Source organism: Butyricimonas hominis (assembly GCF_014287455.1).
GTDB classification, from domain to species: Bacteria; Bacteroidota; Bacteroidia; order Bacteroidales; family Marinifilaceae; genus Butyricimonas; species Butyricimonas muris.
In genome coordinates this window covers 173,014-397,686 of sequence record NZ_JACOOH010000007.1, presented here as the reverse complement: position 1 = coordinate 397,686, position 224,673 = coordinate 173,014, and the positions used below count along the sequence as shown (strand labels likewise).

188 protein-coding genes, 5 tRNA genes, 2 rRNA genes, 2 pseudogenes and 1 riboswitch (1 of these 198 only partly in view) are annotated in these 224,673 nt (G+C 42.6%); of the genes and pseudogenes, 135 read left to right on the top strand and 62 right to left on the bottom strand.

The genetic code is table 11. The features are described 5' to 3' along the window. The 3 genes from H8S64_RS16900 to H8S64_RS16890 form a co-directional block, all read left to right on the top strand. Nucleotides 1–213 (top strand): 23S ribosomal RNA (locus H8S64_RS16900); the annotation flags it as partial. A gap of 265 nt (nucleotides 214–478) precedes the next feature. After that, nucleotides 479–589: ribosomal RNA gene (gene rrf, locus H8S64_RS16895) — 5S ribosomal RNA — on the top strand. 32 nt (nucleotides 590–621) lie between these two features. Further along, nucleotides 622–695: transfer RNA gene (locus H8S64_RS16890), tRNA-Met, on the top strand. 116 nt (nucleotides 696–811) lie between these two features. Here H8S64_RS16890 and H8S64_RS16885 read toward each other — a convergent pair. Continuing rightward, nucleotides 812–1,585 (bottom strand): DeoR/GlpR family DNA-binding transcription regulator, encoded by a 774-nt coding sequence (locus tag H8S64_RS16885; RefSeq protein WP_099289758.1) that lies wholly within the window; start codon nucleotides 1,583–1,585, stop codon nucleotides 812–814. Nucleotides 1,586–1,931: 346 nt separating this feature from the next. Between H8S64_RS16885 and H8S64_RS16880 the strand changes: the two genes are divergently transcribed. From H8S64_RS16880 to H8S64_RS16860, 5 genes are all read left to right on the top strand, one after another. Next, nucleotides 1,932–3,509: a glycerol-3-phosphate dehydrogenase/oxidase gene (locus tag H8S64_RS16880; protein ID WP_186977575.1), complete on the top strand. Its 1,578-nt coding sequence runs from the start codon at nucleotides 1,932–1,934 to the stop codon at nucleotides 3,507–3,509. Between the two features lie 48 nt (nucleotides 3,510–3,557). Continuing rightward, on the top strand, nucleotides 3,558–4,904 hold the full coding sequence (gene glpT, locus H8S64_RS16875; protein WP_099289759.1) for a glycerol-3-phosphate transporter: 1,347 nt from the start codon (nucleotides 3,558–3,560) through the stop codon (nucleotides 4,902–4,904). A 21-nt stretch (nucleotides 4,905–4,925) separates the two neighbouring features. Continuing rightward, nucleotides 4,926–6,347 (top strand): glycerophosphodiester phosphodiesterase family protein, encoded by a 1,422-nt coding sequence (locus H8S64_RS16870; RefSeq protein WP_099289760.1) that lies wholly within the window; start codon nucleotides 4,926–4,928, stop codon nucleotides 6,345–6,347. Between the two features lie 24 nt (nucleotides 6,348–6,371). Continuing rightward, nucleotides 6,372–7,727: a putative porin gene (locus H8S64_RS16865; protein WP_186977573.1), complete on the top strand. Its 1,356-nt coding sequence runs from the start codon at nucleotides 6,372–6,374 to the stop codon at nucleotides 7,725–7,727. 190 nt (nucleotides 7,728–7,917) lie between these two features. Beyond that, nucleotides 7,918–8,568, top strand: coding sequence for a tetratricopeptide repeat protein (locus H8S64_RS16860; RefSeq protein ID WP_186977571.1), 651 nt, complete (start codon nucleotides 7,918–7,920; stop codon nucleotides 8,566–8,568). 47 nt (nucleotides 8,569–8,615) lie between these two features. Here H8S64_RS16860 and H8S64_RS16855 read toward each other — a convergent pair whose 3' ends face one another. Further along, nucleotides 8,616–9,212, bottom strand: coding sequence for a MarC family protein (locus H8S64_RS16855; protein ID WP_186977569.1), 597 nt, complete (start codon nucleotides 9,210–9,212; stop codon nucleotides 8,616–8,618). Nucleotides 9,213–9,315: 103 nt separating this feature from the next. On the opposite strand from H8S64_RS16855, the gene H8S64_RS16850 reads away from it, so the two are divergent. After that, nucleotides 9,316–10,095, top strand: a complete 780-nt coding sequence (locus tag H8S64_RS16850) for a short-chain-enoyl-CoA hydratase (RefSeq protein ID WP_186977567.1) — start codon at nucleotides 9,316–9,318, stop codon at nucleotides 10,093–10,095. A gap of 38 nt (nucleotides 10,096–10,133) precedes the next feature. Then, nucleotides 10,134–10,979 (top strand): 3-hydroxybutyryl-CoA dehydrogenase, encoded by an 846-nt coding sequence (locus tag H8S64_RS16845; protein WP_099289765.1) that lies wholly within the window; start codon nucleotides 10,134–10,136, stop codon nucleotides 10,977–10,979. 75 nt (nucleotides 10,980–11,054) lie between these two features. Here H8S64_RS16845 and H8S64_RS16840 read toward each other — a convergent pair whose 3' ends face one another. Further along, the gene (locus H8S64_RS16840) at nucleotides 11,055–12,755 is read right to left on the bottom strand and encodes an outer membrane beta-barrel family protein (protein WP_186977566.1); all 1,701 of its coding nucleotides are present in this window, start codon (nucleotides 12,753–12,755) and stop codon (nucleotides 11,055–11,057) included. Nucleotides 12,756–13,221: 466 nt separating this feature from the next. Here H8S64_RS16840 and H8S64_RS16835 point away from each other — a divergent pair, with 466 nt between their 5' ends. The 53 genes and pseudogenes from H8S64_RS16835 to H8S64_RS22620 all read left to right on the top strand — a co-directional run bounded on the left by H8S64_RS16835 (nucleotide 13,222) and on the right by H8S64_RS22620 (nucleotide 61,943). Then, the gene (locus H8S64_RS16835) at nucleotides 13,222–13,854 is read left to right on the top strand and encodes a UpxY family transcription antiterminator (RefSeq protein WP_366482881.1); all 633 of its coding nucleotides are present in this window, start codon (nucleotides 13,222–13,224) and stop codon (nucleotides 13,852–13,854) included. 9 nt (nucleotides 13,855–13,863) lie between these two features. After that, nucleotides 13,864–14,556 carry a hypothetical protein gene (locus H8S64_RS16830; RefSeq protein WP_099289767.1) on the top strand — a complete coding sequence of 231 codons (693 nt, stop codon included), beginning with the start codon at nucleotides 13,864–13,866 and terminating at the stop codon, nucleotides 14,554–14,556. Nucleotides 14,557–14,568: 12 nt separating this feature from the next. Next, nucleotides 14,569–15,456 carry a glucose-1-phosphate thymidylyltransferase RfbA gene (gene rfbA / locus H8S64_RS16825; RefSeq protein WP_099289768.1) on the top strand — a complete coding sequence of 296 codons (888 nt, stop codon included), beginning with the start codon at nucleotides 14,569–14,571 and terminating at the stop codon, nucleotides 15,454–15,456. Nucleotides 15,457–15,459: 3 nt separating this feature from the next. Further along, nucleotides 15,460–16,914, top strand: coding sequence for a lipopolysaccharide biosynthesis protein (locus H8S64_RS16820; RefSeq protein WP_186977565.1), 1,455 nt, complete (start codon nucleotides 15,460–15,462; stop codon nucleotides 16,912–16,914). Then, on the top strand, nucleotides 16,904–18,019 hold the full coding sequence (locus H8S64_RS16815; RefSeq protein ID WP_186977564.1) for a DegT/DnrJ/EryC1/StrS family aminotransferase: 1,116 nt from the start codon (nucleotides 16,904–16,906) through the stop codon (nucleotides 18,017–18,019). Before H8S64_RS16820 ends, H8S64_RS16815 begins: the two co-directional genes overlap by 11 nt. After that, nucleotides 18,016–19,212 carry an ATP-grasp domain-containing protein gene (locus H8S64_RS16810; RefSeq protein WP_186977563.1) on the top strand — a complete coding sequence of 399 codons (1,197 nt, stop codon included), beginning with the start codon at nucleotides 18,016–18,018 and terminating at the stop codon, nucleotides 19,210–19,212. The genes H8S64_RS16815 and H8S64_RS16810 overlap by 4 nt, the downstream gene beginning before the upstream one ends. Next, on the top strand, nucleotides 19,205–20,164 hold the full coding sequence (locus tag H8S64_RS16805; protein ID WP_186977562.1) for a hypothetical protein: 960 nt from the start codon (nucleotides 19,205–19,207) through the stop codon (nucleotides 20,162–20,164). Before H8S64_RS16810 ends, H8S64_RS16805 begins: the two co-directional genes overlap by 8 nt. Nucleotides 20,165–20,166: 2 nt before the next feature. Next, nucleotides 20,167–20,778, top strand: coding sequence for a GNAT family N-acetyltransferase (locus H8S64_RS16800; protein WP_176554839.1), 612 nt, complete (start codon nucleotides 20,167–20,169; stop codon nucleotides 20,776–20,778). A 107-nt stretch (nucleotides 20,779–20,885) separates the two neighbouring features. Continuing rightward, nucleotides 20,886–21,944, top strand: coding sequence for a serine hydrolase domain-containing protein (locus tag H8S64_RS16795; RefSeq protein ID WP_176554840.1), 1,059 nt, complete (start codon nucleotides 20,886–20,888; stop codon nucleotides 21,942–21,944). 4 nt (nucleotides 21,945–21,948) lie between these two features. After that, nucleotides 21,949–23,091 carry a TDP-N-acetylfucosamine:lipid II N-acetylfucosaminyltransferase gene (locus tag H8S64_RS16790; protein WP_186977561.1) on the top strand — a complete coding sequence of 381 codons (1,143 nt, stop codon included), beginning with the start codon at nucleotides 21,949–21,951 and terminating at the stop codon, nucleotides 23,089–23,091. Between the two features lie 64 nt (nucleotides 23,092–23,155). Next, nucleotides 23,156–23,890: an SDR family NAD(P)-dependent oxidoreductase gene (locus tag H8S64_RS16785; protein ID WP_186977560.1), complete on the top strand. Its 735-nt coding sequence runs from the start codon at nucleotides 23,156–23,158 to the stop codon at nucleotides 23,888–23,890. Between the two features lie 26 nt (nucleotides 23,891–23,916). After that, nucleotides 23,917–24,954 carry a ketoacyl-ACP synthase III gene (locus H8S64_RS16780; RefSeq protein ID WP_255469578.1) on the top strand — a complete coding sequence of 346 codons (1,038 nt, stop codon included), beginning with the start codon at nucleotides 23,917–23,919 and terminating at the stop codon, nucleotides 24,952–24,954. A gap of 7 nt (nucleotides 24,955–24,961) precedes the next feature. Then, nucleotides 24,962–25,891 (top strand): ACP S-malonyltransferase, encoded by a 930-nt coding sequence (fabD, locus tag H8S64_RS16775; RefSeq protein ID WP_186977558.1) that lies wholly within the window; start codon nucleotides 24,962–24,964, stop codon nucleotides 25,889–25,891. A 1-nt stretch (nucleotide 25,892) separates the two neighbouring features. After that, entirely contained in the window at nucleotides 25,893–27,137 is a 1,245-nt protein-coding gene (locus H8S64_RS16770; RefSeq protein ID WP_186977556.1) for a hypothetical protein, read from the top strand. 30 nt (nucleotides 27,138–27,167) lie between these two features. Next, nucleotides 27,168–27,398: an acyl carrier protein gene (locus tag H8S64_RS16765; RefSeq protein ID WP_222621205.1), complete on the top strand. Its 231-nt coding sequence runs from the start codon at nucleotides 27,168–27,170 to the stop codon at nucleotides 27,396–27,398. 12 nt (nucleotides 27,399–27,410) lie between these two features. Then, nucleotides 27,411–27,635, top strand: coding sequence for an acyl carrier protein (locus H8S64_RS16760; RefSeq protein WP_099289779.1), 225 nt, complete (start codon nucleotides 27,411–27,413; stop codon nucleotides 27,633–27,635). Nucleotides 27,636–27,639: 4 nt separating this feature from the next. After that, nucleotides 27,640–28,398 (top strand): SDR family NAD(P)-dependent oxidoreductase, encoded by a 759-nt coding sequence (locus tag H8S64_RS16755; protein ID WP_099289780.1) that lies wholly within the window; start codon nucleotides 27,640–27,642, stop codon nucleotides 28,396–28,398. Between the two features lie 5 nt (nucleotides 28,399–28,403). Next, nucleotides 28,404–29,162, top strand: a complete 759-nt coding sequence (locus H8S64_RS16750) for an SDR family NAD(P)-dependent oxidoreductase (protein ID WP_186977554.1) — start codon at nucleotides 28,404–28,406, stop codon at nucleotides 29,160–29,162. A gap of 4 nt (nucleotides 29,163–29,166) precedes the next feature. Then, nucleotides 29,167–30,567, top strand: coding sequence for an AMP-binding protein (locus tag H8S64_RS16745; protein WP_186977552.1), 1,401 nt, complete (start codon nucleotides 29,167–29,169; stop codon nucleotides 30,565–30,567). A gap of 1 nt (nucleotide 30,568) precedes the next feature. Next, on the top strand, nucleotides 30,569–30,817 hold the full coding sequence (locus tag H8S64_RS16740) for an acyl carrier protein (RefSeq protein ID WP_222621204.1): 249 nt from the start codon (nucleotides 30,569–30,571) through the stop codon (nucleotides 30,815–30,817). A 13-nt stretch (nucleotides 30,818–30,830) separates the two neighbouring features. Next, a complete protein-coding gene (locus tag H8S64_RS16735; RefSeq protein WP_186977550.1) occupies nucleotides 30,831–31,889 on the top strand; it encodes a ketoacyl-ACP synthase III in 1,059 nt (352 codons plus the stop codon). Nucleotides 31,890–31,904: 15 nt separating this feature from the next. Then, nucleotides 31,905–33,101, top strand: coding sequence for a carboxylate--amine ligase (locus H8S64_RS16730; RefSeq protein ID WP_366482878.1), 1,197 nt, complete (start codon nucleotides 31,905–31,907; stop codon nucleotides 33,099–33,101). 108 nt (nucleotides 33,102–33,209) lie between these two features. Continuing rightward, the gene (locus tag H8S64_RS16725) at nucleotides 33,210–34,160 is read left to right on the top strand and encodes a hypothetical protein (protein ID WP_186977548.1); all 951 of its coding nucleotides are present in this window, start codon (nucleotides 33,210–33,212) and stop codon (nucleotides 34,158–34,160) included. Nucleotides 34,161–34,170: 10 nt separating this feature from the next. Beyond that, the gene (locus H8S64_RS16720) at nucleotides 34,171–35,022 is read left to right on the top strand and encodes a polysaccharide deacetylase family protein (RefSeq protein ID WP_186977546.1); all 852 of its coding nucleotides are present in this window, start codon (nucleotides 34,171–34,173) and stop codon (nucleotides 35,020–35,022) included. Nucleotides 35,023–35,087: 65 nt separating this feature from the next. Continuing rightward, complete coding sequence (locus H8S64_RS16715) at nucleotides 35,088–35,717, top strand: sugar transferase (protein WP_099289802.1); 630 nt, start codon at nucleotides 35,088–35,090, stop codon at nucleotides 35,715–35,717. Next, nucleotides 35,714–36,733: a hypothetical protein gene (locus H8S64_RS16710; protein WP_186977545.1), complete on the top strand. Its 1,020-nt coding sequence runs from the start codon at nucleotides 35,714–35,716 to the stop codon at nucleotides 36,731–36,733. Before H8S64_RS16715 ends, H8S64_RS16710 begins: the two co-directional genes overlap by 4 nt. Next, the gene (locus tag H8S64_RS16705; RefSeq protein ID WP_186977543.1) at nucleotides 36,730–37,791 is read left to right on the top strand and encodes a lipid II:glycine glycyltransferase FemX; all 1,062 of its coding nucleotides are present in this window, start codon (nucleotides 36,730–36,732) and stop codon (nucleotides 37,789–37,791) included. Before H8S64_RS16710 ends, H8S64_RS16705 begins: the two co-directional genes overlap by 4 nt. 32 nt (nucleotides 37,792–37,823) lie before the next feature. Next, on the top strand, nucleotides 37,824–38,417 hold the full coding sequence (locus H8S64_RS16700) for an MBL fold metallo-hydrolase (protein ID WP_186977541.1): 594 nt from the start codon (nucleotides 37,824–37,826) through the stop codon (nucleotides 38,415–38,417). A gap of 9 nt (nucleotides 38,418–38,426) precedes the next feature. After that, nucleotides 38,427–39,596, top strand: coding sequence for a DegT/DnrJ/EryC1/StrS family aminotransferase (locus tag H8S64_RS16695; protein WP_186977540.1), 1,170 nt, complete (start codon nucleotides 38,427–38,429; stop codon nucleotides 39,594–39,596). A 31-nt stretch (nucleotides 39,597–39,627) separates the two neighbouring features. Continuing rightward, the gene (locus tag H8S64_RS16690) at nucleotides 39,628–40,401 is read left to right on the top strand and encodes a polysaccharide biosynthesis/export family protein (RefSeq protein ID WP_099289791.1); all 774 of its coding nucleotides are present in this window, start codon (nucleotides 39,628–39,630) and stop codon (nucleotides 40,399–40,401) included. 24 nt (nucleotides 40,402–40,425) lie between these two features. Beyond that, the gene (locus tag H8S64_RS16685; RefSeq protein WP_186977539.1) at nucleotides 40,426–42,771 is read left to right on the top strand and encodes a GumC family protein; all 2,346 of its coding nucleotides are present in this window, start codon (nucleotides 40,426–40,428) and stop codon (nucleotides 42,769–42,771) included. Nucleotides 42,772–42,781: 10 nt separating this feature from the next. Then, complete coding sequence (locus tag H8S64_RS16680; RefSeq protein WP_186977538.1) at nucleotides 42,782–43,492, top strand: tyrosine-protein phosphatase; 711 nt, start codon at nucleotides 42,782–42,784, stop codon at nucleotides 43,490–43,492. Between the two features lie 207 nt (nucleotides 43,493–43,699). Further along, the gene (locus H8S64_RS16675; protein ID WP_186977537.1) at nucleotides 43,700–43,906 is read left to right on the top strand and encodes a DUF6132 family protein; all 207 of its coding nucleotides are present in this window, start codon (nucleotides 43,700–43,702) and stop codon (nucleotides 43,904–43,906) included. A gap of 1 nt (nucleotide 43,907) precedes the next feature. Continuing rightward, on the top strand, nucleotides 43,908–44,255 hold the full coding sequence (locus tag H8S64_RS16670; RefSeq protein ID WP_099289795.1) for a MarR family transcriptional regulator: 348 nt from the start codon (nucleotides 43,908–43,910) through the stop codon (nucleotides 44,253–44,255). A 1-nt stretch (nucleotide 44,256) separates the two neighbouring features. After that, nucleotides 44,257–45,294 (top strand): TQO small subunit DoxD, encoded by a 1,038-nt coding sequence (locus H8S64_RS16665; RefSeq protein ID WP_186977536.1) that lies wholly within the window; start codon nucleotides 44,257–44,259, stop codon nucleotides 45,292–45,294. A 727-nt stretch (nucleotides 45,295–46,021) separates the two neighbouring features. Then, nucleotides 46,022–46,591, top strand: coding sequence for a UpxY family transcription antiterminator (locus H8S64_RS16660; protein ID WP_369860453.1), 570 nt, complete (start codon nucleotides 46,022–46,024; stop codon nucleotides 46,589–46,591). 111 nt (nucleotides 46,592–46,702) lie between these two features. Further along, on the top strand, nucleotides 46,703–47,452 hold the full coding sequence (locus tag H8S64_RS16655) for a hypothetical protein (protein WP_099289803.1): 750 nt from the start codon (nucleotides 46,703–46,705) through the stop codon (nucleotides 47,450–47,452). A 19-nt stretch (nucleotides 47,453–47,471) separates the two neighbouring features. After that, nucleotides 47,472–48,782, top strand: coding sequence for a UDP-glucose dehydrogenase family protein (locus tag H8S64_RS16650; protein ID WP_099289804.1), 1,311 nt, complete (start codon nucleotides 47,472–47,474; stop codon nucleotides 48,780–48,782). Continuing rightward, on the top strand, nucleotides 48,783–49,796 hold the full coding sequence (locus H8S64_RS16645) for an NAD-dependent epimerase (protein ID WP_099289805.1): 1,014 nt from the start codon (nucleotides 48,783–48,785) through the stop codon (nucleotides 49,794–49,796). It begins immediately after the preceding gene. Between the two features lie 38 nt (nucleotides 49,797–49,834). Next, nucleotides 49,835–51,385, top strand: coding sequence for an MATE family efflux transporter (locus tag H8S64_RS16640; protein WP_099289806.1), 1,551 nt, complete (start codon nucleotides 49,835–49,837; stop codon nucleotides 51,383–51,385). A 394-nt stretch (nucleotides 51,386–51,779) separates the two neighbouring features. Further along, nucleotides 51,780–51,929, top strand: a pseudogene (locus H8S64_RS22920) (DapH/DapD/GlmU-related protein); the annotation flags it as partial. Between the two features lie 43 nt (nucleotides 51,930–51,972). Continuing rightward, the gene (locus tag H8S64_RS16630; protein ID WP_099289807.1) at nucleotides 51,973–53,166 is read left to right on the top strand and encodes an O-antigen ligase family protein; all 1,194 of its coding nucleotides are present in this window, start codon (nucleotides 51,973–51,975) and stop codon (nucleotides 53,164–53,166) included. A 178-nt stretch (nucleotides 53,167–53,344) separates the two neighbouring features. Beyond that, nucleotides 53,345–54,439 (top strand): glycosyltransferase family 4 protein, encoded by a 1,095-nt coding sequence (locus tag H8S64_RS16625; RefSeq protein WP_186977535.1) that lies wholly within the window; start codon nucleotides 53,345–53,347, stop codon nucleotides 54,437–54,439. A 2-nt stretch (nucleotides 54,440–54,441) separates the two neighbouring features. Then, entirely contained in the window at nucleotides 54,442–55,254 is an 813-nt protein-coding gene (locus H8S64_RS16620) for a hypothetical protein (RefSeq protein ID WP_141560851.1), read from the top strand. Further along, the gene (locus tag H8S64_RS16615) at nucleotides 55,251–56,276 is read left to right on the top strand and encodes a CapA family protein (protein ID WP_099289810.1); all 1,026 of its coding nucleotides are present in this window, start codon (nucleotides 55,251–55,253) and stop codon (nucleotides 56,274–56,276) included. The genes H8S64_RS16620 and H8S64_RS16615 overlap by 4 nt, the downstream gene beginning before the upstream one ends. A 5-nt stretch (nucleotides 56,277–56,281) precedes the next feature. Beyond that, nucleotides 56,282–57,571, top strand: coding sequence for a phenylacetate--CoA ligase family protein (locus tag H8S64_RS16610; RefSeq protein ID WP_186977534.1), 1,290 nt, complete (start codon nucleotides 56,282–56,284; stop codon nucleotides 57,569–57,571). Between the two features lie 11 nt (nucleotides 57,572–57,582). Next, complete coding sequence (locus H8S64_RS16605) at nucleotides 57,583–58,335, top strand: glycosyltransferase family 2 protein (protein ID WP_255469577.1); 753 nt, start codon at nucleotides 57,583–57,585, stop codon at nucleotides 58,333–58,335. A 46-nt stretch (nucleotides 58,336–58,381) separates the two neighbouring features. After that, nucleotides 58,382–58,990, top strand: a complete 609-nt coding sequence (locus H8S64_RS16600) for a sugar transferase (RefSeq protein WP_186977532.1) — start codon at nucleotides 58,382–58,384, stop codon at nucleotides 58,988–58,990. A gap of 4 nt (nucleotides 58,991–58,994) precedes the next feature. Next, nucleotides 58,995–60,155, top strand: a complete 1,161-nt coding sequence (locus H8S64_RS16595) for a DegT/DnrJ/EryC1/StrS family aminotransferase (RefSeq protein ID WP_186977530.1) — start codon at nucleotides 58,995–58,997, stop codon at nucleotides 60,153–60,155. A gap of 118 nt (nucleotides 60,156–60,273) precedes the next feature. After that, nucleotides 60,274–60,552, top strand: coding sequence for a hypothetical protein (locus H8S64_RS16590; RefSeq protein WP_186977528.1), 279 nt, complete (start codon nucleotides 60,274–60,276; stop codon nucleotides 60,550–60,552). Beyond that, the gene (locus H8S64_RS16585; protein ID WP_186977526.1) at nucleotides 60,482–60,889 is read left to right on the top strand and encodes an RteC domain-containing protein; all 408 of its coding nucleotides are present in this window, start codon (nucleotides 60,482–60,484) and stop codon (nucleotides 60,887–60,889) included. Before H8S64_RS16590 ends, H8S64_RS16585 begins: the two co-directional genes overlap by 71 nt. A gap of 153 nt (nucleotides 60,890–61,042) precedes the next feature. Further along, nucleotides 61,043–61,675, top strand: a complete 633-nt coding sequence (locus H8S64_RS16580; RefSeq protein ID WP_186977524.1) for a hypothetical protein — start codon at nucleotides 61,043–61,045, stop codon at nucleotides 61,673–61,675. 136 nt (nucleotides 61,676–61,811) lie between these two features. Continuing rightward, on the top strand, nucleotides 61,812–61,943 hold the full coding sequence (locus tag H8S64_RS22620) for a hypothetical protein (RefSeq protein ID WP_255301816.1): 132 nt from the start codon (nucleotides 61,812–61,814) through the stop codon (nucleotides 61,941–61,943). 51 nt (nucleotides 61,944–61,994) lie between these two features. Here H8S64_RS22620 and H8S64_RS16575 read toward each other — a convergent pair whose 3' ends face one another. The 16 genes from H8S64_RS16575 to H8S64_RS16500 form a co-directional block, all read right to left on the bottom strand. After that, on the bottom strand, nucleotides 61,995–62,987 hold the full coding sequence (locus H8S64_RS16575) for an electron transfer flavoprotein subunit alpha/FixB family protein (RefSeq protein ID WP_099289817.1): 993 nt from the start codon (nucleotides 62,985–62,987) through the stop codon (nucleotides 61,995–61,997). Nucleotides 62,988–63,109: 122 nt separating this feature from the next. Then, nucleotides 63,110–63,892: an electron transfer flavoprotein subunit beta/FixA family protein gene (locus tag H8S64_RS16570; RefSeq protein ID WP_099289818.1), complete on the bottom strand. Its 783-nt coding sequence runs from the start codon at nucleotides 63,890–63,892 to the stop codon at nucleotides 63,110–63,112. Nucleotides 63,893–63,904: 12 nt separating this feature from the next. Next, nucleotides 63,905–65,044 (bottom strand): acyl-CoA dehydrogenase, encoded by a 1,140-nt coding sequence (locus tag H8S64_RS16565; RefSeq protein WP_099289819.1) that lies wholly within the window; start codon nucleotides 65,042–65,044, stop codon nucleotides 63,905–63,907. A gap of 47 nt (nucleotides 65,045–65,091) precedes the next feature. Beyond that, complete coding sequence (locus tag H8S64_RS16560; protein ID WP_222621203.1) at nucleotides 65,092–66,294, bottom strand: acetyl-CoA C-acetyltransferase; 1,203 nt, start codon at nucleotides 66,292–66,294, stop codon at nucleotides 65,092–65,094. Continuing rightward, nucleotides 66,294–66,953: a 3-oxoacid CoA-transferase subunit B gene (locus H8S64_RS16555; RefSeq protein WP_099289821.1), complete on the bottom strand. Its 660-nt coding sequence runs from the start codon at nucleotides 66,951–66,953 to the stop codon at nucleotides 66,294–66,296. Before H8S64_RS16555 ends, H8S64_RS16560 begins: the two co-directional genes overlap by 1 nt. An 82-nt stretch (nucleotides 66,954–67,035) precedes the next feature. Continuing rightward, nucleotides 67,036–67,824: a lysine 5,6-aminomutase subunit beta gene (gene kamE / locus H8S64_RS16550; protein WP_186977522.1), complete on the bottom strand. Its 789-nt coding sequence runs from the start codon at nucleotides 67,822–67,824 to the stop codon at nucleotides 67,036–67,038. A gap of 143 nt (nucleotides 67,825–67,967) precedes the next feature. Then, complete coding sequence (gene kamD / locus H8S64_RS16545) at nucleotides 67,968–69,524, bottom strand: lysine 5,6-aminomutase subunit alpha (protein ID WP_099289823.1); 1,557 nt, start codon at nucleotides 69,522–69,524, stop codon at nucleotides 67,968–67,970. Nucleotides 69,525–69,536: 12 nt separating this feature from the next. Continuing rightward, on the bottom strand, nucleotides 69,537–70,937 hold the full coding sequence (gene kamC, locus H8S64_RS16540) for a lysine 5,6-aminomutase reactivase ATPase KamC (protein ID WP_227217281.1): 1,401 nt from the start codon (nucleotides 70,935–70,937) through the stop codon (nucleotides 69,537–69,539). Between the two features lie 27 nt (nucleotides 70,938–70,964). Further along, nucleotides 70,965–71,993 (bottom strand): lysine 5,6-aminomutase reactivase subunit KamB, encoded by a 1,029-nt coding sequence (gene kamB / locus H8S64_RS16535; RefSeq protein ID WP_292270670.1) that lies wholly within the window; start codon nucleotides 71,991–71,993, stop codon nucleotides 70,965–70,967. Between the two features lie 95 nt (nucleotides 71,994–72,088). After that, nucleotides 72,089–73,333, bottom strand: coding sequence for a lysine 2,3-aminomutase (gene kamA, locus H8S64_RS16530; protein WP_099289824.1), 1,245 nt, complete (start codon nucleotides 73,331–73,333; stop codon nucleotides 72,089–72,091). 67 nt (nucleotides 73,334–73,400) lie between these two features. Beyond that, a complete protein-coding gene (gene kdd / locus H8S64_RS16525) occupies nucleotides 73,401–74,438 on the bottom strand; it encodes an L-erythro-3,5-diaminohexanoate dehydrogenase (protein WP_099289825.1) in 1,038 nt (345 codons plus the stop codon). A gap of 102 nt (nucleotides 74,439–74,540) precedes the next feature. Beyond that, nucleotides 74,541–75,584, bottom strand: a complete 1,044-nt coding sequence (kdd, locus tag H8S64_RS16520; RefSeq protein WP_099289826.1) for an L-erythro-3,5-diaminohexanoate dehydrogenase — start codon at nucleotides 75,582–75,584, stop codon at nucleotides 74,541–74,543. A gap of 31 nt (nucleotides 75,585–75,615) precedes the next feature. Beyond that, nucleotides 75,616–76,443, bottom strand: coding sequence for a 3-keto-5-aminohexanoate cleavage enzyme (gene kce, locus H8S64_RS16515; protein ID WP_186977520.1), 828 nt, complete (start codon nucleotides 76,441–76,443; stop codon nucleotides 75,616–75,618). 10 nt (nucleotides 76,444–76,453) lie between these two features. Next, complete coding sequence (kal, locus tag H8S64_RS16510; protein ID WP_099289828.1) at nucleotides 76,454–76,840, bottom strand: 3-aminobutyryl-CoA ammonia lyase; 387 nt, start codon at nucleotides 76,838–76,840, stop codon at nucleotides 76,454–76,456. Between the two features lie 121 nt (nucleotides 76,841–76,961). Next, on the bottom strand, nucleotides 76,962–77,606 hold the full coding sequence (locus H8S64_RS16505) for a CoA transferase subunit A (RefSeq protein ID WP_186977518.1): 645 nt from the start codon (nucleotides 77,604–77,606) through the stop codon (nucleotides 76,962–76,964). 516 nt (nucleotides 77,607–78,122) lie between these two features. After that, the gene (locus H8S64_RS16500) at nucleotides 78,123–78,659 is read right to left on the bottom strand and encodes a flavodoxin family protein (RefSeq protein ID WP_099289830.1); all 537 of its coding nucleotides are present in this window, start codon (nucleotides 78,657–78,659) and stop codon (nucleotides 78,123–78,125) included. Nucleotides 78,660–78,829: 170 nt separating this feature from the next. On the opposite strand from H8S64_RS16500, the gene H8S64_RS16495 reads away from it, so the two are divergent. Next, nucleotides 78,830–79,525, top strand: a complete 696-nt coding sequence (locus tag H8S64_RS16495) for an HhH-GPD family protein (RefSeq protein ID WP_186977516.1) — start codon at nucleotides 78,830–78,832, stop codon at nucleotides 79,523–79,525. On the opposite strand, the gene H8S64_RS16490 is transcribed toward H8S64_RS16495, so the two are convergent. Further along, nucleotides 79,487–80,041 (bottom strand): RNA polymerase sigma factor, encoded by a 555-nt coding sequence (locus H8S64_RS16490; RefSeq protein WP_186977514.1) that lies wholly within the window; start codon nucleotides 80,039–80,041, stop codon nucleotides 79,487–79,489. The genes H8S64_RS16495 and H8S64_RS16490 overlap by 39 nt on opposite strands. A gap of 102 nt (nucleotides 80,042–80,143) precedes the next feature. On the opposite strand from H8S64_RS16490, the gene H8S64_RS16485 reads away from it, so the two are divergent. From H8S64_RS16485 to H8S64_RS16445, 9 genes are all read left to right on the top strand, one after another. Next, entirely contained in the window at nucleotides 80,144–81,286 is a 1,143-nt protein-coding gene (locus H8S64_RS16485; RefSeq protein WP_186977513.1) for a FecR family protein, read from the top strand. Nucleotides 81,287–81,400: 114 nt separating this feature from the next. Beyond that, nucleotides 81,401–84,835 carry a SusC/RagA family TonB-linked outer membrane protein gene (locus tag H8S64_RS16480; RefSeq protein WP_186977511.1) on the top strand — a complete coding sequence of 1,145 codons (3,435 nt, stop codon included), beginning with the start codon at nucleotides 81,401–81,403 and terminating at the stop codon, nucleotides 84,833–84,835. Between the two features lie 27 nt (nucleotides 84,836–84,862). Then, complete coding sequence (locus H8S64_RS16475) at nucleotides 84,863–86,302, top strand: RagB/SusD family nutrient uptake outer membrane protein (RefSeq protein ID WP_186977508.1); 1,440 nt, start codon at nucleotides 84,863–84,865, stop codon at nucleotides 86,300–86,302. A 15-nt stretch (nucleotides 86,303–86,317) separates the two neighbouring features. After that, the gene (locus tag H8S64_RS16470) at nucleotides 86,318–87,103 is read left to right on the top strand and encodes a DUF4843 domain-containing protein (RefSeq protein WP_222621202.1); all 786 of its coding nucleotides are present in this window, start codon (nucleotides 86,318–86,320) and stop codon (nucleotides 87,101–87,103) included. Nucleotides 87,104–87,118: 15 nt separating this feature from the next. After that, nucleotides 87,119–88,624 (top strand): PKD-like family lipoprotein, encoded by a 1,506-nt coding sequence (locus H8S64_RS16465; protein ID WP_186977504.1) that lies wholly within the window; start codon nucleotides 87,119–87,121, stop codon nucleotides 88,622–88,624. Between the two features lie 3 nt (nucleotides 88,625–88,627). Next, nucleotides 88,628–90,886, top strand: a complete 2,259-nt coding sequence (locus H8S64_RS16460; protein ID WP_186977502.1) for a zinc-dependent metalloprotease — start codon at nucleotides 88,628–88,630, stop codon at nucleotides 90,884–90,886. Between the two features lie 15 nt (nucleotides 90,887–90,901). Next, the gene (locus H8S64_RS16455; RefSeq protein ID WP_186977500.1) at nucleotides 90,902–93,076 is read left to right on the top strand and encodes a DUF5117 and DUF5118 domain-containing protein; all 2,175 of its coding nucleotides are present in this window, start codon (nucleotides 90,902–90,904) and stop codon (nucleotides 93,074–93,076) included. 27 nt (nucleotides 93,077–93,103) lie between these two features. After that, entirely contained in the window at nucleotides 93,104–94,378 is a 1,275-nt protein-coding gene (locus H8S64_RS16450; protein ID WP_186977498.1) for a thioredoxin family protein, read from the top strand. Nucleotides 94,379–94,385: 7 nt separating this feature from the next. Beyond that, nucleotides 94,386–95,624: a thioredoxin family protein gene (locus H8S64_RS16445; RefSeq protein ID WP_186977496.1), complete on the top strand. Its 1,239-nt coding sequence runs from the start codon at nucleotides 94,386–94,388 to the stop codon at nucleotides 95,622–95,624. A gap of 63 nt (nucleotides 95,625–95,687) precedes the next feature. On the opposite strand, the gene kbl is transcribed toward H8S64_RS16445, so the two are convergent. The 5 genes from kbl to H8S64_RS16420 form a co-directional block, all read right to left on the bottom strand. Then, nucleotides 95,688–96,878, bottom strand: coding sequence for a glycine C-acetyltransferase (gene kbl, locus H8S64_RS16440; protein ID WP_186977494.1), 1,191 nt, complete (start codon nucleotides 96,876–96,878; stop codon nucleotides 95,688–95,690). A gap of 211 nt (nucleotides 96,879–97,089) precedes the next feature. After that, the gene (locus H8S64_RS16435; protein WP_186977492.1) at nucleotides 97,090–98,253 is read right to left on the bottom strand and encodes an aminotransferase class V-fold PLP-dependent enzyme; all 1,164 of its coding nucleotides are present in this window, start codon (nucleotides 98,251–98,253) and stop codon (nucleotides 97,090–97,092) included. A 185-nt stretch (nucleotides 98,254–98,438) separates the two neighbouring features. After that, nucleotides 98,439–99,761 carry a (Fe-S)-binding protein gene (locus tag H8S64_RS16430; RefSeq protein ID WP_255469576.1) on the bottom strand — a complete coding sequence of 441 codons (1,323 nt, stop codon included), beginning with the start codon at nucleotides 99,759–99,761 and terminating at the stop codon, nucleotides 98,439–98,441. Continuing rightward, a complete protein-coding gene (locus tag H8S64_RS16425) occupies nucleotides 99,758–100,411 on the bottom strand; it encodes a hypothetical protein (RefSeq protein WP_186977490.1) in 654 nt (217 codons plus the stop codon). Before H8S64_RS16425 ends, H8S64_RS16430 begins: the two co-directional genes overlap by 4 nt. Before the next feature lie 11 nt (nucleotides 100,412–100,422). After that, a complete protein-coding gene (locus H8S64_RS16420; protein WP_186977488.1) occupies nucleotides 100,423–100,740 on the bottom strand; it encodes a TusE/DsrC/DsvC family sulfur relay protein in 318 nt (105 codons plus the stop codon). A 429-nt stretch (nucleotides 100,741–101,169) separates the two neighbouring features. On the opposite strand from H8S64_RS16420, the gene H8S64_RS16415 reads away from it, so the two are divergent. The 3 genes from H8S64_RS16415 (at nucleotide 101,170) to H8S64_RS16405 (ending at nucleotide 104,713) form a co-directional block, all read left to right on the top strand. Next, entirely contained in the window at nucleotides 101,170–103,812 is a 2,643-nt protein-coding gene (locus tag H8S64_RS16415) for a sensor histidine kinase (protein ID WP_186977486.1), read from the top strand. Between the two features lie 309 nt (nucleotides 103,813–104,121). Continuing rightward, nucleotides 104,122–104,508: a hypothetical protein gene (locus H8S64_RS16410; protein ID WP_186977484.1), complete on the top strand. Its 387-nt coding sequence runs from the start codon at nucleotides 104,122–104,124 to the stop codon at nucleotides 104,506–104,508. Further along, a complete protein-coding gene (locus tag H8S64_RS16405) occupies nucleotides 104,495–104,713 on the top strand; it encodes a hypothetical protein (protein ID WP_186977482.1) in 219 nt (72 codons plus the stop codon). The genes H8S64_RS16410 and H8S64_RS16405 overlap by 14 nt, the downstream gene beginning before the upstream one ends. Nucleotides 104,714–104,761: 48 nt before the next feature. On the opposite strand, the gene H8S64_RS16400 is transcribed toward H8S64_RS16405, so the two are convergent. Then, nucleotides 104,762–104,838 (bottom strand) — tRNA-Asn (locus tag H8S64_RS16400). A gap of 234 nt (nucleotides 104,839–105,072) precedes the next feature. On the opposite strand from H8S64_RS16400, the gene H8S64_RS16395 reads away from it, so the two are divergent. From H8S64_RS16395 to ribH, 28 genes are all read left to right on the top strand, one after another. Next, nucleotides 105,073–105,645, top strand: coding sequence for an RNA polymerase sigma factor (locus H8S64_RS16395; RefSeq protein WP_186977480.1), 573 nt, complete (start codon nucleotides 105,073–105,075; stop codon nucleotides 105,643–105,645). A 203-nt stretch (nucleotides 105,646–105,848) separates the two neighbouring features. Next, nucleotides 105,849–107,012, top strand: a complete 1,164-nt coding sequence (locus H8S64_RS16390) for a FecR family protein (protein ID WP_186977478.1) — start codon at nucleotides 105,849–105,851, stop codon at nucleotides 107,010–107,012. Nucleotides 107,013–107,115: 103 nt separating this feature from the next. Then, a complete protein-coding gene (locus H8S64_RS16385) occupies nucleotides 107,116–110,526 on the top strand; it encodes a SusC/RagA family TonB-linked outer membrane protein (protein WP_186977476.1) in 3,411 nt (1,136 codons plus the stop codon). A gap of 15 nt (nucleotides 110,527–110,541) precedes the next feature. Further along, nucleotides 110,542–112,110: a RagB/SusD family nutrient uptake outer membrane protein gene (locus H8S64_RS16380; protein ID WP_186977473.1), complete on the top strand. Its 1,569-nt coding sequence runs from the start codon at nucleotides 110,542–110,544 to the stop codon at nucleotides 112,108–112,110. Between the two features lie 20 nt (nucleotides 112,111–112,130). Beyond that, nucleotides 112,131–112,871, top strand: a complete 741-nt coding sequence (locus H8S64_RS16375) for a DUF4843 domain-containing protein (RefSeq protein ID WP_186977471.1) — start codon at nucleotides 112,131–112,133, stop codon at nucleotides 112,869–112,871. A 19-nt stretch (nucleotides 112,872–112,890) separates the two neighbouring features. Beyond that, a complete protein-coding gene (locus tag H8S64_RS16370) occupies nucleotides 112,891–114,474 on the top strand; it encodes a PKD-like family lipoprotein (protein WP_186977469.1) in 1,584 nt (527 codons plus the stop codon). Between the two features lie 157 nt (nucleotides 114,475–114,631). Then, nucleotides 114,632–117,295 (top strand): zinc-dependent metalloprotease, encoded by a 2,664-nt coding sequence (locus H8S64_RS16365; protein WP_186977467.1) that lies wholly within the window; start codon nucleotides 114,632–114,634, stop codon nucleotides 117,293–117,295. A gap of 8 nt (nucleotides 117,296–117,303) precedes the next feature. After that, nucleotides 117,304–119,877 (top strand): zinc-dependent metalloprotease, encoded by a 2,574-nt coding sequence (locus H8S64_RS16360; protein WP_186977465.1) that lies wholly within the window; start codon nucleotides 117,304–117,306, stop codon nucleotides 119,875–119,877. A gap of 26 nt (nucleotides 119,878–119,903) precedes the next feature. Beyond that, nucleotides 119,904–120,824 carry an ABC transporter ATP-binding protein gene (locus H8S64_RS16355; RefSeq protein ID WP_099289862.1) on the top strand — a complete coding sequence of 307 codons (921 nt, stop codon included), beginning with the start codon at nucleotides 119,904–119,906 and terminating at the stop codon, nucleotides 120,822–120,824. Between the two features lie 24 nt (nucleotides 120,825–120,848). Continuing rightward, a complete protein-coding gene (locus H8S64_RS16350) occupies nucleotides 120,849–123,143 on the top strand; it encodes a Gldg family protein (protein ID WP_186977463.1) in 2,295 nt (764 codons plus the stop codon). Between the two features lie 201 nt (nucleotides 123,144–123,344). Beyond that, nucleotides 123,345–123,908 carry an RNA polymerase sigma factor gene (locus tag H8S64_RS16345; RefSeq protein ID WP_099289866.1) on the top strand — a complete coding sequence of 188 codons (564 nt, stop codon included), beginning with the start codon at nucleotides 123,345–123,347 and terminating at the stop codon, nucleotides 123,906–123,908. A 73-nt stretch (nucleotides 123,909–123,981) separates the two neighbouring features. Continuing rightward, nucleotides 123,982–125,145, top strand: a complete 1,164-nt coding sequence (locus H8S64_RS16340) for a FecR family protein (protein WP_099289867.1) — start codon at nucleotides 123,982–123,984, stop codon at nucleotides 125,143–125,145. A 186-nt stretch (nucleotides 125,146–125,331) separates the two neighbouring features. Then, nucleotides 125,332–128,697, top strand: a complete 3,366-nt coding sequence (locus tag H8S64_RS16335; protein ID WP_099289868.1) for a SusC/RagA family TonB-linked outer membrane protein — start codon at nucleotides 125,332–125,334, stop codon at nucleotides 128,695–128,697. Nucleotides 128,698–128,709: 12 nt separating this feature from the next. Further along, nucleotides 128,710–130,206, top strand: a complete 1,497-nt coding sequence (locus tag H8S64_RS16330) for a RagB/SusD family nutrient uptake outer membrane protein (protein WP_176554850.1) — start codon at nucleotides 128,710–128,712, stop codon at nucleotides 130,204–130,206. Between the two features lie 17 nt (nucleotides 130,207–130,223). After that, a complete protein-coding gene (locus H8S64_RS16325) occupies nucleotides 130,224–130,913 on the top strand; it encodes a DUF4843 domain-containing protein (protein WP_176554851.1) in 690 nt (229 codons plus the stop codon). A gap of 25 nt (nucleotides 130,914–130,938) precedes the next feature. Continuing rightward, on the top strand, nucleotides 130,939–132,486 hold the full coding sequence (locus tag H8S64_RS16320) for a PKD-like family lipoprotein (protein WP_099289871.1): 1,548 nt from the start codon (nucleotides 130,939–130,941) through the stop codon (nucleotides 132,484–132,486). A gap of 83 nt (nucleotides 132,487–132,569) precedes the next feature. Further along, nucleotides 132,570–135,236, top strand: a complete 2,667-nt coding sequence (locus H8S64_RS16315; protein ID WP_255469573.1) for a zinc-dependent metalloprotease — start codon at nucleotides 132,570–132,572, stop codon at nucleotides 135,234–135,236. 159 nt (nucleotides 135,237–135,395) lie between these two features. Further along, on the top strand, nucleotides 135,396–137,486 hold the full coding sequence (locus H8S64_RS16310; RefSeq protein ID WP_186977461.1) for an alpha-L-fucosidase: 2,091 nt from the start codon (nucleotides 135,396–135,398) through the stop codon (nucleotides 137,484–137,486). 15 nt (nucleotides 137,487–137,501) lie between these two features. Next, the gene (locus H8S64_RS16305) at nucleotides 137,502–137,822 is read left to right on the top strand and encodes a 50S ribosome-binding protein YggL (RefSeq protein ID WP_186977459.1); all 321 of its coding nucleotides are present in this window, start codon (nucleotides 137,502–137,504) and stop codon (nucleotides 137,820–137,822) included. Nucleotides 137,823–137,940: 118 nt separating this feature from the next. After that, a complete protein-coding gene (locus H8S64_RS16300) occupies nucleotides 137,941–139,977 on the top strand; it encodes a M13 family metallopeptidase (protein WP_186977456.1) in 2,037 nt (678 codons plus the stop codon). A 583-nt stretch (nucleotides 139,978–140,560) separates the two neighbouring features. Further along, nucleotides 140,561–141,301 carry a DUF169 domain-containing protein gene (locus H8S64_RS16295; RefSeq protein ID WP_186977454.1) on the top strand — a complete coding sequence of 247 codons (741 nt, stop codon included), beginning with the start codon at nucleotides 140,561–140,563 and terminating at the stop codon, nucleotides 141,299–141,301. Beyond that, nucleotides 141,274–141,630 carry a hypothetical protein gene (locus H8S64_RS16290; RefSeq protein WP_186977452.1) on the top strand — a complete coding sequence of 119 codons (357 nt, stop codon included), beginning with the start codon at nucleotides 141,274–141,276 and terminating at the stop codon, nucleotides 141,628–141,630. The genes H8S64_RS16295 and H8S64_RS16290 overlap by 28 nt, the downstream gene beginning before the upstream one ends. Beyond that, complete coding sequence (locus H8S64_RS16285) at nucleotides 141,630–142,304, top strand: ATP-binding cassette domain-containing protein (RefSeq protein WP_186977450.1); 675 nt, start codon at nucleotides 141,630–141,632, stop codon at nucleotides 142,302–142,304. The genes H8S64_RS16290 and H8S64_RS16285 overlap by 1 nt, the downstream gene beginning before the upstream one ends. Beyond that, entirely contained in the window at nucleotides 142,285–143,607 is a 1,323-nt protein-coding gene (locus H8S64_RS16280; protein WP_186977448.1) for a MutS-related protein, read from the top strand. Before H8S64_RS16285 ends, H8S64_RS16280 begins: the two co-directional genes overlap by 20 nt. A 142-nt stretch (nucleotides 143,608–143,749) precedes the next feature. Next, nucleotides 143,750–143,871, top strand: a riboswitch (FMN riboswitch). A 93-nt stretch (nucleotides 143,872–143,964) separates the two neighbouring features. After that, a complete protein-coding gene (gene ribD, locus H8S64_RS16275; RefSeq protein WP_099289879.1) occupies nucleotides 143,965–145,071 on the top strand; it encodes a bifunctional diaminohydroxyphosphoribosylaminopyrimidine deaminase/5-amino-6-(5-phosphoribosylamino)uracil reductase RibD in 1,107 nt (368 codons plus the stop codon). Nucleotides 145,072–145,152: 81 nt separating this feature from the next. Next, nucleotides 145,153–145,800, top strand: coding sequence for a riboflavin synthase (locus H8S64_RS16270; RefSeq protein WP_099289880.1), 648 nt, complete (start codon nucleotides 145,153–145,155; stop codon nucleotides 145,798–145,800). Between the two features lie 31 nt (nucleotides 145,801–145,831). Further along, entirely contained in the window at nucleotides 145,832–147,085 is a 1,254-nt protein-coding gene (locus H8S64_RS16265) for a bifunctional 3,4-dihydroxy-2-butanone-4-phosphate synthase/GTP cyclohydrolase II (protein ID WP_099289881.1), read from the top strand. 12 nt (nucleotides 147,086–147,097) lie between these two features. After that, entirely contained in the window at nucleotides 147,098–147,559 is a 462-nt protein-coding gene (gene ribH / locus H8S64_RS16260; protein WP_186977446.1) for a 6,7-dimethyl-8-ribityllumazine synthase, read from the top strand. 325 nt (nucleotides 147,560–147,884) lie between these two features. Here the strand turns inward: ribH and yidC are convergent, their stop codons facing one another. The 3 genes from yidC to H8S64_RS16245 all read right to left on the bottom strand — a co-directional run bounded on the left by yidC (nucleotide 147,885) and on the right by H8S64_RS16245 (nucleotide 153,526). Continuing rightward, nucleotides 147,885–149,729 carry a membrane protein insertase YidC gene (yidC, locus tag H8S64_RS16255; RefSeq protein ID WP_186977444.1) on the bottom strand — a complete coding sequence of 615 codons (1,845 nt, stop codon included), beginning with the start codon at nucleotides 149,727–149,729 and terminating at the stop codon, nucleotides 147,885–147,887. Nucleotides 149,730–149,880: 151 nt separating this feature from the next. After that, nucleotides 149,881–151,479: a CTP synthase gene (gene pyrG, locus H8S64_RS16250; protein ID WP_099289884.1), complete on the bottom strand. Its 1,599-nt coding sequence runs from the start codon at nucleotides 151,477–151,479 to the stop codon at nucleotides 149,881–149,883. Between the two features lie 187 nt (nucleotides 151,480–151,666). Then, nucleotides 151,667–153,526 carry a DUF349 domain-containing protein gene (locus H8S64_RS16245; protein WP_186977442.1) on the bottom strand — a complete coding sequence of 620 codons (1,860 nt, stop codon included), beginning with the start codon at nucleotides 153,524–153,526 and terminating at the stop codon, nucleotides 151,667–151,669. A 145-nt stretch (nucleotides 153,527–153,671) separates the two neighbouring features. Between H8S64_RS16245 and H8S64_RS16240 the strand changes: the two genes are divergently transcribed. From H8S64_RS16240 to H8S64_RS16210, 7 genes are all read left to right on the top strand, one after another. Further along, entirely contained in the window at nucleotides 153,672–154,538 is an 867-nt protein-coding gene (locus H8S64_RS16240) for a lysophospholipid acyltransferase family protein (protein WP_186977440.1), read from the top strand. A gap of 56 nt (nucleotides 154,539–154,594) precedes the next feature. Next, the gene (locus tag H8S64_RS16235; RefSeq protein WP_186977438.1) at nucleotides 154,595–155,599 is read left to right on the top strand and encodes a glycosyltransferase family 2 protein; all 1,005 of its coding nucleotides are present in this window, start codon (nucleotides 154,595–154,597) and stop codon (nucleotides 155,597–155,599) included. A 71-nt stretch (nucleotides 155,600–155,670) separates the two neighbouring features. Continuing rightward, nucleotides 155,671–156,240: an RNA polymerase sigma factor gene (locus H8S64_RS16230; RefSeq protein ID WP_099289888.1), complete on the top strand. Its 570-nt coding sequence runs from the start codon at nucleotides 155,671–155,673 to the stop codon at nucleotides 156,238–156,240. A 22-nt stretch (nucleotides 156,241–156,262) separates the two neighbouring features. Further along, nucleotides 156,263–156,646: a hypothetical protein gene (locus H8S64_RS16225; RefSeq protein WP_186977436.1), complete on the top strand. Its 384-nt coding sequence runs from the start codon at nucleotides 156,263–156,265 to the stop codon at nucleotides 156,644–156,646. Nucleotides 156,647–156,668: 22 nt separating this feature from the next. Further along, nucleotides 156,669–157,127 carry a hypothetical protein gene (locus tag H8S64_RS16220; protein ID WP_186977434.1) on the top strand — a complete coding sequence of 153 codons (459 nt, stop codon included), beginning with the start codon at nucleotides 156,669–156,671 and terminating at the stop codon, nucleotides 157,125–157,127. Nucleotides 157,128–157,244: 117 nt separating this feature from the next. Next, nucleotides 157,245–157,335: transfer RNA gene (locus tag H8S64_RS16215), tRNA-Ser, on the top strand. 18 nt (nucleotides 157,336–157,353) lie between these two features. Next, nucleotides 157,354–157,427, top strand: a tRNA-Pro gene (locus H8S64_RS16210). A gap of 187 nt (nucleotides 157,428–157,614) precedes the next feature. Here H8S64_RS16210 and H8S64_RS16205 read toward each other — a convergent pair. The 5 genes from H8S64_RS16205 to H8S64_RS16185 all read right to left on the bottom strand — a co-directional run bounded on the left by H8S64_RS16205 (nucleotide 157,615) and on the right by H8S64_RS16185 (nucleotide 164,083). After that, nucleotides 157,615–158,025, bottom strand: coding sequence for a hypothetical protein (locus H8S64_RS16205; RefSeq protein WP_222621201.1), 411 nt, complete (start codon nucleotides 158,023–158,025; stop codon nucleotides 157,615–157,617). 33 nt (nucleotides 158,026–158,058) lie between these two features. Further along, on the bottom strand, nucleotides 158,059–158,679 hold the full coding sequence (locus H8S64_RS16200; RefSeq protein WP_186977432.1) for a fasciclin domain-containing protein: 621 nt from the start codon (nucleotides 158,677–158,679) through the stop codon (nucleotides 158,059–158,061). 17 nt (nucleotides 158,680–158,696) lie between these two features. Then, nucleotides 158,697–160,214 carry a RagB/SusD family nutrient uptake outer membrane protein gene (locus tag H8S64_RS16195; RefSeq protein WP_255469571.1) on the bottom strand — a complete coding sequence of 506 codons (1,518 nt, stop codon included), beginning with the start codon at nucleotides 160,212–160,214 and terminating at the stop codon, nucleotides 158,697–158,699. 4 nt (nucleotides 160,215–160,218) lie between these two features. Beyond that, entirely contained in the window at nucleotides 160,219–163,554 is a 3,336-nt protein-coding gene (locus tag H8S64_RS16190) for a SusC/RagA family TonB-linked outer membrane protein (RefSeq protein ID WP_186977430.1), read from the bottom strand. 82 nt (nucleotides 163,555–163,636) lie between these two features. Continuing rightward, nucleotides 163,637–164,083: a hypothetical protein gene (locus tag H8S64_RS16185; RefSeq protein ID WP_186977428.1), complete on the bottom strand. Its 447-nt coding sequence runs from the start codon at nucleotides 164,081–164,083 to the stop codon at nucleotides 163,637–163,639. A gap of 182 nt (nucleotides 164,084–164,265) precedes the next feature. Between H8S64_RS16185 and H8S64_RS16180 the strand changes: the two genes are divergently transcribed. Beyond that, nucleotides 164,266–164,487 carry a helix-turn-helix domain-containing protein gene (locus H8S64_RS16180; RefSeq protein WP_099289894.1) on the top strand — a complete coding sequence of 74 codons (222 nt, stop codon included), beginning with the start codon at nucleotides 164,266–164,268 and terminating at the stop codon, nucleotides 164,485–164,487. 453 nt (nucleotides 164,488–164,940) lie between these two features. After that, nucleotides 164,941–165,369: a helix-turn-helix domain-containing protein gene (locus tag H8S64_RS16175; protein WP_186977426.1), complete on the top strand. Its 429-nt coding sequence runs from the start codon at nucleotides 164,941–164,943 to the stop codon at nucleotides 165,367–165,369. A gap of 174 nt (nucleotides 165,370–165,543) precedes the next feature. On the opposite strand, the gene H8S64_RS16170 is transcribed toward H8S64_RS16175, so the two are convergent. Continuing rightward, nucleotides 165,544–165,894, bottom strand: a complete 351-nt coding sequence (locus H8S64_RS16170) for an Arm DNA-binding domain-containing protein (protein WP_099289896.1) — start codon at nucleotides 165,892–165,894, stop codon at nucleotides 165,544–165,546. A 314-nt stretch (nucleotides 165,895–166,208) separates the two neighbouring features. Between H8S64_RS16170 and H8S64_RS16165 the strand changes: the two genes are divergently transcribed. The 3 genes from H8S64_RS16165 to H8S64_RS16155 are packed head-to-tail and all read left to right on the top strand — an operon-like array spanning nucleotide 166,209 to nucleotide 169,395. Next, complete coding sequence (locus H8S64_RS16165; RefSeq protein WP_186977424.1) at nucleotides 166,209–167,585, top strand: site-specific integrase; 1,377 nt, start codon at nucleotides 166,209–166,211, stop codon at nucleotides 167,583–167,585. After that, nucleotides 167,575–168,300 carry a MerR family transcriptional regulator gene (locus tag H8S64_RS16160; RefSeq protein WP_118774451.1) on the top strand — a complete coding sequence of 242 codons (726 nt, stop codon included), beginning with the start codon at nucleotides 167,575–167,577 and terminating at the stop codon, nucleotides 168,298–168,300. Before H8S64_RS16165 ends, H8S64_RS16160 begins: the two co-directional genes overlap by 11 nt. 51 nt (nucleotides 168,301–168,351) lie before the next feature. Further along, on the top strand, nucleotides 168,352–169,395 hold the full coding sequence (locus H8S64_RS16155) for a PDDEXK nuclease domain-containing protein (RefSeq protein ID WP_227461996.1): 1,044 nt from the start codon (nucleotides 168,352–168,354) through the stop codon (nucleotides 169,393–169,395). 191 nt (nucleotides 169,396–169,586) lie between these two features. Here H8S64_RS16155 and H8S64_RS16150 read toward each other — a convergent pair whose 3' ends face one another. The 4 genes and pseudogenes from H8S64_RS16150 to H8S64_RS16135 form a co-directional block, all read right to left on the bottom strand. Beyond that, nucleotides 169,587–169,970 (bottom strand): hypothetical protein, encoded by a 384-nt coding sequence (locus H8S64_RS16150; RefSeq protein ID WP_186977422.1) that lies wholly within the window; start codon nucleotides 169,968–169,970, stop codon nucleotides 169,587–169,589. 185 nt (nucleotides 169,971–170,155) lie between these two features. Beyond that, a pseudogene (locus H8S64_RS16145) lies at nucleotides 170,156–170,544 on the bottom strand (toxin-antitoxin system YwqK family antitoxin); the annotation flags it as partial. 96 nt (nucleotides 170,545–170,640) lie between these two features. Then, nucleotides 170,641–171,546: a hypothetical protein gene (locus H8S64_RS16140; RefSeq protein ID WP_117682422.1), complete on the bottom strand. Its 906-nt coding sequence runs from the start codon at nucleotides 171,544–171,546 to the stop codon at nucleotides 170,641–170,643. Nucleotides 171,547–171,638: 92 nt separating this feature from the next. Further along, the gene (locus tag H8S64_RS16135; RefSeq protein WP_115485009.1) at nucleotides 171,639–172,154 is read right to left on the bottom strand and encodes a DUF2262 domain-containing protein; all 516 of its coding nucleotides are present in this window, start codon (nucleotides 172,152–172,154) and stop codon (nucleotides 171,639–171,641) included. A 244-nt stretch (nucleotides 172,155–172,398) separates the two neighbouring features. Here H8S64_RS16135 and erm(F) point away from each other — a divergent pair, with 244 nt between their 5' ends. Further along, nucleotides 172,399–173,199 (top strand): 23S rRNA (adenine(2058)-N(6))-methyltransferase Erm(F), encoded by an 801-nt coding sequence (gene erm(F) / locus H8S64_RS16130; RefSeq protein ID WP_004295323.1) that lies wholly within the window; start codon nucleotides 172,399–172,401, stop codon nucleotides 173,197–173,199. A 197-nt stretch (nucleotides 173,200–173,396) separates the two neighbouring features. Here erm(F) and mobV read toward each other — a convergent pair whose 3' ends face one another. The 17 genes from mobV to H8S64_RS16045 all read right to left on the bottom strand — a co-directional run bounded on the left by mobV (nucleotide 173,397) and on the right by H8S64_RS16045 (nucleotide 193,756). After that, on the bottom strand, nucleotides 173,397–174,764 hold the full coding sequence (gene mobV, locus H8S64_RS16125; RefSeq protein WP_117682424.1) for a MobV family relaxase: 1,368 nt from the start codon (nucleotides 174,762–174,764) through the stop codon (nucleotides 173,397–173,399). Nucleotides 174,765–174,926: 162 nt separating this feature from the next. Further along, entirely contained in the window at nucleotides 174,927–175,295 is a 369-nt protein-coding gene (locus tag H8S64_RS16120; RefSeq protein WP_195527776.1) for a hypothetical protein, read from the bottom strand. A 76-nt stretch (nucleotides 175,296–175,371) separates the two neighbouring features. Beyond that, the gene (locus tag H8S64_RS16115; RefSeq protein WP_005866999.1) at nucleotides 175,372–175,764 is read right to left on the bottom strand and encodes a hypothetical protein; all 393 of its coding nucleotides are present in this window, start codon (nucleotides 175,762–175,764) and stop codon (nucleotides 175,372–175,374) included. A gap of 17 nt (nucleotides 175,765–175,781) precedes the next feature. Further along, nucleotides 175,782–177,014: a site-specific integrase gene (locus H8S64_RS16110; protein WP_005867000.1), complete on the bottom strand. Its 1,233-nt coding sequence runs from the start codon at nucleotides 177,012–177,014 to the stop codon at nucleotides 175,782–175,784. Between the two features lie 255 nt (nucleotides 177,015–177,269). Then, nucleotides 177,270–179,288, bottom strand: a complete 2,019-nt coding sequence (locus H8S64_RS16105; RefSeq protein ID WP_186977420.1) for an AIPR family protein — start codon at nucleotides 179,286–179,288, stop codon at nucleotides 177,270–177,272. Further along, a complete protein-coding gene (locus H8S64_RS16100; protein ID WP_186977418.1) occupies nucleotides 179,272–180,288 on the bottom strand; it encodes a PD-(D/E)XK motif protein in 1,017 nt (338 codons plus the stop codon). Before H8S64_RS16100 ends, H8S64_RS16105 begins: the two co-directional genes overlap by 17 nt. Continuing rightward, entirely contained in the window at nucleotides 180,275–183,082 is a 2,808-nt protein-coding gene (locus H8S64_RS16095) for a Z1 domain-containing protein (RefSeq protein WP_186977416.1), read from the bottom strand. The genes H8S64_RS16100 and H8S64_RS16095 overlap by 14 nt, the downstream gene beginning before the upstream one ends. A gap of 1 nt (nucleotide 183,083) precedes the next feature. Next, nucleotides 183,084–184,550: an ATP-binding protein gene (locus H8S64_RS16090; RefSeq protein ID WP_118774450.1), complete on the bottom strand. Its 1,467-nt coding sequence runs from the start codon at nucleotides 184,548–184,550 to the stop codon at nucleotides 183,084–183,086. 3 nt (nucleotides 184,551–184,553) lie between these two features. Then, entirely contained in the window at nucleotides 184,554–185,843 is a 1,290-nt protein-coding gene (locus H8S64_RS16085) for a DNA cytosine methyltransferase (protein WP_118774449.1), read from the bottom strand. A 159-nt stretch (nucleotides 185,844–186,002) separates the two neighbouring features. Next, nucleotides 186,003–188,795: a tetratricopeptide repeat protein gene (locus H8S64_RS16080; RefSeq protein WP_118774448.1), complete on the bottom strand. Its 2,793-nt coding sequence runs from the start codon at nucleotides 188,793–188,795 to the stop codon at nucleotides 186,003–186,005. A 173-nt stretch (nucleotides 188,796–188,968) separates the two neighbouring features. Next, nucleotides 188,969–190,057: a hypothetical protein gene (locus H8S64_RS16075; protein WP_118774447.1), complete on the bottom strand. Its 1,089-nt coding sequence runs from the start codon at nucleotides 190,055–190,057 to the stop codon at nucleotides 188,969–188,971. 1 nt (nucleotide 190,058) lies between these two features. Continuing rightward, nucleotides 190,059–190,607 (bottom strand): hypothetical protein, encoded by a 549-nt coding sequence (locus tag H8S64_RS16070; protein ID WP_118774446.1) that lies wholly within the window; start codon nucleotides 190,605–190,607, stop codon nucleotides 190,059–190,061. A gap of 12 nt (nucleotides 190,608–190,619) precedes the next feature. Next, nucleotides 190,620–191,345 (bottom strand): hypothetical protein, encoded by a 726-nt coding sequence (locus H8S64_RS16065; protein ID WP_118774445.1) that lies wholly within the window; start codon nucleotides 191,343–191,345, stop codon nucleotides 190,620–190,622. Nucleotides 191,346–191,384: 39 nt separating this feature from the next. Beyond that, complete coding sequence (locus H8S64_RS16060) at nucleotides 191,385–191,966, bottom strand: hypothetical protein (protein WP_186977414.1); 582 nt, start codon at nucleotides 191,964–191,966, stop codon at nucleotides 191,385–191,387. A gap of 471 nt (nucleotides 191,967–192,437) precedes the next feature. Further along, on the bottom strand, nucleotides 192,438–193,025 hold the full coding sequence (locus H8S64_RS16055; RefSeq protein WP_118774443.1) for a tyrosine-type recombinase/integrase: 588 nt from the start codon (nucleotides 193,023–193,025) through the stop codon (nucleotides 192,438–192,440). Nucleotides 193,026–193,136: 111 nt separating this feature from the next. Further along, on the bottom strand, nucleotides 193,137–193,406 hold the full coding sequence (locus H8S64_RS16050; RefSeq protein WP_186977412.1) for an SH3 beta-barrel fold-containing protein: 270 nt from the start codon (nucleotides 193,404–193,406) through the stop codon (nucleotides 193,137–193,139). A 92-nt stretch (nucleotides 193,407–193,498) separates the two neighbouring features. Then, nucleotides 193,499–193,756, bottom strand: coding sequence for a hypothetical protein (locus tag H8S64_RS16045; RefSeq protein ID WP_186977410.1), 258 nt, complete (start codon nucleotides 193,754–193,756; stop codon nucleotides 193,499–193,501). Nucleotides 193,757–193,892: 136 nt separating this feature from the next. Between H8S64_RS16045 and H8S64_RS16040 the strand changes: the two genes are divergently transcribed. After that, nucleotides 193,893–194,123 carry a hypothetical protein gene (locus tag H8S64_RS16040; protein ID WP_118774440.1) on the top strand — a complete coding sequence of 77 codons (231 nt, stop codon included), beginning with the start codon at nucleotides 193,893–193,895 and terminating at the stop codon, nucleotides 194,121–194,123. 129 nt (nucleotides 194,124–194,252) lie between these two features. On the opposite strand, the gene H8S64_RS16035 is transcribed toward H8S64_RS16040, so the two are convergent. Further along, entirely contained in the window at nucleotides 194,253–194,597 is a 345-nt protein-coding gene (locus H8S64_RS16035; protein ID WP_118774439.1) for an NUMOD3 domain-containing DNA-binding protein, read from the bottom strand. A 215-nt stretch (nucleotides 194,598–194,812) separates the two neighbouring features. Between H8S64_RS16035 and H8S64_RS16030 the strand changes: the two genes are divergently transcribed. Further along, nucleotides 194,813–196,408: a hypothetical protein gene (locus tag H8S64_RS16030; RefSeq protein WP_186977408.1), complete on the top strand. Its 1,596-nt coding sequence runs from the start codon at nucleotides 194,813–194,815 to the stop codon at nucleotides 196,406–196,408. 80 nt (nucleotides 196,409–196,488) lie between these two features. Here H8S64_RS16030 and H8S64_RS16025 read toward each other — a convergent pair. Next, nucleotides 196,489–196,562, bottom strand: a tRNA-Ile gene (locus tag H8S64_RS16025). Between the two features lie 172 nt (nucleotides 196,563–196,734). Between H8S64_RS16025 and rlmH the strand changes: the two genes are divergently transcribed. Both rlmH and H8S64_RS16015 read left to right on the top strand, forming a co-directional pair. Next, nucleotides 196,735–197,208: a 23S rRNA (pseudouridine(1915)-N(3))-methyltransferase RlmH gene (gene rlmH / locus H8S64_RS16020; protein ID WP_099289908.1), complete on the top strand. Its 474-nt coding sequence runs from the start codon at nucleotides 196,735–196,737 to the stop codon at nucleotides 197,206–197,208. 19 nt (nucleotides 197,209–197,227) lie between these two features. After that, entirely contained in the window at nucleotides 197,228–200,851 is a 3,624-nt protein-coding gene (locus tag H8S64_RS16015) for an ATP-binding protein (protein ID WP_186977406.1), read from the top strand. A gap of 4 nt (nucleotides 200,852–200,855) precedes the next feature. Here the strand turns inward: H8S64_RS16015 and H8S64_RS16010 are convergent, their stop codons facing one another. Further along, on the bottom strand, nucleotides 200,856–201,887 hold the full coding sequence (locus tag H8S64_RS16010) for a glycosyltransferase family 9 protein (RefSeq protein ID WP_186977404.1): 1,032 nt from the start codon (nucleotides 201,885–201,887) through the stop codon (nucleotides 200,856–200,858). Between the two features lie 93 nt (nucleotides 201,888–201,980). Between H8S64_RS16010 and pssA the strand changes: the two genes are divergently transcribed. Then, nucleotides 201,981–202,826 (top strand): CDP-diacylglycerol--serine O-phosphatidyltransferase, encoded by an 846-nt coding sequence (gene pssA / locus H8S64_RS16005; RefSeq protein ID WP_099289911.1) that lies wholly within the window; start codon nucleotides 201,981–201,983, stop codon nucleotides 202,824–202,826. On the opposite strand, the gene H8S64_RS16000 is transcribed toward pssA, so the two are convergent. Beyond that, on the bottom strand, nucleotides 202,792–203,496 hold the full coding sequence (locus H8S64_RS16000) for an HU domain-containing protein (protein WP_186977402.1): 705 nt from the start codon (nucleotides 203,494–203,496) through the stop codon (nucleotides 202,792–202,794). The two genes, pssA and H8S64_RS16000, sit on opposite strands and share 35 nt — an antisense overlap. A gap of 128 nt (nucleotides 203,497–203,624) precedes the next feature. Between H8S64_RS16000 and galE the strand changes: the two genes are divergently transcribed. Continuing rightward, complete coding sequence (gene galE, locus H8S64_RS15995) at nucleotides 203,625–204,641, top strand: UDP-glucose 4-epimerase GalE (RefSeq protein ID WP_186977400.1); 1,017 nt, start codon at nucleotides 203,625–203,627, stop codon at nucleotides 204,639–204,641. Between the two features lie 33 nt (nucleotides 204,642–204,674). Here the strand turns inward: galE and glmS are convergent, their stop codons facing one another. Together glmS and H8S64_RS15985 are read right to left on the bottom strand one after the other, a co-directional pair. After that, nucleotides 204,675–206,513: a glutamine--fructose-6-phosphate transaminase (isomerizing) gene (gene glmS / locus H8S64_RS15990; protein ID WP_186977398.1), complete on the bottom strand. Its 1,839-nt coding sequence runs from the start codon at nucleotides 206,511–206,513 to the stop codon at nucleotides 204,675–204,677. A 74-nt stretch (nucleotides 206,514–206,587) separates the two neighbouring features. Continuing rightward, nucleotides 206,588–207,394, bottom strand: a complete 807-nt coding sequence (locus H8S64_RS15985) for a glycogen/starch synthase (RefSeq protein ID WP_186977396.1) — start codon at nucleotides 207,392–207,394, stop codon at nucleotides 206,588–206,590. Nucleotides 207,395–207,605: 211 nt separating this feature from the next. Between H8S64_RS15985 and H8S64_RS15980 the strand changes: the two genes are divergently transcribed. From H8S64_RS15980 to H8S64_RS15925, 12 genes are all read left to right on the top strand, one after another. Beyond that, on the top strand, nucleotides 207,606–207,956 hold the full coding sequence (locus H8S64_RS15980) for a YraN family protein (RefSeq protein ID WP_099290046.1): 351 nt from the start codon (nucleotides 207,606–207,608) through the stop codon (nucleotides 207,954–207,956). A 315-nt stretch (nucleotides 207,957–208,271) separates the two neighbouring features. Further along, complete coding sequence (locus H8S64_RS15975; protein ID WP_099289916.1) at nucleotides 208,272–208,679, top strand: OsmC family protein; 408 nt, start codon at nucleotides 208,272–208,274, stop codon at nucleotides 208,677–208,679. Beyond that, a complete protein-coding gene (locus tag H8S64_RS15970; RefSeq protein ID WP_255469582.1) occupies nucleotides 208,679–209,554 on the top strand; it encodes an NAD-dependent epimerase/dehydratase family protein in 876 nt (291 codons plus the stop codon). The genes H8S64_RS15975 and H8S64_RS15970 overlap by 1 nt, the downstream gene beginning before the upstream one ends. A 277-nt stretch (nucleotides 209,555–209,831) precedes the next feature. Continuing rightward, the gene (locus tag H8S64_RS15965; protein ID WP_186977395.1) at nucleotides 209,832–210,371 is read left to right on the top strand and encodes an RNA polymerase sigma-70 factor; all 540 of its coding nucleotides are present in this window, start codon (nucleotides 209,832–209,834) and stop codon (nucleotides 210,369–210,371) included. A 510-nt stretch (nucleotides 210,372–210,881) separates the two neighbouring features. Next, on the top strand, nucleotides 210,882–212,009 hold the full coding sequence (locus tag H8S64_RS15960; protein WP_186977393.1) for a FecR family protein: 1,128 nt from the start codon (nucleotides 210,882–210,884) through the stop codon (nucleotides 212,007–212,009). 162 nt (nucleotides 212,010–212,171) lie between these two features. Beyond that, the gene (locus tag H8S64_RS15955; protein WP_186977390.1) at nucleotides 212,172–215,702 is read left to right on the top strand and encodes a SusC/RagA family TonB-linked outer membrane protein; all 3,531 of its coding nucleotides are present in this window, start codon (nucleotides 212,172–212,174) and stop codon (nucleotides 215,700–215,702) included. Nucleotides 215,703–215,714: 12 nt separating this feature from the next. Next, the gene (locus H8S64_RS15950) at nucleotides 215,715–217,283 is read left to right on the top strand and encodes a RagB/SusD family nutrient uptake outer membrane protein (RefSeq protein WP_186977388.1); all 1,569 of its coding nucleotides are present in this window, start codon (nucleotides 215,715–215,717) and stop codon (nucleotides 217,281–217,283) included. Between the two features lie 26 nt (nucleotides 217,284–217,309). Then, nucleotides 217,310–218,245, top strand: coding sequence for a hypothetical protein (locus H8S64_RS15945; protein WP_186977386.1), 936 nt, complete (start codon nucleotides 217,310–217,312; stop codon nucleotides 218,243–218,245). 68 nt (nucleotides 218,246–218,313) lie between these two features. Beyond that, on the top strand, nucleotides 218,314–219,537 hold the full coding sequence (locus H8S64_RS15940; protein WP_186977384.1) for a thioredoxin family protein: 1,224 nt from the start codon (nucleotides 218,314–218,316) through the stop codon (nucleotides 219,535–219,537). A gap of 5 nt (nucleotides 219,538–219,542) precedes the next feature. Then, on the top strand, nucleotides 219,543–220,796 hold the full coding sequence (locus tag H8S64_RS15935; protein ID WP_186977382.1) for a thioredoxin family protein: 1,254 nt from the start codon (nucleotides 219,543–219,545) through the stop codon (nucleotides 220,794–220,796). A gap of 23 nt (nucleotides 220,797–220,819) precedes the next feature. Next, the gene (locus H8S64_RS15930) at nucleotides 220,820–221,935 is read left to right on the top strand and encodes a TlpA disulfide reductase family protein (protein WP_186977380.1); all 1,116 of its coding nucleotides are present in this window, start codon (nucleotides 220,820–220,822) and stop codon (nucleotides 221,933–221,935) included. Nucleotides 221,936–222,046: 111 nt separating this feature from the next. Further along, nucleotides 222,047–224,673: the 5' portion of a zinc-dependent metalloprotease gene (locus H8S64_RS15925; protein WP_186977378.1), read on the top strand. 10 nt of this gene lie beyond the right edge of the window; only the first 2,627 of its 2,637 coding nucleotides appear in the window; its start codon is at nucleotides 222,047–222,049; its stop codon lies beyond the right edge, outside the window.

The window sequence follows — 224,673 nt, the reverse complement described above, 5'->3', positions numbered from 1 at the left end:
TGGACGCGCCGCTAGTGAACCGGTTATGACGCCAGTCGTACGGCCGGGTAGCCACGCGCGGACGGGATAAGCGCTGAAAGCATCTAAGCGCGAAGCCTGCCTCAAGATGAGATCTCCTTGTAGGGTCGTTGTAGACGACGACGTTGATAGGCCACAGGTGTAAAGCCGGTGACGGCAAAGCCGAGTGGTACTAATCACCCGAGAGTTGACGTTCGGCGGGTTAGATGATACGTTTAACGTTCCGTGCCATTGTCAAGATGACAATGGCAATTGAAAATTGAAAGTCGAGAATTGAAAATGATGAAATGTCACCATTTTTGAAGAACCGACGTTAGATTTTCGATGCGTGATAAAAATGATGAACTTTAAAAAGATATTGTCACTGTGGCGGGAGCGCCCGATGAAGTGACGGAAGCTTGGAGATAGTGATGATTGGGAATAATTTTCAATTTTCCATTTTCAACTTTCAATTTTATTAAACGGTGTCTATAGCGACGGTGATCCACCTCTTCCCATCCCGAACAGAGAAGTTAAGCCCGTTAGCGCCGATGGTACTGCCGAGAGGTGGGAGAGTAGGTCGATGCCAGATTTCCAAATCACTGGACAAGTTCAGTGATTTATGGCGAGGTAGCTCAGCTGGTTAGAGCGCATGATTCATAATCATGAGGTCGGCGGTTCAAGCCCGCCTCTCGCTACGAAGAGAAAAAGTCTTTCAGTATTGAAAGACTTTTTTTATTTTAGATTGAATGATTTTAGATTTCTACAAATTGAGAGTGTGTTTCAAAAAGTAATAAATACTTGAAGTATTTGATTAATTTGCGATAGTGACTTCCAAGCCTCGTTCTCTTAACTCTTCCAAAATCTTGGGTTGGATGTGGCTATCGGTAATGACGTGTTCAACTGCATCCAAATCGCAAATTTTTCCAAAGCCCCTGCGTCCGAACTTGGATGAGTCAGCAAGGACGATAGTTTTTTGGGCAGCTTTCATCATAATTCGATTCAAGTTGGCTTCCATCATATTGGTTGTAGATAGTCCATATTCCAAATCAATACCATCAACTCCCATAAATAGTTTACTACAAGAGAAATTTTCCAGCATTTTTTCCGCATAACTTCCTACGGCAGATACAGAACTATTACGCACTAGACCTCCCAGTTGAATAATATCAATGTTTTTATTACATGCAAGTATATGCGTTACATTGATTGCAGCCGTGATGACTGTAAGATGTCCTTGTGGGACGATTTGGCGAGCTAAAGCGTGCATGGTTGTGCCGGAAGCGATGATAATGGAATCGTCCGGGGTGATCAGATTAGCCGCTTGCATTCCGATAAGACGTTTTTCTTCGGTATAGAATTTTTCTTTTTCATTGACGTGGCGATCATTAATATAAGGATTGATTAAAATCGCACTTCCGTGAGTACGGTATAACATTTTCTTTTCTTCAAGCAACGTGAGATCCTTGCGGATGGTTACTGAAGATACTTTTAGTTGATTGGCAAGATCGATTACAGCAACAGAGCCTTGCTGCCGCAACAGATCAAGTATGTAGCTATGTCTTTCACTTAAAGATAATGATTTCATCCTATTCCGATTATCAATAATATACTCAATGACTTACGTGTATGTCTAAATATTAGATCATCCCTCAAAAAGGTATGACTAAGATAGTGATTTATTTTAAATGAATATTGCTAATTTCTAAAAAAAAAGAAACTTTTATAGCCTAATTCCGTAAATTATTTCGATACCAAAGGAGTCAAATTCTTATCTATTGAATTGACGTAGACCAATAACAGAAAAAGGATTGTTGTTTCAATATTCCGATTCACCCGTGTGTAGGCACGAGGAGGATGGAGGGGCTTTCATAGGTAGGATTGATTGGTTGTTGAACTTAAAATTAATTGTAAAACAAATAAATAATTGCGTTATGAACCGAGAGGATATGTTGAATAAACTTCAAGAATCCGAGAAGGTATGGGATATGGTTGTAGTGGGAGGAGGAGCCACGGGTTTAGGTGTTGCGGTTGATGCCGCAACACGGGGATATAGTGTCGCCCTTCTTGAAATGGCGGACTTTGCAAAGAGTACTTCAAGCAGGAGTACGAAGTTGGTACACGGGGGTGTACGTTATCTGCAAAAAGGAGATGTTGCTTTGGTGTTGGAGGCATTGAGGGAAAGAGGGCGAATGAAAGCTAACGCCCCGCATCTGGTAAAAGATCAAGCATTTGTAATATCAAACTATACGTATTGGGATAATTTCCTTTATTTTTGCGGACTTACTTTTTATGATTTACTTTCGTTCGGTTTCGGGTATGGAAGGAGCAGGTTTATTTCTTCCAAGAAAGTAATGGAGTATTTACCGACGTCCGTGAAGAAAGGGTTGAAGGGGGGAATCGTGTATCATGACGGACAATTTGATGATTCGCGGATGGCTATAAATCTGGCACAGACTTGCGTGGAGAATGGTGGAGTAGTGTTGAATAAGGCGCGAGTATCGGGTATCGTACATGACAAGAACGGAAAGGTTGCCGGGGTGAAATTCGTGGATACCGAGTCGGGTAAAGAAATGCAACTGGCAGCCAAAAGCGTGGTCAATGCTTGCGGGGTGCTTGTGGATGATTTGATGGCGATGGATTCCCCGGGACACAGCAAGATGGTAACTCCAAGCCAAGGGGTACATCTTGTGTTGGATATGAAATTTTTGAAAAGTGATTACGCGATAATGGTACCCAAAACGAGTGACGGACGTGTGCTGTTTGCCGTGCCTTGGCATGACAAGGTGGTTGTGGGGACAACGGATATCATGCGTCCTACTCCGGAGATTGAGCCGAAGCCGTTGAAGGAGGAGATTGATTTTATTTTGAAGACGGCATCCTTGTACATGGATCCGGCGCCTACTTATGACGATATTGAATCCGTGTTCGCGGGACAACGTCCTTTGGCTGCGCCGAAGCACGAGGGAAAAAGCACGAAAGAGATTTCCCGGGGACATAAGATTATCGTTTCGGACAATAACCTGGTCACTATCACGGGAGGTAAGTGGACTTCTTACCGGAGAATGGCAGAGGACACAGTGGATAAAGCGATAGCCCTTAAATTGGTTGAGCCGAGGAAATGTGTCACCAAGAAATTTCATATTCACGGGTATCGGAAGAATCCGAACCTAAAAGATCATATGTACGTTTACGGAAGTGATCAAGACGCTATTTTGAAATTGATAGCGGACCATCCGGAATACGGTGAAAAATTGTCGGATAAATATGACTATACCGTTGCCGAAGTGGTATGGGCCGTTCGGAAAGAAATGGCCAGAGAGGTCGAGGATGTTCTCGCTCGAAGGGTTCGTTTGTTGTTCGTTGATGCTAAAGAGGCTATTAAAGCAGCCCCGAAAGTAGCGGAAGTGATGGCCAAGGAACTTGGGAAGGAGCAGACGTGGATAGATGAAGAAGTGAAGGAATTCACGGAATTGGCAGAAAATTATATCGCGGCTAAGATCATTATTTGATCTTAGCTGATGTATATGTATAAATAATAATTTATAAAAATTGATGACATGTGGAGTTTTCTAAAACCTGAACCCCACAAGCCTTTATTGCCCAAGGAGAAGATTGATCCGACATACAAACGATTGCGATTGCAGGTCTTCCTCGGGATTTTTATCGGTTATGCGGGTTACTATCTTGTTAGAAAGAATTTTACGCTGGCAATGCCTTATTTGCAGGAGCTGGGATTTGACAAAGGAGATTTGGGAGTGGCGCTTTCGGCAAATGCTATTGCTTATGGCATATCGAAGTTTTTGATGGGAGGGGTTTCTGACCGGAGTAGTGCCCGCAAATTTTTGCCGTTAGGATTATTGTTGTCGGCTCTTGTTACCTTATTCTTGGGGACGAGTGCCGGAATATCTTCTATCGTGATGATGTTTGTCACGCAGTTCTTGATCGGTTGGTTTCAAGGAATGGGCTGGCCCCCGAGTGGGCGTGTGATGACGCACTGGTTTTCACATAACGAACGGGGAACGAAGATGTCGATCTGGAACGTGGCGCATAACGTGGGAGGAAGTTTGGTCGGTATCATGTTCTCGCTGGGGTTGGTATGGTTCGGTTCATGGCAGACCGCCACGTTTGTTTTCCCGGCAGTGGTCGCTCTTGTTATCGTGGTAATTTCTTTCTGGCTTATCCGGGATACCCCGCAATCGGAAGGATTACCGCCTATCGAGGAGTATCGTAATGATTACCCGAAGAATTATAGTGCCAAGTCGGAAGAAGAGTTGACGGCGAAAGAGATATTTTTCAAGTACGTGTTGAATAATAAGATATTGTGGTATATCGCGATTGCCAATGCTTTTATTTATCTGGTGCGTTACGGGGTTTTAGACTGGGCCCCGACCTACTTGAAGGATGTGAAGGGGTATGATAGCGGTGCGGTAGGTTGGATTTATTCGGCTTACGAGATTGCGGCTATTCCCGGAACGATCATTTGTGGTATCGTGAGTGATTATCTGTTCAAGGGACGGCGTGCGCTTACCACGATGACTTATATGGTATTAGTAGCTTTATTCGTGTTTATATACTGGAAAACGGATCATAATCTTGTAATGGATAGTATTTCATTGATTGCTATCGGGTTCTTGATTTATGGTCCCGTGATGTTGATCGGAGTACACGCTCTCGATCTGGCCCCCAAGAAAGCTGCCGGAACAGCTGCCGGGTTGACCGGATTTTTCGGGTATTTTTTTGGAACGGCGCTTTTGGCGAATATTATGATGGGGTACGTGGTTGAAAACCTTGGATGGGATTGGAGTTTTATCATCCTGTTGGTTGCTTGTGCCCTTGCATTTGTATTCACCGCATTTACCGTGAAAGAGGAACAATATTTAGTGAAAGGAGAAAACAAACATTAACCGCTCTAAAATTCAAAAACTATGATCAAAAAGTTTTTTTATGCAGCAATGGCATGCGGGCTATTAGCTTTCGTCATGTCGTGTGAAGACCAAAAATTCAACAATATCAATGTTGACGTGGATCGGGTGGAGCTCGATCATCTCACGGAGGACATGATAAAGGTTAGGGATTACGTGCCGGAGTATGCTGTTGTTGCACACCGGGGATCTACATTCTGGGCACCGGAGGAAACAGAAGCCGCTTATCGCTGGGCAAGAGAGATTGGTGCCGATTATCTGGAATGTGATATGCAGGTGTCAAAGGACGGGGTTGTGCTTGCTTTGCATGATGATAATCTGAAACGCACGACGAATATCGAAAACGTATTCGGGGAGACGTTGCCGTTTGATATACGGAAAGCGTATTACCAGAAGATCGGGTACACGGAGGCCGAGGCCGATTCTCTTACACGGGTGGATGCTAAGAATTTTGTACCGAATCTCCCGGCTTATTACACTTACGAGGAGTTGTCCATGCTGGATGCCGGAACGTGGTTTAACGAGACAAGTATCGAGCAGGCACGTCCGAGTTTCTCGGAGCAACACCAGTATGTCTCTACCTTGGAGGACCTTGTTAATTTCGCCCGTGGGAAAATATTGAAGAGAGATGGCGACGGACAACGTGTTTTCACGATAGGCCAGAAAACCGGGGAGAAGATCAAGAGTTTGAGTGGTACTGCCGATTTGATCAAGTATACTTTCGAGTACGAGGCGGATCCGGAGGACACGGGACACAGACCGGGTATCTATATCGAGTTCAAGGAACCGTGGTTGAATCCAACCGGGTTCGAGGAATTGGTTTACGAGGAGTTGGATCGTTTGGATATGAATATTATTACTAAACCGGAGGCGGAGAATACGCCTTTCTACGTGAACGGTAAGGTGAACACGGGGAACACGAACGGTAAGGTGATTTTACAGACTTTCTCGTTGGAGAGTTTGGTACGTATAGCCGAACATTACAAGGGGCAGGTTCCGATGTGTTTCTTGTTATGGAAAGGAACGGGAGCAACCGATCTGACTTATGATGATCCGCTGGGATACGCTTCATTTATCAACTTGGGCGTGAAGTACAAGGCACATTTTATAGGACCGTGTATTGCCGGAGCCCCGAATGATTACCCGGAGTTGAATAATCCTTGGCAGGATTACCTGATACATAAAGCGGGAATGAAGAATCATCCTTATTCTTTTGACACGTATGACCAAATGGCAAAGTATTTCGGCCAGTATAATTTCGGCGTGGAGATTGACGGGAAGTATAAAGCTCCTTATCTGGACGCATTGTTCACGAATCACTCTGACATGAGTATCAATTACATGATTACGCAGGGATGGAGAAAGAGTCCGGCATCACAGGATTTGGTGGATGCGAGAGTTGTGTTAGAAAGGTTAGGATACTAAATCATTATTTAAATACAGATCAGTATGAAAAGATATATATTATTTCCCGTGATGTTGGTCGCCTTCGTGATGTTATCTAACGGGGTAAAAGCTCAGGTCGAGGATGTGCCGAATCCCTTGCTACAATATATAAATAAGGAAAACGGACTACGGTTTACTGCGGGAGCCCGCCTGTTTGCCGATGTCGCTTATTACCATTCGGAGTACACTCCGATGAAGTCCGGTGCGGCGATTACCGATGCCCGTATCCGTACGTCGTTGACATATAAACAATTCTATTTTTATGCCGATTTCGATTTCTCGAAAGGCAAGTTTACCCAAAAGAATATTTTCGTGCGGTATAATTTCTGTGAATCTCCATTCGCGATTCATAGTTTGAAAGCGGGATATTTTAATGAACCGTCAAGCATGAGTCTGAACGCCAGCTTGTATAATTATCATTTTATTGCCCGAGCGGCTCCTGCCATGGCGTTATCTGCTGGACGCGGTTTAGGTATTACTTACAAGTATTATGATGCCAGTTTCTTTGCCGATCAAGGTATTTTCGCCGAGAACAAGTATAATGATCAAATCTCAGGATTCCAAGGAGTGAGTCTTAGCGGGCGTTGGTTGTACAAACCGATTAATGACGAGGATATCACGTTACACGTGGGGGCTTCTTTTCATTATGCCAGAACGAACACGGGTGAAGTGGTCGATAATGTTTTCCGGACGAATATGGAGTTGGAGTCGAATATGCAGACCTACGTGGATGCCACGACCAAATTCCTGAGTGCTGATGTACCTTGGGCAAAGAATACAATTACTTTTGGACCGGAAGTTTTGTTTAAATCTGACGATTTCTTTTTTAGAGGGGAGTATATTTATAAACGTATTTACAAGAGTAGAAATGACCGGGAGCTTTTCGAGAACCAATTGGGAGGAGTTTGGAGTTGGACAACGCAAGAATCTTGGTTAGCGGGTAACCCGATAAGAAGTTCTAAATTTCAAGGTGCTTACGCGGAGATGGGATATCTGATTCGCGGAAATGCATACGAGTACGATGATGAATACGGTTTGCTGGGAGGATGTAACAGTAAGGGCGACTTGGAGGTTGTTGCCCGCTACAGCTACACCGAATTGAATGATATTAACAAGGGGGATTTCTTTCTGATCGGTAAACATGTATTCTATCCGGACGGGGTGGTTTCCGACTATCCGCCTGTTTCGACCAGCATCGGGGGAGGACGTTTGCATACTGCCACGGTGGGGATTAACTACACGTTAAACCAGTACGTGAAGGTGATGGGTGAATATCAATACAGTAACTTGAAGAACGTGTATTATCCTTTGGATAAGAATTTTCATCAATTGCAGATGCGCTTGATGGTATCGTTCTAATACAGGTTTATAAAGTTGTCCCATTGGGATTTAAAGTTCATAAGGTATGTTATTTTTGACATACTTTATGAACTTTATAAATTTCATGAACTTTACAAACTAAATTCTTCTCTTGCATTTTTAATTCCGTTTTATTATTTTTGACTTTTGATACACACAAAACACTAATCTATAATTTAGCGGGAAAACTATGAGAAGAATTACTTTACTCTTGGTGGCGTTGGTTTCTGTGGCAAAGTTTGCGGTGGGGCAAGTTGATGTAAGTGCGATTAATAAGCCTATCGAGTTGTTGCAGGAAGCGAATAAAGACATCGAAAACGGGGATTATCAAGATGCCGTGCAAAAGTTAATAGCGGCAAATCGCTTGAATCCTAAGCTAAGGGAAGTTTATTTATCACTGAATGTAGCCTGTTTGCACACGAATCAGATTTCTTTATTGAAAGATTATTTGATTAAGGCAAAGAAAATTTTCGAGGAAGACGATGAATTATGTTATTATCTGGGGAACCTTTACCAAAATCAAAAAAAGTACACGGAAGCGGTGAAAGAGTATTCTCTGGCAATTGACTATTCGAAAAAGAACGGTGAGGATTACGAATTGGTATACGCCTATTATTTGAACCGGGGAAATTGCTATCTGAAACAGAACGAGTTTGCCAAGGCTATTCCGGATTACACGTATTCGTTAAAACTGAACAAGGACAACGGGGCTATTTACGCTAACCGGGGCATTGCTTATTTCCAAACGGGTAAACGGAAAGAGGCATGTGTTGATTGGCGGAAGGCAAAAAGTTTAGGCGTTACCAGCGTGAATGCGTATATTAATCGCTATTGCAGATAGCGATTGTTGCATGTTACAATAACATAAAGGGGCATTCAGCCCCTTTGTTATTTAAAAATATCGATTAGTGATGTGAGATTGCTGGTGAAAAGTTTCACAGAAATTGCCAGAAGAATAATCCCCAAGAATTTGCGTAGTATATATACTCCGCCTTTCCCGAATACTTTCTCGACCAGCGTGACATTCTTTAATACGAAATAGACAACAATAATGTTTAGCGTTAAGGCTATAATAATGTTAATAATATGATACTCGGCACGTAACGATAGTAACGTGGTAAGTGTACCGGCACCCACGATTAACGGGAAGACCAGAGGGACAATGGAGGCAGTACCGGAAGGACTGTCATTTTTGAAGATCGGTATACCGAATATCATTTCCACGGCAAGCACAAAGATAACGAGTGAACCTGCCACGGCGAAAGAGGATATATCCACGCTAAACAAGTTTAACAGGCGGTCGCCGACATACAGGAATGTGATTAGTATGGCAAAGGATGCCAATGCGGCTTTCATGGCACTTATTTTGTGTCCGTTTTTTTGAATGTCAATGATAATGGGGACTGTGCCCGTGATATCGATGACTGCAAAAAGTACCATAAACGCGCTTGCTAATTCCTGAATGCTAAACTCTGAAAAACTCATGTCAAAAAGGTTGGTTTATTCTCAATTAATATTGTAATTTTGTGTGCAAAGATACGGAAACGGACGGTGTTATCAAAATGAATTATAATAATACGGAAAAGCTATGGCTTACACGAAATTAATCATAGAAAAGCAAGAGAATATCTGCACGGTGAAGATCAATAATCCTGAAGCGTTGAATGCGCTTAACTCTACTATATTGAAAGAGTTGGATGCAACCTTTGCCGAGATAAAAGAAGATAATAGTATTGATGTGGTAATCCTGACGGGTGAAGGGCGTTCCTTTGTTGCCGGGGCAGATATTTCACAAATGTGTGAGATGAACGCTATCGAAGGAAAGGCATTCGGTGAATTGGGAGCATCCGTCTTTAGAAAAATTGAGTTGTTGGATAAGGTTGTTATTGCTGCCGTGAACGGTTTTGCGTTGGGTGGCGGTTGTGAATTGGCAATGGCTTGTGATATCCGTGTTGCCTCTGTGAAAGCGAAATTCGGACAACCGGAGGTCGGTTTGGGTATTACTCCCGGCTTCTCGGGGACTCAACGTCTGGCTCGTGTAGTGGGGATCGGTAAGGCAAAGGAGTTGATCTACACGGCAGACGTTATTGTCGCGGAAGAAGCTTATCGTATCGGATTGGTAAATAAAGTTGTGGCACCCGAAGTCTTGATGGATGAATGTATGGCTATGGCGAAAAAGATAGCATCCAAGGCTCCGCTTGCCGTTCGTTATGCCAAGGAAGCGATAAACCGGGGTATCGAAACGGACATAGATACCGGGATCTCAATCGAGGCCGATTTGTTCGGGCTTTGTTTCTCAACGGAAGATCAGAAAGAAGGGATGCAAGCATTTTTGGGCAAAAGGAATGCCGATTTTAAGAAAAGATAGTAATGATATTTTTTTAATAAACGAAAGAATTAGATAATATGAAAATTTGCGTTGTAGGAACAGGTACGATGGGTAATGGCATTGCCCAGACTTTCGCCCAAGCAGGGCATGATGTCCTGTTGAAAGGTCGCTCGGAAGCATCTTTGGAGAAAGCTCACAAAACGATCGAAAAGAGTCTTTCCAAATTGGTTGAAAAAGGCAAGATGGAAGCCGCGGAGAAAGAGGCGATAAAGGCTCGTATCAAAGATACGATGGATTACGGGGATTGTAAGGATGTCGATTTGGTAATCGAGGGTGTTGCCGAGGATATGCCGACTAAGCTCGAGATATTCAAGACGTTGGATGCTATCTGTAAACCGGAAGCTATTCTCGCGACGAATACTTCTTCTCTTTCTATTACCGAGATCGGTGCCGCTACAAGTCGTCCGGATAAAGTGATCGGGATGCACTTCTTTAATCCGGTGCCAATGATGAAGTTGGTAGAAGTGATCACGGGACAATTGACCTCTCAAGAAACTCATGACAAGGTGATGGCTATCGCTACCGAGATCGGTAAAACTCCGGTAAGCGCGAACGAGGCTCCGGGATTCGTCGTGAACCGGATCTTGATTCCGATGATTAACGAGGGAATCAGTATTTACGCCGATGGAGTGGCTTCCAAGGAAGAGATTGACGAGGCCATGAAACTGGGTGCCAATCACCCGATGGGACCTTTGGCTTTGGGCGACTTGATCGGATTGGATGTATGTCTGGCAATCATGGAGGTATTGTTCCATGAGTTTGAAGATTCTAAATATCGCCCGCATCCGTTATTACGCAAAATGGTTCGTGCCAACCAGTTAGGACGCAAGACCGGAATCGGTTTCTACGATTATCGTAAATAATCGGGGTTGTAAATTGCTGGTTGCAAATTGTGATATGAAAGCGACGCTGTTCGGGATGAGCAAGCGTCGCTTTTTTTACTGTCCCAAACGAACGGAAGAGCGTTTGACGGGATGCGGGTCGTCCACTATTTGTCGCGGTTTGTAAGAATTGAAATGAAATGTCAGTCCGATCCAATAGGCGTGGGTGGCTTCTTTACTGTAGTTTTGGAGATAGTGTTGACCTTTGAGGGAATGAATATTCCATTCGGAAGTGTCGAAAACGTCCGTGACGGAAAAGCTTATTTGAAGCCGATCACCTAAGAAACCTTGGCGGACGGATAAATCAAGATAGTAGTCTTCTTCCAGCTTGAATTGTGGAACTTTTGTAGGGGAACGATACCGGAAATTAGCTTGGAATTCCATGTATTTACGGGGAATTATAGTTATCCTCCAATCGCTGTTCCAACAGAAAGCATTGGTGTGGAGATCGATATCCCCGGATTTGCCGGAAGAGTGCGTGTGTGTGAAGGAAAATGCGGGATGCACGGTTAGCCACGGGGTAGGTTCAAAAGGAATTTCTATATCCAATCCGATTTCGTTTTGTATGATACCGTTCATGTAACTCAGGAGTAAGCTGTTGTCCGGGGTGAACGAGTACACCGGGGAAATGAATTTTTCGGTTGCGTTGAAGTAGAGGGTGCTGTTTACTTGTATTTGTTTACCCGAATACGAGTGATTGATTTCCGCCCGATTCATAATTTCCGGTCGTAATGTCGGGTTACCTTGTTCGAATGTTATGCGGTCGATATATGTCAGAGATGGAGTTAATTGCGTGTAGTCCGGTCGTGTGGACTGCCGGGTAAAGCGGAACGCTAATTGCTGATTGTCTGCAAGCGAGTAGCTGACAGCCAGTAACGGATACGGGTAAAAATGTCCTGTATCATCGTAATCGGCTTGCAGACCTATTTTATAATGGAACTGTTTACCCGCTTGATCGGAATAGAAAAGGTAAGGCGAAAAGATATATTCATCATGGTTTAGAACCTCACGGGATGGAGAGTGGTTTGAATTTTCTTCCGGTGATTCCTCGCAGATATAATTTATTTTATTCCAGCGGGAGAAAAATTTGATTCCGGTTTCCAAATGTCTTTTGTCGGATAGTGATTCTATGTAGTCCATTTGCAGGTGAACGAAGCGAGGGATTTCTTTGCTGTTGGATACATGGACAATATTATGATTTACATGGTATTTGGATGGATGGGAATCTTTCGTGTACGAGAAAGTACCATTTAGTGACAGTTCCTGCCTGTCTTGTTCGAATATGTGTTTGTAAGCCAAGGAGGTTTCAAATGTTTTTCGGACGAAAGCGATCCTGTTATGTTCATTATCACCTATCTCCTGATTCGTGGTGATTTTAGGAAGGTGTACCTTGAAGTCCCAAAGAAATAAATTACGGGTAGAGGGATGCAGATTAATTTGAAGGTTTATCAAATGGCTTAAATGATGTTGTTCGGTTTCGATGGATTGGAATATTTTGTTATCATGAAAATAACGTGATAGTTCGCTACTGATTTCAATCCGATCGGAATGTCCGGAATAATCCATGTATAAATCCCAATTCTTCCGATTGTATCCCAAGTTGATGTTCCCTGTGAAGTTGTTCGTGAAATCATAATTCAACGAGATCGAGCCATTGAATGTGCTTTTTGCTTTTTTGCTGTCCTCTTGTCCTTGAATCTCGGAGCACACGCATAATGTCAGGAAAGAGAAAATGAGTTGAATGCCCTTTTTCTTCATGTATATCCGGTTTATTGTTTTTAAACAGGAATATGACAAGAATACCCCGAGATTCCTTGCGTTGAATGGTTCATTTTTAGGATTTATTAGAAATTAGAGAGGGAGGTCGGTATGTCGAGTTTGTGTGTATGAAAAATAATATTGAGCATGCTTGTCGATTCGACAAAAACAACACATGTTTCAATAATAATGTCATAAATCGTATTTTTTCAATTTGCAGTTGTGGTATTAGGTTTCGAGAGAGAGGTAAATGTCTACGAAAAGTCACCATTTTCCATGCTTCAGCCAATACTTTTGTGGTGTCCAAAAAAGAGCGGATATTGTGGAAAATTATTAACGTGCGGTTCTGTTTTTATTTACAAAATAACATGCATGGGTAAATAGTGCCATTGAAAACTCTTGGTTGGATAGTGGAAATTTCCCAAAAGGACAGTTTTCATATATTGTACCTGTTTAAGGATGGTATATGGAACACATGGTAAAAACGTCGATTCCTGATGAAAAAGGTCAGTGCGCGAAGCGCATCCGGACGGTTTTAATGAATGATCTATTAATGCAAGAGGGTACTTTGAAAATGTCAGATAGAGAGCGAAAAATATTTTGGTTCGCGGCTTACACGAAGACAAACCAGGAATTAACAATCAAGAAGCGGTTGGATGGACTGGAAATAGAGAACTATCTGGCCATACGGGAAGAGGTTCGAGAGACGTCTGCCGGTAAAAAAAGAGTACGAGTGATATTAATACCACATTTAATTTTTATCCGAACGGATCAAGTAACCGCTTTTTCATTAATTAATGAGCTGGGAGTGAATGTTGTTTATCTTAAAGACCCTGTAACCCGCCATTCTCTAATTGTCCCGGACAGACAGATGAATGATTTTATGTTTTTACTTGATTTTTCGGAAAGTACGGTGGAAGTAATTAATGAAGAATTAAAACGGGGTGATCGGGTTCGGGTGATCAAAGGACCTTTAGCGGGATTGGAAGGCGAACTGTTGCGAATCAAAGGTCATAAAAGAGTCATTGTACGGTTGGAAGGTGTGGTTTCAATAGCGACCTCGTATATTCCGGGGTCATTCTTAGAGAAAATAGGATAATAATAATAAATGGATACGAGAGCATTTAAGGATTTATACCGTAAGGTATGGAATACGCGTGTGAAAGATTTTCCCGTGTCTTCATTATCGTGTTTGCTGCATGGTTTTTTGGCGGCTTATTCGATGGTACGTGTTTTTCCTTGGCTGGAAGATAGTTATGTTTCCCGGTGGAAAATACATGAACGTATACGGGAGATCGCGAATGTTTTGTCGCTTCAATTGGGAAGTACTTCAATCTCCGTGGAAGAACGGGTAGGGCATGTGGCGGATTTGATGGATTCTTATTTGACGTATTCGGATATGGATATTCTAAATAAGGCGTTGGATGAGGCTTGCGAGATTCTCCGAGCATTGGAAAACGGGGACAAAACAGTTGAAACTTGCCGTACCCCTGAAATGTGTCGGATGTTGTGCAGCTGTTATTATTTCATGAATGAAGAGAAGTATTTGGAATTTGCGTGGCACATCATCCATGAATGGGAGGAGGAGAAATTCACTATAAACGTGGAAAAAGGATGGAGAAAAAATCGTGCCGTGGACTTCTATTACAATATTGTCGGAAGTAATAGGAATACCGACGAAAATACGTTGTTTTTGGATAAGATGATTGTAGAGCAAGAGCCCGATGACCTTTGTACATTGGCATTGCAGTTTGATATATTGTCTGCTCGTGAATACGAGGAAATGAATTTGAATTCATAAGTATTATTTTCAATGAAAGGAATTGTATTGGCCGGAGGGTCCGGAACTCGATTATATCCTATTACCAAAGGGGTAAGTAAGCAATTGTTGCCGGTGTATGACAAACCCATGATCTATTATCCGATATCAGTATTGATGTTAGCGGGAATACGTGAAATTTTGATTATTTCCACCCCGCAGGATCTGCCTGCTTTTCAACGCTTGCTTGGGAACGGGGATGATTACGGGGTACGTTTCGAGTACGCGGAACAGCCTAGCCCGGATGGGTTAGCACAGGCTTTTATTATCGGTGAAAAGTTTATCGGTGAAGATCCTGTTTGTCTGGTACTGGGAGATAATATATTTTATGGTAGTTTCTTCACGAAACTTTTGTCCGAAGCCGTGAAGACGGCAGAACGAGAAAGTAAAGCGACAGTTTTCGGCTATTGGGTTTCTGATCCGGAACGTTATGGCGTGGCGGAATTTGATAAGGAGGGGAACGTGCTGTCCATAGAAGAAAAACCGCGGGAACCGAAATCGAATTACGCGGTAGTGGGATTGTATTTTTATCCTAATTCAGTTGTGAAGGTGGCTAAAACAATCAAACCTTCCGCTCGTGGAGAATTGGAGATAACCACGGTTAATCAGGAGTTCCTGAAAGATAACGCACTGAAAGTTCAATTGTTGGGACGAGGGTTTGCTTGGCTGGACACGGGAACTCACGAATCTTTGGCTGAAGCATCTACTTTTGTTGAAGTAATCGAGAAACGCCAAGGACTGAAAATTGCTTGTCTGGAGGCAATTGCCTATCGTAAAGGGTGGATTACTCGAGAACAAATGCGGGATGTGGCACAACCGATGATAAAAAATCAATACGGGCAGTATCTGCTTCGTGTCGTTGAAGAACTGAAAGGTAGATAGTTCATGTCTTCATTAAAGCAAAAGACAATAAAGGGTACAGCTTGGAGTTTTGCCGATAATATAGCCAACCAAGGAATAATGTTTCTGGTCGGGTTGGTATTGGCAAGATTACTTACCCCGGAAGAATACGGTTTGATAGGTATTATTACCATATTCATAGCCGTGTTCAATAGTATTGTTGACAGCGGTTTTTCTAATGCTTTGATTCGAAAGAACAACGCTAAAGATGTAGACTACAACACGGTGTTTTTTTCTAACTTGCTGTTGAGTATTTTATTATTCTTTGTTCTTTTTGCTTGTTCGCCTGCTATCAGCCGTTTTTTTGATAACTCGGAATTGATTCTCTTAACCCGTGTTATGGGAATTGTGTTGATTATTAATGCTTTTGCTATTATTCAACAGACGATCTTAATGAAGCGTGTTGACTTCAAGATGCAGACTAAAGTCTCTTTAATTGCCTCTATTTCGAGTGGAATTATCGGAATCAGTATGGCATTCGGGGGAATGGGGGTATGGAGTTTGGTCGGACAACAGATATCCCGGCAATTACTGAACACCGGTTTTCTTTGGCTTTATAATAAATGGCTTCCCAAACTGCAATTCTCGTGGCAAAGCTTTCGTGAATTATTCGGGTTCGGGTGGAAATTATTGGTATCAGAACTGATCAATACGACTTGGAAAGAAATTTTTCAAGTGGTTATCGGGAAATGTTATAGTGCGCAAATGTTAGGACAGTACACCCGTTCCAAACAATTTGGTGCCATCTTTTCCAGTAACCTGACTACCATTGTGCAACGCGTGAGTTATCCGGTGTTGAGTTCTATTCAAGATGATAAGGAACGATTGAAGTTGGCGTACCAAAGGGTGATCAAGGTTACGATGTTGATTACTTTTGTTTGTATGTTGGGATTGGCCGCTATTGCCAAACCGATGATATTGGTTTTAATCGGGGAGAAATGGCTGATCGCGGCAGGTTTACTGCCTATTATATGTTTTAACATGATGTTGTATCCCTTACACGCTATCAACTTGAACATGTTGCAAGTACAGGGGCGTTCAGACTTATTCCTGAAATTGGAAATTCTAAAGAAGATCATTGCTGTCGGACCTATTCTGTTAGGTATCTTTATCAGTATCTATTGGATGCTTTGGGGGAGCGTGATCACGGGTTTTGTCGCTTATTATCTAAATGCTTATTACTCCGGTAAGTTTTTGAACTATACCATGAAAATGCAGATCAAAGATATATATCCTTCTTTTTGCATCGGGGGTGTAATGGCCGTTGTTGTTTACGCAGTTTCATTCCTTCCGTTATCTCCTTTCCTCTTACTTCCGCTTCAATTATTTATCGGGGCAGGTATTGCCTTGGGGGTGTGCGAGATGACTCGTCGGGAGGAATATATCGAGATAAAAACGATCGCCTTGTCAGCATTACAAAAAATTAAAAATGGAAGATAAACAAATTACAGTAACCTCCCCATTACTCCCGGATCTTGATGAGTTTAACGATTTACTGAAACGTATCTGGGATAAAAAGTGGATTACCAATAACGGGAGTTTTCATAAAGAACTGGAAGCCGCGTTATGCGAGTATTTAAAAGTGCCTTACATTAGTTTGTTTACTAACGGTACCTTACCTTTAATGTGTGCGTTGCAGGCTTTACGAATAACGGGAGAGGTCATTACCACTCCTTATAGTTTTGTCGCCACGACACATTCTTTGTGGTGGAATGGTATCAAACCGGTATTCGTGGATATTGATCCCGAAACCTGCAATCTTGATCCGGATAAAATCGAGGCGGCAATAACTCCTAAAACCACGGCAATTATGCCTGTCCACGTGTACGGAAAACCTTGTGACACGGGACGTATTCAAGCAATAGCCGATACTTACGGGTTGAAAGTGATTTATGATGCCGCCCATGCTTTTGGTGTGGAGGTAAACGGAAAATCTATTTTGAATGCCGGAGATATGTCCACGTTGAGTTTTCACGCGACTAAAGTTTATAACACGATAGAAGGCGGGGCTTTGGTGTATCACGACGAAAAGACCAAAAAGAGGATTGATTATTTGAAAAACTTCGGTTTTGCGGATGAGGTGACTATCGTGGCGCCCGGTATTAACGGAAAAATGGACGAGGTGAGGAGTGCTTACGGTTTGTTAAATCTAAAACAAGTGGATGCCGCGATCGAAGGTCGGAAGCAGGTGGCTGTAAAATATCGGGAAGGACTCCGGAATATAAAGGGTATCCGTGTCATGGAAGATATGCTGGGAATCCGCCATAATTATTCTTATTTCCCGATTTTTATTGATACCGAGGAATACGGGATGACTCGCGATGAACTTTATTTCAGAATGAAAGAATGGAATATCTTGGGGCGTCGCTATTTTTACCCGTTGATCACGGAGTTTTCTACTTACCGGGGATTGGAATCCGCCAACCCGGTGCATCTTCCTGTTGCGGTGAAAATGGCGGATAGTGTCATCTGTTTACCAATGTATTACGGGTTAACGGAGAATGATATTGATAAGATCTTGAATTGTATTCAATCCGGTCAATGAAAAAATTGTTGATTCTTGGTGGTACATATTTTCAAGTACCGGCTATTAAATACGCTAAATCACAAGGTTATCATGTTATAACCTGTGATTATTTACCGGGTAATCCGGGGCATAAATGGGCTGATGAATATTATAATGTAAGTACTACTGATAAAGAGAAAGTTTTGGAATTGGCTCGCTCTCTTCATGTGGATGGGATTCTTTGTTTCGCTTCAGACCCGGCAGCTCCCACGGCAGCTTATGTCAGTGAAAAATTAGGTTTGCCGGGAAATCCGTATGATAAGATTGTCCTTTTAGGGGAAAAGCATTTGTGGAGGGAGTTTTTAAGAAAAAACGGTTTCCGTGTCCCGAAAGCAAAACCTTATCTTGATGTTCGAGAAGTGAATGTAGCTGAGTGGAGGTTTCCGGTCATGATAAAACCGGTTGATTCGTCCGGCAGTAAAGGAATTTCTAAAGTTTCGGATAAGAATGAGCTTGCGGGGGCTTTTCACTATGCTCTGTCGTATTCTAGGCTTAAAATTGTGTTGATAGAAGAATATATTGAAAAAGTCGGACCCCAGATCGGGGGAGATGGTTTTTTTGGTACTTCCCGGTTGGATTTTGTATGTTATGGAGATCAGGTTGTAGATGAGAGTATTAATGGCTATGTCCCCTGCGGGATGAAATTTCCTTCTTTACTATCTTCCGTTTTGAAAAAGAATATTACGGATGATATCGAGCGGGCGATTCAGCTTTCCGGTTTAAAAAATTTATCCTTTAATCTTGAAGTGATGGTCGATAAAAACGATCATGTTTATCTTATGGAACTTGGTCCTCGCAACGGGGGAAATTGCATCCCGGAAGTAATACAAAATTATACCGGCGTGAATATGGTCGCCTTGGCTGTCGAGGCTTCTTTGGGAAACACGATTCCTGTAACGCCCGGTTCTAATGAGCATGTTTTTGCTTATTACGCGTTGCATAGTCATATCCCCGGGATATATAAAGGATATTGCTTATCCGGACATTTTAAAGGAAGAGTGAATAATTCCTATATATTCCTGAACGAGGGAGATAAAATAGATGTTTTTTTAGGTTCCAACCAAACAATTGGAATATTGTTGTTGGAGTTTGATACCCGGGAGGATATGGATGCTTTTTTTGAAACACCGTCGACTTATGTTGAAGTAATGGTAGAGCAAGGAAATGCATAAAGAAATCGGGGGATATTTTCAGCTGGAATTGTCGAATAAAGGCAGTTTTATGCATGATAACGGGGTATTGTTGAATTCCGGAAGAAATGCTTTGGAGTATATACTTCGGGCAAAAGGGAATATCAGTCGTTTGTGGATACCATATTACACGTGCGATACCGTCTTGGAGCCTCTTGTGAAATTGAATCTGCCTTATTCTTTTTATTCGATTGACGAGCAACTGGAACTTCAGAAGTTAATAGAATTGCAACATGGGGAATATATTCTTTATACAAATTATTTCGGCGTGAAAGATAGATATGTCCATTATCTTTCAGAACAATACGGGAGTCAACTGGTCGTGGATAATGCTCAGGCTTTGTACGCGGAGGTTATCAAAGGTATATCAACCCTGTATAGTCCCCGGAAGTTTGTCGGGATACCTGATGGGGGTATTGCTTATGAAGATTTGCCATTGGAGAGGCAAGTTTACGAGTTGGATAAATCTTATTGTCGATGCGGACATCTTTTAAGACGCTATGATGAACCAGCGTCAGACGGGTATATTGATTTTAGAGCAAACAGTGGCCAACTTGTGATGCAACCTGTGAGGGAAATGTCTTTGTTGACTCGTGCATTACTTTCAAACATTGATTTTATTCAAGTTAGAGAGCGCAGACTGAAGAACTTCGCGTATTTGCATAAACATTTAGGTACTTCCAATCTATTGGATTTGAACATACCCTTTTTCTGTCCCATGGTATATCCTTATCGCATGAGGGAAGGTGCTGATATAAGAAAGAAGTTGATAGCTGATAAAATATATGTAGCCACTTATTGGCCGAATGTGTTTCAATGGTGTGCTTCCGATGCGTTGGAGTGTCGTTTGGCTGATGATATATTGCCTTTGCCGATTGACCAGCGGTATGGCAGTTGTGACATGGAGCGTATTTTGAATGTAATAAATAATTAATGATGGAAGAGAATAAAATATTTTTAAGGGGATTCGAGCCCGAAGATTATATTTTAATAAATCAATGGAGAAATGATCCGGAAATGCAGAAACTTCTTTCCGGTAATTTTCGGTATGTTTCTTTAGAAATGGAGAGAGAGTGGGTTAGACAAAAGATGATGAATAACACCAAAGAGATTTATCTGTCTGTTTGTCTGAATGATGAAAGTCGTCGGATGGTAGGTTATACATCCGTTAATGATATTGATTACGTGAGTCGATGTGCTCACGGGGGTGGGGTTGTTATTGGAGATAAGCAATACCGGGACGGAGAAATAAGACATGAGGTAGGGAGACTTATTCGAGAATTGGTATTTGATCACTTGAACATGAATCGTTTTACTGCAGCCTGCCTTGCGGAACATAAAACATCCAGAATCATGATCGAAGCCTGTGGGTTTCAATTAGAAGGTATAAAAAGGCAGGCCGTGTATAAAAACGGAACTTATCATGACCAATTCATGTTTTCTTTATTACGCGAAGATTACTACCGTTTGTTGGAGGAAGGACAATATAGTTTGAGAGCTTTTGCACGGCAGATAGAAATTGTAAGAAAACGGTTGAGAAACAAGTAATGCATTTCATCGGAAGTTTTTTATTGATATTTTGGCTTGGTTTTTGGGGGAATCATTTTATTGCCACGGACAAGGATACCAAGGTGCAAACCGAGCTAAAAAAAATCATGGAAGAATTACACGCTATCGGTTTGTCTGTTGTTGTGGTGGATAAAGGGCAAATCGTGTATAATGAATCTTTGGGTTATAAGTCAATTGATACGTCCAATGGAAATGGTAAAGAACCGTTACGAAACGGGTATATCTTTAGAATTGCCTCAATCTCAAAAACGTTTGTGGCTACGGCTATTTTTCAGTTGATCGAAAAAGGTCAGTTAGCGTTGAATGATGATATAAATCGTTATTTGAATTTCAAGGTGTCCAATCCGAAGTACCCGGAAATCCCGATAACTGTAAAAATGTTATTATCCCATCGTTCGAGTATAAACGATAGTCAGGGATACCATTCTTTTGATCACATAAGCCCCCGAAAAGGGAAAAATTATCAATCGTGCTATAATGATTATGCCCCGGGAGAGGGATATCAGTATTGTAATTACAATTATAACTTGTTAGGAGCCATTATTGAGAAAATATCCGGAGAACGATTTGATGTCTATATAGAAAAGTATGTAACAGGGCCGTTAAATCTTAATTGTAGTTTTAACGTGGAGCAATTAGATAGTAATTTACTTGTCCCATTGTATAAATATAATGCAAGCACAAAACGTTTCAATTTGATGCCTGAAGCGTATAAATCATATAAAGATTATTTGAATAATTACAGGTTGGCTTCCTATACTCCTCTTTTATCCCCGACCGGTGGTATGAAAATATCGGCTGAAGATTTGGCGAAGTATATGATTATGCATATCCAAAGAGGCAGGGATAATAATAGTCGGATTATTACCAAAAAAAGTGAGAAGCTTATACGACAGGTGGTTACACCGGAATCCGGGTATGCTCTTTCATTTAGGGAATATAAAGGACTTATTTCCGGAGAAATATTGTGCGGGCAAACCGGTGGAGCTTATGGGTTATTTAGTGCGATGATCTTCCAACCGGAGAAAAAATATGGTTTTGTCGTTATTACGAATGGCTGTATTTCGGAATCCGCGGATGGTTATCAAGATCTTCACAAGAGAGTGATAAATTGTTTATACGATAATTTTATAAGGAAGAACTAAATATATGGGTATATTACATTTGTGTTTTGATGGTAATTTTATAAATAATAGCCTGAAAGTATTCGAGAAGTATTACCCGGGACAAAATCTGTTTATCGTAAATAAGGAAAAAAAGGATTTTCAAATGTTACAAGACGATGAACGTTTACTGGGTATTCCCTTGGAGGAAGAGGATTTTCCTAAAGTTCATCAATTGTGTATTGAACATCATATTGATAAAATTATTATACATGGCATAAAACCAAGTTTCGTGGATTGTCTTCAATATTTAAAGAAACATGGTGAATTTAAAGTTTATTGGATTTTTTGGGGATATGAACTTTATTTTGCGTTAGGGCAATTAGGGAAATATAAACTCGTGGATGGGGGTGTAAATCCATTTTTGTTACAAACCTATTATTCTTCGAATCGATATAGTTATTTCGTAAAACGGATATGGTATGGGAAAAAGGTATTCGCAGATCTATTGAAAAAGTTTTTACCTATGGTAGATTACTTTTGTTTTTGGAATTATAAAGATTATGAATTATTACAATCTTATTTTCATACTGATATAAAATATAAATTTTTTGCATATGCGGCTTATACCGGACAAGAGGAACCGGGGCATGGAGAAAACTTGCCTGCCAGAAGCTCGAGAACGATAATGATTAATCATCAAGCTTCTAATACAGGAAATCATTGTACTATAATGAATAAAATAGCTAGTTTGGATGCAAAAAATAGTTATAAAAAAATAGTACCACTTTCTTATGGCAGCCCTCGAGTAAGAAATCACGTTTTAAAAATAGGAAAGAAGTTATTTGCCAGTCAATTTCAACCGATATTTGAATATATGCCGCGGGATGAATATTTTGCATTGATTACTTCCGTGGAGGTTGCTGTATTTGGGGCAAGGAGGCAAGAAGCTTCTGGCAATATATCTACTTTACTTCGCAATGGTGTAAAAGTTTTTCTACGAGAAAATAATAATCTTTTGCAGTATTACAAAGAGAAGGGTTATATCCTTTTTTCGTTTGAGAATGATTTGCACTCGATGAAGGATTTAAAACCGTTAACGGTAGAAGAACAGAAACATAATAAAGAATGTAGTATCAAAAATAGAATCCTTTATGATCAATTTATGCCGTCTTTTTTTAATGAGTAGTTGATGAATTGAATGAAAGATATAAGCGGTTCATTCGTGTAAATTGATATTAAAAAAATAAAAAATGAATTCGGAATTTTTGTTGAATACTAAGACCGTACTGGTCACTGGGGCTTCTTCCGGTATTGGGAAACAAATTGCTTTGCGCTGTTCTGAAGCGGGGTGCTCTTCCATTGTCATAGGACGGAATGAAGATCGTTTGAATAATGTTTATCAAGCACTGGAGGGTGATAATAAATTAAAGTTTATTTGTGATTTATCTGATGAAAAAGAGATTGTTGCATTAGTGTCTTCTCTTCCCCCGCTTGATGGAGTTGTTTTGTGTGCAGGAATGGTAAAAACGTCACCTGTAAAATATAATTCACGAGCCGGCGTAGAAGAGGTATTTAAAACAAACACTTTTTCTAATATCACTTTGCTTCAATATTTACTGCGTCAAAACAAGATTAATAAAGGTGCATCAGTTATATTTATTTCATCGGTGGCTTCGTTAAAGCCTTATAAAGGAAATTCGCTGTATTCGGCTTCTAAAGGTGCGATAAATTCTTTTGCGAAAGTAATGGCTTTGGAATGCGGAGTTAAAAGTATACGTGTAAATTGTATTCATCCGGGTATTATTCGTACAAAATCTGAGAGTAATTTCTCCGAAGAGGATATGGCCAAACAGGCTGCTATGATTCCGTTAGGTTTTGGAACTCCTGATGATATTGCTTATGGATGTATCTATTTACTTTCCGATGCCGGTAGATGGATTACCGGTACCGACTTGATTATTGACGGAGGACAGGCAATTAGTTAATTACTTACATGTAAATATATAGTGTAATGAAAGTATTGATAAAGAATGTAAAGATCAAGGCTGTGGCAACTTGTCTTCCGGAGAAGACGTTTGAAATGGATTCCTTGAAAGGCGAGTACGAGGAGAAGGAGATTGATAATGTAAAGAAAACGACGGGTGTTGTCCGGGTGCACGTGGCGGGACAGAATCAAACGACCTCGGACTTATGCTTTGAAGCCGCCGAACTTTTGATAAAAAATGAAAAAATCGATCGGGATATAATTGATGGAGTTGTGTTTGTTTCTCAAACCTTTGATTATTTATATCCGGCTACCTCTGTGGTTCTACAGCATAAACTCGGATTATCGCAGGAAACCATTTGCTTTGACATATCCTACGGGTGTTCCGGATATTTGTATGGCTTATTTCAAGCGGCATCCATGATTCATTCCGGGGCATGTAAAAACGTGTTGCTAATGGCCGGAGATACGAATACAAAGATATTGAATCCGAGTAATCTCGGGGCAAGGATGGTTTTTGGCGATTGCGGTTCGGCAACGTTAATTTCAGAAGGTAATTCTTCAATCGGTTTCCATTTATGTTCCAATGGAGCGGGAGCCAAAACCGTGATAAATGTTAATGGTGGTTTCCGTCATTGGCCGGATAACGTGGGGAAATTGGATTATAGTAAGAATGCCAATAAAGGGGATGATGTTTTTGCGTTTATAGTATCGTGTGGTACCAAAAGTATTAAAACGATGCTGGAATTTATGGAATGGGATAAGGATGAAGTAGATTTTTACGCTTTGCATCAAGCGACTAAGTTTACATTGGATTTTATGAAGAAGAAGATGAAACTTGATCAAGAAAAAGCTCCTTTTAATATTAAGAATTATGGGAATACCGGACCTACGACAGTTCCTTTGGTGTTGACCGATTACGCGAATGGAATAACAAAACCGGATACACGTCAGTGGCACAAGGTCGTGTTGGCGGCCTATGGTGTCGGATTATCATGGGGAAGTGCCGCTTGTGATCTGTCGGAAACGAATATTTACAAACCGATTAACCAAGATTTGAGATAATTTTTATATGAAAGTTTTCATGTTTCCGGGGCAAGGATGCCAGCACGAAGGAATGGGAAAGGAATTGTATGACCGTTTTTCTAAAGCTAGAGATATTTTTGAAAGAGCAAACGATTTGTTGGGGAGAAGGATAACTGATGTCATGTTTTATGGTACAGAGTTGGAGTTGATGGAAACTCGAAATACACAACCTGCAGTTTTCTTGTATGAAGTTGCATTGGCTTTAGCTCAGGAAGAACTGAAGCCGGATCTGGTTGCCGGACATTCGTTGGGAGAGTTTGCCGCTCTTGTTGTAAACGGCACTATTAGTTTTGAAGATGGATTGAATTTGGTATTGCATAGGGCGTTGATTGCTCAAAAGGCTTGCGAAACAGTAAAAACAGCTATGGGGGCAGTTATCGGACTTCCCGATGAATATATAGCCCGAAGGATTAAAGAAATTTGGGATGAAACCGGAGAGCCGATTTATTTTGCCAATTATAATGGACCGGGACAAGTTGTTATTTCCGGTTCAAAAAAAGGTATTCGATTAGCTTGTAAGGCTTTTATGGCAGAAGGAGCCAAAAAGGCAGTTCCATTAATGATCGGTGGTAGTTTTCATACCCCGTATATGAAAGAAGCTCGTTTGGAATTAAAAGAACATATTGATAAAACAACTTTTCATACACCTTTTGTTCCTGTTTGTCAATGTGTGGACGGGCTATTACATTCGGAACCCGAACGGATAAAAGATAATCTGATAGAACACATTACGCATCCCGTGTTATGGACTCAAATGGTGCATAACTTGGCAAAAGAGGGGGCAATGGATTTTTATGAAGTGGGTCCGGACGATACTTTGCAAAAAATTGTAGCCCGTATGTACCCGGATAAGCGTGTATGTTCGATTTGGACGCTTCCCTTGTATGAATCCTACCAGCCATTAAGTATTCATTAATATGCAGATGAATCTTGTTAGCGGATTTTCATCTTTAGCCGGATTCCTTTGGATATTTACGGCTATAAATCCTTTTTATCTTTGGAATCCGCTTGAAAATAGATTGACAACACTCGTTGGGGTTTTGGTAGTTATAGCTACGTTGTTTTTGTATAATAGAAGAAAATTGTTTTTTACCTCAAAGAGATTATTGTTGGCTTTTTCTGTGTTTGTTTTTTTTGCTTATTTAACGTGGAGGTTGGATGATGGAATTTTAGCTACGGCAATTCGTTTTTTTATTTTTTCCCCACTGATACTGTTGGCTTTTTGGCGGAATGAGCTTCTGTACAAGGTGTATTCCCTATTTAGAAATGTAATCATTTTTTTAGCCATAGGTTCATGCGTTATCGCCATTTGTGCGGTAACGGGGATTATACAGTATTTGCCCTATTACGAGTTGGAAGCACAGTCCAACGTTCATGAAATGGCAGGTGTAACCTATCGGGTGTATGGTTGTATCGTTGTTACGGCTAAAGGAGGCTTTCTATCTTCTGTCATTCCGCGGGCGTGTGGCCCTTTGCAAGAACCGGGACACTTTGCCATTATTTTGGGTTTTATATTTTTGATAGATCGATTTGCCCGAAATAGTATCAGTAAGTGGATCGTGATCTGTGGTATGTTGACGTTTTCAATAAATTTTGTCATCCTTGCCGGATTGGGAGAGTTATATGACATGATGGTCAATAAGGTAGGATGGAGAAAGTTGAAAATTTACCTGTCTTTTTTGTTATTTTGTACGATTATCTTTTTTAGTTTAGATGAAAGTTTACAAGCACAGTTATCGTTTTTACTTTATGAAAGAAATCTAGAGCAAATTGTAGGTTCTTTTATCTCAACAAATTCTTTACAGGGGGCTTTGGATGAACGTATTAACCAAACAGGGGCTTATTACTACGAACAGTTTACTCATTCGTCCAAGGTGATATCGGGTTTAGGCAAACTTGACAGTGAAGTTGTTCTTTCTGATTATCGCGGATTAATTCTTCTTTTAGGATATATCGGTTTGATTTTATCTGTAATTTTAGCTTATACAGCTTTGTTAGGTGCTAAATTTAGACAGGGAATATTCCTGATTTGTGCGCTATTTCTGGTTTATCTTCATCGGGCATGGATGATGCACCAACCTTATATATATTTTTTGATATTTATTGCTATTTGCATGTATAATTATAGCATATATAGTAAACGAGTTTACGATTCAAAATAAAATTAGTATTAATATAATTGAGTATTTATTATGATTACATTAGATGAATTTGTGCAGAGATTTGCAGCAGAGTTTGATGAAACTCCTATTGAAACTTTTACTCCTGATACAGAATACAAAAAATTGGAAGAATGGGGATCTTTGGTAGCGCTTTCAATTATATCAATGATTGATGAGGAATTTGATAAATTCCTTACGGGAGCGGATCTGCGTTCCGTGTCTACGATTAAGGAATTATATAATTTAATACAAACTCGATAAATTGATACGGATATGCAAAATTTCATAAAACAATTTGCGGAGTTATTTGAAGAAACGGATCCGGAAGTGTTTAAGGCGGGAACAAAATTCAGAGAGTTGGATGAATGGTCTTCCTTGATTGCTTTGGCATTAATCTCCATGATTGATGAAGAGTATGATATTGTACTTAATGGAGAAGATATTCGTGATGCGGTGACAATAGAAGATTTGTATAATAAAGTGTTGGAGAAGAAATAATATCATGGGTTACAATCCATACTCTCTGGACGGGAAGGTGCTATTGATAACCGGGGCAGCCGGAGGAATTGGCAGAACTACTGCTATCGAGTGTTCAAGGTTGGGTGCGAGCTTGATTTTGACAGACATAAATGAAGAGGGGTTGAAAGAAACTTTATCTTCCCTTGAGGTTGTTTCCGGTCAAGAACATCGCTATTATAAGATTGATCTTACCGAGGAACAAGAAATAGCGGACTTGGTCGAGAATGTACCTGCTTTGGACGGGTGTGTTTGTAATGCCGGAGTCATGAAACTTACCTTAACTCAATTTATTACAATAGCCGAGATCGAAAGGGTTCAGCGAATAAACTTGATAGCCCCGATGTTATTGACAAAATATCTCGTGAAAAGGAAGAGAGTGAAACGGGGTACTTCGATTGTCTTTACGGCTTCGGCGGGTGGTGTTTTTCGGGTTTCTGTCGGGAACGGGATTTATGCTACCACTAAATGTGGAATAGATGCGTTTATGAGGACGGTGGCACTTGAATTGGGACCTAAAGGTGTTCGATGCAATAGTGTTAATCCCGGTATGGTGGAAACCAATTTAGTGCGTAATGGACAATTCACGGAAGAAGATCACCGAAAAGAATTGCAAAACTATCCCTTGGGGCGATATGGGCAACCTTTAGATGTAGCCTTGGCCGTTATTTATTTGTTATCGGATGCTTCCTCGTGGGTGACCGGAACTGCTTTAAAAATAGATGGAGGGATGACTTTAAGTTAATACTTATGGAAAGATTGTTACAAGGTAAGGTTTGTATAATCACGGGTGCTGCCCAAGGTATCGGTAAAGCTATCGTTGAGCGTTTTGCCGGGGATGGAGCGGTGGTATATGCTTTCGATCGGCAGGTTGGAGTAATGGAGCAATGGGTAGAGGCTTGTGCTGAACGTTTCGGGACAAGAGTAATACCCGTTTGTTGCGATATTACGAATAGTGCAGAGGTGAAAAGTGCGTTGATGTCAATTCACAAGCAGGAAGGAAGAATAGATGTGCTGGTGAATAATGCAGGAGTGGTTTTCAACCGGAAGATGGGAATGATTGTTCGTGATGAAACGGAATTGATGTTTCGGGTGAATGTGATCGCCGTCTTGGAGTTGGTACAACTGGCCGCCCGATTTATGGCAAGAAACAAGACCGGTTCGATTGTGAATATTGCTTCTGTGACAGCTGTATTAGGATCGCCGGGACAAGTTGCTTATTCGGCAACGAAGGGGGCGGTTATATCCTTGACAAAATCGGCAGCGAAGGAACTTGCTTCACAAGGAATACGGGTGAATGCGGTGGCTCCGGGAATCGTGGAAACGGAACGCTTCACAGAGTTGTACGAAACCACGGGAAACAAGATTGATCAACGCATAGGAAAAATTGCTCTCGGACGTTTGGGGAGCCCGGAAGACGTGGCTAATGCCTGTGCTTTTCTGGCTTCCGAGAGGGCTTCTTATATTTCCGGACAGATTTTAGGAGTGGATGGTTGTGCGTCAATATAAAGGTATGGTACTGAATATTAATAAGCATGATGCTGATTCTTTGGCGGTAGTAGATTCTGCCGGAAACAAGTTGAGATATGGGGAACTGGTGGAGTTTTCAGAAGAATTGAAACGAGAGCTCCCCAATCGTTCTCTGGTGTTCGTTTTTGCCGATAATGATGCGGGTGGGATTGCTTGGAGTATGGGATTCATAAATACCGGGATTGTCCCTTTGTTGTTGAATCCTAAGATAGATGGGGAATTATTGGAACAGCTATACTCAATTTACCAACCCGGTTATGTATGTGTTCCAAGTAGGGATGCTAAACGATTCGGTTTTGGACAGAAGTTGAGTCGTTTCGGTTATTCCTTGTTGAAAACGGGGAATATGGCTTATCCGCTACATGAGAAGTTATCGCATCTTTTACCCACGTCCGGTTCCACGGGCAGCCCGAAATTGGTGCGGCACAGTTACGAGAACGTGGAGGCTTCCGCGTTGAACATCTCGACTTTTTTTCAATTAAAAAAAAGTGATAGACCGCTACTCGTGTTACCCTTGTATTACACGATGGGGTTATCAGTTGTGTTCAGTCATTTGTTCGTTGGAGCGACTATTCTTGCCACGGATTTGAGTATGACACAGCGGGAGTTTTGGATTTTTTTTAAAGAACAAAAAGCGACGAGTTTCACGGGAGTACCTTACAGTTTCGAGATCTTGCGAATGATGCGTTTTTTCAGGATGGCTCTGCCCGATTTGGAGTTGTTGACACAAGGCGGGGGAAAACTGTCAAGGGAATTGAATCTTCAATTTGTGGAATACGCACGACAAACAGGGAAACGATGGATAGCCACTTACGGTCAGACGGAAGGAACAGCCAGAATGGCGTATTTACCGCCGGAATTTGCTTTGTCAAAGTGTGGTAGTATTGGTAAAGCTGTGCCTAACGGGGAATTGTACCTGACGGACACGGGGGGACAAGTGATCGAGGAAAATAATCGGGAGGGGGAATTGTGCTACCGGGGAAAGAATGTGACATTGGGGTATGCCTTGTGTAAGGAGGATTTGGCTTTGGGAGATACGCGAAACGGAAGTCTGAAGACGGGAGATTTGGCGTATCGGGATAGTGACGGATTTTATTATATCGTGGGGCGTACAGGGCGTTTCCTGAAGCTATACGGGACTCGGGTAGGGTTGGACGAGTGCGAGCATATCATTAAATCGAAATACCCGATAGAATGCGGTTGTGTGGGAACGGACGTGAAGATGATGGTTTACATTACGCGACCCGAACTGCAAGAACAGGTAAAAGGAGAACTGGTGGTAAAGACCGGGATTGTGGCTTCGGCTTTCGAGGTAAGGGTGATTCCCGAGTTGCCTAAGAATAACGTGGGGAAGATTTTGTATAGTAAATTGAGTAACCAATAAAATGAAAATAATAATAATGGAGCAGAAATATAACAAGGTATTCACGGAAGTCTTTGGTGTGGCAGAGAATGTTTTGAATGATGATTTTTCAAAGGATAGTGTAAAGGAGTGGGATTCCGTGCATCAATTGAATGTAATTGCATTACTGGAAGAAACGTTTGATATCATGTTTGAGCCGGAAGATATCATGGGTTTCACGTCTTATAAGACGGGCAAAGAGATATTGAGAGTGTACGGGGTGGAAATTTAACACGGTAAGACTTATGGCAAGGTGGGAGATAAAAAACGTGAGAGTGGCAGGAGTTGCGGCAGCTGTTCCTCGAAACGTGATTCATACGACGGATTTTGACTTTTTTACCCCGGAAGAAGCCGAGGTATTCAATAATACGGTTGGTATTAAGCAAAGACATCTTGCTTCGGATGATGTTTGCGCATCGGATCTGTGTTTTGCTGCTGCGGAAAAACTTTTAGCTGACTTGAAGTGGGAACGAGAGAGCGTGGATGTTTTGATATTCGAGTCGGTAACCGGAGATTATAAAACTCCGCCCACGTCTTGTTTATTGCAGGAACGGTTGGGATTTTCGGAGAATTGTTTCACGATGGATATCCCGATGGGGTGTTGCGGTTGTATGTATGCCATTACAACAGGAGGAAATTTATTATCTTCCGGTTGCGTGAAACGCGCCTTATTGCTTGTCGGGGACACGGCTTTAAGAATGGGATCCATGAAAGATAAAAGCCGAGTACCGTTGTTTGGTGATTGTGGTACGGCAATGGCGTTAGAATATGATCGGACAGCACATGACATCGTGGTTGATTTTCACTCGTACGGGAAAGGATACGAGGCGTTGATGACTCCCCACGGGGGATTTCGTCACCCGATCACGGAAGAGTCTTTCGTGTATGAAGATTTCGGGCACGGGATTGTTCGAGCACCCGTGCACACGTTGATAAACGGAATGAACGTGTTTTCTTTTGCGATTTCCAAACCGCCCAAGTCGATAGAAACCTTTATGGCGGATTATAATATTGACAGAGATCATGATATAGACTATTTTCTTATCCATCAAGCAAACAAGATGATTGTTGATCGGATTGTTAAAAAATTGAAGTTGCCATTAGGAAAGGTACCATATAATTTGGAAGAATTCGGGAATCTGGGGGGAGCTTCTATTCCCTCGTTAATGGTGACACGTTTGCGGGAACAATTGATAAAAGAAGAGAAAACTTTACTTATGTCTTCTTTCGGATTAGGATTGACTTGGGGAACCGTGTGGATGAAGTCCCAACCGATGATTGTACCCGAGTTGGTTTTGGTATAGTAATTTGAGAGTCTTGTGCAGAATAGATTTGATAAAGTTCCGGCAAACTATATGTATAATATTTTAGTACTTGATGGCGGAACGCAGGGACTAATAATAGTCAAGTCTTTACGTAAACTGGGTAACAGGGTCGTGATGATATATCACGGAAAACATTCGTACGCGGATGATTCAAAATATGTTTCGAAAAAATATTTCTGTAACTTAAAAGACGATACTGTTTTATTCTATGACTTCGTTGTTGATGTTGTAAGAAAAGAAAAGATAGATGCGGTTATTCCGATGTCAGATATGGCTTCTAAGTTTTTAAGTAAAAATAAAGAGGCATTATCACAATATGTTAGGTTCCAAGTTCCGGATTATAATGTATTTGAGAATGGATATGATAAAAACAAATTGATGAGTTTATGTAAGGCTAAAAATTATCCACATCCATTTACAATCAATTCATTAGAGAATATAGAAAAAGTCGGTAAAGAGAAATGCGTGTTTCCGCTATTAATAAAACCTAATCATACCTGTGGAGGAAGAGGCATGACGCTGGTTCATTCCTATGAAGAGTTATTGGAAAAATATCCGATAATTTATGCCCAATATGGTGATTGTCATTTGCAGAAATACATAAAACAAGGTGGAGCTCAAGTGGAAGTTCAGCTATACGTGAACGAGAAGCAGGAGTTGGTATGTTCGTCTGTCATTTATAAATATAGATGGTATCCGGAAAATGGAGGAAGTAGTTGTTGTGCCGTAACTGTTGAGAATAAGGAAGTGGTAGAGATTTGTTATAATCTGTTGAAAGATTTAGGTTGGGTAGGCTTTGCTGATTTTGATCTTATCGAAGACCCGGAAGAAGGTGATTTGAAAATCATGGAGTTAAATCCAAGAGTTCCGGCTTGCGTTAAAGCGGCGATTGTTTCGGGTATAGATTGGGGAAGAATTATTTTAGACGAGTATATGGGAAATCCTCAACAAAAATACGAGTATCGCTATGGTAAATTTTTAAGGCATATCGGTTTTGAAATGTTATGGTTCTTTTATTCATCCAAACGTTTCAATACATACCCGAGTTGGTTCCGTTTTTGGGGTAAAAATTTGTATTTTCAGGATTTAGATATTAAAGACCCATTACCTTTTATTTGGGGAACCATGCATAATATAAAAAAGCAACTAAGCCCGTCTTTTAGAAAATCTAAAGATGGAACTAGAGTTTAATGGTTTGATATTTCTTGATTGGTAACACATTTGGGTTTCTACACGAAAATGACGGATATAAAGACAGTTTTGTATACACCGGAGTGGCACGAGAGGTTATTGACTTTCATGATTGCAGAATATCCTAATAGGAGTCGATCTTATCTGGATTGGTGGTTGACTAATTTGGATCATGGAAAACAGGAAAATTGGAATAAGACCGTGATCTTGATGAATGAAAATAAGATTATTGGTTGTACAACTGCTAATGAAACAAGAATGTCATTGCATGAAGGGAAAGAAAAGAATGTTTTTTTTGTTGCGAACGTGATTATTTCCAGTCATTTCAGGGGAAAAGGATTAAGTAAAATGTTATACGGTCATATAAATCAATTTACGAATTGGTTTTCGACAGGTATTACGGATATTGCGTGGAATATACAATCTAAGCTAATGGATGTATTCATTAAGCTTGATCCGGTGAGAGTGTATATTTCATTGAATCGATTTGTTGTAACTGCCGCTTTAAAGAAAATAGGACTTTTAAGGTATAAACCCGGAGAAAATTATCCCGATACATTTGAATTAAACAAGAACGAATTATTCGTGAAAGTCGATGATGTTGAAAAAACAGATATTCCTGAAAATGGTTATTGGATGGACGATACAGTTGAGTTTGTTCGTGACAGGTCATTCTTGAAAAATAGATTCTTCAATATGTATAGGAAGGATGAGTATCATATGTATAATTATCTGATTGATGGAATAACGAAGGGGTATCTGGTCGTGAGAAAAACACGTCTTAGCGGGATTGATATGTTGTCCCTGGTGGATTTCAGGTGTAGCCGATCTATTTACGAGAGGAGAATGATGCTAGCTGTTGTAAAATTGGCAAAAATGAATAAAATAGGTATCGTTATCACCTTAACATCGAGAAATTATTCATGGATTTCATGTAACCCGTTGACAATAAAAATGAAAAAAAAATTGCATACTGCAACAGGTGATCCAAAGATGATGAGAAATGAAAATATTTTGATCACGTCAGCAGATTCAGATTTGGATTTTGTGTATTATTAAGTCAGGAATCATGAACATACTAACTTTTGATATAGAGGATTGGTGGGCGTATGAATATTATAAACTAGGCAATAAAGTTGATTGGCTGCCTCGTTTAAATGATTATTTGGAGCGTATTTTGGATATTCTTGAGGTGCATGGTTATAAAGCAACTTTCTTTATTCTTGGCGAGATGGCTCGTTGTGCTCCGGATGTCGTTCGTAAAATAGATCGGGCAGGGCATCATATAGGAAGTCATTCCAATTCTCATACTTTTTTGTATAAATTTGATTATGCCGGAGCGGAAGAAGATACACGAGTGGGAATTGATTCTATCGAGCAGTTAATAGGTAGAAAAATCACGGCTTATCGAGCTCCTGCTTTTTCAATTTCGGATGAGAACAAGTATATCTTTGAAATTTTGCATAAGTACGGGATTGAAATTGATTCTTCGGTTTTCCCGGCTAATCGTTCTTTTGGCGGTTTTAATAATTTTCAGACAGATCGGCCCGCGATAGTAGAATACAATGGGATTCGTATTAAAGAGTACCCGATCCCCATGGTCACGTTGTGTGGAAAATCCGTGGCCTATTCCGGGGGAGGATATTTTCGATTGTTTCCTTATGGCATGATTCGTTCTTTCGTGAGGGAACACGATTACGTGATGACGTATTTCCACATGAAGGATTTTGATAATAAACAGGAAAGGCGTTATAAAGGATGGGAACGAGAACCCGCTGCAATACGTTATTTTAAAACTTATTACGGGCTTAAAGGGAGTTTTGGGAAGTTTCAAAAGTTGGTCAAAGACTTTGAGTTTATTTCTCTTCAAGAAGCTGATAATTTATTTGATTGGCAAAAACAACGAATCATAAATATTTGATTTTTTTTCTATCGTGTAATAGAAAATGTTTGTGTTTTTTCTTGTTGTTATAAAATTTCATGGTGGTGTATAAATATTTTTTTAAGCGTGTGATTGACTTTATCGCAGTATTCTGTGTATTGTCGGTTATTTGGCCGATTTTAGGAATTATTGCTATATGGCTTTTTTTTGCGAACAAGGGTGCGGGAATTTTCTTTGTACAAGAAAGACCGGGTAAAAATGGAAAAATATTTAAAGTCATAAAGTTTAAATCCATGACTGATGAGCGTGATAAAGATGGAAAGTTATTACCGGATGCGTTAAGACTTACAAGAGTGGGACGTTTTATTCGCGGGACTTCGATAGATGAATTGCCTCAGCTTTTTAATGTGCTGAAGGGTGATATGTCGCTTATAGGACCAAGACCGTTAGTAATCCAATATCTCCCTCTGTATTCCGCGGAACAAAATCGAAGGCATGAAGTACGACCCGGGATTACCGGTTGGGCTCAGGTTCATGGTAGAAATTTGCTTTTGTTGAGTAAAAAATTCGAATATGATGTGTGGTATGTCGATCACTGTACCTTAATGACTGATATAAAGATTGTTTTTATTACGATTAAAAAAATCTTTACCAAAGAAAATATCGGAGAAGGTGCGGGGAATATGAAGGAAGTGGATGATCTTCATTTTTTAGAGCGGTTAAAAAAACAATGATAGAATTTGGTTCTGATTTTCATGTGATAGATAATTTCCACGGGGAAAAATCTATCGTAAACTTTTATCCTAATTCCCAATTTTTAGCGGATGGAAGACAATGTATACTCTGGCTTATTGATTATTTTAAGTGGAAACGCATTTGGATGCCGGTCTATTTCTGCTATGAGGTTGTAGATACGATAAAGAATAGTCCAGTTGAAGTTGTCTTTTATGAAGATTCGCCTTTGGCTAACGATACATCCTTGATATCTAAAATAGACTTCAAAAAAGGTGATGTTTTATTAAGGGTAAATTTTTTCGGACTTCGGGGTTTTAGAAGTAACGTTGACATACCTGTTCCTGTAATAGAAGATCATTCGCACGATTTAATTGGAGAGTGGGCACAAAAAAGTGATGCAGATTGGTGTATCGCTTCTTTGAGAAAGACGATTCCTATTCCGGAGGGGGGGATTTTATGGTCACCGAAAGGATTCTTGGGAGAGAAAATTTTTCAACGTGTTGAAGAGAATGAAAGCCTTGCCCAAAAAAGGTGGCGTGGCATGGAATTAAAAAAGTTGTATTTACAGGGGAGCATTGATGATAAGAATTGTTTTAGAAATTTATACTTAGATACTGAGAAAGAATTTGAGCGGCTTCCTGTTTCTCGTCTGGATGATAGGAGTTTAGAATATATTGCAAGTTTTGATATCGTAACGTGGTATCTTCAAAAATCCGAGAATCAAAAAAATCTTGCCCGTATCGCCTCGGCTTATTTTAAGATACTTAACACGGAGAATAGTAAATGTAATCCATTTTCATACATCCTTTTATTCGAGGATACAAGAAGACGGGATGAGGTAAGAGAAAATCTTATAAAACGGCGTGTTTACCCTGCTATATTATGGAACATTTGTGATTCCCAGTCTATTGAGATACAAAATATTGGAGATAAAATTCTTTCTGTCCATTGTGATGGTAGATACACTGAAAAAGATATAGAGGAATTGAAACAGATAATAGAATCCGTATTATGATAAACATTATTGGCTTGGAACACTCGGAACAATGGGACGAGATAGTTAAATCATTTAAAGAATATGATGTATATTATTTAAGCGGTTACGCTAAAGCCTTTCAAATCCACGGGGATGGTATACCAATTCTTGTTTATGTGGAGAGAAGCGAGTTGCGAGGAATGTGTGTGTATATAAAACGTGAGATTTCTCTTAACAAGCGTTCACGTGTATCTGAAAAAAATCAAATATTCGATCTGATTACACCTTACGGATACGGTGGTTTCCTTTTTGACGGGGCAGATAAATCAAAAATTGATGCAATGCTCGTCGAATTACAAGATTACTTCTTTAAAGAAGGGATCGTTAGTGAGTTTGTTAGATGGCATCCGCTTTTAAATAATGTGGATAGCCTTAGGGGTAAGATTGATATTATTGATTTGGGACATACTATTCATATGGATCTTACTTCTAAAGAAACTATTTGGCAGAATATTACGAGTAAAAATAGAAATACAATTCGGAGAGCGCAAAAGTGCGGAATTGTAATTCATCATAAACAGGAAAGATATTTCCTTTCAATATTTAAGGAAATCTATAATTCAACCATGCGGAAAGATAATGCTGAAGAATATTATTATTTTGAAGATGCATTTTATGATTCCATTCACTCTGATTTGAAAAATAATTACGAATTATTTTATGCGGAGATTGACGGAAAGATTATAGCAATGGCGATAATTCTTTTTGCTAACCGAAAAATGCATTACCACCTTTCCGGCTCATTGGTAGAGTACCGTAACTTAAATCCTACAAATTTACTTCTTTATGAGGTAGCATGCTGGGGGGCTGAACAAGGATTTGAAACTTTTCATCTTGGAGGTGGTTTAGGTGCTTCAAAAGACAACCTGTATAATTTTAAAGCGGCTTTTCATCGTTATGCGGCGAATCAATTTTCTATTTCTAAAATGATATATAATCAAGGCGTTTACGATTATTTAGTAAATGAACGTATAAAAGAATCGGATTCTTTTGATACAGGGTCACATTTTTTCCCTTTATATAGAAGTGGCAGTTAAGAAATACATCTCATTTTTCAGAAAAAACTTTGATGGATATTATTCAAGTGGTGAATGTTGTGTTTAATTCCAATACTTACGTTTTATTGGAAGAGGGGCATGAGTGGTGTTGGTTAGTAGATGTGGGGGATGTAGCTCCGGTGTTGGATGCTATTCCCAAGGGGGGAACGGTACGGGGAATATTTCTCACGCATACGCATTATGACCATTTATACGGGATTAATCGTTTGGTCGAATTGTTTCCGGATTGTGTTGTATACACTTCGGAAGCCGGAAAAGAAGGATTATTTTCTGATAAATTGAATTTCTCCAGATATCACGATGACCCCATTTTATTCTCAGGAAACAATTTGTGTGTATTGCATGATAATGATGAAATAGAATTATTTCCGGGGGAGTTGTTGACTATAATGGAAACCCCCGGGCACGATAGCAGTTGTTTGACTTACTACACGAAGAAAGTAATATTCACGGGAGATTCCTTTATCCCCGGCTTGAAGATTATAACATCTTTTCCTCGTAGTGACAAAGAAGAGGCTGCCCGATCACTACAATTTATTCTAAAGATTGCAGAAGGTCGAAACCTGTATCCGGGGCATGGGGAGTTTTATATTTTTAATGAATAATATATTAGAATGAATTCAAGAATTTGGATGTCTCTTGCCCACATGGGGGGAAGAGAACAGGAATTTATACAAGAGGCATTTGACACGAATTGGGTTGTACCGTTAGGTCCAAACGTGAATGCTTTTGAAAAATCTTTGCAGGATTTTTTGACAGGAAACGGCGAATCGGGAGATGGGGGCAGAAGTGTTGTGGCGTTGAGTGCGGGAACGGCAGCATTACATTTGGGGTTGATTCTGTTAGAAGTGAAGATGGGGGATGAGGTAATCTGCCAATCGTTTACCTTTGCGGCATCTGCCAATCCTATTGCCTATCTTGAAGCAAAACCGGTGTTTGTCGATAGTGAACCGGATACGTGGAATATGGATCCGGTATTGTTGGAAAAAGCGATTAACGATAGAATTGCCATGACTGGTAAAAAGCCAAAAGCCATTATACCGGTTCATTTGTATGGTATGCCCGGAAAAATGGACGAAATACTGGCAATAGCCCGAAAATACGAAATCCCTGTTTTAGAAGATGCGGCAGAGTCACTCGGATCCGAGTATAAGGGAAAAAAGTGTGGAATGTTTGGAGAGTATGCGGTACTGTCTTTTAACGGGAATAAAATAATCACGACTTCGGGCGGGGGGGCTTTGGTGTGTCCTTGTAACGATACTGCCGGGCGGGCGTTATTCTATGCCACGCAAGCAAGGGATAAGGCTCCTCATTATCAGCATTCTTGTATCGGGTATAATTATCGGATGAGTAATATATGTGCCGGTATAGGGCGGGGACAAATGTTCGTGCTGGAAGAACATATTAATAGAAGACGGGTAATACATGATTTATATGCACATCTGTTTGAAGGAATGAAAGGTGTGCGTGTGATGAGTCAACCGGAAGGTGGGGATTTTGATTCTAATTACTGGTTGACATGCATCACGGTGAATTCGAATGAAGCAGGATTTACGAGAGAAGACGTCCGTTTAGCATTGGATGCGGATAATATCGAGAGCCGACCATTGTGGAAGCCGATGCATTTACAACCCGTGTTTGCAAATGCTCCATTTTATGGCAATGGAACGAGTGAACATTTGTTCGAGATCGGCTTGTGTCTGCCGTCGGGACCAACGTTGACCGACGAGGATATCGCACGGGTGGTAAACGTCATTCGTGATTTACAAAAAACAAATTCTTGAATTTAGATCAAAAAATAATAATATTGAATATATGTATACTTGGGGTAGAATTATTTTATTCCTGTTTGGGGGAATGTTGCTCTTTTCTTGTGGTTCCCGTAAGAAAGTCGTGTATCTGCAGGATGTTGAAGTTAATAAAAGAATAAAGGCAGAGTGTGAATACAAGACCGTGATTCATACGGATGACTTATTATCTATTATCGTGTCATGTGATGATCTGGAATCGGCATTGCCCTTTAACACGCCAATGATCGGTTTGGGCAGGGAAGTAAATACCACGACTACCCAACAGATTCCGCGTGGGTATCTGGTAGATAAGAACGGGGAGATTGATTTTCCGGTTTTAGGAAAAATAAAAGTAGAAGGCATTTCGCGGAATGATTTGGCGGAATTATTAAAAGAGAAGTTGTCGGTCTACTTGAAGAATCCTATCGTGACGATTCAATTCCAGAATTTTAAAGTGACCATTTTGGGTGAAGTAAAAAATCCCGGCAGTTATAAAGTCGCTAGTGAACGAGTTTCAATATTAGATGCCCTTGGTATGGCAGGAGATTTGGGGATTAACGGTAAACGGAAAAATGTACTGGTGATGCGGGAGCAAGGTGACGAAAAAATCTTTACTCGTGTAGATTTGACATCGAGTGAATTTATCGATTCGCCTTTTTTCTATTTACAACAGAATGATGTCGTGTACGTGGAACCCAACAAGGGACGGATTGCGGGAGGAAGTGTCAGTGCTTTCTTGCCCTATATATTGTCAAGTATGTCGACAATCGTGGCTTTAATTACTTTAATCGTGAAATAGTGTAAATGAAATCGTGTTAGGTGCATGAAAACGAATAATCAGGAAAACAATTTATTACAGACGGAAGAAGAAGAGTATTTTGATCTGCGGGCTTTTTTCTATAAACTTTTGGCACGTTGGTGGTGGTTCGCAATCAGTGTACCTTTGTGTGTGGGATTCGCCCTGTACATTTGTTTTAGTTCAACTCCGGTATATAAAGTCGGGGCAAAAGTTATGATCAGTGATTCCAAAAAAGGAGAACTGGGAGTGAATCCCATGTTGAAGGAATTGGGATTTTTGCAAGGGAATATGTTGGTGGAGAATGAGATTGTTGAACTCATGTCCAAAAACTTGGTTATGGATGTGGTGAAAGAGTTGGAACTGAACATTGATTATACCCGGAGGAAGATGTTGCGGGAGGAGAAATTATATAGAAGTACTCCGATTAAGGTGCTGGTAGATATTCCCCGGAATATCAAGGACACGACAATCTATGTGATGCTCGAAAGTGCGAATAAAATAAAAGTGTATGATGCTGATAAAAATCTTGCATTCGAAGGGAAATACTCTACAGCCATCCCGATGGGAGGTTATAATATAGCAATAGAAAAAAGTGACTCTTTGGCTTCGGTAGATGATGAGATCCGGGTGGATATTATATCATACGAGTCGGCTACAACTAAATTTCACAAGCAATTGGAAGTTGCTTTGCTTGAGAAAAACACGAGTGCTGTTCAGGTTTTATTGAAAGAAACAAATCCGGAGAAAGGGAAGGATTTTCTTTACACGATGATTCGTCGTTATAACGAGAACGGGATCGGTGACAAGCAACTTGTTTCGGCTAAAACGGTAGATTTTATCAACGAACGTTTACGGGTGATCAACCAAGAATTGGGCGACATTGAAAATGATGCGGAGAGTTTTAAAAAGGCACATCAATTGACTAATATCGCCTCTGATGCGGCGTTCGTGATGGAACGTAAAAAAGTCACTGAAGCAGAGTTGTTAAAACTTGAGATGGAGATGGAGGTTGTAAAAAGCGTGAGGGCTTATCTCGAGGGGAATGAAGGAGAAGAGTTTAGAATATTGCCGGAGCGTTTGGGATTATCAGACGAGGCATTGAATAGTGGAATCAGTAAATACAACGAGTTGGTATTGCGGAGAGGGAAGTTATTGCTGTCTGCCCGCGAGAGTAATCCAATCGTAACAGGATTGGAAATGCAACTTCGGGAGTTAAAGAAAAGTATTCTCTCGGCTATCGCGAACGTGGAAAAGGGAATGGATATTAAAATTGCTAATTTAGAGCGGGAAAGCCAGCAAGTGGAGAAAAAATTGACATCTGTACCAACGCAAGAAAAACAATACCGTTCTATCGCTCGTCAACAAGAATTAAAGGAAAATTTATTCTTGTTCTTGATGCAAAAACGAGAAGAAGCCGAGATCGCTAAATTGATGTATGTGCCTATGGCGAAGATTATTGAAAATCCGGATCCGGGAGAACGACCGGTTGCACCGAGAAAAATGTTGATCTTGTTATTCGGTATGTTCATGGGGATAGCGTTGCCTGTCGGTGTGTTGTTTGTGATGGACTTGTGGGATACGAAAGTAAGGGATGCATCGGAAGTGGAGAAAGTTATACATTCACCCCTGCTGGGTACATTGCCTCAGTTACAAGATGGTAAGACTTCCGTTGATCAGGATGATTTCATGATGTCGGAATCCATGCATTTGATTCGCGAAAATCTGAATTACCTGATCAAACAAAAAGCGACTCCTGTGATTATGGTATCGTCCACGATCCCGAGAGAAGGGAAATCTCTGGTTGCGGCTCATTTGGCGAATGCTTACGCTAAGGCCGGCAAAAAAGTGGTGGTTATCGGTTGTGATTTGCGGAATCCTCGGCTGAACGAGTATTTCAAACGGGAGAATAGAAAAGGTTTGTCTGCTTATCTTGCCGGAATGGAAGATGATCCGGGTAAAATCATGGAGAAAGTGGATGATAATCTGTACGTGATATTCGGGGGAACCGTACCGCCGAATCCGACACAGTTGGTTGCTAGTCCCCGGATGGGTGAGTTGCTGGAAAATTTGAAGAAAGAGTTTTCGTATGTCATCATGGATACCCCTCCCTTGGGAATTTTAGCTGACGGTTTCTCGTTGAGCGGGTACGCGGATGCTTGTGTGTACGTGATTCGGGCAAATGTATTGGACAAAAAAGGATTGCGAGTAATTTCCGATTTGGAGAAAGGAAATCGTTTGGAAAATCTGGGAATCGTGGTGAATGGAATCAAGTTGAGTCGCTCCGGAGGCTATGGATACGGATACGGTTATGGCTATGGGTACGGTTATGGCTATGGTCAGGAAAATACAAAGAAGAAGAAGTCGAAATAATTTCTTTCCCATGGCTTGGTTTCAAAAAGAGAATAAACAGTATTTTTTTTACGAGCATGATATGCATTCCCATATATTGCCGGGATTGGATGATGGCGTGAAGACGATCGAGGAGTCGGTCGCTATCGTGAAAAGGATGTTGGCATTGGGAGTCAGAAGATTTTCTTTTACCCCTCACATCTCTTTTCCTTCACCCATGAATACCCCGGAGATCATACGGGACAGGTTGAACTTATTAAAGGAATGTCTTTTGAAAGAAGGGATTTCTTTGGATGCGGACGCGGGGGCGGAATATAAAGTAGGAGAATACATGCTGGAGTTGATCGAGAGGGATAACATCGCTTCGTTTCAAGGAAGAAGAGTTTTGATAGAACATAGTTTTGTATCTCCTTCGCCTTCTTTTGAAGAGGTCGTTTTCCGGTTACAGGAGAGAGAGTATATCCCGGTGCTGGCTCACCCCGAACGATACCCGTTTTACGCGGGATGTATACTGGAACGTGTGAATACGTTGAAAAACAGAGGGTGTAAAATGCAGGTGAATTTGTTGTCCTTTACCGGGTTCTATGGGAAAGAAGCTACGCGTGGTGCGCAGATACTGTCGGATGCAGGGGTGATAGATTACCTTTCAGGGGATATTCATTCCATGCGACAAATAGAACATTTGGAGAAATTTATGAAATCAAAGAATTCTGCTTTTTTGTTCAAACGTATGAATACTTAGCTTTATTGAAATAATAGATGATTAACAAGGAAAACCTCGGGTGAGAAAACCCGAGGTTTTTTTGTGATGTATTTTTTATCGAGAGAATTTAAATATTTTCCATTGGAAAATTGTTTTATTGGAAAATATACGATACTTTTGTATATGTGTTTCATTAGAAAAGTGAATTTATAAATTATGAAGTAATTAAAAGCAGGAGGATTGATTATGGCGAAAGTATTTTTCAAACGATATGGTTTAACTTTGTTGGGGGTTTTATTAGGGGCGTTGGGTGGTTTCTTGTATTGGCGGTTCGTGGGATGCGCGAGCGGGACTTGTCCGATCACGTCCTCACCGCTATATAGTTCTTTGTGGGGAGCCGCGATGGGAGGCTTGTTGTTGAGTATGTTTATCCCAAAAAATAAACGCGATTAGTATGGATACCTTGTGTAAGATACGGGATATGTATCGGGCAATTGCAGAATTTGAAGCTCGTTTCGAGAAAGTTTATCAATTGGGTTTGAACGAGGGGATGGTCTTGTGCTGTCTCTCCAGAATGGAAAAACTTTCTTCCGGGGAGATTGCCGAGCAATTGAATTTAACAAATTCGAATACCTCGAAAGTGATTAAATCCATGGAAAGTAAAGGTTTTATCCGACGAACCATCGGGGATAATGACAAGCGGCAGATGAATTTTTCCCTGACGTCCGAGGGAGAAATGAAAATTAGGGAAATAGAGGGGGGAAGCATTGAAATACCGGAATTACTAAAAAAACTATTATAATATGGCTTCTCTGGATAAACAAAATGTTACAGGCTCGTACGCGTTAACGGGTTTGTTCACGCTGGCTTTGCGTTTGGTGGTAGGTTGGACTTATTTTTCGGCCTTTTGGCGTCGTTTGGTGCTGGAAAACAAATTGATACCCGATACCGCCGGGTATATCGGAGAAAAGTTTAATCACTTTCTCCCGAATTCGATAGGTATAAAATCCGTTATCGAATACTTGGTTACTCACCCGGAATTGTTATGGTGGGCGATGGTTGTTTTCACGTTGGTGGAATGTATTGTGGGATTGTCTTTTATGCTCGGGTTCTTTACACGTCTGATGAGTGTGGGAGTGATGGCGTTGGCAGGAGGTATTCTACTCGGTTCCGGTTGGTTGGGAACCACGTGTCTGGATGAATGGCAAATCGGAATACTTGGTGTCGCGGCGGGATTCACGATTTTCTTGTCCGGGGGAGGGCGATATTCGGCGGATCACTTTCTACTCTCCCGAATAACGTGGTTACGTGATCGCCAATGGTCGCGATGGTTGACTTCCGGTGACTTGCCGTTATCTGTAAAACAAGTGAATCGAGTGGTCATGGTTGGTTCTGTCGCCATCCTGTTCTTGACGCTCTTCACGAATCAGGTTTTTCATAATGGTGTTTGGGGACCTTTACACAATAAATCTGTGAAACCGAAGATTGAAATTTCTGATGCAAGTATCAAACAAGGGGAATTGCAGTTTACGGTCTATCGGGTAGAGGGGGTTGATGTGTACGGCTCATTCTTGATCGGGATTACGCTAAAAGATACAGCGGGAAATATTGTGTTTGATAAAAATGGGGAAGAGTTGTCCCGTTTCCCGGGAACAGGCATTCAAAACAAGTACGTCGCGAAGGTGCAGCCCGGCAAGTATAGTCTGGTGCTCCCTTTGGGGGGAAAGGCGGAGTTGACGATCCGGGATGAGGCTATCACGGGATTACCTGTCGGAAAATACGAGTTAATCCTTACAGATATAAGCGGTATCACTTGGAATCAGGATGTTTTTGTGAAATAAGGAAGATTCTTTGATATAACTTTTAAGAGGTCGACCGGGAAGTAAAATTCTCGGTCGTTTCTTTTTTAGTTTCTTGTGTAGCTGTTTTTTTTACTGTTTTGCCGGTGATATTCAACCGTGAAGTCATGCGGGCAAGACGTTCATGTAATTTGTGTGACCAATAAGAGGACCCAATATAATCCTACCGAAGAACTAGGGTAATCAGTACATGGGGCTGTGTTTGCTATCGTGCATCTTCGGTGTTTCTATATGGAAGATAATAGGATGTACGGGGTATGAACGGAGGAAGACCGGAGATGGGGTATGATTACGGTATTACTTGGGTAGGATTACAATGGGTTCTCTCTAGGTTCAGGTATTGGATTAAATGGAATATTCTTGTTTGTAGAAGAGTGTTTAGCAATAATTTAGAGCGTATTATTTATCGATCGTTTATTGCGTTGCAAATATACATCATTTTTGTTTATCGCAAATTTTCATGACAATATTTTTTATTACTCGCAATTAGATGATTGCGGATTTGCAGATTTGATTAAAGAGTAAATTTTATTAATGTCAATAAACGATGGTTTTTTCATATTAAAATGTCGTTTGGCGAAACAGTTTTCGTGTACCTATAAGAAATATCACTGTTTAAGTGGGGTGCGTGAAACACATGGCAATAAATAATCTAAACCCGTGATAGGGTCAGTGCGCGAAGCGCATCCGGACGTAGTGTGCCGGGAAAATGGCGAGAAGGTGGAGAATCGCTTTTCGTAACAGAATCAACAATTACATGATCGAGGAGAAAAAAATACACTGGTATGTCGCTTATACGCGGGTAAATCAGGAATTATTTATCAAGAAAAAGTTGGACGAGTTGGGGATCGAGAATTTTCTCCCGCGTGAGGAGCAGGTTCGGGATACCCCGCTGGGTCGTAAGACTATTCGTGTACTTTTGATCCATGGTATGATTTTTATCCGTACGGATAAAGCCACGAGTTTCTCCTTGATTAACGAGTATTCCTTGAATATCGTTTACCTGAAAGATATAGAAGGGCGTTGTTCTTTGATTGTTCCCGACAAGCAGATGGAGAATTTCATGTTCTTGTTGGATTTTTCGCCGGGTGGCATCGAGATATTGAACAAGGACCTCAAGCGAGGTGACCGGGTGCGGGTGCTCAAAGGTCCCTTGCAAGGGTTAACGGGAGAGTTGGTACGTTTGAGAGGGCACAAACGAGTGGTGATCCGTTTGGACGGTGTGGCATCGATAGCCACGTCTTATATTCCGGGTTCCTTTCTTGAAAAAATAGAGTAGAATAGAACAATCGAATTAATTTAAGATTCATGAATTATGATTTGCGATTAAAAAAGTATCGATAAGTACAATTGAAATCATAAATCTAAAATCATAAATCAAGAAATATAAATGGAAAAAGGTTTATTTCACGATTTGTACAAGCGATTGAACATGCTTGATATCCGGGCGTATCCCCCGGGGCAATTGTCTGGCTTGTTACACGGTTACTTAACAGTGTATTCTATGGTACGGGTGTACCCGTGGTTGGAGGGGACTTTCGGTCACCCTGGTGATATTCACGAGCGGGCGAAAGAGATTGCACGGCTATACTCGGGGCAGTTGAGGAATGAGGATATTCCCGTGGATACCCGGGTGGGGTATGCGGCGGATATGATGGATGTTTATCAGGTATACTCGGACTTGGGGTACTTGAAAAATGGTGTGGATGCGGCTTACCAGATACTCTCGGTGCGGGAGAATGGTAAAATCGCTTTGCCTTGTCGGACACCGAATGTTTGTCGGTTACTGTGTAATTGTTACTATTTTGCCGGAGATGAGGTGTGTGGTGAATTGGCGGGGAGGTTGGTGATGGAAGCATTGGGATATAGGCGAGGCGGGGAACGTGATGTGTTGTTGGCGTGGTGGAGTGCTATTTGTTTGTACAATGATGTGGTCGGGGCAATGGAATTACCCAAAGAAGAACTGGAGCGGTTGAACGAGGAACGGACTCGTTTACGGGTCAGCGTGGAGCGGGAGGAGGACGAGAGGATCGAACGTTTCCGACAAGCGGGACAGGAAGCGGACTTTGGTTTGGTATCGGAGGTTTTTTATATTTTGGCGAAGCGGCAGTTCGAGGAATTGAATAAAACGTGTGGGTAGAATTATTTAATTTATAATTATGAAGATAGCGATAGTGGGAACCGGTTACGTGGGCTTGGTATCCGGGACGTGTTTTTCGGAAATGGGAGTTGATGTAACTTGTGTTGACGTGAATAAAGAGAAGATAGAACAGTTACAACATGGGATGATCCCGATTTACGAGCCGGGACTGGAAGAGATGGTACACAAAAACGTGAAGGCGGGAAGGTTGCATTTCACGACCGATTTGACCGAGGTTTTGGACGAGGTGGAGGTCGTGTTTAGTGCCGTGGGGACACCCCCTGACGAGGATGGTTCGGCAGACTTGAAGTACGTGTTGGAGGTGGCACGAACCGTGGGACGCAACATGAATAAATATCTGGTGGTGGTGACCAAAAGTACTGTACCCGTGGGAACGGCAATTAAGGTAAAACAAGCAATTCGGGAGGAACTGGAACAGCGTGGTGTGACGCTCGAGTTTGACGTGGCTTCTAACCCGGAGTTTTTGAAGGAAGGGGCGGCGGTAGAGGATTTCATGCGTCCGGACCGTGTTGTCGTGGGAGTGGAAAGTGACCGTGCTAAAGAGAGCATGACCCGTCTTTATCGTCCTTTTATGTTGACCAATGATCGGATGATTTTTACCGATATACCTTCTGCCGAGATGATTAAATACGCCGCTAACTCGATGTTGGCAACCCGTATTTCTTTTATGAACGATGTGGCGAACTTGTGTGAACTTGTTGGCGCAGATATCAATATGGTGCGTAAGGGAATCGGGGCAGATACCCGTATCGGGCAGAAATTCCTGTACGCGGGTTGCGGGTATGGCGGAAGTTGTTTCCCGAAGGACGTGAAAGCGTTGATCAAGACTGCCGAGCAAAACGGTTACGAGATGCAGGTGTTGAAGGCGGTGGAAAGCGTGAACGAGCGTCAGAAGTCGGTTCTGTTCCGCAAGTTTGTGAATCATTTTAGCGGGGATGTGAAGGGGAAAACTGTAGCGTTGTGGGGTTTGGCTTTCAAACCGGAAACGGATGACATGCGTGAGGCGCCCGCTCTGGTGTTGATTGATTTGTTGTTGAATGCGGGTGTGACGGTGAAAGTGTATGATCCTATCGCTATGGACGAGTGTCATCGCCGAATCGGGGATACGGTAGTTTACTGTAAAGATATGTACGAGGCGACGGTCGATGCGGATGCTTTAATGCTTGTCACGGAGTGGAAAGAGTTCCGGGTACCGAGCTGGAGCGTGTTGAAAAAATCGATGAATGGTCGTGTGGTGATTGATGGGCGGAATATATACGAGAGGCGGGAGCTGGAGGAGAACGGTTTTGAGTATTATAAAATAGGATAAATGAAAATACTGGTGACAGGTGCAGCCGGTTTTATCGGGTTTCATGTTGCCCGGCATTTGCTCGAGCGTGGTGATGAAGTGGTGGGACTGGATAATATCAACGATTATTACGATGTAAACTTGAAATACGCCCGTTTGGCAGAAGCGGGGATTGATAGGGAATGCGTTGAATACGGGAAACCGGTACAAAGTGTGAGGTACCCGTTATATCGATTTATAAAATTGAATCTCGAGGACCGGGAAGAATTACCGGGATTATTCGAGCGGGAGAAGTTCGAGCGTGTGATAAACCTTGCAGCTCAGGCGGGAGTCCGTTACTCAATTGAGAACCCGTTTGCTTATGTGGATAGTAATCTCGTGGGATTTGTCAATGTTTTGGAGTGTTGCAGGCATAATCATGTTCGACATCTGGTTTACGCTTCCTCGAGTAGCGTGTACGGGGCAAACGATAAAGTACCTTTCTCGGAAGACGATCGGGTGGATGAGCCCGTGAGCCTGTATGCTGCCACGAAGAAGGCGAACGAGTTGATGGCGAGTTGCTATTCCAAACTTTACGGGATGCCTGCCACTGGTTTGAGATTTTTCACGGTTTACGGTCCGTGGGGACGACCGGATATGGCGCCCATGCTTTTCGCTAAAGCGATCATGAACGGGGAGCCTATCAAGGTATTTAATCACGGGAATATGATGCGGGACTTTACGTACATCGATGATATCGTGGAGGGGATGATTCGTGTGTTGGACAAGGTGCCGGGAGTTAATAAAGATCGTCAACATAGCGTGTATAATATTGGTTGTTCCTCTCCCGTGCGGTTGATGGATTTTATTGAGAACCTAGAGCGGGCTATGGGAAAAGAAGTGGAGAAAGTTTATTTGCCGATGCAGCCGGGGGACGTGTATCAGACTTATGCGGATATTGGGAGTTTACAAAAAAATGTAGGATATAATCCGAATGTATTTCTTAAAATAGGAATAAGGGAATTTGTGAATTGGTTTAAAGGATTCTATTTGTAATGAATTAAGTGTATGTATATTAAATATTATTATTATTAATGAAGCCTTCTAATGTGGTGATTGTCAATACTGTATTTTTGTATGTGAAAATAGTGTTGACAGCATTTATAACTTTATTTTCAACAAGAATTATTTTAGATGTATTAGGAGTAGAAGATTTTGGTATTTATAATTTGATAGCTGGAAGTGTGGCTATTTTAAGTTTTCTAAATGGGGCAATGATGGTTTCAACACAGAGATATTTGTCTGTATGTTTGGGGAGTAATGATGCCTCAAAATTGTTTAAAATATTTAATACTAGTTTTATACTTCATATTGCAATAGCGTTATTAATATTTTTTGTAATTGAGATATTAGGATTATGGTTGTTTGATGGAATATTGAAATTTGATTTAGAACGATTTGATGTTGCTAAATTGGTTTATCATATTGTTGCGTTTACATTATTTGTGACAATTGTAGGAGTTCCTTATAATGCTGCTATAAATGCAAGGGAGGATATGTGGTTTTTTGCATTAGTTGAAATATTGTTAGTCGTGTTGAAACTATTGGCAGCTTTTTATTTATATTATACACCCTATGATGCCTTGGTTGTTTTTGCTGTTTCTACTTTATTGATAACTTTTGTTGGCTATATAATTAAATGGTGGTGGTGTCAATGGCATTATCAAGAAACAAAAATAGATATAAAAAGGGGTGTTGATTTTAAAATATTAAAAGAGATTCTTGCATTTTGTGGTTGGAATACCTTGGGAGCTGCTGCTCAGGTTGGTCGAAATCAAGGGACAGCTGTTGTCTTGAATGTATTTTGGGGAACTTTGGCTAATGCGGCTTACGGAATAACTAATCAAGTGAACGGATTGTTAGTGTCTTTTTCTCAAACTTTGACTAGTGCTATTGCTCCACAGATAATGAAAAGTAAAGGTAGCGAAAATCAGTCAAGAATGCTTTATTTAGCAATGTTGTCATGTAAGTTTTCCTTTTTTTTATCTTCGTTGTGGGGAGTGATATTATTGTCTGAATTACCTTTAATATTGCGTTTTTGGTTGAAAGAAGTTCCCGTGAATACAATTGAATTTTGTCGTTGGACGATATGGATATTTTTAATAATGCAATTGTATCCGGGGTTAGTGCGGGCATTACAAGCTGATGGTAGAATAAAGTATTATCAGATAGCGATATCGATATTGTTGTTATTGCCTCTTTTGATAGGATGTGGATTATTTGCTTGGGGATTTTCGATTAATAGTATTTTTGGGGTGATGATTTTTGCTCAAGTAATGACATTGTGTGTAACGCTGTATTTTTCAAAAATATACGTGGGATTAATTATAAAAGACTATTTATGGAATGTCGTTTTAAAATCTTGTATGATGTTCTCGGTGAGTCTTTTAGTGGCTTATATTTTTCATTATATAGAAAATGAATGGCTTCGTTTTATTTCTGTTGTGTTGACGGCGTTAATTACTCAATGTTTATTTTTTGGGAAGATTATATTGTCTGGAACAGAGAGAGAAAAGGTATATAGTATAGCATGTAAGTTAATATGTAAAATATTTGGAAATGTTAATGAAAAACGTTTTAGTTAAGATGTTTTCTCTTTTTCAAAAGAGAACTTTAAGGAGAAGGGTTAAGTTGCTCGGGAGTGGGCAAACTTTTAATAGATTTAGTAAGATCATATTGAATGATGGGTCTATGCCTTCAGATATAACTTTAGATTCTCATGTAAATATGTATGGTGTACTTACATCTTGTAATCATGGTAAAATATTTATGGGTGAATACTCGAAAATAGGAGTGAATTCACATATAAATTGCTCTAATATGATTACAATAGGGAAAGATACGGCAATAGCCAGTAATACTGTAATACAGGATAATAATACTCATCCAGTTAATCCAATTGATCGTAGAATTATGAGAAGGACTCCTCATGGATCAGACTTGAGGAGTTGGAAACATGCAGCGAGTGCCCCTATTATTATTGGAGAGAATGTTTGGATTGGGGAACATGTGCGGATTTGTAAAGGGGTAACTATTGGTGATAATGCAATTATTGCAGCTTGTTCTGTTGTAACTAAAGATGTTCCAGCAAATTCTGTGGCAGCTGGAAATCCAGCTAAAATAGTAAAAACTGATATAGATAAGTCTAGTACTTCTGTTTTTAGCCAAAGTAATGAAGATTGATAATTTTTTATTACTTCTATTTTCGTTTTTTTTAGGGCTAGGAGGGGTTTCTTTCTGGGGAAGTGCAAGCTCAGAAGGTGGGTCTGTATTTACTCAACTGTTTTTATTATTATTCATTTGTGTAGCATTTTTTTCTAAAAGAAATAGACTACATACTTTTAGTTATGGCAATTATATTTTTGCTTTGCTGGGAGTATGGTTAATTACTTTCCTTTCAAGTATTTTTCACCAGATTAATCTATTTGATGTGTTTTATCTGGTGTATTTTTTGAAGTATGCGTTGGCTATGTTGACGTTTGTTATATTGTTGATCTATTTTGAAAGGGATGAAAAGTTATTATTTAAATCTTTGTTTTGTTTTTCTTTTGCTTCGGGGCTTGTCGCTTTAGTTTTTCTTTTGAATTTGCTCCCAGGAGCTTTTGATTTTCATAATGGTCGTTTAGCGATAGTTGGGGAAAACGCTAATACAACAGGAGGGCGTTTTGCATTATCATTTATAGTATTATCATCATTTATCATTTTTGATGTTTTTAAGTGGCGGGTTAAGCGATTGGTTTTGATATTTTTCGCATTACCAATATTCTTCATGGTTGTAGCAAGTGGTTCAAGAGGGGCTTTTTTAGCAATGATAATAGTAACGATGATAATGTATTGGTATTCTATTGCTAGTTGGAAAAAAAGAATTCTTGTATTTTCTCCAGTATTATTGATTTCAGTGTTGTTTGTGATTTATTGGATGGGGACAAAGGAAGAGTTTGTAATGGCGGAACGTCTATTAGACGTGGTTAAGTATGGTAGTAATGGTGGACGTGATATGTTGATGGTACAAGCAATGGATATTTTTTCTGATTATCCATTATTTGGGTGTGGAGAACCGTTGTACGTTTTGGAACGTTCTATACGTTTTAATGAACATTTACCAGTCCATAATCTTTTGATTCATACGTTAGTAACAGGAGGAGTTGTTGCTCTTTTGTGTCTAGTCGCGTTTTATGTTTTATTGTTTAAAGATTCTGTTGAAGTATTACAAAAAACACCACTTCCGATGTGTTTGTTTTTGTATATTTTAATGCTAGCGATGAAATCAGGTGGATTCGCAACATTTTTATCGATGTGGTATATTTTTTCAATTGTTGCCGCATTATCAAGATTGATTAAAAAAAATGAATCTATGTCTTTATAGAAAATATTGGATGGAACTCACTTTATCGATTGATGATTATCTGAAAATATGATTATCCGCCGCGCGGAAAAGTGTTTGGTGTGACGATAAGAATTTCGTGTGATTTTTTGAATTATGTTATCTAATGAATGATAATTATTAAAACGAAATTGATACTTGTTTATTATAGGAAATATATATGAATATTTTGTTTTGTTCTAGGATATATGCTAATAAAGATACTGGTTTGTATTGGAGTATCCCTAATCAAGTAAGAGCTCAAGGGAAATGTGATAATGTTTTTTGGTACAATTTGTGGATGGGTGAAACTGAAGAATGGAAAATAACAAATTATTATCATTCGTTACAGGATTATCCGAGCGGACGTCTTAAGGATTTACCTGCTCCTTTTGATACTCCTGATTTAGTTGTATTTGAAACAGTATATATATTTGCTTTTAAAGCAATCGTCTTTGATGTTTGGAAAAAGAAAATACCATATATTATTATCCCTAGAAGTTCTTTGACGGCTCCAGCCCAAAAAATTAAACCTGTGAAAAAATGGATTGGTAATTTGCTTTTCTTTTGGAAATTTACGAGAAAAGCACTTGCAATACAGTATTTGACAGAAAATGAATATAAAGAATCTGGTGATAAGTGGAATAAGAAGCATATTATTATTGGGAATGGGATAACTCCCCCTTCTAACAGAAAAGAATTTTTTTCACGAGAAGGATTAAAAGGTGTATTCATCGGGCGTTTAACTTTGTATCATAAAGGTCTTGATTTGTTGGTTGAGGCATGTAATGAGGTGCAAGATGAACTGCGTAAAGCTAAGTGTTCAATTCATATATATGGTCAAGATAGAGAAGGTGTAGTTGAATATTTAGATAATTATGTGCGTAAAAAACATTTGGATGATATTGTTTTTTATCATTATGGAGCTGTATTTGGAAAAGTGAAAGAAAAGGTATTGTTAGATAATGATTTTTTTATTTTGACGTCACGTTTAGAGGGGCATCCGATGGCGTTAATTGAAGCTTTGTCTTATGGTTTGCCTTGTTTGGTTACGCAAGGTTCTAATATGCGAGAGGAAATTGAGGATGTGGATGCTGGGTGGGGTACCGAAGTGAATGTTGATTGTATTGCGAAAGGATTGTTAAAGATTTTATCTGAAAAAGCCTTGTTAGATTTTAAAAGCAAGAATGCTATTATTTTAGCAGAAAGATATAATTGGGATAGGTTGGCTCTAAAAGCTCATGGTGTGTACGAAATGTTATTAAAGACCAAATGATTATGGCATGGATAAATTATAATCATGTACTTGTAAATAAATCTATTATAAATTCTAATTTGGATTTTGATGAAATGTATCACCTTCTGCATACAGAGAATGTATTCATGGCAAAGTATATAACTGATTTTGACATGAGATCGTCAACAGAATGGTGGTATGTTATTAAAGATGATAAAATAGATTTATCTAAAATGAAATCTAAATATCGTAATGAGATTAATAAAGGATTAAATAATGCAACTACTAGAAAAATAAATCAATGGGAATTTAAGGATGAAATTCATCAGCTATTTATGAAAGTTATGAAAAAACGTAGCCAACATAAAGATAGGAATTTGGAAGATATGTTTATGGATAGATTTGAGGAATCGAATGAATCAATTGAATGGTGGGGTGTATTTCTTAATGATAATAATAAATTGGTAGCTTTTGCGATAGTTGATTCTTATGAAGAGTATGTGGATTTAAGAGAATTTTTCTTTGATTATGATTATTTGAGGTATCATATAAGTAATTCACTTGTCTATGCTTTATGTGTTCATTATTTGAATGAAAAAAATAAACGCTTTATATCTGATGGAGAACGTTCCATAAATCATCCTACAAATATACAAGATTATTTGATAAGGACTTTTGGATTTCGGAAGGCTTATTGTACTTTGCATATTGTTTATAAAAATGCTATAATTAAAAATATTGTTTCCTTTTTGTGGAAAATACGGAAAGCGTTGCTATTTCTTAACAAATTCTCTTTGGGCAAACAAATAAATACATTAATAAGATTAGAAACTATATATAGATCATTTAGATGATTCATTTAGCCGGAGATATTAATTTAACGGATGGTTTTTTTGATACTGGATTCGGAGTTGGAACGAGTCTAATGAAAAGAAATAATCCATATGTACATTTGGATAGAGAAGCTGAAGATGTTTGGGTCGGAAATTTTGAGGGTGTTTGTGCAAGTTCCTCGGATAAAGAAGGAATATATAAACGACAATTTTTGATAGCCCCTCAATATTTAGCTCATATAAAGCATTTTGATTATTATGGCGTGGCAAATAATCATGTGATGCAGCATGGACAAGTTGCCTATAGGGAAATGCTCCGAAATCTTTCTGAATTGGGGTGTGGTATATTTGGAGATAATATTCGAAAAAGTGTAACATTTGAACATCAAAATAAGAAGGTTAGTATACTTGGCTTTTCTGTACGTACAGAAAATTTTTCAAAAGAACCATTATATTGGTATTGTCCGGAATATATAGAAATACAAGAAGAATATCAGAAGATTTCTGATAGTGATTTCAAAATTGTTTATATTCATTGGGGAAATGAATTTATCGACAGACCTTATGAAGAGCAAAAAAGATTTGCCCATTGGTTGGTAGATTTGGGGTTTGATTTGATTGTGGGAATGCATCCGCATTTGTTGCAAGGTTTTGAATGTTATAAAGATAAATATATATTTTATTCCATAGGAAACTTCGTTTTTAATATGGTGTGGGAACCATTGAGATATTCTGTATTGATAAATGTAGATCTGGAAAAAAGTGATCCGTCAATCTCGTATAGTTATATTTATATTGGAGATGATTTTTTCCCAAAGCAAGTTGAAGAATGTCATGTACCTAAAATATATAGGTTTGAATATCTGAATACTTTGTTATGTGATATCGTTGCTAATGAATCTTACTACGACATGGTGTTTCAACGGATGAGAAAATATAGAAGGAACAATTGGAAAAATTTTATTGGCAATATAAGTCATTTTAAATTTAAAGATATACATGCACTTGTGCGTGATTTCATATATAGAAGAATAAAGAAATAGTATTAATGCTACATCGATTAATTTATTATTTAGGGATGCTCAAAAGGAATCCTTCTCTTTTGGAGTATTATAATTTTTTGAAAGAATCTGATTTTTGGTCATTAGAAAAGTTGCAGAAATATCAATTGGAAAAGGCAAAAGTTTTTTTTCAATTTGTGTATGAGCATTCAGTTTTTTATAGAGAATTGTTTGATCAAGTAGGGTTTAATGCACAAAAAATTACGTGTGTTGATGACATAAAAGTATTACCGATTATTGATAAAAATATTCTTCTAAGGGAAAATGAAAGAATACAATCGGATTATCGTTTTAAGAAATTGTTTTTTTCTGAAACTTCAGGTACAACGGGTCAAGTCTTGAAATTTTATAGAAATGAAGAATGGGAATCGGGACATCGGGCTGCAATGTTTAGGGGATATCATTGGTATGGTGTGAAAGTTTGGGAGAAAAATGGTTATTTCTGGGGATATAATATAGATAAAAAGCAAAAGTATAAAGTTGCATTTCTTGATTTTTTGCAGAATCGTTTTAGAATGTTTTCATATGACAAAGAAGAGTTGAAACGTTTTATAAAACGTTTGAGAAGAGCAGCATATTTAGAAGGATATTCTTCTATGATTTATGAAACGGCAAAAATGGTGAATCAGTTACCAGAGAGGAAGAATGATTTCAAGTTAAAAATGGTAAAAGGGACTTCAGAGAAAATTTACGAGAGTTATCAAGAGGAAATTCAAAAAGCATTTGGTCTAAAAATGATTAGTGAATACGGTTCTACTGAATCTGGAATTATAGCATACGAATGTCCGGAAGGAGGACATATGCATATTTGCATGGAAAATGTTATCGTAGAAGAGGTGAATGGTGAAATTGTAGTAACAAATTTATTGTCGTATTCATTTCCAATTATTCGCTATAAGTTAGGTGATTATGTGAAACTTGCGGATAAGACCTTTAGATGTAAATGCGGTAGGGAGCATTCTGTAATATTGGATATTCTTGGGCGTGTTGGTAAATGTGTTAAAGGGTATGTGCAACAATATCCTAGTTTGATGTTTTATTATGTGTTTAAGAATATTGCACTGACTACTAGTATTTCTTTAAATTATCAAGCAATACAAAAGGAGATAGGAAAGGTTGATTTGAGAATAGAACAAAATCAACCGGAATATCAATATATATTGCAGCGAGAATTGGATAAATACTTTAAAAAAGATGTTGATTTCAAGATTGTTTGGGGACAAACATTACATACTTGGAATGGAAAATTACGGGATTTTATTTCAGAATTAGATTGAGAGGTCTTTTTATGGAAGATTTAGTTTCTGTTATAATGCCGTCCTATAATTCTTCTCGTTTTATAGGGGAGTCAATATGGTCTGTGTTGAAGCAAAGTTATGTGACTTGGGAATTATTAATTGTAGATGATTGTTCGCAAGATAATTCGGTAGAGATTATTAATCAATATATTGAGAAAGATTGTAGGATACGATTAATTGCACTGAAGTATAATGTTGGGGCGGCTGCGGCTAGAAATATAGCGCTAGAGAATGCTAGAGGAAGATTTATTGCTTTTTTGGATAGTGATGATGTTTGGCGAGAGAATAAATTGGAGTATCAAGTGAAATACATGTTAGAACATAATATTCCTTTTTCTTTCTCAAGTTATGATATAATGAAAGAAGATGGAGAACGATTAAATAAAATTGTAAAAGTTCCTTCTAAGCTTTCTTATTGTCGTTATTTATGTAATACAATTATAGGCTGTCTAACGGTTGTGATCGATAGAGATGTTGTTGGCGATTTTAGGATGCCTATAATTAGAAGTAGTCATGATATGGCTTTGTGGTTGTTAATAATGAAACGAGGTTTTAAGGCGTATGGATTAAAGGAGTGTCTGGCAACTTATAGACTTGTAGCAACTTCTAATACTTCTAAAAAATGGAAAGCGGCAAAAGACGTATGGAAAGTGTATCGAGATATAGAACATTTGTCTGTTTTTTATTCCATGTATTGTTTTTGTGGATATACATTTAATGCGATATGCAAAAGGGTGTTGTGAAATTGTATTTGCAGTGATGTAATAATGTTGAGTTAATCTTTTTATTATGTTTCTAAAAGAGGTGTTTGACCGTTTCATGGCATTGCTCGGCTTAGGTGTGTTATGGCCTTTTTTATTAGCCGTCGTGATTTTGATACGAGTGAAAATGCCGGATGGTCCGGTGATATTTAAGCAAAAACGGGTAGGTAAGGAGGGATGTTTATTCACGATGTATAAGTTTAGGAGCATGACGGTGAGGCATAGTGGTTCGTCGGTGTCTGTGGCGGGGGAAAGTCGTATAACTCCATTAGGAGCGGTGTTGAGAAAATATAAATTGGATGAATTGCCGGAGTTATGGAATGTGTTGAAAGGAGATATGAGTTTCGTAGGGCCTCGACCGGATGTTCCCGGATACGTGGATTGTCTAACTGGGGAGGAGCGGGAAGTGTTGAAATTGAAACCGGGGATAACGGGACCCGCTAGTTTGAAGTACCGATGTGAGGAAGAGGTGTTAGCTAAGGTAGAAGATCCTCAAAAATATAATGATGAAGTGATTTTTCCGGATAAGGTGAGGATTAATAAAAATTATATTAAGCATTGGAGTTTCGTGTTGGATATGAAAATTATTATTTACACGATTATTAGAAAAGATTTGGAAGAAGAATTTTTGAGATAATAGTATGAAAGATAGAATTTGGCTTTCTCTCGCTCACATGGGTGGACGAGAGCAGGAGTTTATACGTGAGGCATTTGAAACGAATTGGGTGGTACCGCTGGGACCGAACGTGAACGCCTTCGAGAAATCCTTGAGGGATTTTTTAATTGAAAATGGAGAATTGAAAGTTGAAAATGAGGATAAGTGTGTGGTGGCGTTGAGTGCAGGGACAGCGGCGTTGCACCTGGGGTTGATACTTTTAGGTGTGGGAGAGGGGGATGAGGTGATTTGCCAGAGTTTCACGTTTTCGGCATCGGCGAACCCGATCGCTTATCAGGGGGCAACTCCGGTGTTCGTGGATAGTGAGGCGGATACTTGGAATATGGATCCGGTGTTGTTGGAGGAGGCGATAGAGGACAGGTTGAAGAAGACGGGGCGGTTGCCGAAAGCGATTATTCCAGTGCATTTGTACGGGATGCCGGGGAAGATGGATGAGATTTTGGAAGTTGCTGATAGATATAAAATACCCGTGTTGGAGGATTCGGCGGAGGCGTTGGGTTCGGAATACAAGGGACGGAAGTGCGGTACTTTTGGGGAGTATGCGGCGTTGTCGTTTAACGGGAATAAGATTATCACGACTTCGGGCGGTGGGGCATTGGTTTGCCCTTGTGAAGAGCGGGCGAAACGGGCGTTGTTTTACGCCACGCAGGCGAGGGAACAGGCTCCGCATTACCAACACGAGAAGATAGGGTATAATTACCGGATGAGTAATATATGTGCGGGGATAGGTCGGGGGCAGATGTTCGTGTTGGAAGAGCACGTGAGGAGAAGGCGAGAGATACATGATTTGTACGTGAGGTTGCTGGAGGGGGTGAAAGGAGTGAACGTGATGTGTCAGCCGGGGGGTGGAGATTTTAATTCGAATTATTGGTTAACGTGTATCACGGTGGAACCGGAAAAGGCGGGCTTCACACGTGAGGACGTGAGGTTGGCTTTGGATGCGGATAATATAGAGAGCCGCCCGTTGTGGAAGCCGATGCATTTGCAGCCGGTGTTCAAGGATGCGCCTTTTTACGGGAACGGGACAAGCGAGAGGTTATTTGAGGTAGGGTTGTGTCTGCCTTCGGGACCGATGTTGACGGATAAAGATATCGAGAGAGTGGTTGGGGGGATTTTAGATTTATGATTTATGATTTTGGGATTTAGTGATTGCTGACGATTTGATTAATTGATGAAGATAGAGGATACGCCTCGGGAGATGAGTTCCCGGGGCTTTTTTGTTTTATAAATTAAAATATAGAATTATGAGAAATTTAATGAAAGCGAGGTTATTCTCTTGGTTGGAGGATACTCAAGAAGAGATGACAAGGGAAGAGATTGGTTTGATGGTACAGGAGTTCATGGGGGATTTGGAGAGGTGGCTTGACGAGGGACGGGATTACAAGGTGGTTGCCCGTGGGTTGGAGCGGGTACGGGTCCGATTGGCGGTTTCGTGCGAGATGTTCCGGTCTGGTGACGGGATGGAAAAAAAAGAAGATAGTCAGTCGGTGTGCGGTTGCCGTGTTGGAATTGGTGGAACGTGAGATCCAGCTGGTGCGGGAAGGATTGGAGTACCCGGAGTGGTTCGGGGCGAGGTTGAAGGGGGGACCGCTTGCCGTTTGGCGCTCGGGTTCGTTTAAGATGGAGATTGTTGAATTGGCCTTGGGGCTTTTCTTGGCAAAGGTGTTGTGGACACCGGGTGGCAAGTTGATGGAATATGACGAGATTATCAAGTTGATGGAGTCTGTATTGGGAATAGAGTTGCCTAATTACCGGGAATTGAAGCGGGATATATTTAACCGGAAAAAAGAGTTGACGGTGTTCTTGAAGCGGTTGATCGTTTTGATTGAACGGGAAAGAGATGAGAAAGATGGTTTGTAGGGGTAAAAAATAGTGCTGATAAATAGAGCGTTATAAAGTAAGTTACTACACGTGTGCTTCACGTGTAGTAATGAAGTATCGGGGCGGGTGTAATTTTGCATTCAGTAAAATGAGAGAGAATTGAAATTAGTATCCATTTAAAGCGAGAGTATTATGGCAGAAGTAAAAAATTGTTTGGGAATTAGGGGACGGATAGGGGATTATGTTCTGTTCCGGTTGGGGGGCAAGACGTTTTTAAAAAGGAGGGTGAAAGAGAATAAATCCAACACGGAAAAACAACAAGTGATGAGAGCAAGATTTCGGGCGGCAGTGTGTTTTTACCAGCGGTTGAAAGAGATGCCTTTGAAACAGGTGTTGAGTGTGGCGACTAGAGGGAGATGTGTTAGCGGGTATGCTTTGTTCATGAAAATGAATCTGAAAGCTTTTGGGGCAGATGGGAGAATTGCGGACTTCGCGTTGTTACAGTTCACGGTGGGAAAGCGTCAACGGGCTTATAGTTTGGAGGGATGGATTGCTCCGGCGGGGAGGGTGACGTTGGAATGGAGAAACGGGTGGATTAGCGAGTTGAGAGAAGGACAGGATCGATTGGAAGTGGTGGTATTGAAAGAAGAGTGTTCATTTTCTCCGGTGTTGGTGAGCGAAGGTGTTACCCGGAATGATAGAGGAGCGTGTTTTTGGGTGGCGCATAAGCCGGGGCGGAAGGTACACGTCTATTGTTATTTTGTTTCCCCGGACGGGAAAGAGTTGTCGCAGAGTCAATATGTTTGTTTGAAAGAAAGAATATGAAACCGGTGCAAGGTATAGTTAGTGCGGTCAGCGAGTTGATTGGGCGGCTGACCTTCCCGGCGAGGGAGAAGAAGCAGTTGGAAACGGATCTGTTGAAGGTTTTTATTTTTTTACCAGAATATTTTTCACGCTGAGTTTGAATGCATTTTTCACGCAATTGGCGGATAATTTGGTGGCAGGAATTTTGAGCATCGTGGGAGGTGTGATCAGTTCGGTTGTAGTGGCTTGGTGCAAATACCGATGGGAACGGAAGCGTTCCGGAAGGTGAGAAAGGGAGAATGAAAATGGAGCCCGTTACAGGCTCCATTTTTTATCGGTTTTATTTTTTCAGTCTTTCGGTGAGAAGAGGAACGATCTTGCGAACGTCGCCAACGATACCCAAGTCTGCCACGTTGAAGATCGGGGCAAACTTGTCTTTGTTGATGGCGATGATGAAGTCGGATTCTTCCATACCGGCAAGGTGCTGGATGGCTCCGGAAATACCCATAGCGAAGTACAAGTCGGGACGTACGGTTTTACCGGTTTGTCCTACCTGACGTTCGTGACCGAGAACTCCGGCATCAACCATTGCACGGGAAGCGGATACTTCCGCACCGATGGTACCTGCCATTGCACGCAACATATCGAATCCTTCTGCATTACCTACTCCGCGACCTCCGGAGATAAGAACTTTAGCCTCGGTGATGTCGATCAGATTTTTGGATTCTTTCACGGTTTCGATAACACGTACACGGAATTTAGATTTGTCGAAATTGATTTTCACGTCTTCAATGTTGCCTTTCCGGTTCAAGTCACGTTGTGCCATGCGCATTACCCCGGGACGTACGGTTGACATCTGCGGGCGGTGTTCTTTACAAATGATGGTGGCCATGAGGTTTCCCCCGAACGCGGGACGAGTCATTAACAGACCGCCGTCCTCGGCTATTTCCAATCCGGTACAGTCTGCCGTCAATCCGGTTTCAACCCGTGCGGACAGGCGGGGACCCAAGTCACGACCGATCGTGGTGGCTCCGATTAACACGATGCTCGGCTTGTTCTCGATGATGATTTGGTGGATTGCTTGGGCATAAGGTTCCGTCGTGTAGGTTTCGAGTTCCGGTGCGTCTACACGCAACACGGTGTCGGCACCGTAAGCAATACATTCTTGGGCTTGCGTGGAAAGGTTATGACCTAATAGCATGGCATACACTTTCTCGTTCAAGGCATCAGCTAATTCTCTGGCTTTGCTCAACAATTCCAGAGCCACGTTTTGGATAATGCCTTCTCTTTGCTCGATGAAGACATAAACGTTTTTATATTGTGCTTTATCCATCTTTCAATTTTAGATTTTAGATCCTATTAATTTCTTGATTTATGATTTTAGATTCCGATCGCATAAATTCAACGTTTTGTTCAATCGTAAATCATAAATCATAAATCATAAATCCGAAATTTTTAAATAATAAATTTCTCTTTCAACTTGTTGATAATGATATCTGCGGCTTCCGCAGGCTCTACCTCATAGATTTGTCCTGCTGCTTTCACTCCTTTCGTGAATGATTTGAATACACGGGTGGGAGAGCCGTTCAGACCGATCTTTTTCTCGTCAACAGTGATGTTGTCGAAGCCCCAGACTTCTATTTCTTTGTCGTAAGCTTCCACGATTCCTCTCACGGACATATAGCGGGGTTTTACGCCTGATGCCAAGGCGGTTAACACGCACGGGGTGTCAACTTCCACCATTTGGTAACCTTCTTCCGTTGACTTTTTCACGGTAAGGGTTTTATTACCGTCGAAAGTCAGTCTTTCCACGTAGGTTACTTGCGGTAAATCGAGGTGCTCTGCGATTTGCGGTCCTACCTGTGCGGTATCCCCGTCGATTGCCTGACGTCCGGTGATCACCAGATCAAAATCCAAAGTTTTTAAAGCGGCGGCAATGGTATTGGAAGTTGCCAATGTATCGGCTCCACCGAATTTCCGGTCGCTTAACAAGATGGCACGGTCTACCCCCATGGCGTAAGCCTCTCTCAAGATAGCCTCTGCCTGTGGCGGTCCCATGGTAAGAACTGTCACGTGTGCATCGTATTGGTCTTTTAATTGAAGGGCAAATTCAAGTCCTCCTTTATCGTCAGGATTCATGATACTGGGTACCCCGTCTCTGATAAGGGTTCCTGTAACGGGATCCAGTTTGATTTCCGTGGTATCCGGAACTTGTTTAATACAAACAACTATCTTCATTTCAATCTTCTTTTACTTTAATAAATTTGCAGCGATCACCATTCTTTGAACTTCTGATGTTCCCTCGTAGATTTCGGTGATCTTGGCATCTCTCATCATTCTTTCAACCGGGTATTCGCGGGTGTACCCGTATCCCCCGTGGAATTGTACCGCTTTGGTGGTAACTTCCATGGCTGTTTCGGCTGCAAATAATTTACACATGGCAGCATCCGTGGAATAAGCCTCTTTTTGGTCTTTTTTGTAAGCGGCTTGTCTTACCAGTAAACGGGATGCTTCAATTTTGGTCTGCAGGTCTGCCAGTTGGAATTGTGTATTCTGGAACTGACCGATGGCTTTTCCGAATTGTTTCCGTTCTTTCACGTATTTCACGGTTTCGTCCATAGCACCTTGCGCGATACCTAATGCCTGAGAAGCGATACCGATACGTCCGCCATCAAGTGTTTTCATGGCGATACCGAATCCTTTACCTTCTTGTCCTAACAGGTTTTCAGCCGGAACGATGCAGTTTTCCATGATCAATTCGCAGGTTGCAGAACCGCGGATACCCAATTTTTTCTCTTTTTTACCCACGGAGAATCCCGGGAAATCTTTTTCCACGATAAACGCGGAGATTCCTCTGGTACCCTTGGATTTGTCGGTCATAGCCATGATGATGTACACGTGAGCGTAACCGGCGTTGGTAATGAATATCTTGGAGCCGTTAAGCACGTAATGATCTCCCTCTTTCACGGCAATGGTCTGTTGTGCGGATGCGTCCGTACCGGCGTTCGGTTCGGTTAACCCGAATGCTCCGATCCATTCCCCGGAAGTTAGTTTGGGAAGATATTTGGCTCTTTGCTCGTTGGTTCCGTGTTCCATAATCGGGGCGCAGCACAATGACGTGTGTGCGGACACGATTACTCCCGTGGTGGCGCATACGCGGGACAATTCCTCTACTGCCATCGTGTAGAGTATGTTACTGCCTCCGGCTCCGCCGTATTCCACCGGGAATGGAATACCCATGATACCCAATTTCGCCATTTTTTCAACGGTTTCTATGGGGAATCTTTCTGATTCGTCCACTTCTGCCGCCAAGGGTTTTACCTCTTTTTCCGCGAACTCTCTTATCATTTGTAAGAAGAGTTGCTCTTTTTTTGATAGACTGAAATCCATTATTATTAATGTTTTTTTAGTTGAACGAAGCTAGTTGTAATTCTAAATCAGCATTTTTTTAGAATCAATGCCGTCCCCATGCCACCCCCTATACAGAGAGAGGCAAGCCCTACTTTAGCTTCACTGTTTAGCATTTCATATACAAGTGATACGATGATACGATTGCCGGATGCTCCGATGGGGTGCCCCAGAGCAATGGCACCACCGTTGACGTTTGTACGTTCGTTTATCCATTCTCTCGTTACGCCGTGTTGTGCCATCAACTCGTGAATTACTCCCAGTGATTGTGCCGCAAATGCCTCGTTTAGTTCAATCACGTCGATGTCGGATAATTTTATTCCGGCATTCTTCAACGCGTTGGCGATTGCGGGCACGGGTCCCATGCCCATGATAGCAGGAGCCACACCACCCTGTCCGACACCGATGATCTCGCATAGAGGAGTCAGGTTGTTTTGTTTAACAGCCTCTTCCGAAGCGATCATCACGAAGGATGCACCGTCGTTGATTCCGGACGCGTTACCGGCTGTGACGGAGCCCTCTTTTTTGAAAGCGGGGCGTAAAGTCGATAATTTTTCCAGAGATGTCTTTCTGTTGGGAAATTCGTCCGTGTCGAATTGTAAAGTCTCTTTTTTGACTTTATACTCGATAGGCACAATTTCAGCTTTGAAGTTACCGTTATCGATAGCAGCTATAGCACGCTTCTGCGATTCCATGGCAAATTCATCCTGTTCTTCGCGGCTGATAGAATATTTTTCCGCTATATTCTCTGCCGTTATTCCCATGTGGTATCCTTCGAAAGCATCCGTGAGGCCATCGAATACCATGTGGTCGATAACGGTTACATCTCCCATGCGATGTCCGTCACGGACATGCCCGGGGAGAATATATCCCGCTTTGGACATGGATTCGGTACCTCCCGCGATGATCAGATTCGCCAATCCCGCTTTGATAGCGCTTACACCGTTTAACACGGCTTTCATTCCGCTACCGCATATCATGTTGATACCATAGGCCGGTACTTCCTGAGGGATTCCCCCTTTGATAGATGCCTGACGGGCTACACCTTGACCCTGTCCGGCGGATAGTACGTTACCCACGATTACTTCATCGATATTTGCAGGGTTTACTCCGGTTTCCGCGATTATATTTTTGATTACCGCTGCACCGAGGTCTGCTGCTGATAATGAAAGAGTACTTCCTAAAAATTTGCCGATCGCTGTTCTTTTTGCTGCTACGATATATGTCTTCATTATTGAGGCATGGGTTTTAAGTTTTTAGAAACGATTAATTCACAGCCTGTTGCTGCTTTGATGTCATCTAATGTAAATTCACTGTTCAATTCTACCAGTTCGATTCCTGCCGGGGTTACGTTCATCACGCCCATCTCGGTGATGATCATGTCAACTTCGCCCGCGGCGGTCAACGGTAGGGTACATTCTTTTAGTATTTTGTGATTTCCTTTTGCCGTGTGTTCCATGGCAAGGATTACTTTTTTAGCGCCTACCAGAAGGTCCATGGCTCCACCCATACCCGGTGCTTTTTTGCCGGGGATAATCCAGTTTGCCAAGTTTCCTTTCTCGTCTACCTGTAAAGCACCAAGGATAGTTACATCCACGTGTCCGCCCCGGATGATGCCGAAAGAAGTGGCGCTGTCAAAGCTACAAGCTCCGTCTACAGCCGTGATGTATCCACCACCGGCATCCGTCAATTCCGGATTTTCTTTTCCTGCTTCCGGTTTCGGTCCCATGCCTAACAATCCGTTTTCGGATTGCAGCACCACGTGTACGTCACTTTGCAAGTAATTAGGAACCATTGTCGGTAATCCGATACCCAAGTTTACCACGTCGCCGTCTTTTAATTCGAGAGCTACCCGTTTGGCGATAACTTCTCTTACTTGATCTTTATCCATAACCGTTTTAATTTTTGATTTCAGATTTCGGATTTTAGATTAATGGTAATCATAAATCGTAAATCTCAAATCGTAAATGTAATTATTTATTTTTTCTTCTAACAAATTCCTGTGCGATAAATGAAGCCACGTCATCGGCATAGGTATTCATACCGAATCCGGCATCATAACCCAGTTCTTTCGCTAATTCGTGGGAGATACGGGGTCCCCCGCAAGCCAAGATTACCTTGTCCCGCAAGCCTTCCGCTTCGAGCATTTCCACGAGTTCAATCAAGTTTTGGATGTGAACGTCTTTTTGCGTAACGGTTTGTGAAACCAGAAGAGCGTCCGCTTTCAACTCGATAGCCTTGGCGATAAACTCTTCGTTGGGTACTTGACTTCCCAAGTTGTGAGCCTCTACCATCTCGTACCGTTCCAAGCCGTAGTGTCCGGCGAAACCTTTCATGTTCATGACGGCGTCGATTCCCACGGTATGGGCGTCGGTTCCGGTACTGGCACCCACGACAATCAACGGGCGTCCGATGTTTTCACGGATAAATTCGTCCGTTTCGTGCATATCCCATTTCGTCCCTTCCACTTTAGGCACGTGAATATTCGTGAAGTCCACAGTGTGCGTGCAACTTCCGTAGCAGTTGAAGAAGGTGAATCCTTCGGTCAATTCCTTGTGGAATACGACTTGCGGGTTCTCGAATCCCATTTTCTTCAATAATTGTTTAGCGGCTTCGATAGCCTCATCCCCGGCAGGTACGGGTAACGTGAAACTCAATTGAGTTTTTCCGTCGTTCATCGTGTCGCCGTAGGGTTTTATTTTTTTCAGATCCAGTGTCTGGTCAAAATCATTTTTATCGGTAGAATATAATCCTCCACTCATAATTAATTGAAAATTGAAAATGCAAAATTGAAAGTTATCAATTGCATAATTGGTTAAATTTTATTTTATTCACTCTTTTGAAAACTTGAAATTAAAAATGATAGTCATAGGACATCTCATTTTCAATTTTCAATTCTCAATTTTCAATTGTTATTAAGCATTAGCTCAATAAACGGGTTATAGTAATTGGCACCCTTGGCGGCAACTCCGTCAAGTCCTTTACCACCATTCTTCGGGCGTTTCACGTCACCGAAGATACCTTTTTCCAGCGCAGTGAAAAGTCCTTCACGCTCGATGTTTTCGAGTAGAGCGATCGCGTTGTCCAATACTTCTTTGGCACGACTCTGGATGATACCGTCCTTTTTAAATTCTACCTCGTCGCCGATGTTTTTCATGTTACTGAAAATGTATTTGGCATTCTCGATAGAGAGGTAACGGTCGGACATGAAAGGTGTGTGGATTGCTTCTGTCGGCATTCCCAACAATTGGATACCTTGTGAAGTCCATATTCCGATCATGTTGAAGAGTGCATCCTGTATGTGTCCGCGGAAGATATTTCCCGTCATGAACTTGGTTGGAGGCATATATTTTAACGTGGCTTTCGGGAAAATTTCACGAGTCATTTGTGCTTGGGAAAGCTCCAGCAGGAATCCGTTTTCCAGTGACGGGTCCATCTCAAAAGCGTGTCCCAATCCCATTTGTTCTTCTTTCAGTCCCGCGAGTAAAGCCAATTGTTCGTTGATAAGGTCAGAAGCCAGCACGGTATGCGCTTGCTCCACGGCATCGGCGGTAGTCAGATAGTTGTCCTCACCCGTGTTGATGATCACTCCGGCAAACCCGTTGATTACACGTGACATGAACTGGTCAACCAGCGTGCGTTGCATGTTGATGTCGCGGAAAAGAATCCCGTAAAGAGCATCATTCAACATCACGTCCAAGCCTTCCAAGGCTCCCATGGCGGCAATTTCCGGCATACATAACCCGGAACAGTAGTTGCACAAGCGGATGTAGCGTCCGACTTCTTCGCCCACTTCGTCCAGTGCTTTACGCATGATGCGGAAGTTTTCCTGTGTCGCGAAAGTTCCCCCGAATCCTTCTGTTGTTGCTCCATAAGGCACGTAATCCAACAAACTCTGCCCTGTTGTACGGATTACGGCGATAACGTCAGCACCCTGCCGTGCGGCTGCTTGAGCTTGTACCACGTCTTCGTAGATATTTCCGGTAGCGACGATCACGTACAGGTAAGGTTTCGGGCCTTCGCCTATCGTTTTCAGGTAATGTTCTTTTTTCGCCCGCCGGTCACTGATACGCTTGATACTTGCATCCACGTATGGTTTCAAGGCCGCTTTGATTTTCTCCATCGAGTGAACGGGTAACGTGGTCATATCCAGCTGTCCCTCCGCGACTTTCTCTGCTATTTGTTGCGGGTTCATTCCGGTTTCCACGATGGTGTTCCCGAGGAAAAAGAGAATACCTTGTCCCAATACTCCTTTGTCTTTGATCTCGTCTACCAACACGTTGGGGAGCGGTACCGTGTTGGCGTCCACGCCATCGATGCCGAGTAAACGGCATAAAGTACGCTCAACGGCAACGGTCGAGTACTGATCCACGAATTTCTGTACGTCGTCGGCTATCTTTCGTGACACTTCTTTTGCGTGTGCCACTTTGTTGAAATCTAACCCTAATTTACTGTTCTGCATATTTTTGTTCTGTTATAAATTCTGTTCCAAATAGTTCTCCGCTTTGTCCAACAATTCCTCGTCTACACCCAGAATACGGGCAATTCTCATCGCTTCATGCGGCACGGAGTCTTGAGTCTCCTCGATTAGCGAATAATCGATAAACTCGTTTATGTTATTGATGGTCAACCGACCGTCTGTTTTGTCTTTAATAAATCCTTTTACCCGCATCTTTTTGCATCCGGCTTTGATGCCGCTGTAATGTGAGGTAATGAGGGAACGGACACCTTTACCCGTGAGAAAGTCGAGCACCGCGTTGACGATGGCCTTTCCTTCCGTGGGATTGGTTGTTCTTGCCAGTTCATCAATCAAGATAAGAGCGTTTTTCCCTGCTTTTACATCTTGAATGATGGTATTGAGCCTTAGCATCTCCGAGGCAAATGAAGAGAGGCCGCTAAGTTCCGATTGCTCGTCACCGATGCACAAAAGAACTTCGTCTACCAAAGCGATTTCAGCGTGTTCTGCCGGAACGTAGAAACCGAATTGGAATAAGGTTTGTGCCAGAGCCACGGTTTTGAGGATGACACTTTTACCTGCCATGTTTGCCCCGGTAATCAAGCATGCCCCGGGGGCGATGTCAATGTCGATAGCTTGAAATTTCTTACCTTCCGTCTTCAGGACTTCTTTTACCTGCGGGTTGAAGATGTTTTTGTAACGGGTGACTGTTTCCGAAATCTCCGGTTTACACAATTGCATCTCGATGGCCTGCTTTGCTTTGGCGAGCAAGATGTCAAGCGTGGCAATATTGGCGAGCGCTTCGTTGATTTCAAGTTTATACGGGTGTATTCGTGCGGACAATTTTTCCCGGATGCGGTCTTCCAGCACGGTATGCTCGAATTGTAACTGCTCCAGCACCTTGCTGTCGGTTCGCTCGTTCATTTTTAGCGTTTTTATTTTTACCCGCAAGGCTGCCAGTTCTTCGGAATAAGCATCATAAACGTAAAAATGAGGTATACGCATTCTTTCCGGGTCCAGCGTGTTGACTACCGGTTCCAAGTCCGGAAGTGATACCACGTCGATACGGGCGGCAATGAGCAGTTGCCGGATATCCATAACGAGTAAAGAGAATGCCTTTAATTCAAACAGTTCAATGTCGTCCAATGCTTGTGCTTCTGTTATCCGGTTTGCTGTACCCCGGATATCTTTCACTTGCATGAGCTTTACATTGATCTTGGTAATGGTGTCCGTCAACAAGGAATCACGCGAGATGTTGATTGTCGCTTCCGTTTTATCCAATTCGGCGATAATCTCTTCCCTCGTGTGTAAGTACGGTAGTGTGTTCAATACACGTTTTGCCAGACCGGATTGAATTTCCAGTTTGTCGATCATGTATCTGAACCCGTTTACTTCTTCTATTGCGCCGCGTAAAAACACCTTAATTCAATTTTAGATTTAATGATTTTAGATTTTAGATTGAGAATTATTTTCAATCCTTTTCACATCGTATACCGGGATGCCCAAGCTCGTTTGCATGGCGACCCGTAGTTCGTCCGAATCCAGACAATATCCATCCGGTGATTGGGGATTTATACAGACTGCCAGTAGTTTACTTTTTTGCAAAACCTGTATGGTACCGCCTTTTTTCACGAAGGCGTAATAGGTTTCCATGGAAGCGAACATTTTCGTGAAATCCCGCATGATTAGAGTGATTTCCCGGATTTGTTTTTGCTGCCGCAGGAATTGCAATAATTTGTCACTTATGGCGCCTGCCACGTATAACGTGTTCCCGTGCTTGAAAATATCGTCTTTTTTATTTTCAAGCATAAACACGGAGGGGATGTCTAAATCGTAGATGTTCCCTTCGTCATCTATCGACCACACACCTTGCTCGATTGCCATCAGCTTCCGCACGATGTCGGGTGCTGCTTCATTCAGGCAGATGAGGTCGTAAACGTATTTTGTTTTTCTTACCAGTTGAGGAATATTACAGGATAAAGCTGCTCCCGTGGCAAGTACCATCGCTTCAGTCACTGCCGGAGAGCTTAGACTGAGGCGGGAGAGAGCCCCGTCCACGATTGTCGTGTCGACATCCCAACGCTTCATATCATGAATCAAGGTACGCAGCGAACCCGTGTCAGCGGGTCCGGATAGCAACACTTTTCCCGACGAAACGGCTCTGGCGGTAACCAAGCGTCCCAAAGAGGTTTGTTGTGTGCTGACATCCATGATTTCTGCCACCAGCCTTTTGTCTCGGTAGTGCATCTCGGACGTGATGAATATCATATCCTCGAATACCTCTATTTCCGGTTTGGGCGTTTGGCAGACCTGATCTCTGCTTTCCCCGTCAATGCCTATGGAGGTGAGGGCAAAACGCTTCCCCGTATTCTTCACTCGCCGAAGAATGTAGTTCAAGCATTCTGTCTTACCGGCGTTTTTTGCCAGTCCCACGATTGCAATACTGTTGTATTTTAATATTTCCTCGATAAACACGGTTTCAATTTTAGATTTTAGATTTTAAATTTTAAATTTTAAATTTATTATTCCGTGAAGAATTTAAAATCTAAAATTTAAAATCTAAAATTAGTTTATTCGTGGTGATTTCTCTCGTTACGTGCCAAATGTTTCGGCTCGATAGAGAGGGCATCACCATTTAACAGGGCGGCTACCCCTTCTTTGCGAGCTTTTTCGCATTCCGGGCAGTGGCACTCTTCTTCGTATCTTTCCGGTTCCGTGTAAGTGGTAATAACACCCTCGTAGTTTCTCAACACGATGCGTTTGGGTGATTGAGAAAGGATATACGTCGGCATTACCGGGGTTTTACCTCCTCCTCCGGGAGCGTCAACCACGAACGTGGGAACGGCATATCCGGAAGTATGTCCCCGCAAGTTCTCGATGATCTCGATACCTTTGGATACGGGAGTACGGAAGTGTTCGATACCCATGGAAAGGTCACATTGGTAGATATAGTACGGGCGAACACGCATTTTCACCAATTCGTGCATCAATTTCTTCATCACGTAAGTGCAGTCATTGATACCTCTCAGTAACACTGTCTGGTTGCCTAGAGGGATTCCGGCGTCAGCCAAGCGGGCGCATGCTGCCTTTGACTCTTCCGTAACCTCGTTCGGGTGATTGAAATGAGTGTTCAACCAGATCGGGTGATATTTCTTCAGCATGTTTACCAGTTCCGGGGTAATACGTTGCGGTAATACAACCGGGGTACGGCTTCCGATACGGATAATCTCCACGTGCGGGATAGCTCTCAATTTGCTGATGATGTATTCCAAACGGTCGTCGCTAACCAACAGGGCGTCACCTCCGGAAAGCAATACGTCGCGTACTTGCGGGGTTTTCGCGATGTAATCGATACATCTGTCGATGCGCTCGGTCGGGGATGCACAGTCATGTTGTCCCGCGAAGCGTCTGCGGGTGCAGTGACGGCAATACATGGAGCATTGGTCGGTAATCAGGAATAATACCCGGTCCGGATAACGGTGTGTCAATCCCGGGACAGGAGAATCGCTATCCTCGTGTAACGGATCTTCCAGATCGGCTGCTGATTTGTGCAATTCGAGAGCCGAGGGTACGGATTGTTTCCGTATCGGGCAATGCGGATTGTTCTTGTCAATCAAGCTCAAATAGTAAGGGGTAATCGCCATTCTCAGCGTCTTTAAAGACTCGCGTATACCATCCTCTTCTTCTTTGGTTAACTCGATGTATTTCTTTAATTGATCGAGTGTTTCAATTCTGTTTTTCACTTGCCATTTCCAATCGTTCCATTGTTCGTCGGTAACTTCCGGGAAAAACTCTTTTCGTCTGCTTTCTGACATCACTTTATTTATTTTAGATTTTAGATTTTAGATTTTAGATTCCAGCCGCACAAGACTGGCACTTTATTTATTTTACATACAGTTTTTCAAATAACTCGCGAATTTCTGCGGACTCCCGGATAATATTCAGGGTTAGTTCCGCATGTCCTTTCGCGTATCCGTTTCCTACGATTAAATTTATATCTTTTCCTACTCCCTCGGCTCCCAACGCCGCTTTCGTGAAGCTGGTCGCCATAGAGAAGAAGTAAACACATCCTTGTCCTTTGGTGACTAGAATAGAGGTCATTTCTGTCGAGGGCACGTTCACGTTGTTGATTGTCACCTCGCAACCTCTTTCGCCCGCTATGGCGGTCACTTTCTTATACACGTCCATCACTTTTGTCGCATCGGCTACAATCACGTGAGTGGCGAGATTCATTTCTTTTATTCTTCGGGCGTTCTCTTCCGAGTATTCCACCACGATGACCTTTCCGTAAGGTCCCACGTTTTTCATTGCCTGATAGCAGCAAAGTACTCCCGACTTGCCGCCTCCCCCGATGATACATACCGTATCACCTTCTTTTACCAGACGAGCCACTTGAGCCGGGGCTCCTGCCACGTCCAACACGGCTAATGCCAGTTTTTCCGGTATATCGTCAGGCAGTACGGCGTACAAGCCGCTTTCGAAAAGAATGGCTTGCGCTTCCACGTCGACCTGATCCGATGCCGGGTCAAGATTCTTGATTTTATTAATTTTCAATGGGGTAAGGGAAAGAGAAACCAACGTGGCGATTTTGTCGCCCACTCTTAATGATTTATCCGGGAATGCCGGACCTATTTCGTTTACCGTACCGATTAACATTCCCCCCGAACCGGTCACCGGGTTTTGCATCTTGCCCCGTTCTTCCACGATGGAAAGAATCATTTCTTTCATTTTTGACGCATCCTTTCCGCAAGCACCTTTGATCTGCGTGTAACTGGCAGAGTCTATATTCAGTGTTTGCACGTCTATCAACAACTCGTTGTCATAAATGCTCATCGTGTTATCCAGCTTTTGTGCCGGTTGAGGAAGTGTTCCTTCCGGGATAATTACCCTGTGTGTACCGTATCTACAACCCTTGTCCATCGAATAATTTTAGATTTATGATTTTAGATTTCAGATTATGATTTACGATTGATAATTACCGTGAAAGCAATCATAAATCGTAAATCATAAATCGTAAATTAATTAAGCGTAAAGTTCCGTAAAGATCTTTCTTAAAGCTTCTGATTCTCTCAGTTCTTGAAGAGTGATCTCGGCATGACCTTTCGTGTAGCCGTTACCCACGATCATGGTTACGTCGCTTCCCACTCCTTCAGCACCGAGAGCTGCTTTCGTGAAGCTGGTCGCCATAGAGAAGAAGTAAACGACACCCGTGTTTTTCGTGCAAAGAATAGAGGTCATTTCCGTGTCGGTGATGTTCACGTTGTTGATGGTTACGTCGCACATCTCGCCATTCGTCAATTCCTCGATTTTTTCCATCACGGGAACGGGTTGAGTCGCGTCTGCGGAGAATACATAGTCGCAGAAACCGAGTTTCTGTAAACGTTCGGTACTCTTCTGGCTGTGGCACAATCCGATTACTTTACCGGTAACTCCTGCACGTTTTTTAGCCTCGTAACAGCACAACATACCTGATTTACCACCCGCGCCGATGATTAAAACGGTATCACCCGGTTTAACCAATTTGGCAGTTTGGGCGGGAGCTCCGGCAACGTCCAATGCTGACAATGCCAAATTCTCGGGAAGGTCTGCCGGAATCTTGGCGTAGATACCGCTCTCGAAAAGGATTGCTTTCCCGTCGATGTCAACTTGGTCAATGTCCGGACGGATATCTTTAATCTTGTCGATGCGTAGCGGAGTTAAAGAAAGAGAAACCAAGGTTGCGATTTTGTCGCCTTCCTTCAAGTCGATTTTACCTTTCAATGCATCACCTATTTTTTCAACCGTACCCAACAACATACCGCCTGATCCGGTTACCGGGTTGCGGTGTTTACCTTGTTTTGCCACGATGTCCAACATGATTTCGGCAATCTTGGCTTTGTCGCCGCCTGCTTGTTGCTCGATCTGGGTGAAGCTGGCTGAGTCGATATTCAAGGTTTGTACATCAATCAAGATCTCGTTGTCATAGATCTCGTCCATGTTGTTGTCAATCTTGTTAGCGGGTTGGGGTAACACACCTTTCGGTTCAATCACACGGTGAGTTCCGTATTTGTTTCCTTTCTTTTGCATAGTATTTAAAATTTATAAGTTTGAAAATGAATTACTTTAAAGGTTTTAATCCTAAAATTTCTCTTGCTTCGGCTGGAGTAGCGATTCCGCGGCCTAATTCTTTGGCTATGCGAACCACTTTTTCTACCAATTCGCCATTGGATTTAGCGAGGACTCCTCTTTCGAGATACAGGTTATCTTCAAAACCTACTCTCACGTTACCGCCCATGGCAATAGCCGCGGCAGCAAGAGGGAAAGCGTGACGTCCGATTCCGGTTGCCGTCCAAGTAGAGCCTGCCGGAATAGCGTTTACTAACCAGCAGAGATTCGGTACAGTGGCAGGGGTACATCCGGGAACGCCGAGAACGAAATTGAATTGCATGGGAGCCCCGGGAACCTGACCTTTTCTGGCCATGGTTAGTATCGTGTCGAGATGTCCCATTTCAAAACATTCGTATTCCGGTTTGATATTGTTTTCTATCATTCTCTTGCCAAAATCCCGCATCATGGGCATGGTGTTCTCGAAAACATCGTCACCGAAATTGCAAGTACCGCAATCGAGGGTAGCCATTTCGGGGAAAAGTTCAGTCGGTTGAAGACGTTCTTCAGCGGTCATACCTACGGCGCCTCCCGTGGAGGGGATAAGGATCACATCGGGGCATACCTTGTAGATAGCGTCGATGCACTCTTTGAAGCGTGCTTTGCTTTGGGTAGGAGTACCGTCGTCTTCACGAACGTGAATGTGAACAATGGCTGCTCCCGCGTCCACTGCTGATTTGGCTTCTCTCACGATCTCTTCTACCGTGTATGGAACGGCGGGATTTTGTTCTTTGGTTACTTCAGCCCCGCAAATGGCTGCTGTGATAATTAATTTCTCCATAAATAGTCATTTAATTTTTTCTCTGGTCTTCTTTTTTGACAACGCAAGTCCCACTGGCACGGCACACCACGATCGGTTCTTCCAGCACGTCGGCGGCGGAAGCCGAGATGTCCGGACGGGCTACAACCACTTTCTTTGCCTCGAAAACCATCTTGCGAGAAGTGTTTCCTACTTTCACGATTTCTCCGGTAGCCTCGATGTAATCCCCGGCGTAAACCGGCGCAAGGAATTCGATGTTGTCGTAAGCAACAAACAGGCCTTCGTCCCCGTCATGCATGATTAACAATTCCGTGGCAACGTCACCGAACAAGTGAACCATGTGTGCACCGTCTACTAAATTTCCACCATAATGAGCATCTTTAGCGCTCATTCTTAAACGTATCATTGTTTTTTCCATCGTTTTATAATTTATGATTTAAGATTCCACGATTTATGATTCTATTAATTTACGATCCGGTTAATTTATGATTTACGACTTGTTTTTCTTTAATCGTAAATCATAAATCCAAAATCGTAAATCACTTGATTATATAGTCTACCATGATAGACGGCGTTTTCACGTTTTCGGCAGCGATTTCTCCTACTTCCACGAGTTCATTCACCTCGGCAATCACCAAATCGGCGGCGGCAGCCATCAGCGGATTGAAGTTTTGCGACGTTCCCCGGTAGACCAGATTTCCGGCTTTATCCCCGAGGCTTGCGCCCACGAGGGCGATGTCCGCTCTCAACGGTTTCTCGAGCAAATAATCTTTGCCGTCCACGTTGATCACTTGTTTTCCCTCGGCAACGATGGTTCCCATTCCGGTTTGAGTCAGGATACCACCCAATCCGCAACCGCCTGCACGCACGCGTTCAGCCAAAGAACCTTGCGGGCAAAATTCGATTTCCAGTTCGCCGCTATTCATTTGCTCGCTCGTGCAAGGGTTTGTCCCGATATGTGACACGAAAAGTTTTTTTACTTGCTTGTTAGCGATCAACTGACCTACCCCTCTGTCCGGGAATGCCGTGTCGTTGCAGATTAACGTAAGGTTCTTCATGCCGGACTTTGCCAAGGCGTCAACGAGCTTGTTAGGGGTTCCGTTTGCAAGGAATCCGCCAACCATAATGGTCATACCATCCTTTACTTTTGATACAGCCTCTTCGATAGAAATAAATTTACTCATAAGGAAGCATTTTTATATTGTTTCAGTTAAATATTTAACACATTCGCATTGATTTGTCAAATTTATATCGTTTTCGGGAATAAATGAAATATTTTCAACACAAAAACGGAAAAAATTCTTTATTGAGAATCATTTTACGTAGTCGAAAACATCCTTTACCCGTTCTCTCACACTTCACGGCTATAAATTTACACAATTTGTAACGTGTTTCCAATTTTTTTTTGCGTATTATTTTATTCGAGCAAAAAGGGAGTAATACGGAAGAAAGCAGGATAATAGTAGGATAACTTACGGGTATTTGGCATGTCGATAGGATATATTCTAGTGCGAAGATACAGTAGCAGGTAGCGAATTTCCAAATAACAGGCATGAATATTTTATGCTGATAGGAGGTTGATAGGGGTTTCGTGGGAGTATCATAGAAGTATTTCCCACGAAACCCTAATGGAAATGTATTTTATATTGCGCGAAAAGGTATTTCTTCTCCTGTATATCCCTTGATTGTTGGTAGGAATATCAGCATCGCTTGCCCATCGTCAAGGCTTGTTCCATGGCTTTCGTTTGTTTGATTTCGCCGATTTGCCAAGCTCCCACGCCATAGATTACTCCTTTTTCTTTTGCCTCTTCCAGGCAATCGGTAAAGCCCCGGAAGCCTTCGACGGTGCGTTCCATGGCGGGGATGCTCGTGTCGGCAGCTGTCACGATAAAGTAGAATTCCTTGTTACTGATTTCGGTGTAACGGGAACATGTCCGGTCTATCAGGGTTTTCATCTGGGCATCCATCGTGTAGAAATAGACGGGAGTGGCCATTACGATGACATCCGCGGCGATCATCTTTTCCAGAATTTCGGACATGTCATCCTTTTGCGGGCAAGGCTTTCCCGCGTTACAGATGCCGCAGCCCGTGCAATAATGAATCGTCCGGTCTTTTAGAAATATCTTTTCTACTTGGTGTCCGGCCTCTTGTGCGCCTTGCATGAATTGGTCGCATAATAAGTCGGAGTTTCCGCCTTTCCGTGGGCTTCCGGATAAAATAAGTACTTTCTTGTTCATGTCGTTTTTGTTTTTTACAAAGATATGGAAAAATAGGGTGTCGGTTGTTATATATATTACGGGTATATATACCCTAATTACTGATTCCTGTTAATAATAAGGGGATGAGTGATGACATCTTGAAACGATTTCTTAGATTTGCATGATTGATTAAGAGTTAATGAAACGATATGCGAGAAGTAATGGTTCAATATTTACAACACCGTCTGTTACGGTGGTTTGATGAGAATCAGCGGGTGTTCCCGTGGAGGGAAGCTCGTGCGACGAAGTATCAGCAGATCGTATCCGAGATTCTGTTGCAAAGGACGAAGGCGGAGACCGTGGCGAGATATTATGATACTTTTTTCTCGAAATATCCGGATTGGGAAGCTCTTTGCGGCGCAACGCTGGAGGAATTGGAAGAGGTGATGAGGCCGTTGGGATTATACCGGCATCGAGCGCGGAGGCTTTATAAGCTGACGGAAGATTTGCGTCGCAGGGGAGGGCAACTTCCGGGGGACGCGAACGAGTTGAGGGATTCCGGTTTCGTGGGTTTATACGTGACGAACGCTTTCGAGTTGTTTATATTGAGAAATCGTAAACCGTTGCTGGACGTGAATATGTCCCGTTTATTGAAGCGTTATTTTGAACCGGGTGATTTTATCGACGTGCGTTTTGATAAAGAAGTGCAGGAGTTGGCGAATGACATAATCGAGGTGCGGCGCTGCAAGGAGTTGAACTGGGCGATACTGGATTATGCCGCCCTCGTGTGCCGGAAGAGAAACCCGTTGTGCGGGGAGTGCGTGTTGAACAAGTATTGCAAGTATTACGCCCAGAGCCGGGAGAGGTCAGATCAGTCCGGTCGTGGTGAACACGAAGCAGGATAATGCCCCGAGTGATTTTTTTAGCTTCTCGATACCGAGTGCTTTCAATCTTTTCACGTTGGCGACGGTGACTTCCATTTGTTCGGCAATTTCCTCTTGTTTCAGTCCTTCCAGACTGAGCCGGATCACTTCTGCCATGCGGGGTGGCAGTTGTTCGATGGATTCATTCAAGAGGCGCAAGGCTTCTTCCTGTATGATATAGTTTAACGTGGACGATTCGTTTTCTTCCGTGAGATGTTTATAGCGTTCGTTTTCTCTTTTCGCGGAACGGATATAATTGTATACCAAGTTTCGAGTGGACACGTAGAGCAGGCTTTTCGTGGATTCCCCGAAGGTGATCTTTTTCCGGTTTAGCCATAGATTAACGAATACATCCTGCACGATATCTTCCGCTGCTTCTTTGTCTTTGAGAATGTTGAATGCGAAAGCGTTCAGCGATTCGTTGTATTGCAAAACGAGTTCGTCAAAGGCTTTACGGTTATCCTTTTGTATTTCTTGTAAGAGGGTGTCCAACTCCATAGTACGAGGGGATTGTAAATATTACAATACAAATGTATAATTTTTTTTTATTCGATGTATACTTTTTCTGAATGGTGGTGTTTTAGTGATAAAAAATGAGATATGAATTATTTGGACGGAATCGAACTCGCCGAGATCATGGTAAAAAAGGTGGTCGGGAATATTTCCCCGAGGGAGGAGGAGCGTTTGCAGCGTTGGTTGGACTCTTCCCTCGAGTATCGGGAGATGTATGAGGCGTTCGTGTCCGGGCGGAGTTTCGCGGAGCGTAAACGGAATTTCGGACATCTGAAATACGAGAAGACGATAGGGGCAATTCATGAAAAGATTCATCGTAAGGTGCGGCGCAGACTGTACATGAAGATTTCTTCGGTGGCGGCGGTGTTGTTGGTTGCTGTTTTGAGTACGGTTATTATTTTTTCGCTTCGGACGGAAAAAGCGGGGATGCAACCTATTCTTCCGGTGGAGGGTAAGAATTACGCATTTTTATCCGTGGATGACGGGCGCAAGGTGGTGTTGAAAGAAAATGACACGGGTACGGCGTGGAAAGAACACGTGAAAGAGAAGGCTGGCGAGAATGTGGTCGCGGAGGAGAAGGTGCAGATGATCCGTGTAGAAGTTCCGAGGGGAAGCGAGTATTGGTTGCGATTGAACGATAGTACCGAGGTTTGGTTGAATTCGGAAACGGTGCTGACATATCCGGATCGGTTTGCGGAAGATAAACGGGAGGTGACGTTACGCGGAGAGGCTTTCTTCAAAGTGAGGACTAATCCTACCCGCCCTTTTGAAGTGCGGACGGATGAGAATTTGCAGATATGGGTGACGGGGACGGAACTGAACGTGCGGGATTATACCGATGAACAATTTTTGAAAGTGACTTTGTTGAAAGGTGTCGTGCACGTGGGGAATGATTCGATATACAAAATATTGTCGCCTAGTGAACAGGCCGTGTTTGACAGGGAAGCGGGAGATCTTGAAGTGGTAGAATTGGATGATCCGTCAACTTGTGTTGCTTGGCGGGATGGTATGTTTGCCTTTGAGGGAGAGCCTATAGGGGTGATTCTAGCAGCTATGGCGCAGTGGTATGATGTAGAATTTGTTATCGAGAATAAAGTTGCCACGCCCGGTGGTAGTGTGACTTTCCACGCCATGCGTGACGAGAAAGTGGAAGAGTTATTGAGTGTGTTACAGAGTTTAATTGATTTTAAATATAGAATAGAAGGAAAGAAAATATATATCCGTTTCTAAAGGTATAATCAAAAAACAAGGAAGAGTCTAGCCCACTCTTCCTCATGTTCAAGATTATTTGTGTATCTGTTATTTAATAACCTTAAAAACAAAGGTATGAAAAAAAATCATTTTATGAGAAGGAAAGGACGAAAAAAGATGGTTTGGAAGGGTCTTTTCCTAATCTTTTACATTTTTGCGAGTAGTTTTTGGTGTCCGGGGATGCTTTCCGCCCAGACGGAGCAGCGCGTGACGCTAAGTATGAAGTCGGTGTTGGTAGAGCAGGTGTTCAAGCACTTGCAGGAAACGACACGTTATCGGTTTACTTATCTGAAAGAGGATTTGCCTGATGCTCCCCGGAAAGATTACGAGTTCAAGGATGCTTCGATTAGCGAGGTGATGGACGAGTTGTTGAAAGGAACGAAATTACAATGGAAGTTTCAGAGTGGTGCTATCGTGGTAAGTAAAGCAAAAGCAACCCCGGTTGCCAAAAAGGTGATACAACGAGTGCGTGGTCGGGTGGTGGATGCCAAGAACGTTTCGATTCCCGGGGTGACGGTTCAAGTGCTGGGCGAATACCGGGGTACGACATCGGATACCAGCGGGCATTTTATGCTGACGGATGTTTTCGAGGGGAGTAAGATCGAATTTAGTTTTATCGGTTACGAGAAAAAGACATTGACGGCAAAATCGGAGATGGGTACCGTGATTCTGGATTCTCTGGCCTATGCTATCGAGGAGGTGACGGTAATCAATAATGGTATTTTTACCCGTCCGAAAGAGAACTTTACCGGTGCTGCGACTCAATACACGGGAGAGGATATCCGTGCCATCAGTAAAACGAGTATTCTGAGTGCCTTGAAGGTGTTGGATGCTTCGTTCCAGATGCCGGACGACGTGGTGAACGGTTCCAACCCGAACGTGTTGCCGAAGGTACAGTTGAGGGGGACGAACAGTATCATGCAGACGGACATGGAGAGTGAATACGGGTATATCAGCAACCCGCCGTTGATTATTATTGACGGTTTCGAGTCCGATTTGCAGACTTTGTTTGACATGAGTCCCAATATCGTGAAGTCAGTCACGTTGTTGAAAGATGCTGCCGCAACAGCGATTTACGGTTCCAAGTCCGCAAACGGGGTATTGGTTGTGGAAACGATTCAGCCGGAAGAGGGAAAAACGCAAGTGTTTTACACGGGTACTTATGGAGTGAATATACCGGATTTATCTAGTTTCAACTTGATGAATGCCAAGCAAAAGTTGGAGGTTGAGGAGATTGGTGGTTACTATCGTAGCCGTGATTTTTCGACACAGAAACAGTTGGATGATTTGCACAACTTGGTCAAACACAATGTAGCCCGAGGCATTAATACATATTGGTTGTCCCAACCTTTGCGTACGGAATTTACTCATTCCCATACAGCGCGGGTTTCTTACGGGACCAAAAAAGTGTTGTTGCAGGGAACGGTGAATTATTCCAATAACGGCGGTATCATGAAAGGTTCTTACCGGAATGTACTCGGGGGTGACGTCCGGGTAAAGTACACGACTTTGGATAAGAAATTAAGTTTCCAGTATGCGCTAAAGATCAGTTCTTCCAAGGGGGCGGAATCACCTTACGGGGATTTCGGTCAATATGCCCGGATGAATCCTTACTGGCTACCGAAGGATGAGAACGGTAATGTCACTAAATACGTGGATATTTATCCCACGGAGGGGAGTAATGGTTTAATCTCTTCATCCCATACCCCTGCCGAGAAGAATCCGCTTTGGAATGCCCATTTGCATATGGTGAATACAAATTCCAGTCTTTCTATCGGTAACGAGTTCTGGTCGGAAGTGACTTTCGTGAAAGGTTTGAAGTTGAACACGACGTTTACCTATACACACGGGACAACGGAACGGGATAATTTCATACCGGGAACGGCGTCCGAATTTTTCACGTCGGCTTTTTCCGAAAGGGGAGCTTATACCAAGAATAATGGAAAGACGAAAAAGTGGCAGCTGACTTCCACGTTGAATTACGGGCAAAACTTTGGGAATCACACGATTTATATTTCCGCGGGAGCGCAGTTGAATCACGATGAGTCCAATTCTTTCGGGTTGGTGGTTAAAGGATTCCCGAATGACCGCTTGGATGATTTGTTGTTCGGGCTGCAATACAGTAACACGAAACCGTCCGGGAGTTATAGTATGAAACGAACGGCGGGTTTTTACGGGAACTTGAGTTATGCTTACGGTAATCGTTATTTGTTGGATGGTTCTATTCGGGCGGACGGTTCATCCGTGTTCGGGCGGAAAAAAAGATTCGGGGATTTGGGCTCTGTCGGTATCGGTTGGAATTTCCATAACGAGAAATTTATGCTGGGGCAGAATATTATCAGCCAGTTGAAGTTCCGGGTTTCATGGGGATTTACCGGAAGCGTGAATTTCCCGGCTTACGCGGGAGCCACGACGTACAAGTATCAAACGGACGGACGGTACCTTGATTTTATCCCTGCCACGTTGATGGGGTTGGGGAACACGGCATTGAAGTGGCAGCAAACGCAAAAATGGAATTATGGTGTGGATTTGGGATTGTTCGATGGACGGGTGACGGCGAACTTTAATTATTACCGGGAGACCACGGACGATTTAATCATGTCGACTTCCACGGTTCCTTCCAATGGTTTTGATTCTTATCACGATAATTTGGGTAAGAGCCAGAACGTGGGATTCGATTTGGGGGTTCGGGTGGTGTTGTTTCAAGCACCCAAGAGAGAGTTGTTCTGGTCTGTATCTACTTCATTCTATCATAACGAGAATAAATTGTTGGAGATCACGGATAATTTGAAAGCACAAAATCAAGCTGCCTTGAATCAACAGATAACAAACGGAGCTACGACTCCGGTGCTTCAATACGTGGAAGGTGCCAGCGTGAGCGGATTGTATGCCGTGCGTTCTTTGGGAATTGATGCGAGTAACGGTTACGAGGTATTCCTGACGAAAGACGGGCGGCAAACTTACGTGTGGAGACAGGAGGATATGGTGTATATGGGAGATATGCAACCGAAATTGAACTTCACGATTTATAATAATTTCCAATACAAATGGATCCGTTTGAATTTCGGGTTGACTTTCCGCACGGGAGGTGTGTTGTATAACAGTACGCTGGCAAGTAAAGTGGAGAATTTCAATTTGAAACAAAATATGGATAAACGGGTGTTGAAAGATCGTTGGATGGAACCGGGTAAACCTGCCGATTATAAAGGATTGGTGGATTTGGAAGGTTATACGCGTACGGAAAAATCGACGAAAGTGACTTCTCGTTTCGTGCAGAAAGCAAATTCGTTCGAGATTACGGGATTGACGATTGACCCGGGTATTCTGGTGGAGCGTTGGTTGAACCGGTTGGTGAACAAGGCCGTGCAGAAAGTGAATGATACTTCCAAAGAGGCGATTAACAGCGACCGTTTTAGCGTGAGTTTCTCGATGCAGAATGTATTGCGTATTTCAAGTATGAAGCGGGAGTCCGGTACGTCTTACCCGTTCAATCGTAGTTTCCTGTTTACGCTGTCGGCTAGATTGTAGTGTTTGTGAAAAATAAAAAAGTAGATTATGAAGAAATATATTTTTTATATCGTGTTGGTTTTCGGGCTTTCCTTGGGGGCATGTAACGATTGGTTGGATGTACCCTCGAAGACGGAAGTGATCGATTACGAGATGTTCAAGACGGAACAGGGATTTATGGACGGCATGGCGGGGGTGTATTACCTGATGACGGATGATGCCTTGTACGGGGATATACTGAGTGTGACTTATTTGGACGTGTTGGCTCGACGCTTTAAAATATATAGTAATTATGATGTCGGAGGGTTAGGAAAAGATTTGGATGCAGCCAATTATTATCAGGATTCTAAAGTTGTCGGTACGATTGATAATATTTGGAGTAAAGGTTATAATGTTATCGCTAACGTAAATAGTCTGTTGGAGCAGATTGAAAATTATAAATCGGTATTTACTTATGACAATTACCGGATGATAAAGGGGGAGGCGTTAGGTGTCCGTGCTTTTATGCATTTCGATTTGATGCGGTTGTTCGGGAAGCCGTATGCGTTGACTGGGGATGAATTGACCATTCCTTACGTGACGAAACTATCCGGGCGGGAATGGCCTTTGTTCAATACGGAGGACGAGGTGATTGGGTTGGCTCTTCGGGATTTGCAGGAAGCGGATAGTTTGTTGTCGGTAGACAATATGTACTCGTCTTCCGTGGAGAACAGTTGGTTGAACAGTCGCCGCTCTCATTTTAATCGTTGGGCGGTGTACGCGACGATGGCTCGGATTTACCACTGGAAGGGGGACACGGAAAACGCTTTGTTGTATGCCAAAAAAGTAATTGAGTCACAACAATTCAGGTTTATGGATCCATTGGTGGACTGTAAAGATTTGCAATCAAGGGATGTTGCATTTTACACGGAGTGTATATTTACTTTGAATAAAACCGATCTGAAAGACGTGTACGAGAAAAGAATGGGATTCGCGATGGAGCGTTTGGATAATGATGTCTCGGATATAGAAAAGCTTTATGGAAAAACGTCGGGGGGAAGTACGGATTATCGGTTCACGTATTTGTGGTATCTTGCTGCAACGGATCAGGTGGGTGGTCAAAAGTATGTGTTTTATAGGTACAATGGAGGTGTTGCCAGCAGGGGAGATTTGGTTACTTTGATGCGTTGGTCTGAGATGTATTATATCGCCGCCGAATGTTGTGGTAACACGGCGGAAGGGCGTGCTTATCTGAACGAGGTTTTGGTGAACAGGGGATTGAAAAAGCTAGAAGATTCCATATCGGACGAAGAGTTCCGGAACGAGATTCTGAACGAGTACAAGAAAGAATTTTTCAGTGAAGGGCATTTGTTCTATTATTATAAGCGGTTGAATATAACGAAGGTATTGGAGCACGATCAAGAAACATACGTGGATGTTGCGACTCCCGGTTACGTGTTCCCCATACCGGAGAAAGAGCTTGAATTAAGACGTGGAGTTACAGAATAATCAACAAGAACAGTTATGAAAATGAAAACGTTATATAATATACGAATCATGTTGGCGGTGATGTTATTCGGGATTGTTGCCGCTTGTGAAGATGATGACAAGATTCCCGGAGCTTCTTATGATGCAGGGGTGTGGTTTTACGGAACGGGAACTGTCATTAAACAGAATAAATTTGACATGGACGAGTTCAACAAGATATTCAGCGGTTTTTATTCGTTCTATTTTTTCCCGGGGGTAGAGGAACATACTTTTGAACTTCCGGAGATTCGTTTGATGGGGAAGCCCGTGGATTACGATCGTGAAGTGAATTTAGTCGCGGGAGAGGGAAGCACAGCCGTGGAAGGCGAGCATTTTATAATTGAGGATAACGTGTTACCTGCCAATGCGGTTTCATTTACCCCGAAGGTGCTGTTACTCAAAAAGAATTTGGGTGACGAAGAGAAAATTGTCAAGTTCGTGCTTGAACCTTCCGAAGAATTTCCCGCACGGGTGTTCGGGGATACGGTATCGGACGACAAGACATTTTTGATTTCTTTGCGCTACGAGTTGAAGTTTTCCAACTTGGTGTCGGAGCCGCCTTATTGGTCACAGTGCGGTATTTTTGGTGATTGGAGCCGGGTGAAGTTTGATTTCATGTACGAGAAATTGGGGAAATACTGGGGTGTAGAACCGGTGTCTCCCGCGGATAGAAATTATATGTATGATGACTTGTTGCGTATGCGTCGTGAATTACAATTGTGGCAAGAAGAACATCCCGGCGAAAAGATGCTGGATGAAAATGGGGAACAAGTTACTTTTTAATTTAAACACGAAAGTATGAAAAATTGGTTTAGATATAGTCTTATCGGGATGCTGGGCGTATTGCTTTTGGCGTCGTGTTACAAGGATAAGGGAAATTATTCTTATCGGGATTTAAATGAGATTTCGATTGATTTACCGGAAATCGTATCTGTGCAACAGGGGATGGTACTGGAAGTATCTCCCAAACTCTCTTTTGCTTTGGAAGAGAATGAGGAAAACTTGAGTTACGAGTGGGTGGTTTCTATTCCTACCTCTTCGGATTCTGTGAATGTGGTATTATCCACGGATCGGGACTTTGCCGAGCAGGTTGATTATGCTTCCGGTAATTCTTACCCGTTCGATTTTAAGGTGACGGATAATAACACGGGTGTCACTTATCGTAAGGGGATGAAATTGGAGGTGCGGACGAACTATCAGCCCGGTTATTTTGTCGTGGAGCAATATGACAATCATTCGGATATCAGTTTTTACAACACATCGACGGACACAGTGTTTCATAGTATATTCTCGAAGGTAAACCCGGAAGTCGTGTTGAAACCGAATGTAACGGATTTGTTTACAGTCGATTTTAGCGGGTATTCATCTCCGGACGGGAAGGTTGCCGCGGGGAATATGACGATGATTTTCGGAGAAGATTGGGGATACGTGATAGATTATCGTTCTTGTCGGGTGCTTGCCGATATAGAGCAGATGTTTGCAATGCGTCCGGAAGTTATTCGTCCACAGGTTTTGGCAAATTATATCGAGAAGAATTCTACATTTGTTTTGATAAATGATGGAAAGGTTTACCGGATGCATCAAGATCAGGGGCAAACTTTATTTGGAGAACCTATGGTTGCGTCAGATGGTTTGGAAACCGGTTGTGCTTCCTTTATCGGTTCGGGAATGAATTACAGGGGGCAATTGATGGGGATTTTGTATTTTGACGAGGTGAATCACCGTTTTTATTCCCGGTACCAAGCAACTAACGTGGTTTTTACGGATGTGAGAGGTGTTTATGTTTCTGCGGGAGATACCTTGTTTAATGCGGCGAAAGTAGATGACGATTGGGAATTGATCGGAATGCCGACCGGAGGTGCGGGAAATTACTATTATAATATGGTGTTTCGGGATGCGGACAATGCTTACGTGATACGTTATACGATGGCGAGAGTAGGATTTAATGGTGGTCCTTTTCATGTTGTTAGCGAAGAGGCGTGTCCCGGTATGAAAGATAGTCCGGTGTTTGTGTCCCCGTACGGTAGGCAGCAGATATATTATGCCAATGGAAACGAAATTCGCTTGTATGACGCAGATGCGAATACTTCCCGGTTGCTTTATGCTTTCCCGGCGGGTGAAGAGGTGGTTTCTATAGTCTTGCCGACAAACGACGGGCTGAACCTGACTGCCGCCACGTATAACGGGAGCAAGGGAGCGCTCTATGCTTTCACGTTGGTGAATACCGGGGATTTGAAAGACGCAGAGCCTAAGTTGTTGGCAACCGATTTCGGGAAGATAAAGAAGATCGTGTATAAAAAATAGTTTATGAATTTAATGACGTTTTGTGTAGCGGGGAGGAAAACATTCTGGTTTTCCTTCCTTCTCTTCCTCTTGCTGCCTGTTTTTTCGGCGGGTAAGGGGAAAGAGAAAGATTATTTCAAGATATACCGGGAAGGAGATCGGGTGATTTGGGAATTGTCTGCATCTCTCGTGGGGAGGGAATGGTTGCTGGTGAACCAGATCGCGGCGGTGGGGAACGGTTATTACGCCCAAGTGGGGGATATGTCCGGAGAGCCGAGAATCTTGCAGTTGCGGGAGAGAGAGAATGGTAGGATGGTGTTGATACAGAAAGCGGTGATGAGTAAGAATGCGGGTTCCAATATGACGGGACTGCCTAAGGCTCCTCATGAAATTGCCGATTTTCAGAGTGAGGAGAGCGGCAACGGGAAGGCTTTGCGTTTGGATATCACGTCGTGGGTGGTGAGCGACACGGGGATGGTAGACGGTAAATTGCGGACCCTGACACTGAAAATCATTTCTCATCCGGATTGCATGGAGATTGTCGGTTGGCGGGAGAGAAAGGGAGGGCAGGTACAGGCGAGTAGTTGTCTGTTTTTGATGTCCGGGCAATTGATGCGGCTTCGTTATGAAGATCAGCGGGTGGGGTATTTCAGGAGCAAGCATTTGGTATGCGACGATACGACGGCGAAAGAGGAAGAGGCGTATTGCATCTCCCGTTGGCGGTTGGAACCCCGCCCGGAAGATATGAAGAAGTATCAGAAGGGAATACTCGTGGAACCTCGGGAACCTATTCTGTTTTATATTGATCCGTTGACTCCGGCAAAATGGGTTCCCTATATTGAAATGGCAATCAATAACTGGAAGCCCGTTTTTGAGCGAGCCGGGTTTAAAAATGCCATTGAGGCGAGGGTGGCACCGTCGACCGATTCGACTTGGACGTTGGAGTCTTGTCGGGCGGCTATCGTGTATAAGCCGCTCCCGGAAGAAAACGCCTTCGGGGAACGGTATGCCGACCCGAGGAGCGGGCAGATATATCACGCTCGTATCCAGTGGGGACACGGGTTGGTGGAGTGGTTGAAGGGGAATTACATGATGCAGGCGGGAGCGAGTGATCCGGGGGTATTCACGGAAGGAATTTCGGATGAATGGTTGGGTACATTGCTATCGGTGATTGTTTCGCACGAGGTGGGACACACGTTGGGACTGACTCATAACATGGGGGCGAGTTCCGTTGTGCCCGTGGAGAAGTTGCGGGATAACGAATGGTTGACGGAAAACGGTATTTCCACTTCTCTTATGGATTATTCGAGGTTTAATTACGTGGCACAACCCGGGGACGGCATCGAGCGGAAAAATTTGATTCCCCGGATAAACATGTATGATTACTGGGCTATCGAATGGGGCTATCGTTTGTTCCCGAAAATAAAGACATTGGAGGAAGAGCACGCGCACGTGTCCGCTTGGGTTGGAGAGGAGCAAAAGAAGTGGGGACAATGGTTCGGGGCTCAGAATACTTCGGGAGATCCCCGTTGCCAATCGGAAGATTTGGGGGATGATTTGGTGGAAGCGAATACTTACGGGATAGCCAATTTGAAGCGGGTATTGGAGCAATTGGACCGGTGGGCTCCGGATGCGGATGGCAGTTACACGACTTTCCGGAATATGTATGACCGGATCATCTTTATCGGAGAGCAAAATGTACCCCGGGGACAGTTTTATTTTTACATGCAACAGGTGGTGAATATCGTGGGAGGCAGTTATGTAAATTATGACGAGAAGGAACAAGCAGTGCGAACGCCGGTGGAGAGGGAGTATCAGCGTCGGGCGATGATGTTTTTGGGAGAACAGGTGTTTACCACTCCCGAATGGTTGTTGAAACCGATGTTGTCGGGAAAAGTGGAGAATGATCCGTTACGTTTCATCGAATTGGTGCAAAGCGGGGTTTTGACGATGTTGGTTGGCAAAGGGAGTGGCTTACCGGAGAGGGATTCCGTTGGAAATTATACACGGACGGACTTTTTCGAGGATTTAAATCGGATCATCTGGCAAGACGTGTTGTCGGGAGAGATGCCGGATGTTTACAGGCAGAACTTGCAACACAGTTTCTTGCGGCAAGTCAGTTCTTACGGTTCGAGAGGCGGGCCGCAGGCAATCCGATTCTACAAAGGGTATATGGCAGATATGCAGGGAAAATTGAAACAAGTTAGTGTGGCAAACACGGACGAGCGATTCGGTGTCTATTGCCGGGATTTGATTCAGCGTATGAATAGGTTTTTAAAGTAAAAGGAGATGTATTGTATGTATCGGAAAATATTTTGTATTCTGTTGCTTATCCGGGTGTTGTGCATCGGTGATGGTTACGCGTCTGCTTTTCGAGTGTACGCTTCCGGGGAGAAATGTCTGTTGGAAATGCCCCGGGAGATGTTGGGAAGGACTTTTTTGGTCGTGAGTCGTTTGGATTCAGTGCACGAGAATCGTACCTATCAGCCGGGGAGCCGATGGGGAAAGGAGAGAACCGTCATTTTCAGACCGGGGGAAGCCGGGAAGGTGGATGTGTATCTGCCGGATTATCGTTTTGACGAAAGAGAAACTTCTCCGGGGATGAGGAGATTGTTAGCCCGTGGCAAGGTGGAGTTGCCTGCCATGAATTGCCCGATTCTGAATGAATCTTCCGATTATATCGTGATAGATGTGACGGGGATGATGAAAGGGGGACAACCGTTGTTTGATGGCGAGGGAAAGGAAATTGTGCGTTTTCGTGGAGAGAATGATCGTTTCTATTGCACGGTAATGCGGGAAATGCCTGCCATACGTCGTGAGTGGAAACGGGAAGGAGATAAAATGACCGGGATGCCGGTGACAACCACGTTCTTCCTGTTACCGGATGTCCCGTGGCAAGCACGGGAAAGAGACAGGAGAGTGGGGTTTTCTTCTGTTTCGTACGATTATTTTAAGGATGAGAGTACGGGCGTGCGTACTCGCCATGTTGTGAGGAGATGGGCGTTAGAGCCTCGTGACATGGGGGCGTACGAGCAGGGGAAGTTGACGGAACCTCACGAGCCGATAGTGTTTTATCTCGATCCCGCGATTCCTGCTTGTTGGCGACCTTATTTTGTCCGGGCTGTCGAGGACTGGCAGCGGGCTTTTGAGGCTACCGGATTCAAGAATGCTATCGTTGCACGGGAATTGCCGGGAGAACTGTTGCGGGAAATATCGTCGTTGAGCGGGGTAATTCTTTATCAGGATTCCTTGCGGGGAGAGGTCGTGGATGTGAATGTCGATCCCCGGAGCGGGCAAATTGTACAAGCCCGGGTGCATTGGTCGCCGCAAGTGTTGGATTCTTTGAGATACGAATGGATCGCAAGGAGTGCTCTATGGAAAGCGGGAGATCATTCCGGGGAAACGGAGAAACAAATCACGGGTAATCTGATCCGTGTAACGGTAGGACAAAGGGTAGGTATAGCTTTGGGGTTATTGCCGAACAGGCTTGCCTCTGCATGGATTCCCGTGGAGAATTTGCGGGATAGAGTTGGGGAAATGTCATCCTCTATCATGGGGGGTGTCATGCTGAACACGGTGGCACAGCCGGAAGATATGGTCGGAATGGCGGGTATGTTTCCCGTGGTGGGGGAGTATGATTGTTGGGCGATCAATTGGGGATATCGTTACGGGGAAAAGGAATGTGCCGCAGCATTGTTGGCAAATATGGCACGACCGGAGTTCCGGTGGTGTGACAATTCACGGGCTGTTGCTAATTTAGAGAATCAAGGAGATGATCCGATAGCGAGTGTGGGCTACACTTTGGAGAACGTGAAGCGGATGTTCGCGGGCAAGCGTGACACGACGGGGTGGGTGTCATGGGTACGACACGCCGGAGAGAAAACAGGAGTATTGTACACTACCGTGTTGCCCGTTCTTCAGCAATTTGGCGGTATGGAGGTCCGACCGGAAGCCTCTTGTGCGTATGTACCCGTGCTTTTCCCCGTGGGACGGGAGCGACAGGAAAAAGCGATGGAGTTTCTAGTTCGGGAGGTTTTTGCCACGCCGCAATGGTTGATACGTTCGGCGTTAATCCGAAAAGCCGGAATCGATCCGGTAGAAATGATTACAAGTTGGCAAAGCGCCGTGCTTGAGTTTTTATTTGAAACAAGTATAAGCCGGTTTGCTTTGAATAACATCATGTCCGGGGAGGATTCCTCCTACACGGCAGATGAATTTTTAGACGGTCTGTACCGGGCTATATGGGTTGATGCGGGACATGAAGATGCTTGTATGAAGGCTTTGCGGTTGCGTTACTTGGAGATCGTTGGGAAAGTTGCGCGAGGGTATGCCAAAAGTAATGAGTCGGTAGCTTTGCGGGTGCATTTGCGTAAACTGCACGGAAGGATTGAACAAGCCTTGTCCGGAACGGTTGGCGGGGTGGAACGGGAGAGTTGGATGAGTTATAAAACTAAAATAGAGGATGTATTATAGTATGTTGTAAATTAAAAAAAGAAACGTATGAAATTGATTATTATTATTGCATTGGTGCTTTGTATGCCGGGCCTTACGAGGGCACAAGAACAGGGAATCCGCTTTGACAAGAGCATGAGTTGGCGGGAAGTGGTTGAAAAGGCCACGCGGGAGAATAAATATATCTACGTGGACGTTATGGCCACGTGGTGCGGACCTTGTCAAGCTATGGTCAAGAATATCTTTCCTCAAAAGGAGGTCGGAGATTTCTACAACGAGCATTTTATCTGCGTCAAATTGCAAACGGACAAAACCGCCAAGGACGACGAGTACGTGAAGGCTTGGCACAAGGAGGTGAACGATATATGCACGAAAGCGAAAATCAAGGTGTTGCCCACGTCTTTATACTATAACCCGCAAGGGGAGTTGGTGCATATCATCCCGGGCGGGATGCCTGATGCCGGGCGTTTCGTGGAGGCGGGCAAAATAGCCTTGGACGAGAACCGGCAAATATTCACGTGTTTGAAAAAATACGAGGCAGGGGAGCGTGACGTGGAGTTCCTGTATGAATTGTCCGTGAACTTCTTGATGTTGGGCGATAAGGTGATGGCGAGAAAGGTGGGTAATACTTTTTGGCAGACGATAACCCCGGAAGAACGGTTACTGGACAAGGGTATCCGTTATGCCGCCGATTTTTTCGAGAGTGTTGACGACGCCATGCTCCCTCTTTTCATGGATCACCCGGAGCGGGTCGATGCCGTACTCGGGAAAGGAGTGGCGGATCAGAAAGTAATACGGGCAATCGAGGCGAAATACATCAATCCGCTGATGAAGGATTCCGTGAATATACCCGATTGGGACGGGCTTTACCGGGAATTAACGGAGAGATACCCGAAGAAACAAGAGAGTATCCGGAAAATGTTATTGAACCGGAAATTAGGATACGGGCAACGGTATCATAATGATGGGCTTTGTGCCGCCGCGCTGAAAGAGTTGTTGCCTATCTGTTGGGAGGAAGGGAGTGAGGTGTTGATTCCTAATTACGCGTACGAATTGGGACGCAAGGCTCAAGACAAAGAAGCGGGTAAAATTGCCCTCGAGTGGCTGGAGCGCACGTTGGATGAAACGAACGCTTATCAGTTGTTGAATTACGCGGATATCCTTTTCTTGAACAAACAAAAGGGGAAAGGGTTGAAATGCGTGAACACGGCGTTGAAGCTGACCGAGGAAGGGAGTAAACTACACGAGAGGGCAATGGAAATGAAAAAGAAAAATGCCCGGGAAATGAAGTTTTTAAAGCAAGTGATGAATGAAATTAATTAAAACAGTTATGAGGTTTAAAGTGCTCGTGTTATTGGCTTTATTGTTTCCGGTGGGGACAATTGCCCAAGAGAATAAAGGTATCCGGTTTGATAAAAGCATGAGTTGGGAAGAGGTCGTGAAAAAGGCTACACGAGAGAATAAATACATCTTTATGGATGTCATGGCGACGTGGTGCGGACCTTGTCAAGCTATGGCACAAGCCGTTTTCCCGAACGAGGAAGTCGGGAACTTTTTTAACGAGCATTTTGTTTGCGTGAAGCTACAACTTAATAAAACGGCAAACGATGACGAGTATGTCAAAGCATGGTATCAAGAAGCGGAAAAGATACAAAAGACCTACAAGATACAGAGTGTACCGACTTTACTTTTCTTTAATTCCAAAGGGGAGATTGTGCATTCCATGTCGGGAGCGACGAATAATGCCGGTGCTTTTATCGAGTTGGGAAAGAATGCTTTGGACGAGAAGCAACAGTTGTACACCCGTTTACGTGCATTTGAGGCGGGAGAACGGGACGTGGAATTTCTCTACGACCTGTCAATTGATTTCGCCATGCGGCGGGATGGGGTGAATGCCATGAAGGTCGCCAATGTCTTCTGGCAGACCATTACTCCCGAGGAGCGGGTTTTGGAGAAAGGAATCCGTTATGCCAATGATTTCATGTCCGGTACGCGGGATGAAACTTTTAGGTTCTTTCTGGAACACCCGGAAGAAGTGGATGCCGTTCTGGGGGAAGGCAGTGCCAAGAAAAAAGTGGTGGGGCTTATCGAGCGGGAAATGGTTTTGCCTCTCGTGAATGACTCCGCTAGAATGCCGGAATGGGATGGTATTTATAACGACTTGTGTGTGAAATACCCTTCATTAGAGAAGAATTTTAAAGAAATGGTATCTAACCGGAAAATGTATTATGCCCAAAGATACCGCAAAGACGATCTGTATTTGGAAGCTTTGTTGGAATTAATCCCCATATACGGGGAACAGGAAAACGGTACATTGGCAAGATCGTACGCCCATCAATTGGGGAAAAAGGCACAGAATCGGGAACAAAGAAATATAGCCTTGAAATGGTTGAAAGAGAAGTTGGACGAGAAAGATGCGGTAGGGATGGCGTATTACGCGGAGATACTTTTCTTGTCCGGGCAGAAAAAAGAGGGTAGAAAATACATCGACTTAGCTGTCAAATCCATGGGTCAGGGGGATTTTGTTTACACGGAAGTGAAAAGGATAAAAGAGGAATACGCTAATTAAAAAGCGGGTAATGAAAAAAGGGCGTGCACAATCACGCCCTTTTTGTATATAAGATTATCTCGTTTACTTGATAACCCCGAGTTTCTTACCGATCTTGATAAAGGCAGCCAAGGCACGATCCAGTTGCTCGCGAGTGTGTGCGGCTGACAATTGGATACGGATGCGGGCTTGTCCTTTCGGTACAACCGGGTAGTAGAATCCGGTAACGTAGATGTTTTCTTTTTGCAGTTCGGCAGCGAATTGTTGTGAAAGCACTGCATCGTAAAGCATCAAGGCACAGATGGCTGATTCGGACGGTTTCAAGTCGAATCCGGCTTCCGTCAATTTAGCGCGGAAGTAGTTGGCGTTGTCCATCACGCGGTCTCTCAATTCCGTACTTTTTGTCAGCATATCGAATACGGCGATAGATGCACCGCAGATTGCCGGGGACAAGGAGTTGGAGAACAGGTAAGGTCTTGAACGTTGGCGCAACATATCGATCACTTCTTTCTTACCGGTCGTGTATCCGCCCATGGCACCACCGAGAGCTTTACCGAGGGTTCCGGTGAAGATATCCACGCGTTCCATGCAGTGGTGGTGTTCGGCTGAACCGCGTCCTGTTTTACCGATGAATCCGGCAGCGTGGCTGTCGTCAACCATTACGAGTGCGTTGTATTTTTCAGCCAAGTCGCAGATTTCGTTCATCTTGGCGATATCCCCGTCCATGGAGAACACACCGTCGGTAACGATGATGCGGTAGCGTTGAGCCTGAGAAATCTTCAATTGTTCCTCTAGGTCAGCCATGTTGGCATGTTTGTATCTGTAACGTACGGCTTTGCAAAGACGAACTCCGTCGATGATGGAAGCGTGGTTCAACTCGTCGGAGATGATGGCATCTTCCTGTCCAAATAACGGTTCGAATACCCCGCCGTTAGCGTCGAAACAAGCGGCGTAGAGGATCGTGTCTTCCGTGCCGAAGAATTGAGAAATTTTAGCTTCCAGTTCCTTGTGTATATCTTGAGTTCCGCAAATAAAACGTACAGAAGACATACCGTAACCGCGGCTGTCCAATGCTTTCTTGGCACCCTCGATGACTGTCGGGTTGGAAGAAAGTCCTAAATAGTTGTTCGCGCAAAAGTTTAACACTGTTTCTCCCGTGGCAAGTTTAATCTCCGCGTCTTGCGGGGTCACGATAATTCTTTCGCTTTTGTATAAGCCGGCGTCTTTTATCGACTGTAATTCAGTCTTTAAAAAGTCTTGAAATTTTCCGTACATATCGCTAATTTTAATGTTTGTTTTAATGGCCTCAAAAGTAATCATTTTTTACTTATAACGTATTCGAAAATGAATATATCGTACTTTATTCGGGGAAAAAATTCGAAAGTGTTATTTGCTTGAAAACAAGAGAGGTGTCAAAAGTCATTTTGACACCCCCTTCTAGTAAAGTCCATAAAGTCGACCTTGGGTTCCTAAAATTTCCCTTGCGTTAGTTTCTGATAGCGGCAATTTCCTTTACTGCCTCGATCGCCGTGTTCACGTCTTTTTCCGTGGTGAAGGCGCCGATGCTCATGCGGACGGTGCCGTGGAGGTCGAACGTGCCGATCACCTCGTGTACTTTCGGGGCACACTGTAATCCGGTACGAACGGCGATATTGTAGTCCACGTCGAGCATGGTACCCACGTCAGCGGAATCGAATCCGTTGATGTTGAAACTAAGTACCGGGTTTTTGTTCTCGGGGCTATTGGCGCAATAAGTGGTAACACCTTCGATGTCCTGTAACGCTTTGCGCAGTTTATCCCATAATTGGATTTCCCGGTGGTGTATATTCATGATACCCTGTTCTTGAATCCATTTTACCCCGGCATTCAATCCGGCAACGCCTAACAGGTTCAACGTTCCGTATTCCAAACGATACGGGTATTCATCCAGATGCACGGGATAAGCGGAACGTACTCCGGTACCTCCGGCGCGGGTATGTTTGATCTCGATGCCTTCACGCACGTATGAACCGCCGATTCCCGTCGGGCCCATGAGGCATTTATGTCCGGTGAAGCAATACACGTCGATATTCGAGGCTTGCATATCCAGATCCACGGCTCCGGCACCCTGACTGCCGTCAACCACGAATATCACACCCTTTTCTTTACATACCTTCCCGATCTCAGCCAAGGGTTGGATTGTTCCCAGTACGTTGGAACAATGGGTAACCACCACGAATTTGGTATTCGGTCGAATCGCTTTTTTGATGTCGTCGGGATGCACGTAACCGTTCTCGTCAAAAGAAACGTAAGTCACGTCAATTGTACCGTTTTGATGGTGCATGTTGAGGGGACGCAATACCGAGTTGTGTTCCAGCATGGTGGAAACCACGTGAATGCCTTTCTCCACCAGACCGTTGATGATGAGGTTTAATGAATCTGTGGCGTTGTAGCTGAACGTCAAACGGTTGTGGTCTGTTCCCCCGTTGAAGAGTTTCGTCAGCATCTTGCGGGTGCTGTTCACCACTTCTTCCGTTTCAACGGCAGCATCGAATCCGGAGCGTCCGGGATTAACACCATGTTTGCGATAGAAGTCGTTCATGAAATCATAAACTACGTCCGGCTTCGGGAAGCTGGTTGCTGAATTGTCTAAGTAGATTAATTTGCTCATAACTTGTATTAATTTTAGATCCTAATTAATTTTAGATTTTAAATTTTAGATTTTAAATTCCAACCGCACAAGCCGACCATTTTTTTGTTCAAAATTTGAATTACTCACGACCTGCGAATTAGTCACCAGCTTCTCCTCTGTTTATAGAGGAGGAGGCACGGAGTGCCGGAGGAGTTTCTTTATTTTTAATTTCCAATTTTCAATTCTCCATTTTCAATAATCAGGGCATCTGCGACCAGTTCCGCCACGGTCTTTATGGTAATGCCCAGATTGTACGTGTGATTGATTTGCGTTAATTGGTCCACGCAGTTGTGACAAGGGGTGACCACGATTTGTGCCCCGGTGGCGGTAATTTGGTCGGCTTTGACTTTACCGATTTTGAGGCGTCGTTCGTTGTACTCGCTCATGGCAAGAGCCCCGCCGCCGCCGCCGCAACAGAAGTTGTCGGTGCCGTAGGGCGTCATTTCCACCACGTGGGCTGCCGCCGCATTCACGACGAAACGGATTTCATCGAGTAATCCGCCGTTGCGCACGAGATTGCAGGGGTCGTGTATGGTGACCACTTTATCGTTGAGCGTCTTGTCCAGTTTGATGCGTCCGCCACGGATATATTCCCCGATCAATTCAACCACGGTAATCGTGTCGAAATCGTACTTCGTTTTGAGGTAGTTCGGGCCTTCCCAGCGCATGGCACGGGAACCGTGACCGCATTCTCCCAGCACGAGGCGTTTGCAATTGAGTTTGTGTATCTCGTCGTAGAGGTTACGGGCGATTTGGGTTGCCTCGGCGTTGTTGCCGTTGAAGTAGCCGTAATTCGTCACGTCGTAGTACTTGGACGAGAGCGTCCAGTCCTCACCGGCGGCGTAGAACACTTTGCCCATGGCGGCGATGGAGAGCGGGAAGAACTTCGGTTCGCGCGGGTTCACGGTGTAAAACACGTTTTTGTCCGTCCGGTCGAGGAACAAGCCTGCTTTCGGGTCTTCCATTTCGTCCTGCAATTCTTCTTCCATCCATTGAATCGTGTCCACGAATTCTTCCGTGGGGATAGCCATGTTGTTGCCCGTGTTAACCGCCGCGTCAACCGTGGATTGCAGGGTTTTCGGCACCATGCCCATCTCGGCGAGCATTTCCCTTCCTTTCTTCACCACGAAGGGAATATCTACCCCGATAGAGCAATGTTTCACGCAGCGCCCGCACATGGTGCAAGCCCCGAAAAGGGAATCGATCATCTCGTCACACGTCTCCCGGTTCAATTCCCGGGCGCGGAACAATTTTGGGAACGCAGCTCCCTGCCATGTCCGGTAGCGCCTGTAAATGGAGCTGACGAGGTCTACTTTTCTCGCCGGGATGAACTTGCTTTCTTTCATGGTGAGATAGTACATGCAACTATCTGCGCACAGCCCGCAACGCACGCATGAGTTCAAGTGGGTTTCCAGCTTGCTGTCATTCGTCTTGTCGAGGACGGCAAGGGCTTTGGCTTTTTGTTCGTTCGTGATATTGTTCATCATACGGTAGCTTTTTTAGGAGGCCATGTTCCACGCCAGCCGTAGAAAAAGCCTAAATGGTATCTCGCGAAGAAAAAATAAAGCACGTGTTTGATCTTACCGATCGGCATCCATATAAAAAGGAGTGCCATCGTGACGAAGTATACCGCCCCGAATTGGAACATCCACAGGGAATACGCCGAAACGAAGAGCATGACCGTGCAGAGAAAATTGGAAATGTAATCGTCCGCGCAGGATAGCTCCCGGAGTTCTTTTTTCACGATACGTTTAATGAATAAGGATAGTCCACAGATGCCGGCAACTAGAATCGCGGCTGCCGGCACGATGATGACCAAGTTCGTTACGCTTTCAACAGGAATCACGAGGCTGAAGATTGCCGATGCGGCGATAATTACGTACACGAGCAATGCCAAGAAGTTTCCTATATGAAAAATAATACCTGCCGAATAGGTGGGCAGGTGTAAATAAGCTGATTCTTTTTGCACGGGTGACATGGCTCCGATGCAAGAGTAACAGACTGCTTGAGCAATATTCCCGGATTTTTGGGAAAGGTCTTTCGGCGACCCTTTTTTCAAAAGCCGTAGGAAATATCCCCCTAACAGCACCACGCAAAAGAGAAGTGCAGCCAACGAGGTCCAAATATACCAAGACATAGTCGTGTATTTTAAACGCACCCGTCCGGTTTTGGCAGACCTGCTACCCGACATGCGCCGCGGGCTGGTCCTAACGGGAATAATTCATAAATTTCTTTCAGTTTCAATCCGGTTTCTTTGCAGATAGTCCGGACCATCGGTGCGTTCCCCTTCTCCTCGAAATTGTTGCGGATAATCTTGATGATAGCCCAATGTTTATCCGTCAACTCGTTGATTCCGTCCGCTTCGGCAAATAATTGTGCTACCTCATCGTTCCAGATTGCAGGATCGGTGAGGAAACCGTCACCATCCACTTCAAACATCTTTCCTTTAATTTCTAGTGTTGCCATAATGTTTATTTGGTTTTAGATTGTCCTGCAATATAATAAATATTTGAAAAAACAACAATGATTTTAATATGTGTTTCAAGCAATATAGGGGGAATATGATATGAACCGGGTTGGACAGTAGGCTTGAATAGTGGTATATTTTACTGTATACCAGATTGATATATAATATTTGGAATTACTTGAAAGAGAATATTTATGGTACGTCTTGATGATAGGATTTTATCTTTAGTATAATGTATTAATTATTTTTCGCGGTGATAGCCGCTTTGTTTTTACCTTTTTTAAGTAGCTGTATGGTGAGTTTATTTGGATGTATAAATAATTTACACGAGCGAAGAAATAACAAAATAGGCTATTCTTGGATAATTGTTGACTAAAAAACATTACCTTTACAAAATAAATATTGTGGTTGTTATAAAATATTCCTTGATGAAAATAATCCGATTATTATTGGTAATATTTTTAAGTGGATTCGTGTTTCGTGCCCAAGGAGGAGCGACGGTTGCTCCCGCGAGCGAGAGAATATTGTTTATTAGCTCGAATCAAGCAGGGCAAGCTGCGAATCAAAGGATGTCGGTATCTTTCATCCAACAATTCCGTTCAGCCCCGTTTAAGATGGAACTGGAAGAAATCTATCTGGGAGCCAAGAAAGTGTTGAACGCGGAAGAGAGGCGTCGGGTGTTGGATTCCTGCTTGAGGGATATAAAAGGAGATATGGATTTAATCGTGGCGTCGGACGAAGAGGCTGCCGCCGCTCTTTTTTCTTTAAATATTCCTTTGACCCGGGAGATTCCCGTTATCTTTTGCGGGATGACCGATTACCGGTGTGTATCCGGTCGGGATAACGTGACGGGAGTGGTTTATCCGGTTGATTACGAGAGAGTATTCTTGTCCGGACGCAAGTTGTTCCCTGAGGTGCAGCAAGTATATGTCTATTCGGACCGGACGGAGGAGGGACAGGTTCAAGCTCGTCTGGCAAGGAAACAACTGGAGAAGTACACGAAAGATTTTCCCCTTTATTTCGTGAGCGATACCACGATGGGAGTGGATGCTTTCACGAGTGAATTACAGAATATATTCCCGCTTTCGTTTGTTATTTTGACCACTTGGCAACAGGGGGAAGACGGGGACTATCTTAATCCGGATATTTATTACGCCACGTACGCGAACGAGTCCGCGGTACCGGTTTTCACGGCTTTTGACCGCGGTCTGGGGAAAGGGGTTTTCGGGGGTGTGGTTGTTACACTAGAGCGGCAAGGTGCCCGGCTGGGGAAAATGGCGGTGGACGTGTTGAAAGGGACGTCCGTTCGTTCTATTCCAGTCGACACGTTGAAGCCGGTTCACGTGTTCGATGATAATCTGTTAAGAATGTGGCGTTTGAAACATTCCGAACTACCGTCAGACAAGGTGATTTTGAATAACCGGGGTACGTTTTGGATCACGTATAAAACTTACATCGTGGCTATATGCTTGGTCTTCTGTGTTCTGGTATTTATGTTGGTATGTTTGGTCTTGTACCAGTTGCGTTACCGGAAAATGTTACGCCGGAGCGGGTATCTCGAAAAGGCAGCCCAGCAAATGGCAACTATGTTAAAAGAAAAAACGGAAATCTTATCGAACACCTTATCTTCCATGAGCGAGGGTATTCTGGTCGTGGATAAAGAATTGCGGATTATCGAGTTGAATCGCGCCACTGTCGAGGGATTGGGACTTGCGGGGAAGATTATCGGGAAGCCGCTTCACGAGGTTTGTGAAGTCGCCAGAGATAAAGTGGGGCATGGTATCGAGGAGTTGGCGGAAGGCGTGATGCGGGAGAAAGCGCGTAAGGATCTGGCTTTGGATACCGTGTTGATTCCCGGTGGGGATGCCCCGATACAAAAGGTGGCGGGTAGCATCTCTCCTTTGTTGAACTTCGATAACGAGGTTTACGGTGCGGTGATTATGTTCCGGGATATAACGAGGGAGTGGCAGCAACAGAAATTCCTGCGTATTTCGGTGAACGCTCTACAGGCGTTCTCGTGGTATTACGATGTCGAGAATGATATATTGAATATCGGCGAGGGCTTTGCCGAAGACGAGTTCGTGAAGGAAAACCTGAATACTTTGAACAAGTTTGTGGCACATATTCACCCGGATGACAGGGATAGCGTCATCTCTGTTTTCCGGCAAGTGTTGGAGGGGAAGATGAAAGAATTTGCCATTGAATGTCGGGTTGATTTCTCGCGAACGGGGAATTATCACTGGTGGGCAAGCCGGGGTGTCATGGAAATAGTCGTGATGGCAGACGGGAAGAAGGTGCAGTATCTTTACGGGATGGGCATAAGTATCGACAAGCATAAACAGGCGGAAGAGGAGTTGGCGAGCGCCCTGCGGCGGGCGGAGGAGTCGGACAGGTTGAAATCCGCTTTCGTGGCGAATATTTCACACGAGATCAGAACACCGTTGAACAGTATTGTTGGCTTCACCAATTTGATGACGGAGGAAGGGTATTCGGACGAGGAGAGAAAGTTGTTCAGGGATTCAATTTCAAATAACAGCAGGGATTTGTTGGGGTTGCTGGATGACGTGCTTGACTTGTCGCGTCTGGAAGCGGGGCAGGAAACGTGTTACCCGGGTGTGTGTGATATGCGTTTTCTCGTGCATTCGGTGTTGGATGTCGGGCATTTGAACGCCGCGGAAGGAGTAGAATTTATTGAACGGGGACCACGGGAAGAGTTGCTGGTTATAACTGACGAGATTAAGTTGACAAAGGTGTTTTTGAATCTGGTAAGAAACGCAAAGAAATTCACTTCCCGCGGGCATGTTGCTGTCGGTGCGAAAGTATCGGATGACGGAAACTGGATCGAGTGTTTCGTGGAGGATACGGGTATCGGAATATCAAAAGAATCTCTCGGGCGTGTTTTCGACAGGTTTTTCAAGGCGAACGAGTTCGTGCAGGGAACGGGACTCGGTCTGCCGATATGCAAGGCGATTATCGAGTTGTTGGGCGGAGAAATTTATTTGACCTCGGAACCCGGTAAGGGAACGACGGTTTATTTTAGAATACCTTATAAAAGACCGGAGACAGTGTAGTTTTCGCCTTCGGCGAGTTGCAAGTTACATGTTGCATTTGCCTTCGGCGAGTTGCAAGTTACATGTTGCATTTGCCTTCGGCAAGTTGCAGGTTATTTTATTGTTTCTTGTTTATTTACAGGGGGGGGGACGGTACTGTTGCGCTTAACCTGCCCTTGAATTGCCGCTAACCCGACAAGGCGGTTTAACGGCACGATAACAGCACATTCACGGTACTCCCCGGAAAAACGTGACATCCTCGCGAACTCCTTGAGCGAGCGGGCAACCTGTTAGCCTCACCCCGGGCATTCAAACGGGAGAAATACCCCCTTGCCAGGCAGAAAATCAAAAAAAACATCCCGTTTTTATTTTTTTTTACGTTATAAAGGGGGGGTATTTTTTACGAAAAATCTATTATACAAGAAAAGAGAGTATCATGATAAGAACAGATTTAGAATTATTACATGGGAAAAAACGGTCAGGGGAACCACCGCCACTCTCTACTGGCGGCTGGGCAATCCCGTTATCCGGAGAAGGAGAAACAGGAACGTGTCCGGCAAAAAATGGAAACGTACCCCCGGACGGGAACAAGCGATAAACAAATTCACCAACGGGAAACGACTGGTGACTGAGTTCCTGCTGGAACTGGGAGAGGTGTCCTCGTGGAGGCGGGCGGCAAGGCTATACAGCAAGAACGGGCGGGGTGTGGAGAGGTGACGGAAAAACCGTGTTCTCCCTTGACCCGGCGCGGGGAACATGCGTGCACCTGTACTCTTTCTTCGAGCGGGAGGATAATTCGAAATTTTCGGAGAACGATTATTTCACGTGCGAGATAACCCCCTATCTTCCCCTGCGGACGCTCGTTCTACACGTCTTTCTTCGCGAGAATATCCCGACTCTTTCAAAAAGGAGGTTGGAATGAAGAATTGTATAAAAGAAAAAACCGACATTTCTGTCGGTTCACCCTGCTTGGCTCCTCAGGTAGGACTTGAACCTACGACCTACGGATTAACAGTCCGCCGCTCTAACCAACTGAGCTACTAAGGAATTTTTTTCAAAAGCGATGCAAATATAGGGGTTTTGTACTATCGAGCAAAATTATTTGGAGAAAAAATTGTTGAATGATACAAAATATTTTTAGTGTCTTGTCAGGTGATTAAAAATCAAAGAAATAGGATTTCGTTTGAATTGGAGGTAAGTATATTTTATTTTGGTTTCTGTATAAAGTATTAGGTTTTTTTATATATTTGTGAGAATTAGCGAAAGAACGTAATGGTTGATATGGAGATAAATATACTTCGGGATTTGAATCAAGGTAAGGAAAAGGCGTTAAAGGAGGTTTACCGCTTATTTTTTCATGCCTTATGTGCCTTCGGGAGTCGCTTTGTCAAAGATGATGCAGCCGTTGCCGATATCGTGCAGGAAGTATTTATAAAGGTGTGGGCTCGCCGGGAGGATTTCGAGGCGATTTATTCTTTGCGTTCGTTCATGTATCTTTCGGTGCGTAATGCCTGCTTGAATTATAATCGGGATCGGGCGCGGGTGAAAAAGATTTCCTTGAATGATACGGTTCCGGAAACTTTTGTCGAGGAGGATGATTGTTTCGTGATCGAGGAAGAGTTACATCGCCGGATCCGGAACGAGGTGGAGCGTTTGCCCGAGGCAATGAAGAAAGTTTTTAACCTTACCTTGCTGGATATGTCCATATCGGAGATTGCCGAAGTGTTGGAAGTGTCGGAAAACACGGTACGCAATCAGCGTGCCCGTGCCCGGGAGATTCTCCGTGCTCGGTTGAAAGACAAGATATTCCTGTTGTTTCTTTTTTATTTTGTCGATGTAAATCATATTAATTAATTCAAGTTTTTTCCTGCTCGATGAACAGAGGAGGAGTTAAAATACCGTCTTGAAAAGCAACCTGTAACTTGCCGAAGGCAAATGCAACCTGCAACTTTTCCAACTCTCAATTGTAAGGACAATTGAGAGTTGGAAAAAAAATGTGGGTATGGATAGTATGCCGTGTACTTTTTCGTGTTATAGGGTTAAAAAGAGAATAGAATATGTCGGAAGAGAATTTGAAAATCGCGGATATTATTTATGCTTATATTGACGGTTCGATCACGGAGGGGCAACTTGGGGAATTGACCCGATGGTTGGGAGCTGCCGCAGAACACCGGGAGGTATTTGAACGGTTGATTGCGGCTGCTTCATACCGGGACAAGGAGGCCATTTACCGACGGTTCGACGAGTATTATAATTTTGATCGGTTGAGGCGTGCTATACGGCATCAGCGGCGTATCGAGTGGAGGCGTATTGCAGCCGCGGCAGCCGTGGTGATTCTGCCGTTGCTGGTGACTTTTTTCTTGTTGGAACAGCGGGTGGACTCCGTGCGGCAGGAGTACCCGGGAGAGATGACTTTATTGCCGGGCAAGTCGATGGCGACGTTGACGCTGTCAGACGGGAGTAGCAAGGCGTTGAACCGGGAGAATTTTACGGTGGTGGACGGGAGTAAGCGAATCGTGAGTAACCGGGGTGGGTTGGTTTATACCGGGAAGGACACGAGTTCTGTCGAGGAGGAAGTGTACAACACGATACGGGTTCCCCGCGGGGCGGAGTTCAACGTGACTTTGGACGACGGGACGAAGGTATGGTTGAATTCGGAAAGTTCAATCCGTTTTCCCGTTGCATTCTTGGGGGAAGAACGCAGGATATGGGTGAGCGGGGAGGTATTCGCAGAGGTGGCGGAAGATGCCGGGCGACCTTTTATCATGAACACGGGGAAGATTGATATAAAAGTGCTTGGAACGAAGTTTAACGTGCGGGCGTACAGTGACGAGGAGTGTATTATGACGACACTGGTGGAAGGTGCCGTGCAAGTGGACGATTCATCGGGAGAGGTTGCCGTGTTGAGCCCGTCGGAACAACTGGTGTATGATAAGGCGAGCGGGAGGAACGATGTGCGGAAAGTGGACGTCGAGTTGTTCGTGTCTTGGAAAGACGGGGTGTATTTGTTTGAATCCCAACGTTTGGAGGATATCATGACGTTGATATCCAAGTGGTATGATGTCGAGGTATTTTACCAGAATGCGGGGGTGAAGGATATTATATTCTCCGGAAGATTGAAACGTTACGAGAATGCGGAAACGTTGCTGAACGTGTTCGAGAGTTTGGGTGGAGTGCGGTTTACCGTGCAAGGGAAGACCGTTGTTGTAGAGGCTGAGTAAAGCAAATGAGCGATAGGAAGGTGCAACTTCTAACCGCTCATGTATGACTCCCGACCGGGTGCAACCGGGCGGGCATTGTTTAATCATATAATGGTACAAATGTATGAAAAAAAATCGAGAATGTTATCTCCGTTGGTCGGGGATACGAAAAATCTTATTAACTATGCGTTTTCTAGCTCTTTTCCTTTTTTGTACGGCTATGCATTTATCTGCGGCAGTACATTCGCAACATGTGGTGTTCAGTTTTAACCTGAAGAACGCGACATTCGAGGATTTAATGAAAGAGATTCGCCAGCACAGTGATTATTATTTTATTTACAAGGACAGCGAGGTGGCGAGTGTCAACAAGTTGAACAAGCGGTTTAAGGCGGTGGAAATAGACGAGATTCTCCGCGAATGCTTGAAAGGTACGGGGTTGACTTATTTCGTGGAGGATAAATTGATTGTTATCCGGAAAACGAACGAGGTGCTTGCCTGCGACACGACCGACAAGAAAAATGTTGCCCAGTCGGTGAAAGGTACGGTGGTGGACGAAACGGGGAAGCCGTTGCCGGGGGTAACGGTGGTGATCAGGGGAACGACCGTGGGTGTCGCTACTGATATCGATGGCGGGTTCAGTATTGTTTTGCCTGTTGATACGGCAACGCTGGTTTTTACTTTTGTCGGGATGGAAACGCGATACGTGAAGATCGCTGCCCTAAAGAAAGGCGAAACTCGCAAGGCTCTCCGGGTGGCGATGAAAGAGGATAAGATCGCATTGGAAGATGTTGTGGTGACGGGATATGCGAATATCCGAAAATCGAGTTTCACGGGTAACGTGACTTCCGTGGACCGGGATCAGTTGCTAAAGGCGAATAACCAGAATATGATTTCGGCGTTACAGAATTTTGACCCTTCTTTCCGTATCCGGCCTAATTCATTGTGGGGGTCAGACCCGAACGCCTTGCCGGAGATAAATATCCGCGGCGAGTCGAGTATCGGGATGAATAAAAGTTTGGAAACGGAGTATATGAAACAGACGCAACGGACGAATCTGACGGATAATCCTAATTTGCCCGTGTTTATTCTGGATGGTTTCGAGGTGAGCGTGCAGAAGATTTACGACATGGATATGAACCGGGTGGAGAATGTCACGATATTGAAGGATGCCGCGGCGACCGCCATGTATGGTTCCCGTGCGGCCAACGGTGTGGTGGTCGTTACGACGATAGCCCCGAAACCGGGAGAAATGCGTATTTCTTATAATTTTACGGGCGGTGCCGTGTTGCCGGATTTGTCCGATTATAATATGTGTAATGCCGTCGAGAAATTGGAAGCGGAGCGGCTCGCGGGCGTGTACACGTCGGATAACACGAGTACTCAAGCCAGTTTGGATATTGATTATAACACGGTGAAGAACAAGATACTGAGAGGGGTTGACACGGATTGGTTGGCTCGACCTTTACGTAACGTGTTCAATCACAAGCACACGTTATATGTAGAAGGTGGGGTGGAGAGCATCCGTTACTCTATTGATTTTAATTATGACAGTAACGGGGGAGCGATGAAAGGCTCTTATCGTGACCGCATGGGGGCGGGGATGTCTTTGGATTACCGTTACAAGAAGTTGCAAATCCGGAATTACGTGTCCTACAATTCTACCCGTTCGGAGGATTCTCCTTATGGATTGTTCAGTACGTACGTTAATTTACTTCCCTATTACGAGATTTATGACGATTTCGGGAATTTGCTGAAGAATTTCTCGGGGTTTGCGGGGGCGATAAACCCGTTGTGGAAGGTTAAAAATTTGCGAAGTTATTCGGGACGGAGCCGTTACCACGAGTTTATGGATAATTTCAGTATTAATCTGTACATACTGGAAGGGTTACAGTTCAAGGGACAATTCAGTATAACGAAGACCGAACAGACGACGGAGAGTTTCTCTGACCCGAACGATCCGACTTATGATTATTATGACGCACAGGAAAAGGGGCGTTTGACCAAAAACCTGAGTAGCGGGTATAATTGGAACGTGAACGCCATGTTCTATTACAACAGGGCGCTGGGCAAGCATTTTATAAACGCCACGTTGGGTATCAACGCGAAACAGGATCATTCGGAAAGTCATAATATGGGTTTTAGAGGATTTCAGTTGGGTAACCTGCATAGTGCGGCATTCGCGGCTTTACAACCGGATAAGACTACCGTTGGCAAGACGGAAAGCCGTTTATTCGGTTTCTTGGCATCTGTGAACTATTCCTTTAACGATATCTATCTGTTCGACGGTTCGTTCCGGTTGGACGGTTCCTCTCAGTTCGGCTCGGACAAGCGTTTTGCCCCGTTCTGGTCATTTGGCGCGGGTATTAACGTGCATAATTACAGCTGGCTGAAAGATAACGGGATATTGAGCAAGTTGCGGGTACGTGCATCGTATGGAAGTACGGGTAAGGTGAATTTCCCCTCGTACACGGCTGTAACCACTTACGAGATTGATGCGGATGGTTGGTATTACACGGGGCCTGCCGCTTATCTGGTGTACTTGGGTAACCCGAAGTTGAAATGGGAAACGACGAAAACATTAGATGCCGGTATCGAGTTGGGATTCCTGAATGATCGTATTACTTTCTCTGCCAATTATTATAACAAGAAAACAGAGGATTTGATCGATCAGATTTCTATACGCCCTTCTTCCGGTTTTTCCGAGTATCGTTCTAATTCGGGTGCAGTGGTGAACAAAGGTTTTGAGTTGGATTTGATGGCAACCGTTTACAGGGATAAAGATTGGGTGATTACTTTGATCGGGAATCTGGGTGCGAATAAAAACGAGATTACGGAACTGGGTGCTGCTTCTGAAGCTTATAACAAGGCTATTGACGAGAATTACGAGGCCCGCTACGGGTACAGTGCGTTGAAAGCGACCCCCCTCCGGAAGTATTACAAGGGAGCCTCGACAACGGCAATTTATGCTGTTCGTTCTGCGGGAATTGATCCGGCAAACGGGAAAGAGAAGTTTATTAAAAAAGGAGGAACCAGTACTTACACGTGGTGCGCGGACGATCAGGTAGTGGTGGGAGATGAGTCTCCGGATGCTCAGGGTACTTTTGCCATTAACGTGGGGTTCAAGGGGATTTATCTGAATGCCGCTTTCCGGTACCAGTGGGGAGGACAGACGTATAACGAAACGTTGTTGAAGAAGGTAGAAGAGGTTGATATCAAAACTAGTAACGTGGACAAAAGGGTGCTTTCCGACAGGTGGAGGAAACCGGGAGACATAGCTCCGTTCTATGACTTGGGACAGCAGATATCAACCCGCCCGACGACTCGTTTCGTTCAGGATGAAAATATCGTGGAGTTTGCCAGTTTGTCCGTCGGTTATGATTTCAGGAGAGAGATGATCTCGAAATGGAGATTGACTTCATTGGGATTGCGGTTTAACGCTAATGACTTGTGCCGGTGGTCGACGGTGAAAGAGGAACGGGGTATTAATTACCCGTATGCCAAGAATTACAGTTTTACCTTGAGTATTGGTTTTTAATTAAAAGTTAGAGATATGAAAACCTGTATAAATATAATTATTATATCATCGTTATTCTTCCTCGTGTCTTGTGATTCTTGGTTGGATTTGAAGCCGGAAACGCAGGTGACGGAGGACGAGCTTTTTAATTCTGGGGACGGGTACCGTGCCTCGCTGAACGGATTGTATAAAACTATGGGAACTGCCAGTTTGTACGGGCGGGAGTTGTCGTTCGGGATGGTGGATTGTATTTCCCAACAGTACCAGATGGATTTGGGTACTACTATCACTTATGACCAGAAATACGTGGATATCGCCGGATTTAATTACATGACGACGGATGCGATCGCGCTGATAGAAAGTACATGGAGACAAGCCTTTAACGTGGTGGCGAATGCAAATAATCTGATACAGAACGTGGCGAACGAGTCGCCGGACTTGTTCGCGCAGGGGGAAATGGAGAAGAATCTGATCTTGGGAGAGGCTTATGCGTGCCGGGCTTTGATGCATTTTGATATGTTGAGGTTGTTTGCCCCGTCACCGGTGAATGATGACGGGAAAATCTATGTTCCTTACGTGGAAACTTATCCCGATATCACGGCTATCCCGATAGCGGTCAAACCGTTTCTGGACAAGGTGATCACGGATTTGGAGTATGCCAGAACGCTGGTCGCGGAATGGGATACCTGTAACGTGGGCGTAGGGACGTTGATTACCGGGAAAGCGCGTTTCTATAACACGTTTTCGTTCGGTACGGAAATCTATGACAATAGTAATTTGAGAATCGAGAATTTCTTCAAGGGGCGGGGGTATCGGTTGAATTACTACGCGATAACGGCATTGCTGGCACGGGTATGTCAATACGCCGAGTTGGAACAAAAGGCTTTCGAATACGCCCGGGAAGTGATGGCTTTCGAGGTGAAGGATTATTACGGTTGGCAGAAGGCTTTCGCCATCGATGATTATTCCGGAGTGACCAGCACGAACTGGAACTCAAAGAGTGATCTGCGGGTGGTGAGTAATTTGATTTTTGCCGTTTATAATGAAAAGGCTTATGATGAATTGAGTTTGTCGAAGTTCTTTACCCCGCAATCGAACGGGTACCCGACGTGGTTGGTCATAAACAGGACGAATCAGAAGACGTTTGAAACCCGCGAGGGTACGGATGAGTCTGTCCTTGACTATCGTTCTTTGAATATGATCTTTTACGGGAACGGTCAATATCCTCTCTCCGGAAAATGGTATTATAGCGAGAACGAGTCAGTGAGAGATAATAACGTGACGATACTTCCCGTTATCCGCGCTACCGAGATGCGTTATATTATGGCTGAATATTATGCCCGGCAAGGAAATTTTGCAGAGGCTAAAAGTATCTTGACGGAGATCAGGAGCCGGAGAGGTTGTTCCGAGGCAATTTCCATATCGAATTGGGCGGAATTCGAGGAGGAACTGATACGTGATGCCCGCCGGGAGTGGATTGCCGAGGGACAGTTGTTTTATTTATATAAACGGTTGAACGCCGCGGTGAATTTTGGTAGAAATGTTATTCGACCGCTAAACAGGTCTGAATATTTGTTACCGATACCAACGAATGAATCATTGTAATAATTTTTCAATTGAGAGATATGAAAAAGTGTATATTATTTATATTACCGGCTTTGCTTTTTGCTTGTACGGAAAAGAAGATTCCGACTTTTAACGACGGGCGAGAAATCTTTTTCGAGAAATTTTATATGGACGAAGTATACCCGGGTACGGCCTCGGCTGATTCCACGGTTATTTCTTATTTCTTTTATCCGGACGGTACGCGGGATATAGAGATTCCTCTGGTCGTGTGTTTATCCGGACGACTTCTGACGTCTGATGTCACTTTCGGGTTGAAAACGGTGGCAGACGGGACGACAGCCGTTGGGGAGGAATACACGCTGGAACCAGTGTACACGTTTAAATCGACCACAGTCGGGGAGGACGTCACGGAAGTGAAAGACACGGTTTTCGTGAAAATACACCGTAGTGCCCGGATGGACGACGCTCCCGTGAGGTTGATCGTGGAATTGGTACCGAATGAGATGATAGGGTTAGGGCAGTATGAACGTTGTCGGGCAAAAATTATTGTATCGACAATAGCGATAAAACCGGATTGGTGGACAACCGAAGTGACAAATAATCTGTTGGGTACTTATTCCGAGAAGAAATACAAGTTGTTCCTGAACGAGATTGACACGAATGCGGAGATGAGTGCCCGTTTGATACAGGAGCGTCCGGATCAGGCGATCAAGCTGGTGATGAAATTCAAGGCTTGGTTGAGTGAGCAAAATCCGCCGGTTACCGAAGAGGACGGAAGTATAATGAAGGTCGCAATTTAATTATCAAAAACGAGAGAGTATGAAGAATCTGATAACAATAGGATGTTTCCTTTTTATCTTCTTCCTGACGGGATGTTTTGAAGACGAGGGAAATTATGATCTGAAAGAGACAAACGAGCCGACATGGTTGTGGAACTACACGCAAAGTCCTTTATACATTACCACGTACGCGGGGGATACGATTAACGTGAATGTGCCGTTCCGTTTTGATAAAGATTCGGCGACGGCATTGGCAAACGCCCGCTACGAGTGGAGGTTTAACGGGACTCTTTTCTCCGAAGACCGGAATCTGAGAATGCCGGCGGATACTATCGTGAAGAAGTTGAATCTGCCTTTTTCCGAAACATCGGGCGGAAGCGGTACTTACGCGATTATAGACAAAACAACCGATATAAAGTATATGGTTCGCACGTGGTTGACTATCCGCCCCATGTATTACAAGGGAGATTGGCTGATTCTTTCGGAAAACGGGGCGGACTCGAAACTTTCTTTTTATAAAATAAAGAGAAGGACTGTCGGGGGAATGTCGACGACGACTTACACGTTGTATGATAACGTTTATGAAGAGTTGAACCCCGGGATGAAATTGCCGGGCACTCCTCGCAGATTGCGTTACCACGTGGCAAAGCATATATCTGCACCCATGGGGGCGACCACGATTGTCACGAGTCAGTCCGGTTACACGTTGAATAATGAGAATTTATTGGCGGTGGGGGACGTGAAAGAGGAATTTGAAGACGGGATTCCGGCGAACTTTAATATTTCCAACGTGTTCCACGGGGGACAGGTGTCATGGATAGCGACGGAGGACGGACGTTTGTTCCGACGGATTATGAGTGATAACTGGTTGGGCGGTAAGTATCTGGCAGACCCGTACGTGGTAGACGAGAAGGGATACAAGGTGACGGATTTCGGTCAGGGAAGAACCCCTTCAAATATTACTTCCCCGTGTTACGACGAGTTGAATAGGAGGGTGTTGATGATTCGGATGAGAGCTCCTTTCAGTATATTGCCGGTAACGTATATTGCGGGAACAAATCATCCGCTTCCCGTGTGGGATATGCCCGCTGGAACGGAAGTGTTGCATTTGTACGCGTCTTCTCATAAAAATCTACCATACGGTGATAATCAGATGTATTCTATGATATTTAATGACGCGAATGGCGATACATGGATGGCTGATTTCGTGTTGAATAAGAATAACGGACTTTGCGTGGAGCATGAACACGCCAGTTTGATACGTTTCCCGGGTGGGAATTTGCCTAAGGGAACGAAATTCCTGACGGCAGCTGCCGATTATAAACCTTATTCGAATATTTACACGTTTTATACCAAGGGAAACGAGTTGCGTTACGTGAATCGGGTGAACGACGTGGATTACCCGTTTATGACTTTCGACCACGAGATTACGGTGGTCCGTTATAACGCGTATAATATTAATTATAACAGGTTGGGAATCGGGTTGGAGAACGGAGATTTCTTTTTGGTTGATCTGACGGATATCGCGAATCCCGTGATTATGGAGGAAACAAAGGTAAACGTGGGTGGTAAGGTCGTGGATTTGATGGAGTTTGCCACGGATACGTATGTGGATTTGTATTAGTGTGTTTTATAAGTAATAGATAAACGGAAGGGTGTGTCACGGGACTCCTGTTCTTGATGGATACATCGGCACATCCTTCTTTTTTAGATTGCCTTCGCGTAAGAGTGTAAAGTACGTGTTGGTGTAATATCACGTGTGAAATTTAAATGAAGAAGTTATGAACAAATCAATTCGGATTTCTTTCTTGCTGGTGGCGGCTTTGGCTCTAGGGAGCGGGGATACCGTGTTCGCGAGGAAAAAGAAAGCGGCTGCTAAAGACAAGGAAACTAAAAAGGAAACTCCTTACGAGAAATTATTTAAGGGAAAAGCCTGTGAAACGGTAAAAGGGTTATTGACAATCCACAAGACGGATAATAAGGTGTATTTCGAGATTCCGTTTAACTTGTTGAACAAGGATATGTTGCTGGGTTCCACGATTTCGGAAACCACGAGTAACTGGTTCGGGAGCGTGGGGGAAAAGCCGACAGACCCGTTGCACGTGGTGTTTACCCGGACGGACTCCATTATCAGTTTACGTCAGGTGAACACGTCTTACGAAACTGACGTGGAAAGTTTGAGGCAGCGTATTGCCGAGAGTACCCGTCCCGCCGTGATGCATAATTTTGGTATTCAGGCTTACAATCCGGACAGTACGGCGGTCGTGGTTGACGTGAGCGAGTTCTTTCTGGCGGATAACGAACAGATGCCCCCGTTTTCGCCCTACGCACCGATATTGGGGGGCGGGCGTTGGATTGTGAAAGAGTTCAAGAAAGATAAATCCCAGTTGGGCAAGGTAAAGGCTTTTGATGATAACGTGAGTGTACAGTCTTCCCTGAGTTACGAGGTGAACGTGCGGGACGGAAGATATTATTATATATATAAATTACCGTTCACGGCGGTATTGACCCGTAGTTTCGTGCTGTTGCCGGAGGAGCCGATGCGTCCCCGTTTTGCCGACCCGCGGATCGGGATATTTTACAGTAATAAATCCGCTTTCAGTCACGAGAACAAGGGCATAGAGCCAAGGTATTACGCGAATCGCTGGCGGTTGGAACCTGCTGACGAGATTGCTTTCAGGCAGGGGAGATTGGTGGAACCGAAGCAACCGATCGTGTTCTACGTGGATAACGCTTTCCCGGAAAGCTGGAAAAAGTATATCCGTGCCGGGGTGGAGGAATGGCAAAAGGCGTTTGAAGAAATAGGATTCAGAAACGCGATTGTCGCGAAGGAGTTTCCAATGGATGATCCCGCGTTTGATCCCGATAACTTGAAGTATTCCTGTGTACGATATTCCCCGTCGCCGGTGGCGAACGCCATGGGACCCTCGTGGACGGATCCCCGGACGGGCGAGATATTGAATGCCTCGGTGTACTTGTACCACAATCTGGTGAAACTGGTGCAGGACTGGCGTTTCTTGCAGACTTCTCCCGCTGACGCTGACGTGCGCAAGGTGATGTTCGACGAGGAAACCTTGGGGGAATGTATCTGTTACGTGGTGGCGCATGAAGTAGGACACTGTCTGGCGTTGATGCACAATATGTCCGGTTCGGCAGCCATACCGACGGATTCGCTGCGCTCCCCGTCGTTCACGGGTAAATACGGGACGACGTACTCGATCATGGATTACGCCCGTAACAATTACGTGGCGCAACCCGGTGATAAAGAACGGGGGGTGAAATTGACCCCGCCGCGCTTGGGCGTGTATGATTTGTATGCTATCAAATGGTTGTACTCCCCGTTATTGGATGCCAAGAGTGCTAAAGAAGAGGTGCCGACGCTGAATCAATGGATTACCGAGAAGTCGGGGGACCCGGTGTATCGTTACGGGAAGCAACAGATTTTTGCCCGTTTTGACCCGAGTTCCGTGGAGGAAGACTTGGGGGATGACGCTATGAAATCGTCTGCTTATGGAGTGAAGAACCTGAAATATGTATTGGATAACATGAGCGATTGGGTGGGGAAAGATGACCCGGACTATACTTTCCGTCAGGGAATGTATAACGAGATCGTTTACCAGTACGTGCGTTACGTGAATCACGTGTTATTGAATATCGGGGGATTATACCTGAACGAGCGTTATGACGGGGACGAGTTGCCGAGTTTCGCGGTCGTGCCGAAAGAGAAACAGCAACGGGCTCTTCGTTTCCTGTTGGAACAGATCGGGAACATGGATTGGTTGAATGCTGCCAAGATGCAGGCGCAATGGCCGTTGATGAGTAATATTTCTTCCGAGTTGGAAGACAAAATATTCGGGGCGGTGATGTCCCGTCTGGCTTCCGTGGCGTTGAGTGCCGTGAAGGACGAGAACCCGGAAACATACACTCCGCGGGAGTTCTTGGCGGACGTGCAGGATTTCGTGTTTGCCCCGACCAAAAAAGGAAAAACACTCACCGTGCCGGAAAAGAATCTGCAAATGAAACTGTTGTCTAACGTGATGCTGTTCTCTGGGGTGGCGAAGAAAGGAATATCCGGCGATCCCCTGTCCGTGGCGTCCGTGAGCCGGATGATAGAGGCCCCGGAGTGCGTGAAGGCTTTAAGCAGAGAGAGATACGGTGTTCTTCCCGCTGAATGGTTAGGTATGTTTACCAATCAGGAAACGGTAGAGGCTTGCGGGGAAGCGGTTCCGGTTCCGGAGAGTTTACCGAAGTATCTCGAGCGGCAGGGTTTCGGTTACTGGGTGAACGTCAATTCCAATATGGTCGTTGAGCCGTTGGATCACCTGTATTTCGATATGTTGAAGAGAATACAAGTTCTGGTAAAAAGTAAGGCGAACACGGGTTCTGAGGATACCCGCCAGCATTACCGGTTACTACTCTACAAGTTGGAACAAGCATTTAAATAACTCATCCTATGAAAAGAATAATATGCATCATATGGGTATCTTTTTTCTTGTTCGGACTTTGTAATGAAGGGATGGCAAGGAAGAAAAAACAAGATGCCAAAAAAGAACAGCGAGAGAAACAATCTCCTTACGACAAGCTCTTCAAGGGAAAGACGATGAAGACCTCCAAGGGGTTGATGACCGTACATAAATGGAAGGATAAAGTATATGTAGAATTTCCCGTCGAGTTGTTGGGAAAGGATATGATGCTTGTTTCTTCTATCGAAGATATCAGCGATAACGGAGAAGGGGTAGTCGGACAGTTTGCCGGTTATTCTTTGCCGCTTTGTTTTACCCGTTTGGATTCGTTTTTGCATGCTCGAATCTCGTTAATTGACAAACCACTGAACAACAGTAACCAGCGGAATATAGACGAGGCGATAGACCAAGCAAACGCGGGCGGGATTTACGCCATGTTCAAAGTTTTAGCTTTTACACCGGATAGTAGTGCTATCGTGGTAGACATGACCTCTCTATTTATGGAGTATTCCCCGTACACGACTCCCTTTGCTCCGTACGCTGCCAATTCATTTTACGGGTGGATAGCCCGGGAGCATGACTATAAAAAGGAATGCTCTTTCCTGAAAGACGTGAAAGCTTTTGACAATAACATTGCCGTGCAGTGTGAACTCGGGTTCGTGGAGAATCAATATTTGTTCGGGGCTTTCAAGATAGTTCCCGGTGACGTGAAAGTATCGGTAACCGTGAATAAGATTCTGTTGCAGTTGCCCGAGGAACAAATGAAACCCCGTCTGGCAGATCCCCGTCTGGGGGTTGCCTATACACGGGTTTCTCATTTCCCGGACGAGAGGAAACCGCTGGAACAAACGCATTACACGAAGCGTTGGCGTCTGGAGCCGGCGGATGAGGCTGCTTATAACCGGGGAGAATTGGTCGAGCCTGAAAAGCCGATCGTGTTTTATATGGATTCATTGATGCCGCGGACATGGAAAAAGTACGTGAAAGAAGGCGTGGAAGCGTGGAATCGGGCGTTTGAGGCAATCGGGTTTAAAGACGCGGTACGGGTGGTGGATTTCCCGCGGAATGACCCGGAGTTTGACGCTAATAATATAAAATATTCGACGATTCGTTACGCTCCCCTGTGGTTGGATATGCAGAGTTCAATGCATATAGACCCGAGAACGGGCGAGATATTGAATGCTTCCCTGTATTTGTATGACGGCATGGTGTCCGGCTTGCAGGACGAACGGAAATTAACCACGATGGCTGCTGACCCGGGGGTGAGAAAGGCTTTCCTGTCGGAAGAAATAGTAGGTGATCTGATTCGCTCAACCGTGATGCGGGAAACGGGAATCAACTTGGGACTCCTTTACAACGCGGGAGCTTCGAGTGTCTACCCGGTTGATTCGTTGCGTTCTCCCGCGTTCACGCGAGAGTACGGGCTAAGTCCGTCGATTATGGATGATGTACCCTGTAACTATATTGCCCAGCCGGGAGATTTGGAACGGGGGGTGCGAATGACTCCCAAAGGATTGGGCGAGTATGATTATTATGTCATTCATTGGCTGTACAAACCGATTTTCCCAGCGGCGACACCTTGGGATGAGTTTGCCGTTTTGGACGGGTGGATCAAGGAGGGACGGGGTAACCCGAATCTTCGTTACGGTAAAATGCCTTACTATTATTATGATCCTACCTCTTTTCCCGGGGATTTGGGTGATGACCACCTGAAGGCTTTACGCTATGCGATCAATAACTTGAAACTCTCTTTGCGGCATTTCTACCGGTGGTATGCGGATGAGGATGTCGATCAACGGAAACGTGCGGCCATGTATAACGCTTTGGGGTATCAATTGCGCAAGCGGATTAATGACCTTTCCGTGAATTTGGGCGGATTTTATCAGCATGAGGCATTCTCGGATGAAAACACGCCTTCTTATGTCGTGGTACCCCGGGAAACACAAAGGGCGGCATTGAAATATATGGTCGAACTGGCGAAAGACCTCTCGTGGCTGGATAACAAAGAGGTGGAGCGTAAACTGGAAATCAGAAATTCGATGGAAGACCAGATTCGCGGTTTCATACTGGGAACATTGACATTCAGGATAAAATACGTGGCTCTCGGCGCAGAGAAAGGCGGGGATTATTCCGTGAAAGAATATGTGAATGATATCTACAATACCGTGTGGGAAGGTACGATCAAGAACCGCCCGTTGAAGAAGTACGAGATGGATTTGCAAAAAGACTTTCTGGGGAGTGTGGTTGCCTCGTCGACCGCGGCCACGACGGCGGGGAATTTTACGCCTCGCAAGGGATTGGTGGAAAGTGAACTCGCGGAGTTACCGGGTATCGATCGGCGGCAGGTGGAAAGCATGATGATGACAGCGAGAGAACGTGGCGGATTCTCGCCGAATATGCGTGTCGTGATGCCGGGTGATTACGTGCCGGTAGACCATTACTTCAATATGTTGTTCCGGATTCAGGATTTGTTGAAAGGGGCAGTGACGAAAAGTACGGGGGATACACGTTTGCATTACGAGTATTTGTTGTACAAGATCAGGAAGATGCTAGATAATAAATAATGTTTGTATAAATAATTAAATCACGTATGGAAGAACCAATTATTAGAGTGGAAAATTTATCCCATCGTTACAGTATTCAATGGGCGATTCGGGATATAAGTTTCGAAATCACCGGAAATGGTATTTACGGGTTGCTGGGATCGAACGGTGCCGGGAAATCAACCACGATGAATATCATTTGCGGGGTGTTGAAACAGACGCAGGGAGATGTCTGGATCAAGGGAATCAATTTGCGGGAAAACCCGGTAGAGGCAAAGAAGCATCTGGGTTTTCTCCCCCAAAAACCACCTTTACATTCGGATCTTACCGTGGAGGAGTACTTGATTCATTGCGCGAATATGCGGTTGATGCCGGGAAAAGAGATTCCCGGGGCGGTGAGGGATGTTATGGTACGTTGCGGCATATCACATTTCGCCAAACGTCTGATTCGTAATTTATCGGGAGGATACCAGCAACGGTTGGGAATAGCGCAGGCTATTATTCATAACCCCGATTTCGTGGTGCTGGATGAACCGACCAACGGGCTCGATCCGAACCAAATCGTGGAAATACGCCACTTGATCAAGGAGATTGCCGAGGAACGGACGATTATTCTGTCGACTCATATCTTGTCTGAAGTGCAGGCTACCTGTGATTATATCCGGATGATCGAGGAAGGGCAGCTCGTGTTCGCCGGGACGGTGGATGATTTCGACAATTATATCGTGCCGGACACGTTGGTCGTTTCTTTGATAAACACGCCGGCAGCGGAAGAGTTGAAAGCCATCGAGGGTGTGCTCGGCGTGGAGGAATTGGGCGGTAAAAATTACCGGGTACGCTTTGACGACGCTACCGGGGTAACGGAACGTATCGTGGAAACCAGCGTGGCGAAGGGATGGAGATTGTCGGGTATTCAGGTGGAAAAAAATTCCATGGATTCCATTTTTGCCGTGTTATCAAAGAAGTAAATCACTCTATAAACTGATAAAAAGATGAAAACAATATATAAAATAGCCCGGACCGAATTGCAAACTTTGTTCTATTCGCCGGTGGCATGGTTGATTCTGGTGATTTTTACTTTTCAAGCGAGCATGGCGTTTACCGATATGCTGGGAGGATACGTCAGAAGCCAGTCGCTGGGCTACCGCCTGTGGAGCGTGACGGAAGGAACTTTTGGCGGGATGCGCGGTTTGTTTACTCAAATGCAGCAATACCTGTATCTCTATATCCCCTTGTTGACCATGGGATTGATGAGCCGGGAGTTAAGTAGCGGTTCCATTAAATTACTCTATTCGTCACCCGTGACGAACACGCAGATTATTCTCGGGAAATACCTTTCTATGATGATCTACGGGCTCGTGTTGACGGGAATATTGATGGTGTACATGATCTTTGCCTTGTTCGCCGTGAAGTCTGCCGATTTCCCGGCTATGCTTTCCGGTTTACTGGGGCTTTATTTGCTGCTCTGCGCTTACGCGGCGATAGGTTTGTTCATGTCGAGCGTTACTTCTTACCAAGTCGTCGCGGCTATGGGAACGCTGGCTATACTTGCGGTATTAAATTACGTGAAAGGTATGTGGCAGGATATCGAATTTGTGCGTGATATCACCTATTGGCTGGCGATCGGCGGACGCGCGGACGAATTTATCCGGGGACTGATATGCAGTGAAGATGTTTTATATTTCGTGATTGTTATCGTGCTTTTTCTGATGTTGTCCATTATCCGCTTGCAAGGACGGCGTCAGAAAACTTCGTGGATGATGACGTGGGGAAAATATGCCGGAGTGGTTGTTGTTGCTATGCTTATGGGGTTCCTCACTTCCCGTCCCAAGTTAATGGCTTTCTATGATGCGACACGTACCAAAATGCGCACGTTGACACCTAATAGTCAGGATATCGTGGCAAGAATGGACGGCGGGTTGACAATCACTACTTTCGTGAATATATTGGAAGAGAATTACTGGGCCGGTTTGCCCCGGAGCGTGAACGATGATCTCCGGCGTTTCAGAATGTACACGCGCTTCAAGCCGGAGATTAAAATGAAGTACATTTACTATTATGACAAGGCTGAAAATCCCTCGCTGGATAAGTCTTACCCGAACTTGTCCGATCGGGGACGGATGTTAAAACGTGCCGAGATATGGGATCTGGATTCGAATATGTTTATGCGCCCGGAAGAAGTGAAGAAAATAGTAGACTTGAAACCCGAGGGGAATCGTTTCGTACGTCTGTTGGAAAGGGATAACGGGGAAAAGACTTTCTTGCGGATATTCGACGATCTGCAACGCTTCCCCTTTGAAACAGAGATTTCTGCATCGTTCAAACGATTGGTCATGGAGCTGCCTTTGGTCGGTTTCGTGAAAGGTCATGGCGAGCGGGATTGTATCCGGGAAGGTGATCGGGATTATAACCGCTTCGCTCAAGATAAGCCTTTCCGTCATTCTTTGATTAACCAAGGATTTGATTTCACGGAAGTAACATTGGATAAACCCATACCGGAAAAGGTGGATATCATCGTGATTGCCGATATGCGTTACGCGATGACGGAGCAGGAGAAAGCGAATCTGGGCGCTTATATTGCCCGCGGCGGTAATCTGGTTGTCGCCGGAGAACCCCGTAGGCAGGAAGTGATGAACCCGATCGTGGAACAATTCGGCGTGAAATTCTTACCGGGACGTCTGGTAAAAGTCAGCGAGAATTTTGATCCTGATTTTATTATCGCTCGTCCGACCAAGGAAGCACAGGATATTGCTTACATTTTTGAGACTCTCTATCGCCGGGAATACGTGGTGACAATGCCGGGTTCTACGGCATTGGAGTATACCGAAGATAAAGGATTCAAAGTAACCCCGCTTTTCGTGAGCGACACGATCGGCAGTTGGAACGAGGTGGAAACAACCGATTTCCTGGATGATACCGTCCGTCTGAATCCTGCCGCGGGTGAAGTGGAGCGCTCGTATCCGACCGTGTTGGCATTATCACGCCAAATGGGTGATAAGGAGCAACGAATCGTTATTCTCGGTGATGCCGATTGCTTGAGCAACGGAGAGATTAGCATATCCCGAAAAGATGTTCCGGCGGCTAACTATTATTTAATCTCCGGTTCTTTCTTCTGGCTCTCCGAAGAGGAGGTGCCGATTGATGTGCGGCGTCCGACACCCCCTGATAATGCGGTGAACTTAGGGATGAACGCCATGTATTACTGGAAAATCGTACTGATGGGGCTTTGGCCTGCCATTCTGGCTTTCTTCGCTATCTTTATCTGGGTACGCCGGAGAGGGAGGTAAAAGAATAATTCCGGTAAGATAGAACTTTGAATTATAGTGCCGAAACGTGTGAGTTTTCTTTCTTTAAAGGGGCATGCCGGTGAGAATCGGGATGCCTCTTCTGTTTTTTTCCATGGGATGATTTCTATATTTTTACAAGTCGGGGAGTGCTTTTTTGAAAAAGTCTTGTATATTTGTCTGAAAGAAGTGAATGCGTTTACGATGATGGAGGATACTGAAAAGAAACTTATTTTGACCCAAAGTGTCTACAAGGAGATATTTATGGAATATTACAAACCATTGTGTCTCTTTGCCGGGAAAATGCTGTCATGTGATGAGGATGCTGAAGATATGGTGCATAACGTGTTTCTGGCAATATGGGAAAAGAAAATGAGTTTCATTGACAAGAGTCATTTGAAGGCTTATCTTTTTCAGGCTGTCTACAATCAATCATTGACTTTTATTCGACGCCGGAATTTTACGATTCGTTTGCAAGGGGGGGAGGGAGAAGAACGGGCGGATGATAATAATTATTTAAAACAGCGGATTGAAACGGAAGTATTTTTGGAAATACTAAAAGCAATCGATCAATTACCGGCACATCGGAAGGAAATCTTCAAGTTAAGTTATATCGACGGCTTGAAAGTGTCAGAAGTGGCTGAAAAATTGCATATTGCAGAGGAAACCGTGCGGTCGCAACGAGTAAAAGCCCGAAAACAATTGCAAGTGATTTTAAAAGATTTATTTCCGCTTTGCTGTCTTCTTTTTCTTTCCGAGATATGTTAAAATAAGATTTTTTTTCTTTCCGGATAACTCATTTTGTAAGTTCGTTAGTCTTAGGGATAGATAACAGACAATTATGAGGACAGATGAGAAAATAATAGACCGGATGACTCGTTTATTCCTGAAAGAAGTTTTTGAGAAACTTACTCTTGAGGAACAAAAGGAATTGAATGATTGGATTCAGGCAGATCCCGGCAACAAGGAATGGCGCGAGGAGATGAAAACATTGAAATTTGTGGAGGAGGATTATCGGAATTATAAACGTATTCCGGAAGCTGAACAAGCTTGGGGACGTTTGGAGAAAGATATGAATCGAAGATCAAAATGGCGTCGTAAAGTATGGACTTATTCTTCCGTGGCTGTCTTGGTGTTGTTATTGTGTTCTGTTTTCATTTTGCAGTGGGAAATAAAGGAGGACAACGAGATTATGGAACCCGTTTGTGTACATGAACTGGCATTGATTTCTCTTGTCGTGGATAACCATAGGGACTCTATTTTGCTTGGGATAAACAGGAATGTTGAGATAGATTTAGCCGGAGTGCGTAACGAAAATAACACTTTGATTTACGATACTACTGCGTTAACTGTTGAGGAAACAGAATATCATACATTGATTGTCGGTCGGGGTGGTGAATATCAATTGACACTCTCGGATGGGACTATTGTTTGGTTAAATTCAGAGTCTTCATTAAGGTATCCGGTACATTTTAACGGAGATCGGCGAGAAGTGGAATTGAAAGGAGAGGGCTTTTTTCAAGTAAGTCGTAATGAGGCTATGCCTTTTTATGTGAAAAGTGAGGGGTTTGATGTTGAGGTGTTGGGAACATCATTTAATATTATGAATTACGTGGATGAGCAGTATGCGTGGGTGACGTTAGCCTCGGGAAAATTGAAAGTCAACCGAGGGGAATGCCATACGATAATATATCCGAATCAACAGGTGGAAATAGGAGAAAATGATTTTAAGATACACGAGGTTGATTCTCGCTACTACACTTCATGGATAGAGAGTAAATTTATGTTCGATGATGAATCATTGGATATGATCGTCCGCAAGTTAGCCCGTTGGTATAATTTAGATTACGAATTTAGAGATTCAACGTTGATGAGTACCCGATTCTCGGGGCAATTACTAAAATATGATGACATTACAAAAGCTTTTGAATTGTTAGAGTTGACGACAGATGTACATTTCACTATTAACCAAGAAACAATACAGATTATGAGAAAGAAAAAGTAATTTTATTAAATACAGAAAACCGGAATGGGGACTCCGGTTCTGTAAAAAGGTTTCATCACTGGGTGATGAGTAATCACGATTCAAAAATACGAAAATTAATTGAATAACCAAGCTTGCTAATTTATTTTGTACCGTTGGTGACGGTATGGGGAGTTGTATGCTAATGGTTAGATAAATTGAAACAAAATGATGATGAAAAAAAATATGAAGTTTATGCTCGGGTGGCTTTCCGTGCTTCTACTGTTATTCTCTTGCCCAACATATGCGCAGGAACAAGATTATCTTAAAAAGAAGATAGATGTGACGTATGCTGCTGCTGCAATGAAGGAAATATTGACAGATTTAACTAAAAAAACGGGAATCGAATTCTTGTACAATCAAGATGAGGTGAAACAAGTACAACCGCAAACCTTTACCATGAAGCAGGTTACTGTAACGGAAGTACTAGACCGCTGTTTTAAGGGGACTAATTTAGGGTACAAATTTGTAGATGGAACTATTATTATTACCGTGAATAAAATTTCGCCAGTAGTGAATATGATTAAATTGACCGGTAAAGTGACAACATCTAAAGGTGAAGTTTTGTCCGGGGCAACTTTAACGTTGAAAGGTACTACTGTTGGAGTCGCGACTGATGTAAACGGGAAGTATGAGTTAAATATTCCGGATGGTAAGAATCAGGTATTGATTGTGTCGTTTCTCGGGATGAAAACACAAGAAATTAAAATACAGTCGAATAAGACCGTGTATGATGTCGTGTTGGAGGAAGATAATGTAGAGATGGAAGATGTTGTCGTGACAGGGTACGCGAACATTAAGAAGTCAAGTTTTACTGGGGCTTCCGTGCGGGTTAGTAAAGAGGATATATTGAAAGTGGCATCCCGGAACGTGATTGATGCTTTACAAGTATTTGATCCGTCTTTACGTTTGATTAAGAATAATCTGATGGGTTCCGACCCTAATACTTTACCGGAGTTTTATATCCGGGGGCGTTCCGGAATAGGAGTTAAAGAACTGGATGTACAGGATATTTCTCAGGCTGCATTGCAAAATAACCCGAACTCTCCCGTGTTTATTATGGATGGGTTTGAGGTTAGTATGGAGAAAGTGTATGATTTTGATCCTAATCGTATCGCAAGTATTACGATTTTGAAAGATGCGGCGGCAACTGCAATTTATGGTTCCCGTGCGGCTAATGGCGTGATAGTTATAGAGACGGTTGCCCCGGAAATAGGTAAGGTAAAGGTAACGTATAATTTTGTAGGTTCTTTGACATTGCCTGATTTGTCGGATTATAATTTGATGAATTCTCGGGAGAAGTTGGAAGCCGAAGTTTTGGCAGGAGCCTTTATTGGAGAAACAGAGCTTGACAAGCGTAGTCTTTACCAAGAATATATGGAGAAATTGACGGCAGTAAATAAAGGTATGGATACCGATTGGTTGGCTCAACCTTTATGCGATGAGTTTAATCACAAGCATAGTCTTTATGTTGAAGGGGGAAGTCAGGAATTACGTTTTGGTGTGAGTTTCAAATATGATTCACAGGGAGGAGTAATGAAAGGTTCTTCTCGTGATCGTGTAGGTGCGGGATTGGATTTGGGATACCGAATGAATTCAGTACAAATCAAAAATCAGATTACTTTTGACCGGGTGAAAGCTGTAGATTCTCCTTATGGCAGCTTTAGCGATTATGCCAAGATATTACCGTATAGTACACCTTATGATGAAGAAGGTAATTTGGTGCAAAAATTCCCTTACTGGCATGTGGGAAGCGATAAAAATCCTTTGTACGAGGCATTGAAAACCAATAATTTCAGTAAAAACGGATACACTGAATTTGCGAATAATCTTTCTGTCGATTGGTATATACGGGACGATTTGCAATTCAAGGGACAATTTGCCATATCTAAGTATGATTCGGATTCGGAAGTGTTCTATGACCCTGCATCGGGGAGATATGTCGTGTCTTTTGAAACAGATATAGCGATAAAAGGCGAGTTAACTCAAACTACATTAGAACGTTTGAGTTGGAACACGAATTTGTATCTAAATTATTTGAAGTCATTCAAGAAACATCATTTGAACTTTTCTTTGGGAGTAAATGTGAAAGAAACAAAATCCAAATTTTCTTCAGCATACTATAAAGGTTTCCCGTCGGGACAGTTGCATTCACCTCAATTTGCAGCAGAAATTGCGGAAAAACCGACTTTCACGGATGACCATAATCGTTTGTTTGGTGCATTTTTGGCTCTTAACTATACTTTTAATGATATTTATTTATTGGATGCTTCTTTCCGGGTGGATGGTTCTTCTGATTTTGGAACGAAAAAGAAGTATGCCCCTTTTTGGTCTTCCGGTGTAGGAATCAATATCCATAATTACGATTTTATGCAACAATTGGATTGGTTGAGTTTGCTGAAAATCAGGGCGACTTACGGGCAAACCGGTAAAGTGAATTTCCCTGCATATGCAGCAAAACAGAGTTATGATATTATCGATCATTGGTATGATACGGGTAATGGCGTCTTGTTAACTTACTTGGGAAACGAGAATTTAAAATGGGAACGTACCAATACATCGGATTTCGGGTTGGAATTGGGCTTTTTGAAAGATCGTTTTCTTGTTAAAGGGACTATTTATAATAAGAAAACCATTGATTTGATCACGGATGTCGATCTGCCGGCTTCTACCGGCTTCGTGTCATATAAAGATAACATGGGAGAAGTCAGTAATAAAGGATTCGAGTTGGATATAAAATTGGACGTGATAAAGAAAAAAGATTTATTTATTTCTTTGTACGGGAATCTGGCACATAACAAAAATGAAATATTAAAAATATCCGAATCGTTGAAAGCTTATAACGAATTGGTAGACCAGCAATTCGCTGCTTACGGGTCTTCGGTTGCCAGTACGAAAGATGCAAAATATTCCAAGCCGTTGATGAAATATGTTGAAGGAGGGGCTATGACATCCATTTTTGGAATGTATTCTTTGGGAATAAATCCGACAGATGGAAAAGAACTTTTCATGAAGGCGGATGGTACGGTTACTTCCACGTGGAATGCTTCCGATCAAATGATTATCGGGGATAGTGAACCGGATGCCCAAGGTGCCTTTGGAGTAAATGCGCAATGGAAAGGTTTCACTTTGTTTGCTTCTTTCTTGTATGAATTCGGGGGAGACGAGTATAATCAGACTTTAGTAAATAGGGTGGAAAATGTAGATATATACGAGTATAATGCAGACAAACGGGTATTAACGGACCGATGGAAAAAGCCGGGAGATATCACGAAATTGAAAGATATTGGAGAACAAGGTATTGTTACTCGCCCGACCTCTCGTTTTATTCAAAGATATAATGGTGTGACGTTTAATTCTTTGACCGTTGGTTATGACTTTGATAAAAAATTGATTGGTAAAATTGGTTGTAGTATGTTACGTATACAATTTAACATGAAGGATATCGCGAAGATCACGAGTGTACGACAGGAGCGAGGTACGGACTATCCTTTTGCCCGGACTTATAACATAACATTAAATGCAAGTTTCTAAATGAGAGTAATTATGAGAAAGTATATATATTTAATGATGACAATCCTAGCCATAGCCTTGTTTTCATCTTGTGATGAATGGTTGGATTTAGAGCCCAGTGACAAAGTGGATGATTCCAAATTGTACGGTACGTACGAAGGATTTCGGAATTCGTTGAATGGAATTTATACTTCGATTTCAGAAGGAGAGCTTTACGGGCGAGAAATGACATGGGGACTGTTGAGTGTTTTGGGGCAGGATTACCTGAGTGGAAGTTCGGGTACGAGTTCAACCTATCAATATGCGCAACAATACAATTACACGAGAAGTACGATTAAGACCATTATTTCCAAAATGTGGTCTAAGAGTTATAATGCAATAGCGAATTGTAACAAGTTAATTCAGGAGATTGATGATAAAGACCCGGGATTTTTTCCTGAAGGAGATATGGAGAAAAATTTAATACTGGGAGAAGCTTTAGCTTTGAGAGGTTTCCTGCATTTTGATATGGTCAGATTATTTGCTCCAGCCCCGGAATCCGGGGATAACGGGGAGTACGTGCCTTATTATGCAACATTCCCTTCTTACTCGGAACCCCGTTTGAGAACCAGTGAAATATTGGAAAAAATTATTATAGATTTGGAAAGGGCGAAGGATTTGGTTATACAGTGGGATACAACAAATTATCGAATTATGAGTTCTGTTTCGGGACGTTTCACGAGAATGTCGACGCCAGAAAGTGGTAATTTTTTTGCCAGTCGGGGTAATCGTTTGAATTTTGTGGCAATCAACGGCATGTTGGCAAGAGTGTGCCTTTATGCAGGGCAGTTGGATAAAGCGAAAAAATATGCTCTTTATGTTTATGAAAATTTCGGACCGGAAGGAAAGAATAAATGGAGTTCTTCAGCATGGTTTAAATTTACGGCGACAAGTAATATCGGGTCTTCGACTGCATCGAGCAATTATATAAAATTATTTGATGATGTAATCTTTTCTCTTTATGATGATTTACTCTTATCGCATATTTCAACTTATAAAGGGTCTTCTGTGTATATGAGATTGAATATGAATATATTTGATTTCGGTGCTTATGATGATACTGATGATGCTCGGGCAAAATTGATCGTTAAAGACAATGGTAATAAGGAAGTCTGTCAGAAATGGCTGGATACCGGTGCTGCAACATCGATTAATATCAAGTGCCAGTATAGAATGTTGCCCAATTTGCGGATGAGCGAGATATATTACATCTTGAGTGAATGTTACTATGCTGAGGGTAACACGGTGGAGGCAGAACGACTTTTGAATTACGTGAGAAATAGTCGAGGAGCAAAACGTCAAGTAAGTGGGACTACGCCGGCACAATTCAAAACAGAGTTGATGTGGGAGGCTCGTAAAGAGTTTATGACTGAAGGACAGACTTTTTTTGTTTATAAACGATTGAATGAGAATATAAAGATCGGTAGCCAAGTGATTCCAATGAAAGATAATTTCGTGTTCCCGTTACCGGATAATGAAACGATTTTCTAATTCAAAAATATAAGATGATGAAAAAGTATATTTATATATTATTCCTCGTGTTAGCTATTACGGGATGTGAGAAAGAAGAAATGGAAACTTATGTCGGTTTTAATTACGTTCAGTTCGTGGATTCATATGCCGATTCAACGACGCTTTCGTTCTTTTTTTATCCGGGGCAGACAGAGTTGAAATATCCTTTGGGAGTCAAATTGTTAGGGGTAATGCAAGGTGAAGATGTTCATTATAAATTGAGAGTTGTAAAGGAAGAAACGACAGCGTCCCTCGATATGTATGATATTCCCGAGTCACAAGTACTACATGCTGGCAACGTGACAGACAATGCCGATATTCTATTTAAGAAATCGGGAGAATTGGATATGAAGGCTTTTCGTATCGTGATCGACGTGGTTGATTCTGATGAAGCGTTGGCAGGGGAAACGCTCTATTGCCGGAAGGTTTTTTGGATATCAAACATGATCGCCCAACCGGAATGGTGGGATGCCGATATCGTAAAGTCTTTTCTGGGAACTTATTCGGATGAGAAATTTGAAGAATTTATCAAAATCGCGGGAACGGGAGATTTAAGTGGTAAATCCCCGGACGAGAAACGAGCTTTAGTCTTAAAATTCAAGTATTATTTGCAAAAAAGAATAGATGATGGCGATCCGGTAAAAGAGCTGGACGGTTCAAACATGACAGTCCCTATTCTTGGTTAGTTATTCACTTAATAAGTATGAGATTATGAAGATACGAATTTTATTATATGCGTTGATCGGTGTTTGGTTGTTTGCCTCGTGTTTTGATGATGAAGGCAATTATAATTACGTCGAAGATCGTGGTGTATGGGGTGATCTGAATGTTATTTCCACGTATATCGGGGAAGAAATAGAGATAGCACCTGAAATGCATTATGGTGATTTGAAAGATACAATGGATGTTAGTTTTGTCTGGTTCGTGAAAGATACGGTTATATCGACAGATCGAACCTTACATTTTAAAGGAGAAAAAAGTGAGACTGTTAATTGTTATCTTTACGTGACGGATAACGGCACAGGGATCGCTTCTGCAACTTATTTCCAAATTAAAGTGCTTTCACCTTTCGCAACCGGATGGTCTATTCTTTACCAGAGAAATGGGAAATCCGAGATTGGGCATATCTCTATGTTGGAAAAGGAAGTCGAGGGAAATGTGGTGGAGATAGAATACCGGGTTTATGAAGATTTATATAAGCAGCAGAATGGTGGGATGGAATTAGGAAGTCAGCCTGTGAAATTAATCGAGCATTATAGTCTGGCTGAAACTCCTAGCGAAGTGTTGGTTATTCAAAAAGGAGGACAAGGAAACGTGGAATTGGATGGTAATTCTTTCCAGCGGGTGTTAAACATTTATCAGGAATTTATAGGGGAGCAGTTGCCGACAGGCTTCTCCCCGACGGATTACGTGTATCTTTCCTATTTGCATTTTATCCGGAATAGTGATGGGAATTTATATTCTCGCTTGGTGACAAACCCGAGGGATGGGTTTCATGTGGCTCAGTTTAATAATACCCCGGTGTATGTTGCAGGTGGATTACGGGTGGAGCAGGTCTTTCCTTCGGCATACTATACGACGGATATGGTGATTCTGTATGACGGTTTGAATAAACGGCTTCTTCCTTTCGGCACCCAAGTGGCTACTAACACGGGGAATATAGGCGAACTGATATTCACGGGGACTTATCCTGATGGATATACGCGTCTGGATAATTTCGGGGATATGGAAGTGATACACGGAGCTTCATGTAATGATTTTTATAGCGTGTACGGGAATGAGTGCGACTATTCAATGATATTGAAAGAACCGCAATCAGGAAAATACTACTATCAAACTTTCCATGTGCTCTATAAGAAGCCTACTTTCACGGTAACTATTCCGGAAAAGGATGCTTGTGTTGAGTTTCCCGGGGAGAATTTACTTACCGAAAAGACCTTGTTCTGGTTGTTGAAACAAAGGGCATATCTATTCTTTACTGCCGGTACGAATAATGATAAACTGTATTATTATGATACCAAAAAGAAGTCCGTGCATCTGTATAAAGATTTTGATGGCGTGGAGATTGTTGCTATGCATCCGAACAAAGGATTTACCCAGTTAGGGGTTGGGCTTAAAAACGGAACATTCACGCTGTTTGATATCACGGATGCGACATTTATTTCCGGGCAACCTAACGTGATTTACAGTAAAGATGGTTTCGGGGAAATCGTGGATGTAATTTATCGCTACGGAGTGCGCAAAGAGTATTGGATGTAAATGAATTTATCAATTCATCTTTCATGGGGTGGTTCGTACTACCCCATGGGATACTTATCAAATATTTAATTAAAACTAATGTTATGAAATCACTGTTTATTTTGTGGATGATATGGGTATTTTTAGTACCATATCCTATGAATTTGTATGCTAGAAAAAAGGACAAGAATGCCACTAAAGAAGTAAAGCAAAAAGAATCGGCTTATGAAAAACTCTTTAGTGGGCACAAAAAGGAAACCGTCAAGGGAATGTTGACGATTTATAAGATGGAAGGGAAAATATATTTTGAGATTCCCTTGAATTTATTGGGACGGGATATGTTGTTAGGTTCAACGGTATCAGAGATTAATGATAATGGTGATGCTTTGGTCGGACAAAAACCGACGAAACCGCTCCATGTGAAATTTGTGAAACATGATAGTACGATACAATTGTTGGAATATACATCATTGAACTCTTTATACGATCCGGAATACAAACAGATTGAGAAAGCGATAAAATTGAATAACGCCCCGGCTGTTTTCCAAAGTTTTAAAATTGAGGCTTTCAGTCCGGATAGTTCTGCCGTTGTTGTAGAAGTGACTCCTTTGTTCACCACGGATATTAAATCACTTCAGCTTTTTGATCCTTACGGGGATAATATGTTCTTTGGATTAGCAACCCGAACCTCAACATTCCAAAAGGATTTGGCATGTTTGAACGAGATCAAGGCTTTCGAGGATAATGTTTCTGTAAAATCGACTTTAACTTACATGTCCGATATCAAAATATTAGGATTGTTTTTGTGGAAGAAAGATAAACCGACAACGGCTAAGATGACAAGGACGTTTTTGTTATTACCGGAATACCCCATGCGTCCTAGGATTGCAGATCCCCGAATCGGAATTTTTTACACGGGTAACGAGTACTTCACTGCAAAGGAGGATCGGGTGAAAGCGTTGTATTATGCCAATCGTTGGCGTTTGGAACCTGTTGACGAAGTGGCGTACAAACGGGGAGAACTTGTTGAACCCCAAAAGCCAATCGTATTTTACGTGGATGATGCTTGCCCGACAGAATGGCGGGAAGCTGTGAAATTGGGAATAGAAGAATGGAATGCGGCTTTTGAAAAGATCGGTTTTAAAAATGTTGTACGAGCATTGGATTTCCCGAAGGATGATCCGGAGTTTGATCCGGATAATTTGAAATACTCCTGTGTGCGTTATGCTCCCACGTGGACGGCTAACGCGATCGGACCCTCGTGGACAGATCCTAGAACGGGCGAAATTATCAATGCTTCAGTCTACTTGCATCACAACATTGTAAAGTTACTAAATAATTGGCGGTTTATTCAAACGGCACAGGTAGATCCCTCTGTTCGAGTAAAAGTTTTACCCCATGAGGTGAAAGCAGATGCTCTTAGGTATGTTGTCGCTCATGAAATCGGTCATTGTTTGGGATTGATGCACAATATGTCAGCTTCTGCTGCTTTTCCGGTGGATTCATTACGTTCCGTAACTTTTACGAACAAATATGGAACGACAGCCTCTATTATGGATTATGCCCGTTTTAATTACGTGGCGCAGCCCGAAGACAAAGGGGTTAAACTTACACCGCCTCGCTTGGGAGAGTATGATTATTACGTGATTAAATGGCAATATACGCCTTTGTTCGTTTCTCCTGATGAAGAGGCAACTATTCTAGATAGATGGATTTCGGAAAAAGCGGGGAATCCGATATACAGATACGGGAAACAGCAAATCCGTTCAAAATATGATCCTTCCTCTATGACTGAAGATTTGGGGGATGATCCGGTTAAGGCGGGAGAGTACGGTATTCGGAACTTGAAATATATCATGCAACATTTGAACACATGGTTCGTGAACGATGATAAAGATTTTTCACATAGGGAAATACTTTATGGGCAATTGATTAATCAATTCAAACGTTATTTGAATAATGTGATGATGAATATCGGGGGGATGTATTTGTACGAGAAAAACGAGGGAGACCCGTATCCTACTTATAAGTCTGTGCCAAAAGAGGTGCAACGGAAATCTTTACAATTCTTGTTGGAGCAATTGAAAGATGTTTCTTGGTTAGAGAACGAAACGATGGTGAGAAATTTTTCTTTGGACCAATCCCCGGTGAAAGAAATGCAAGTTGGTAAATATTCCGTGTTCAGTAAATTAATGGACAAAAAAAATGCGGTATTGCTATCTTCCGAACGTTCGGATGATCCGTATACATTGAAAGAGTATTTGGATGATCTTTACCAAAGCGTATGGCAAGGAACAGTGACCGGACGTACATTAACAACGGCAGAGAAGAACTTCCAAATTAATTTCATTACAGCCTTGGCAGCCGATGTTGATCCTTCAGTGAAAAAAGGTGCAATGTTCTTTACCGATCCGGAAGCCTTGAAGGAAGGACGGTTGAGTGCCTGGGATAAGGCATACGCGATTTCTTTGGATGATATGATACTTTATAACTCGGGTTTAAACGGAAATGTCGAAAGAATGGGCAATACGATAAAAGAATTGGTGACCATGATAGATGACACGGAAGTATTTGATACTAATGGCTTCGGATGGTTAAGAGAAGTGAAAACCGAGGACGTGTACGATACAAAATCTTTGTATTATAATTATCTGTTGAAAGTGAGAAGTTTACTGGAGAAAAGTCAAAATACTGGCTCACAGGATACGCGTGACCACTATAAGCATATGCTGTATAAAGTGAAAAAGATGTTAGATACTTTTAAATTGTAATTGACACATCTTTACACGGGAAAGAAATGATTATCAAACATTTCTTTCCCGTGTAAGGACTTTTTTCTATTATTTGGTAGAGATAATTTTCCAAAATCTTTCCGTGCAAACATGATTAAATACTATATTTACAACCGTTAAATTGTAAATGTGTTTATTATGTTATTGCGCGGATGTTTAATTATTATTTTGCTGGGTGTGCAGTTTGCTTTCGGGCAACAGAAACCCGATCCTGATTGGGTAAATCAGAAGTTTTCAATGTTCATTCACTGGGGCTTGTACTCGGAACTGGGGGGAGTTTGGAAGGGAGAACCGGTACGGACGGGATACAGTGAGCAGATTCAGTCGTTTGCACGGATTCCGAAAGCGGAGTACGAGGCGGTGGCGAAACAGTTCGAGCCAAAGAAGTGGAATGCGGACGAGGTGGCAGCTTTGGCGAAAGCGGCAGGAATGAAGTCGATAGTGTTCACGTCGAAGCATCATGACGGTTTTTGTATGTACCATTCCAAGTACACGAAATACAATATCGTGGATGCTACCCCGTTCAAACGGGACGTGATGAAGGAATTGTCGGATGCCTGTCAGCGGCAGGGAGTGAAGTTCGCGGTGTATTATTCTTTGATAGACTGGAACTTCCCGGGCAACGGGATCTCTCCTCATAACGCTGATGCTATCTCCCCGAAACATCACGAGTTTAGTATGAAGCAGGTGGAAGAGATCATGACGAACTACGGTCCGATCTCCGAAATTTGGTTTGACATGGGTTCCTTGACGGCGGAGCAGAGTAAGGAATTGTACGACTTGGTGACCCGCTTGCAACCGCGATGTATGGTGAGCGGACGTTTGGGGAATGACCGGGGTGACTTTGCCGTGATGGCGGACAATAAAATGCCTGACCACAAGATCGGGGTGCCTTGGCAAACCGCGGCTTCATTCTTCCATGAAACGTGGAGTTATCGTTCATGGCAGGAACGGGGTAATTTGGATGCGAAGATCAACGAGAAGATAGGCAGTCTGGTCAAAGTCGTAAGCCGGGGAGGGAACTACCTGTTGAATATCGGTCCCCGGGGAGATGGTACCGTCGTGGAGTTCGAGAAGGATGCTCTTTTGGCGATGGGACAATGGCTGAAAAATTACGGGGAAGCGATTTATAGTACCACCGCGAACCCGTTTGACCATGCCCCGGAATGGGGTGATATCACCCGTAAGGGGAACAACCTCTATTTGTTCGTCGAGAAAATGTCGGACAATCGGGAAATCGAGTTAAAAGGCGTGATAGGCAAGGCAAAGCGTGCGACGTTGTTGCTTGACGGCAAGGCGTTGGACACGAAACAAAACGGGCAAACGGTATCCGTGGCCATCCCGCGAACCGTGCAGCCGGATAGGGGTATAATCGTGGTAAAACTTGAATTTGAGGATACATTCCGGGCGGTACCCGACCAAGTTTTAAAAACGAAAGTGTTGACAGCGGTTAACGCTATACCCGTGTACGCGCATTCAAGTATGGATTACTATTCCAGTTACCGGAGTACGGTCGGTTTCGCATGGCATTTCGAGAAGAAGGGGGCAACGGTGACCCCGACGGTTGTTTACACGGCAGGGGATCAGGATCGGGTGGTACGTCTTACGATAGATGGAGAAGTACAAGATGTTACTTTAACAGGTGGTAAAACTCAAGCGTTGAATGGTAACCCCCGATCTTTACACTGGGGCAACGTGTACATGTACAGTGCCCGGGGCGGAGCCTATACCGGTAATGCCGAGGGATTGAAAAAGAATATCGATATCATCGGGGATGGTTGGAAATCCCGTCAGGACTTAAAGCCGGGCGAGGAGGTGAAAATTCCGGTAGAAGAAAAGGAATCCGTGGAGATTTTACACGAGTTCACGAGTGACCGGGAACAAGATATTCTGGTGGAGATTGCCGTTGCCGACGGTACCCAAGTTATTTTGAACGGGAAACGAGTATCCTTGCGCTCGTACGTGGGAGGAGTGCCCCGGAATAACACGGTGGTGAAATTGCACGTGCAAAAAGGGAAAAATCAATTGATAGTGCAGCTATATAACCGTTACGGGAAAGAAGTTACCTACTTGATGAACCCGAACGTGAAACAAGAAGAGTATAAACTACGTTTGAATCCTATGGAGCTTTACCCGGGAAATATCCATGACTGCACGTTGAAAGAGGCATTCCCGGTGAACAAGAACAGTGACATGGGATTACGGGATACACGGGTAGAATTTGAATAATCAATAATAAAGAGTATGAGAAAGAGATTACGGAAAAAATTGCACAAGGGAGAGTTCCAAGAATTGGGGTTTTCGTTTGAGGCTGTAATTAAGGAAAATGTAGATGACAACGGTTTTGATGCATGGATGAATGAATTGGGAAAGTTATTGAACCAAATGGGCTTGAATATGATAGGTTCCGTGTATTCCGGTGTTTGCGGGGGGACAATTACTCGCCAGCAAGGACGCGTGACCCTGAAAGAATGGGAATTGTTGAGTGCGTGGCTTCGCGAGCATGCTCAAATCTTTGACCAGGTCACCGTGGGCAAGTTGGAAGATCTTTGGCGTGACGACTAAAAATAGCCTGATCGCTTTTCGTTTTATTACAAAATATTTTACTTTTGTCAGTCACTACCCGGGGACAGGTTCTCCGGGTATGTGTTTGAAAGGAAAAGACGACTAGAAAACTGATAATATGAGAAAAACAATTTATTTACCTTTTATTGCATTGGCATTAATGGCTACAAGTTGCAATACCAAAAAAGCAGCCGCTCCCCAAGGGGGTATTCGGGTGGAGAACCTCGATAAGACGGCGAATCCGCGTGCTGATTTTTATCAATACGCTTGTGGAGGTTGGATGGCAGCGAACCCGTTGACCGACGAGTATTCCCGTTTCGGTTCTTTTGACCAGCTGGCGGAAAACAATCGTACGCAAATCAAAAGTTTGATCGAGGACTTGGCTCACAAACAGTCCGAACAAGGGAGCGTTGCCCGGAAAGTGGGTGATTTGTATAATATCGCCATGGATAGCGCGAAGTTAAACGCCGAGGGGATTGCCCCGATTAAGGCGGAACTGGAAAAGATTGCCGCTATTTCCAACCGGAAAGGGCTTCCCCAATTGATCGCGAATATGCATCGTGACGGTTTCGGACCTTTCTTCGGGCTGTACGTGGGGGCTGACGAAATGAACAGTTCCATGAATATAGCCCAACTTTATCAGGGAGGCTTGAGTTTGGGACAACGTGATTATTACATGGAGAATGACGAGCACACGAAAGAAATTCGCGCGAAATTCGAAGAGCACGTGGCTAAGATGTTCCAGCTAGCAGGATTCACGGCAGGGGAGGCTCAAAAGGCTGCCGCTAACGTGATGAAAGTGGAAACCCGTTTGGCTGAAAGCTCAAAATCCATGGTTGAATTGCGTGATCCGCAGGGAAACTATAATAAAATCACGGTGGCTCAATTGCAGAAAGAAGTTCCGGGGATGGATTGGAATACTTATTTCACCACTATCGGGTTGAAAGACTTGAAAGAGGTAAATGCCGGACAGAGCGCTCAATTGAAAGCGGTTGCCGATTTACTGAACAAGGAAAATCTGGATGTGTTGAAATCATACTTGGAATGGAACGTGATTAATTCCGCTTCCGGTTACTTGAGTGATGACTTGGTTGCCCAGAATTTCGAGTTCTACGGTAAAGTACTGTCCGGGAGAAAAGAGATGCAACCCCGTTGGAAACGTGCCGTGAGCACGGTCAACGGCGTGTTGGGAGAAGCGGTAGGCCAGATGTACACGGAGAAGTATTTCCCCGCCGCGGCAAAAGAACGTATGGTGAAATTGGTTGCCAACTTGCAGAAAGCGTTGGGCGAACGTATCCAAGGTTTGGCATGGATGAGTGACGAAACAAAAGCGAAAGCGCAAGAGAAGTTGGCTGCATTCCACGTGAAGATCGGTTATCCCGACAAATGGAGAGATTATTCCAGCTTGGAAATCAAGGATGATTCTTACTGGAATAACATCGTTCGTTCCAATCATTTCGATTATGACTACATGATCTCTAAAGCCGGCAAACCGGTGGATAAAGACGAGTGGTTGATGACTCCCCAGACCGTGAACGCGTATTACAACCCGACCACGAACGAGATTTGTTTCCCTGCCGGGATTCTTCAATACCCGTTCTTCGACATGAATGCCGATGACGCTTGCAACTACGGGGCTATCGGTGTGGTGATCGGACACGAGATGACTCACGGGTTTGACGATCAAGGTCGCCAGTACGACAAGGACGGTAACTTGAAAGACTGGTGGACGGCTACTGACGCCGAGAACTTTGAAAAACGGGCCCAAGTATTGGTGGATTACTTCAACAATATCAAAGTATTACCCGATTTGAACGCGAACGGAGAATTGACTTTGGGTGAGAATATTGCCGACCACGGGGGATTGCAAGTGGCTTACACGGCATTGCAAAAAGCGATGGCTGAAACCCCGCTCGGTAACGATGCAAACGGCTTTACCCCGGCACAGCGTTTCTTCCTGTCATACGCTAACGTGTGGGCAGGTAATGTTCGTGACGAGCAAATCCGTCTGCAAACGAAATCCGATCCCCACTCTTTGGGACGCTGGCGTGTAAATGGTGCTCTTCCGCATATCGGTGCTTGGTACGAGGCATTCGGGGTGAAAGAGGGCGATCCGTTGTATTTGCCCGTGGAGCAGAGAGCTTCTATCTGGTAATTTGTAAATAGAATTTATTATGAGGGTGTGTTGAAGCACACCCTCTAGTTCATAAAGTCTAAAAATCCATAAGGTCGTAAGGTCAAATGTGTAGGTGATTTGTATATCATTATATTGAATATCATCGTGTTTTTGACTTTGTGGACTTTAAGAGCCGGAGGCTCGACTTTATGAACTTTATAGACTAGAGGTGTGTTCTGACACACCTCCTTTTTATTTTTAGTAGCGATAGCAGCTATTTTCTCGTGTAGTTATTTGGCTCGTGTTTGAGAAAAATTTCTATCGATTTTAGTTCTCCTATTGTTATTAATCATGATTTTATCAAGTAGTTTTCAAGTATTAAATTTTAAATAATTATTATTTAATTTCTATTTTTCAACTATTATAATAGGCTTTGAATAGGAGATGAATGGGAATTGAATAGGAAATGATACTAATTAACTATAAATATGATAAAATAAAAATACTTATTATTTAACTTTTGTTTTGCTTTTCCGGTCTGTCCTTCTTATCATTTTTGGCATAGGGCTTGTTTTTAACAAACAAATAATATATATTTGTTTGATACTAAAAATAATGGGTCATGGACATAGTTAAACGAGATCGTTTTACCGCACTCTGGAAGAAGTATTTCAATGATGCGGAACTTCCTGTCGCCTTTTATTATTCGAAAGAGAATAATAATGCGACTATCGTAAAAAAAGCCGTGGGACATACTTGTATTATTGCTCAACTCGGACGGGTAAGAAAAGGTGAGCCACTTTGTTTCCTGCCGGATTCGGTCGGTTGCGGAGGGGGAAAATATTACTTGGGATTTAGTGACGGGATGCGTGAAGGGTTCGAGTATTTTTTGTCACACGGGGAGAACGAGCCTCATTGTGAGCGCTATAAACGTACACCGGAACAAGTGAATGCGTTAATGAAAACTATACCGGTGTTGCCGAGGAAAGGTGATTGTCTGGTATTCAAGCGTTGGGATCATTTGACGGAACAGGATGAACCGGAAGCGGTATTTTTCTTCGCGACACCTGATGTACTGTCCGGTCTTTTTACTCTAGCCAACTTTGACAGTACCAAGCAAGAACCGGTGATCTCTCCTTTTGGAGCGGGATGTACCTCTATTATTTATTATCCTTACCGGGAACAACTGGAGGGGACGCAAAGAGCCGTGATCGGGATGTTTGACCCGTCGGCGAGAAAATGTATCACGAATAATTTAATATCGTTTGGCGTGCCTATCACGAAATTCATGGAAATGATCGACCAGATGGAGGAGTGTTTTCTGGTAACCGACACGTGGAAGGTGATACAAAAGCGGATTTGATGGGGGCGGGGTGTACTTTGAGGGCGTGTATCTCTTTTTATAGAATGTACATGGCTCCTGCGTTGGCGGTGTCTTGCTCTTGCGGGGGAATTATGTATGCGTATAGCATGAAAGCACCTGCCGTCATCGGGGTAATTATAGTCGCCACGTTTTGGTTCAAGGTGGCGACTATGGCGTTTTTCTATTTTACCATGAAACGGAAAGCGAGGAAAATCTTCTATTATTACAAGAACGTGGGGGTGTCTGTCCGGTGGTTGTGGGGAACGACTTTGCCGTTTGACTTCCTGACATACGTGGCGGCTTTGTTTGTCGGTTATTACATAAGGTGATGCATAGACTTGATATAAGTAATCTCCGTTTGGAGTATGGTTTTAAACGTGTACTGTGGGATGTGTTTTTGCGTTGCGAGACGGGAAAAGTACTCGGTCTGTTAGGACGGAACGGTTGCGGCAAGACCTGTTTGATGAAAGCCGTGTACGGAGAATTGAAATTGCGGGATCAATACGTGGGGATTGACGGAAAGGTTTTGTTGACAAGCGAGAGGCGACCGGAAGATATGCGTTATTTACCCCAGCACGATTTTATTCCTTCCGGTTTGTCCGTGAAGCGGGTGTTTGGTGATTTTGGCGTGGATTTTGAACGGTTTGTAACGGACTTCCCGGAGTTTGAGCAAGTTTACCGGAAACGGATAAAGGCGTTTTCCTCGGGAGAACGGAGAATAATCGAGGCGTATTTGATATTGACTTCCGAAACGAAGTTTTGTTTGTTGGATGAGCCTTTTTCTTTTTTGATGCCGTTGCACGTGCAGAAAATGAAAGAAATTATTCACCGGGAAAAAGCGACGAAAGGTATACTGATTACCGATCATTATTTCGAGGACGTGATGGAGGTTAGCGACGAGTTGTTCGTCTTACGGGGTGGAAAGACTTGGAAAGTAAACGAGCGTAAGGATTTGGAATTACTGCAATATATAAAAGAGTCAGATGGAATTCAAGACAGATGAACAGACATTGAATGACCTTGAGTTATTCGCCGCGAGAGAGGGAAAAAGTGTCTTTTCCTATTTCGATTATGCCCGCTCGGATGGGGGGCGGGCGTACATGAAAAAGTTATTCGAGAATCCGTTGGCTGACGCGGAGCGTATTCGGGAACGGGTGGAGGCTATCGTTTATTTGCAGCGGTTGCCTTTCTTCTTGGAAATACGGCGGGATGAATTGAGTTTTATCGAGATATATTTGCAGCAGAAGGAGGTGCCTAAACGGGACGTGCTTCATTTGACGAAACGTGCCGTGGCGGGATGGGTGAAGCCGGATAACGATCACTACGTGCGTCAGCGTGCCGTGTCCTATCTGGGGCGGTTGATTCACGAGTTGGCTGTTTTTATGGATGATGTACCTGCGGTTCGGGTGCCGAAGATCATGCGGGAATTGAAAAAGCAAGTGGCTAAGGTGCTCTCTCGTCCCGGTATGCGCTATCTGGCAAACCGGAAAAAGGACACTTTCTGGTCGAGAGAGAAGTTAGACTTTTATTTCCGGGGAGAAGAAGCGGATGCTGTACGGACTGTGTTGGATACGCTTTATATGCTGGAAGCTTTACGGACAATAGGACACGTTGCGCTGGAGCATGGTTTTGCTTTCCCGGTTTTTGTCGAGGAGAGAAGAAAGATAGAAATAGAGGGTTTGTTTCATCTTTTTTTGCCTGATCCGGTGAGGAATGACGTGCGGATAGATGATAAACGTCACTTGTGTTTCTTGACAGGACCGAATATGGCAGGGAAATCGACTTATATGAAGGCTTTCGGGGTGGCGGTGTATTTGGCACATTGCGGTTTTCCGGTTCCCGCGTGCAGAATGGAACTTTCCGTGTTCCGTGGATTGTTCACGACGATTAATTTGTCTGATAATTTGTCATTGGGGTATAGCCATTATTATAATGAGGTGGCGCGGGTGAAGTACGTGGTGGAACGAGTGCGTGAAGCGGGGGACGTGGTGGTTGTGTTTGATGAATTATTCCGGGGCACTAACGTGAAGGATGCTTACGATGCTTCGTTCGCGGTGGTGGACGGACTGGCACGGTTGAAACAGGGAGTATTTGTTATTTCATCGCATATTGTGGAGGTGGCGGAGGCGTTAAAACGAGAGTCTTCGGTGGACTTCCGGTTTTTCGAGATCAATATGGAAACCGGAGAACCTCGCTACACGTATCGTTTGCGGGAAGGTGTTTCTGACGAACGTATCGGGATGTGTATTTTGAGAAAGGAGAGGGTGGTAGCTTTAATAGAGGAGTTGACGAGGAATCCGTCGTGAGAGAAAAGCAATTTATATTTGATACCCGCTTTGTCGAAAAAATTGTAACTTTGTAAGGAGGATGATTATTTGTATCATGGTCAGAATACTTTCCTTATTTGTTTGTATTCGTGAAAATATTTACTATTTTTGCCTCCGTGAAATGTTTCTTCGGGGCAGGGTGCAACTCCCTACCGGCGGTTATAGTCCGCGACTCCCTTTCGAGGGACTGATTCAGTGAAATTCTGGAACCGACGGTTAAAGTCCGGATGATAGAAGAGATGTTGATTGTAATTGATATTATATTAGTACAATATAAATCTATGCCCCGAATGTATTACATTCGGGGTATTTTGTTTTTGGAAAGGAGTAACACGTATGGTAAAACAGAAAGATATCGAGTACATGAGGCGGGCGATAGAACTTGCCGAACAGGGAGCGGGATTCGTGAATCCCAACCCGATGGTGGGAGCCGTGATCGTGAAGGGGGGACGAGTGATAGGTGAAGGTTGGCACGAGCGTTACGGGGAGTGGCATGCGGAACGGAATGCGTTGAAAAATTGTACGGAAGATGCCCGGGGTGCGACGATGTACGTGACTTTGGAGCCGTGTTGCCATTACGGGAAAACTCCGCCTTGCACGGAGGCGATTATCGAACACGGAATTGAACGGGTATTTGTCGGGATGCCTGACCCGAACCCGTTGGTGGCGGGAAAAGGATTGTCTTTATTGAGAGAAGCGGGGATAGAAGTGGTTTGTGGGGTTGAAGAAGAAGCGATACGGGAGCAAAACAAGATATTTTTGAAGTATATAGCGACACGGCGTCCGTGGGTAATATTGAAGACGGCGATGACGTTGGACGGAAAGATAGCCACGTGGTCGGGCGATTCGAGATGGATCACCGGTACGGAAGCACGGGCTTACGTGCACGAGTTGCGTCATCGTCTGATGGCGGTAATGATTGGTATCGGTACTGCCGTGGCGGATGATCCGTTATTAAACTGCCGGATAGAAGGGCGGGGAGTGCGTCAGCCGATACGGGTTATCGTGGATAGCAATGCCCGTTTGGGATTGGATAGCCAAATTGTGAAGACCGCGGGTAAATATCATACGATTGTGGCTCATACCCGCTTTGCTGCGGAGGAACGTTTGGAAGCGTTGAAGCAAGCGGGTGTTGAAACTTTGCTTTGCGAGGAGAAAGAAGGATTGGTAGACGTGGATAACTTGCTTTTCTTACTAGGACAAATGGGGGTGGATTCCATTTTGTTGGAAGGCGGTGGAGGTTTGAACTACAGCTTTCTTGCCGGTGGTTTCACGGATGAAGTCTACTCTTTTATCGCCCCGAAGATAGTGGGAGGCGAAAAAGCCAAAACCCCGGTGGAAGGTGTCGGTATTGAAAAAATGGCAGATGCCGTCACTTTAGAAAGAACAGACGTGTTGTGTTTGGGACAGGACATACTCGTGAAGCTAAAAGTTAAAAATTAAAAGATAATAGATTTGGTGATTTAAAAGCGGGGGATTTGAGCGGGGAAATCTAAAATCTAAAATCATAAATCTAAAATTAGTATGTTTACAGGAATAATAGAAGAAATAGGAACAATAAAAGGTATCAAGCGGGGAAACCGGAGTGTGGTGCTGGAGGTGAAGGCGAAAAAGGTGTTGGAGGATTTGAAAGTGGGTGATAGCATTGCCACGAACGGGGTTTGCCTGACGGTGATTTCTTTTGATAGCGGAAGTTTTTGTGCGGATGTGATGCCGGAAACGATGCAGCGCAGTAATCTCGGAGAGTTACGCGCAGGTAGTCCCGTGAATCTGGAAAGAGCGTTGAGTTTGAACGGTCGATTGGGGGGACATATTGTTTCGGGACACGTGGACGGGATGGGAAAGATCGTGGGGCGAGAAAAGGATGAAAATGCGATACGGGTGACGATTGCGACCTCTGGCGAATTGTTGCGGTATATTGTGGAGAAGGGGTCTATCACGATTGACGGGATTAGTCTGACCGTGGTGTCGGTATCGGATAGCGTATTTACCGTTTCTGTTATTCCTCACACGCGGGATGAAACGACCTTGGTAAAGAAACAGGTCGGGGATAACGTGAACTTGGAGAATGACGTGATTGCCAAATACGTGGAGAAGTTAATGCGTCCGGCATCTCCCGCGGAGCCTAAGGGTGGATTGACGTTGGATTTTTTGTTGGCGAACGGGTTTTGAGAATTTAAAATATAGAATTTAAAACAAAGATATGGAAGATTTCAAGTTTAGTACGATTGAAGAGGCGATAGCCGATTTGAGAGCCGGGAAAATGATTATCGCGGTGGATGATCCGGATCGTGAGAACGAGGGGGATTTGATTTGTGCCGCGGAGTTTGCCACGTTGGAGAACGTGAATTTTATGGCATCATACGCTAAAGGTTTGATTTGTATGCCGATGAGCAAGGCTTTGACGACAAAGTTAGGCTTGGAACAAATGGTGACCACGAATACGGATAATCATTGTACGGCTTTCACCGTGTCAATTGACCACGTGGATACAACCACGGGTATTTCCGCGTTGGAGCGTTCGGTTACGGCAATGAAGGCGGTAGAGGATGATGCCAAGCCAGCGGATTTTCGTCGTCCGGGACATATGTTCCCGTTGGAGGCGAAGAAAGGCGGTGTGTTGGAGCGTATGGGACACACCGAGGCCACGGTGGATTTGATGCGGATTGCCGGGTTGAAAGAGTGTGGGTTGTGCTGCGAGATCATGCGGGAGGATGGGACGATGATGCGTACTCCGGAATTGATGGAATTCGCTAAAGCACACGGGATGAAGATGATTACCGTGTCGGATTTGATTACTTATCGTCGGCAGACGGAGATGCTCGTGGAACGGGTGACAGAGGCGGATATGCCCACGAAGTACGGTTTCTTCAAAGCGTACGGGTACGTGAATAAGATTAACGGGGAGCATCACGTGGCGTTGGTGAAAGGTGACGTGACGGATGGCGAACCTGTTTTGTGTCGGGTGCATTCGGAATGTCTGACAGGCGATGTGTTCGGTTCCTTGCGTTGCGATTGTGGCGACCAGCTTGCCGAGGCGATGCGCCGGATAGGCGAGAGAGGTCGTGGCGTGTTATTGTATATGCGTCAGGAAGGTCGCGGTATCGGGTTGATTAATAAGCTGAAGGCTTACCACTTGCAGGACGAGGGAATGGATACGGTGGACGCGAATCTGGCACTCGGTTTTAAAGCCGATTTACGGGAATACGGTACCGGGGCAGAGATTCTCGCTGATCTTGGCGTGAAGAAAATGGTATTAATGACCAATAACCCGTTGAAAATTAACGGGCTGACAGGGTACGGGATCGAGATCGTGGGACGTGAACCGATAGAGATGACGTGTAACGAGAAAAACGAGTTCTACATGTACACGAAGTACAAGAAAATGGGACACATGCTTCATGTGCGTGAACGCGAAGAGGTAGAGAGATTGAAAGAAGAATTGAAAAACAAATAAATATAGAAAACGATGAATTTACTCGAAGGAAAATTATTAGCAGAAGGACAGCGCATCGGTATCGTTGCGGGACGTTTTAATGAATTTATTACCAGTAAATTGTTGGGTGGGGCAGTAGATGCTTTCAAGCGTCATGGCGGTGACGAGTCGAATATTGATTTGGCTTGGGTTCCCGGTGCATTCGAGATTCCGCTGGTTGCTAAGAAAATGGCAGAAACAAAGAAGTACGATGCCGTGATTTGTTTGGGTGCCGTGATTCGCGGTGCAACTCCTCACTTCGACATGGTCGCTAACGAGGCTACCAAAGGTATTGCTAACGTGGGTTTACAAACCGGGGTACCGATTATTTTCGGTGTTTTGACTACCGACACGATTGAACAAGCCGTTGAGAGAGCCGGAACGAAAGCCGGAAACAAAGGTTTCGAGGCTGTAACCACGGCAATCGAGATGATTGATTTGTTGAAGCAGATTTAAGACAATAAATGATAAGTGAAGAAAAACGTCGCTCTCACGAGTGGCGTTTTTTTTAAGGTATATTTCCTATATCTACTGAAGACCTATCGTAATCCTACCGAAGAACTAGGGTAATCAGTACGTGGTGCTGTGTTTGCTGCGGCGAATACCCGGGGTTTCTATATGGGAGATAATAGGATGTTCGGGAAATAAACGGAGGACAACCGGAGATGGGGGATGATTACGGTATTATTTGGGTAGGATTACAATGGGTTCTCGATAGGAATTACAATAAAGGGGCTGCATCAGAATTTTGATACAGCCCCTAATCGAGTTCTTTTGAACGTTATTTCTTTTTCGGCATTTGTTTCATGCGTTGTTCTTGCATCCGTTGCATATCTTCCAGTCTTTGTTGGAACTTGGATTTCTTCACAGGTTTCGTTTTGGCGAGTTCTATTTGTTTCAATAGTTTCTCGTCGTTGACGAATTTACGGATAGCCCAAGTTTGCACGATGGTGATCAACGTGGCGATGAAGTAGTAGTAACTCAAACCGGACGAGTAGCTGTTGAAGATGAACAGGAACATGATAGGCATGATATACATCATGGTCTGCATACCTTTCATTTGGTCGTTTTGCGGTTGGTTCTTACTGTTATACCACATGTACAGGATGTTCGTGATTGTCATTAACAAACAGAATAAGCTGACATGGTTGCCGTAGAACGGGATGTTGAACGGCAGCGTGGCGATAGAGTCGTATGACGCGAGGTCGGTAGCCCACAAGAAACTCTTCTGGCGCAATTCGATGGCACCGGGGAAGAAGTAGAAGAGGGCGATCAAGATCGGCATTTGTAATAGCATTGGCAAACAACCGCCCATGGGGTTGACTCCCGCCTTTTTATACAGTTTCATGACTGCCTGCTGGCGTTCCATGGCTTTGTCGGCAGGGATTTTCTTGTTGATTTCGTCAATCTGCGGTTTGAGTACCCGCATTTTCGCCTGTGACATATAGGATTTATAGGTCAAGGGGAAGAGTACCAATTTAATGATCAACGTCAACAGGAAGATGATTAAACCGTAGTTCAGTGTCACGTTTGATTCCAAGAAGTTGAAAATCGGAATGACCACGTAACGGTTAAACCAAGCAATCCATTTCCACCCGAGGTTGATCAGTTGGGGAAGTTCTATGTCTTTTCCGTATTCTCTCAGTATCGGGTAGGAGTTCGGTCCGAAGAAGAATTGCATATCGTATTTCTCGATAGCTTTTCCCGTGTAAGGGAGAGATATTTCTGCCTCGGCGTTCTTCAAGTAGCCCGGGGTATTGTTTGTCGTGTTGGAAACATCGGCGTTTGGAAACGACTCTTTGGCGATAAGTACCGAGGAGAAGAATTGTTGTTTGAATGCAATCCATTTCACGCTCGTTGCCAGATCGGTCTTCTCGTCGCCGGTAAGTGACAAGTGTTCCACGTCGTTGTTCGAGAAGTTATAGTAGACTCCCGTGTAGCGACTTTCGAAATCACGGCTCTTTTCCAATTGCGGCATATCCACTTTCCAGTAAAGGGTCAGGAAATTCGTGTTGGCGGCAATGACGTCGTTAAGGTTATAGGTGTTGATATTGAAATCGACCATATAGGAGTCGGGTGCCAGCCTGTACTCAAATTCGAGGTATTTGTTTTCTTCCACGTATGCACGCATGGTGAGCACTTGCTCGGAATTTGCGGCGATTAGGTTTTTCTGGTTCGTGCTGGGAACAAAGATCAAGTCTTCGGTGTTGATCTGTTTATTTCTGGCATAGAAATTCATTCCCAAGGCATTCTTGTTTTCTTTCCACAATACAAGCGGGAGTGAGTCGTGAGTACGGTAGTCTTTCAAGTCCACGTAGTCAATCCGTCCGCCTTTGGTGTTGATATGCAATTTGATTTTGTCATTTTCCAGCGTGTATTGTTCCTCGACAGCCGAAGAGTCTTGCGTGAAGACACTTGTAGCGGTTTGAGCCGTTGCCTCCTGTTGTGAAGCGAAATCAGCTTCTCTCTGTTTCTCCAGCGCGGCGGCTCTTTGAGCCTCCACTCTCGCTATGGAGTCACGGCGGTGTATTTGCCGCAATTCCTCTTTCGATGGGCTCATGAAATAAGAGTAGCCGATTAGCATTAACGCGATAACGACTAAACCGGTTATTGTATTTCTATCCATATACTGATTTTAAATTTTATGATTTATTGATTCTGTGATTTATTGATTCTGTGATTTATTGATTCTGTGATTTATTGATTCTGTGATTTATTGATTGCCGATTCTGTGATTCTTGTAATCTGGGAATCATTGAATCGGCAATCACGGAATATCATGATAAACACGCTTTTACAAATGCCACGAACAAGGGATGCGGGTTGGTTACCGTACTCTTGTATTCCGGGTGGAATTGAGTTCCCACGAACCATTTGTGCGTGGGGATTTCCACGATTTCGGTCAACCCTGTTTCCGGGTTTACCCCTGTCGTGATCATTCCGGCTGCTTCGAATTGGTCGGTGTATTCTCCATTAAATTCGTAGCGGTGGCGATGTCTTTCTTCAATCTCTTTCGAGCCGTATGCTTCCATGGCCTTGGAACCTTCTTTTAACACGCACTTGTAGGCTCCCAGACGCATGGTACCTCCCTTGTCGGTTACTTCTTTTTGCGATTCCATGAGGTCTATCACGGGATATTTGGTTTTTGGTGCCATTTCCGTAGAATCGGCTCCTTCAAGATGCATCACGTTGCGAGCGTATTCGATAACAGCCATTTGCATTCCGAGGCAGATACCGAGGAACGGGATGTTATTGGTGCGGGCGTATTCGATAGCCAGCAGTTTGCCTTCTATACCGCGTTGCCCGAAACCGGGAGCAACCAAAATGCCGTCAACGTCCTTGAAGAGTTCGCAGATATTGTCTACATGGATATCATGGGCACTGTGCACCCATTTGATATTCACTTTGCAGTCGTTGGCTGCACCGGCATGGATGAATGATTCCACGATAGATTTGTACGCGTCGTGTAATTCCACGTACTTACCCACGAGGGCAATGTTTATTTTGCGATTGTAGTTTTTGAATTTGTACAGGAAACGCTCCCATGATTCCAAATCCGGCTCGTGTTTTAAAGGTAATCCCAGTTGGGAGAGTACGATCTCGTCGAGTTTCTCTTCCCGCATTTTGATGGGCACCTTGTAAATGGTGTCGACGTCGATGGATTGAATGACAGCTTTCGGGTCTACATTACAGAATAAGGCTACTTTTCTCCGAATGTCGGAACCCAGTTCATGTTCCGTGCGCAACACGATGATATCCGGTTGTACCCCGTTTTCCAAAAGGGCTTTCACGGAATGTTGCGTGGGTTTGGTTTTCAATTCTCCCGACGCGGTGAGATAAGGAACCAAGGTCAAATGGATGAACACGGATTTCTCCCCGAGCTCCCAGCGTAACTGGCGAACGGCTTCGATGAACGGCAGCGATTCGATGTCGCCCACGGTTCCCCCGATCTCGGTGATAACGAAATCGTAGTCACCTTGGCTGCCGAGAAGTTTTATATTTCGTTTGATCTCATCCGTGATATGCGGAATGATTTGTACGGTTTTTCCCAGATAATCTCCGCGGCGTTCTTTGGTAATCACGTTCTGGTATATGCGTCCGGTCGTGATATTGTTGGCCTGTGAAGTGGGGATGTTCGTGAACCTTTCGTAATGTCCCAAATCCAAATCGGTTTCCGCACCGTCATTGGTCACGTAACATTCTCCGTGTTCATAGGGATTCAAGGTTCCGGGATCTACATTAATATACGGGTCCAGTTTTTGGTTCGCGACTTTATAACCTCTTGACTGGAGGAGTTTGGCTAGCGAGGAAGCAATGATTCCTTTCCCCAAAGATGAGGCAACTCCACCCGTAACGAATACATATTTTGTTGACACGATATAAATATTTTATAATTGTTTCTATATTCTACATCCAACGACTTGAAAATACTTGAACTGTTTGTTATTCTGCTGAATAACAAGCAAAATGATCAAGTATGTCGAAACTTAACGACAAAAGTAAGAAAAAATATGATACAAACATAAAAAGAGGGGCAACTGTGTGCCCCTCTTTTTATCTTTCTTAGATCATGCCGTCGATAAGTTTTAGCTTTTCTTGCATCAGACTTAGTTTGTGGCGGGCGTTTTCGATCTTGGCGGTAAATTCCCGGATTAAATCTTCCGATTTGTTGGACTTGGAGAAGAACCCGATATTGTTCTCCCAAGCGTGCAGGTCTGTTTCCAGTTGCTTGATCTTGTTTACCAGTTTTTCCCTTTCTTGGATGATCTTGCTAACCTTGTCGTCGCTGTTGTCGAACGTGTTGATCTTGGATTTGAAGCGTTCGATGTTTTTATCGAATTCGTCAATGTCAAGTAGATCAAAATGTGCGTTGATCAGTTTGCGGAATTCTGTTTGAACCGCGTCCTTCTCTTTGATAGGTACGAATCCGATTTCAGCCCAACGGGTTTGGAATGCTTTCAAAGTTTCGATATCTTCATCCGTGTTGCCTGTCAGTTGGAAGTTGCGCACCTCTTCAATCAAGGCTTTCTTGAGTTCCAGATTCTTCACTTGATCGGCATTCAAGTTTTTTGCCAATTCGGATTTTCTGTCAAAGAAATAGTCACAAGCGGAACGGAAGCGGTTCCATATTTTATTGGAAACCTTTTTTGGCACGGGTCCGATTGTCTTCCATTCCCGTTGATATTCAATAATCTTGGATGTGGTTGCTCGCCAATCTGTACTTTCTTTTATAGCCTCAACTTTTTCACAAAGAGCTATTTTCTTTGTCAGATTCTGGCTTTGCATATTTTGAATTTCTTGGAAGTATTGGCGTTTCTTGTTAAAGAATGCGTCGCACGCTGCCCGGTATCGCTTGTAAAGGCGATTACGTTCTTTGATAGGAATGGTGCCCGCGTGTTTCCATTCTTCTTGAAGGGCGAGTACTCCGTCTGCTGCCGTGTTCCAATCCGAGATCTTTTCGATGTTCAAGGCGGCGTATTCTTCGAGCTTCCGGCAAATCTCTTCTTTTAATTTTAAATTGTTTTCTTGTTCTTCCCGGAGGGTATCGAAGAATTTATGATACGCGTCATTGATCTTGTCGGTCACTTCTTTGAATCGATTCCACGCCTCTTCTTGATGTTCTTTGGCAACCGGGCCAATCTCTTTCCATTGTGCATGGAGCGATTGCAATTGGCGGAAGGCGTTGCCGACATTGTTATCTTCGAGTAAGGCGGTAGCCTGTTCTATCAATGTATTTTTGGCGTCGAGGTTTTTCTTCAGATCCAAATCACGCAATTCTTTATTGATCTTGACGTAGTTGAAGAAGTTCTCCACGTGGTGGTGGTATGTTTCCAGCAGGTTGTTTGCTTGTGCTTGCGGAACCATACCGGTATTACGCCACCTGTCTTGCAGGTTTTTGAAATCCTGATAAGTTTTATTCAACGATTCCTCGTGTTGGATCAAATCTTTGAGTTCCTCTATGATCTGGAGTTTATCTTTTAAGTTTTGTTCTTTTTCCTCTTCCAGTTTTTTATAAAATTCCGTTTTCTTTTCGCGGTAGGTTCTGTACACGCTATAAAAACGCTCCTTGGAATTGTCTTGATAATCGAATGTTTCCGCCGGACTTCCGTCTTTCGTGTACTCGGCGAGAGCTTTGTCGTATTCTTTCTGGTATTGTGCTTCGAAAACTTGCGGCAGGCTGTCCAGTACCTTCAAGCGTTGCACGGGAAAGTCGTCGATCAGAGCTTTCATGTGAGAGATGATCTCATCCGTGTTAAAACTGGAGAAATCCCATACCGGAACTTCTTTTTCGGGGGTTTTCTCGATAGGTGTAGGTTGACCCTGAACTGAAACTTCGTTTTGTGTTTCGTCATTTAAAGTGTCCGAAGAAAGCTGCTCGTTATTTTGCAACTCCTCGGCTTGTTGTAAGTTTTCTTGCTCCATAGCTATTCCTGTTTTTACGCATTCAACTGACGAAAATAATGATTTATTCTGACACTGCCAATTTATATTAACTAAAAAAACGGAGAAGACTTCTTTTTGGAATTCTATCGTAAACATGTATCTTTGACATTTATTATTAGCGATTATGTTTTCATATATATTATATGGTCTTGTTTGGTTGATCAGCTTTTTGCCGTTTCGGGTGCTGTATATTATCGCGGACATAAATTATGTCCTGCTATATTACGTGTCCCGTTACCGCCGGGAAGTGGTGCGTACGAACCTCTGTAACTCTTTTCCGGAAAAGAGTTTGAAGGAGATAGTGGCAATAGAGAGGAAGTATTATAAGCATATGGCAGATCTGTCGGTCGAACTGTATAAATTGTGGCATATGTCCGAGGCCGCGATACGGAAACGCTGTGTTTTTCGAAACACGGAGTTGCCGCAGAAATATTTTGACGAGGGAAGGAGCGTGATCGGCGTGCTGGGGCATTACGGCAATTGGGAATGGATGTCTTCGTACAGTCTTTGGGAGAACGATGCCGACTTTTTGGCTTTATATAAGCCTATCCGGAGTAAGGTGACCGACCGGATGATGAAAGCGATTCGCTCGAAGTTTGGTGCCGTGTTGGTTGCCAAGGATGATACCTTGCGGGTGATTGCCCGTTATCGTTCGGAAAAAAAGTTGTTTTTAGCCGGATTTATCGGGGATCAGACACCCAATGTTCACAATCTTAATTTCTGGACTCGCTTTTTGAATCAAGATACTCCTGTTTTACTGGGGACGGAACGAATCGCGAGAAAGTACAATTTTCCTGTTGTTTCCGTGCGTATGCGTAAAGTAAAGCGTGGTTATTACGAGGTGGAGTTTATTGATGTTTGTGCTAATCCTGCCGGGTTGGAACCGGGGGTATTGACCGAGATGCATACCCGGTTACTGGAGTCGTTTATCCGCGAGGAGCCGCAGTATTGGCTGTGGTCGCACAAGCGATGGAAACATAAGAAAGTTTAAGACTCGAGAATAGAGAGTGCGGGGGAAAATTAGAAATCTAAAATCTAAAATCTAAAATGTATAAGCGTGTTGCTGTCATTATATTGAATTGGAACGGGGAGAAGTTGTTGAGGGAATTCCTGCCTTCGGTGATTCGGAATACCAATCCGGAATTGGGAAGGGTGATCGTGGTAGACAATCATTCTTCTGACGATTCGTGGGGGTGTTTGGAACGGGAGTTCGCGAGTGTGGAACGGGTGTTGTTTGAAGATAATTTCGGTTTCGCGGGAGGGTATAACCGGGCGTTGGAGATGATCGAGGCAGAGTACGCGGTGTTGTTGAATAGTGACGTGGAGGTTGCACCGGGATGGCTGGAACCGTTGGTTGATGCTTTGGAGCGTGATCCGCGTGTTGTTGCCGTGCAACCCAAAATATTGGCTTACCGGGAGAAAGATAAATTCGAGTATGCCGGGGCGAGTGGCGGTTTTATCGACTATCTCGGCTTTCCCTTTTGCCGCGGCCGCGTGATGGATTGCACGGAGGTCGATACCGGGCAGTATGATGATGAGCGGGAAGTGTTTTGGGCAACCGGGGCGGCGTTGTGTATCCGGCGGGAGCGATATCTGGAGGCTGGCGGGTTGGACGAGGCTTTCTTTGCCCACATGGAGGAAATCGATCTTTGTTGGCGATTGAAAAATAGCGGGTATATATTAAAGGTAGTACCTTCTTCCGTGGTGTATCATTTGGGAGGAGGCTCCTTGCCCATGAATCATCCCCGGAAGTTGTTTTTGAATTATCGCAATAATCTGTTGATGTTGCACAAGAACCTCGGGGGGGCTTCCCGGCAGAAAGTGTTTTTCGTGCGTTTGCTGTTGGATTGTATGGCAGGGGCTCTTTTTCTGATGAAAGGAGAGTTTGCCAACACTCGTTCGATCATACAAGCGTACAAGGCATTCCGGAAGTTGAGGAAAAGATACCCGATCCCGGCAGGCATGAAGCCGTTTGCCGAAATGTATCCCCGTAGTATTATTCTGGATTATTTCTTGTGCGGGAAAAAGAAATTCTCGGATTTGAAATTTTAGAGGTGTGGGAATAAACCTTTGACATAAAACCTTGTCTTAGTGTAGAAGGCTTTTAAAACTTAGGAGTTAGAATGAAGGAAATGAGCGATGAAGATATAGTAAAGCTTTTTCACTCGGGTAACGGTGAGGATAAAGCATTCCGCGCGCTGGTGGCTAAATACGGCGAGCGGCTCTATTGGCATATCCGGAAGATCGTTATCGACCATGATGATAGCGATGATGTATTGCAAAATACATTTATCAAGATATGGAGAGGTCTGAAGGAGTTTCGCTACGAAGCGAAATTGTTCACGTGGATGTACCGCGTGGCAACGAACGAAGCGATTAACTTCTTGAACGAGAAGCGTCGGAAGACTTACGGGAATTCGCAGGAGATTACGCCCATGCTAGAGAATCAGTTGGAGAGTGATACGTTTTTCTGCGGGGACTCTATTCAGCGCGAGTTGCAAAAAGCCGTGCTGAAGTTACCGGAGCGCCAACGGTTGGTTTTCAACATGAAGTATTTTGATGATATGAAATACGAGGATATCGCGGAAGTATTGAATGTGGCGGTAGGGACTCTCAAGGCGACGTATCATAATGCGGTGAAGAAGATCGAGGAGTGCTTGAAGATTTCGGATACTTTGCCCACGTTTGATTAATAATGAATGTAAAGGGATGATTATGGATAATTTAGACGAGAAATACAGATCAAAGAACCCGTTCTCCGTACCTGACGGTTACTTCGACTCCTTGGAGGAGCGAGTGATGGAACGGGTGAAGGAAACCGGGAAACCCAAACGCGCGGGGGCTTTGCAGATGTTGAAGCCTTATTTGGGATTGGCGGGATTATTCGTGTTCGCGATGCTTTTCGTGCAATTTCTATTGCCTCGTTTAGTAGATGATAATGAAATGTTGGCAAAGAAAACGGAACAGAAAGCGTCGGCCGCACAAGAAGAGGACGAGTATATATTCGATACGGATTTCGACCCGTCCCGCGAAGAGATTATCGAGTATTTGTCACAGGAGTCCGATGTGGCGGATTTCTTGTATGCTGAACGCAGGTAAAAATGTAAAGAAGGTATCATATATGAAAAAAGCTGGATTAATTATATTGATGGTTGGACTTTCGCTCTCGTTGTTCGCTCAATCGGGTAAATTGAGCGACGAGAAACGCAAAGAGTTTGAAGCCCAAAAAATAGCGTTCTTTACCCAAGAAATGGAATTGACACCGGAGGAGGCTGTCGTGTTCTGGCCTCTCTATAACGAGATGCAACAGAAAATGCGGGTTGAAAACGATAAGATACGTGCGTTGACCTGTAAAAAAGAAAAGACAGCCCCGGTAACGACGGAGGAACAAGCGAAAAAGAATCTGAAAACCGTTTTGGATGCGGAGCAGGCGGCATGGAATATCAAGAAGGAATACACGGATAGGCTGTTGAAAGTGTTGCCCGCTAAAAAAGTGTGGCTGATGTTCGAGGCAGAACAGAAATTCCGTCACCAGTTATGGAAAAAAATGGAGAATAAACCCGTTCCTGTCCCCAGATAATGTGTTTCGGAGGTATTGAGATTTAGTTTATTAGCCGTCTTGCCTGAAAAAAAAAGAAAAAAAAGACCTTAAAAGCTTGCAAGAACGATAAAAAGCACTACTTTTGTCAGCGCTATTGGAGAGATGGGTGAGTGGCTGAAACCAACAGTTTGCTAAACTGTCGTACGGGATTACTGTACCGGGGGTTCGAATCCCCCTCTCTCCGCCACAAATTTTAGAGGTGCTTCGGGGCGTAGCGCAGTCCGGTAGCGCATCTGCTTTGGGAGCAGAGGGTCGCAGGTTCGAATCCTGTCACCCCGACGGAGAATCAGACAGTTACGAAAGTAGCTGTTTTTTTATTGCCTTGATTTTTGGGCGAAATGGGTGGTTCCCGTCAACCATAACGTCAACCGATGAGATAATATTTCTCAAATTGTGTGTTCCGAACGTTTCCTTCGCACAAGGAAACGTTCGGAAATTAACTTTACAGCGTTAAAGCAATTTTGCTTTATTTCACGATTACCGTGTACATGGAATCCAGTTCAACCGTGTACCCCTCGTTCTCGATACGGATATTTATCACGTATCGTCCCGGCGGCACGGTGTGATTGTAAGGCAATTTTATAATTCCCGCTCCCTGCATCGAGAACTGACTTGTCGCTTCCGGGTGCTCTCCGGTTATATTCTTGATCGAATACTTGATAGGGGCGGTTCCCAGAATCCCCTCTATGGATGTACTTTGCCACGGGATTTGAAACTCTATTTGCCTCGCGTCAATCTCCGGGTCTAACACCGCTTTCACGATCATACTGTCCGGCGCGTACACCGCGTCCCGTGTTTCCAAATACCCGACTGTTATATCCTGACATCCCGCCACGATCAACAGCAGTCCGATAATACTTGTAAATATCCTTCTCATAATTTTCAATTTTACATTTTGCATTTTCAATTGTTACAGTCGCGTGAGTTGATAGGTATAGTCCAACGCGTGTATCACCCCGTTCGTCACTTCAATATCGGCGGAGGCGATCGAGGCCATGTTCCCGCTAACGGGAGCGTGTATTCTTAATCCTTCCGCCCCGATGTCGGGAATACCGCCGTACCCCGATTTCGTCCGGTAAACACGTAGTTCGACACCCGATAAAGTTTTTGTCATTGTTCCGCCCGTGAGCGTCCCTTTCACCTCGTGAGCACATTCGGATTTCATCATCTTTCCCGCGATAACATGGGATAAAAGCATCTCCCGGCACAAGTCAGCCGGAATATCCTTTACCCGGTTATAGACAGGTTCCCAATCATCATCTATCGTTTTCACGAGAAACTGTTCGATAGATAAATTCGTCACCCCGAAAAACGTGATCTCTTTATACCCGGGGTTCGTCCCGTCGAACACGTCTTTCAGCCCGGCGTGTTCTATCAATATCATCGTGGAATCCCAATCTCCCGGCTGGCTCTTGAAATACTCCCACATCGTGCAATCGTGCTTCCCGTTCGCCAAACCCGAATCGTGGTAATAATTCTCGCACGAGCAAAGAATACCCAACAAACCGATTAAAAATATATATCCTTTCATAATTCCAACATTTTACATTAATAAGTATAACCGTTTCTTTTCCAGTAGGGTGTTTGTAGCATCAGGGTGTTATCGTAGAACGCCATTTTTCCCACGGGAAGAAACAACGCGCCGTCTTTCACGTCCTGTTCGGTCAAGGTTTTGAACTTCCCTTTTAACCTCTCCCGGTAGTTCCCGTTTCGCACGCAATCGAAATACCTCGTGGAAAATCCCTCCACGAAAAACTCCCGCTCCCTCTCGTCCTGTATCTCGTCTTGCAAATCGACATCCGTCCCGGCGTAATCCTTCACCCCTGCGCGGTTACGGATGCGGTTCAAGTCAATTCTAGCCCCGCCGTGATCCCCGACACGTGCTTTACACTCTGCCCGCAGCAGAATAATATCCGCCAAGCGGATAATAATTTCATTCGCGATATAAGATTTAATTTGCCCCTTTTGGTTACCCGACTCGTAAGTGATAACTTGTTGATACTTTTGCACGTAAGCGTTTCCTTTCGTTATCGTCGTGGAAACCTTCGCCATGCTGTCAAGTTTATAAAAATATTCCTCTCGCCGTTGATCTTCCGGGTCGGGAAACATCTTGTAAACGGTCGAGTTGCTTATCAAAAGTCCCCGGCGAGCCGTGGATGGTGTTGTCAAGGGGACAATTGGCCACCACTGGCAAAATCCAGCCAGATAAGCACCCCATCCTTTTAAATCATATTCCGAATTTTCAAAATCATACTCGAAAATACCTTCCCGGCTATTCCCGGGAATCACTTTCTCGCAGACTTCTTTCATGTGCCCCGCTAACTGATAACTGTTATCCGAGATCACGGAATCACATTCCAGTATCGCCAGTTTTAACAATTCCGGTTCTTTGTTCACTGCCGCTTTCCACGCGTACAGGTGTGCCAGTATGGCGTGACATGTCCCGGAGGAAACCGCTTGTTTGCTCGTTATCGGGTTTTCCTCTATATCTTTTAACTCGTCCGCCACGGGTAACAACGTGATCGCCTCCCTTAAATCGACGATACATCGTTCCGCCACCTTCTGCCATGCTGTCCGGCTTTTCATCCCCACGTCTTCCGCGTGAACGATCAAGGGTACATCCCCCCAGTTTTGCAACATGTAGAAATACACGTAAGCCCGAATCCCGAGGGCTTGTCCCCGGAAGAAATTATATTGCTCGCTTGTCAGCGCGGCACGGTCAATGTTATCCAGTATCAGGTTAGCCTCGTTAATCACTTTATACTCGTTGTTCCAATTGATGCAAGCGTGCGTCGGCGTCCAACCTCGCGATAGATCGTTGTTACTTGGATTCGTCCAAATACCTAGCACGTCAAAAGGTTGCCCGCGGTCACGATATTGTGCCGATACATTCCTGCCTATATTATAACGAAACGTTTGGTGCAAACCGTAATTCGCCGCGTTCAAATCACTCGCGTTCTTCCAGTAATTCAAACTTGTCACACCCGTGTCGGATTCTACCGTCAAGAAATCATCACAAGATGATAATGACAACGCCAACAATATAAATACATATATCCTTTTCATACCTTTAAAATATCGCTGTTATACCAAGGGTTATTTTCCGGTTCAATGGATAATTACCGAGTTCATCCACGCCCGTCATTATATTTACAGATTCCGGGTCTGCACCGGAATAATTCGTTATCGTGAAGAGATTTTCCCCCGACACGAAAACCCGTAAGCCCATGCCAGTCTTTTTCTTCCATCTCTCCGGCAACGTGTACCCGATGGCGAACGTTTTCAATTTCAAGTAACTGACATTTTCCACGTTAGCCGTCGTGTAGGAATTGAAACTGCCTAACCCGCTCTCCAAGCGGTTCAGCGGGAAACTCGTGTTATCCCCCGGTTGCCGCCAGAAAGAAACCTTGTTTAAATCCACGTAGACGGGCGTCACGCTTTCATCCGGTGTCAGCCCGAGCGTTGTTCCCACCGAAGCCCCGCGGGCGGCGTTCAGCAGGTGGCGGCTGATAACGAAATTGAAAAGCACGTTCACGTCAAACCCTTTCCATTCTAGGGTAGAGATAATTCCCCCCTGCGCGAAAGGAGCGGGTGCGCCCGCGTATACCCGGTCACTCGAGTTTACCACCCCGTCACCGTTCACGTCATACACCACCCGATCGCCCGCCCGGTAATACTGCGTGTTATTATCACTCGTGAGCGGGGAATCCTTCCCGTTTTTAAACATCCGGGGTACTTCTTTATCGTCGTTATAAATTCCCCCGGTTTTCAACACGTAAAGACCGTTCAGCGGTTTCCCGATGATGTTCAAATTCGTCGTGCTGTTTTCCGTCTGGAAATCCCGCTTGTTCTCGCTTTTTTCAAGTCGGTTCCAGTTCCGGGCGATGTTAAACGATATATTCCAGTTCAACTTCTCGCTCCTGATGGCGTTCCATTTCACCTCGAACTCGATCCCCTCGTTGCTGATCGCGTAAGCGTTGCGCCATTGTCGATTGAAAGCGGAATAATTACCGGGCAACATCACGGGATAAAGTAATTTGTCCGTGTAGCGGTAATAATAGTCCACGACAACCCCGAAACGATGATCGAAGAAATCCAAGTCCAAACCGAAATCGTACTGTCCCGTTTCCTCCCACGTCAGGTATTTATTGCTTAATCCCCTTGCCAAATCGGGATGGATGGTCGGGTTGCCGAGGTAAGGATCACCCGGTGAAAAAGAGCCTTGCGCGATATACGGCTGATCGAACTGCTTGCCCGACTTCCCGTAAGAAACCCGGAGTTTCCCGTGATACAGCACGTCCCCGCACCAGCCCATGAAAGGCTCCTCGCTGAACGTCCACGCCACGGCGTAAGAGGGAAATGTTCCCCATCGCACGTTTTCCCCGAACTTTGAACTGGCGTCCCGGCGCAAGGTGACGGAAAGGAAATACCTCTCGAGGTAGTTGTAATTCAGACGCCCGAACACGCCGACGCTCGTGCTTACCTCCCGCCCGGTAATTCCGTCTTTCAAGGTGCGGTTATCGTTCACGTTGTAGACATTACCGTACCAAGAAATATAATGAATCAAATCGCTCGGGGAATCTTTACCCCACGTCCCGATAGAATTTCTCTCGTCTTTTTGTACCGACAAACCGAGTAGAACGTCAACCGTGTGTTTTTCAACAAACGTGTGCCTGTAAGTCAAAAGATTCTCGTTTATCAACATGAGGTTTCTCTCGATCTGGCCGGAAGAATAACTTTCCCCGTACTCGTCCAAATTCGAGGGCATGAAGAGATTTTGGTTTTGCTGCGTGAAATCCAACGCCACGGAGGATTTTAATTTTAACCCCTTCACGATCTCGAGAGATAAATCCAAGGAGGTTCTTACCCGGTAAGACTCGTTGTCTTCTTTTATCGTGTTGAAACGTTTAATCATCTCGTCGAAAGCGGGCGTACCCGCGCCCGGCATAACGGTTGACATGGTAAGTAATTCGGACGGGATCTGTTCCAGTTCTTGCCCCGACGTGAAACCCGTGTAGACAGACAGGCGGGAAGCACGTTTACGTCCCGTCCGGGCAAGGTAAAAGCGCAAGTTGGATTCAACTTTCGGCAAGGGCTTGATAAAGAAATTCGCCAGCAGGTTCACCCGGTCAAATCCCGTGTTCCTCAATACCCCCGACTCGTCGTAATACCCCAATCCCACGTTATAAGAAACGCTTGGTGTTCCCCCGCTTAACTGCAAGTTCGCGTTCAGCACCTTGGCGGTTCTGAAATAATACTTGAAGAAGTTCGTGGAATTGTTGTAGAAAGGGTTCAAACTGTCCTGATAGGCGGCGATACCCGCCCCATCACCTTTATTCCAGAAGTAATTGTAGTGCATGTTCTCGTTGTACGACTCCCGGTACGAGTTAACGTACTTGTACGTGTTTGTCGAGGCATCGAAATAGGCTTGTTGGAAATCCCGTAACGCCTCCAAGCGCAGTTTTCTCTCGGCGTTTCCCCCGGTTAGTTCCGGCAAAGAGGGATCGAAAGAGAAAGTGTAGGAAAAATTCGCGCTTACCTTTGCCCTCTGGTTCAAACGCCCGCTTCTCGTGGTGACAAGAATAACCCCGTTCGCGGCTCTTGAGCCGTATATCGCCGCGGAAGCCGCGTCCTTCAAAACCTGCACGCTCTCGATGTCGTTCGGGTCTATTTCACTTAGCGTGTTTGTACCCGTGACGGGCGAGGTGAAAGATTGCATCGGCACGCCGTCAATCACCCACAGGGGATTGGAAAACCGTTGCTCTCCCTCGATGTCAAAAGAATTATAACCTCGTATATTGATGGACGTTCCCCCGCCGCCGGGCGCACCCGTCATGTTGGTGACGTTCATTCCCGAAACCCTGCCTTGCAGCAGGTTCGCGATGGAGGGAGAGGGGATATCTTTTATGTCTTCCCCGCTGACGGTACTCATGGCTCCCACCACTTCCCGCCTCCGTTGTGTCCCGTAAGCGATAACCGTCACCTCGTCCAAACTTGACGTTTCCTCTTTCATGCGGATAGTCAACAATTTTCCCGCCTCGAATTTCGTTTTTACCGTTTTAAAGCCGATAAATGAAAATACCAACACGCCCTTTTCTCGGGACAACTTCAACGTGAAATTTCCTCCCGTGTCCGTGGTTACTCCTAGCCTCGTGGAATCCAACAACACCGTTACCCCCGGCATGGGCTGTCCCTTCTCGTCCATCACCCTACCTTTTATTATATTCTCTTTTACTACCGTGCTGTCCCGTGCCGGAACCGCGTTCGCTAACAAGGATAAGCAACAAAGCAAGGGTAAAAGCAGCATTTTCAGGTAAATCGCTGCCGTGATCTCTCGCGGTGAACGAGTTTTGACTTTGGCACGTGATTTACGGCTGTACATTTTTCTTTCTGTTTTTTTCTTCATAACTTTAGACGTTAATTTATTAGTAGTTAATACCGGGGGGAAGTCGCGAAGCGGTCAACTTTAGACAACTTCCCCCTTTTCTTTATTCCTCCTTTTCGTGGGCAAGGAATTGTTTTATTTCAATCTCGTTTATTTCTCCCTCTTTAAAATCATTCGGGTAGCAGATTTGCATCACGTGTGCCAAAGCCTTTAAATGGCTGTTCGTGTAATAGTAATAGTGCGTTGTCAACTCTTTAAATTTTGTAAGTTGAAATATAAATTGACTGTACGCGGACAAGTGCGTGTTCATCCGGTGTTTAACCTTTCTTTCTCCCTCCTTTTCGGTAAAATAAAACCCGAACACGTTTAATACTTCCATGTAGTGTACTTCCATGTTGGAGTTGCACAATGTACCTAGTAATTTGTTTATCTTTCTCAATGAACCGAATAGTATATGTAACTTCTCGATCTCTGATTCCTCAAAACGTGTAGCAGGACAAAGCAACATGGCTTCATTTAAGAAGAATTTTTTTAATTCTTCATCACTCATAATTTCGTGGTCTTTTTTTTATTTTATTGATTTTTGATTAAATTTTAGTAATAAATAATATAAAGCGCTTTAAAATTATTTTTGTAATAGTTTTTTTCTTCTCAATTAAATTTGTATTACTATACTATAGCTGGGCGGATTGTATTTGAAATATCTCGTTATTCGTGTATTAATTTTTAGATATGAAAACAGAGATAGATTTATATGTGATTGATAAGGTACGTGAATACAGATTGAAAGCTGACCATACTCAAGAATCTCTTTCTTACGCTTTAGGGTATTCTCGAACATTTATTAGTAATTTCGAGAATGGTTCCAAAAAGTTTAATATCAATCAACTTAACAAGATTGCCCGAGTTCTTAAATGTTCACCAAAAGATTTCTTGCCACAAGACCCGCTATAATTTGCCAATAAAAAAAGAACTGTTATACCATTCTGTAAGTAGGTATCGGCAAGACCCTTTCCAGCAGTTTGAATACAACAGTTCATACCATAGTATGAAACTATTGCTACAACCCGCTGAAAAGTATTATTTTGCCGATTTTACTTACAAGGTCGATACAATAACTTCAAATATTTCATGCGGACTCTTCCGCACCTAATTTTTCAACTTCTGCAAATGTAAAATATTTTTTACAAAAATCAAACATTTAATCTTTTTATGGCTATGTTCTCATAAAAATTCTTCTTTTAAATAGGCAAAAAGAAACGGTTCTACCTTTCCCGTGTAGTTTATTACTTTTGAACTAGACTATAAAAGTACGTTATTAACTTCAAACGCAAATATATGGTATAATTATTATTATACCATATATTGTATGAAAAATCTTTCCTTTAGGATAAATTTATTTTTGAAATGGAAATTACAAAGAAACCCAAAGAGATAAAAAAGACTGAAATTGAATTATTTATAATCAATAAGGTAAAAGAGTTAAGAGAAGCAAAGAAAATCGGTCAAAAAAGATTGTCTTTGGAATTGAAATTGTCAATTTCTTACGTGGGGCAAGCTGAAGATGTTTATAACGATGCAAAGTATAACTTTAATCACTTGAACGAGATTGCAAGGTTTTTCAACGTTCCTTTCTCTTATTTCTTTCCCGAATTTCATCTTGAAAAAGATTGTATAGAAGATTATTTGGAAAAACACCCTAAGGTAAAAGCTAGGTACGAAAAAATGGCTAAGAACTACGAGGAAAAAGAGCGAAAGAAACTTGAAGAAAAGGAGAGGAAGAAAGCAGAGAAAGCTGCGGCAAAGAAAAAAGCCGTGAGAACGAAGAAGAAATAGAAGATTTCATGCAGGGCGAGAATTTTTTGGCTTATAACTCCGAGTACCTAAAAAAGATAGATTTCAGTAGAGATTATGAAATAACAAGAGAGGGCAATTATGATGTGACCCCGAAAAGTTGGACGGTTTAACACTATCATGATACTCTTTTAGATTGGAATAAAGCTCGGTATTTCATCGGGCTATTTCCTGTAAGAATAGAGCATTTACATTCATTCTCTTTACAGGCTTACTTACTTTCTCTATTAATGTTTTAGCTGTAAAGTCTTTATCTTCTGCTTTCAATTCTATTATTTGGTCATTATACGTTTTTGATTTGTTGATAATGAGTTTTTCAATTTCTTGCCTGTTCGGGCAGTTGGGTTTGGGTTTATTCTTATTGAAATCCCAATATTTGGGATTAATGGAAATACCTAGACTTACATATTTCTTTTTTCCGTCTTTACAAACACGAATCATTAATGGGTGTTCACCGTTTGCAAGTGTTTTTGATTTGTAACACAAGATGTTAATGCCTGTACTCATGCTGATTTTTGGTTTAACTCTTGGTTTAACTTTCAGTTGAAATTGGCAGTAAAAACCATATAAAAACAAAAAAGCAGTTACATTGTTGATTTTGTAACTGCTTTATTTTCAAGTGGTCCCACTTGGACTTTAAAATGCTTTTCAATATTTTACAGTTTTATACGTAAGTGTAAAGATAATCAATTGATTAATAGTGTTTTTGAGGGGTATGTGAAAATACGCCTTTATAAAAATGTACAGAAAAATGAAGTAAATACCGTACCAAATACCGTACCAATTTTGTATATTTGCTGTTAGTAAAAGAATTGTATGTTATGTCGAAGTATGACCCTCAATTTTCATTGAAGCATCCGCATGGAGTAAAACCTAGTGAGATTCGTTTACGAGTGTATTTTAATTCTCAAGAAGTGGTGTATAATTTGGTTGACCCGGTGACGGAAGAAGTATATAAAATATTACCTAAACTTTGGGATAAAGCTAATAAGAGACCGATAGCTGTGGCAAATATTCCACGTTCGTTGAAACATGAAACTGCCAATGTACGTGCTATAGATGCTTTCATGAAGAAAGTGATAGGTGTTTGTGCGGAAATAAAAGAATATGTTCGGGTGAACCAAATAGCGGTTACTCCCGAGTATTGGAAGGAGCAAGTAAAGATACGATTAGGCTTTAAGGTTGAAAAAAAGGTGGAAGATGTGACTGTATCTCAATTTACTAAAGATGTGATAAGAGAGATGGAACAAGGGGAGTTGCTGATAGCGAAGACGAAAGAAAAGTATTCTTCTGGAACGATAACTTCTTATCGTTATTTCTTAAATATGCTGGAGATGTTTGATGTGATTAGAGGAAACGTAACATATTTCAATTCAATTAATAATGATTGGTATGATGATTTTATTCACTTCTTAACTTTTGAAACTGAATACGTGGAATATGGTTTTTATAAGGATGATTTTGGTCCAAATACGATAGGGAAGCATATCAAAAATTTGAAAATGTTGATGGGTTTGGCTTTAAGTAGAGAGATTAGTACTAATATTGAACATACGAAAAAGTATTTTATTAAACCCAAAGAAGATGCTTTTGCCGTTTATTTGACAGAGGAAGAATTGAGAAAAATATACGATGTGGAATTGACCGGGGAAAATGCGACGTTAGACAAATATCGAGATATGTTTTTGATAGGTTGTTATACGGCTCTTCGGGTAAGTGATTATAAGAAAATAGATAGTAGCTGTTTTACGACAACGGCAGAAGGAACTCGGGTAATTGATATGCCAACGACGAAAACAAAGAATCGGGTTACAATTCCTATCGTGTATGATGAATTGATAGCTATTATTGAAAAGTATGATTATGATTTTCCTCGTATTACATCTCAGAAATTGAATGATGGAATAAAAGAAATTGCTAGATTGGCTGGGATTACGAATACTGTTACGTATTTTGCAACTAAAGGTGGTGAAACCAGACAATTTACAGAGCCTAAATATAAGTTGATTAGTAGCCACACGGGGAGAAGGAGTGCGGCCACGAATTTTTATAATATTTACGATATTCCAGCTTATAATTTGATGCTCATAACCGGACATAAATCTATAGATAACTTTATGAAATATATAAAGATAGCACGAGAGGAGAATGCGGATAAAATAAGTAAAAGGGTAAAAGAGAAAAAAGATGGAAAATAAGTTGTTTGTAGAATTGAGACGTTTTGAATTATCGTCAACAGATGTGAACGTGAATGCGGAGAAACACTGTTATAATGGCGTTTCGGGGCTGGAGGGGGAAGAGGCCTATAATCGATTCTTGGAAAAATGTTTTTCGGATTTTTTTGATGAGTTAAGAGATAAAATTGCGGTTGAAATAATATTGCACAAAGAAGAAGTTTTACAATATCTGAATATGTTATTGTTTGATGTTCAATCGATAGAGGAGGAGTTATCACAACATTTATTGAGTTGTGGATTTGATGGATGTATTGAAGCAATACGGGAGGATATAAAAGTGGGTAATAAGAATATTTGTTTACGAAATGAATTGTCCTGTCTCGTGTTTTTTAGAAGCATGTGTCAAATACAATTTACCTATGTAGAAAAAACAAGAGTGAAATTACTTGGTTTAATAAATAATTTTTCTCGTCGAATTGTGTTGGAGAAACAGACAGAAGAACATGAGGAGAGGTATGACGAGTATATAGGATTGCTTGCTGAGTATGGGGATTTGCTTACGATTGGAGATTTGTGTAAAATATTTGATGTAACTCGTGTAACAATAAATAACTGGGAACATGAGGGGAAGATTAAACGAACAGATGCTAATGGTAGCCCTCGATATTTGAAAAGCGAAATTAAAAGGATTTTAGTTCAGAATCATCCGGAGATATTGAGAAGAATGAAAAAGTAATTGTCATTTTGAGATATATTTGGTTCATTTGTAGAAGATAAAATTGTTGTTATGGAAAAGAAAAAATCATTGTCAATGTCTGAATCGAAATTTGTCCAAGATGTGCGTAAAATTTTAGAGGAAGCGAGAAGTGGGGCTTATGCGGCAATAAATTCTATGATGACGAATGCTTATTGGTTGGTCGGTAAAAGAATTGTTGAGGAGGAACAAGAAGGAAAAGAACGAGCTGAGTATGGTCGGCAAATATTAGTGCAGTTGGCGGAGGTTTTGATGCGAGATTTGGGAAGGGGTTTTTCTGTATCGAATTTGAAAAATTTTCGACAATTTTATTTGACATTCCCAGATTATCCAATTCGCCAGACGCGTCTGGCGAATTTAACATGGTCACATTATCAGCGTATAATGAAGGTAGATAATGTGCAAGCTCGTGATTATTATTTGCGAGAAGCTTCTGAGAATTCGTGGAGTGTTCGTACTCTTGACCGTAATATTTCAACTCTTTATTATGAACGTCTTTTGATGTCTGGAGATAAGATTGGTGTGGAGAATGAAATGAGGGCGAAAACTGCAAGTTTACAAGCTGAAAAATGTGCTTTTATAAAGAATCCTTACGTGCTTGAATTTCTGAATTTACCCAATAATAAAGGATTTATGGAAGCGGAATTAGAAATGGCTATTATTGATAAATTGCAGCAATTTATTTTGGAGTTGGGTAAGGGTTTTGCTTTTGTAGAGAGGCAACAGTTAATTAGAACAGAAATGAATGAATTCTATATCGATTTGGTTTTTTATAATTATATTTTAAAATGTTTCGTTTTGATTGATTTGAAAACCAATAAAATAACTCATCAAGATATTGGTCAGATGGATATGTACGTGAGAATGTATGATGATTTAAAAAGAGGAGAGGGGGATAATCCAACGATTGGTATTGTACTTTGTACGGAAACGGATGCGGACATAGCACGTTACTCCATACTTCACGGGAGTGAGCAGTTATTTGCTTCAAAGTATAAACTTTATTTACCAACGGAAGAACAGCTAAGAGCTGAAATAGAACGGGAGAAACTTAATTTTGAATTACAAAATAAATAATATTCACAATCGTTGAATTTGAATATACGCAAGGCGCATACATGCATAAATTTTTCGTAATTACGCACAATAAAAAAAATGGCATCGTTTTGCGATACCATCAAGATAATATTTTTTGATATTCAGATATTTTTCCGACATACCTAAAAGAGGTTAATTCGTAATATTTTAATCTATATATTGTCTATTTATTAAAAGGTAAATCCCGCTTTTTTTAATTTTTCTAAGTTATAACGGAATGCATATTTCATCCTTTCTGTTAGTACTTTTTTCCCGCAAATAACATCATTCATGGCTTTCCATTTCCAATCATCAAGTATGCGATGTTGCTTGTCCCATTCGACCATTTTTTGAATGAGTTCTAAAGAAATATCGTCAATTGATAAATTCTTATTTTGTTTTTCAAGGGTTCCTGATGACATTTTGTCTTTTACTGCTAGTTCATCGGCTTCCTCTAATAACTCAATATTATTCTTACAAACAATGTCAAATATTGTCATGGCTTTTGTGCGGTCACTATCTGTAAGAATTCGGTTATTTTTTATTTTAGATTTTTCTCGGTTTGACTTAACCAATTGAGAAATAAACTTTTAGCGAATTATTTGAGAAATAGAGGTAACGATTTAGCAACTGTGCGAATTTCAGCGTTTTGCGTTGCTATGCTGTCAAATAACTCTTTCATTTGCAAATATAACATCTTTTTCCGAAAGTACGAACTTTCGGTGGCAATTTTATAAAATCAACTTGCGAAAAAAGAAAATCATTCATCCCATTCATGGGTTGTGTCATCGGTGGCGTTGTACTGTTTCCAACGTCCCGATTTCTCGCCGTCGTGTATTGTCTCTCGATGGTTATATAGGGTTTTCCGTCCCGTGTCGATTCCACATGATAAGAGCCGTCAAGTTTTCCGTTACGGTAGTGTCGTGTAGTCCTGTTGTGAAGCGTGCGCCCATCCTCGAAAATCTCCCATTCCTCACCCTCTTTTTTTCCGTCTATATAATGAGATTCAAAAATCTGCTCACCCGCCTTGCTGTCAAAGCGGCGTTCCCGTCCGCTCTCCACACTCTGCCTATACTCCTTTTCGGTTTCCATTTTGCCGTTATGAAAATAGGTCTTTACAGTTCCGTCTATCTTGCCTTGGCGGCATGGGCGGCTCTCCGCAGCTTGCAGTAAATACGGTTGCCAAAAGTATGATTATGATAGGTGTTCTCATTTTCTTACTTGCAAAATAAGGTTTGTAGCGTACTAATAGACACGAACATTCAACACTTTTCCATTAAACAGTTCCACATAACGATTATCTGAAAAACTCCATGTTTCAAGCGTTCCGTTTTCCTTTTTTATTTCTGATTTCCGATAAGGTTCACCCCACGCAACGACAACCATTTCTTTCGTCATTCCGGTATCTACTTTCCTGAACGCTATCTGCTTGCCAAAATTATCGCCATACTGTTCTTTCAGCAAGGAAATACGCTTGGCACTTACGAACTCGTAAACTTCATCACCTATTGGGAAGGCTTCTACCTTAACGCTGTCTGCCCCCTCCATAATCAGAAACGCCCCGTCACTGTTCATTTTCAAGCCTATATCCATACAATGGTATTCAGTACCTTCAGGCGGTGTTATGATTTGTCCGTCCTCGGTTTCTACCCGTTTGGCAAGTGAGAAGAATGCCTGCCCAATGTATCTTTTCAGCTTCTCATAGAAGCCCAAACAGGTCATACATAGAGGATAACGATAAGGATTGTAGTAAATTTCATCTCCACTTTCTTTTTCACGCAACAGAATACAGCATCCTGTTCCTTTAGTCCAGACTTTCAGAACCTCATAATACTTTCCCACCACAGATTTTGCAGGAGTTACACTTACACCATCCATTTGATATACCGGCTGCTTCTCACCATCGAGGAAGTTGCCCGTGAAGAATACCTCGTAGTAACCACGACTGTCATTTTTCGCTCCATGCATATAGAGGGTCTGGCCGGGCAATGAAGCAAAACTCCGACTTTCCACGTTTGTAAGGCTGTCATAAGGTTGTGCATTCTGCACAGTGTACTCTTTCAAACCGTCATTCTTGGGGATTATGTTGAGTTGAGCTACTGCATACAAGCTACAACTCAAGAATAACATTATAAATGGAATTGTTCTCATACTTAACTTATTCTAATTATCGTAATATTCGGTGGATAATGTTCGGCAGATAAACCATTTTCAATGTTTCATCTGTTTGTTAGCAACCTGTTCTATCCTTCTAATCCATTACATTCACATTCAATTTTTCCGTTTTCTTTGGTATATAGACTATACCATATAACATGACCTGCATAATAATCAGGGGAACAACTTATATACATGTTTATATCTGTTATCCCTTCCTCAACAGAAAAATAAATAGATTGCACCTTTAAGCTATTATAAAAATCAGTTTGAGTTATAGGTAAAAATACTTTTTCCTCATATGCCGTCAAATAACAATCTTTTTCGTTTGTTACTTTAGAATCTTCATCTTTTATCCATTCTTCAGCAAGTCTAATCATTCCTTCCTCTATTGCTGTTTCTGTGCAGATTTCTTTATTATTATTTACCCACACTAAAACAGATTTAATTATAGGGAGAATAGATATATTGTCAATTCCTTGTTTATTAGATATTTCGACACGAGTTGATTCATTCCATATTGAAATATGGAAATTATACTCATAAGACAGACTTCCTTGTACAAAATCTTTTTCTGTAAGTTGTTCTATTTCTACTATCATCTTGTTTTCGCTTTATGGGTTGCTAACGGTTCTCAGCTATACGCAGGCAGGGATTTTAACCACTGAACTTCCTACGAAGAACTGAACTTTAAATTTACCACTTAACTGTCCTACGAAGCACGAAACCCCTGCTTGCGTATAGGTGATGTTATGCGGTCGGTTTTCATTTTCTCTTCTTTCTCGTTAATTTATCAAGCAAAGTTACTAAATTTGCAGTCAAGTATTCACCTGTAAGAAGTTACTAATGACAAAAAAGAAATTGCCCGTTCGTTTTACGGGTCAGCACTTTACTATTGATAAAGTGCTAATAAAAGATGCAATAAGACAAGCAAATATAAGTAATCAGGATACGGTTTTAGATATTGGGGCAGGCAAGGGGTTTCTTACTGTTCATTTATTAAAAATCGCCAACAATGTTGTTGCTATTGAAAACGACACAGCTTTGGTTGAACATTTACGAAAATTATTTTCTGATGCCCGAAATGTTCAAGTTGTCGGTTGTGATTTTAGGAATTTTGCAGTTCCGAAATTTCCTTTCAAAGTGGTGTCAAATATTCCTTATGGCATTACTTCCGATATTTTCAAAATCCTGATGTTTGAGAGTCTTGGAAATTTTCTGGGAGGTTCCATTGTCCTTCAGTTAGAACCTACACAAAAGTTATTTTCGAGGAAGCTTTACAATCCATATACCGTTTTCTATCATACTTTTTTTGATTTGAAACTTGTCTATGAGGTAGGTCCTGAAAGTTTCTTTCCACCGCCAACTGTCAAATCAGCCCTGTTAAACATTAAAAGAAAACAGTTATTTTTTGATTTTAAGTTTAAAGCCAAATACTTAGCATTTATTTCCTGTCTGTTAGAGAAACCTGATTTATCTGTAAAAACAGCTTTAAAGTCGATTTTCAGGAAAAGTCAGGTCAGGTCAATTTCGGAAAAATTCGGTTTAAACCTTAATGCTCAAATTGTTTGTTTGTCTCCAAGTCAATGGGTAAACTGTTTTTTGGAAATGCTGGAAGTTGTCCCTGAAAAATTTCATCCTTCGTAGTTCAAAGTCGGGTGGTTGTCAAGATGATTTTTCTGGTTTGGTGTCGTCTTTTAAGCTGCCGCATAACATTGTGCTAACAGCGAAATCAGCTGTTATTTTCTTCAAGTATATCACCTTGCGAACAAATATAAAAAAAGTGCGGTACACCACGAACGGCGTACCGCACTTTTTTCGGCAAATCGGGCAGGATTTAACATTTATAGCTTGAATCCCTTGCCTTTCCTTTGCGGTTGTATAGGTCGGCGTATGTTCTGCCTTAACTTCTCGAACTGTTCCTTAAACCACTCGGCAATGGGCTTTCGGTCGATGGCAAGAACCAATTTAGCCCCGTCCGTGGGGTCTTTCAGCACTTGGAAACCTGCCCTTTCGGTCGTGAATTTCCGTCCGTGTTCCTCCGAGTAGAGTTCCCCTGCATACTCCAACGGTTTTCCCTTGACGAGCGTTGCGGTCTGCCTTTCATCGAACCCGACAAGGCGGCAAAGGTTTTCGATACGGAGCATTTCACGGAAATAGGGAAACCATGCCGCAGCCTTTGCGATTACCGTTTTCAAGAAAGATATTTCCTCCTTGTGCTTCGTTTCCTTGTCCGCTATCTCCCTGCGGTGCTTCCGTTCTACTTCCGCCATCTGTCGGCTGTGGTCTGCCTGCATGGTCTGTATTCTGTCTTGCAGGGCTTCGATGGTTTCCTCGTGGTCGGCTACCTCCCTATGCAGGGCGGTGTTCTCCCTTTCCAGCGTCTTGACCTTGTTACTGCCGAAAAGAGAACCGACACTCTCGGCGATGTTGGCGGCTGCGACGGTTGCCGCCCCTTTCAGCTTCTCGGTCTGTATTTCTTTTTTCGCCCGTCTTAGTTCTTCCCGTGCCGTTTCTTTCTGCTGCTGCAAATCCACCACTTCCGCTTTGAGGTCGTCGGAGAGTTTCTGTATATCCCGATAATACTGCTGCGTGGACTTGTGACGAGCTTTCGAGCCGTCTATGCCCCTTTGCAGCCCGTATTTCGCCATCGCCACGGCATAGGTATCTTGGTAGGACTTCAATTTCAGCCGTGTCATAATATCGTCTGCGCACAGCCTCACGGTGTCGGTCGGCTTCTTGCGGTATCGCTTCTTCGTCTGTTCCTCCCTTTTCCTGCGCTTTCGCTCTCCCTTGACGATGGGGACGAGTGTAACGTGTATGTGCGGCGTTTCCTCGTCCCTGTGCAGGTGAGCCGCCACGATGTTCTCCTTTCCGAACGTGTCGGCGAAGTATTTCAGATTGTCGGCGCACCACTCGTCCAAACGCCCCTCTTCCTCTATCCGCTTCATGTCCTCGTGCGTTCCCGACACGTTGATGCGGATTGCCCGTACTTGGTTGCTTCCGATTTTGCGTGTCAGCCCCGCTTCTTCTAATCTCTGCTGTATAGCCGCCGAACGGTCTTTCACCCCGTCGGGGTATTCGATAAGCCTGCGGTTCAGGTGCGTGCGTGTGGGGTCGGCGTTCTTCGGTATGATGAAACGCTCGATATGTGCGGTCGTTCCGCTGTCGCTGCCGTGCGCCTTTTCCATGTGTAAAACTACGAAACCCATATATTTTTCCTTTCTTCCTTGACTTGTGAAACAATGATTTTCCGTATCTTCGGGGGCGGCAAATGCCGTCCCCGATGGGGTGTGCAGAGGGGCTTGCCCCTTGCCTTATTGGGGAATTTTCAGCGATACGTAGTATTGCGGCTCGGAAAATTCCCTAATAAGCTACGGTATTTTCTCCGCAAATACCCTGCGGCGTGCCGTCCGTCTGCCCGTCTGCCTTTCGGCGGTGGCTGTCCCTGCCGCCTGCTTGCCCGTAACCCCCACCTTATTATTTTTCCCTTTCGGTCGGTGGTGGGCGGCGGGGCGGTCGTTTCCGTTTTCAAAGGCTCTTTTGCACGGGGCGGTCGGATACAAGGTTTTCCCGATAAATACGCTCGCAGCGAAGCGAGAGGAAGATTTATCGGGAAACGGCGCAGCCGCCTGACCTTTTAGCCGACATAAAGCCCCGTGCTTGCTTTGCCTTTGTAAACGGAAATGATTGCTCCGCTTTCCTCTGAAAAGAGGAATAGAACCTGCAATATATATCACCATAGTGATAGGTTTGCATGTTTGCATGCCGGTATGTTGGTACGTTTGCATGTTGGTATGTTGATATGTTGGTGTATCATCATGCTTTCCAACGGCTGTTGGGCTTGCCGTCCGAAACAACCGACACGAATACCGTCGTTTTCTCTTTTCGCCCGTGTATAATCCTCTCTAATAATGCCCTGCGGACTTTCGCCGCCCCGAACGACTCGATACGGAAAGCGAGGGCGGCTATCGTTTCGAGGTTGTAAACCTCGATGTAACTTCTCTCCGGTAAGCGGATAAGGCGTTTTATGCCGTACTCTTTCAAAACTCCGCTTTTGCAGAGTGCCTTTATCCCTGCCCGAACCGTCGGGGCGATAACCCCGAACAGTTCGCAGATTTCCCGCTCGGTCATGGCGGTTGCACCTATATCGCTCGGCAGGGAGATATTGCCCTGCCCGTCCATCGTGATAATGTTCCTTTCTTCTTTCATCGGGATTCTGTTTTTAATTAGATGGCTCGGCAGATATTCTTCTCCATATCCTCCAACTTGTGCGACAGGGTTTCCATGTCTTGGCTTATCTTCTGGGCGGTGATTTTGGCGTAAATTTGGGTGGTCTTTATGTTGGTATGCCCCAAAAGACGGCTCACCGTTTCGATGGGTACGCCGTGCGACAGAAGCACGGTCGTGGCGTTCGTGTGTCTTGCAACATGGTAGGTCAAACGTACCTTGAAGCCGCATTGTCTGCCTATCTCTTTGAGTATCTTGTTGCAACTGCCGTTACTCGGAACGGGGAAAACATGACCGTCCCGAGCCAGTCCCTTGTATTTCTCTATGATACACTTGGGAACGTCCAAAAGACGGATGTTCGATTCGGTGTTGGTCTTCTTTCTTCGGGTGATTATCCAAAGGTTGCCGTCGAAGAATGTTTGCAGGTGGTCGGCGGTGAGGTTCTTCACGTCCGAATACGCCAAACCCGTGAACACCGAAAAGACGAACAAGTCCCGTACAAGTTCATGGGTGGCATTCTTCATGGGTGCGTCCATGAGCGTCTGTATCTCCGTTTGGGTGAGGTAGCCCCTATCCACGCTTTCGGGAGAGTTGATATATCCGGCAAAGGGATTGAACGGCAAACGTCCGTCGTTTCTCGCTATCGAAACGATGTGCTTCAACGCAATCATGTAGCCCCACACGGTATTGGTGCGGCATTTCTTCTCCGTGCGCAGAAAATACTCGAAATCGTTGATGAACGTGAGGTTGAGTTCCTTTAACGGGATGTCCTCACGCTTGTAGGTATGGGGCAGGAACTCCCGAATATGGTTGCAGACCGTCCGATAACGGGTAAATGTACCCTGCGCCCTGCTGTGCCCGACTTTCTTCTCAAACTCGGCGTTGTGCTGCTCGAACAGCTTCAGCAAGGTTTCCTGCTTGATGCCGATACCAAGATAGGCGTCTTTGAGTTTGGCGGCGGTAACATATCCGTCCGTCTGCATTAACTCTTGATAGCGGCGGTTTACCTCCACACGGATTTTATCTACCGCAAGGTTGATTCTCTGCGCTTCGACGCTCTTGCCCGAAGCACGGCTGTTTTTCACGTCCCACAACCGTGGGGGAACGTCCATCTTGCAACTGAACTGTTTAATCTCGCCGTCCACCGTGATACGGCACATTAAAGGCAGGTTGCCGTTCGGCTTCTCGCTGCCTTTCTTCACGTAAAATAATACCTTGAATGTACTTCGCATAACTCACTCCTTTTTTTGGTTACAAAATTAGTTATTAGTGAGTTACCGACTGCTATGCAAAATTACGCAAATCACAGAAACAGAACCATTTAGCAAGAAATTCACACCCGTTACGGGGGTAATGAGGTGGTAACTGAACTCTTGCGCTGTTTGGCTTCGAGGTGGTATTTCGTTGGCTCTGCCCCATAGAAAAACAAAGCGTAACGAACACTCTATCAGCTAATTCGCTACGCTTTGCCCAAATTTACTTTTTCGCTATGTGTTTATTTTATATGCTATACTACTTGCGTTCGATTGTTGATTGATAGTAAGAAATCCGCTATCTTGTCCCCATTCTTCAATTTTTTTCCATAGAGAAAAGGGGATAGAGCGGATAATGTTTTCTTCATGTTGACGAGAGTCTTCTGATTCTTCATTTGTGCTAATTAAGTTGCGTTTTGGCGGATTGCTAACATCGATTAAATCTACACTTATCTCGTCAATATTGACATCCCATTCATGTTCTTTCACTTGATTCCAGCATTCTTCTTTTTTAGCCCATTCGATGTAATGTGAAACAGGTGATTTGTCAAGAATAAATTGATTCACTTGTTTCATCAATTCATAAAGAAAATCTGAAAGTTGTTGAGAGATTTGCTGATTTTTCCAAATTTTGTATAGATTAAGTCGATTATTCGTAATGAGATTGAGTAATGAGATTGCGTAGGGTACAACGACTTGTTTCATTTCCCCGATGTTGTTACCACTGACTTTTGTACCGTAACGTTTATCTGTACCTTTGAATAATATAGCTTTTGCAACGGTGTCTTCGAAATATATGTTATCTATAAACTTGATGTTATCAGGTAAATTGTCATTGATAAAACGTGCATAGTTTTTTTCGTTACCTCTGACAACAATGTGTGGACCGATTGCAAGTTTTTTCCCGTTCCAAACTTCTTGATAGGCGTTGATATATTTTGCCAACTCAGTTTTTGTGAACATTTGGTTCTTTGGATATTTTAGGTCGAATGCTTTTTGCCGTGAAACGGTAAAACCTTCACGACTCCGTAATGTTTTGTACTGTCCTCTAGCACGTTCGAAGAACCAACATGTTTGTATGTTGCTTCGGGGTGTTATTGGTGAAAGTATATAACGAGACAGTTTTTCGATGGCGATTAATGCAGGATTATTTGCTGAGAAATCAGCATCATTAACCTTATTTTGAGTGTTGGCATATCGAGAGATACGAGAAACAATATCACTATACAAGTCTTGTTTTTCTATAATGGAGAACTTGACTTGAACAAAAATATTTGAGATATCGGCCTTATCTTTTTTAGCGGAATTATAAATTGAAGCTGTTGTCTGTCCTCCATTTACTATTTGTAGGTTATTGATTTTTCTAATAAAATGATTAGTGTCGTCTAATTCAATATGGTCGGCTGTTGCTGCAATCCCATTATTGAATGCTAGAAACATATGGGGTTCATTTTTGATTGTGGCCCGGATTCCTTTGTTAATCTTTCCGGTGAATTGCAAAAATGAACGTACATTTTGTTCTAGTAATCTTGCCCCGTAACATTCATATAATTTTGCCAAACAAGTGCCAGGAATAATAGCAATATATGCTTTATAGTTTGGGTTATTGATGTTTGCAGCAAGGCATGGAATATCAAATTTTTCTCCTTCAAAATTTTCGAAATCAAGTTCAATTGGTACACGAGCTTGTTCTGAGATTTTGTATAGGAAATTTATATCGACTATTCGATAAAACACATTATAACCGCATATTTGGGTGTTTTGAGGAATTTCTCCATTGTAGATACCATTGGTAAGGATAAATGCATTTACTCGTACGAGATTTTCCTTTAATTCAGAGTAGTTCGCCAAGGTATTGGCAAACTCAAAAATTTGAGAAGATTCTGCGACTTCGTTTACATAGTCATTATAGATAGCTTTACGGAAAAAATTAGTGATTCGTTTGGCCGCTGTATCGATATCTGATTTTGCGATGGTTTTGATTTCGTTGGTGTTTTCAAAAATGGAGATAAATAAATCTACAGTTTCGTAATTTTCAGATAAGGCGTAAGCGTTTATTTTATGTTGTCCCTTTTTTCCAAAATCTTTCTCGTCATACGCTACATCCGCATTTTCTGTTTCTCCCGCGTCAGACAACATATATATAGCAATACGAGTGAAAATTTGTTCTTGAGTGTCTCCTTCTTCATTACTTGCTTGAAAAGCTATGATATCCTGTATTAAGGATTGATAAAATTTATTTATTTCGTTCATAATTTTTTAGTGTATTGAAAATTTGATTCTCATTTACCAAGTACTCATCGCATGTGGCAAGAATAATGGTGTATTTTACATCACTAATTCCTTTGCGTAATTCATTTTCTTTTATTCGGGGAAATTCATTTTCTATCTTGTAATAGTTTTCATTTCTAGTTAAGTAATATCTTTTTTGATATAATGACTCGTGCTTATCGAAATAACCAGCTTCAAATAGTTTTGCGTTAAATATAGATAGTACAGATATATCATTTCCAAGAGTTTTTCGAATCTCTAAAACTTTTTGACATAACGTTTGACCATTCCCGTTTGAAATCTCGACGGATAGGTGATATAGAAAGAGTTTTTTTAAAAGAGTTTCGTCTAATTGTCTTTCACCGTTTATGATAATTTTTTGAGGGTTATTAGTTGAAGTCGTTTTAACTTCTAATGCCCAATTGTCTCCTTGAAAATCACGTAGAGCTTTATCTGCTCCAACCCAAGCGTGTAATACATCACGTGGATTTATTTCTAATGAAAGTAATTTTTGTAAAAAGTGAAGTTCGCCATAAAGTCCTTGTTGCTCGGCAGGGGTAAGACCTGTTGAATTATTCTTATCAAATAATGTCTTCCACTTTCCTAATTGATTGACAACGGTTTTGGCAATTTCCTCTTCTGTGCTTGCGGGTATTGTTGATTGTATGAGGTTTTCACATAAGGCCTCAAAAATATTGCAATTATTGGCTTGGAGTAATTGAATTATCAACAAATGGGAATTTGTAAAGGTCGAATCTGGGACGAGTAATATTTTTAATTCTTTCAAATTATTGAAAGAAGAGGTATCTATACGAATTTTTTTATTAAAAGTAAACGCAATGCCATAGTATCCTTCAGGATATTGATAGGTGGCATAGATATGGCTTCGAGTAGTGTTCGGGCAAAGGCGTTTAACAAGTCCTATATTTTTTTCTTTTTCTAATATTGCCCAGATTTGGGATATATATTTATTGCTCATCATATATATTGTCATTTGTAGCGTCAAACATATCCTCTGTTTCCGCAAATTCTGCAACTTGATTGACCCGATAGGAAATTGCAATTCGAGATTTGCTATTAGGAAACGAGATTACAAACCCAATGAATGGTTCATCTTCTGGGTTAAATGTAATTGTATCTGCAATTATATTCCCTTGTAAGTCTTTCACGTTTGCACATACAGGGTTGAGCGGATAAATAAGTAAGAGAGGGGTTGTATGAGGTCTAAATTCTTGGCGTACAATTTCGGGTGCGGGATAATCCTTGTCCCAAATTTGCCCTTTGTCTTTTTTGTATTGTTCTGTTCTTTTTAACGCATCCTTTAATAACGTGTCTTCTAAATCAATAAATTCATCTTGTTGATTGCCGACAATATGATTTTTACGAATGTAATATGTATTTTTGTCCGTATCATCTGCACGATTACGGTCAAAACAGCCAACCTCGATACCGTTTGAAAATTTATGTCGTGCAGTAGTCTTGCTTTTATTCATTAAAACAACACTCCATGAGGTTAATTCTTTTTCCTTTATAAGGTCTCGTATATATGTACATATTAAATCTAAATTAACCTTCTTCAAATTATCAGCAACATTGAATTTTGTAAAATAATCGCAGATAATTTCCGGGGAAATATTACGCCAGAGGTAATTATTATTTTTTTGTTCGTAATTACCAAGATTGGCTAATAAATAGTCTGTTGCAATAAGATTCTTTTTCTTTTTCCCTCTATCCATTGGAAGTTGATAAGTTTCAATCAAACGTCCAGCCCACGATACATCTATTTGTTGCGTGTAACGCATTTTTGCGAGAGACGTGATTTGTAGACAACCGGGGTGTGTCCGTACTTTTAGGGCGTAGTTCTCGGGAGTACCTCCTGATTCGGCTAGGTAATTGAATTCTTCCTTTAATTCTTCACTTGCAATTGTGATGTGGCGAAACCATTCATTGAGTTCTGTACTTGTATATAGACGACATAAATCGACATAACCTGGGCGATATCCAAACCAACGTCCCATCTGTAGTAGAGTATCGTACATTTTTGATGCTCTTAAAAAATAACTTATAGAAAGGCCTTCCAAGGTTAACCCTCGTGAAAGTTTGTCCCCACCAATGGCAATGACGGATATCCCTGTTTTTTCATATTCATAATATGTCAGACTATCTCCGGAACTTCCATTAATAGATTTCACTTCGATTTTTTGAACGGCTTTATAGAGTAAAGGTTTGATTTCTTCCCATGAGTGAATCATCAAGCAATTGTCAATATCATATAGTCGGGAGGACAGAATTTCAGTTGTAACTGTTTTGAAAGATTTATATTGTGGAGTATCAACTTCTAATAATTGTTGAAATTCTGCCATCGTTGAAGTATCGTTTGCTTCAATTTCGCTTTTGTAATAATGAAATAGTTTTTCTACCAATTCCTTAATATGATTCTGCCATGTTTGAAAACGAGAAACGTGTATAAGCATTGAATTGTGTTTTGTTTCTTGACCTCTTGCGATACGAATGGCACAAGTAATGATGAAAGATTTTATTGCAGTTTTTAATGATTCTGGGATATCATTGAACGTCGGTTTGGCATCATCTTTTTTGTGCCCTTGTGGAACAAAAAACTCATAATCATTAATTGGAGAAACTATTGGTAGTAAATCGTCATCAATATTATTGGGAATAATAGATGTCCCGAAAACCTTTTCCGGGCCGATATAGTTTGTTGGTGCGGGGATATTAATAATAAAATCTCGGGGGAATAAATCTTCTTCATCTTGAGGGATAAAGATATTTGCAAATGGAGTGGCTGTATATCCAACGTAAGCCGAGCGATTAAATAATGAAATAATTTTACGGATATTTTCATTTATTTTTGTTGGGTCAAGATTATTCTCTCTTTTATTAGTGTTGATTGATGCGTTGTCAGCTTCGTCATCAATAATTAAAAGAGCTTTATCTGCTATTTTATTATTAATTGTTTGTGTCTGTAGCCAAATATGCAAACGTTTTAATACTGCAACATTTTTTTTGACAACTAGCAATAATGGTTGTGGAGTATTGAAATTTATTCCTAATGTTTGGGCAGCTTTTTTGGTAAAATCTCCTTTTTCTGCACTTGTTGTTATAGAATTTGCAATGGCCGTGGAAAAACCCGGAATGAGACCAACTCCAATTTTATTTTTTTGGTTATTGGCGTATACTCTTTCAAATTGAGTATCAAAGCCTAGAAAGCCTTCATCAAGTCGAGTTTGTGTTTGACTTCGTAGATTGTTATGGATACCAGCCAAGATAATTATCAGGTTAAAACCGGAGTCTGCAGCTTTACAAATAAGTCCTGTGTAATTTGCGGTTTTGCCTGATTGTACTTGACCGACTACTAATCCCTTCTTGTTTATTTGAATATCAGGACGTTGAGGGTTAAATAATTTATCTAGTATTTTGTCTGTTAAATTATCTAGTTGCATAATAATACTTGGAGCAAATTTCTTTTGTTTTTCCAAATATGACGTGTAGCGCAACCAGAATGCCCAATTGGATTTCTTATTTGCTTTAAAATCTTTAAGCCAAGGTTCTCTACGTTCTTTACCTTCTAAAATCTGAAATGTATCAATTTGGATACTATACATTGATAGCAAATCGTTTTTTAATTTTTCGGTATCGACATTGGCGCAGATTTTTTTTACTTGTCTGATGGCATTATTGATTTCTTCATCAGTAACGTTGGTCTTTCTGCCAATTATGGATTGGCAAATTTCTACTGCAACTTGAAAATTATCCATATTACAAATTATCGATTAGTTCTTCATAATTGTTAAACGGTTCTATCGTTTTAAGATATGCTTTTGCTTGTTCTTGATTTTTGCCTATAATTAATTCATTTTTATACATTAGAGCAAGGGTTTGCTTGATGACATTTACATCCATATTAGTAAGTGGTGTTGCTTGGTGTTCTTCTCCTTGAGCTTCATTTATATAAATTGATTTTGTCGGGATTGTTTCTTCCAAAAATTTTAAAAGTGTTTCAATAGCTTGTTCCGGCTTTTCTTTCGCAAGTTTTTTTAGATTTTGAATCATCAAATGTTCCCGATTAATAATGAAAGACCATTTGTTATCTTTTTTTTTCTCTCTCCAAAGTGGTTGGAATGATTGCCCGGCTCGCTGTGCTATTATTTTGCCTCTATGTCTATAAACTTCGATAGCTAGTTTCCGAACAGATTTTGCATAAGATTCCAATTGTTCTCTATAGATAGAAGGTGGGTACGCTTTGGATTTTTTTATATCAATTTGCCAATCAGAATCAAGGTTATTGGGTATATCAATTTGTATTCGTGCCAATTTATAAGCTTCTTCTTTTCGAAAAAGACCTAGCCAATCTCCTCCTAGTAATAAACGTTTCCCCCGGTAAACATAAAATCCTTGTAGTGCAATCCATCCGTTATAACCTTCTGCTCTTTTGTATGCTTGCTCTGTAGAAAAATTATTTTTGTGTGGGAGTACAAATCCTTTCATTGTAATACCACTATTAATATTTTCTGTTGGTTGTGGTTGGGTTTTTAGCTCGTCTATGCAAAATGGATTCCAAGCTTCAATCTCATGTCCACACCAAAATATTTTTATAGATTTGTCTTCAATGAAACGGTGAAATGTCATGGCAAGATGTTTTTTCACTTTATCCATCGAAAGGGAAAATTTATGTTTTATGTTTTCATTTGTGGGTTCTGTGCATGGAGGAATGATTCTGTCCAAATCTGTCCAAATGACAAGAGTCCCAGATTTTTGAGAATCCAAGTCGTTGATGAATCCTTCTGGAATCCAATGAAGTAGTTCCCATTTTTTGCTGTATGCAACATAATCTAAATCCCAAGTCCAGAATGCTGCAGATGATTCTTGTCGCTTACTAAGCACGGATAACTTGCGACATTGAGAAAATGATGCCGTTTTTAGCCCAAGCCCGAATCGTCCTAAATCTGTTTCTGAGCGTTCCGAAAGGGGATTTTGTGCTCCAGGACGCATTGCTTGAATAATTTCTTCAGAAGTCATACCCAATCCGTCATCTTTTATAGTAATGATGGATTTGTCTCCTCTCCAGATACGATTTACATATATGTTTTTCGCTTTTGCAGAAATAGAGTTGTCAATAATATCGGCAATTGCTGTTTCAAGATTGTACCCGATAGCCCGAAAAGTTTCAATCATTGAGGCTGCTTCTGGTGTCGCCTCGGCTTTTTGTAAATTACTATAATCCATGAGCTAAAATTGTTTTTGAAGTTCTTTTGCAATCTTGTATGCTAGCACTACAGGAACGGCATTGCCAATTTGTTTAAATGCCGCACTTCTACTGCCTTCAAAGTAATAATCATCGGGGAATGATTGTAGACGTGCGGCTTCGCGTATCGTTATCGAGCGGACATTCTTGATAGTAGGATTTAATGTTGGATAAATGTAATAATGGCCATCCATTGCTATATGTGCAACAACCGTATGGCTATAGCCAAATGGGTCAACAACATTAAAGCGATTGAGAAAACTTTTTTTGTTTTTGTGATGTTGAAGACGAGAAGGTAACTTAGAATAATTGAGTCTTTCTTTGTTATTTAACCATTTCTCAATAGCCATTTTATAAATTTCACGGTCATTTTCATTATGCGGTCGAGCAATATGTTGCGTCGTAAAATTGAATGTTGTACGAATGTTGGCTTTTTGTAAATATGGCATTTCTGAAAGTGATTTTGTATATGTGATGGGTTCGCATAACTTACCTTCCCCGGCCTTTCTTTCTGGTAGGTCTGAAAATAAATCTTTTAGGACTTGATAGGTATTTATTTCTGGTTTTAAGTCTGGGTAATGAAAATCTGTTTGTTTATTATTTTCATCTTTTGTTTGCCATCCAATGATAATAACACGTTGACGGTTTTGTAGAACTCCATGTTGGGAGGCGATTTGAACTTTCCACTCAATTTCGTAACCAAGTTCTCGAACTAATCGTTGTAAATCAAGAAATGGTTTGCCCTTTTTAGCTGAACGTATGCCTAACACGTTTTCAAAAACAAACATTTTGGGCCGATAATGTGCTAAAAATCTCACGTAAAATTTGTAAAGTTCGTTACGGGGGTCTTGTTCTGCAGCTTTACCCATTCTAGCTCTGCCTGCAACAGAATAGGCTTGGCAGGGTGGGCCACCTATAATGATATCAACACTTGAGTGTTTTATCAAATTATCGATTTTTGAAAATATGTCACTGATGGTTTTTTCTCCAATAGTGGCTTGTATTACCGTATTAATAATATCTTGAGGAACTTGACTCCACAGCTTGCTTCCATCTTCTTTTTCTTGTTTTTCACGTAAGTATTTTTCGTAAATAGATAATTTGCCAATAGATTTCAAATAGTGATACGCTGTTCTTGTTTTTAATGTGTTGCAAGCGTACGTGTCCATCTCGATATGAGCTAACGGGCTGAAACCTGCTCTGATGAAACCTTCAGATAATCCTCCTGCACCTGCAAATAAATCTATAAATGTTAATTTCCTATTTGTTTCCATATAAAAATGTCTATTTTACAAATATATAGAATTATCGTATTGAAAAGACCTTGTAAGGCTATATTCGTTTGTTTTTTTATTTTAAGGAAGTCTATTCACAATCATTGTATTTAAATCATAGAGGGTAATGTGCTTTTATATTTGCTGTTCTCGTGTATTTTAGTTCAATGTAAATCCGTTTTTCTTTAATTTATCCAAGAAGTCATAGAAGTGGTATATCATGTGACAAGTTAGCGGGGAGCTCTCTTGAACAAAATTTTCCATGATGCTCCATTTCCAATTGTTAATAACGTTGTGTTTTTTGTTCCATGCCTCCATTTTGGGGATAAGTTTTAATACAATCGCTTTTTTAGGAAAGTATTGTTTCAACTCGTCGACTTTTTCTTTGGCTAAAGTAGATTCCTCGTCTTGTTGGATTGCCGCTAAACTATACCATTGAAGGGCTTTCCTTTTATCGGGGAGTACCCCTAAACCTTGTTCAAACATGTTTCCTAGTTGATATTGGGCTGTCGCTAATCCTTGCTTGGCTGCTTTCTTGTACCATTTCATGGCTTCTTTGAAATTGATATTAACACCATGACCTTTTTCATAGGTGTATCCCAAACGAAATTGTGCGTACATCTCGCCTTGTTTGGCGGCTTCTTTATGCCACTTCAAGGCGAGCTCGTTATTCTCGTCAACATACACGCCATTGTAATATACCCATGATAAAGCACTTTGAGCATCTCTATTGCCTTCCATGGAAAATTTTTCTAGTAACTTCATTGCTTCTGGAATATTTTGTTGTGTACCAATACCTTTCAGCAAGTGAAGAGCGAATGTCCGTTTCGCCCGAGGTTCCCCGTTGTCTGCTGCTATTTTGAACCATCTCGTGGCAATTCGTTTGTTCTTTTTTATTCCGTACCCGTGGGAGTAACAATAACCGAGATTATTTTGAGCCGGGGGATACCCTTTGAGTGCGGCAATCTTGTACCATTTGAAACATTCTCTCGCGAAACTCTTTCCGGCTTTATCGAGAGCTTGCGCTAGAGTGTATTGTGCTTGTATGTCACCAGTTTCTGCTTTTTTTTGTAATTCTACCAGCATATATTCCTCGCTTGCCTCTTTTATATTTTTATCCGGTTCTAAGGTATCAAATCCTATTTGCACCAAATCTATCAAGCTTAGGTTCGATTTTATTTTTTCTCGATTCCTAGTTTCAGCAATATCCGATAGATTGTACACGATTTTTTTTGTAAAATCTATCGGATGGCTAAGTGTTATTTTGTAAATGGAAATACTTGTGTTTCCCGTGTACTCTTCAATCACGCACCAGTCTTCACATCTATGATAAACAATTAGTCCCTCGTTTTGATGATAGAAAACGTGTTTGGTCCTTAATGATTCCTCCCTTTTCTTCTCTATGAACTTGTATCCGAAAGTGGAGAATAATTCATCTATCATTAGAGATTGTAAATACGATTCTTGACCTTTATCATAATAAGGCACGCCTTGTAATCTTATTCTGAGATTATCCGGTAAAGAGTTAGTCGTGTATTCTTTGTACTGGGGACGAAAGTCGCAGGGTATCCGATACCAATACTTGGGGTTATGGTAATAATAGTAACGAGTGGCATCTACACGAATAAAAATATGTTCTTCCTCGAAAGCGTGAAATTCGTCAATTTCTTGGGCCGTCCACAGAGGGGCACAGCCGGGTACGAAATCCAAAATTCCCTTTTCATCTTTTCGGATAGAAACAGGGTTGGTCTCTCCCGTTATCGTATTCATGTAATACTGGTACTTTTTCTCCAAGACATAATCGAAGTATTCTTGCACGCTATCAATCACACGGGTGCTTCCCGCGAACGAGAACATGTTTATATCTTCGATGTCCGAGTAATATTTTTTTAAAGCTATCGAATAATTGGATAGAGCCTCTTTTATTTGTTCTAATTCCGGTTGAGAAAGTTTTATCAAACAATCCTTTAAGACATGCTTTTCTTTCAGAGGCTCGATTTCCTCGTGAGGTCTAAGAGACGCGGAGGTGTTGAGAATAAGTTTGGCATCTTCTAAATAAAATTCATTCAAATAACACTTTAACAGGTCATTATGCACGTTATTCAAACTAGTATTCGGATAAATATACTTAAATTTCTTTTCCTCGCAGAACTTTTTAAATAGTGTTAGCTCGTCAGTATTTTTCCCGTTTTTTCGTTTGTACATGTTGAATTTGTAGGGAAAATTGTAGTATTGATAACCCCAATGAGGGTCACATGGTGGAACATCTTCTTCTTCTATAAGATACTTGTAAGCTAACTCGTGATTGATTCCGGTATTACTTAATCCTAAAAGATATATTAATCCCAAGTTGTATTTAGCCCCACGCCAGCTTGTTTGTTGATACCACGAGATAGCCTCATCTATATTGCCCGAACTTAATTCTATCGTGGCTAAATAATACTGGTAAATGTCCATGCCTTGAGAGGCTGCCAAACGAATCCAGTGGAGCCCTTCATTTCTGTCAATATCATTCTCGTACAAGAATATCCCGAATTCCCCTTGTGAATCCACGTCTCCCTGTTCTGCCGCTTCACGGAACCATTTTATTATCAATTTGTCATCAGCCCTTGAATTATGAAGGTTTTCATTCAAATTGAATTTTAGTGGATTCTTGTAATATATCCCCAAGTTATAAAGAGCTTTCACGTCTTTAGCCCGTGCGGCTTCTTTCCATAATTCAATTCCTTTGATAATATTCTGGGGAACACCTTCAACGATATAAATATAGCCCAAGTTCACGAGAGCTTTAACATGTCCTTCTTCTATCGCTCGTGAATACCAGTATATCGCTTGGTTAGAATCACGAGCGACCTTGTAGCCCCAATGGTAGGTGGAACCTAATTGATATTTAGCCTCAATATTCCCATTTTTGGCGTCACTTTTTAATCTATGAATGAATTCCTCGAACATGCTCCACTATAATGTTTTTAATTGTTTAAACCAATTCTTGCTAGACTACCGTGTTGTTTGGTTAGTCAAAATTTTTCTGGGAATTTTTTTTACCCTTCCGTTGTTGTCTTATAGAGGAGGGGGTACCCCGGAGAAGGGGGGAGGGAGGATACCGATATTTAATCATAATGAATTTAAAACTTTATTCTTAAATAGCTAATTGTTCCAGCTTGAACTAGAACCGTGATTTTTTTAGTTTCCCCGGTTATTTTATCTTGTACTGTAAGCCTGGTCGGGCCTGTTGAACTTTTCATTAGAATAGGAGTTTCACCCCAGATTTTGCCGTTCATCGTGACAATTCCAGCATGAGAATCTGTCGTGATGTAAATTGTTCCATAACTGCCGATTACAATATTTTTTACAATATCCTTTTTGTTTGGTGTCGATACCCCTCTTGTAGAATTAAACGATACCTTGTTAGCACGGTTTAAAATATACCGGATTTCCTCGTTTTGAGCTAGCCCGTCAAAAGTTTCAAAGATGATTTTAAATGAAATCTTGTCTGGAACGTTTTTGTCAAACTGGACGTAATTGTTTGAAACTTTCTCCCATGAACCATTTTTCATTACCATGTACGCCAAGTTGCATAACGGTTGGGATTTATAAAATGGGGTCACCTCGTAGCCTGAAAAGGCAATTTGTTTAATTTTAAAATTCACGTTTGATAGCGTGCTGTCAATTTTACCCTTGAAATAGTTGATATTATAATCTGTATCATCCCAGGTTCTGGTCGTTGAAACTTTCCAGTCATTTGCCGTGAGGGTAAAACTCCAATAATAATGTTTAAGAGCGTTTGACACGTCCAGTGAATCTAAATAATTATTCCCCTTGGAGATATACTCCATGTAGTTACTTAATTTGTAAGCCCTTTCCTTGTTCAAGCTGTCGATTGATATGTAACGTAAAACATGAAATTGTTGATTTTTCTTTTTACCAACCATTTCCACAATTTCGCTAATTCCGTTCAAGAAAATTTCACTACGCACGTCAATATCGGTATTAAACGATATTTCATCATTCGTTTGGTGTAAACTTGATTGCACGGTAATGCTAGCTTTTAATTGAGTGACCAAATCGATTAATGCCATTCGTGTGGCTTCATGAATACTACTGCTATATCCCTCCCCGTGGTAATAGTTATTACTATTTTTAATATCTTCAATAGTTTGAGATAGTAGAGGTGAAGATAAAATTGTAAATAGGACAAGTATCAAACGCTTCATGTTATTTCTTCATGTATTGTTTAAGATATTCTTTAAATTTTTCTTGGTCGTAGTTGATGCGAGCCTTAATGTTATCTGGAAGTTCACTGACCACCTCTTCAACTTGTCCGGCTAGTTTCTCGACAATATCCTTGCTGACTTGCATCGCCACGAAGTAAGTATATTCTCCCTTTCTATTGGGTTCTGACATCCTCCCGTGTATCACGGTTGCGTCTCCAATCTCCGTTTCAACAAATGACGAGATATTTGACTCGAACTTGCCACTCTCGTCTCGAATCATTCCTTTCTTCTCGGTACTTTTCTGGTACTGGTTAGCGTATGACTCGATACCAGCCATGATTTTTCCCTTGATTTTGGTTGCCAAATCTCCCCGGCAGTTTAACAATGCAATGTGTTTAGCGGTGTTGGGGTCTTTTGCCGTACCATAAAAAGATGAAACGAAAAATTTGTCATTGTCAATGAACTTGTCTTCGCCACCAATACCCATTTTTCTTGCAGAACCACAAGACATTAAAAACATGCTTAGTAATAAAATTAAAATTGCTTTCATCGTATGTAAAATTTATGGATTTATAATATGTTTCTCAACCAATTCGAACCACTCGAAAAGTTTGTTATGTGTTTTCACGAAAATTTCAGCTTGACAGTTAAAGTTGTACCCTTCCGGAATGACAGTTTCTAATTTACGTTCTTTTGCCATTTTTAAATTTTGTGGTTGGTGTCTACAAAACGGGTAGGACAAAAAAGCCTCCACACAGGTTGCAAAAACACCAAGTGTATGTTTTCTTACCCATTCATCATTATTGAATCTTCCAACAATATTGTTATTGTTATCTAGCAATCTTGCATCAATATATTGTATTTCAAATGATAACTTAACCCTGTAATTATCAATAAGGTTAATTCTATATATGCCAGAGACACTAAATCGTATGCAAGTATCAGCATTAATACGGAACATTGCCTCCCAATCAGGATTACTGTGACATTGATAATTGTATATGAACATCTTAGATTTAAGATACCCATCTCTTAGTTCTTCAGCATTGGGAGAAATTGTTTCAATAATTTTTTTAATTTTCTTTTGAGTGATAATATTCTCACTTTGGATAATACAACCAATCACGATGGTCTTGTCATGTTCATTACAATAAAAAGTCAAATCTTGATTATTGTTAAAGAACTCAACATACTCTGGGGCAACTTGCTTATCAACATCTTCTTTTGTTTGAGAAAAAGATGACAATGATACAAGTAAACAAATTAATATTAAGATTAATTTATGCATAAGTATAGGGTTTATTAATTTGACGTTTTTTCCCGATTACTAAATATCCATATGCCACAAACCGACTATCACGTCAATAATTAAAATGCTATAACATACCCAACGAAGTTCTTCAAAAAAACGATAACAATAGGGACTTATTAAAACAAATACGTAGAAGCCTAATGCAATAAGGGCACCGGGGATACCTGCAAAGAATAAAATAGATTTTAAAGGATTTTCTGTGTCGAAAAAATGTGATTCATATAAATAATACAAAAAAAGGAAATAGCCGAAGATTATAGGTCCGAATACTGTGCCCAACATGAGCACATCTGTTGAAAAAGTACTTCCCTGCTCAGCACTACCATAGAGTGTTTTTCCTGTTTTATATTCAATCTCATGGCCATCTATTTTAATCGTTTCTGTATCCTCGTGGTCGCAGCGACCCATAACGTCAAATATAAGTGTTAGAATGGTTACAATGTAAAAATATATATATGCCCAAGCATACCATTCCAATTCCCCATCCAGTATAGACGTAGACGAAGTACTGTAACAACCGCTAAATATAAATGGAATACAAGCAACTATTAAATAGCGTAATAAGCTTGAAATATTAGTTTTTGTTGGAGTTTTCATGGTTGCAAATGTTAATATTTAAAACGATAATTGGGAATTATTTTTTCATGATTGTTACAATTTCAAATAATGGAACAAAAGAACAGTAACCATTATAATGAATCAAGTTCATAATGGTTCATGAAATTTGTTTTTACTCTTTCTTAATAAAATTATTCCTCGTCGGCTCAAAGAGGAGATTTATAAAAGAAACGTGAGCCTGTCAGCTATTCATCCGATAGGCTCTGGACTGCCCGTGTAAGTGAATAAGAAAACAGCTCACGCTTTGGAATGTATATGTCAGAACATATAATCAACCAAAGAGAACGTCATTTTATTCCTCTTACACTTGAATTGTCCAGATTCATCGGTAAGGAATAAGCTAAACGCTTCCTAATATACTCGTTGTCTTGCAACAATGCAAAAATAGGAATTATTTAGTAATAACATTCATTCGTGAGCTGTTATTTTTGCAAATGTATAGTTATCTAGTCAAAAACTCAACAAATCATAGGTTTCAAGTAACTCCTCTTTTCGAAGTCCTAAATACCTTCTAGTTGTCATCGTGTCACTATGATTGAATAATTCTGATAATTTGATTAAGGCAAACTCACTATTCTCACCTGCCATTTTTACGATTTGTCTTCCGAAAGTTTTTCGCATGGAATGGGTACTAAAATGTTCAATTTTTAAATTGTACTTCTTTTTTATCTCCTTGAACAAAATATTTATTCTTTGTATCGTGTAAATTGTTTTCTTTTGGCTCAGAAAACAGGGTTCAGAAATATCCGTAATACCTAACTTGTTATGACAATCTTTTATATGTCCTTGTAACTGGGAATTAATTTTAATAATTCGTCTTTTCTTTGTTTTTTTCTCGATAATAATTAAAGTACTATTATTTAATAATTGTTCCCATGTCAAATTTAGAAGGTCCGAAATTCGTAATCCAAAAAATGCTCCACAAGCTAGAAGTAAACTCATTCTTGTATTTCCATCTCGATATAATTTTCTGATAAGATTCAGCATAGAATCCCATTCTAAATAATCCGAGGTCGTGTAACTATTCTTTAAGCTCATAATATTCACTTTTTAGATTTTTCTTTCATTTCTGAAATACTTTATAGTCTATTTAAAATTACAGTGCTGATAATCAATCTATATTCAAACTTCATAGAAGTGAATATTATTTTAATCCACAATTCCGATTAGCTTTTCTGGCTTAAATCCTCGCCATGCCATTTTTTGTAAATCAATATAGACGAACATGTTGAAATAACGTTTCGGAAGTCCATTTCCTATTATTTGGGATTGCACCGCTTCAGCTTGTAGTGTTCCCACCGCAAAGCGAATACTACCATCCAGTTTTTGATAACAGAAGCGAACAACCTCACCTCTCATCATGCGTTTTTTCAGGGTTTCTAACATAAACCCTTTTCCCATCGCTGTTGCTATGTCCATATTATTGTGAACACATTTAACAGTGTTCACAATAATGTTGTTCGTATTAATAGTAAGTGCTTTCATACCTTATTTATATATGCGTTACAAAATTAATCTCCACAATACGAGTGTCTCCCGTAAATGGAGTTTAGTGATTGGATATTGCCGAAATCGTATGACCGTGTAATATTACCGTGTTCGTCTATCTTGCATGTCGTGTCTTGAAGAGCAGCGTTGAGTTCTTGCGCTCTTTGAGTGGCTATGTTGATAGCTCTTTCCATCGTGAAGTGAGTGTTGAATTTTATCATCATCTCGAACAGCTCTTGTGCAGTTTTCATAATCCAGTCTGTATTATATTTAGTTGTCATCTCTCTTGTCATTTTTTGATTATGTCACAAAAATATGACATATATTTGATATATGCAACCTTTAGACAAGAAAAATATGGCATTTATTCAACATTTGTCATCTTTTTCTATCTTTGTACTTTAAATAAAGGTATACATGGAAGAAAAAGACAAGAAAGAAAGGACAGTTATTCACGTGGAAGTAAATGAAAAACACTACTATTTTGGGTCATTAGCAGCAATTTATGAAGTTTTTGACTCTAAAACTCTCGGGATTGGTTATGGTGCGTTGAGAAATGTAGGCTTATCCCCGCAAAAACCATATCAAAATAAGCATTGTATTATCCGGAAAGGTGTTTTATTGACAATTTCTAAAAAAAATGGCTAAAGAGAAACACAACATACGGTTGCACTTTCTGGTTTTCAAATAGTTGCATTACTTTTTGAAAAAGTTCTTGTGTGACACGTGGATGTGATTGTTTTGATTTATTGATATTATCGATTGTTTGAGGTGCATTTATGCCATTTTGGTAATCATTTTTTCAATCAAAAAATCAATTAAAGCCTCAAATTTACTTTCCGTAATGATTATCGTCCTGCCGTGTTCTTGATTTAGTTCTCTAAAAAAATTAATTGCTTCTTCCTGGGTGTTAAATTCTATATTTCCAAAGTAGACATTATTCTTCTCCGTGCTTTGCCCTATTTTTCGCCTTTCCCAGCTTTTGCGTTGGGATTGCGCTATTCTTTCTCGGGTTGCCTCATCTCTTGGTCTGCCATAATTGGGGTTCAAACTTCCTCTTTTTTTCAGACTCATCTTTTCTCTACTTAAATTGTCAAGCTCATATTTAATTTCTTTGCTCATACTTTTTATTTTACTATAAATATTCCGTTGAACTATAAAGCGTTACATCAAGTTGTTTTTTACACATGAAAAATTTTGGGAAAATTTTCAAACACACTCTCGTTAGTCGAATATAAGGGGGGGGGGCTATTTTTTTATTTAATAGTTCAAACAGTTGAACTAAGGTTGAACTTGTTGAACTATTTGCTATATTTATAGTCTAAAGAGTATGTATTATGAGGATTTGGACTATTAACAGCAAGAAAATAGACGAGATAGTTGCCACATATATAGATTATGTGACTAACCCGAAGAACTATTACCGGCAAACTAGTGATTGGAAAAATGAGGAGTTGGACTGTCGGCTCCGGGGCAAAACACTTCCAGAACCGGAACATCGGGCGTTGCAATATCAAGAAGAGGCAGTTGTCATAGAAAACCTATCTCGACCACGTGTTGATTCTATTCGCTCTCATTTCGTATCTCTCCTACATATGCTCTTTCTCCGGTACGTGTCAACGGGAGATTCAAATAGTGATTTCTCCTTGAGTACGTCAATCATGCAAGATATGTATAGGCATTATAATTACATGCTACATGTGCTGAAATTTAATTGTGTGATACAGGGAAATTCAGAGAGCGTTGGAGGTTTCGCTATTACGAAGTACATGATAACAGACCCGGGTATGTTTCACATGACAGAATGCAAGCATCGGGTGGTATTGGAAGACTTGGATAAATTGTCTAAAATATTCAAAGGGCTCCATGAACGAAACATTCGGGTGGCAAAAAAGAAAACATCCAGCAAATATATTGATACCTATAACAAGATGATAAAGTCATTTAAACTTGTGGACGAGGAAGGGGCTAGCAGTTTCATGAACGAACATAAGTTTGATACTATTCGCTCGGAGCTATATTACCGACACATTATAAATAGATTAGAACAAAGAGAGATTAAAGAGATTGAGAAAATGGATGATAATGGCAGATGTTATCATATAGGAACTCAATTACCCAAACATTTAAAGAAATTCACGAATATTACTTACAGTGTAGATTGTAAGAATAGCCATCCATTATTATTCTCGTATCTGATACTAGATTATTATTATGATATAAACAACATAACAATAAATAAACAATATGAATTGAACAATGAAAATAATAGAATATATAGAATAATATTACAACACATACATGACAATTATATTAACATACATAATAAAAGAGAGAGAACTTACCATTACTTTATGCAGGAACTATGCAACACATTGAAAAATAATCATATAGCGGAAGGAGTTTTTGAATGTGCAAGACAAATACCTTGTGACGTGCTTGGCTACTTGTATAATGTGAGTCAGGGAATGTTGTGGGATGACATCCATCAGAAGAACCCAATCGAGAGTCGGGACGAAATTAAAAAGAACATGTTTCAAGAAGTTTTTTATTGTTACGGAACGAGATTTCTTGCGAAAAGAGAATACGCCACCATGTTTAAGAATACATTCCCGGGAGTGGCAAAAATTTTACGTTATTATAAAAGGATATACCACCAGCAATGCGTGGAGGAGGGTAAACAAATTAAAAAAGGAGGCCGGGACAAGGATTTTGTGTTGCTTCCCCTAAAGTTAATGCAATTGGAGAGTACTATTTTCCGTGAGATTTTAATTCAACTATGGAAAATCAAGGGGTGTAAGTGTTTTGCCATACATGATGCGATTGTTGTCTTAGATGATACAATTTCCTCTGAAAAAGTAAATGAAGTGATGAAAAGTGTCTATTGGGAGATGGGGTTAATTCCGACTCTGAGCCTAGATTTTTGTCATTGAAATTGTATAAATACCGTACCAAATACCGTACCATAAAAAGAAAAACTCGCTGAAAATCAGCGAGTTTCTTGTGTAAAAAGTGGTCCCACTTGGGCTTGAACCAAGGACCCCCTGATTATGAGTCAGGTGCTCTAACCAGCTGAGCTATAGGACCTACACTTGCGTGTGCTAAAGTGGTTAGCTTTAACGGGTGCAAATATAGTGTTTTCTTGAAATTCGGGCAAATATTGGTGTGCTTTTTTTTAACGATTCGTGGAAGATATGGTATTTTTATCTACATTTGCGTGTAGATGAACATTTTAGTGTAATAGAAAAAATATTGTGGTGTGAAAGTTTGTTTGCTAGTGATAGGAAAGACGGATGCCGAGTTTGTGCGGGCGGGGATTGCCGAGTACGAGAAACGGTTGAAATATTATATCCCTTACGAGATGAAGGTGATTCCGGATGTACGGAACACGAAGAATATGAGTGAGGTGCAACAGAAAGAGAGGGAAGGGGAGTTGATACGGGGACAATTGGAGGCGTCGGATTTCGTGGTTTTGTTGGATGAGCGTGGAAATGAATACACTTCTAAGGCGTTCGCGGAGTTTTTGGCACAGAAGATGCTGACAAGTATTAAGCGAATGGTATTCGTGATCGGGGGACCATACGGGTTTGCCGAGGAAGTTTATAAACGTGCGAATATGAAGATTTCATTATCCAAGATGACATTCTCACACCAGATGGTGCGGATGATTTTCACGGAGCAATTATACAGGGCAATGACAATATTGAAAGGAGAACCTTATCATCATGAGTAAGTCGGGGATTAGAAAAAGAATGAGAAAGTTTTGGCTCGTGTTAGCCTTGGCCATGGGATGTCTCTTGGTGGCTTCGCTGTGGGAATCATCATTGAGTGATTGGTCGGTGGATTCCCAAGTCGCTCTTTTTCAAGATCAATTGCAAGCGGAAGAGAAGCATTTGGACGAACAGTTGCAGAAGTTGGACGAGAATACTCAGATCTCCAAAAGTAACTGGCGGATGCGGAATTCGATCCTGCTCGGCTTCAAGAACGGGCAATTGGTGTACTGGAGTGACGAACGGGTGGGGACTCCCAACCTGTACGAGCGTTTGAAGGAGGGGGGTGAGTTAGTGAAGTTGAATAATTTGTATTTTGATGTCCGAAAGCGGTTTATCGGGGACATGGAGTATTACGGGCTTTTATTTATTAAAGAGGATTATCCTTATTCCAGCAGTTACGTGAAGAATCATTTTAACCCGCGGTTCGGGAGTAATCTGGATGATGCCAGTAAAGTGACGATCAAGAATGTATGGGAAGAGGGAGGTTACACGATATATAGCCGGGACGGGAAAGCGTTGTTCAAGATCGAGAGTAACGTGGGGTACGGGGATACATTGCCGAATTATTTCTTGCTGGTACTCTATTTCGTGTTTCTCTATCTCTTGTTTTATGCTTACGAGATATCACTGGATCGATCCGTGAGTTTCAGGGAACAGGTGGGACACTCGTTTGGGTTCCTCTGCCTGTTGATTCTGCTGCGGATAATCATGGTGAGGTATCAGGTGCCGTACTCGCTTTATCATTTGTCGATCTTCGCGAACAGTAAGGTGGCCGGAGGCGGTTCGTTTATTGTTTCGGTAGGGGATTTGTTCGTGACGATGTTTTGTTTGGCACATTATCTTTTTATCACGTTCAATAAGTTGCGGATAAGATATAATGAATACCGGTTGATGCGCTACCGGTGGCTTTTTCTCGCGGGCTTCGTGTTCGTGGCTTTTATCTACACGAATTTGCTTCATTTTTCAATCAAGACGTTGATAGAGAGTACGTCTATCAGTTTGAATATAGCTCGTCTGATTAATGTCGATTTCTCGTCCGTGGTAGCGTTTGTAACTTTGATTATCGCGGGTATGGGATTTATCGTGTTGATCAATAGTTCCGTCCGTTATTTTCGGAACCTTTTCACGATGAAACAAGCGTTGTTCGGGGTGACAATCGTGATCTTGTTTTGCGCAGCTCTTTGTTATTTCTTTAATTTTTCGTTGACTCCCTTGGAGTGCTTGTTTACTTTGTCACTTTACCTTTTGTTTATACTGGGGATTTACCTGATGAAGATGGATGCCCAGAAAAGTGTATTTATGCTTGCTCTCGTGGTGGTTTGCGTTTATATCATCTTTTTAGCCAAGAGTAACGAGATGGAACGCGAGTTGAAAATTCGTGCCGATTATATCGTTCAGATCGTGAAAGAAGTTGATCCCGTGTTCGAGGAGAAGTTGGTCGAGATCAACAATGAAATCATGAAAAGTACGAAGGTCGATTCACTGATCTGCGTTGGGGACGAGAAGGTGCTGGCCCGGTATATTTCGGAAGAATTACTGGACATGACGGGATTTTACTATGATTGCGAGGCTATTATATGCACGGGACGGGATACTATACTGGTAACTCCGAAACACGTGAAATACGGTTGCTATGATTATTATGACGGTATGATAGACAGTCTCGGGATAAGAGTGGATAGTACTTTATTTTATAATATTGATCTGTTTGACGGACAGAACGTGTACTTGGGGCGTTACATGTTGCCGGACGTGAAGAACGGCAGTTGCCTGTATATCCGTTTTACTTCTAAGAAAGGACACGAGGGAATAGGGTACGCGCAGATATTGTCGCGGGAGACAGATTTGGAGAATGAATTCGTATATCCCTATTCGTATGCCAAGTACCGGAAGGGGGTGCTTGTAGATGCTGACGGAACTTTTAATTACCCGCGCTCTACCGAGCGTTTCGGGGTGTACGAGCATGCCCGCACGATTAATGTAGACGGGTATTCCCACATGATCGTTCCGATTAAAGAGGAAGGTATTTGCGTTGTCAGTCTGGCGGATGACGTGTTTGCGTTGTACTATATGAACCTGTTGTACGCTATTTTCGTGAGTGCTATACTGACGTCTTACGGGATGTTTTTCCGGTTTGACGGCGGGTGGGAAAATTTCCGTCAAGTGAGTTTGAAGTCAAGGATCAAAAGTAATATTATTTCGCTGGTTGCCGGTTTGTTCGTGCTTATGACGATTATGAGTATCGTCGGGAATGCCGCTAGTTTCGAACGTCGGCACAGTGAAACGCTTGTTCAGGTGTCGAAGTATATCACGAGCGAGTTGGAGCGCTACAATTGCGTGGACGCGGATAAGTGTCCGGAGATCGAGACGGCGTTGAGGAGATTGGCGGATGTGCTTTGGGTTGATATTAATGTTTATAATTGGGGTGGTGAGTTGGTTGCTACTTCCCGACCGATGATTTTCGAGAAAGGGTTTGACGGGACATTGTTGAATCCCGAGGCTTACAGGAAAGTCGTGACGCAAGAGCAAATGAGTTTCGTGCAGGACGAACGGATTGCCGAGATGATCTATATGGCGGTTTATATGCCGCTAGTGCTGGAATCGGGAGAGAGATACGTGTTGAGTATTCCTTATTTTACCAAAGGGGAAGAGCTGAACAAAGATATTTTCCTGACCGTGATAGTCGCGGTGAATATCGCGATGATTGTTATGGTATTGGCTTTTATTTTATCCAGCGTGGTTGCCGAGCGAATCACGAAGCCGTTGCAGGTCGTGAACGATAAGTTGAGACGGATGCGGGTAGGGGGTAAGAACGAGAAGATTATTTATAACCAGAAAGATGAAATCGGGTTACTGGTGAAGGAGTACAACGCGATGGTGGATAAACTGGAAGCGAATGTCAAGCAATTGGCGAAGTCCGAACGCGAGAGTGCTTGGAGGGAGATGGCAAGGCAGATAGCGCATGAGATTAAGAATCCGCTAACGCCGATGAAGTTGAATTTGCAATTTATGCAACGTACTTTGCAGAAAGGGGATATTGAGGAAGTTCGGCTGCGGTTTAAAGATATATCTTCGGTTTTGATCGAGCAGATAGACCACATGGCGTCTATCGCTTCCGCGTTCTCTGATTTTGCTAAATTACAGGTGGCGAATAATGAGTGGTTTGATCTGAGTGAGCTTGTGGATGGGTGTGCCAAGTTGTTCCACGAGAACGTGGCGAACATGACATGTGACATAGAGCCGGGTGTTTTTGTATATGGAGATCGGGAGCAGGTGAACCGGGTGGTTGTGAATCTGCTGAAAAACGCGGAACAAAGTATCCCGGAAGACCGGGAAGGACACGTTCACGTGCAGTTGAAGACGGCATTGGGCAAGATTATTTTGTTCGTGCGGGATAACGGTTGTGGTATTCCGGAAGGTATCCGGGATAAGATTTCCGAACCGAATTTCACGACCAAATCAGGTGGTACCGGACTCGGACTGGCAATGTCGTACAAGATTATAGAGAGTATGGGTGGAACGATCTCTTTCGAGAGCGAAGAGAACGAGGGTACAACTTTCTACGTGACATTAAGACATGATAAGGGGGAGTCGGAGGAGTAGTTTTTCAATCTAAAATTTGAAATTTAAAATCTAAAATAGCTTTAGCTTTTTGGGCTACTGCTTGGGGGGTGATGTCGACCATACATTTTTGCCAGACGGGTTGTTTGCATTTTCCTCTACCGTCTTTCGTGCAGGGACGACAGGGAAGGTTTACTTCCATGACTTCGGCTTCTTTTCCGGTGGGGAAACCGAACGCGGTGGGACCCATCAAGGCTATGGAGGGCGTGTGGAACAGATCGGCGGCATGCAGGAAGCCGGTATCGCCACTGATGACAAGGTGAGATTGCTTCACTAGGTAACAGGATTCCAACAGAGAGGTTTGTCCGGCGAGGTTGTTCACTCGTTCGGGGGCGATGGCTTTGATTGTTTCACAGAATGTGTCTGTCGGTCCGGCGAGAATGATAAATCGGTATTCCGGCATAAGTTGGATAACTTGCTGCCAATGGCTGACTGGCCAGCGTTTCATTTCCCAGTTGGCCGAGGGAACTAGGGTAATGGTCTTCGGGGTAAAGGTGCGGGCAAAGTGTTCTTTGTATTCTTCGGGGAAGCACCAGTCGGAATAATCCGATTCGAAATTCGTGATACCCCATTTCGCGAGAGGTTTCCGGTAAGAAACGATACCCCGGAAGGGGTTGTCGAATTTGTTGATTCCCAGTTTGAAAAGCAAGAAACGTTTCCACCGTTCTTTGCTGCGTAGCGTGTAGTGCGGTCCTCTCGGGAACAAAGAGTAAAAGGGAGGTAATAACACGGCTTTCAATATGTTCGAGCGGATATTACTGTGTGCGTCATAAATGTAATCGAATTTCTCGGCTTTCAGTTCTTTTGCCATGCGAAGTAAACCTTTCAACCCCGTTTTCTTGTCAAATCCCCAAACCCGGTCGATGCGTTTGTCCATATTGAGAAAAGAGCCCATGTCTTTACGGGCAATCCAGTGTATTTCCGCGTCCGGGAAGTGATTTTTGATCCCGTTTACCACGTTCATGCATTGGATGATATCTCCGATGGAACTGAATCTAATAATGAGAAATTTAGCCATGTCGATAACAATTTTGCAACAAAAGTAATAAAAATGTAGTTTACCTATTGTAAAAAGAAGTATTTTCGTGTTCGAATCATAAAAGTATAGTCCATGAAAAAACATATCCCAAACCTGATCACGTGTCTGAATGTTACTTCCGGAGCGTTGGCTATTTATATGGCGTTTAACGGTAATTTGCTAATTGCTGCATGGCTGGTGATTCTTGCCATGGTGTTTGATTTTTTTGACGGTTTTGCCGCACGTCTTCTGCACGTGAAATCGGATATGGGGAAAGAACTCGATTCTTTGGCGGATATGGTGAGTTTCGGTGTGATGCCGGCGGTGATGGCGTATTTCCTGATTCGGGAAACATTTTGTTCTTTTGCTCCGGGAGAGACATATTATTGGGTGGAACGGGTGCTGTCGGCTGTTCCCTTGTTGGTGCCTGCTTTTTCTGCTTATCGTTTGGCTAAATTCAATCTCGATACCCGGCAGACACATTCGTTTATCGGGTTGCCGACTCCCTCAAATGCGTTGTTTTGGGTGATGTTGGTGTTTTGTTTCTATTACCAGCCGGAGTTTTTCAAGACGACGTGGGGTAATCCTTGGCTTTTAGCAGGATGTTCTTTTGTATTAGCATTATTGTTGATTAGTGAGGTACCCATGTTTTCTTTGAAATTGACTAATTTTTCATGGAAAGAGAATAGTCTTTTGTATTGTTTCGTGAGTACTATTATGATTGGTTTTGCCGTGTGGGGAGTGAAAGCGTTGACTTGGATGATACCTGTTTATGTGCTCATATCATGCCATGGTTATAGGAAGAATTATAATTGGATGATATTTTTTGGGATAGTCCTGCTATTACTTTGGGCTATGCGTCAAGAGGCATTGTTTATAATTATTCCGGCTTACCTGATTGTTGTCATTGTGAGATTGACTTCCCGGTCAAATCAATAACGGGATCGTAATCCACGAAATCACAGTCGGGAGAAATCTTTGCCGTTTCCTCCGTTTGAATCAATTTACTTTTCATGGATGCGGGTTGCATATTACTCAAGTTGGCGGCTGTGTCCCCTTGGAATATATCCTGTTGCGAGAGTACCACGATTCCCGCGATCATGGCTGCCGATAGTCCGAATTTGAACAGACGGGTAACTAGGTTTCCGGATTCGGTATTTATGTATTCTCCGTTTGTCTTCTTAACTTTTTTGCCGTTTGCCACGAGGGGCATTGCTTCCATTCCCATGACGTCGGGCAGGAAGTTGTGGTTAGCAGATTCGAAGAGAATATTGAAACGGCGGTCTACACTGAGCGTCCCTATTTTGCCGAAGTTTACTTTTTGCTTTTGGTTCAATCGTACTTTTACCTCTTCGCGGAATAGAGCGAGGCGGCGTTGTGCTTTCTCGTAATCGATCTGTTCCTTGCGGGCGATCCAATTGATCAAAAGTCCGTCATTCTGTTTCAAGTGTTTGTTGAACACGACCTTTTTGGCAGGGGGGATGATCATCCCTGTCTTGTCGTTGATCGTTGCTCCGATATAGTTGCAGATGAAGCCTCCTAGCCCGGGAACTATCACGCAATCATGTAGATATAACAATTCTTCTATGTGTTCAACGTATTTATTCATACGGCAAAGGTAAGAAAAAACGCAAGGTTGTCAAACTCATTTTAGGCATTTCGGATTATTATTATTTACTTTGTTCTGTCTATTACAGACACACAGATTGTTATAAATTGAGAAAAAATTATTGGTGTATGAAAATTTTTGTGACAGGAGGTACGGGGTATATCGGGTCCCACACGGTGGTGGAACTTCAACAGAGTGGTTATGACGTGATTATAGCCGATAATCTAGTGAATTCAAGTATTGACGTGTTGGATGGGATCGAGAAGATCACGGGTATTCGTCCTGAATTCGAGGAGATTGATCTTACCGATCGGGTGGCAACGAGAGATTTTTTTATTCGCCATTCGGATGTCAAGGCGGTGATTCATTTTGCCGCGTTGAAAGCGGTGGGCGAATCCGTGCATAAGCCGTTGGAGTATTATTTCAATAACTTGAATTCATTGATGAACGTGCTCGATGCTATGCGTGAGTTTCAAGTGCCGAATCTGGTATTCTCTTCTTCTTGCACGGTATACGGGCAAGCGGATGTACTTCCCGTGACGGAAAAGACTCCCCGCCACGAGGCCGAATCGCCTTACGGGAACACCAAGGTGATGAGTGAAGATATTATCCGTGACTTGATGAAGGTGGAACCGAAGATGAATGCGTTGGCTTTGCGTTATTTCAACCCGATAGGGGCGCACCCGACTGCCCTAATCGGGGAGTTGCCCAATGGCGTGCCGAATAATCTGATTCCTTACTTGACACAGACCGCTATCGGTATTCGGGAGCAGTTGAGCGTGTTCGGTGATGATTATAATACACCCGACGGGTCACCTTTACGTGATTATATCGACGTGGTAGATTTGGCAAAAGCTCATGTGGTGGCTATTCGCCGTTTGCTCGAGGGTAAGAATAAGGCAAATTACGAGTTTTTCAATATCGGGACGGGAAAAGGACTTTCCGTGTTGGAGATCATCCATGCTTTTGAGCGGGCAACCGGGGTAAAGGTGAACTACAAGATCGTGGGACGTCGTGCCGGTGATATCGAGAAGGTGTGGGCTGATACGACTTTAGCGAATAAAGAGTTGGGATGGAAGGCCGCGACACCGATCGAGGACACGATGAGGAATGCGTGGAAATGGCAGCAATCGTTAAAGCAATAAAAAAGGGGTTTTTAAAACCCCTTTTTTATTGCTTTATTCTACAGTTACCGATTTTGCAAGGTTGCGCGGCATATCCACATTACAGCCTCTCATCACGGCAATGTGATAGGAGATGAGTTGTAATGGAATCACGTTCAACAGCGCGGAAAGAAATTCCAGTGTTTCGGGAATTTCGATCACGTGTTCCGCTAGTTTTGTGACTTGCGTGTCGTTATCGTTTACCAGAGCGATGACGTGTCCTTTGCGGGACTGTACCTCCTTGATGTTAGAAACGATTTTATCGTAGTAATTGTCGTTCGTGGCAATGGCGAACACGGGCATATTCTCGTCAATCAAGGCGATAGGACCGTGTTTCATCTCCGCTGCCGGGTATCCTTCGGCATGGATATAGGAAATTTCTTTCAACTTCAGCGCTCCTTCGAGAGCCACGGGGAATTGACAACCTCTTCCCAGGTAAATGGCATTCGTGGAGTCCTTGTAGATAGCGGAAATTTCTTTGATTATGTTGTCCTTTTCCAGTATAGCTTTGACCTTATCCGGTAGGTTATAGAGTTCGTTGATATATTTTTTATATATATCGTCTGCCAGAGTACCCTTGCGGTGACCTATTTGCAAAGCCATCATGGCAAGTACCGATATTTGGGCGGTGAATGCTTTCGTGGAGGCGACACCGATTTCCGGTCCCGCGTGGGTGTATACTCCGGCATCCGTTTCGCGTGCGATGCTTGAACCGACCACGTTGCAAATGCCTATAACCGTGGCCCCGTGTGTTTTGGCATACTTGATAGCTGCCAATGTGTCGGCTGTTTCTCCACTTTGGGAGATGGCTATCACGATATCGTTTTCATTTACTATCGGGTTGCGATAACGGAATTCTGAAGCGTATTCCACTTCTACCGGGATACGGGTAAATTCTTCCAGCATGTACTCGCCGACTAGTCCGGCATGCCATGACGTTCCGCAACCGATAATGATAATCCGGTGTGCGTTTACCATCTTCGGGATGATTTCAGAGATACCACCAAGGTAAATCTCGGAGGCATCCACGTTCACCCGTCCCCGGATAGTGTCATAGATAGAATTTACTTGTTCGAAAATTTCTTTCAACATGAAGTGCGGGAAACCGCCTTTTTCTATTTTCTCGATGTCGATATCTACGTGTTGAATGCTTAAAGAAACCGGGGTATTCTTGATCGTTTTCAAGATCATCTCGTCTCTTTTCAGGATAGCGACATCATCGTCGTTCAGGTAAATCACGTTTTTCGTGTATTCCACGATAGGCGTGGCGTCGGATGCCACGAAATACTCGCCTTGTCCCACTCCGATTACCAGAGGACTGCCTTTGCGTGCTACCACGAGTTGATCCGCTTCCGCTTTGCACAAAACAACCAGCCCGTAGGCACCGATTACTTTGGTCAGAGCCAGACGAACTGCGTTTTCTGCATTTATCTGACCTTTCAAGTATATGTACTCGATGAGGTTTGCCAATACTTCCGTGTCTGTTTCGCTTTTGAACGCGTATCCTCTTGCCTGTAATTTTTCTTTCAACAGGGAATGATTCTCGATAATACCGTTGTGCACGATAGAGAAAAGACCGTTCATGGAAGTATGCGGGTGAGCGTTCGCATCATTCGGCTCCCCGTGGGTAGCCCAGCGCGTATGCCCCATCCCGATCGTGGCACTCGTGTCTTCGAGTTCCATGTGTTGTTCGAGGTCGAGCACTCTTCCCTTGCATTTGTAAACTCTGATGTCATCGTTGTGAATCAACGCGATCCCGGCAGAATCGTATCCCCGGTATTCCAGGCGTTTCAGACCATTGATTAAGATTGGACAGGCTTCTTTGGGCCCGATGTATCCCACAATACCACACATAATGTTTGTCGTGTTTTATATATTTGTTAATAATAAAACAAGCGGCTAACAACCATTGCCGCTTGTTTCTATGTTTATTCGATTATTTTGTCAAAAAAGTCGGAATATGCATCAATATAGCATTGCTCCCCGGGGTACTCCAAGGTCGGTTTCTTCAATTCGCTGGCGAAAGTACGAAGTTCGTCATCCACGTCCTTGTGATTAAAGATGATGCCATCCGCGTATTGGAATGCCAATTTGTTGATATTCGTGTGTGTCGGATCTTTTATAAGGGCCACGTCTTTGCGTGCAACTCCTTCCGTCATAGCTTTCTCCTCGAATTTGCTATCCAATTTTCCCTCGAATTTATCGTTGTAAGTGGAGAATACCACTTTTGTTTTGGAGAATACCGGGTCATCATGGTACTCTTTTTTGAGGTAAAGCGGAATCAATGCGGTAAACCATCCCTGACAATAGATCAAGTCCGGTGCCCATCTTAGCTTGCGTACCGTTTCGAAAACACCCCGCGCGAAAAATATCGAACGTTCGTCGTTATCGGGAAAAAATGTTCCGTCTTCATCGGCGATCGTGTGTTTGCGTTGAAAATAATCTTCGTTGTCAATGAAATACACCTGCATTCTTGCAGATTGTATGGATGCAACCTTGATAATCAAAGGATGGTCAGTGTCATTGATAATCAAATTCATCCCGGATAACCGGATGACCTCGTGCAATTGATTGCGTCTTTCATTGATACAGCCGTAACGCGGCATGAACGTTCTGATTTCTTTACCTTTTTCTTGAATCCCCTGAGGTAAATATCTTCCGATATTAGCCATTTCGGAATCAGGAAGATAAGGTACAATCTCTTGAGATATAAATAAAACTCTTTTTTTAGCCATAACTACTACTTTTCCCAAAAACCTTACAAAGATAGGCAATTCCGATTAGAATTCAAAACTTCGAGGTAATAAACCTCTCTCAAAATAAACCACTTGAAATTCTAAAATGACTCCTTTCAAGGATTTTCATGCAAAATATTTTGCTTTTATCTTAGATTTATATAACATTGCGGAACTCTTTTTAGCCTGTAAATTAGGGGAAGACTTGACTATGGCTTGGCATAATGAATTTGGAAAGTTGGGAGAAGATAAGGTGTATCTTTATCTGTTAGATCTGGGATATACTGTTTTGGAACGTAATTGGCGAATCGGACGTCGGGAATTGGATTTCGTGTGTTTGGACGGAGAGATGCTTGTCGTGGTCGAGGTGAAAACCCGGACGAGCGAAGAGGTGGATATTTTCGAGTTGTTGGATTACAAGAAAAAGCAAAGTCTGCAAGCTGCCGGGGCTGCTTATCTCACGAAAAAGAATATACATCGGGAAATACGTTTCGACCTCGTGATTGTCACGGGTTCCAATATGCGTATCAAGTACGTGCGTGAAGCTATTGATTTGTTTTAGAAAGAACCGGGTGGCTTCTGTCGTGTGTGTGGTGTGGTAGGAATATGAATGCCACCCGGCATAAGAAAAGTGTCAATAGGGATACTAGAGGTATATCAAAAATTGTGCTAGAAATCGAGAATCATTGGATAAATCTTGATAATTTAGGGAATTAATTCAAAATTTACAAAACCGAAAGGAAAAGCTGACACCTAGGGTTTGTAAGGGTGACAGCGTCCATGAGGTTGCGGAAATGTTTTTTTCACCGACCTCTTCTCTTGTAAAGCTGTCCGGAAATGATTACTTTTGGAGAGTTAAATCTAAAAAAAAGAGAGTATGGCAACAGTAAAAGCAAAATATTTAGGAGGTTTACGCGTGGAATGCACGCATTTACAGAGTGGTACGACGATCATCACGGATGCGCCGACGGATAATAACGGTAAGGGGGAGGCTTTTTCTCCGACCGATTTGTGTTCTACTTCTTTGGCGGCCTGTGCCATGACAATCATGGGAATTTATGCCCAAAATAACGGAATCGACCTGACAGGAACTGACATCGAGATCACCAAGAAGATGGCTGCAGAGCCTCGCCGTATAGCGGAGATTGATGTGATCTTTAATTTCCCGGCGAACGGGTATACCGAGAAAGAGAAAAAGATTCTGGAACGTGTGGCGCATACTTGTCCCGTGCATTTGAGTTTGCATCCCGATGTGAAACAAAACATCGTGTTTAATTGGCAGTAATGGTAACCGGGGCTACCGGGTTATTGGGTAGCCATTTGTTGTGTCATCTGGCTCGTTCGGGCGAGAAAATCATAGCATTAAAAAGAAAAGAGAGTCGTGTCGAGGAGACAATGGCTCTCTTTTCTCGTTATTTCTCATCCCCGGAAGAAGCTGTTTCTCGTGTAACATGGGTAGAGGGTGACGTGTTGGATGGGGAATCCATCTCCCCGTACGGGGAGAAAGTCCACACGGTGTACCACTGCGCGGCGATGGTTTCTTTTAACGGGAGCGACCGGGATACTCTGTTGCAGACGAATATCCGGGGAACAGAGAATATATGTTCCCTTTGCCTACAACATCGCGTGCGGCTCTGTTTCGTGAGTTCTATTGCCGCCTTGGGGGATGCTCCTGACGAGAGTGTCATTATTGACGAGGATACACCCGAAATCCCCGGCTCTGTTCATTCGCTTTATTCGGGTAGTAAGGGAGCGTCCGAGAAGATCGTGTGGGATTACGTGCGGAAAGGGATGGAGGCTGTCATTGTCAACCCGGCGATTATTCTGGGTACCGGACTTCGGGGACGTAGTAGTGCCAAGTTGTTCGAGCAAGCCCGGAAAGGAATGCCTTTTTACACCGATGGGGTGAACGGTTACGTGGATGTGAGGGATGTTTGCGAGGTAATGATTCGTTTGGTAAATATTTCTTCCATCCGGGGAGAACGGTTCGTGCTTTGCGGTGGAAATTATTCTTACAAGGAGTTGTTTGCCGTGATAGCCCGTGCCGCGGGGAAACGACCGCCATATTATACGGATGGCGCCTTGGATGACTTCTTTAGCTTGGCGTTTGCTCGCTTTCTTTTCCTTGTTTACAGGAAAGAAACCGGCTTTTACACGTGAAACCGCCCGTTCCTCTCGAAATAAATCCCGTTATTCCAGTGCCAAATTGTTGAAAACGTTACCTGATTTTCGTTTTCATACCTTGGAGGAAACGGCTCGATTCTTTATTCATTTGTGAATATTATTTTTCTCTTGGATACTCCTTTATAGTGAGCGATTTAACTGTTTGATGTTATATTTCCTGTTCTATTTTGTTAATGTTTGACAGAAATAATGTATTTTTGGAGTCAGAGAGTGAGGCAGATGAGAGTTGATTTAACCTTTTAAAATGACGTTCGTGGATATAGTGAATGTAAAGCAACCGAAAGTCTTTGAAAGTGTATTCCATAGGTATTACGCTTCACTTTGTTATTTTGCCAATAAATTTGTGCATGATGAGGAGGCGGCACGGGATATCGTGCAAGAGGTTTTCCTTCGTTTTTGGGAATCCCAAGGCAAGTTTGCGAACGAAACGGCTCTGAAGTCTTATCTGTATCTTTGCGTTCAGAATGCTGCTATCAATTATTTGGATAAGTTACATACCCGTGAGAAAGCCAACCGGAGTATGGAATGGAAAATTCTTGACGAAGAGGATGTTTTCTGTTTTCAAGTAGAAACCGATGTATTCGAGGAGGTTTTTGCAGCGATAGAAGAATTGCCGATTGAATGCCGCCGTATCTTTAAAATGAGTTACGTGGAAATGCTTGATATCAAGACTATTTGTGAGCAACTGGACGTGGCAGAATCGACCGTGAAGACACAGCGGCAGCGTGCCAAAAAATATCTTCGGGAGCGTTTACAGCATCTTTATCCCGTGGTGATTTTCATGTTTTTCTGATCAATTGATGACTGCTGTTTTAGAGTATTCCTATGGTGAACCCAAGGTAATCCTACCATAATCCTACCCCTCCTTCGAAGCAATGCGGAATCTTCGCCGTTGCTCGACTAGCTGGAGATGGTGATGCACTGGCGGATATACGAAACAGCTTCGAAGGAGAGGTAGGATTACCTTGGGATTACCTTGGGTTCACGGTAGGATGTTCCCGTTGTGTAATTTACGCTGCGCAAATTACGCAACGAGAAATTGGATAGATAAATTTAAAAAAATAATTCGTTTTTCTTGTCATCCTTTTTGGACTTTGGCTGTTTTAATAGTAAAGATTAAACGATCGTTTTTTTATATCCTTTTTTTATGTCCATTTTCATTTTTCCTTTTTATTAAACTGATGCATCTTTCTCTCGTCAATGTTTTAAATATTAGATGTTTAAAAGAAAACGATCTCTCCCTCTTTCATAACACAAATCCAAACATCATTAAACGATCGTTAAAAGATATAATCGAAAAGAGGTGGTTCGTTTGATTTTAGCTTATTTTCGGAAGGAGGCGAGTGCTAAAGAAGCGAAAAAGTTGGAGGAATGGGTAAACGAGAGCGAGAAGAATAGAGCCTTGTTTGAACGATTGCAAAATTCTGATTATGTGCAGAATGAAATACGCGGATACCAAAGGTTTAATTCCGTGGAGGATTGGAAAAAACTTAGTCCGCGATTGACTGAATCTCGCGAAAGTGCGTATCGTTTGATATGGAAGTATGCGGCTTCCGTGATTATTTTATTCAGTTTGGGGGTAACTGCATGGTATTTAATGAAGGAGCGGGAGGAACCGGTACAATATGTACAGGAAATAGAATACGGACGTTCGAAAGCAATTTTATTCTTGGAATCGGGGAAAGCGATAGAGTTGGAATCGGGGCGGGATACCCTATATGAAAAGGTGGAGGGGGAGAACTTCGTGAATGACGGAAGAAAGTTGGTCTACACGGAAGTTCCGGCGGAGAAGACTAGCGAATGGCACACGTTACAGGTTCCGAGAGGTGGCGAGTTCGTGTTGAATTTAGCTGACGGGACGGTTGTTACTTTGAATGCCGATTCTAAGATTCGTTATCCGGCACAGTTCTCGGGAAAAGATCGTCAGGTATTGTTGGAAGGAGAGGCCTTTTTCGACGTGGCTGAAGATAGTTTGCGACCGTTTATCGTGAAGACAAACGGGATGGATGTCCGGGTGTTGGGGACGTGTTTTAACATGAAAGCGTACCCGGACGAGAATCAGCAGACGACACTGGTGAGAGGGGCTGTGGAGGTATCATTGAATCAGCAACAAGTGGTGCTGAGTCCGGGTGAACAAGTGACTTGTGTCGAGCATGAATTGAAGGTCGAGCAAGTGGATATTCATCCTTATATAGCTTGGAAAAATGAGCGATTCGTGTTCGAGAACGAACCTTTGGAAGACGTGTTGAAGAAATTGGAACGTTGGTATAATATAGATGTCTTTATCCAGAATGCCGCCTTGCGGGAGATGCGTTTCACGGGTAATCTGCCCAAGTACGAGAAGATAGACAAGGTATTGGAATTGCTGGCATTGACGACACGGGTGAAATTTGAATTGAATAAGCGGGTTTTGATAGTTCAATTGGAATGATGCATAAAAATAGGGTTCTGCTCTAACAGAACCCCACTCTTGAGATAACTGCCATTGGGGAATGGCAAATTATTAACTATTAATCAGTACAAATCTATGGAAAAAATTCGAGATTTTGACATAGGATGGGAGTCTAATGTCATTTGTAAAATGTTAAGAATTATGAGAGTCTTTATTTGCATTTTTGTTCTGGGTTTATCCACGGTTTCGGCGAATACTTTTTCGCAAGTGCGATTGAGTATAGACGTAAAGGATGCTACTCTTAAAGAAATTTTTAAAGAGATCACGAAGATCACGGGTTATGAGTTCGTGTATAGCAACAATGAGGTGGAGCAGGTGGGGAAGGTGACAATGAATGCGAAGGATAAAGATTTGCAGGAAGTCTTGGCGGAATGTTTGAAAGGAACGCAACTCTGGTATATGATCGAGGATCAGATTGTGGTGATTTCTCCGAAATTGGCAGCTGCGGTTGAGACGAAAGACAATAACAAATCCACAGTAGGTTCAGGACGAGTCGTGGATGAGAATAAACATCCATTACCGGGGGTAACGGTATTAATAAAAGGGACTGCAGTGGGTGTTGTCACCGGTGTGGATGGCGTTTTTTTTATCACGATTCCGGATACCACGGCAAATGTAGAGCTGGTATTTTCTTTTATTGGGATGAAAACCAAGACTCTTAATTTTAAAGATCGTCCGAGAAAAGGGGAGTGGGTAATCGTATTGGAAGAAGATATAATGCAGATGGATGAGGTTGTCGTGACCGGGTATACTACCTTATCTCGTAGAGAATCTGCCAGTGCGGTAACCACGATCAAGGCTAAAGATATCTTGGTTTCTGGTGTTGGTTCTATTGATAGAATGTTGCAGGGACGTATCCCGGGCATGATGGTTATGAATACTTCCGGAGAGCCAAGTGCAACACCTAAAATTCGCATTCGCGGAAATGCTACAATCAATGGTAATAAAGCTCCGGTATGGGTTGTTGATGGAGTGATTTTGGAACAGGATGTTCCTTTTACCGCATCCGATATCAACAGTGAAGATGCAGAATACTTGATAGGTAATGCTATAGCCGGTATAAATCCGCAGGATATAGAAACGATTACGGTTTTGAAAGATGCTTCTGCTACAGCGATATATGGGGTGAAGGCTGCCAATGGAGTGATTGTTGTTACAACTAAAAAAGGAGGGAAAGGGGCTCCTGTAATTACTTATAACGGAGATGTTTCTGTTGTGACCCGTCCTTCGTATAGTAATTATAAACGGATGAATTCCCAAGAACGTATGGAATTGTCTAAAGAAATTGTTGAGGCTGGTTATGATTATCCTAGAGTACCTTCGGGAGATTCGTACGAGGGGGCTTTGGAGGAATTGTATAGTAAAAAACTAACACAGGAACAGTTTGACAATAAGATTCGAATTATGCAAAAACGGAATACGGATTGGTTTAAAGAACTTTTCCGTGCGGCGGTAACTCATACGCATAATGTTAATGTTTCCGGCGGGGGAGAAAAAGCTAGTTACTATTTTTCTGCCGGTTATAATAACGAGCAGGGAGGAGCTAAAGGTTCTGTAAAAGAAAGATTTAATACCTTGGCTAAAGTATGGGTTGATGTGAACGAATTTATAAATTTTCAAGCTAAAATAGATTTTAGCACGACGAATAATGAAGGTTATCATACATCAATAAACCCGTTTACTTATGCTTATCAACGTTCAAGGACATTACTTGCTTATAATGAAGATGGTTCTTATCATATGTATGATAAGGGGAAAGGTCTTTATTATAATATACTGAAGGAAATGGATAAAACAGGTAATGAAGCGAGAATGGATGATTTTAACGCTATGTTGGCATTAAATGTGAAATTATTCAAGGGATTGAGTTATGGGGGTGTGTTTTCAATGCATAATAGTAACACGAAACAAAGAAATTGGGCGGAAGAAGAGTCGTACTATATAACCAACATACGCGGATATGAATACAAACAGTATGAGTCGGCGTCGGAACAGTATCAAAAGTCTCAATTGCCTTATGGAGGAATATTGGAACAGAATGATACCCGCAAAGTAGGTTATACTATAAGAAATACTTTAACTTATGCAGAAACATTCGGGAGACACGAGGTAAATGTGATGGGCGGTGTGGAAGCACGGGCAAATAAGTACAAGGGGCATGCGGTAACAGGTTATGGATGGACACCGCAATTTGGAGAAAAGTTTATGCCCGAATATACAGAGAATTTTGTAAAGAATTATGTGACCACGGGTTTAATGAATCCAAGGAATACAAATAATGTTACTCAAATGGCTTCGTTTTTTGGGACAGCTAGTTATGTTTTTGCCAATCGTTATGTGTTGAATGGTAATATCCGTTCGGATGGAGCTAATAAGTTCGGTAGTAATCCTAAATATCGTTGGTTGCCAACTTGGTCTATTGCGGGAAAATGGATAATAACCGGTGAGAATTTCATGAGAAATATCCATTGGATAAATAACCTTTCCTTAAGAGGTTCTTATGGTGTACAGGGGAACATTCATGAGGATGCGACTCCTAATCTGATCGTCAAAGTAGAGAATAGGGATGGAGCGAGTGGTTTGGAACAATATAGTATTCAACGATTTCCTAACCCGGACTTACGTTGGGAAAAAACAAAGACATGGAATGTCGCTTTGGATTTTATGTTGTTGGACGGACGTGTAAAGGGTGGTTTTGACATTTATCGGAAATATACTTCGGATTTAATTATGTCAAAGTCTGTTGCAACTTCCAATGGAAGGTATATGTTATACTTGAACGCGGGAAAAATGCGAAACGCGGGATTTGAAGGGTTTGTGAATCTGGAATTGATTAAGTCGAAAGATATTGATTGGAGATTCGGGGTTAATTTCGGACGTAATGTAAATGAAATTACATTAGCTAATGGAGATATCTATAATAATATAGATGAAATAAAGATGTTGTTAGCCGGAGAGATTGCTGTAGAGGGGGCTCCTGTCGGCTCAATGTATTCCTTCCGTTTTGCCGGTCTCTCACCTGAAAATGGTTACGCGTTATTTTACGCGAAAGATGGAAGAAAAGTACATTATGGAGAACCGGATATGATGGAATTGGTAAATAGCGGTTCTATATTCCCTAAATTGTCCGGAGGTTTTGATACGCAATTTACCTATAAGCGGATGTTCTCACTTTCTTTGGCTTTTTCGTACAACATTGGCAATGTGCAGAGATTGCCACAAGTTTACGAGGACGAGAGAGCGGTTTTTGATCCGTTAAGCAATGTGTCAAGTAAACTAAAGCATCGTTGGAAAAAGTCGGGTGATGAGAAGTATACTTCTATACCAGCACTTTATAATGATGCTAATTCTTCAGATTTGATTACTAATCCGGATTTGAATGCCAGTAGAGAGGGAGCGCTTTCTTATTGGTATCCGACGACGATGTATGATCAAAGTGATGAACGTGTGGCTAAAGGAGATTTTCTTAAGTTGAAAATGGTTGCCTTAAGTTATATGATGCCTGAAAAGTATTTGAGAAAGTTACGTTTGTCCGGCTTGACTTTACGATTGCAAGTTACAAATCTTTTTACTATTGCGGATAAGAAGTGGGAGGGACTGGACCCGGAAAGTCCTGGTGCTAATATACCACTTTTACCTACATATAGTCTTGGAATAAATGTTTCATTTTAACGACCAGAAGTTATGAATAGGATACTTGTATACTGTATATTTTGCATGATTGCATTTTCATATATATCATGTGATGATTACTTGAAAGATGATTCCGGTGATTTACTTATTCCGAAGACTGTTTTGGAATATGTACCGGTATTGTATAAAGAAGGATATCCTCGTACTTTTAATACGGATGTGGCATGGGTTAAATTAATGACGGATGATGTCGAGATGGGATACCTTGAAAAAGATCCGAATAGTTCATGGAATTCAGATGGTTTCGATGTATTGTCCGGGGGCGAGGGACGACAAGCTTATATTTGGCATTATAATATAGAAGAGAAGATTACAGATAATAATTGGGCCCGAAGGTATGAGGATATATTGGGATGTAATGTAATTATCGACGCTTTGCCTGAGATGGAATATAATCCTGAAAGTGAATTGGGTAAATATAATTCTTTAGCTTCTCAAGCGTATGCTTTGCGTGCGTATCATTATTTTTGCCTGGTGAATACTTACGCGTTGCCATGGTCAAAGGATAATCTTGACGAATTAGGCGTGATTATTCGTACCCAACCGCAAATTGATATTGCTCCCCGTGAACGTTCCACTATAAGAGAGGTTTATGAGTTAATTAATGAGGACATCAAAATTGCTCAGGAGTATGCCGCACAGGCTGAAGTATCAATCAATAAACATATGCTTTCTCCGGCAGCAATTCAATTGCTCGCAACTCGAATCGCTTTGTTCCAGGAAGATTGGGAAACTGTAATAAAGATCGGAACTGTTTTTTTGCGGGAAAATTCAACAATCCTTGATTTGAATGGTGTGGATGAAAGCATAATGGGGACAGATGTTGTCGCTGATTTTAAAATTATGGATATTGATGGCAATAAAGAGATCGTGTTTACTTTTGGATCAACAAGTAGCAATTATGATTTCCTTTCTTCCCCGACAACAATGTGGAATTTGGGTTTTCGTGTATCGCATAATGATGACGGCTCTTTACTCAAGGCGTATGAACAAGGTGATGAGGAAGATTTACGTTTACTAGCTTATTTTCAGCAAGATATATTTACTCCGAGTTGGTGGCCTGGAATTATTCCGGATGAATGGAAATATAAATATCATTATCCGATTAAATACAAGAGTAGTTTAAAAGCTTCCGGATGTCGGGAGAATTGGCGGACAGTGGAAGTCGTGTTAAATGTAGCAGAAGCGTATGCCCGTCAAGCCAATGATATTAGTAGTGATGCCATTCAATTAATAAATGAATTACGGGCTAAAAGAATAAAGACCTCCACGTATGTAGAGAAAAGTGTTACAGATTTTGCCAATAAAGAAGAGTTAGTGAAATTTATTTGGGCAGAACGGCGGAGAGAATTATGTTTTGAAGAAACCATGAGATTCTGGGATTTGCGCCGTCAAGGGATGCCTCAGCAAATACATCGGTTTTATGAATCAAAAACATCTTTTGAAACATTCGTGTTACCACAAGGTAGTAAAAACTATGTGTTAGCAATTCCTAACTCCGAGCTGAACGCCAATCGATTGGTAACCTCTAATGTAAGAGAAGATATTAAAGCGCAATGATAATAATTTGAATAAAATATGAAGTTATGAAATATAAATATTTATTATTCTGGTTATTTACTGCAATAGTACTGACTTTTGTAGTGAGCTGTTCGGAGGATGATATTGTACCTAAAGATTTAAGTAATCTCCAGTATGAACTTCCTCGTGGAGAACCCGGTTCTTTGGAGGAAATGATTTACGGTGTGTATGAACGTTACGGGACGTATATTTTATATGATTTTGATGAGTCTGTTATTCGGACACGTTGGACGTTAAAATGGAGTGGATGGTATGCTCCGGTGAAACCGGGAAATGAGGAGCGAGTGAAAAAGATGGTTACTTTTTTGCAAGAGAACCTTTTTAACGGTTATACGGATGATTTCGTTAGGCGTAATCTAGTTTACTATATATTTCTCGTGGACTCCGTGCAACCGCCATTATCATCGAAATACCCGGATATGGCAGTGGATGATCATAGATTTATTATAGCAAACATAGGAGTACAGTTGGATGATTATAATGATGCTCGTTGGACAAGTTTGAGAACAGATTTGATAAGTAATTTCACGCTTGGTTTTTACGAAGCAGCATCAATTAAGCCTACGCAATTTATTGCGTCTCGTACTCCGGGAATGTCTTTGGGGATTCCGTCGAAAAATATGGATCCGCTTGGCGAGTATGACGATTATACATATATGTTTTATTTAGAGGGGTTTGTGAAATGGAAAAATCTCGCTCATGGCAATTCTAATTCGTTGACACCGGATGAAGCACAGGATTTTGCAGATTATATTACATTCTTGACAAATAATACGAAAACAGAGTTGACAAACGTGTTTAATCGATTCGAGAGAATGAAAGAGCGAGCTTTGATATTAGTTCCTTATCTTAATAATATATTGGAATTGAATGTAGTGGCAACACAAAATAAAAATTGTCCGGAAGATCCGATTCCTGAGAACTTTTTTTCTCAGTTTTAAATTGTTTGTCGGGTAGTTCGCTATTCTACCCGACAATCCTTAAATATGAAGTTCAAAAATGTTATTGTATGAAAAATCTATTTATCGTTTGTGTGTTTGTTGTGTTCGGTAGTGGCGTTTTCGGGCAAGGAATAAAGTTTATTGAAGGAGAGAAGTGGGATAATGTGTTGAGAATGGCGCAAGAACAGAACAAGTATATTTTTATGGATTGCTATACGTCATGGTGTGGTCCGTGTAAAGCGTTGGCGAAAGATGTTTTCACGAAGAATGAAGTCGGGAATTTTTTTAACTCGACATTTGTGAATGTGAAATATGATATGGAAAAAGGTGAGGGAAAGGAATTGTATACCCGGTACAAGAAATTTATTATCGGTTTTCCGACACTTTTGTTGATAGATAAGAATGGAAATGTGGTACATCAGATGGCGGGATATCAAGAACCGGAGGTGTTGATTGCCGGGATGAAAGCGGGAATCGAAGGAAAAAGTTTGTTCGTAATGCAAGAGAAATATAATGCAGGAAGTCGGGATTTGGGGTTTCTGAATGAATACGTGAGCGTATTGCAGGGGGCTTTCTTGAAAGATGAGATTCAAAAAGTGGCGGAGGATTATATGAAATCAGTACCTGTGGAGGATTTATTGAAAAAGGAAGTGTGGGATTTTGTCGGGGAGTACGTGAAAGATCCTTATTCGCCACAGTTTAATTTCGTGGTATTTAACTTTGATAAGTATGTTTATCGATTGAAGGTGGATGGTTATCGTTTGGAAAGGCAATTGACGTGGGCGTTGGAGAAGGCGGTGAAGGATATTGTGGAGTTGAAGACTGATGAACAAGGGCATTTGTTGCCATTGACTGATGAACCGGAGAAAGTGAATATGTTGTTGACTCTGCTGAATCGGGGTAATTTCAAACGGGCGGAAGAGATGCGTGCAAAGTTGAAAATTCATACGTTGAAGTTGGAAGAAAAATGGAATGATGTGGTAACTTACCTTTTGGTGTATCGGGATGTTCGGGCATTGGGATATACGGAACGATTTCTGTGTGAAAGCTTTATGTATATAGCTTTGCATGGTAAGGACAAAAAAGTACTGAAACGTTGTTTGCCGATTATGGAAGGGATTCAAGCGAAAGAGGATATGGAAAAAGACGGAAGTAATTATCATGGTACTCTAGCAGAGTTATATCGGGCTTTAGGAAATAAACAAAAAGCTGAAGAACATCAAAAGATTGACGAGCAGAAACAAAAAGAGGCAGAAGAACGGTTTCGGAAAATGTTTGAGAAAAAAGAATAGATGATATGAGAATAAAATTATTTTTAATCCTGTTATTGACAGGATGGGGGTATGTTTTGTGTGCCCAAGAAGAGAAACAGGAAGGAATTGTGTTCATGGAGAATGAACCTTGGAGTGAAGTTTTGCGGCAGGCAAAAGAGCAGAATCGGTTGATTTTCATGGATTGTTATACCGTGTGGTGTGGTCCTTGTAAAGGATTGTCGAAAGATGTATTCCCACAGAAGCAGGTGGGTGATTTCTTTAACGCCCACTTCGTGAACGCGAAGTATGATATGGAGAAAGGGGACGGAAAGATGCTGCGGGAGAAATACAAGGAATACATTATTGGTTTCCCGACTCTGTTACTAATCGATCAGAATGGTAAGGTGATTCATCAGATGGCGGGATTCCAGAAGGCGGAAGATCTGATAGCAGGGATGAAAGCCGGATTGGAAGGGAAGACATTGCCTGCCTTACAAAAGAAGTACGAGGCGGGAACCCGGGATTTCGAAACGGTACGGGATTACGTGGCGGCATTGAACGGGGCTTTTAAAAAAGAGAGTATTCCAGTGATTGCTTCTGAATTCATGAAGACAATACCGCTCGAGAAGTTAATGGATAAGGAGGTTTGGGGACTCGTGGGAGCGTATATTACTGATCCTTATACGGAGGCTTATCAGTTTGTTTTCAAACAGATTGAGAAGTTTCAATATCGGGTGGGAGTGAATCGTTATGATCTGGAACGCCAATTGGGGAACGGAATGGCAGATGCAGTGAAAGAGATTATTCAAATAACGACGAAAACAACAAATGCGGATACATTGAAGATTATGGCAGATAAAGAAGAGGTTCTGCGGGAAATGTTGGAACAGAACACGGTGAAGCGTTTTCCGACTTATTTGTGCAAACTGGCAATTAACGATCTGCGTCTGACGGGGAAGGTGGATGCGATGTTTCGTATGATGGTGTTCGCGGACGAGTTGAATATATTAAATTACGAGAATGATTTTCGAGGCGGTACTTATTTGTATATCACGGAGCACGTGAAAGACAAGAAAGTATTGAACGGGATATTGAAGATTATGACTGCTGACCAAGAGAAAGCAAATCAAACGAAAAGTGATCTCGTGAGGAGTAATTATTATGATGTGATAGCGGCAGTTTACACGAAACTCGGGCAAAAGGATAAAGCTGCCGAAGCGAAGAAAAATTATGAACAGTTGGAGGAGAAAAAGATGGTAGAGATGAAAAAGATTTTTGGAGTAAAGGATGAAAAATGATGTTTTATTAAAAGATAGATGGTATGATAAAAAATGTATGTTATTGGTTGTGTGCTGTTCTCTTGTTAGCGGTAGGATGCAGCAAGGAGAAGACTTACACGATTTCCGGGACATGGGAAAATGGTGACGGTAGGGTTGCCTATCTGAAAAAGGAGATTGGTGAGAAACAATTTCAAGTATTGGATTCGGCTGTCGTGAAAGACGGCAAGTTCGAGATGAAGGGGATAATTCCTGAGATTGATATGCGAAAATTGGTGATCGGCAAGGACGAGCAGGATATTTTGTTGGACGAGATCCCGATTCAAGTGACGGCAACTCAAATGACCAATAAACAGGGAGAGAAAGTCGAGTCGTGGAAAGTCGGAATTAAAGGGAGTCGCGAGCAGGAGGTTATACAGAAAGGGAAGAGTCTTTCCATGGGAAAAAGTTTAATGGGTTTGGCCGGTATGTTTGCCATGGTAAACGTGAAGGATGATTCCGTGAAGCTGGACTCCGTGTATAAAGCCACGCAGATGATGAAAAAGGCTATGGACGAGCAAATCAAGAATTTCGTGGATTCCAATAATAATAGTTTGGCGATTACTTATTTGATCGGTGATTTTATTGCCAAGGAATACCCGTTCGAGGATGTGGAACATTATTATAGCAATTTGACCCCGGAGGTGAAAACTTCTTACCCGGGACAGTTGTTGAAAGACCGGATGATGAGTCTTCAATCCATTAACGTGGGTGGTTTTGCCCCGGATATTGATTTGACCGCTCCGGACGGGAAGACAATCAAGCTCTCGTCGTTGAGAGGGAAATATGTGTTGTTGGATTTCTGGGCTTCGTGGTGCGGGCCTTGTCTGGCAGAAGTGCCGAACGTGAAAGCGATTTATGATATGTACAAGGACAAAGGATTCGAGGTGTACGGGGTGTCGCTGGATGACAAGAAAGATGCTTGGGAGAAAGCGATTGACAAGCACGGTCTGAATTGGGTACATGTTTCTTCGTTGAAAGGGTGGGAGTGTCCCGTGGCGAAACGTTATAACGTGACGGGTATTCCGAAAATGTTCCTTTTGGACAAGGAAGGGCGTATCGTAGCCACGGATTTGCGGGGAGAGGCTTTGAAAGAGAAAGTAGCGTCGTTTTTTGAATAGCAAAGGATAGTACACGAAAAAAATAATGGATTCTCTTGTCAACTGATTTTGACTTTTGTGTCTATTAATAAATGAAGTTATATAATAGATGACTAATTTAATAAGTTTAGTATGAGAAAATGGATGTTTGTATTGTTGGCAGTAATGATTGCCATGCCGTTGTCGTCGGATTTGTACGCGGCAAGTAAAAAGAAAAAGAAGAAAGGTGCGACCGCGGCAGCGTTGCCTGCTCCCAAGAAAGTAAGTGCTTATGATAAGTTGCTGAAAGGAAAAAATGTAGTTACGTCGAAGAGTGATTTTATTACCTTGCACAAGGTGGGTAACAAGTTGTATTTCGAGATTCCGTTGAAGTACATGGAACGTGAGATTTTGCTTGCTTCCACGGTGACGAACGTGACCTCTCCGGAGTTTTGCGATATAGGCTACAAGGCAAATAGTCCGTTACATTTGAAATTCACGAAACGGGATAGTTCTATATTCTTGCGTTACGTGAGTTCGTCTGCGACTACCGATAATTTGCAGAAGGCGATGAGTAGCGTGTACGGCGATCCGATCCTGTACTCGTATGACGTGAAGGCGTATAATGCCGACAGTTCGGCCGTGGTGATCGATATGTCGACGCTGTTCACCACGAACGTGAAGGATTTGGGATTTTTCGCTGATGCCATGATGGGCGGTATGATAAAGATTTCCTCTTCTTTCAAGAAGGAGGCGTCTTACTTGGACGAGAGCAAGGCTTTCGATGATAACTTGAGCGTGAAGACGGTGATGTCGTACGGGGTGTCATTGAGCGTGATGGGAATGATGAAGCTGATGGATGATTATCCTTTCACGGCAACGGTTACGCGTTCTATCCTGCTTTTGCCGGAAGACAAGATGCGTCCCCGTATTTCGGATTCCCGCGTGGGTATATTCAATAGTAATAAACTCCGGCTTTCTATCACGCAAGAGGATGCCATCGGAAGTTATTCCGTAGCTCATCGCTGGAGAATAGAACCGAAGGACGTGGAGGCTTACAAGAGGGGCGAACTGGTGGAACCCGTGAAACCGATCGTGTTCTACGTGGATGATGCTTTCCCGGAATTGTGGAAAGAGCCGATTCGTCAAGCCGTGACGACTTGGAATATTGCGTTCGAGAAGATCGGTTTCAAGAACGTGATGGTGGCGAAAGATTTCCCGAAAGATGATCCTGATTTTGACCCGGATAACTTGAAGTATTCTTGTATCCGCTACGTGCCGAATTCCACGGCTAATGCTATGGGACCGTCATGGACAGACCCGACAACGGGAGAGATTATCAATGCCTCGGTGTTGGTTTACGGGAATATCATTCAATTGATTAATAACTGGCGTTTCGTGCAGACGGCACAGCTTGATCCTTCCGTGAGAACGAAAAAGTTGCCGGATGACGTGGTGCAAGCATCATTAATTTACGTGGTGGCTCACGAAGTAGGACACTGTTTGGGATTCATGCATAATATGGCTTCTTCCGCTGCTTTCCCGGTAGATTCTTTACGTTCCGCCACGTTTACTCAAAAATACGGGACTACACCTTGTATCATGGATTATGCCCGTTTCAATTATGTGGCTCAGCCGAGTGACAAGGGTGTGAAATTGACTCCCCCGAATTTAGGCGTGTATGACGAGTTTCTGATCAAGTGGAATTACCGGTATGTGCCTGATGCACGGGACGAGTGGGATGAACAGGCAATCGTGGAGAAATGGGTGGACGAGAAAGCGGGCGATCCGATCTATCGTTACGGGAGACAGCAAATTCAGGTGCGTTATGATCCGAGTGCTATAGAGGAGGACTTGGGGGACGATCCGGTAAAGGCAAGTGATTACGGGGTGAAGAATCTGAAGTATATTCTTTCAAATTTGAAGGGATGGATCAATGATGATGCGGATTATTCTCACCGTCAGACTTTATACGGTCAGATTATGAATCAATATTACCGTTACTTGCGCAATGTGATGTATAATGTCGGTGGTATTTATTTGACGGAAGTGAAAGAAGGTACCCCGGGCAAACGTTACGAGGCAGTGCCGAAAGCTCGTCAGAAAGCTTCTTTGGCTTGGGTGTTGAAGCAATTCAAGGATTCCGATTGGTTGAATAACGCGGAATTGAAGCAACATTTCCCGTTGCACGTGGATGGAAGTGCTATCGTGCGTGACCGAGTGGCGAAAGATTTGAGAGGTTTGACGAGTAACGTGATTCTTTCTTCTCATGTGGCAAATTCACCGTACACGGTCAACGAATTTATGACGGATCTTTACAACGGGACGTGGAATAACCTGTTGCAGGGAAGGTCGTTGACGCAAGGAGATAAGATTTTGCAACAAGCCATGGTGGATATGTTCTGCGAGTCGTTGAGTGACGGTGCCGGTAAGAAATCCGCTTCTCCTTTCGGGTTCGCTCCCTCGGTGGATGAGATTGTAGCTTACGGCTTGGACGAGAGCGGTTTGATTGGTCGTTTCGCGGAACAATTCCGTGCAGTGGATGAAGAATACGGAAGAGGTTATGTTGCCTCGCGTATGATCGAGAACCGGTTCGGAACGCCGGGTTACGGTTGGCAAAGAGCCGTGAATGTATCTGCTATTGATGATTCGAAGGCTTATATGCAGGATATGGCAATTAAGTCCCGTAACTTGTTGAAGAGCAAGCTCGGTGGAACGTCAGGTAGCGCGAAAGTGCATTATCAATCGCTTTTAATTAAGTTGAATAATGCGTTAAAGGA

Bases quoted from the DNA above. Each gene is read 5' to 3' on its own strand.
- H8S64_RS16185 (WP_186977428.1), bottom strand. From the start codon at position 164,083: ATGAGTGATGAAGAATTAAAAAAATTCTTCTTAAATGAAGCCATGTTG.
- H8S64_RS16235 (WP_186977438.1), top strand. From the start codon at position 154,595: ATGTATAAGCGTGTTGCTGTCATTATATTGAATTGGAACGGGGAGAAG.
- H8S64_RS15955 (WP_186977390.1), top strand. From the start codon at position 212,172: ATGAGAGTCTTTATTTGCATTTTTGTTCTGGGTTTATCCACGGTTTCG.
- H8S64_RS16335 (WP_099289868.1), top strand. From the start codon at position 125,332: ATGATGATGAAAAAAAATATGAAGTTTATGCTCGGGTGGCTTTCCGTG.
- H8S64_RS16610 (WP_186977534.1), top strand. From the start codon at position 56,282: ATGCTACATCGATTAATTTATTATTTAGGGATGCTCAAAAGGAATCCT.
- H8S64_RS16430 (WP_255469576.1), bottom strand. From the start codon at position 99,761: ATGATGAACAATATCACGAACGAACAAAAAGCCAAAGCCCTTGCCGTC.
- H8S64_RS16660 (WP_369860453.1), top strand. From the start codon at position 46,022: ATGGCGAGAAGGTGGAGAATCGCTTTTCGTAACAGAATCAACAATTAC.
- H8S64_RS16625 (WP_186977535.1), top strand. From the start codon at position 53,345: ATGAATATTTTGTTTTGTTCTAGGATATATGCTAATAAAGATACTGGT.
- H8S64_RS16370 (WP_186977469.1), top strand. From the start codon at position 112,891: ATGAAGAATCTGATAACAATAGGATGTTTCCTTTTTATCTTCTTCCTG.
- H8S64_RS16765 (WP_222621205.1), top strand. From the start codon at position 27,168: ATGATTACATTAGATGAATTTGTGCAGAGATTTGCAGCAGAGTTTGAT.
- H8S64_RS15975 (WP_099289916.1), top strand. From the start codon at position 208,272: ATGGCAACAGTAAAAGCAAAATATTTAGGAGGTTTACGCGTGGAATGC.
- H8S64_RS16675 (WP_186977537.1), top strand. From the start codon at position 43,700: ATGGCGAAAGTATTTTTCAAACGATATGGTTTAACTTTGTTGGGGGTT.
- H8S64_RS16105 (WP_186977420.1), bottom strand. From the start codon at position 179,288: ATGAACGAAATAAATAAATTTTATCAATCCTTAATACAGGATATCATA.
- kal (WP_099289828.1), bottom strand. From the start codon at position 76,840: ATGGAAAAAACAATGATACGTTTAAGAATGAGCGCTAAAGATGCTCAT.
- H8S64_RS16770 (WP_186977556.1), top strand. From the start codon at position 25,893: ATGCAGATGAATCTTGTTAGCGGATTTTCATCTTTAGCCGGATTCCTT.
- H8S64_RS16160 (WP_118774451.1), top strand. From the start codon at position 167,575: ATGGAAAATAAGTTGTTTGTAGAATTGAGACGTTTTGAATTATCGTCA.
- H8S64_RS16385 (WP_186977476.1), top strand. From the start codon at position 107,116: ATGAAAAAAAATCGAGAATGTTATCTCCGTTGGTCGGGGATACGAAAA.
- H8S64_RS16300 (WP_186977456.1), top strand. From the start codon at position 137,941: ATGAGAAAAACAATTTATTTACCTTTTATTGCATTGGCATTAATGGCT.
- H8S64_RS16485 (WP_186977513.1), top strand. From the start codon at position 80,144: ATGAATTATTTGGACGGAATCGAACTCGCCGAGATCATGGTAAAAAAG.
- H8S64_RS15940 (WP_186977384.1), top strand. From the start codon at position 218,314: ATGAAAAATCTATTTATCGTTTGTGTGTTTGTTGTGTTCGGTAGTGGC.
- rfbA (WP_099289768.1), top strand. From the start codon at position 14,569: ATGAAAGGAATTGTATTGGCCGGAGGGTCCGGAACTCGATTATATCCT.
- H8S64_RS16270 (WP_099289880.1), top strand. From the start codon at position 145,153: ATGTTTACAGGAATAATAGAAGAAATAGGAACAATAAAAGGTATCAAG.
- H8S64_RS16785 (WP_186977560.1), top strand. From the start codon at position 23,156: ATGAATTCGGAATTTTTGTTGAATACTAAGACCGTACTGGTCACTGGG.
- H8S64_RS16490 (WP_186977514.1), bottom strand. From the start codon at position 80,041: ATGGAGTTGGACACCCTCTTACAAGAAATACAAAAGGATAACCGTAAA.
- H8S64_RS16735 (WP_186977550.1), top strand. From the start codon at position 30,831: ATGGCAAGGTGGGAGATAAAAAACGTGAGAGTGGCAGGAGTTGCGGCA.
- H8S64_RS16155 (WP_227461996.1), top strand. From the start codon at position 168,352: ATGGAAAAGAAAAAATCATTGTCAATGTCTGAATCGAAATTTGTCCAA.
- H8S64_RS15970 (WP_255469582.1), top strand. From the start codon at position 208,679: ATGGTAACCGGGGCTACCGGGTTATTGGGTAGCCATTTGTTGTGTCAT.
- H8S64_RS15945 (WP_186977386.1), top strand. From the start codon at position 217,310: ATGAAATATAAATATTTATTATTCTGGTTATTTACTGCAATAGTACTG.
- kamD (WP_099289823.1), bottom strand. From the start codon at position 69,524: ATGCAGAACAGTAAATTAGGGTTAGATTTCAACAAAGTGGCACACGCA.
- H8S64_RS16575 (WP_099289817.1), bottom strand. From the start codon at position 62,987: ATGGATAAAGCACAATATAAAAACGTTTATGTCTTCATCGAGCAAAGA.
- kamA (WP_099289824.1), bottom strand. From the start codon at position 73,333: ATGTCAGAAAGCAGACGAAAAGAGTTTTTCCCGGAAGTTACCGACGAA.
- H8S64_RS16340 (WP_099289867.1), top strand. From the start codon at position 123,982: ATGAGGACAGATGAGAAAATAATAGACCGGATGACTCGTTTATTCCTG.
- H8S64_RS16855 (WP_186977569.1), bottom strand. From the start codon at position 9,212: ATGAGTTTTTCAGAGTTTAGCATTCAGGAATTAGCAAGCGCGTTTATG.
- H8S64_RS16245 (WP_186977442.1), bottom strand. From the start codon at position 153,526: ATGGAGCAAGAAAACTTACAACAAGCCGAGGAGTTGCAAAATAACGAG.
- H8S64_RS16810 (WP_186977563.1), top strand. From the start codon at position 18,016: ATGAAAAAATTGTTGATTCTTGGTGGTACATATTTTCAAGTACCGGCT.
- H8S64_RS16320 (WP_099289871.1), top strand. From the start codon at position 130,939: ATGAAGATACGAATTTTATTATATGCGTTGATCGGTGTTTGGTTGTTT.
- H8S64_RS16500 (WP_099289830.1), bottom strand. From the start codon at position 78,659: ATGAACAAGAAAGTACTTATTTTATCCGGAAGCCCACGGAAAGGCGGA.
- H8S64_RS16085 (WP_118774449.1), bottom strand. From the start codon at position 185,843: ATGGAAACAAATAGGAAATTAACATTTATAGATTTATTTGCAGGTGCA.
- H8S64_RS16170 (WP_099289896.1), bottom strand. From the start codon at position 165,894: ATGAGTACAGGCATTAACATCTTGTGTTACAAATCAAAAACACTTGCA.
- H8S64_RS16360 (WP_186977465.1), top strand. From the start codon at position 117,304: ATGAAAAGAATAATATGCATCATATGGGTATCTTTTTTCTTGTTCGGA.
- kdd (WP_099289826.1), bottom strand. From the start codon at position 75,584: ATGCAAAAGAAAGGAAACAAATACGGAACTCACCGTGTGATTGAACCG.
- H8S64_RS16835 (WP_366482881.1), top strand. From the start codon at position 13,222: ATGGAACACATGGTAAAAACGTCGATTCCTGATGAAAAAGGTCAGTGC.
- H8S64_RS16605 (WP_255469577.1), top strand. From the start codon at position 57,583: ATGGAAGATTTAGTTTCTGTTATAATGCCGTCCTATAATTCTTCTCGT.
- H8S64_RS16065 (WP_118774445.1), bottom strand. From the start codon at position 191,345: ATGCATAAATTAATCTTAATATTAATTTGTTTACTTGTATCATTGTCA.
- H8S64_RS16415 (WP_186977486.1), top strand. From the start codon at position 101,170: ATGAAAATAATCCGATTATTATTGGTAATATTTTTAAGTGGATTCGTG.
- H8S64_RS16110 (WP_005867000.1), bottom strand. From the start codon at position 177,014: ATGCGAAGTACATTCAAGGTATTATTTTACGTGAAGAAAGGCAGCGAG.
- H8S64_RS16120 (WP_195527776.1), bottom strand. From the start codon at position 175,295: ATGGTGATATATATTGCAGGTTCTATTCCTCTTTTCAGAGGAAAGCGG.
- H8S64_RS16055 (WP_118774443.1), bottom strand. From the start codon at position 193,025: ATGAGCTTAAAGAATAGTTACACGACCTCGGATTATTTAGAATGGGAT.
- yidC (WP_186977444.1), bottom strand. From the start codon at position 149,729: ATGGATAGAAATACAATAACCGGTTTAGTCGTTATCGCGTTAATGCTA.
- H8S64_RS16680 (WP_186977538.1), top strand. From the start codon at position 42,782: ATGGCTTGGTTTCAAAAAGAGAATAAACAGTATTTTTTTTACGAGCAT.
- H8S64_RS16830 (WP_099289767.1), top strand. From the start codon at position 13,864: ATGGATACGAGAGCATTTAAGGATTTATACCGTAAGGTATGGAATACG.
- H8S64_RS16095 (WP_186977416.1), bottom strand. From the start codon at position 183,082: ATGGATAATTTTCAAGTTGCAGTAGAAATTTGCCAATCCATAATTGGC.
- H8S64_RS16565 (WP_099289819.1), bottom strand. From the start codon at position 65,044: ATGGATTTCAGTCTATCAAAAAAAGAGCAACTCTTCTTACAAATGATA.
- H8S64_RS16615 (WP_099289810.1), top strand. From the start codon at position 55,251: ATGATTCATTTAGCCGGAGATATTAATTTAACGGATGGTTTTTTTGAT.
- H8S64_RS16425 (WP_186977490.1), bottom strand. From the start codon at position 100,411: ATGTCTTGGTATATTTGGACCTCGTTGGCTGCACTTCTCTTTTGCGTG.
- H8S64_RS16690 (WP_099289791.1), top strand. From the start codon at position 39,628: ATGTATACTTGGGGTAGAATTATTTTATTCCTGTTTGGGGGAATGTTG.
- H8S64_RS16670 (WP_099289795.1), top strand. From the start codon at position 43,908: ATGGATACCTTGTGTAAGATACGGGATATGTATCGGGCAATTGCAGAA.
- H8S64_RS16115 (WP_005866999.1), bottom strand. From the start codon at position 175,764: ATGAAAGAAGAAAGGAACATTATCACGATGGACGGGCAGGGCAATATC.
- H8S64_RS16705 (WP_186977543.1), top strand. From the start codon at position 36,730: ATGATAAACATTATTGGCTTGGAACACTCGGAACAATGGGACGAGATA.
- H8S64_RS15985 (WP_186977396.1), bottom strand. From the start codon at position 207,394: ATGGCTAAAAAAAGAGTTTTATTTATATCTCAAGAGATTGTACCTTAT.
- H8S64_RS16870 (WP_099289760.1), top strand. From the start codon at position 4,926: ATGATCAAAAAGTTTTTTTATGCAGCAATGGCATGCGGGCTATTAGCT.
- H8S64_RS16740 (WP_222621204.1), top strand. From the start codon at position 30,569: ATGAAAATAATAATAATGGAGCAGAAATATAACAAGGTATTCACGGAA.
- H8S64_RS16450 (WP_186977498.1), top strand. From the start codon at position 93,104: ATGAAATTGATTATTATTATTGCATTGGTGCTTTGTATGCCGGGCCTT.
- H8S64_RS16695 (WP_186977540.1), top strand. From the start codon at position 38,427: ATGAATTCAAGAATTTGGATGTCTCTTGCCCACATGGGGGGAAGAGAA.
- H8S64_RS16205 (WP_222621201.1), bottom strand. From the start codon at position 158,025: ATGAGAAGGATATTTACAAGTATTATCGGACTGCTGTTGATCGTGGCG.
- kce (WP_186977520.1), bottom strand. From the start codon at position 76,443: ATGGAGAAATTAATTATCACAGCAGCCATTTGCGGGGCTGAAGTAACC.
- H8S64_RS16165 (WP_186977424.1), top strand. From the start codon at position 166,209: ATGTCGAAGTATGACCCTCAATTTTCATTGAAGCATCCGCATGGAGTA.
- H8S64_RS16555 (WP_099289821.1), bottom strand. From the start codon at position 66,953: ATGGATAAAGATCAAGTAAGAGAAGTTATCGCCAAACGGGTAGCTCTC.
- H8S64_RS16570 (WP_099289818.1), bottom strand. From the start codon at position 63,892: ATGAAGATAGTTGTTTGTATTAAACAAGTTCCGGATACCACGGAAATC.
- H8S64_RS16800 (WP_176554839.1), top strand. From the start codon at position 20,167: ATGGAAGAGAATAAAATATTTTTAAGGGGATTCGAGCCCGAAGATTAT.
- kdd (WP_099289825.1), bottom strand. From the start codon at position 74,438: ATGGACAAGGGTTGTAGATACGGTACACACAGGGTAATTATCCCGGAA.
- H8S64_RS16495 (WP_186977516.1), top strand. From the start codon at position 78,830: ATGCGAGAAGTAATGGTTCAATATTTACAACACCGTCTGTTACGGTGG.
- H8S64_RS16190 (WP_186977430.1), bottom strand. From the start codon at position 163,554: ATGAAGAAAAAAACAGAAAGAAAAATGTACAGCCGTAAATCACGTGCC.
- kamE (WP_186977522.1), bottom strand. From the start codon at position 67,824: ATGAGTGGAGGATTATATTCTACCGATAAAAATGATTTTGACCAGACA.
- H8S64_RS16850 (WP_186977567.1), top strand. From the start codon at position 9,316: ATGGCTTACACGAAATTAATCATAGAAAAGCAAGAGAATATCTGCACG.
- H8S64_RS16265 (WP_099289881.1), top strand. From the start codon at position 145,832: ATGGAAGATTTCAAGTTTAGTACGATTGAAGAGGCGATAGCCGATTTG.
- H8S64_RS16885 (WP_099289758.1), bottom strand. From the start codon at position 1,585: ATGAAATCATTATCTTTAAGTGAAAGACATAGCTACATACTTGATCTG.
- H8S64_RS16010 (WP_186977404.1), bottom strand. From the start codon at position 201,887: ATGGCTAAATTTCTCATTATTAGATTCAGTTCCATCGGAGATATCATC.
- H8S64_RS16655 (WP_099289803.1), top strand. From the start codon at position 46,703: ATGGAAAAAGGTTTATTTCACGATTTGTACAAGCGATTGAACATGCTT.
- H8S64_RS16315 (WP_255469573.1), top strand. From the start codon at position 132,570: ATGAAATCACTGTTTATTTTGTGGATGATATGGGTATTTTTAGTACCA.
- fabD (WP_186977558.1), top strand. From the start codon at position 24,962: ATGAAAGTTTTCATGTTTCCGGGGCAAGGATGCCAGCACGAAGGAATG.
- H8S64_RS16200 (WP_186977432.1), bottom strand. From the start codon at position 158,679: ATGAAAGGATATATATTTTTAATCGGTTTGTTGGGTATTCTTTGCTCG.
- H8S64_RS16630 (WP_099289807.1), top strand. From the start codon at position 51,973: ATGAAGATTGATAATTTTTTATTACTTCTATTTTCGTTTTTTTTAGGG.
- H8S64_RS16000 (WP_186977402.1), bottom strand. From the start codon at position 203,496: ATGAATAAATACGTTGAACACATAGAAGAATTGTTATATCTACATGAT.
- H8S64_RS16030 (WP_186977408.1), top strand. From the start codon at position 194,813: ATGAGGATTTGGACTATTAACAGCAAGAAAATAGACGAGATAGTTGCC.
- H8S64_RS16295 (WP_186977454.1), top strand. From the start codon at position 140,561: ATGGACATAGTTAAACGAGATCGTTTTACCGCACTCTGGAAGAAGTAT.
- H8S64_RS16590 (WP_186977528.1), top strand. From the start codon at position 60,274: ATGAGAAATTTAATGAAAGCGAGGTTATTCTCTTGGTTGGAGGATACT.
- H8S64_RS15950 (WP_186977388.1), top strand. From the start codon at position 215,715: ATGAATAGGATACTTGTATACTGTATATTTTGCATGATTGCATTTTCA.
- H8S64_RS16650 (WP_099289804.1), top strand. From the start codon at position 47,472: ATGAAGATAGCGATAGTGGGAACCGGTTACGTGGGCTTGGTATCCGGG.
- H8S64_RS16595 (WP_186977530.1), top strand. From the start codon at position 58,995: ATGAAAGATAGAATTTGGCTTTCTCTCGCTCACATGGGTGGACGAGAG.
- H8S64_RS16355 (WP_099289862.1), top strand. From the start codon at position 119,904: ATGGAAGAACCAATTATTAGAGTGGAAAATTTATCCCATCGTTACAGT.
- H8S64_RS16195 (WP_255469571.1), bottom strand. From the start codon at position 160,214: ATGAAAAGGATATATGTATTTATATTGTTGGCGTTGTCATTATCATCT.
- H8S64_RS16475 (WP_186977508.1), top strand. From the start codon at position 84,863: ATGAAGAAATATATTTTTTATATCGTGTTGGTTTTCGGGCTTTCCTTG.
- H8S64_RS16310 (WP_186977461.1), top strand. From the start codon at position 135,396: ATGTTATTGCGCGGATGTTTAATTATTATTTTGCTGGGTGTGCAGTTT.
- H8S64_RS16225 (WP_186977436.1), top strand. From the start codon at position 156,263: ATGGATAATTTAGACGAGAAATACAGATCAAAGAACCCGTTCTCCGTA.
- H8S64_RS16305 (WP_186977459.1), top strand. From the start codon at position 137,502: ATGAGAAAGAGATTACGGAAAAAATTGCACAAGGGAGAGTTCCAAGAA.
- H8S64_RS16820 (WP_186977565.1), top strand. From the start codon at position 15,460: ATGTCTTCATTAAAGCAAAAGACAATAAAGGGTACAGCTTGGAGTTTT.
- H8S64_RS16600 (WP_186977532.1), top strand. From the start codon at position 58,382: ATGTTTCTAAAAGAGGTGTTTGACCGTTTCATGGCATTGCTCGGCTTA.
- H8S64_RS16840 (WP_186977566.1), bottom strand. From the start codon at position 12,755: ATGAAGAAAAAGGGCATTCAACTCATTTTCTCTTTCCTGACATTATGC.
- H8S64_RS16390 (WP_186977478.1), top strand. From the start codon at position 105,849: ATGTCGGAAGAGAATTTGAAAATCGCGGATATTATTTATGCTTATATT.
- H8S64_RS16285 (WP_186977450.1), top strand. From the start codon at position 141,630: ATGCATAGACTTGATATAAGTAATCTCCGTTTGGAGTATGGTTTTAAA.
- H8S64_RS16345 (WP_099289866.1), top strand. From the start codon at position 123,345: ATGATGGAGGATACTGAAAAGAAACTTATTTTGACCCAAAGTGTCTAC.
- H8S64_RS16140 (WP_117682422.1), bottom strand. From the start codon at position 171,546: ATGAGAACAATTCCATTTATAATGTTATTCTTGAGTTGTAGCTTGTAT.
- H8S64_RS16460 (WP_186977502.1), top strand. From the start codon at position 88,628: ATGAATTTAATGACGTTTTGTGTAGCGGGGAGGAAAACATTCTGGTTT.
- H8S64_RS16175 (WP_186977426.1), top strand. From the start codon at position 164,941: ATGGAAATTACAAAGAAACCCAAAGAGATAAAAAAGACTGAAATTGAA.
- H8S64_RS16710 (WP_186977545.1), top strand. From the start codon at position 35,714: ATGATAGAATTTGGTTCTGATTTTCATGTGATAGATAATTTCCACGGG.
- H8S64_RS16860 (WP_186977571.1), top strand. From the start codon at position 7,918: ATGAGAAGAATTACTTTACTCTTGGTGGCGTTGGTTTCTGTGGCAAAG.
- H8S64_RS16380 (WP_186977473.1), top strand. From the start codon at position 110,542: ATGAAAACCTGTATAAATATAATTATTATATCATCGTTATTCTTCCTC.
- H8S64_RS16395 (WP_186977480.1), top strand. From the start codon at position 105,073: ATGGAGATAAATATACTTCGGGATTTGAATCAAGGTAAGGAAAAGGCG.
- glmS (WP_186977398.1), bottom strand. From the start codon at position 206,513: ATGTGTGGTATTGTGGGATACATCGGGCCCAAAGAAGCCTGTCCAATC.
- H8S64_RS16075 (WP_118774447.1), bottom strand. From the start codon at position 190,057: ATGAAGCGTTTGATACTTGTCCTATTTACAATTTTATCTTCACCTCTA.
- H8S64_RS16815 (WP_186977564.1), top strand. From the start codon at position 16,904: ATGGAAGATAAACAAATTACAGTAACCTCCCCATTACTCCCGGATCTT.
- H8S64_RS16060 (WP_186977414.1), bottom strand. From the start codon at position 191,966: ATGAAAACTCCAACAAAAACTAATATTTCAAGCTTATTACGCTATTTA.
- H8S64_RS16325 (WP_176554851.1), top strand. From the start codon at position 130,224: ATGAAAAAGTATATTTATATATTATTCCTCGTGTTAGCTATTACGGGA.
- H8S64_RS16180 (WP_099289894.1), top strand. From the start codon at position 164,266: ATGAAAACAGAGATAGATTTATATGTGATTGATAAGGTACGTGAATAC.
- H8S64_RS16015 (WP_186977406.1), top strand. From the start codon at position 197,228: ATGAGAAAGTTTTGGCTCGTGTTAGCCTTGGCCATGGGATGTCTCTTG.
- H8S64_RS16420 (WP_186977488.1), bottom strand. From the start codon at position 100,740: ATGGCAACACTAGAAATTAAAGGAAAGATGTTTGAAGTGGATGGTGAC.
- H8S64_RS16045 (WP_186977410.1), bottom strand. From the start codon at position 193,756: ATGACAACTAAATATAATACAGACTGGATTATGAAAACTGCACAAGAG.
- H8S64_RS16560 (WP_222621203.1), bottom strand. From the start codon at position 66,294: ATGAAGACATATATCGTAGCAGCAAAAAGAACAGCGATCGGCAAATTT.
- H8S64_RS16620 (WP_141560851.1), top strand. From the start codon at position 54,442: ATGGCATGGATAAATTATAATCATGTACTTGTAAATAAATCTATTATA.
- H8S64_RS16080 (WP_118774448.1), bottom strand. From the start codon at position 188,795: ATGTTCGAGGAATTCATTCATAGATTAAAAAGTGACGCCAAAAATGGG.
- H8S64_RS16445 (WP_186977496.1), top strand. From the start codon at position 94,386: ATGAGGTTTAAAGTGCTCGTGTTATTGGCTTTATTGTTTCCGGTGGGG.
- H8S64_RS16135 (WP_115485009.1), bottom strand. From the start codon at position 172,154: ATGATAGTAGAAATAGAACAACTTACAGAAAAAGATTTTGTACAAGGA.
- H8S64_RS16280 (WP_186977448.1), top strand. From the start codon at position 142,285: ATGGAATTCAAGACAGATGAACAGACATTGAATGACCTTGAGTTATTC.
- H8S64_RS16805 (WP_186977562.1), top strand. From the start codon at position 19,205: ATGCATAAAGAAATCGGGGGATATTTTCAGCTGGAATTGTCGAATAAA.
- pssA (WP_099289911.1), top strand. From the start codon at position 201,981: ATGAAAAAACATATCCCAAACCTGATCACGTGTCTGAATGTTACTTCC.
- H8S64_RS16865 (WP_186977573.1), top strand. From the start codon at position 6,372: ATGAAAAGATATATATTATTTCCCGTGATGTTGGTCGCCTTCGTGATG.
- H8S64_RS16035 (WP_118774439.1), bottom strand. From the start codon at position 194,597: ATGAGCAAAGAAATTAAATATGAGCTTGACAATTTAAGTAGAGAAAAG.
- H8S64_RS16505 (WP_186977518.1), bottom strand. From the start codon at position 77,606: ATGAGTAAATTTATTTCTATCGAAGAGGCTGTATCAAAAGTAAAGGAT.
- kbl (WP_186977494.1), bottom strand. From the start codon at position 96,878: ATGTACGGAAAATTTCAAGACTTTTTAAAGACTGAATTACAGTCGATA.
- ribH (WP_186977446.1), top strand. From the start codon at position 147,098: ATGAATTTACTCGAAGGAAAATTATTAGCAGAAGGACAGCGCATCGGT.
- H8S64_RS16780 (WP_255469578.1), top strand. From the start codon at position 23,917: ATGAAAGTATTGATAAAGAATGTAAAGATCAAGGCTGTGGCAACTTGT.
- ribD (WP_099289879.1), top strand. From the start codon at position 143,965: ATGGTAAAACAGAAAGATATCGAGTACATGAGGCGGGCGATAGAACTT.
- glpT (WP_099289759.1), top strand. From the start codon at position 3,558: ATGTGGAGTTTTCTAAAACCTGAACCCCACAAGCCTTTATTGCCCAAG.
- H8S64_RS16760 (WP_099289779.1), top strand. From the start codon at position 27,411: ATGCAAAATTTCATAAAACAATTTGCGGAGTTATTTGAAGAAACGGAT.
- H8S64_RS16745 (WP_186977552.1), top strand. From the start codon at position 29,167: ATGGTACTGAATATTAATAAGCATGATGCTGATTCTTTGGCGGTAGTA.
- H8S64_RS16580 (WP_186977524.1), top strand. From the start codon at position 61,043: ATGGCAGAAGTAAAAAATTGTTTGGGAATTAGGGGACGGATAGGGGAT.
- H8S64_RS15930 (WP_186977380.1), top strand. From the start codon at position 220,820: ATGATAAAAAATGTATGTTATTGGTTGTGTGCTGTTCTCTTGTTAGCG.
- H8S64_RS16100 (WP_186977418.1), bottom strand. From the start codon at position 180,288: ATGATGAGCAATAAATATATATCCCAAATCTGGGCAATATTAGAAAAA.
- H8S64_RS16880 (WP_186977575.1), top strand. From the start codon at position 1,932: ATGAACCGAGAGGATATGTTGAATAAACTTCAAGAATCCGAGAAGGTA.
- H8S64_RS15980 (WP_099290046.1), top strand. From the start codon at position 207,606: ATGGCTTGGCATAATGAATTTGGAAAGTTGGGAGAAGATAAGGTGTAT.
- H8S64_RS16040 (WP_118774440.1), top strand. From the start codon at position 193,893: ATGGAAGAAAAAGACAAGAAAGAAAGGACAGTTATTCACGTGGAAGTA.
- H8S64_RS16720 (WP_186977546.1), top strand. From the start codon at position 34,171: ATGAACATACTAACTTTTGATATAGAGGATTGGTGGGCGTATGAATAT.
- H8S64_RS16725 (WP_186977548.1), top strand. From the start codon at position 33,210: ATGATTGCAGAATATCCTAATAGGAGTCGATCTTATCTGGATTGGTGG.
- H8S64_RS16090 (WP_118774450.1), bottom strand. From the start codon at position 184,550: ATGGATTATAGTAATTTACAAAAAGCCGAGGCGACACCAGAAGCAGCC.
- H8S64_RS16640 (WP_099289806.1), top strand. From the start codon at position 49,835: ATGAAGCCTTCTAATGTGGTGATTGTCAATACTGTATTTTTGTATGTG.
- H8S64_RS16350 (WP_186977463.1), top strand. From the start codon at position 120,849: ATGAAAACAATATATAAAATAGCCCGGACCGAATTGCAAACTTTGTTC.
- H8S64_RS16220 (WP_186977434.1), top strand. From the start codon at position 156,669: ATGAAAAAAGCTGGATTAATTATATTGATGGTTGGACTTTCGCTCTCG.
- H8S64_RS16685 (WP_186977539.1), top strand. From the start codon at position 40,426: ATGAAAACGAATAATCAGGAAAACAATTTATTACAGACGGAAGAAGAA.
- H8S64_RS16845 (WP_099289765.1), top strand. From the start codon at position 10,134: ATGAAAATTTGCGTTGTAGGAACAGGTACGATGGGTAATGGCATTGCC.
- H8S64_RS16465 (WP_186977504.1), top strand. From the start codon at position 87,119: ATGAAAAATTGGTTTAGATATAGTCTTATCGGGATGCTGGGCGTATTG.
- H8S64_RS16230 (WP_099289888.1), top strand. From the start codon at position 155,671: ATGAAGGAAATGAGCGATGAAGATATAGTAAAGCTTTTTCACTCGGGT.
- H8S64_RS16330 (WP_176554850.1), top strand. From the start codon at position 128,710: ATGAGAAAGTATATATATTTAATGATGACAATCCTAGCCATAGCCTTG.
- galE (WP_186977400.1), top strand. From the start codon at position 203,625: ATGAAAATTTTTGTGACAGGAGGTACGGGGTATATCGGGTCCCACACG.
- H8S64_RS16470 (WP_222621202.1), top strand. From the start codon at position 86,318: ATGAAAATGAAAACGTTATATAATATACGAATCATGTTGGCGGTGATG.
- H8S64_RS16665 (WP_186977536.1), top strand. From the start codon at position 44,257: ATGGCTTCTCTGGATAAACAAAATGTTACAGGCTCGTACGCGTTAACG.
- H8S64_RS16070 (WP_118774446.1), bottom strand. From the start codon at position 190,607: ATGAAAGCAATTTTAATTTTATTACTAAGCATGTTTTTAATGTCTTGT.
- H8S64_RS16790 (WP_186977561.1), top strand. From the start codon at position 21,949: ATGGGTATATTACATTTGTGTTTTGATGGTAATTTTATAAATAATAGC.
- H8S64_RS16645 (WP_099289805.1), top strand. From the start codon at position 48,783: ATGAAAATACTGGTGACAGGTGCAGCCGGTTTTATCGGGTTTCATGTT.
- H8S64_RS16700 (WP_186977541.1), top strand. From the start codon at position 37,824: ATGGATATTATTCAAGTGGTGAATGTTGTGTTTAATTCCAATACTTAC.
- H8S64_RS15935 (WP_186977382.1), top strand. From the start codon at position 219,543: ATGAGAATAAAATTATTTTTAATCCTGTTATTGACAGGATGGGGGTAT.
- H8S64_RS16365 (WP_186977467.1), top strand. From the start codon at position 114,632: ATGAACAAATCAATTCGGATTTCTTTCTTGCTGGTGGCGGCTTTGGCT.
- H8S64_RS16375 (WP_186977471.1), top strand. From the start codon at position 112,131: ATGAAAAAGTGTATATTATTTATATTACCGGCTTTGCTTTTTGCTTGT.
- H8S64_RS16480 (WP_186977511.1), top strand. From the start codon at position 81,401: ATGAGAAGGAAAGGACGAAAAAAGATGGTTTGGAAGGGTCTTTTCCTA.
- mobV (WP_117682424.1), bottom strand. From the start codon at position 174,764: ATGGGTTTCGTAGTTTTACACATGGAAAAGGCGCACGGCAGCGACAGC.
- H8S64_RS16455 (WP_186977500.1), top strand. From the start codon at position 90,902: ATGTATCGGAAAATATTTTGTATTCTGTTGCTTATCCGGGTGTTGTGC.
- H8S64_RS16240 (WP_186977440.1), top strand. From the start codon at position 153,672: ATGTTTTCATATATATTATATGGTCTTGTTTGGTTGATCAGCTTTTTG.
- H8S64_RS16750 (WP_186977554.1), top strand. From the start codon at position 28,404: ATGGAAAGATTGTTACAAGGTAAGGTTTGTATAATCACGGGTGCTGCC.
- H8S64_RS16435 (WP_186977492.1), bottom strand. From the start codon at position 98,253: ATGAGCAAATTAATCTACTTAGACAATTCAGCAACCAGCTTCCCGAAG.
- H8S64_RS16755 (WP_099289780.1), top strand. From the start codon at position 27,640: ATGGGTTACAATCCATACTCTCTGGACGGGAAGGTGCTATTGATAACC.
- H8S64_RS16050 (WP_186977412.1), bottom strand. From the start codon at position 193,406: ATGGACATAGCAACAGCGATGGGAAAAGGGTTTATGTTAGAAACCCTG.
- H8S64_RS16795 (WP_176554840.1), top strand. From the start codon at position 20,886: ATGGAAGAATTACACGCTATCGGTTTGTCTGTTGTTGTGGTGGATAAA.